Here is a 224,456-nt window from a genome sequence, read left to right on the forward strand (position 1 = left end):
TCCTGGTGCTCGTCAGTGTGGTGGGGCTGCCCCCGGCCATGGAATTGCGGCTCTTTGGCCATGCGCTGCTGGCCCGCAAAGTCGAGAGCCTCCAGGCCCTGGAACTGGGCACAGGCATGACCCTGGCGCTGGCTCTTTGCGGGCGTCTGGTGCTCATCAACATTGGTCTGGCTCTGTTCAACCTCTTGCCCATGGGGCCCTTGGATGGAGCAGGCATCCTCCGGGGGATGCTGCCCTGGCGCTGGCTGCCGAAATTCGACCGGGTTCAGCCCTGGATGGGGGGCGTCCTCATTGTTTTGGCGCTCACGGGTCTGCTGGGCTATGTCATCGGCCCCGTCTTCGGGGTGATTCTCACTGCGATCGAATCGATCGCCCGCCTGATCCTAGGAGCTTGATCCATGCAGCAGCGCGTTCTTTCCGGCATCCAGCCTTCGGGCTCTCAGCACATCGGCCACCTGGTGGGTGCCCTCGACAACTTCACGCGGCTGCAGGGCGAAGGCGAGGCCTTCTACATGATCGCGGATTGGCACGCCCTCACCTCGAAGTACGAATCTGTCGAGGAGATCTGGCCCGCCACACAGGAGCTCACCGCCACCTATCTGGCGGCGGGGCTGGATCCCAACCAGGCCACGATCTTCGTGCAGAGCCTGGTGAAAGAGCACGCCGAGCTGCATCTGCTGCTCTCCATGGTGACGCCGCTCTCCTGGCTGGAGCGCGTGCCCACCTACAAGGAGAAGCTGCAGAACGCCGTGGCTGATCTGGGCAGCTACGGCTTCCTGGGCTACCCCCTGCTGCAGACCGCCGACATCATCATCTACAAGGCCGACAAGGTGCCCGTGGGCGAAGATCAGCTCTTCCATCTGGAACTGGCCCGCGAGGTGGTCCGCCGCTTCAACTTCCTGTTCAAGCGGGAAGTCTTCCCCGAGCCCGCGGCGGTGCTCACCAAGACGCCCAAGGTGCCCGGACTCGACGGACGGAAGATGTCCAAGAGCTACGGGAACTGCATCTATCTGCGCGACAGCAATGCCGACATCCTGGAGAAATGCACCCGCCAGATGGCCTCCGACCCGGCCCGTCTGCGCAAGACCGATCCCGGAAACCCAGACATCTGCCCCGTCTTCGAGTTCCACAAGCTCTTCAGTGATGCGGCCACGGTGGAATTGGTGAACACCGAATGCCGCCGCGCGGGCATCGGCTGCTTCGACTGCAAGAAGCGCGTGGCGGAAGCCATCACCCGCCGCGTGGAGCCCGTGCGCGAGAAGATCGAGGGGCACCTCGCCCGCCCCGGCGACATCGATGGGGTGCTCCGTGAGGGCAGCGCCCGCGCCCGCCAGGTGGCCGCGGAAACCATGGCCGACGTGCGGGACGCCATGAAGATGCCGACCCTCTAAGAACAGGCGCAGAACGACCTCTTGCGTTCTTCACCGTCCCTGGTAGACTTTTCTTCTCGTGGTCCCTTAGCTCAGCTGGTTAGAGCATCTGACTCTTAATCAGAGGGTCCCCGGTTCGAGTCCGGGAGGGACCACCACCACGGAGCCCGCAGATGAAAATCTGCGGGCTTTTTGCATTGGTCTGCATTCCGGTCACATCTTGCTGCTCTTCGCCTCTTGAGTTGAGGTGTTGCCGGTATATTTGATAGGCCCTGCATCCATCCGGAATGGGGCTGAAACCCAGGAACGACGGGAGGATTACCGTGGATTTGAAGCGCACGATCATCGACCTCATGCCAGGCCCGCTGGTTCGGACCTTCGCCTCGCCGTACATCGCGGGGAAGGGCATCTCCAGCGGCGTGTCCAAGGCGGACGAGCTGAACAAGAAATCGGGCATCTATTCCACGGTGGATCTGCTGGCTGAGGAGGTGTTCAGCCGCGAGGATGTGGAAGCCACGGTCCAGGTCTACCTGCGCATGGTCGAGGCCCTGAAGGACCGCCCCTACGCCAGCATCAGCCTCAAGCCCACCTCGCTGGGCATCAACGAGAGCGAGGCCTACTGCCAGGAGAACCTGCGCCGCATCGTGTCCGCCGCCGCGGCCCACAAGATGCACATCACGCTGGACATGGAAGACCGCCAGTTCACGGATGTCACGCTGCGCATGTTCAAGGCCATCCGCGACGAGTTCGACAACTTCGGCATCGTGCTGCAAAGCCGCCTCTTCCGCACCCCCGAGGACATCAAGAACCTGCACAGCAAGCCCTGCAAGGTGCGCATCTGCATCGGCATCTACCGCGAAGCCGCGGACATTGCCCTGCAGGAAAAGCCGGACATGAAGGAGAAGCTCTTCGAGTACGTGCAGCTGCTCCTCGACCACGGCCACTACCCCGAAATCGCCACCCACGACGAACCCCTGGTGCGCCGCTGCATGGCCTACCTGGATCAGAAGGGCGTGGCCAAGAACGCCTATGAATTCCAGATGCTACTGGGCGTTCCCCGGCAGGAACTGCAGCAGGAAATCGTGAAGCGGGGCCAGATCATCCGCCTCTATGTGCCCTTCGCGGAAGACTGGAAATACGCCGTGCACTACCTGAAGCGCCGTCTGGCGGCCAATCCCGCCATGGCCCTCATGGTCATGAAGAACATGTTCGGCAGCTGAAGCATTTTTGGCGTTGGCGCCCCCCTGGGCCTTGGAGTAGTGTCCATCCGTGGGACCGTGTCCCACCCATCTGGAGATCCCCATGAAGAAATTCCTGGCCCTCGCCCTCGTGAGTTCCTTCGCCCTGGTCGGCTATGCCGCCGACGAAAAGAAGCCCGAGCCCAAGAAGGCTGGCTGCGGCATGGCCTGCTGCGAGAAGAACAAGAAGTCCTGCAAGGACTGCCCCGACTGCAGCAAGAAGAAGGTCGAGAAGAAGGCCGAACCCAAGAAGGACTGATCGCCCGAATCCAAGGCGTTCGACCAGCCCCGGGAACCTATCCCCGGGGCTTTTGCGTTCCCGTTCCATTCATGGTTGTCTGTTGGAATGAGCATGAAGCAGGAGCGAAATGCCACTTTGGCGAAGCCGAAGCCCGAAGGGCGCGGCACAGGGAGGCTCCGCCTCGGCAAGCACAGCGCGCCGGAGCGCGCCCAGCGGGTGATAGGCGGAGGTGACGCGTGAATGCTAGGACCTGGATTCCCGCCGCCACCCTTCTGGCTCTCACGGCCAGCGTCACGGCCGGTTGGATGTGGACACGGGAGGCCCCCCCGGCGCCCCAGGGCCAGGAGGCGGTGCCCGCTCCAAAAAACAAGCAGGGCCTGCGCCACGCCGCGCCCGTGCAGGTGCGACTGGTGGACCAGACGCCGCTGCTCACGGCCCGCAGCCTGTTGCCCCTGGCCACCACCCCCGAGGAAAAGCAGCTGGCCCTCCAGGCTGAGCGCTTGGGCAACCATTCGGTGGATCTCGCCTTTTCGGATGCCCTCCGCCGTGCGGCCACCACTCCGGTGCCGAAGACGCCGGAGCTGAAGGAGCTGGTGGAGGCCAAGGCCAAGGCGCTCTCCGCCGTGGAGGCGGGAGAGCAGCTGGTGGCGCGCCTTGCCAAGCAACTGGCTGTCGCGCCGGAATCCAAGAAGGATGTGTTGGAAGATCAGATCGACATCACCAAGGCCCAACTCGAACTGGACAAGGACGAACTGGAGACCGCTTCCAATGACCTTGCCCAGGCCGGGGGCGATCCCCAGGCCAAAATCAGGCGTCTGAAGGAAGCCCACGAGGCGGCGGATCGGGAATCGTCCCAGGCCATGGTTGCGGCCAAGCCTCCGAGCGCTTTCCAACCGGGCAGCTTCATCGGGAGGCTCTTGGAGTGGCGGCTTCAGCGCGACAAGTGTGCGCGCCTGGAAAAGGCTCAGGCCGAAGCTCAAACCAAGGAGCAGGCCCTGGTCAAACGTCGCGCCGAGATCGAGGCGCAGGCCAACAAGGAGAAGGATGAGCGCGAGGCCGCCCGCAGTGCTGCGTCGACGCTCATGAAGGGGGCGAGCCGGGGATTGGACCGGGACGAGGCGAAGGCTGCCGTTTCCTCCCTCAAGCAGTTCGGCGATGTGCAGCGCCGCCTGGCCAGCATGGCCCGGCGGATCCAGGATCAGCGGGGGCTGGCAGAGACCTATGGTACCTGGCTGGGCTTGGCGGATGGCTTTCGCAACGCCGCCCTGCACAAGCTGCTGACTCAAGGCCTGGAGATGCTCGGCGTCGTATTGGCAGCCTACCTGCTGGGCCTGCTCATCGACTGGATGCTCCATCATTCCAAATCATCCAAGGAGCGCACTTCTGCGGGCGCCTCGAAATCCGTGCTGAAGGTGATCATTCGGGTGATCGCTGTGCTCGCCATCGGCTTTCTCATCGTGGGCATTCCCGCCCAGGCCACGACCATCTTCGGCCTTGCCGGCGCGGGCCTGACTGTGGCCCTCAAGGATTTCATCGTGGCCTTCTTCGGCTGGTTCATCCTCATGGGGAAGAACGGCATCCGGCTGGGCGATTGGGTGGAAATCCGGGGCGTGGGCGGCGAGGTGGTGGAAATCGGGTTGCTTCGCACGGTGATTCTGGAAACGGGCAGCTGGGCCGATGCGGGCCATCCCACGGGCCGCCGCGTGGCCTTCGTGAACAATTTCGCCATCGAGGGGCACTTCTTCAACTTCTCCACCTCCGGCAAGTGGATGTGGGATGAGCTCAATGTGGTGATTCCCGCGGGCCAGGATCCCTACGCCACCATCGACGGCGTGCAGAAGCTGGTGGAGCAGCAGACCGAGGCCAATGCCAAGATCGCCGAGGCCGAGTGGCAGCAGACCGCGGCCCGCTACAAGGTGAAGGCCTTCTCGGCCGTTCCGGGTGTGCAAGTGATCCCCGGGGCCAACGGGATGGAGATTCGGGCCCGCTACCTGACGCGCGCCTTCGAGCGCCACGAGACCCGGCTGCGGATGAACCAGGCCGTGGTGGAGCTCATGCACGGCCCCCGGGCGGGCTCTTAGCCGCCCCAGGCTGAGATTCACTCGCGGCGGCCGCTGGTCCGATAACGCTCTTATGCGTGATCGCATGCGGCCGCAGGAGTTCCCTTGAATAGGATCTGGTTCCGCTGCCTGAGACTGGTCGGCCTGGCCTTTCTTGTCGCCTTGGGGGCCGGGGCCCAGACCACCGCAGGGCCTTTCCGTCTTGGCATCGCCCCCCACACCAGCACCCGCGTCATTCTGGAGATGTACCAACCTCTGCGGGCGCATCTGGAGAAGGCCCTGGGCATGCCCGTGGAGGTGCAGACGGCGCCGGATTTCACGGAATTCGCCCGGCGCGCCCTGCACCACGAGTACGACCTGGTGGTGACCACCGGACACCAGGCCCGACTGCTACAAACGGATGCGCACCACATTCCGCTGCTCACCTACAAAGCCGATTTCAAGGCGGTGGCTGTGGTGGTGGCCAAGTCCAGCTACAAGACGCCGAAGGATCTTCGCGGCACCACGACCATTGGCCTCAGCACCACCTCGCTCGTCACGCTCTGGGGGCAGCACTGGCTCAAGAGCCAGGGACTCTCCCAGGTGCCCGTGCGCTATGTGAGCGCAGCGGACAGTGTGGCCCAGCTGCTGCTGGCGGGCGAGGGCAGCGCGGGCTTCGTGTCTCTGGCCAACTTCCAGAAACTGCCGCCGGATGTGCAAGGGGCCCTGAGGCTGCTGGCGGAAAGCCCCGCCATGCTGGGACGCGTCTATCTGCTGGATCAGGGTCAGGCGGCGAAGAAGGACCGGATCCTGAAGGAGCTTTGGGCCTTCGCGGAGTCCGAAGCCGGTCGGCAATACCTCGAGAAGAACAAGCTCGAGGGCTATCGCCCATTGAAAAAACGGGAGCTTGAATCCATGGATCCCTACGCGGCCGAAGTGCGGCAGACGCTCCAGCAGAAATGAGGTTCCATCCGCCCTGGCGCTCCATCCGTGGGCGCATGCTCATGGTGGCCCTGGCGGTCGAAGCGACCATGCTTACCCTGCTGGTGGCCAACAGCCTCCGCCTGCTTTCGGGCCACATGACTGAGCAGGCCGCCGATCACGTGGCCCAGCTGACGCCCGTGCTCAACGCGGCGCTGGTGGCGCCCGTGGCCCAGCGGGACTACGCCACCGTGCAGGCCATCCTCGATGAAAGCCGGGCCGTGCAGGGCATCGACTACCTGGCCCTCGTGGATGCCAGCGGCCGTGTGGTGGCCGAGAGCGGCTGGGAACGCGGCCGTGCCCTGCCTACCCCTGACCGTGAGGTGCGCCTCTTCCGCGAGGGCGGGATTCCCCGCTTCAATGCCGCCACGCCCATTACGCTCGCCGGCCAGAAGTTGGGCACGCTCCATGTGGGCCTCAACCTCTCGAAGATCGTGTCGGCCCACCGGCAGATGCTCCGCCAGGGCGTGCTCATCGCGGCCTTCGAAGTGCTGCTGTCCGCAGGGCTGCTGGCCCTCCTGGGCTACTGGATGACGCGCCACCTGGCGGCGTTGACGCGGGCCAGCGAGGCCGTGGCGGGAGGCAACCTCACCCCGCCGCCCGTGGACGAGGGACCCGATGATGTGGGACGCCTGGGGGCGGCCTTCAATGCCATGTCGCGGGCTGTGGCCGAACGCATCGGCGAGCTGACCCAGGCCCGGGATCTGCAGACGGCACTTTCCCAGGAAGCAGAGCAGGAGCACGCCCGGATGCTTGCCCTGCTCTCTGTGATGGATCTGGGGGTGGTGTTTGTCGATCCTCGGGACCGCATCCTCTATGAGAACCCGGCTTTTCGGACAATGTGGCGCATGCAGACTGTGGAGGCCCCGGCTGGGAGGCCATTCGCGAAGGCCGTTCCCGAGTTCTGCGTGTGGCACGGCGCCTGGAAGCGCCTCCGGGAAGAGGAAGCGGATCATGGTGAGATCCGTTTGGGCGATGGCCGGATCCTCACCCAGCGCAGCCATCTCGCCGTGGATCAGATGGGTCGGCCCCTGGGCCGCCTCTGGCTCTACGAAGATGTCACCGAAGCCCGCGGCATCGCCCAGACCCTCTTGGAGGCCAAGGAAGCGGCGGAACAGGGAAGCCGAGCCAAGGCTTCCTTCCTGGCCACCATGAGCCACGAGATCCGCACCCCCATGAACGGCGTTTTGGGCATGACGGATCTGGCCCTGGCCGGTGATCTCCCTGCCGAGCAGCGCGAGCAGCTGGGCTGGGTGAAGTCCTCTGCTGAAAGCCTGTTGACGATCCTCAACGACATCCTCGATTTTTCGAAGATCGACGCAGGCCACCTGGACCTGGAGAGCCACGCCTTCGACCTCCATCCCTTCCTGAGCGGTGTGCTGGGGCTGCAAGCCCGATCCGCAGAAGCCAAAGGCATCAGCCTGGATTGGGAAGCCATTGGTCCGCTGCCCGTGAGGGTGCTCGGGGATTCGGTTCGGCTGGGGCAGGTGCTCAACAACCTCATTTCAAATGCCATCAAGTTCACGAGCCAGGGGGGTGTTCGGGTGGCCGCCTCCCAAGAGCCGCGGCTGCCTGGCGATCCGGCAGACCGGGCCCGGCTCGTGTTCTCCGTGGTGGACAGTGGCCTGGGCATTCCCGAGGACAAGCTCAGCCACATTTTCTCGCCCTTCGCCCAGGCGGATGCCTCCATCACGCGCAAGTACGGCGGTACCGGCCTGGGCCTGGCCATTGCGAAACAACTGGCAGATCTCATGGGCGGCAGCCTGCAGGTGCAAAGTGAGCTGGGTCGCGGCAGCACCTTCCACTTCCGGGCAGTCCTCCAAATCCTTGCGGCCGAAGCGCCGCGGCCCATCTCGGAGGCGCCGGTGACGGGCACTTCCGGGCTGGGTGCCTGTGTTCTGTTGGTGGAGGACACACCCGTCAACCAGGTGCTGGGCCGGACGCTGCTGGAGAAACAGGGCTTCCAGGTGGTGCTGGCTGAGGATGGCCTCGAGGCCTTGGCGGTCTTCCGGCGGCAGCCCTTCGACATCATCCTCATGGACATGCAGATGCCCAACATGGATGGACTGGAAGCCACGATGCGAATCCGCGATCTGGAGCGTTCCGAGGGGCGCGACCCGGTGCCCATCATCGCCCTGACGGCCAATGCCATGGAGAGTGACCGGAATCGCTGCATGAGGGCGGGCATGGATGGCTTCCTCGCCAAGCCCTTCCGCCGCAACGACGTGATGGCGGTGCTGGGGAGATTCCTCCGGCAGGCCCGATGAAGGGTGGACGGGTGTCCTCATTCCCTTGTGGTACCATGGTTTTTTGCGGCCAGCGGTTCCGCCCGCTCTGAACCTGGGCCGCTTGATTCTGGAAGGCCTGGCCAAGGCTCCGGGATCCCTACCTCGTCCCGGAGACCCATGATCTCGTTCTCGAATGTCAGCAAGCAGTACGGCAAGCAGATCCTCTTCATTGAGGCGGATTTTCAGCTCAACCCCGGCGAGAAGGTAGGCCTGGTGGGCCCCAACGGTGCCGGGAAATCCACCCTGTTCCGCATGATCATGGGCGAGGAATCGCCTGATGATGGCTCGGTGACCCTGCCGAAGAAACTCACCCTCGGCTACTTCCGCCAGGAGGTAGATGAGATGTCGGGTCGGCCGGTGCTGGACGAGGCCATCGCGGGGAGCGGGCGCCTGGGTGATCTGCACCATGAGTTGATGGATCTGGAACACGCCATGTCCGATCCCGAGCGTGGCGACGAACTGGAGGCCATCCTGGAGCGCTTCGGCCACGTGCAGGAGGAATACCAGCACCTGGGCGGCTACGAACTGGAAGCCAAGGCACGGGCCTGTCTGCATGGCCTCGGCTTTGAGGATGCGCAGATCGATGGCGATGTCGGTGCGCTTTCCGGCGGCTGGAAGATGCGTGTCTCCATGGCCAAGGTGCTGCTGGGGAACTTCGACGTGCTGCTCATGGACGAGCCCACCAACCACCTGGACATCGAATCCATCCTCTGGCTGGAGACCTTTCTCAAGAACGTTCCCGCCACACTCCTGATGACCAGCCACGACCGCGATTTCATGAATCGCGTGGTGACCAAGGTGTTGGAGATCGACGGCGGCGACATCGTCACCTACTCGGGCAATTACGATTTCTACGTGAAGGAGCGCGAGCAGCGCGAGGCCAATCAGGAGGCTGCCTACGCCCGCCAGCAGGCCAAGCTGGCCAAGGAGCAGCGCTTCATCGAGCGCTTCTCCGCGCATGCCGCCAAGGCCGCCCAGGTGCAGAGCCGCGTGAAGGCGCTGGACAAGATCGAGCGCATCGAACCACCCAAGCGCAGCCGGGTGGTGAAGTGGGATTTCCGCAGCCCGGGCCGTTCGGGTGACGACGTGCTGATGACCGAAGGGCTCTGCAAGGCCTACGGCGCACGGAAGCTCTATGATCAGTTTGCCTTCCACATCCGCCGAGGTGAGCGGTGGTGTGTCATGGGCCGGAACGGGGCGGGCAAGTCCACCCTGCTGAAAATGGTTTCGGGTGCCATCACGCCGGATGCAGGTACCGTGAAACTGGGTGCCAGCCTCAAGCTGGGCTATTTCTCACAGCAGGCTCTGGATCTGCTGAACCCCGAGCTGACGGTGATCGAGCAGATGCAGCAGGACTTCCCCATGGAAGGATTGGGTGTGCTGCGCAACCTGCTCGGCGCCTTCCAGTTCTCTGGAGACGACGTGGACAAGCGCATCCGCGCGCTATCCGGCGGCGAAAAATCGCGCCTGGTCATGGCCCGCATGCTCTTCGATCCCCCCAACTTCCTTGTGCTGGACGAGCCCACCAACCACCTGGATCTGGCCACGAAAGAGATGCTCATCGAAGCGTTGAAGGATTTTGAAGGCACCATGCTCTTCGTGTCCCATGACCGTGAGTTCCTGCGCGGCCTGGCCAACCGGGTGCTGGAGCTGGGGGGTGAGGAGCACGATGGACCGCTGCTGTTTGGCGGATCGTATGCTGAATATGTCGAACGCATGGGCCGCGAAGCGCCGGGCGTTCACAACTGAGGATCTCGGATCGCTTCTTGATGCTGTGTGCCGAATGGGTGGGCATCAAGGAATTCTGAAAGCGAAGGTCAGCGGAGAAGCGAGGAAAGCCGAGAAAAACCGACCGGTTATCTCAGCTTTCCGCCGCTTTCCCGATGCCTTGTCCGCTTTCGCGGAGCCGCAGCTCCGGTGGGGGTTGGCAGGTGAGGATGATCCGCTCGCCGGTGCGGGGATGGGTCAGCTCCAGCCGATGGGCGTGCAGCAGGTAGCCCAGGTCGCCGGGCAGGGCAGTGCTTCCGGGCCGCGGTGTGCCGCCTGGGCCGTAGAGGGGATCTCCCGCCAGAGGGTGCCCGGCCCAGGCCAGGTGGATGCGGATCTGGTGAGGGCGACCCGTGCGGATGTCCACGTCGATGAGCGCGGCGTTTTCCCGGCGTTCAAGAACGGTCACGCGGCTGAAGGAAGGCCGTCCCTGTGCAGAGGCCGCGTGGAGCACTCCCAGGGGAGGGTAGGGTACTTCCCCGATGGGCGCGTCGATCTCGAAGGTATCTGCCGAAGGCTGGCCGATGCAGAGCGCCCGGTAGGTCTTGCGGGTGCCCGCCATCTGAAAGACCTGCTGGAGCGGCTTGCGGGTGGCGGCGGTGGGGGCGAAGAGCACGACGCCGGAGGTGCCCCGCCCAAGGCGGTGCATGGGACTGGCTTCGGGATGCCGCCGCCGCACCAGGGCGAGGAGTGTTTGGTCCTGATATTCGCCGCCGCCCGGCAGGGTGGGCAGACCGCTGGGTTTGGCCACGGCCAGAAGGTCCGTGTCCTCATAGAGGATGGCAGTGGCAAGAGGCGCTTCCGGCTCCACCCAGGGCGGGCGATTCCAGACCAGGCGCTGGCCAGCCCTGAGCAGATCCATCGGCGCGGCGAGCCGGTCGTCCAGGAACACCTGACCGGCGTGGATCCGCTCGAGCCACTCGGCGGTCGAGGCGCGGGGGTGCTTGGTCGCTAGGTGGGCGCACACGGTCAGTCCCGCCTCGGCGAGGCTGATCTGGTCCTGGTGGGAAGCGCCGTGGTTCGGCTCGGGCATGGGATTCCACTGGTCGCCGAAAAGCAGGCTGGGGTGGATTATCGCAGCCTGAACCTCTGCACGGTCTCCTTGAGGCCCTCAGCCACTTGGGAGAGCCCATCCGAGGTGGCGGCCACTTCGCGAACGGCGCCTGCCAACTGATGGGTGGCGCTGGCATTTTCATCCAGGCGGGAAGCGGTCTGATCCATGAGACGGCCCACCTCTTGGCTGGTGTGGGCTTGGCCTTCGCTCAGATTCCCAATTTCGTGGATGCTGCCGGATACCTGGGAGATGCGGTCACGGATGGCCTCGAGGTGGTGCAGGGTCACGTCGACGCTGGCGGCCCCTTCGGCCACGGCATCCTGCATCGCGTGGATGGTCTCCTCGATCTCCTTGGCGCTTTGCCCGCTCCGCTCGGCCAGGATGCGGACTTCTTCAGCCACCACGGCGAACCCCTTGCCCTGGGCTCCGGCCTTGGCCGCCTCAATGGCTGCGTTGAGGGAGAGCAGGTTGGTCTGCCGGGCCAGCCCCTGGATCACCTTCACGGCCGAGACAATGCGGGCGGTGGCCTGCTGGATGGCCTGCATGCCGTGGGCGGTGCCGCGGCCGGTTTCGGCTCCCTGATCCGTATCGTGAACGGCTTCGTCGGTCTTGGAACTGGTCTGCTTGGCGTGGTTCGCCATGGACTCCACGTTGGCGTCCAGTTGTCGGAGGGCCTCGAGGACGTCGCGGCCAGCCCGGCGCAGGTCCTCTCCGGTCTTGGCGGTGACCTGGACCGTGCGGTTCATCTGTTCGGCGCTGGCGGCCAGTTCGGTGCTGCCCGATGCCACCTGCTCTGAAGCTTGGCCCATGTTGCCCAGGGCCATGTTGAGGTCGGACACCATGCGGTTGAAGGTGTCTGCCAGGTGGCCAATTTCATCTTCGCTTTCTACCGGGGCCTTCACGGTCATGTCTCCGGTGGCCACGGTGTTGATGGCCGTGGACAGGTGATCCAGGGGCTCCAGGATGGCGGATTTCACCCGGCGGGTGATGATGGCGCTGATGAAAATCAGCAGAAGGATGCCGCCGAGGATGGAGAGCAGGCGGATGTTGCGCTGGGTGCGGTACAGATCCGCGGTGGACATGGACACGCCGAAGGAGGCCACCAATTCTCCGGGCTTGCGGCCATTGAAGACTTCCACGCCAAAGGCGCCGTGGCACTGCAGGCAGGTCTCCTTCAGCCGCCCGGGGCTGAGCACGTAGATCTGCGGCTGGCCACTGGCGTCGATGAAATGTCCCACCCGCACGTCCATGGCGGGGTTGCTGTCGAAGTGGGCGATGCTGGCGCGCTCAAAGGCTTCGTAGGCGGGATCCTTCGTGAAGCGTCCGTTCAGGACGCGGTGGAAGGTCATGCCGCGGGCCTGGCAGTATTCCTCCGCATCCGCGTGGAACATGGACCGGGAAGCCACCGCCAGGGAACTCAGGTGATTCTCGAAAGCCTTTTCAGCTTCGGAGGTTTGGTAATAACTGACTCCCCAGATGACGAGACCCACCAGCACAGCCAGGGCGATGGACACCGGCAGGAAGAATTTCAGAGCCAGCCCTTTTCTTTTCATGGGAAGCCGCCCTTTGCAAAAATAAACGATAGGGAATAGCCTTCCCTTCGGTTTCCCATTGATGCGGGTTGAATAGTGAAACCCGTTTTTTTAATGCCTCGGTCCAGATTTAATACTCGAACCATGTGATGCCGTTGAGGTTTAGGCCCGATCTGGGTCACCGATGCTGGAGATATCTATGCGGAAATCAGGAATTTCACTTCTATTGGCAGGGGTGCTCTTTGTCCCCCTGGCCGCCCAGACCCGTGATCAGGCCAAAACCTTCGTGAAGCAGGCCGTGGAGTTCGCCAAGAAGAATCCCAAGGAGAAATTCTTGGAAGAGGTCTCCGGTGTGAAGGGGCAGTTCCACTTCACCAAAGGGCAGAACAACGAGCTCTATATTTTCGTGTATGACCTCGAGGGCAAGGTGCTGGCGCATGGGGTCCGGCGCGAACTGGTGGGCGTGAATCGCTGGGCTGCCAAGGATCCGGATGGCAAGCCCTGGATCCAGGACTGGACCAAGCTCGTGAAGGAGAAGGGGAACGGCTGGATCGATTACAAGGAATTGAACCCCGCCCAGAACAACAAGGTTATGAAGAAGGCCTCCTTTGTGGAGCTCTCCAACGGCATGGTCATCGGCGCGGGCATCTACGAATAGGCGCCTGGTTCAGGCTCCGGTGTAGGCTGTTTGGACTTCCACGGAGAAGCCCATGCCCCTGCCCGGAGCCGCCGCCCGGCCGCCAACGCTCCCCTACCGCCGACCCCAGGAGGGCCGCGACTATTGGGTGGTGGACGGGATCCTGCCAGATGCCGAGGCCTTGGCGGCACGGCTTCGGTCTCGACATGAATGGGAACTGGGCTTTCCGCACACTCGGGAAACATGGCCCGGCATGCGCTCTCGACAAGCGTTGACGCTTGAGGAACTGACGCCCCTCGAAGCCAAGGTCAGGGAATTGACCGGCGCGAAGCGCCTCTGGGCCGAGACTGCCCCTGACGGTGCCTACCTCAACCACAACGTGGTGCAGGTGGTGGGAGCCCGGGAATCCGGCCCCCGCCCCCACACCGATTCCCGGAAGCTCTGCCGCTATGCCGCCGTGATCTACCTCACGCCCAGGCCGCCGGGAGCCACGGGCACCACTTTCTATCGCCTTCGCTATCCCAATGGCACCCTCGGCGGCAACCTCTGTGCGCCGCCTCACACCAACCTGCGCGAGGCGTTGGGCGTGGCTGGTCTGCCGCTCCAGGCCTGGCACCCGGAGCTGTCCATTCCCAATGTGTTCAACCGTCTGTTGCTCTACCGGGCAGACCTCGTCCATTCCGCCACGGGCTACTTCGGCCACGACCTGCTCACGAAGCGCATGACGGCGCTGTTTTTCTGGATGGCCGAGTAGGCTCTACTTCTTCACCTTGTTCAGCCGATCCACCAGTTTCTGGTCGATGTAGGCGGTTACCTCGGCGAGCTTCCCCGTGGCCTTGGCCAGCAGGTCGGCGCACTGGGCCTGCATGTCGGCCACGTAGGCCGCATCGGTGATGTCCTTGAGGTTGATCACCACGTTCCAGATGCCGCCGCGCACGCCCGCGAAGGCCATCTGGGCGCCCACGGCCGCATCGGTGATGGAGGCCACCTTGCCCAGGCGCGAGGCTTCGCCTGCCAGTTCCAGGGCCGCGTAGCTGGCCTTGGCGGTGTCCAGAGGCACGTCGATGGCCACCTTGAGACCCGCCTGCATGGCGGCCTGGCGGGCGGCCTTCTGCTCCGGCGTGGCGTCGGGGAGGCGGCGCGCGTCCATGAAGGCGTTGAAGGCGTTGGTGTCGGCGTCCACGGCCACCATGAGGCGATCCTTGAGCACCTGGGCCTGTTCCGCCACGGCGATGAGCTTGGCGTCCTTCTCCAGGTCCGCGCCGCCTTGGGCCAGGTTGGCCACCATGCTGGCGAGGGCCGCGCCCAGGCTGCCCGCCAGGGCCGCGATGGAGCCGCCACCCGGCGCCGGGGTGTCGCGGCTCACCTCGTCGGTGAAGGCGTGGACCTGCATGGAGACCAGGGCCTTGGGATCGTAGGTGGGCAGGCCCAGCACCTTCTTCTCGACCTCAAAGGGCGAGACATCCTCCAGGCCCATGGAGAAGACGGCGGTCTGCAGAATGTCCGACACCGGCACGCCCGTGGATTTGCCCATGGCCTTCAGGTAGTGCTTGCCCGAGGCGAGCAGGCACTGGAAGGGCACCAGGCCCACGATCTCGCTGCCCGTCACCACGAGGCCGCGCTCGTGGGCAAGGCTGCGGGCCTCTTCCAGCACGGTGTGGGGCGCGGTCTGCTTGTAGTCCGTGAGGTTGATGCTGATCTGGGCGCGGCGGTAGGTGTCCACGTACCAGCCGATGGCCTTGCAGTGATCGAAGATGCCCCGGCGGCGGACCTTCTGGCCCACGGGGTTGGCAGGATCCACATCGTTCAGGCGCATGAGGCCGGGCAGGTCGTAGCCGTGGGCCTTGGCGCAGTGATCGATGGTCTCCTGGAAGGTGGCGCCCGTGAAATCGCAGTTGCCGCAGGGGAAGGAACCCTCGGCGTAGAAGATCAGTTCGCCAGCCTGGTAGTAGGGCTTCACGCGGCCACGGCGGGCCACACGGCCCTTCTCGCGCAATTCAAAGGCGATGTCCGTCGCATGATCTTTGCTGCCGGAATTCAGCGTGACGTTGTAGGCCACCAGGAATTCCCGGGCGCCGATGATGCAGGCACCGGCCGCCGGGTTGTAGGCAGCGGGGAAATCAGGCTGCCACTGGGGGTCCTGCAGCTTCTTCGCCAGGCCTTCGTATTCGCCGCGGCGCACTTCCGCCAGGTTGCGGCGCTCGGGCTTGGCGGCGGCGGCTTCGTAGAGGTAGACGGGAATGGCCAGCTCGCGGGCCACGCGCTCACCCAGGCGGCGAGCCAGCTCGGCGCATTCCTCCATGGTGACGCCCTCCACGGGCACGAAGGGCGTGACGTCCGTGGCGCCCATGCGGGGATGGGCGCCGTGGTGCTGGGTCATGTCGATGACCTTGGCCGCTTCGGCGATACAGCGGAAGGCGCCTTCCAGCACGGCTTCAGGTTCGCCCACGAAAGTGATGACGGTGCGGTTGGTGTCTGCGCCGGGATCCACGTCCAGCAGCTCCACTCCGGCGACGGCAGCGACGGCATCCGTCACCTGCTTGATCTTCGCGGCATCCCGGCCTTCTGAGATGTTCGGCACGCACTCTACGAGCTTGCGGGACATGGCTCCTCCAGATCCCCCGAGTCTAGCAGTGGCGCGGCCCGGAACCCCGTGGACGGAGGTCACAGTGAACCGTGCCCCGGGAAATTTGACGCACTGTAAGAAAGGGGTCTTTCGGCCACGGATGAACACAGATGAACACGGATGACTGGCTGCCTTTATCTGTGTTCATCCGTGTTCATCGGTGGCTCATTTTTTACGCCGCTGACCACATGCCCCGTGGGGCCCACTCGGGCGGCGGTGTCGCAGTAGCCGGTCTGGTCATCGAAGAAGAAATCAGGCTCGAACTCGCGGAGGAAATCCGCCTTCTCCAGGCCACCCAGGAACATGGCCTCATCCACCTGGATGTCCCAGGCCATGAGGGTGCGGATGGCCCGCTCGTGGGCGGGAGCACTGCGGGCGGTGACCAGGGCGGTGCGAATGCGCATGGGCGCGCTCGCGGGCTGCGTTTGCAGTGGTTTCAATGCCTCTAGCAAAGGCTTGAAGGGGCCCGGGGGCAGGGGGATGCCTGCCCTTTCGATCTCGTGTTTCTGGAAGGCTGCCAGACCGCTTTTCGCGTAGATGCGCTCGGCCTCATCGCTGAAGAGCACAGCATCACCGTCGAAGGCGATGCGGATTTCATCGGGGTGCCGGTCTGCGGCCTGGGCGCTGTGGGGATAGACCCGCGCGGCTGCAAAGCCTGCGTTGAGAGCCGCCCGCACATCCTCTTCTTTGGCGGAAAGGAACAGGTGGGCACCCAGGGAGGTGAGGTACGGGTAGGGGTTCCGGCCCCGGGTGAACACCCCGCGCTCCAACTGGAGGTTCGCCTCCTGGGCGCTGCGGAATACGCGGAGACCGCTCACCGGATCGTTGCGGGACAGAATCACCACCGCCACGCGGTTCTCACCATCGGCATTGAAGCCGAGCAGTTTCTTCACCAGAGGGAAGGCCACGCCAGGCTGGGCGGGCACATCCAGGCGCGAGAGCTGCAGCTCCATGTAGGCCCGGTCGTCGGCCTCCTCGAAGACCCGGTTCTCCTCCTCGAAATCGAAGAGGGCCCGGGATGAGATGGCCACGACGAGCTTGCCTGCCAGGGATTGGGACATGCCCTAGGGTAGCGGAGGAGTCCCGCCCCGGGAGCCGGTAGACTGAAGCCATGCCCCGTTTCTATTTCGACGCCAACGCCTCGGCCCCGCCCCATCCGGAGGCGGTGGAAGCCGTGCGCAGGGCCATGGCCGAGGACTGGGCCAACCCCACGAGCACCCATCGCGATGGCCAGCGGGCGCGGTTCCGTCTGGAGGAAGCCCGCCGTGAGCTGGCCGCTTCCCTGGGTGTGGCGCCAGGAGAATTGGTGTTCTGCGCCAGCGCCTCCGAGGCCCTGCACCTGCTGCTGCGGGGCCTGCAGTCGGCCTTGGGCGACCGTCCGGCGGCGGTGTTCCCGGGCGAGCACAGCGCCTGCCTGAACCCACTGAGGGACTGGGCGCGGGTGGCCTGGCTGCCGGAGCTTCCCGCCGAATGCGGCACGGTGGTGCAGATGGCGGCCAACAACGAGACCGGCATCCTTTACGCCATGCCGACGGTATTGGATGCGGCGCGCATCAAGGCCGGTGAGCTTGTTCGCATCAAAGATTGTTGCCAGGCCTGGGGCAAGGTGCCGGTGGACTTGTCTGACTGCGATGCGGCAGTGTTCAGCGGCCACAAGATGGGCGGCCCCCGCGGCGCGGCCCTGCTGTGGATGAAACCGGGACTCCCCTGGGAGGCCGTGATGGAAGGGCCCCAGGAGCGTCGCCGCCGTGGCGGCACGGAGGATCTGCCCGCCATCCTGGGCCTGGCGGCCGCCGCCCGCCACCTGCCGGAACGGCTTGCCATGAATGCGGCCTTGGTCCCGCTGCGGGATCATTTCGAAGCGGAAATCCTGTCCTGGGGCCGCGGCATGGAGATCATCGGCGGCGATTCGCCTCGCCTGCCCAACACCAGCTGCCTGCTCTTCCGAGGCAGGAATGGCGAAGGACTGCATGCCTCCTTGGATCTGGCAGGATTCGCCGTGAGCACTGGCAGCGCCTGTCACAGCGGCTCTGTGAAGCCCAGCCACGCCATCACCGCCTTGGGCTACAGCATGGATGAGGCGCGGTCGGTGCTCCGATTCTCCATGCTTCCGGAGACGCGGGCCGATGAGGTGGAATCCCTTCTCACGGCCCTCAAGCGGTTGGTCTGAATGACCTGGATGGAACCTGACGCGGAGCAAGCATGATCGAACACGTCCTTTTCTTCTTCGCGCACAACCCGCTGCTGATGCTCTTCGCGGTGGTGGCCCTGGGCTATCCCATCAGCAAGATCCGCATCGCTGGAGCCTCCTTCGGCATCGCGAGCATCCTCTTCGCGGGCATCGCCCTCGGGGCCCTGGTGATGGCGCCGGGGCTGGATCCTGGCCTGAAGAAGGACATCTCAAAGGAGATGAAGCTGGTTTATGAGCTGGGCCTGGCCGTGTTCGTCTACGCCATGGGGCTGTCCATCTCCCACAGCTTCTGGGCCGCCTTCAGCCGCGAGGGCATGAAGAAGAATGCGGTGGTCTTCCTGGTGATGCTGGCCTCGACGGGCTTTGTGGTGCTGCTGGCCCACCTCATGGGTTTCAACGCCCGCTACGCCGCGGGCCTGCTCACGGGCAGCTTCACCAACATGCCCGCCCTGGCCGGTGTCATCGAGCGCGTGAAGACCATGACCGGCGTGGGTCCGGTGGAGTTGGCTCAGCCCACGGTGGCGTCGGCCATCGCCTATCCCATCGGTGTGCTGGTGCCCATGCTCATCATCATGGTCAGCGCGAAGGTGTTCCGCGTGAACCTGAAGGAGGAGGCCGATGGCCTCAAGGATTACCAGACGGGCCATCAGAAACTGGAAGTCTGGACCGTGCGCGTGACCAGGCCCGAAGCGGAGGCCTTGAGCAAGCACGACATCCGCTCGCCCCAGAACCTGCATGTGGTGTTCGGCCGCGTGCTGCGCAAGGCAGAGCTGTTGATCCCCGGGACTGATTTCCGGCTGAAGGTGGACGATCTCGTGACCGTGGTGGGGGCCCCGGAGGATCTGCAGAAGGTCGAAGCCCTCATCGGCGAACGCAGCCACGTGGAATTGGACCGCGATCAGAGCGCCCTGGATGCCACGCGGGTCTTCGTATCGCGCTGGGATGTGGTGGGCGTGCCCCTGAGAAAACTCGATCTCATCAACCAGTACGGCGCCATCGTCACCCGCGTGCGGCGCGGCGACCTCTGGTTCGTGCCCGATGGGGATACGGTGCTGGAACTGGGCGACCGCGTTCGCGTGACCACCCGCCGAGACAACATCGAGGCCATCGAGGAGTTCTTTGGCGACAGCTACCGCGATCTCAGCGAGGTGAGCTTCCTCACCTTCGCCATGGGCCTGGCGGCGGGCTTGGCGCTGGGCCAGCTGCCCATTCCCCTGAGCCACGGCATCATCTTCAAGCTGGGGTTTGCGGGAGGTCCCCTGGCCGCCGCCCTGGTGCTGGGCCGCTTCCATCGCATTGGGCCCCTGGTGTGGAACTTCCCCTACAGCGCCAACCACACCATCCGGCAGTTTGGCCTGGTGCTGTTCGCCGCGGGCATCGGCGTGATCTCGGGTGAGGGTTTCCGCGCCATCGTATCGAAGAACGCTTCGGTGCTGCCGCTTTTCATGGGGGCCGCGTTCCTCGTCTGTTTCATGGCGGATTCTCTGACCATGGTGCTGGGCTACAAGGTGTTCCGCATTCCGCTCAACGTGATGTTCGGGATCCTGGCAGGGACGCACACGCAGCCCGTGGTGCTGGGCTATGCCAACCACCAGACCGGCAATGAGCTGCCCAACGTGGGTTTCGCCACGGTCTACCCCCTGGCCACCATCCTCAAGATCGTGCTGGCGCAGGTGCTGTTGGCGCTCATCACTTGATGCGGTAGCGGGAGACTTCCTGCAGCAAGTGTTTGGCTTCTTCATCCAGGGCGGCCGAGGATTCGTCGGCGGCGCTCACCAGGGTGGCGTTCTGCTGGGTGGCTGTGTCCATGTGGGCCACCGCCTGATTCACCTGATCGAGGCCGATGCTCTGCTCCTGCGTGGCGGTGGCGATTTCGGAGAGCAGGCTGGAGACGCGGCCCACGCTGGCCAAGACTTCGTGCATGCGCTCTTCCGCTTGGGAAGCCAACTCCGTGCCCACCTGGGCGCGGTCCACCCCGGCCTGGACGAGGGTGCGGATCTCCCGCGAAGCATCGCTGCTGCGCTTGGCCAGGATGCGCACTTCACCTGCCACCACGGCGAAGCCCCGGCCATGCTCGCCCGCACGGGCGGCTTCCACGGCGGCGTTGAGGGCCAGCAGGTTGGTCTGGAAGGCGATCTCATCCACCAGGGAGGTGATTTCCGCGATGCGGGTGGAGGCCTTGCGCACCTCCTCCATGGTGGCCATCACCTGGTGCACCATGTCGCCACCGGCCTGGGTGAGTTCGCAGGCCTGTTGAGCCTGGTCGCTGGATGTCGCCGCGGCGGTGGCGGTTTGTTTCACGGTGGAGGTCAGCTCTTCCAGGCTGGCGGCGGTCTCCTCCAGACCAGCCGCCTGCTGCTCCGTGCGCGAGGCCAGGCCCCGGTTCCCGCTGGAGATGCCCGCGGCGGTCTCGGCGATGGTGCCGGCCGAGGCCTGGATCTGGCCCACGAAGGTGGCGAGATTTTCCGCGAAGTGGTTGTAGGCCGAGGCCACACGGCCCAGCTCATCGTGACTGTCCTGGCGGATGTGGCGGGTGAGATCCGCCTCGCCCATGGCGATGTCCTCCATGCTCGCCGCGAGGTTGCCCAGGGAGCGGGAGGTGGAGCGGATCACGGCCACCACCGCCACGAGGGTGAGGCTCCACACGAACAGGGTCGCCATGAGGGCGCCGCGCAGGGCCGACTGGGCCTCGGCCTGCAGGCGCTGCGAGAGGGCGGACAGATCCGCGGCCAGGCGGTCATCCACTTCTTTCAGTGCGTTGATGCGATCCGTGGACACCTTGAACCAGTGGGCTGGATCCACTCCGAAATTCCCCGTGGCCACCTTCTCGAAGGCCAGGGCTCGGATGCGCGTGACTTCGTCCACGGACGGGCCCGATACCTTGTCCTTGAAGAAGGCCGCCTGGGCCGGTGTGGCGGTGGCGCGGAACTGGGCGAAGTAGACCTCCTGGGCTGCGCCGAGGGCGGCGAAGCGCGCAAACAGGCCCTCGCCGAAGCGGCCTGCCGCAAGGACGTTGCTGAGCGTGGCCCGCTCCACGCCAGCCTTCTCCTTGCCTTGCATGAGGTTCACGTACGCGTGGCCCATGTTGGCGAGGGCCACATCCTGGCTGAGGTTGGGAATCTGTCCCGCCACCGCCAGCCAGGCGCCGATGAGGCCGGTGTAGTAGGTCAGGTGTTCCTGAACGCTGGTTTTCAACAGGCTGGCGGCCTCCCGGCGCTGGTTGAGCGACTCGAGTTCCTTCCGTCCCTTGGCCAGCAGGCCCTGGAACTCCGGGCCATAGGCGTCGGCCTGGAAGTCGCCGAGGAAGGTCTCCAGCTCGGCCCTTCGAGCCTCCGTGTCCTGGCGGCGGGCTTTCACCTCGTCGCCGAAGGTGGCGCCCTGGCTGCCCAGGAAAAGGGCCGTCGCGCCCCGTTCCTTCTGGAGCTCATGCACCAGGGGGCTGATGCGGGTGGCCAGCACCGCCAGGCGATCCAGGCGGGCCATGGCCCGGGCCTCCTGAGCGTGGCGCAGGGTACTGTCCACGCTGTAGAACGCGAACCCGGCCAGGGGAAGAATCAGCAACGCTGCCAGCTTGGCCTTGAAGGGCATGCGGTCGAGAAGGCTCATGGCTTCTCCTGCGGAGAGGGCTCAGGAACCTGTCGGCTGAAAGATCAGGAGTGATTAATCCGATATTCCCGGCAGAGGCCGCCCATCCGGGGACTGGGCCCAGCGGATGCCCAGCCAGGAGGCCGCAGTGGGGGCCAGGTCCCACAGGGGCACTTGCCCCAGGGAACCGCGCCCGGCGCCCAGAATCAGCAGCCAAGTGTGCATGCTTTGGGTTTCCGAGCTGTAGGCATGGGCTCCCTGACGACCGTGGTGCTCGTCGGCCTCCTCCCGGCTGGAGCGGGCCTTGGACAGCCACTGGCCCTCCGGCGCCAGCACCACGAGATCACCCACCCGGGGGTTGGCGGCGAGGTGGTATCTGGCGGGGACCGCAGCGCGGGGCCAGGCCTTGAGGCCAGCCTGATGGAGGCGGGCCAGGGCCTTCTTGGCCTCGGATGGGTGCTTCAGATACACGTAGGCGCTGCCGCCGTGGGTGATGAGATCGCAGCCGATGCCATCCAGCACCGAGGGCAGGTGGACGCGCTTGCGCATGGGCGTCATGCCGTGGTCCGCCGCGATGATCACGCGCAGGCCCGGATGCTCCGTCAGCATGTGCTGCAGCCAGGGTGCGAGCTGGTCATCCATCTGCTTCAGCTTGCCAGTCACGTCCTGACTGCGGGGTCCATGCAGATGCCCTTCTTCGTCGGTGCCGGAGAGGTAGGTCATGACGAGTCCGGCGCCTTCCTTGAGGGCGGCTTCGCTGAAGGCCAGGGCTTCTGAATCCGGCCGGCCCAGGCGAAACACCTCGGCGCGCCAGGGGCTCACGCCTTCCCAGGGGCCCGTGGCACCCACCCACTGGAACACCGCTGTGCGCACACCGCTGCGGGTGGCGGCCACCCAAAGCGGTTCGCGCTGCAGATCCTCCACACGGGAAGCCGTGGGCACCAGCGTCTTCGTGCCGGGGTCGAGGTAGCCGTTGGCCACCACGCCGTGGTGCTCGGGCCAGCACCCTGTGGCCATGGTCACATGTCCATTGAACGTGGTGGCCGGGAAGGGGGGCAGCCCTTCGCCCCGGCGCCCCTGCTCGGACAAGGCCCACAGCTTCGGCATGGTGCGGGCCGTGAACTGATCCGCGCCCAGCCCATCAGCGCTCAGCATCAGTACGGGCGGCGCGGCCTGAAGGGTGGCCGAGAGGACGAAGGTGAGGGCGAGAACAGCTAGGGCACGCATTCCCAAAGGGTAGCAAGCTCTGAAGGAAAAGCCCCTGGCAACGCTGGGCTGGAAGGTCCAGCTATCCTGGAACCATGAGCACCCCACGCTGGCCCTATCCGTTGTTGCGTCTCAAACCCGGCAAGGAGGGTTTGATTTCCAAGCGCCATCCCTGGGTCTACTCCGGGGCCCTGGCCAAGCCCTCTGAGGTGCACCTGGTGCGCCTTGCCGATGATTCGGGCATGGTGCTGGGCGTGGGCACGGCCAGTCCGGCCAGTGCCCTGGCGGCACGGATCTTCCGCTTCGAGGACGCTCCCTTGGACGAGGCCTTCTTCCGCCACCGCTTCGAGTCGGCCCTGGCCCTGCGCAAAGAGTTGGGCCTGTGGGATCCCGAAGGCGGCTGCCGCTGGATCTTCGGCGAAGGCGACGGCCTGCCGGGCCTGGTGGTGGATCGCTACGCCTCGGCGCTGGTGCTGCAGGTGGGCACGGCGGGCCTGGAGATTCTGCGGGATACCTGGTGGCCCATCCTTTTCGAGATCGGCAAGCGGGAAGGCATCACGGCCTTCGTGGAGCGCAGCCAGTCGGGCCGCCGCGAAGAAGGTCTCGATCCCGTGAACCGCCTCCTGAAAGGCAGCCTCGGCGGGCCGATCACGCTCAAGGAAGGCGGCGCGACTCTCAGCGTGGACCTGCTGCGGGGGCAGAAGACCGGCTTCTTCCTGGATCAGCGGGAACATCGCCTCCAGCTGGGGCGCGTGTCGAAGGACAAGCGCGTGCTCAACGCCTTTGGCTACACCGGCGGGTTCAGCATCCACGCAGGGTTGGGCGGGGCGGCAGAAGTAGCCACCCTCGACATCAGCGCCCCGGCCCTGGATCAGGCCGAGCGCGACTGGGCTGCCAACGGCCTGGACCCCGCGAAGCACCTGCGCATGGAAGGCGATGCCTTTGAGTTGATGCGGCAGCTGGAACCCATGGGCTGGGACCGTGTGATCGTGGATCCGCCCGCTTTCGCCAAGCAGCGCAAGGATGTGGACAAGGCCTTCAAGGCCTACAAGGATGTCTTCCGCCTGGGCGCGCGCGCCACGGCGCCTGGCGGCATGCTGTGGTGCTTCTCCTGCAGCCAGAACCTGGACCGCCTGCGCTTCCAGGAAGCCGTGTGGACGGCCCTGCTGGAGGCGGGCCGCGAAGCCCGTGTGTTGGCGCATCTCGGCCAGCCCAGCGATCATCCCTATGCCCTGAATCATCCCGAGGGCTTCTACCTCAAGGGCCTCTGGCTCAGCCTGGATTGACATCGGAGGCTCCGTTGGAAATCGATCCCTACGCTCCGCCCCGGGCGACGTTGGAGGATATTCCTCCACCCACCACCACCCGGGGAGAATGGATTCCGTTCGAGGACGAGACCCGCTATCCATCTTTCGGCCAGAGGATTTTGGAGACTTTCCGCTGGATCTTCCGTGAGCAGGAACGCGCCGCTGCTGGGTTCCGCGATGGCGATGCCCTGGGTGCGCCCATCGGGTTCATCTGTCTGCTGGGCTACCTGCCCGCGGTGATTCCGGGGCTGTTGGGCGCCTTGTGGCCGCGCCAGCCCCTCTGGATGGCCTGGATGCACCTTCCGGCACCACGTCCTGCCGAGGGTTTTCTGTTGTTGATTCCCATCGTGTCCATCGTGGTCTTCGCGCCGGTGGGGTTGATCCTGGGCGGGCTGATCGGCGGCCTCCTGAACCATGCAGGGCTCTGGCTGGTGCGCGGAACAAAGCAGGGGCACGGCCTGGTGGCGACGTTGCGCTCCACGCTCTACACGGCGGCCGTGCTGTCCTGGGTCATGCTGCCGCTCAACCTCGCCAAGTCGATTCCCGGGATTCCGGGCCAGGTGTTTGAACTTCTCGCCCTCCTGGTCTCGGTCCTCCTGCCTGCGAGCTACCAGGGCTACCTGCTGGCCAGGACTCACCGGGTGGAGACTTGGCGCGGGGTGCTGGGCGCCTGGCTTCCAGGCCTGGCGGCCCTCGTCTGCCTGGGCACCTGTGCCGGGCTGGCCTACTGGTTCGCGGGGGATGCCGTCCGGGAGATGTTCAAACAGGCGCGTCCCGGGATGTTCTGAAGGCCCCTAGCGACCTTCTGACGCAGTCTTCGACCAGGCGCCGGAATACTGCGGCGTGCGCCTCGCCAGCCAGGCGTCCAGTCCCTCGCGCAGGTCCGCGGTGGGAGCCACGCGGGCGAACTGCTCGCTTTCCACCAGCAGGCCCTCGGCGATGCTCAGGTTGATGCCACGGGTCACGGCCGTGAGGATGGTCGAGATGGCGAGAGGGGAGTGGCGGAGGATGCGCTGGGCCAGGGCGCGGGCGGCGGGCAGCAGTTCGGCGTGCGGCAACACCTGGTTGATCAGGCCCAGCTCCAGGGCCCGCTGCGCCGAAAAGGGGTCGCCCGTGAGGAGGTGTTCCAGGGCCCGTTTGCGGCCCGCCAGGCGAGGAAGGCGCTGGGTGCCGCCGAAGGTGGGGGGCATGCCCAGGTTGATTTCGGGCTTGGCAAAAGTGGCTCGTTCGCTGGCGATGGCGAGAGGCGCGGCTTCGGTGACTTCGCATCCGCCTCCGTAGGCCAGGCCGTTCACGGCAACGATGATGGGTTTCTTGAAGGCCTCGATGCGGGCCGTGAGCCGCTGGCCTCGGGCCACGAAATCGCGCACGGCCACGTCGGCCCCGCGGGCGACACTTTGCGAAAATTCGGCGATATCGGCTCCCGCCGAGAAGGCGCGATCCCCGGCGCCTGTGAGGATGAGGGCACCCACGGTGGTGTCCCCTTCGAGGGCGTCGAGCAGCGCCAGCAGGTGGTCGATGAGGGCGTAGCTGAGGGCGTTCAGTTTCTCGGGTCGGTTGAGGGTGAGGGTGGCGATGCGGTCCGCGGACTGCAGGGTGACGAGGTCGGACATGAGGGCTCCCGGGTTGGATGGTGTCCGTCCACGATGCCGTTCTGGAGGCAGTGCGTATACTCACTGTTCGGTATACCTAGGAGCGTGTCCAAGTCATCGACAGGAGCCGCATTGTTGGCAAAGGGCGTTCAGGCAAGGAAGTGGGCGCAGGGCGGTGCGGGTTCACCGTTCAAGCCCGGTGACGCCGCATGGATGCCCTTTGCCAACAACCCTTCGGGCAAGGGCGGCAGCCGTCGGGATGCTGCGTCAAGCTCCTCGACCTTGGGGCCACCAGATATCAGTTCGTCTCGCGTATCGGCGAAGCCGATACCGAGAGGGCCTTCGTCGCTTTCCTTGCCTCCCTCGGCTGGCGCCCCTGTGCGGCCCTCAGCCATGACTTGGACACGCTCCTAGACCCATGCCCCGAACCGCCCAACCCACCCGCGACCGCATCATCGAAGCCGCCAGCAAGCTCTTCTACAGCGAGGGCATCGGCGGCGTCAGTGTCGATGCGGTGGCCGAGCGGGCCGGGGTGACCAAGCGCACCCTCTACTACCACTTCCTCAGCAAGGACGATCTCATCGCCGCCTATCTGGAGGGCCGTGACCAGCCGAACCTGGCCCTCATGGCGCGCTGGTTCAAGGAGGCCGAGGGAGGCCCTGCGACGAAGGCGCAGGCCATCTTTATTCACCTCGCCAAGGCCGCCCGCCATCCGAAATGGAAGGGTTGCGGCTTCTTGCGCACCATCGCTGAATTGGCGGCCATGCCCGGGCATCCAGCCGTCAAGATCGGCGCCCGCCACAAGCGGAGTTTCGAGACTTGGCTGGCCCGGGAATTCGCGGATCAGGGTGAGGACACTGCGGCCGAATTGGCTCGGCACATTGTGATTCTGCTGGATGGGGCCTTCTCAGCGGCTTTGACCCATCGGGATGCCGCCTACCTGGAGGCCGCAGGCCGCGCCGCCAATCAACTGGTGGCTTCAGCTCAGGCCGGACGGAAACGACGACGCTGAGGGGCCTTCAGCGTGCGGGCGGGATGGAGAGGACCGGTGAGGGGCGGCTGGGGTCTTGCTGCATGAAGGCGTAGAGTTCGCGATGCTGGCGTTTGTCCGTGGCCTTGAATTCCAGGCGGACCTTCTTAGCCACTGCCAGGGACAGCAGCTTCAGGATCGCCTCATCGTCGTACCCAATCACTTCCACCGTGGCCCCGGGGTAGGCCCCGCCGGGCCTGATCCTGGGCGACCATGGCCCGCAGCATCTCCTGGGGCGTCAAGGCCCGCTTGGGCAAGTTGAGGCGAGGCTTGGCCGGAGGCGGGTCCGGCGTCGGGCTCTGGGATGGATTCGGCGGCTTGGCTTCCTGCCCGGAAAGGCAGGCCGCCACCAGGAGGGCCCACAAAGCTCGCATGACTCAGGGATGGCGCGTGACGGGCGAAGGTTCCTTGACCCAGGCCCCGTGCCAGCAGGCGGGGGCTACTTCTTGACGGCCCCTTCGATGAACGCTGAAACATCCTTCTTGAGCTGGACCAGACTCTTCTCGTCGATGTACATCATGTGCCCAGCCTCATAGAAGCCGAGACTGATGCGGGCATGGGCCGCGGGATCCAGGCGCATGTGCGAGAGGGTGTACTGGGTGGCGAAGTAGGGCGTGGCGACATCGTAGTACCCGTTGGCCACGAACAGCTTCATGAACGGATTCTTGGCGAAGGCCTGGCGCAGGGCGTCGCTGGTGTCGGCGTAGCGGCCATTGGCGCCCCAGTCCCAGCGCCCAACGCCGCCGCCGAGGATGAAGTATTCCTGGTCCGATGTGTAGCCCAGTTCGCGGCGGACATAATCGTTGAAGGCGGCGGTGTAGGGCGGGCGGATGGCCGTCATGCTGGGATCGAATTCCGGGGAATCGGAGACGCCGCTCGCATCCACGCCCTTGAAGCGGCTGTCCAGGCGGCCCACCACGCGATCTTCGGCACGGAGCAGTTCCTTGTAGAAGGTGCTGTCCTGGATGCGGAGGTTGGCGCGGAGGACAAAGGCCTTGTCGAGGCCCGTGAGCCGGGCGAGCTGCGTGGCGATGGCCTCGCGCTCGGCCGCCGACAGGGCATCTCCCTTGTTGAGCGCCGTGGTGTAGGCGCCTGCGGCGAAGGCTTCGGCCTCGCGGAGGGTGGCCTGCAGATCCTTCTGAAGCTCGGGCGCGAGGCGATGGTGGTAGTAGGCCGTGGCCGTGTAGGTAGGCAGGTAGAGCGGGTAGGGCAGGTCGTTGCCCACGGCGAAGGCGTGGGTTTGGAAGTTGAGGATGGCGCTCACGAGCACGATGCCGTTGAAGGCGATGCCTTTTTCGATGAGGTGGCCGGAGAGGCCTGCGGCGCGGGTGGTGCCGTAGCTCTCGCCCACGAGGAAGAGGGGAGAGCTCCAGCGGTTGGCGCGGCCCAGGTAGAGGCGGATGAATTCGCCCACGCTTTCGATGTCGCCCCTCACGCCGTGGAATTGGGAGGCGAGCTCCGGTTTGGCCGCGCGGCTGTAGCCCGTCCCCACGGGATCGATGAAGACCAGGTCGGTCTGATCCAGCCAGGTGGCGGGGTTGTCCACCACCTGGTAGGGCGGTGCGGGCATGAACCCTTCAGACCCCATCCTCACCCGACGGGGGCCGAGGGCGCCCAGATGCAGCCAGACGCTGGCGGAACCCGGCCCGCCGTTGAAGCTGAACATGAGCGGACGCTTCGAGGCTTCGGCGCCATCCAGCGTGTAGGCCATGTAGAAGACATCGGCTTCCTTCTCGCCCGCGGCGTTCTTCAGGGGCATGAGACCCGTGGTCACCGTGTATTTCAGGGTCTTGCCACCCAGGGCCAGGGTGTGGGAGGTCACCGTGGGCTTCTCGTCGGCCTTCACCTCGCCTTTGACGTCGGCCTGCTTGTCCGCGGGCTTCCCTGGTACCTGGGCGACGAGGGCGGGGAGGCAGAGCAGACTCAAGGCTGCGCGCATGGGGGCTCCTCAGGGGTGGATGGCCGCCTTGGGGGAAGGGGCGCGGCCGGGGGAGGGCGCGCCTGTGGCTGGACCGGAGGCGCCGAGGCTGAGATCCAGCAGATGGGTCAGTTTGACGTTGCCCATGGCGCCGAGCATCGAAGCCTTCAGCCGCGGGATGGTGGTCTCCATGGAGGCGACGAGCTCCTTCACCTGCTTGCGCCGGCTCTCCAGGCTGGAGCAGCCGCAAAGCGGGCAGCCGCAGGGCACGATGGGAAAGCCGCGCAGCCAGGCGTAGCGCTGCAGGTCCTTTTCCTCGCAGGTGCCCAGGGGGCGTATGACCGTGTTGGCGCCGTCATCGCTGACCAGACGCAGGGGCATGGTGCTGAGTCGGCCCTCGAAGAACAGGTTGATGAGCAGGGTCTCGATGAGATCGTCCAGATGGTGCCCAAGGGCGATCTTGGTGAAGCCCTGCTGCTTGGCGAAGGAATAGAGCACCCCGCGCCGCAGCCGCGAGCAGATGATGCAGGGCAGCTCTTCCGGCTTGGCGCGCACCATCTTGTCGATGGGCGCCGGGATGAGGTGGTGGGGCACGCCCAGGCCCTCGCAGGTTTCAGCGATGGGATCGGGATTGAACTGGGGGAATCCGGGGTCGACGGTGGCCGCCTCCACGGTGAACGTGACGGGAGCGCGCCTGCGCAGGCGCTCCAGGACATCCAGCAGCGCCCAGGAATCCTTGCCGCCGCTCACGGCCACCAGGATGCGGTCGCCGTCCTCGATGAGCCGGTGCTGGGCATTGGCTTCACCCAGCCGCCGCGCGATCTTGCGCTCCAGCTGGGGAAGGGTCTTGAGGTCCTCCTCCGTGGGCGGCAGGGCCAGGCTGGGGAGGGCGCAGGGGTTGCTCAAATGACGCCGCAGGCCTTCCGCTCGCCGCGGATCAATTGGCCCTGGACGTCTTTCACGTACTCGGGACAGGTGCAGTCGGGACAGCTGTTGCTGGAGGTTTCGGAGCAAAGATCGGCGAAGGTGACCTTCTCCATGAAGGCGGAGATGTGATCGGAAAGGCGGTTCCAGAGCAGGCGGCTCATGCGCTCGTCAGCCATCAGGGCCTTGTTGGCTGCCTTGGGGTCTTCCTTCGCCACGGCGTAGAAGCTGCTGTCGGTCAGGCGCAGCACCTCGCCCACGCTCACCTGGTTGCAGGGCCGGGTGAGGATGTAGCCGCCCTTGGGGCCGCGAACGCTGGCCACCACGCCAGCCTTTTTCAACTTGTTGAAGATCTGCTCGAGAAAGGGCAGGGAGAGCTTCTGTCGCTCAGCGATCACGTGCAAAGGCACGGGCTGGCCGTGGCTGTGGTGGGCCAGGTCGAACAGGGCCTGCATGCTGTACCTGCCACGGGCAGAAATCTTCACGAGGGCTTCTCCAGGGCTCCAGGCTAGTATTCTTGATCGATTGAGTCAAGTTTAGGGGCGCTGCTAGAGTGAGGGGCAGGAGACCCCGATGAAACCTGTGTTTCCAGCTCTGGGCGCCCTGCCTCTTGGCACCCTGGTGGCGATGGCTCAGACCCCCGTAGGGGTGGCTTCGCCCCCGGGAAAGCTGCCCGCGGGACCTCTGCTGGACACCCGGGACAGCAAGGCCCTGCTGTTGGGTGAAACCACGGCCCAGGCCATCCTGGCTCACCGAACGGTGTTCCGGGACAACCTGGCCAAGCTGAGACTCAGCGACGAGCTGAAAGCGCGCTGGAAGGCCGTTCAGCGGCCCTTCACCTTGGTGGCGGTGTTTGGTTCCTGGTGCGGCGACAGCCACCGCGAGCTCCCCGAACTGCTGGCCCTGGAGGCCGAACCGAACCCCTTCATCGAGGTGCACTACCTCGGCGTCAACCGCGACAAGGTGCTGAGCCCCAAGGCTTGGCCGAAGGGGTGTCTGTCCCAGGGCGTGGATCGCGTACCCACCTTCTTTCTCTTTGCCACACGGCCCGGCGGAACCCAGAGACTGGTGGGCGCCGTGGTGGAAACCCCGCCGAAAAAGGGCCAACCCATGGCGGAAGCCCTGGTGGAACTGCTCGAGGCTGGCCTGCGGTCCAACTGAGTCGGGAATCACGAAGGACTCCAAACCTCCGATGAGGAGAGGATCATGCATTGGCCTTCCTTCATCCTGGCGTTCAGCCTGTGCTCAGGCCTCTGGGCTGGGGAAACGATTCGCTACGCCGTCAAGGAATGGACCACGCTGAACCCGCTGCTCATGTCCCGGAACACCGATCCCGAAGCGGTGGACTTGCTCTTTGATCGGTTGGTGACCGTTGACGCCAAAGGGGAATTCATTCCTGAGCTGTTGGAATCATGGACCCTTCTCAAGGGTGGCCGCGAGGTGGTGCTGAAACTCCGGCCGGGCCTGGTCTGGCAGGACGGGAACCCCATCGAGGCAGAGGATCTGGTCTTCACCTGGAAAGCCATGAGGCATCCCCGGGTGATGGAAACGGCCTCCATGGCGGGCGGGGTGCCCAGCCTGGACAGCGTGACCGCCGAGGGACCCTTGACGGTGCGAATCCGGCTGAAGCGTCCCAGGGGCACCCTTCTGGCGGATCTCTATGCCTTTATTCCGGTGCCTCGCCACCATTACCAGGTGGGCAGCAGGCCGCGGGAGGCCGCGGTGAATTTCGCTCCGGTGGGATCGGGGCCCTACCGAGTGGTCGGCAAAGCCACCATCCACCGGGTATTGCTGGAGCGGTGGGACGGTTACCGAGGCGCACATCCTGGTTCCGCCGCCGCTCTGGAACAGGTCGATGCGAATGGGATCACCGCTGATCTTCCTGCATTCCAGGCGGAGCGTCTGCACTTTGCGCCGGTGGATCCGCTGGCCTACTACCTGGTGCGGAAGGGCGCCCGGGGCCTGGGATTGGTCCAGGCGATGTCGCTTCCCCAGGCTTCCTTCGAGGCTTTTTTTCTCAACTGCGATTCACGCCACAGCTTGCTCGGGGATTTGGCCATCCGCAAAGCGGTGGCTGAGTTGGTTCCATGGCAGCAGTTGGCCAGGGCCCGGCGGTTCTTCCCCAGCCGCCTCGCCACGAGCTTCTGGCCTCCCGAGAGCTGGGCCTACAATCCGACTCCCCGCCCGCTGCCTCAGGTGGCGAATGCGGCGGCCATCCTGGAGGCAGCGGGGTGGAAACTGGGGCCGGATGGCATCCGTCAGGATGCCCGCGGGCGGCGTCTCAGCCTGGTGGTTCACGATGGGGCGCCTTCGCCCAAGGAGAGTTCGGCCCGCCGGATGGTGGCCTTGGCCGCCCAAGTCGGAATCCACATCGATCTGCGGCCCGGATCGCTGCGCGATGTGTTCGAGAAAGCCACCCAGCGTGACGGCGATTTGTGGGCTTTCGGTTGGGCCCTCTCCCTGGATCCGGATGTGCACAGCCCTCTGTTCACGCGGGAAGGGTTTCTGACCAAGGCGAACGTGAGCAGCTTCCTGAATCCGGAGATTGATCGCAAGTTCGATGAGGGTCGGCACACCATGGATCCCGAAGCGCGGAAACGGATCTACCAGGAGATCGCCGAGCTCATCTACCAGTACAAGCCCGTCATCCCCATCAACTATCGGCAGACGCGGGTGCTGATCCATCGACGTTTGCATGGCGTCGTCTTCGATCAGCTGGGCCAAAGTTCCGGATTCTGGCCCGGTCGCAGAGGCTGGGTGCTCGGGAGCTGAGCGCGCCAATGGAGGCAGTTCCCACCCGGGCCGGGACTCACGACGAAGGCCAAAGGCACCGATTTAGGGGCATGATGCACTGGCGTACCTTCGCTTTCACCCTCAGCCTTCTTTCCGGTCTCTGGGCCGGTGGAGACGTGATTCATGTGGCCGTGAATCCTTGGACCACCTTGAATCCCCTGATCCTGTCCCAGGATACCGATGTGGAGATGGCGGACCTGCTGTTCGACCGTCTGGTCACCATCGATGCGAAGGGCGCCTACATTCCCGAATTGCTGGAGTCGTGGAAAATCCTCCCGGGCGGCCGAGAGGTGATCCTGAAATTGCGGCCGGGGATGACTTGGCATGATGGCACTCCCATCGAGGCGGAGGATCTGGTCTTCACCTGGAAGGCGCTGAGGCTTCCGCGGGTCCGGCAGATCGCGGACACGGCTGGCGGGGTGACCAGCTTTGAGGACTTGAAGGCCGAGGATGCCCACACGGTGAGGATTCGCCTCCGGCGGCCCCGGGGCACCCTCCTCTCGGACCTCTACAACTTCATCCCGGTTCCCCGCCATCGCTACGAAGTAGGCCCCAAGCCGCTTCAGGATGCTGTCAATTTTGCGCCGATCGGCTCTGGTCCCTACCGGGTGGTGGGAAAGGGCAGTGCCACAGAGGTGCGCCTGGAGCGCTGGGATGGCTACCGCGGGGCGCACCCGGGGCAGGCTACCGGGTTCATCTTGATGCAGCTGGGCAACGTGAAGGCGCTGAGCCTGATGCAGCAAGACCAGCTTCACTACGCGGGAGTGGGTTCCCTGCGCTACTACCTGGTGCGCAAGGGCGCCCAGGGCGCAGGCCTGGTGCAGGCTGTATCGGTGCCCTTGGCCACCTTCGATGCGCTGATCCTCAACTGCGATTCAAAGCACAGCGTGTTGGGCGATCCCACCCTCCGGCAGGCTCTCTATGAACTGCTGCCCTGGGAAGAGCAGGCCAAGGTCCGACGCTTCTTCCCGGCCCGGTTGTCGACCAGCTTCTGGCCACCAGAAACCTGGGCCTACGACCCCACACCGCGTTCTCTTCCACAGCCAGAACGGGCTGCAGCGCTGATGGAGGCCGCAGGTTGGAAACTGGGGGCTGACGGTCTTAGGCACGATGCGAAGGGGCGGCCGCTCAGCCTGGAAATGTATGATTTCGCGCCCCCCAGCAAGCTGAATGTGAGCCATCAACTGGTTATTCAGGCCGCCAAGGTGGGCGTGCGGATCAACCTCCACTACCTCACCTATCCCGAAGTGATGGCGAAGGCTCAAGGCCAGGCGGGCGACATCTGGACCTACGGTTGGGCACTCTCGCTGGATCCGGATCTTGAAAGTCCCCTCTTCACTCGGGAGGGGCTGACCACGAAGGCCAATCTGAGTGGCTATCTGAATCCCGAGATGGACCGCCTGTTCGATCAGGGGCGGCACACGCAGGATCAGGAGGCCCGGAAGCAGATCTATCGGCACATCTCCGAGATCATCTTCCGGGACAAGCCCATCATTCCGATCAACTATTTCCAGCAGCGGGTGCTGGTGCATCGGCGGTTGAAGGGCGTCACCTTCAACCAGTTGGGCCAACCGTATGGCTTCTGGCCCGGCCGGCGCAACTGGAAGCTGGAACCCTGAGCAGACTCAGAGTCGGTCGAAACGGATGACTTCGATCTTCCCGGGCTTCGCCTTGGGCGCCTCTTCGCGTTCGGGCCGGTGTTCCCGCTCGGGCCCACGGTCGGACCGATGTTCGCGGGGCGGGCGGGACTCATGGCGACGGGGTTCGGGGGGAGGTTCGGGCCGTGGCGCGGGTTTCGCCGCAGGCGCGGCGGCGGGGATTCCCTGGCGCTCGCGGCCAGCCCAGACCGCACCCACCTGCTTGATGCGGTCCACCAGACGGGCCGGTTCCAGCACCTGGATGCCATCGCCGAACTGCATGGCCCAGCGGGCGATGGCGCGGAGATCGGTGGCCGTGAAGGACACCAGAGCCTGGCCATCCCCCTGTTCTTCGATCTTGAAGTTCGGGAAGGCGGGAGGGGCCTGCTTCACCGCGAACACCCACTGCTTGAGCAGGGTGGCTTTGACTTGGATGGGGTCGCCGCCCAGCCAGCCGCCGATGAGGTTCGCGGGAGTGCCCTCCGCGTAGGGCCCCTGCGCGGCGCGGCCGGCACCATCCACGGCATTGACCTCGGCCAGCAGGTCCACGCGGTGGTGGCGCTCGGCGTTGTAGCGGCGGTCCCAGCCCCAGACGTACCAGGCCTTGCTCAGGGCGTCGAAGGTGAGGTGGCGGGGTTCAAAGGTGCGGGGCGCGTTGGTCTCGGCGTCGGCAAAGATGAATTCCACCGCCCGGCCTTCGCAGATGGCCGAAAGGACGGCCTGGGCCAGGGGCGGAAGGGTGGCGGGGACAGTTGCTGCTGCGGTGGTTGCGGCGCGCTTCTGCTCCACGGGCATCGACTCGGGAGTCTCAGAGCTGAGGGAGACCGGTGTCGCTTCCACTGCCTTGGCGGCTTTGCCCTTGGCGGGTGCCTTCGTGGCGTCCTTGCTCTTGGCCACAGCAGCCTCGGCCGCGACGGAATCAACCACGGCAGGCTCAACGGCCTTTGCGACAGCCTTCTTGGCGGAGGCGGTCTTGGCTTTGGCGGCGGGTTTATCTTCCGCGGTGGCGGCAGTCACGGGCTTCTTGCGAGGGGTCTTAGTCACGGCCATGGGTTCGAGGCTCCTGGCCCATCATCCACCAAAGACGCGGGAATGGTCCATCTCCCAGTTGAGCACCGGGTTTTCCTGGCCATCGGGATCACGGGGCTGAGCGGGGGTGCATCTGGTCGTAGAGGGCCCGGAGCCGGGCCTGGTGGACGTGCGTGTAGATCTGGGTCGTGCTGATGTCGGCATGGCCCAGCATGGCCTGCACCGCGCGCAGGTCGGCGCCGTGGTCCAGCAGATGCGTGGCGAAGGCGTGGCGCAGGACGTGCGGGCTGATGGCTTCGGCCCGCAGTCCGGCGGCTCGTGCGTAACCCTTCAGCAGGCGCCAAAGGTGTTGGCGAGTGAGGCCCTCGCCGCGCTGGCCCACGAAGAGTTCTCCGCCACTGGGTTTGAAGCCCGGTCGCAGGGTCAGCCAGGCCCGGATCCACCGCTCCGCCCCAGTGCCGAAGGGGATGAGGCGCTCCTTGCTGCCCTTGCCCATGACCTTGAGGAAGCCCTCGTCCAGGTACACGGAAAGGGCGGGCAGGTTCGCCAGTTCGGAGACGCGCAGCCCCGAGGCGTAGATCAACTCCAACCAGGCGCGATCCCGCACTCCCAGCGGTGTCGCCGTGTCCGGCGCATTGAGCAGGGCCTCGATCTGGCTTTCTCCGAGCGTGCGCGGCAGGATGCGGGGCGGGCGCGGGGGTTTCACCACGGCCTCGGGGCCCGCGCCGCCACCGCCCTCCATGCGGAGGAAGCCAAGAAAGGCCCGTAGGCTGGAACTCATGCGGGCGAGGCTGCGTGGCGCTTTCCCGGCGGCCTGTTGCGAGACGATGAAAGCCGTGAGGTGGTCGCGGGTGAGGGCTTCGGCGAGGATCTCCTGCTCACAGGCCCAGGCGGCGAGGTGGTTCAGGTCCGACAGGTAGCCAGATGAGGTGTTGTTTGATAGCCCGCGCTCCACGGCCAGGTGGGTGCGAAATTCCCGCAGGCTGGCTCCCCAGCCAAGGGGCCAGCCATGTTCGGGTTCTTCAATGGATTTCGGGCGGGGCATGGTTCCATCCTCCACGCCTGCTCGAATGGCGCAATCCCTAGGAGCCCGTCCAGGTCATGGGTAGGGGCTGCACTGGGGCGCCAGCCGAGGGAGGCAAGGAAGGCGACGAAGGCCATGGCGGCTCCAAGGACGAGGAGTCTGACGCAACATCCCGACGGCTGCCGCCCCAGCCCGAAGGGTTGGCGGCAAAGGGCCCCCATGCTGTGTCGGCGGGCTTGAACGGTGAACCCGCACCGCCCTGCGCCCCCCTCCTTGCCTGGTGGCCCTTTGCCGTCAATGCAGCCCCTATCGATGACTTGGACGGGCTCCTAGTATTCTTGCGGGTTTGCAGGGGATGCTTTACCTGGGGTTTGGAAAATCGGCCCGGGTTGTGTTAGGGTTTCCAGGTTCGATTTGGAGGAGCCCCCGATGGCTGATGTCCGTAAGAAGGTTATTGCGATCATTGCTGAGCAGCTGGCCAAGCCCGAAGATTCCATCTCCGAGTCCAGCCACTTCGTCGACGATCTCGGTGCCGACAGCCTCGACACCGTCGAGATCATCATGGCGATTGAGGAGGCCTTCAGCCTCGAGATCCCCGAGAGCGAGCAGGAGAAGATCCGCACCGTGGGCGACGCCATCGCCTACATCGAGAAGCACTCGAAGGCCTGATCCCTACGCGTAGTGACGTGCCGCAGCGCCCCCATGGCCCTGCGGCACGTTTGTTTTCCGATCCCACCTGAGGTGAATCCATGAGCAGGACCGTCCAGCGTCGTCGCGTCGTCATCACCGGCATGGGGACCGTCAACCCCTGCGGGCTCACCGTGCCCGAGACCTGGGACAACCTGCTGGCCGGCAAGAGCGGCATCAGCACCATCGACCGCTTCGATGTCACCGACTTCGCCTGCAAGATCGCGGGCCAGGTGAAGGGCTTCAACCCGGATCTGTTCATCGACAAGAAGGAACAGAAGAAGATGGACATCTTCATCCACTACGCCCTGGGCGCGGCCCATGAGGCCTGGGTGGATGCGGGCTTCGACCAGATCGAGCTGACCAAGGCGGAGCGGGAAGTCTTCGGTACCTACATCGGCAGCGGCATCGGCGGTCTCAGCACCATCTGGGACGAGGCCAACGGCTACCGCGGCCCCCGCCGCACCAGCCCCTTCTTCATCCCCAGCCTCATCGTGAACCTGGCCAGCGGCCAGGCCAGCATCAAGTACGGCCTGCAGGGACCCAACAGCGCAGTCGCGACGGCATGCGCCACCGGCGCCCACGCCATCGGCGACGCAGCTCGTTTGATCGCCTTCGGCTACGCGGATCGCATGATGGCGGGCGGCAGCGACTCCGTCATCAACCAGCTGGGCGTCGGCGGCTTCGCGGCCATGCGCGCCCTCAGCACCCGCAACGATGAGCCCGAGCGCGCTTCCCGTCCCTTCGATGTGGACCGGGATGGCTTCGTCATGGCGGAAGGCGCGGGCATTGTCATCCTCGAGGAGTACGAGCTGGCCAAGGCCCGGGGCGCGAAGATCTACGCCGAAGTGGCCGGCTACGGCATGAGCGGTGATGCCAACCACATCACCACGCCCGCTCCCGAGGGCGAGGGCGGCCAGCGCGTCATGCGCGCGGCGCTCAAGGATGCCGACATCGCGCCCGAGCAGGTGGGCTACGTGAACATGCACGGCACCAGCACGCCCGTGGGCGACAAGCTGGAGTGCCTGGCCATCCAGAAGGTCTTCGGCGAGCACTCCAAGAAGATCAAGGTGAGCAGCTCCAAGTCCATGCACGGCCACTTGCTGGGTGCCGCCGGCGGCCTGGAGACCATCGTGGCGGCCCTGGCCGTCAAGACCGGGAAGATTCCCCCCACCATCAACGTGGACAACCAGGATCCCGAGTGCGGCCTGGATGTCACGGCCAATGTGGCCGGAACCTTCGATGCCGAATACGCCATGAACAATGGCTTCGGCTTCGGCGGCACCAATGGCTGCTTGGTGCTGCGCAAGGTCTAGAAGCACCCGAACAATCTGGGAAGAAGAGGAGGCATTCCATGTCCTTCGGCATCGTCCGTCTATGGGCCCTCGCCATTTCCTTGCAGCTGCCCATGACGATGTTGGCTGCGGGGCTTCCGGATCAGGTCACGCCCGTGGCGCGGCACCTCCACGCCAAGACCGGCCTTGAGGTGGTCAGCGGCGAGGTGCTGCTGCCCCGGGCCTTTCTCCGCGGCTACCTGCGCCCCGCCGCCGGAGAGACGGGCCTGGTGACGCCCCAGCTGCTGCCTGCGGCACCCCTGGATGCGGCCGATCAGCGGGAGGCCATTCCCTTCCAGGTGGTGGCCCTGCGGCGAGGCCAAGTGGCCGAAGCCCGGCTCGAACTGATGGATGATCGCGGCGTGAAGGTCGCGGACCTGCGCTTCCCCATGCCCAGCCGCGTGGGTGATGCGAAGCCCCTGCAGCAATGGCTCACCCGGCGCCTGCAGGACTGGGAGCTGTGGTCTGACGAACCTTCGCCTCTGCGCCTGCCCCTGCGACGTGCGGCAGCCTCGGCCTACGGCTTCGAGGTGCCGGATCGTTCCTCCCGTCGTCGCCAGCGGGAAGAGCAGGGTGGTCCTTCGCTGCTGGCGCTCCTGGGTGGCCGGGCCGCGGTGGATGAAACCCTGCAATTGGATCGGCCCCTGGTGCCCCGGGGCAAAAAAGCAGCCGTAGAAGCTCCGGTTTCACTCGCCTCCCTGACGGGCATCACCACGCCCCCCCATCCCTGGGCGGAGATGCGCCGGTCCTCTGCGCGCCTCGCGCTGACGGATTGTGTGCCCCAGGATCGCGCCCTGCTGTACCTGCCCAAACCAAAGGCGGCGCTGGCCTCGCTGGAAGGGGCTGGCGCGACCTTCCTGCAGCGGGTTTCCAGTTTCTCCGGCAGCGGCGGCTTGGATACGAGCATCATCAGCCGGACGCTGGAGGACCTGGGCCTGGGCGATGGCCGGGGGCGGCGTCTGATCGAATCCGGCGCGATCCGCGAAGCGGCGATCTTCTTTCCGGATCTGGCTTTCATGGCGGGCACCGAAGCCACGGTGGTGGCCGATCTGGCCCGGCCCGAGGAAGGCAGCTTCATCCCGGAGGGTTCGGTTCACAGCTACAAGACCCTCGGCGGGAAGGCCTTTGCGGCCCGCCGGGGTTCCCGCATTTTCCTGTCCACTTCCAAATCAGAACTGGAGCTGGCCCTCGCGCTGCAAACCGCCAGCGGAAAGAACAGCCTGGGCCGCTCCGATGAATTCGCCGTGGTGTTGGAAAAACTCGCACCCGAGGCGGATACCGAGGTCTTCGCGTACCTTTCAGATGCTTTCATCCGCGCCCTGGTGGGGCCTCGCCAGCGCCTCCTGCAAGCCCGGCAAGCCGAGGCCCGCGCCGACATGGAGGTGGTGGCGGCAGCGGCCCTGCTGCGCCGCATGGACGCGCCGGGTGAACCCTCGAATCTGGCTGATCTGAAGGCTCGCGGCTACATTCCCCAGGGTGTGAATCTGGGGCCCCTGACGCTCACCGCCACGGGCCAGGTGCGTCACGCGGTCTTTGGTCCTCTGGAACGTCTGCACCCCCTGGCCCGGATTCCATTGAAGGAGGTCAGCGCCGACGAGGCAGCAGCCTATGCGGCCTTCAAGGAGGCCTACAGCCGCTACTGGAGCCGCTATTTCGATCCCATCGCCTTCCGTCTGGATGCCAAGGTGGACGGTCGGCAGGAGCTGGAAACCTTCGTGCTGCCCCTGCTGGACAGCAGCATCTACCTGCCCATGCGGACCCTGCTCTCACAGGAGGGGCCGCTGCCGCAGCCACGCTGGCGCCAGCCCATGGTGGCGGAGCTGAGTCTGCGGCTGCGCACCGAAGAAGGCTCACTGCCTCGGCCCTTGGGGGAGATGGCTCAGGGCCTGATGCAGGTGAGCACGGGCGTCATGGTGGCGGCCTTTCCCGACGGCGCACCCGTGCTGGCCACAGGCAACGGGAGCCCCGCCACCATCCTGGAATCCGATCCCTTCAACCAGCGTAATGGGCTGGTGGGCATGGGCGCCCTGGCCTTGGGCGTGTTCACGCGCCCGGTGGTGATCGCCCTGGAGCTGAAGGATCCAGAGGCCACCCGAAAGTCCCTGCGGGAGGTGGTCTACCGCATGTTGCCTTCCAGCCTGTGGCAGGGCGGTGAGCTGGATGGCCTGCTGAGCACCGAACCCGACGGCAGCCTGATGCTGCGGCTGGGCTTCCTGCGCCTGGCCAGCATGCGCTTCACGTTCCGGGTGGAGGACCGCTGGCTGCTGCTGTCCAACGACGCCAGCCTGCCCGCCAGTCTCCTGACAGGGACGGATGCGGGCGAGGCTTACGCGGCCAGCCTGCGCTTGCATCCGGAAGCGCTGGATCGGGGCCTTCCCGCGGCCTTCCAAGCGGCGGTGGAGGGGGAATCCCGCAGCGCCTTCGCGGCCATGGCCTGGCTGGGACCTTGGCTGCGCCTGGGGGAGGATGTGAAGGCCGCGCAAGCCGACAGCCACCGCATCCTCGGCGTGGCGCCCTTGCTCGCTCCGGACGCCCTGACCACTGGCCGTTGGCTGGAGCACAAGGCTTACGGTCGGCCCACCCGACCTGCCACGCCCTTGCGAGATCCCGCCCGGGATTTCGGATTGCTGGAGGGCGTCCGCGATCCCAAGGTGGAGATGCGCTTCGAGGACACGGGGCTGCGGGCTCGCCTGAGCTGGCGGCGCTAGCCAGAAGTTACAGCGAATTGGGAGAAGCGGCTGGACCTCAGGGCTACCCTTTTTCATGGCCCAACAAGCGCAGCGTTCCCTTCTCAACACCCTTTTCCTGTGGGGAACCCTGATCCTCGCGCTTATTCTGGTGCCCCTCAAGCTCGTGCTGCAGGGGCTGCGCTGGAGCGAGGTGGGGATGTTCCTGCTGATGTACACGCTCATCGGCCTTTCGGTGACCATCGGCTACCACCGGCTCTTCAGCCACCGGGCCTTCCGCGCCGCCTGGCCGCTGCGCCTGGCCTTCCTGGTGTTCGGCGCCGCCGCCTTCGAAAATTCGGCCCTGTGGTGGTCCAGCGACCACCGCCAGCACCACCGCTTCGTGGATGATCCGGAAGGCGATCCCTACGCCATCTCCAAGGGTTTCTGGTACGCACATTGGGTCTGGGTGATGGAAGGCGCGGTGCGCCCCCTGGAGGCGGTGGAGGATCTCCAGAAGGATCCCCTGGTGCGTTGGCAGCACCGCTACCACTTCTGGATCGGCGCGGTGGTGGCCCTCATCCCGGTCTACGTGGGATGGGCCACAGGCAATGTCTGGGGCCATGCGGCCATCGGCCTGCTGCTGCGGATCGTGGCCACCCACCACAGCACCTTCCTCATCAACTCCGCTGCCCACCGCTGGGGCAGCCAGCCCTATTCGGATACGAACAGCTCGCGGGACAACGCCTTCCTGGCTCCGCTCACTTTCGGCGAGGGGTACCACAACTTCCACCACAAGTGGCAGTGGGACTACCGCAATGCGGCCAAGTGGTACCAGTGGGACCCAGGCAAGTGGCTCATCTCCCTCTTCGCGTGGGTGGGCCTTGCCCACGGCCTGAGGCGCGTGCCGGAAACCCAGATTCAACGCGCACGCCTGGACATGGAGGCCAAGCGGCTGGCCGCCGTGCTGGCCTCGACTTCGCCAACCCTCACGGAAGACTTGAGGGAGCGCCTGGGCCTGGCCAAGGCCCGGATGGAGGAGGCCCTGGGCACCTTCCAGTCCCGCCGGGAAGCCTGGGAGGCCCTCACGGCTGAATGGAAGGCCAAGGGGCAAGCGCGAGGGGCGGCCTGGCAGGACCTGCGCGGCCAATGGAAATCCGAACGCAGCCGCTGTCAGCAGGAGCTGCGGGCGGCCTGGGCGGACTGGAAGGCTGCGAGGTTGAAGGTGCTCGCCTTTGATGGCGCCAGCTGACGCGAAGGAAAGGCGAAAAACAATCCTTCCCGTGAGCCCGACTTGGTGGTTTTCTTTCCTTCATGTCCAAAGCCATTCCCTTCAAGCTCGTCGCACCCTATTCGCCCGCAGGGGATCAGCCCGAGGCCATCACACAGCTGGTGGCGGGGCTCGAACGCGGTGACTCCGCCCAGACCTTGCTGGGCGTGACCGGCTCGGGGAAGACCTACACCATGGCCAGCACCATCGCCCGGGCGGCACGGCCCGCGCTCATCTTCGCGCCCAACAAGACCCTGGCCGCCCAACTCTTCAGTGAGTTCAAGCAGTTCTTTCCCGAGAACGCCGTCGAGTATTTCGTCAGCTACTACGACTACTACCAGCCCGAGGCCTACGTGCCCGAGCGGGATCTCTTCATCGACAAGGATGCCAAGGTCAACGAGGAGCTGGAGAAGCTGCGCCTCAGCGCCACCCGCTGCCTGCTGGAGCGCCGCGACACCATCGTGATCGCCTCGGTGAGTTGCATCTATGGTCTGGGCGATCCCTCGTCCTACCTGAACCTCTCCGTGGCGCTGAAAGTGGGGCAGACGGTTGACCGGGCCCTGTTGCTTCGGAACCTGGTGGCCATCCAATACCAGCGCAACCACCTCAGTTTCGAGCCCGGCATCTTCCGTGTGCGGGGCGATGTGGTGGAGGTTTATCCGGCCTACGAGGATGTGGCCTACCGCATCGAGCTGTGGGGCGACGAGGTGGAGCGCCTGTCGAAGATCGATCCCCTGCGCGGTGTTGTGATCGAGAAACTGGATGAACTCACCATCTGGCCCAAGACGCACTACGTGACGCCCGAGGACAAGCTCAAGACCGCCATCCGCGACATCAAGGAGGAGTTGGAAGCCCGCGAAAACGAGCTGCGCGCCGCAGGCAAGATCGTCGAGCTGCAGCGCCTGCATCAGCGCGTGATCTACGATGTGGAAATGATGAAGGAAATGGGCCACTGCAGCGGCATCGAGAACTACAGCCGCTTCCTGGATGGCCGCCAGCCGGGCCAGCCGCCCCACACGCTGCTGGACTACTTCCCGGAGGACTTCATTGTTTTCATGGACGAAAGCCACGTGGCCACGGGCCAGCTCCACGGCATGTACAACGGCGACCGGGCCCGCAAGACCACGCTGGTTGATTACGGCTTCCGCCTCCCCTCGGCCTTGGACAATCGCCCCCTCAAATTCGAGGAGTTCGAGAGTCGGGTGAAACAGGTGATTTATGTTTCCGCCACGCCGGGTTCCTACGAGCTGGAGCAGAGCGGCGGCGCCTTTGTGGAGCAGGTGGTGCGACCCACGGGGCTGGTGGATCCCGTGGTGGAGGTTCGCCCCGTGGGCACCCAGGTGGACGACCTCCTGGAGGAGATCCGCAAGGTGGTGGCCCGCGACGAGCGGGTGCTGGTGACGGTGCTCACCAAGAAGCTGGCGGAGCAGCTCACGGCCTACTATCAGGAACTGGGCATCAAGGCCGAATACCTCCACAGCGAGATCGACACGCTGGAGCGGGTGGAGCTGCTGAAGAACCTGCGCCGGGGCGTCTTCGACGTGCTGGTGGGCATCAACCTTTTGCGTGAGGGCCTGGACCTGCCGGAAGTGAGCCTGGTGGCCATCCTGGATGCGGACAAGGAGGGCTTCCTCCGCAACACCCGCAGCCTCATTCAGACCATCGGCCGGGCGGCCCGCAACGTCAGCGGCAAGGCCATCCTCTACGCCGATGTGATGACCGGCTCCATGAAGCAGGCCATCGGCGAGACCGAGCGCCGCCGCAACAAGCAGCTGGCCCACAACGCCGCCCACGGGATCACCCCCGAGACCGTGAAGCGCAACCTGGACGATGTCATGGGCGAGGCTCTGGCCCGCGAATTCATCAACGTCACGAAGGAGGAGCGGGCCGCCGAGGAACCCCTGCTCTACCTGGAGGACAAGCATTTCGAGCGGGAAGTGGCCAAGCTCGAAAAGCGCATGAAGGAACTGGCTTCCCAGATGAAGTTCGAGGAGGCGGCAGAGCTGCGGGACCGCATCCAGCATGCCCGGCGGGAGCGCCTGCTGGACGTGAATGGCGTGACCGCCACGGGGCCGAGTCTCTAGGCCGCCCCGGAAATTGGCCCTTTCGCCCCAGAGTCCCCTGGGTTGGTTCTGGAGGGTGGCAGCATGAAGCCAATTCCAGGAGACCCCATGGTTTTTCCAGCCATCAAGGCCTGCTTTCTGTTCGGTTCCTTCCTGGGCTCCAGCCTCTTGGCCCAGGCCCCCTACCTGGGGCAGCCCCTTCCCGGCCGCGAAGCGGTCCCCTTCGCCGAGGGGGTCCTGAACACGGGCCATTCCACCCGGGACATCGCGCTGATGCCCGATGGCTCAGAGGTCTATGTGGGCCTCTTCCTTCCGGGATTCCACAAGGCCCTCATCATTGAGTCCCACCAGGCTGAAGGAGCCTGGACACCGCCTGAAGTGGCACCCTTCTCCCGAGATCCCCGCTGGCGCTGCCTGGAGCCCTGCATCAGCCCCGATGGGCGGCGCTTCTTCTTCACGTCAGATCGACCCGTGGATCCCAAATCCGGCAAGCCGGGCCCCTTCGGCATCTGGATGATGGAGCGGCAGGTCCAGGGCTGGTCCGAGGCGCGCCGTCTTCCGGACACCATCAATGGCGGCGGAAACACGTTCTATCCCACCGTTACACGGGACGGCACCCTCTATTTCCTGAAGGAGGAGGGGCAGGGCGGCTGGATTCTGCGCTCCCGCTGGAAGGATGGGGCCTGGGGCGTGGCGGAGAAACTGCCAGCGCCATTCAACAAGGATTCCAAGCAGGCCAATCCTCGGGTGGATCCTGATGAGCGGTTCGTGCTCGTCCCCCTCCTGGGACGCCCAGATTCCCTTGGCGGGGCTGACTACTACGCCTACTTCAAGCGACCGGATGGGAGCTGGACCGAGCCTGTGCATCTGGGCCCCACCGTGAACAGCCCGGCCAACGACGAGTACTCCATCAACCTCAGCCCCGATGGCAAGGTGGTGTTTTTCGGAAGTGACCGGGTGATCCCGCGGTTGGATGGGCACCCTCTGCGCTGGTCGGAGGTACTGGCTGAGCGCACCCTCTCAGGCAACGGCCAGACCACCCTCTGGTGGGTGGATGCAGGTTTTCTGTGGGACCTCCGGGCCAAGGCCCTGGCGCATCCCAAAAAAGAGTGACTGCCCATTTGGGCTGTGATTGTCCCTATTTCGAATACTGGCCAATCACCCGCTCGATGGCGGCCCGGCAGGCGGCGCAGAAGCCCACGTCATCGCGGGTGAACATGAGGCAGTCTTCCTGGCTGCGGAAGTAGCCCTTGGCCTCGTAGTTGGCGCCCTCGAAGGCTCCCACCTGGCCGGCGTGGGCATCCTTGCCCAGCAGGTTCATCTCGTAGACCTTCTCCTTGGCGAAGAGGGCGTCCATTTCGGATTCAGGCCGGTTGTTGGCACGGATGGCGCGGCGCTCCTTCTGGTACTCGTGGCTGTGGGCCTCGAATTCATCCTTCTTCCAGGGGGTGGGCAGGGGCACGCCGGGGCTCAGCAGGCTGCCCCACTTGGGCTGCTTGGGATTCACGGTGACGTTGGGTTCCCAGGGCTCGGGCTTGGCGGCATCGTTGGTGACAGCCACATCAGACGTGTAGTATTCGTCCGCCAGGCCCGCGAAGTGATGGCCGAACTCGTGGACGAACAGGTAGCCGATGGTGCTGTTGCCTGCGGAGGCCGTGCTGTAGAGGTTGTGGATACCGCCACCGCCGTAGGTTTCGGAATTGGTGAGAATCTCCACGAACTCATAGGGCGCCTGGGCGGCGATGTCGCGCCAGACGCGGTTGTCGAAGGTAAGCACGTAGCGCTCGCTGCCAAAGGCGTCATAGGTGGTGCCCAGGGGCGTGCGCTTGTGGGTGCCCGTGGAAGGCCGAGAGATGCCGCTTTCCTTCGAGGGTGGGCAGAGGGCCCACACGTTGAAATCCTTCCGGTGCTCCTTGAAGGGCGACTGCTGGAAGAGCAGTTCCATGACCTTGCGGGCCTGCTGCTCGAATTTGCCGCGCTCCGCGGCCGTGTAGCCATCGCCCAGGATGAGGAAGTCCACCTTGTCCGCAGGGTCGCCGCTCTTCTGCAGCGTGATGAGGCCACCGGCGTCGGGAGCCGGAGCCTGTTCGATGAGGGGATCCTTGGGATCGAGCTCAAAGGTCCAGCAGGTCTTGAAGGCATTCTGGGCGTCGCGCTTCTTCACCTGGATGCGAACCGGTGCATCGGGTTGGGGGAAGCGCAGGGATTCATGGAAACTGCGGCTCAGGCTCTTGGCCTCGTCGGTGGTTTCCCACTCCCCGTAGATGCTGGCGAAGCCCCGGGAAAAGAGCAGCTTTCCCGTGGTCTTGTCCATCACTTCGAAGCAGTATTTCCCGAGGTTGCTGCGATCCACGGCCTTGGCGAGGTCCCCGGGCCAGGGCAGGGGCTCCAGCACCAGACGGTCGATGCCGAAGTGCTCAGACCCCGCGTTGCCCGTGTGGCCATAGTCCACCCGCAGGGTGCGGGGCGGTGCCGCCAGGCAGGCCAGGGTGGCCAGGGAGAGCAGGAGGGGACGGAGCATGGGCCATCGCATGGGAGCACCTCGCCATCCAAGATAGACTGATTGGCCGGAGTCCCGATGCTTACCTCTCGACAGCGCCAGTACCTCAAGGCCCAGGCCCACAAACTCAAACCCGTCATGCACGTGGGGAAGGGCGGGGTGACCCCGGCCCAGGCCGCTGAATTGGACGTGATGGTGGACAGCCTCGAGCTTGTGAAGGTCAAGATCAATCCCAACAGTTTCGAGGATGAAGACACGGCTGCCCGGGCCCTTTGCGCCGCGGTGCCGGACCTTCAGCATGTCTGGACCATCGGCCACACCATGCTCTTCTTCCGCCCCAGCCGCACTCACGAGCCGCGGTACTCCCTCCCCTCGTAATTCAGGTCGGCTGCGGGCCCGTCCGAAAGACCGGATGGAGGTTCGATGCCCTACCTGTCCTGGCCGGAGGGGAGTCAGTTGATGTGGCATGCCGTTCACACGGCATGTCAGATTGGCCGTGATCCCTTGGCCTGCGCGGTGGCCCGCCCCAGCGAGGCCCGCCTGTCACGAGCGCACGCGGCCATTGATCGCATCGGCGCCATCTGGTGGGTGCGCGATCTGGAATCTGCCAACGGCACCTTCCTCAATGGTGTGCCCCTCCTCGGGCATCAGGGCAATGCCTTGCAGGATGGCGATGTGCTGGAGATGGGCGATTGGCGTCTGACCTTCACGGAAGGTTTTCCGGGCCTGGATGGCACCACCTTCGCAGAGCGGGTGGGCGACCTCTTCCACGAGGTGCGCCCCGAACCGGCCCAGGCCATGGTGCTGATCCGCGGCATCGAACTCATGCAGCGTTCCACCGAGAAGCTGCTGGCCCAGGTGGATCCCGATGCCATGGTGAAGGGGTTGCTGGATGAATCCCTGCGGCTGCTGAACAGCGACCGCGGCTTCCTGGTGCTGAAACAGAAGGATGGCAGCTGGCGCACGGTGCATCGGGTGGGCAATGTTCAGGAAGGCATCGGTCTGTCCCGCTCCGTGCTGGATTATGTGGCGGTGGAACTCACGGCGGTGCTGTCCAACCGGCCCCTGGCAGATCCCCGCTTCGGCGGTCTCAGCCTGGTGGAACTCCATCGGGGGTCGCTGCTCTGCACCCCCATCGTGGATGAAGGGGAGATCCACGGCGCGCTCTACTTGGACCGGGAGGCCGAAGGGCGGCCCTTCAGCCGCTTCGACCTGGCCATCCTCCAGGCCTTCGTTCGGCTGGGTTCCATGGCCTTGCGGCAGGCGATGTTGAACCGTCGGGCCCTCAGCCAGGCGGAGCAGCAGGGCGAGCTGCTGAGGCTACGCACCGAATCCCAGCGGGAGGCCGACCGGCATGGCGAGCTGCTCGCGGCCATGGCCACCCACCTGCGCCGGGTCAGCAGCTGGGCCGAGCAGCTTCCCGATGCCACGGGGGAGGCCATTCGCAGCCAGCTGGACCATTCCCTGGCGCTGCTGGAACATGGGAGCCGCGATGAAAGCGCGGACACCACCCCCGTGGCGGGACATCCCCTGCCCATGGCCTCGCTGCAGGAGGATCTGGTCCGTCGCTGGGATTCGCTGCTGCGCTTGCGGAAGGCCCGGTTCGAGATCGCCGAGGCGCCAGCCGCCTCCGTGTGGCTGGCGGGTGGGCCCCTGGTGGTGGCCCTGGCCGGTCTGGTGGAGCCCATGCTCATGCAGCTGACCGATGGCGCCATCGCCACGGGTCGCTGGGATCAAGAGCGGGGCTTCCGGGTGCTGCGCATGAGCCTGCCCAGCGGCCTCCATGGCCCCATCCCCGATGCCTGGACCCAGCGCGTGCTGCAGGACGCCGGGGTGCGATGGCGCTGGTCCGACCAGGCCCTCGATCTGCTGTTGCCAGAAGGACCAGACGCCATGCCGGAAGAGCCCGCTCGGCCTCTGTTGGGCCTGGTCAGCGAGGAACTGAACCTGCTCGGCCTCTTTCAAACGGTGGCCGAGGCAGGCAACCTTTGGCTGAACCCCCTGGAGCAGGAGCCGCCTCCGCCCCCCCTGCCGAAATTCCGGTTTCTGGTCATCGATGCCAAGGGTACGCGAGATCTGGAAGGGTGCATCCGCGCCTACCGGCATCACCCCTCCTTCGCCACCACCCCCATTCTGGTGGTGCGCTGCAACGAGGATGAAACCCCCAAGCTCATCGAGGCCGGTGCCACCGATTGGCTGGCGGAGGGTTTCCGCTGGGAAGCGCTGCATCATCGCCTGCAGGTGCTGCGCGGCCACACCGAGCTGCAGCAGCGGGCTCTGGCGGCCGAGCGCCTGGATTCCTTCCGGCAGATGGCGGGCACCCTCAAGCATGAGATCAACAACCCGCTGGCCATCATTTCGATGCAGGTGGAGATGCTGCAGCGGAAGTACCCGGAGGAGGTCAAGCTGGGCAAGATCGGCGAGATGGTGGATCGCATCCGGGCCCTGGTGCAGGTGCTGCAGAAGATGCGGGAGACCCCCACCGAAGGCTACGCGGACGGGTCGAGCATCCTGAAGCTGGGCTAAAGCGAGCGGAAGCCCCGCTCGCTCAGCAGCGCGCCCACGGGCAGGTCATGGGGATCGACTGGAACGGGCAGATCCATCTGGGCCTCGAAGCCCACCCCGACCGTGAGCACATCCTCCGGCAGCTGCGCCAGCAGGGCGTCGTAGAAGCCGCGGCCGTACCCGATGCGGTACCCGTTTCCGTCGAAGGCCAGGCCCGGCACCAGCAGCAGCTGGACGGGCGGGAGGAAGTGCTGAGCCAGGACAGGCTCCAGGAGCCCCCACTGCCCCTTCTCCAGGGGCTCGGTGCCCCAGGCCAGGCGGGGTGGCTGAGTCGAGACGACCCGCGGAAAGAACCACAGGGCCTCCGGGTGGGCGGCCACGGCGGGGCGGAGGTCGATCTCCGAGCCATAGGGCCAGAAGGCGCCAACGCGGGTGATGTGGCGGCGGCGTAAAAGCTCGGTGACATGACCGCAGATGGATTGGGACCAAGCCGCACGCGATTCCGGCGGAAGCCCATCCCGGCGGGCCTTCAGGTGGGCGCGGAATTCGGCTTTTGTTTCCATGGTTTCAGATCAACAGGGGCGAAGGCCCTGCGTCAACGGGGTATGCTCAGCGGCGGAGTGCAGCCATGATCCGCCGGTCCATGTTCCCCCTGTTTCTCGGCGCCACCCTTCTGGGGGCGCCCTTGGTGGCTCAATCTGCGGCGCCTGTTACGCAGCTGGTGCAATCCATTCCGGCCGAGACCGACCTGGCGGATCCAGCGCTACCCTTCGCGAAGGATGCCTGGGTGGACATGATCCGCAAAGCCGTTGTCAGCATCGACGCGGCGGAATTCTATGTGACCAACCGGCCCGGAAGTGCGCTGGAGCCCGTCCTCGCCGAGCTGGAGAAGGCCGGAGCGCGGGGCGTGAAGGTGCGCTTCCTCCTGTCGGCGAAGATGCTGGAAAACGATCCGATCTCGGTGGCACGGCTCCGCCGCATTCCCGGCGCCCAGGTGCACAGCTTTGATCTGGCGGACGTTTCCAAAGGCATTCTTCACGCCAAGTATTTTCTGGTGGATGAGAAGGAGGCCTTCATCGGCAGCCAGAACTTCGACTGGCGGGCCCTGGAGCACATCCACGAACTGGGCGTGCGCACCGCGGAGCCCGTTATTCTGTCGCGGCTGGCGCGCCTCTTCGCCATTGATTGGGCCTTCGCCGCGGATGGGAAGCTACCGGTGTTCCCTGGTCTGCCCGGCATGTCCGCACACTCTCAGGTGGAGCTGGTGGCCAGCCCGCCCTTCCTGACTCCGAAAGACATCCGGCCCTCCATCGATGCGCTGGTGGATCTCATCGGCCAGGCACGGCAGAGCATTCGGGTTCAGCTGCTGACCTATTCGCCCATCGCAGGCCAGGATGGCTTTTGGCCCGTGCTGGACAACGCCCTCCGGGCCGCTGCGGTGCGGGGCGTGAAGGTGCGGCTCATGGTGTCGGATTGGGTGCTAGGCAGCCGTGCCCTGCCTCATCTGAAAGCCCTCCGTCTGATTCCCAACCTGGAAGTGAAGGTGGTCTCCGTCCCCGAAGCCAAGGAGGGCCACATCCCCTTTGCCCGCACCATCCACAGCAAATACCTGGTGGTGGATGACACCCACCTGGCCCTGGGCACCAGCAACTGGGAGGAGAGCTACTTCAGCGGCTCTCGTAACGTCGAGCTGATTTTCCGGGATTCGCCTCTGGCGGCGCAGGCAACCCGCATCCACGACCGCCTCTGGGACAGCCGCTACGCCTTCGTGTTGGATCCGGCGAAGGTCTATGAGAAGCGCAAGGTCGACTAGACCGCGGCGTAGACGTTGTAGAGGTTGTCCCGTTCCAGGGCCTCGAAGCCGGCTTCGCGGATGAGGCGTACCAGCTCGCTCTGCTGCAGGCCCTGCGGGCTCTTGGCGCCGGCCAGGTGGGCGATCTCCTCGGCGATGACGGTGCCGTCGAGGTCGTCTGCGCCATAGCTGAGCCCGGCCTGGGCGAGCCCAGGCGAGATCATCACCCAGTAGGCCTTGATGTGCGGAATATTGTCGAGCAGCAGCCGGGCCACGGCGATTTCCCGCAGGTCCTGGGTGCCCGTGGTCTCGTGGATGACGTGGGTGGCGCTCAGCTCGTTGTCCTCGTTCTGGTAGGCCAGGGGGATGAAGGCCAGGAAGCCGGTGTAGCCTGCGGCGAGGGATTCATCCTGCAGCTTGCGCAGGCGGAGCAGGTGGTCGACCCGGTGCTTCGGCTCCTCGATGTGGCCGTAGAGCATGGTGCAGTTGGTGGGCAGGCCCTTGCGGTGGCAGATGGCAGCTGTATCCAGCCAGACCTGGGCGTCCTTCTTGCCGATGCAGATCTTCTCGCGGATGTCCTCGTCGAAGATCTCGGCGCCGCCGCCCGGGCAGCTCTCCAGACCCGCCGCCATGCAGCGGTCCAGGAAGGCCTCGGTGCTCAGGCCCGAAATTCGCGCGTAGTAATCCATCTCGATCATGGTGAAAACCTTGAGGTGGATGGCGGGGAAGCGGGCCTTGATCTTGCGGAACAGATCCTCGAAATAGTCGATCTTCAGCTTCGGGTTGTGGCCCGAGGTCATGTGCAGTTCGCGCACGCCCAGGTTTTCGGGCTGCTCCAACTCGCGGATGATGTCTTCGGCGGACAGGGCGTAGGCCCGGGGATCGCCCGGCTTGGCCTGGAAGGCGCAGAACTGGCAGTGGGTGTAGCAGACGTTGGTGTAGGAAAGGCGGCGGCTCTTCACGTAGTAGGCGGCGCGGCCGTGCTTCTGCAGGCGCACATGGTGGGCCATGGCGCCTACGCCATTGAGGTCGGGCGTGGCGTAGAGCAGCAGGCCATCCTCGAAACTCAGGCGCTCTCCGCGCAGCACCTTGTCCGCGAGGGGCAGCAGGCGGGGGTCGCGGATCCTCGAATGAAGTGACAACATCGATACCTCGGTCCACCAGTGTAACGCCGGTGGGAGGATGCCCGAAGCGGCGCTCAGGAGAGGCCGGGCAGGCGGATCTGGAAGATGGTCCCCTGGCCTGGCATCGAGGTGAAGCGGATGCTGCCTCCCGCCTGCTCCAGCAGGCTCTTCACGCAGACCAAGCCCAGGCCCGTGCCGGAACCCGAGGCCTTGGTGGTGAAGAAGGGCTGGAACACCTGACTCTGCATGTCTTCGGGGATGCCTTGGCCGGTGTCTTCGACCTCGAGCAGCGGGCCGGTCTCTGCTTCATGGGGTTGGGCACCGCGGGCGCGGAGGGTGATGGTGCCCCCCTCGGGCATGGCGTCGCGGGCGTTGCTCACCAGGTTCACGAGGGTTTGTTCCAGCAGGCCCCGGGTGCCTCGAAAGGGCATGGGCTCACCGGTACTGATCAGCCTCAGCTTTTGACTCCGCGGTAGCAGCACCTGCAACAGGGGTTGGATCGAATGCAGCTCAGCTGTCAGGTCCATGGCCCGGGGCGCCTCGGCATCCTGGCGGCCCATGGCCATGAGCCGCCCGCTCAGTTTCGCCGCGTGCTGGGTGGCTTCCTGGACACGCACCATGTCCTCCCGGTTGGGCAGCTTGCCTTCGTCGAGATCCATGACCACCAGCTCTGCGCGCGTCTGAATGGCGTTCAGCACATTGTTCATGTCGTGGGCCAGGCCCGCACCCATGGTGGCCATGGCATTGATGCGCTCGGTACGCAGCAGGATGCTCTGCACCTTTTCAAGCGCCTGGGTGCGTTCTGCCACGCGGGATTCGAGGTGCTGCGACAGGGCCGCGAAATCGCGCAGGGCCAGGTACTGCCGCAGCAGCAGCACCAAAATGAGGCTCAGAGCCAACCAGACCAGGATGATCCGGTGCCCCGGCATCGCTCCAGTGGACAGCAGCCACCCGGCGAGTACGGCGGCCCCGAGGACCGGCACGTAGGGCAGCAGGTGGACGATGCGCACGGGAGCATCCGCTCCGGATTGGGAGCGCACGGGTTGGGGCGATAGGGCTGCGCCCAGGTACGTCAAGGGGATGGCGTAGATGAGGGCACCGACTGGGAAGTGGAAGACGGGATTCCCCGAGAGGACATCCATGAGCCACTTGAAATTGTGCAGGCCCGCCAGCAGGAAGGCCGCTGCCAGCCAGCCCAGGGGGCCCCGCAGACGGCTTGGTTCGGGGAGGCAGAAGAACACCACCAGGCCCAGCAGCAGGTCGTAGACCAGGAAGGTGCCAAGCCAGACGAACCGATCCAGAAGCGGAAACCGGTCGCTGAGGAAGGCGGGCCCCAGCACCAGGCCCCACAGGATGAAGAAGGCGGCCAGGGCGAAGAGCAGACCATCCAGGCCGTGCCGGATTCGGGCGAAGCGGGTGGGCGGGGCCAGGTTCCAACTCAACAGCGTGCCAATGAAGAGACAGGAGCCCAGCACCTGCAGCAGGATGGTCAGCCGTGTCAGATAGCCTGGAGCAGGAATGCCGTAGAAGCCTGGAATCCGCATGACCTGCATGAGGGCGTTGATGAGCAGGGCGCAGCTGAGGAGCACCCAGCCGAGGGCCTCTGGACCGCGTTGCTTCGCCCGCAGCACGGAGGCACTCAGTGCCACCACGGTGAGTGCCACCAGCCCCAGCTGAAGCAGGCGGGTCTGCGCCATGCCGCTCAGGGCAAAGTGGGCCAACAGCCCGACCAGGAGGGCCAGGCTGGCCGCAGCGGCGAGGAAGGCATGACGAAAGAGGGGCGAGGCGGAGAACCGGGTCTGGCGAAGAAGAGTCAATGCGACCTCGGGTGTTCGGCAAGACCCTGGTGGATGCGCCCCACCAGGCTGGGCCCTTCGAAAATCAGGGCGCTGTAGACCTGCGCCAGGGCCGCGCCATCATCCAAGGCGCCTTGAACGTCGGCCGCGGAACCCAGGCCGCCGCAGGCGACCAGGGGCAGCCGCCCCGCCAGTGCCGCGAGGATGCGCTGGCGAACCTGCCGGGCCTTGTCCTTGAGCGGGACGCCGCTCAGGCCACCGGCGCCCTTGCTTTCCACGAAGGCGCGCAGCGGCTCCTGCACCACGCCGCGATCCAGCGTCGTGTTGGTGGCGATGAGGCCTGAGATGCCTGCGGCCACGGCCACTTCCACGATGGCGTCGAGGTCCTCCGGGGCCAGGTCCGGCGCGAGTTTGAGCAGCAACGGTTGGCGCTCCAAGCCCATCTCCTTGCGCAGGTCCAGCATGCCCGCCAGCAGGGGCTTCAATGCCTCCGGGGCCTGAAGGTTCCGCAACCCGGGTGTGTTCGGACTGCTTACGTTCAGGGCGATGTAGTCCACCTGGGGGGCGATGAGGCGGTAGGCGGCGCGGTAGTCATTGAGGGCATCCGCCTCCGGCGTCTCCTTGTTCTTGCCCAGGTTGCCACCCACGACGAGGCCCGCGGGGCGGCGGCGCAGGCGCGCGGCGACCACTTCGGCGCCCTCGCTGTTGAAACCCATGCGGTTGAGGATCAGCCCCGCCTCGGGAAAGCGGAAGATCCGAGGTTTGGGATTGCCGGGCTGAGGCCGCGGTGTAACCGTGCCCACCTCCACATGGCCGAAGCCCAGGGATTTCCACAGGGGCAGCAGGGTGGCGCCCTTGTCCAGACCAGCTGCCAGCCCAAGCGGCGTGGGAAATGAAAGGCCGAGTGCTTGGCAGCGCAGGGATGCAGGTAAGGCGGGTTTGGGCAGCCACGGCCAAGCGCAAGCGCGGGCTCCCATCCAGAAGGTGAGGTTGTGCGCGGTCTCGGGATCCAGCCGGAAGATCAGGGGGCGCAGCGCGCCGTATAAATCCATCACTTCACCGTGACGGTGGCCGTGGCGGTGACTTCCGGGAAATCCTCGCGGGTGACCTTCACGTGATAGACGCCTGCCGCAGTGGGAGCGGTGTAGAGGCCGCTGCCGCTGATGGTGCCACCGCCAACTTCTACCACTTCCCACTTCACAGGCTGCCGCAGGTAGCGCACGCCCTCGGGATAGTTGATTTCTGCCTGGAAAACTTGAGTGGCGCCAACGGACAGGCTGATGGCCCTGGGGCGCAGGCTCAGAACGGGGGTGAAGGGTTCGGTGTTCTTTGCGGCGGTGTTGGGAGGCACGGTGGTTTCCGGAGTTCCGCACGCGATGGTCAGTGCCGCAAAAGCCAGGGCGGGGGCGAGGGTGAGAAAGGAAAAGGATCGAAGCATGGTCAGGCTTTCAAATGCCGGTCATCACCGTGGCGTGGTCCATGACGAGTGGCGGTTCCGTTTTCGCTTGAACCTCTTCCCTGGTGACGCCGGGGGCCACCTCCACCAGGCGCAGGCCCTCTCGGCCGGGCACCACGTCGATGACGGCCAGATCGGTGATGATGCGATGCACGCAGCGCTGGCCCGTGAGGGGCAGGTCGCATTTGCGCAGGATCTTGAACTCGCCGTTCTTGTTGGTGTGCTCCATGACCACCACCACGCGCTTGGCGGCGGCGACGAGATCCATGGCGCCGCCCATGCCCTTCACCATCTTGCCGGGGATCATCCAGTTGGCGAGGTTGCCCTCCATGTCCACCTGCATGGCGCCCAGGATGCTGAGGTCGATCTTGCCGCCGCGGATCATGCCGAAGCTGTCGGCGCTGCTGAAGAAGCTGGCGCCGGGGGCCGTGGTGACCGTCTGCTTGCCGGCGTTGATGAGATCGGCGTCCACCTCTTCAGGCGTGGGGAAGGGGCCGATGCCCAGCAATCCGTTCTCGCTCTGCAGGATGACTTCCATGCCTTCGGGGATGGCGTTGGCCACCATGGTGGGGATGCCGATGCCGAGGTTCACGTAGTAGCCATCACGCAGTTCCTGCGCGGCACGGCGGACAAGTTGATCGCGGGACAGCGCCATTCGGACCTCGAGCAGTAGCCATCAGGATAGCGCAGGCCGGGCGATCGGTTCAGAACACCCGGAACGCTTGGAAGATGCTGAAGCTCCAGCCCCAGCGGGGGCCTTGCGTCGCAGGTTCCTGGCGCAGCGAAGCCAGGGAGGCTCCCAGGCGTCCGTTGGACGTGCGCCATTGGGCCTCGACCTGCAGAAACCAGGCGGCAGGGCCGCAGGGTTGATCCAGTGAGGCGGTGGCCCGGATCAGCCGGACATGGCTCTGGCCCTCCAGGAAGAAGGGCGTCCCCAGCGCAACCGTGCGCGTGATCGCCTGGCGCCAGTAGGCATCGCCAAGGGGGTCGCCGTGGCTGGAGAAGCCCGCGAGGGTGGTGGGCTGGAGGAAGGGGCCCGCCGAAATGGGATGGACAGGGCGGGCGGGCCCGGCATATTCCGCGCCCACATCCCATCCATCCCAGACCAGCTGGAGGTTGGCCAGGTTCCGGGCCGGGTTCAGGGCCAAGGCCTGGCCCTCCGGGGTGGCGCTGCGGCTGAATTGAAACGTGGCCCCCCGGGCATGGAGGGTCTGGGCCAGAAGGGGGATGCGAACCTTGGCTTCCACCAGGGCCTGGGTGTGCTTGACTCGGGGCCCGGAAGGCTCCGTTTCGCCCTCCAGACTGATGGCGCCCAGACCGAGCTCGAGCAAGCCCGCGGCCTGCATGCGGAGCATGGCGCCCTGTAACTGGGGGCGGGTCAGGACTAGCCCGGCCGTGCGGGCGGCCAGTCCCGCGTTGCGATCGGCGGCCCACTGGGGAATCGGCGCCGCGCTTTCGAGGCGGCCTATGAAGGTTTCCAGGCGCCAGGTCGTTTCGAGAATTGATGCCTCGGGTGTGATCAGGCTGAGCCGCGGAAAGGCCCGGGTTTGAGCCCCCAACAACTCACCACCGAGCAGGCTGACGCCCCAATCAAAAGGGGCCTGCTCCAGCGCGACGCGCCAACCGGATTCGGTCTGATAGGCGAGGGCGGCGCGATGAAGGGTGCCGCGGGTGGAACCGTGGTCGCGCAGACCCAGCGCGGTGAAGGCGAAGGACCAGCCTCCCCGCACATAGCGCCCCTGCAGGCCCAACCCCCAGCCCTGGCTGCCGTGCCCCATGCCTTCCCCATCCAACAGAGGCGCGTAGAGGCCGTCGGAACCCGCGCCGCCCCACCCCACTTCAAGGGAGGGCACGGACGAGGGCTCCAGAGGCCTCTGGCCCTGGGCCCAATCCAGCCGCGCCTGTCGCAGCGCGGTGGCGCCATCCTGCAGGAGCGGGGCCTGGGCGAAGGCTTCGGAAACCGCGAAGGCAAGCAGGAGCGGCCATTGCCCTCCTTTCACGGTTCCAGCACTTTGATGGTGAGGATTCGGGCGCCCAGCTCCAGGTCATCGAGCAGGGGCAGGGCCTGATCCAGGTCTTCCACTTCGCCCAGGCGCGTGTACTTGCCCGTGAGGTGGGGCGTGCCATTGGTGGTGATGAAGAATTGGCTGCCGCCGGTGTCCTTGCCGGACAGGGCCATGCCCACGCTGCCGGGGCCATACCAGGTGAGGCTGTTCTCGCAGCGGACGTTATAGCCCGGGCCGCCGTCCATGGTGTCGAAGGGCGAGCCCATCTGCACCACGAAGTCCGGCACCACCCGGGGGACCAGCCGCCCGTTGAAGTACCCGGCCCGCGCCAGCAGCACCAGGTTGGCGACGTTCATGGGAGCCACCGTGGGATCGAGCCGGAGCGTGACGCTCCGCTTTCCGGCGAAGGTGATGCGCACCCGCACAGGTTGGCCCCGTTCGGCCAGGTGAGTGGCTTCCTTCAGGATGGCTTCATGCGTGCTGGTCGGCGCGGGCGCCGCGGGCCAGGCCGTGGCGGGATCCAGCTTCACCAGGGCCTGGTGGGCTTCCCAGCGGCAGGTCCAGTCGGGATGCTGCAGCCAGGGCCGCAGCTGAGCCTTCTGTTCATCGGGCGTCAGCTTCCAGCGGCTGTAGCTCTGAATGAGGGTCTGCTGGGATTCAAACTGGCCATCCGCCCAGGTCCGCTGAGTCAATGCGGCCAGATCGGCCGGGGCCGCAGGAAGATCGTCGATGGCCGCCGCGCGGCCCAGGGGATCCTTGCCCGCCAGGAGTTCAGCCCGCACACGATCCGCCTGGGTGGGGCTCTGCTTGCGCAGGGCGGGCAGCAGGGTGCCCAGCATGAGGGGTGTCGTGGCGCCGAGGGGCGGTTCTTGTGCCAGGGCCGTCTGGATGGAGGGCAGGGGCGTCTCCAGCTTGGCCAGAGCCTGGTAGCCGTACCAGGTGGCCAGGGGGCTGGTGGCGCAAGACCAGGGCCCGCCCTGCACCTGGAAGGCTTCCGCTGGGGCGGGGCTCGGAACCCCCTCCGAAAGGCGGGACAGGATGCCGACGCAGGCCTGGTTCAGCACGGCCTCCGTGGGACGCTGCACCCCCAGCCGAGGCCAGATGGGCGAATCGGGGCTGAGGGTTTTGAACGCGCTCAGGGCCAGCTCGCGCCGCTGGGCCCAAGGGGCCCGATTCCATGCATCCAGCAGGGCGAGCAGGCTGCCGGGCGTGGCCTTCACTGGAGGCAGCAGGTCCTTCTCCTTGCCTGCCATGACCAGGCGCAGCCGCGCGGCCTGGGCCCGCACAGGATCCACCTTGCCTGTCTTCTGAAGGGCATCTAGGAAGGCTTGCAGGCTGGGCGAAACCTCGGCGCCATTCAGGCGGGCCGAGGCGATGGCCGCCTCCAGGTGCAGGTGGCGGGGCCAGGCGCTGGCATCGGCCGGGCCCAGGCCATTGAGGGGGCTTAAGGCCTTGGAGCTTTTCAGGCGGTTGAGGAAGAACAGCGCGGTGAAGCGATCCTGCGGCGTGCGGGCGGTTTGGGCCTTCACTTCCCAGACCTCCAGGGTGGGCTTCTCCAATTCCGGTGGCAGCAAAGGTGAGGTGCCCGGTGCGCCAATGCGTTGTTGGGCACGTTCCAACAGCGCCCGATCCGCGGGGGACAGGGCTGCCTTCTGCGTCTCTATGAAGGCAAGGGGTTGGCGCGACCACTCGGCCTGGATGGCTTCGCGCACCGTGAAATGAGGCAACTGTGTCTGCGGCCCGGCTTGGGCAAAGGCGGCTTGAGGGGCGAGCAGGGACAGCGGCAACAGGCTGAGCAGGGGGCGCATGGTCACCTCGGGGATGTCTCATGCTACCGGTTCCGCTCCGTGCTGGAGCGGCCCTTCGGGCACAATGGCCACTGGAGGTGGTGTGGTGGGCAAGGTCAAACCGGGGCAGGAGCGGTTGCGGGAGGTGCTCCCATCCTTCGATCAGCCCGAGGTCTGGATCCGCTTCCCCCGGCAGTTGGGCGATGTCATCTTCGCCATCCCTTTCCTTCACGGATTGCAGCAGTCCTGGAATGCCGTGGCGGCCGCCCAGGGCAAGACCATCCGCTGGGTGGCGGTTGGCCACGCCATTGGTGCCGCCATCTTCAGCGAGGCCCATCCGGATTTCATCGCCGAAAGCGTCATCGAGGCGGGGAAGGATCAGAAACCTGATCCCTGGGGGTTGATCCGCCGCTGGCGCAAGCAGCCGCCCGTGGCCTTCATCAACCTCAGCCAGTCCGCCCGTCTGGCCTTCGCCGCCTGGACCGCCGGTGTGCCCATCCGCGCCGGCATCGCCGACAACAGCCTGTCCCTGCTCTACCACTACCCTTTCATCTACCGTGACCTGCCCGTCCATCTGGTGCGCCGCTACGAACCCCTGCTGGAACAGCTCACGGGCAGTTCGCGGCTGGAGTGGATGCCCATGCGGCCAGACCGGCTGGGGGGCGAAGCTGGCTTTGCCAAGCTGCGCCAGGCGGGCTGGCAGGGTGAGCCGTTCATCACCCTCGCCTTCGGCACCCGGGGCTTCAACAAGCGCTGGTTCCCGGAGGTGGCCCAGTGGACTGGCATTGCACGGATCGCCAGGGAAAAGGGGTTTGGCGTGGTGTGGCTGGGCGGGCCTGATGAAGTGGAGCTGGGGAATCGGCTGGCCGGGGAGGTGCCGGGCTCCTGGAACCTGACGGGCCAGACCACCATGCCTGAGGCTTGCGCCATCCAGAGTGTGGCCTGGGGCAACGTGGCGGTGGATACCGGACTGGCCCACACGGCCGCCGGAACAGGCCGCCCCACGGTCACGGTGAATGGCGTTTCGCCGGAGCAACTCATCAATCCCCTGGGGCCCTTCGCCCTTTCGGTGCGCGGGCCCTGCATCGATGTGTCCGAAGACCCCACCCCGCTCGGGCCGGAGGAGATCCAGGGTACGGCCCACCGCGTGACACCTCTGCGGGTCTGGAACCTGCTCGAGGGGCTGGTCATGGAGTCCGAGGGACGCCTGCTCGGCGCCAAGGCTTCCGGGGAGAACCATGGCCATTCCTGAGGGCGCGCTGTGGGTGCGCATGCCCCGGTTCATTGGCGACGCGATGATGATCACCCAGGCGGTGGCGCCGCTGCGGGCGGCAGGGCACAGCCTCGTGGCCTGGGGACCGCCTCCCATCATGGATCTCTTCGAGGGTTCGGCCCCTTACGCCGCAACTGTTCCCGACGTCGGCAAGCCGGGCGCCCTGCCGATGGCCCGCCTGCTCCGTGCCCATCGGGCGGCGGGCGTCATCAACCTCCCGCGAAGCACCCGCGGGTTGCTGGCCGGGGCCCTGGCGTGTACGCCAATCCGCGTGGGCTGGTCTGAGAGCGGGGGCCGCTTCCTGGCCTCCCGGGCGATCCCTTTCAAGGGGCGGGAGGATCACCAGTTGGATCGCTATCGGGAGGTCCTGCGCCGGGCCTTTCCGGCGGTGACAGCCTGGGACTCGGAGCCCTTCCGGCCCCGAGCGGCGGCCATGGACCAGGCGGATCGGCTGCTGGGCGGGCTGGGTGTGGAGGGCCGCTTCGTGGGCATCGGGCTCAGTGCGGCCGCGGCGGTGAAGCGGCTGGGCACGGGCATTTGGATCGAGGTCATTGCGCGGCTCCGGGCCCGGGGCATTCCGCATGTTCTCCTGGGTGGCAACCACCACGAGGATCTGGAGCAGGCCGAAGCCCTGCGGGCGGTCTTCCCCGGCATCTCCGACCTGTGCGGGAAGACCAGCCTGGCCGTGTCCGCCGCGCTGGCAGCCCGCGCTGCCGCCGTCGTCGGCAACGATTCGGGCCTGTCTCACATCGTGGCGGCCAGCCAGGTTCCGCTCGTCGCGGTGTTCGGCCCGACGCGGCCCACGTTGACCGCACCCCAGGGGCCTCAGGTGGTCGTTCTCCGGAATGAAGCGGTGCCCTGCCTGGGATGCCTCCGGCTGGGCTGTCCGGTGGCGGGCCACCCCTGCATGGAGGCCGTGGATGCCGCGGCCCTGAGCGAGGCGCTGGAGAAGCTGCTGGGCGAGACCGCCTAGCTGCGACCGGCTAGCCCAGCGCTTCGCGCATCCAGGCCACGGTGCGGGTGAGGCCCTCGCGGAGGCCCACCTGGGCCTTCCAGCCGAAGCGCTCCAGGGCCCGGCTCGTGTCCAGCTGGCGCTTGGGCTGGCCATCCGGGTAGGCCGGGTTGAAGACCAGCTCGCCCTGGAATCCGGTGAGCTCCTGGATGAGGGCGGCCAGGTTTCCGATGGTGATCTCTTCTCCCGTGCCCAGGTTCACGGGGTCGATGTCCTCGTAGGCCTCCATCCCATCGCAGATGCCCCGGGCCGCGTCCTCGACGAAGAGGAACTCCCGGCTGGCGCTGCCTGTGCCCCAGAGCTCGACGGTGGGCTTTCCCTGGGCCTTGGCCTCGAGGAACTTCCGGATGAGGGCGGGAATGACGTGGTTGGTTTCCAGGTCCAGGTGATCACCGGGCCCGTAGAGGTTCACGGGGATGAGGAAGATGCCCCGAGTGCCGTATTCCTGTTTGTAGGACTGCATCTGCACGAGGAGCGCCTTCTTCGCCACGCCGTAGGGGGCGTTGGTCTCCTCGGGGTAGCCGTTCCAGAGGTCGTCCTCGTGGAAGGGCACGGGGCAAAATTTCGGGTAGGCGCAGACGGTGCCGAGGACCGCCAGTTTCTCGACCTGCTCCAGGCGGCAGGCTTCGATGAGGTGGATGCCCATCACTGCGTTGGCGAAGAAGAAGGAGCCGGGATGGGCGCGGTTGGCGCCGATGCCCCCGACCCGGGCAGCCAGATGGATCACGCCATCCGGGCGCTGATCCTTGATGAAACGCTGGGCGGCACTCGGATCCATCAGATCCACCTCGGCGCTGCGGGTGGCCAGTACCCGGGCGCCCCGGCGCTCCAGCTCGGCCACCACCTGCTTGCCGAGAAAGCCGTGGCCGCCGGTCACCCAGAGACGCTTGCCATGGAGGGGAAAGGACACCGAATGCATGAAGCTCATACCCGCTGAAAAATGGCGAAGCCGTTGCGCACCTGCCAATCCTCGCGCACCAGCCGGTAGGCGGGATCCTGGCGGAGGCGGTGGTAGTTGCGGAAATTTTTGTGGGCGTTGACGTCGTCCAGGAGGATCCAGGCTGCGCCGTAGACACGCTCCAGCTCGGGTTCGCCGGTGAATTCCGAACCATCGATCAGCACGAGGTCGAATGAGGCCACGCCGATCTGGGTCAGGATGTGCCGGATCCCATCGGGGATGACGGCATCGCTCATGTAGGCCCGGTCCGCCTCCAGCCAGCCCAAAACCTGCTCGAGCGGATAGTCATTCAGCTTGGTGGTCTGATCGCGGTAGAACTGGGCCACCTGGTCGGCACTGGGCAGTTCCGCAGCCGGCACAGAAGACGCGTTGTAGACCTTGACCTGTGGGTTGCCGGCATGATGATCCCGCAATGCGGCGAAGCGGGTTTTGGAGATCTCCATGCAGTGCAATTGGGGCCGGGCCGGGTTGCGCGCGATGCCCCTGACGAAGGCATCGGTGCTGCCCTGGCCGGAGGAGGAGCCGATCTCCAGGATGTGGCGGGCTTCCACCGTCGAGGCCAGTTCGAGAATGGCCGCGTAGAATTCATCGCCTTTGATTTCTGGCGGAATGATCGATTCGATGCCGGATATCCCCTTGGTCAAGTCAGGCCGAAGGATGCGGAGGAGGGAACGAAGGGAAACCATGGGTCAGCGGTATCCGCCGCGGGGAGCGCCTTCGTGGCCGGCGTTCCGGAGCACCAGCTCGCGCTCGGCCAGTCGCAGATCCGCATCCACCATCATTCTTGCAAGGGCCTTCACATCAGTCTTCGGCTGCCATCCCAGCAGTCGGGAAGCCTTGCTGGCATCGCCTTCCAGGTGGTCCACTTCGGCAGGGCGGAAGTAGCGCGGATCGATCTCCACGTGCTGCTGCCAGTCCAGGTCCAGTGCTTCAAAGACCAGGCGGAGGAAGTCGCGGATGGTGATGCTCACGCCAGTGGCGATGACGAAATCATCCGGGCGCTCCTGCTGGAGCATGAGCCACATGGCCTCGACATAGTCGCCGGCGAAGCCCCAATCGCGGCGGGCATCGAGGTTGCCGAGGTAGACCTTGTCCTGGAGTCCGAGCTTGATGCGGGTGGCCGCGCGGGTGATCTTGCGGGTTACGAAGGTCTCGCCTCGGCGCGGGCTTTCGTGGTTGAAGAGGATGCCGTTGGCGGCGAACAGCCCATAACTTTCGCGGTGGTTCACCACCTGGTAGTGGCCGTAGGCCTTGGCGCAGGCGTAGGGGCTGCGGGGCTCGAAACGGGTCAGTTCATGCTGCCTGGGCTTGGCAGAGCCGAACATCTCGGAACTGCCAGCCTGGTAGATCCGAACCTCCCGATTGGTGTGCTTCTGGTGGCCACGCACGGCCTCCAGCAGGCGAATCACGCCCATGCCCACCACGTCCACGGTGTATTCGGGCTGATCGAAGCTCACCCGCACGTGGCTCTGCGCGCCGAGGTTGTAGATCTCGTTGGGGCGCACTTCTTCCAGCAGGTTGCGCAGGGCGCCGGAATCGGTCAGGTCGCCATAGTGAAGCTGGAGGCGGCCCTGCTGGTGCGGGTCCACGTAGATGTGGTCGATGCGATCCGTGTTGAAGTTGGACGCACGGCGTACCACCCCGTGGACTTCGTAGCCCTTTCCGAGGAGGAATTCCGCCAGGTAGCTTCCGTCCTGTCCTGTGATGCCAGTGATGAGGGCAGTGGGCATCAGGGTCTCTTTCAGAAGGAAGCGTCAACGCTGTGTGGTGAATGGGATTTACACTAGCAGAAGATCCTCTAGAGGGCACCTGGGACCGAGGTCAGCAGGACGCCACTCAGCCAATGCGCCGGATCGACGGGAGGCGGCCAACCATCCTTGGGGGGAAGGGCTTCTGGATAGAAGCACCGAGGCTCGTCGGCCGCGCCCGACCAGACTGCCTCGATGGCTGCTTCGAGCACTCCAGGCGGAACATCCTTCACACAATGCACACGCTCATACGGGCACTGCCAATTGCAGCCAAAGCAGGCCAGGGGCAGACAGGCTACGGCGGTCAACGGGCTGTAGGGCAGGAATCGGCCGAAGTGGCCCCCGCCCAGCACAATCGCCTGGGGCACTCCCAGGGCACAGGCCAGGTGGGCCAGTCCTGTATCCGCGCCTACGGCCATCCGGCAGTGGGCCAGCAGGGCAGCTGTTTCGCGCAGGCTGGACTGACCGGTTAAATCCACGTGGGGACCCGGCGGCAGGCGGCTCAGGTTTGCCTGGTTGATGAGGGCGTCAGCCGGCCCTCCCAGCGCCAGCACGCGAAGGCCCTCGCGCTGGACCAGGGGGCCCAGGGCCTCGCCATACCTTTCGTAGAACTTGATCTCGTGCTGGGCGCCGGCGAAGAGTGCCACCGTTCGGTGGGGATCCAGGCCGTGCTCGGCGAAGACGCGCTCTGCATAGCTCTGCTCCTCAGGCGTCAGGGTGAGCCTGGGCTGCAGCAGGGGCGCTTTCCAGCCCAGGCGCGTGAGGAATTCCTGATGGCGGAGCATCTCCGGCTTGCCTGGTTTTTCGATGGGAAGCAGGTGCGTGTAGCGCCAATTGTTCCATCCCTCGCGTTGAGGGGCGAGGTTGGCGAAATCGCCCGAGAAGGCGACGCGGATGGGGGCTTCACTCGCGAAGGCTAGCTCATCGGAAAGCCCTGTTCGGGAGCAGACCGTGTTGAGTGCCACGTCGAAGTGGCCGATTCTCAACTGACTCTTGATTTCCTTCCGGTGGCGCCGACTTGCCTTGAATTGCGAGGCATTGAACACAAGAATGTCGTCGGCCAGTTCTTGCCACACGGCGGCCACATGGTCCTGGCAGACCACCGTGATGCTCGCGCCTGGAGCGGCTTTGCGCAGTTCTGGCACCAGGCTCGTGGCGAGAATGCCGTCCCCGATGCTATCGGTGCGGATGAGCAGGATGCGCTTGAAGGTGCCCCAGGGCAGCTCAAACCGTGGGCTTCGAAGGGGCTGCTCCCCTTTACTTTTGGCGCGAAGAATGAATGAATGGAACCACGGTTTGAGATCCTTCCCGCGCAACGGCCTGCCCCCATTTCCGGTGAATGTGAATAGCGAAGAACACTGGGCACTGGCGACAACGGACGCCGGACTGCCGTCATTTTACCCAGCTATTCCCTCGATGAGTTCCTGATGCCTTTCCTCCTTCTGATGCCTTCGTACAACCAGGCGCACTACATCAAGGAGGCGGTGGATTCCGTTCTGGCCCAGGACGATCCGGATTGGGAACTGTGGATCCTGGATAACAGCACCGATGGCACACCCCAGGTCATGGCGGCCTACTCGGATCCTCGCATCCATTTCATCCATGAGCCGCGGCGCATGGATCCCGGCCTCTGCCTCAATGAAATGCTGCGCATGGCCACCGGGGAATTCTTCAGCTACATCCATACGGATAATCGGCTGGGCCCCAACTACGTCTCCGCCTTCCGAACGGCCCTTCGCCAGCACCCGATGGCCTTGGCCTATTGCGATCAGTACGACATCGATGAAGACGTGCGCGGAAGGAAATACCGGAAGCGACCGCCGGTGTTTTCCTCCGCCCGGCTCTTCTCCTGGGATTCCCTGGGTGCACCCTTCGCCGCCACCACCAAGCTGGCCGAAGCTGTGGGCGGCTTCAGTGCCGATGACCTGGCGGACGATGTCTACTTCGCTCTCAAGTCCGATGGTCTGGGTCCCCGCATCCATGTTCCGAAGGCCCTGGTGGAATACCGCAGCCACGGGGGATCGCGGGCCGAATCGCTGGGCTACCACGCCGTGGCCCAGGCCATCTATCGGAGTGTTCTGAAGGTGTACGGTACCCGCGCCGCACACCTCCCGGATCCCTTCGAGGGCATGCTCCCGGCCATCCAGCGCCACGCGGAGCGCGCCTTCGCCCAGGCGCGTTGTCTCGCGGGAGCGCTGCTCGCGCGCACCCCTCGGGAGGCTCCCCTCTGGATCGATGACGTGGGCCCTGCTTCGTTCTGGCTGGCCCTGGCCTGTGAGTCCCTGGGGCGACCGCCGAAGGGCTTCCGCGCAGCCAAACCGGGCACCCTCATGGGGCTTCCCGTCCGCTCACTGGCGGAACCTTTGGAATTGGGCGCCCACTGCCTTCGCCCCCGACGAAAAGGCCTGGATTCGTCGAGCCTGGGGCAGGATTGGACTCAGCCCTTCCGCTGGCTGCTGCGTGGCCTTCCGCCCACGGACCACGCGCTGAAGCGGTACCCCGCCTCGATCATGTGCAGCCTGCTGGTGCCCTTCCACCATCAGCATCCTGGCGGTGCTGTCTGCATTCAGGGGCAGGGCCCCTTGGGCGCCTACCTTGCCTACGGCCTTGAGACCATTGCGCAGCTGCCGGTGCTCGGATTCTCCTCCGGCCCTGGTGTCTTGGGGCTGCCCCAAGCCGATGGCGAGGGTGAAGGCACCCTTTGGAGCCTACCCGGAGCGCCCTTTGCGGCCCGGGGCATTGCATGGCGCATGCGTGCATCTCACGATCCTCAGGTCACGTCTCCCGCGGAGCAACCATGACGAAACGCATCCTTGTCACCGGCGGCGCGGGTTTCCTCGGATCCCACCTCTGTGAGCGGCTGCTCGCCCAGGGGCATGAGGTCATGTGTCTGGATAATTTCTTCACGGGCAGCAAGCAGAACGTCTTGCACCTCACGGCCAACCCCTACTTCGAAGTGATCCGCCACGACGTCATGGTGCCCATCCACCTGGAGGCCGACGAGGTCTACAACCTGGCCTGCCCGGCCTCGCCTGTGCACTACCAGAAGGATCCGGTGGAGACCATCAAGACCTGCGTGCACGGTTCCATCAACATGCTGGGGCTGGCGCGGCGTACTGGCGCTCGCATCCTGCAGGCCTCCACGTCGGAAGTCTACGGCGATCCCAAGGTGCAACCTCAGACCGAGGACTACTGGGGCAATGTGAATCCCCTGGGCATCCGCAGCTGCTACGACGAAGGCAAGCGTTGCGCGGAAAGCCTGTTCTTCAGCTACCACCGGCAGTACGGCACAGACATCCGCGTCATCCGCATTTTCAACACCTACGGTCCCCGCATGCATCCCAACGATGGCCGCGTGGTGAGCAACTTCATCGTGCAGGCCCTGCAGGGACAGGATGTCACCATCTACGGTGAGGGCCAGCAGACCCGCTCCTTCTGCTATGTGGACGACCTCATCACTGGGATGACCGCCTTCATGGAGCAGGATTCCACCACTGGGCCCATGAACCTGGGCAACCCCGGCGAGTTCACCATGCTGCAATTGGCGGAAGCGGTGATCCGGTTGGCGGGAAGCAAATCCAAGCTCATCTTCCAGCCGCTGCCGCCGGATGACCCCCAGCAGCGGCGCCCGGACATCTCCAAGGCCAAGGCCCTGCTGGGCTGGGAACCCAAGGTGAACCTGGAGGACGGCCTCAAGGAGACCATCGCCTATTTCCGGAAACGGCTGGCATGAGCGCACTGCCCATTCATTTCTTCACCATCGTCCTCAACGGCGAACCCTTCATCCGCCATCACCTGGAGCTGTTCAAGCAATTGCCCTTTCGCTGGCATTGGCACGTGGTCGAAGGCGTGGCCGAACTCAAGCATGACACCGCCTGGAGTGTGGCGGCGGGCGGGCGCATCGAAGGGTCCTTCCACGATCAGGGCCGCAGCAACGATGGCACCAGTGCCTACCTGGATGAGATCGCCGCTGCCCATCCCGACCAGGTGACGGTCTACCGCCGTCCCTTGGGGACCTTCTGGGATGGCAAGCTGGCCATGGTGCGCGCGCCCCTGGCGAACATCCAGGAACCGTGTCTCCTGTGGCAGGTGGATGCGGACGAGCTGTGGACCGCGGAGCAGATCATCCGCAGCCGCCAGCTCTTTCTCACCCATCCCGACAAGCGCGCCGCCTACTACTGGTGCCACTTCTTCGTAGGCCCCAACCATGTGCTGACCAGCCGCGACACCTACGGGAACAACAGCTCGTACGAGTGGCTCCGCACGTGGCGGTTCGAACCCGGCGACCACTGGGAATCCCACGAGCCGCCGGGCCTGTTTCATCGCTTCGAGCAATGGCGGCAGTGGCCCCGGATGCTTCGCGGAAAGCGCCTGAGGCCTCCCTTCAAGGCGACGGACAAGTCCGTCTTCTCCCATCGCGAGACCGAGGAGGCGGGCCTGGTGTTTCAGCATCTGGCCTATGTCATTGAGGCCCAGCTGCGGTTCAAGGAAACCTATTACGGCTACCAGGGCGCGCCAGACCGTTGGCGGGCGATGCTGGCTGAGGAGCGGTTTCCCCTGGCGCTCAAGGACTACTTCCCCTGGGTGAAAGATGAGGCGAAGGTCGGTCTGGCTTCGGATCAGGGAATCGCTCCCCTTCTGAATCAGGGCGTCGATTTCGGTGGCTGAACCCTAGAACCGGCGGCTGATGGCCACCACCGCATTGGTGCCGCGGGCATTGAGGCCTGGCTCGAAATGCAGCTTCTGCTCCCGCTGGAAGGCGAGGCTGGCGCCGATGCTCCACTTCTCCGCGAAGGCAAGGGTGCCTTGCAGTTCCGCATGCTGGAAATGGTTTGGCATGGGGGAGAAGCCGGGGTGTGCGGCTTTCCAGGCAATGAGATCGTCCTTGAATGTGCGGAGACCATCCGTAAAGATGCCGCGGACGGACCAGCCCTGCTGCTTCCAGCCCCAGGACACGGTGCGGGTGATGATGCTGCCGCCGAAGGCATCGCCCATGGGATCGCCGCCATTGGAATGGCCCGCCAGGAAGAACCAGTGTGAGTATGTCTGGTAGCCATGGCCGGGCACCTCGCCTGTCCGGTTGTCGAGATACTCGATTCCCAGGTCGGCGTGGTCCCAGGTGAACTGCAGGCCCACGGCCTCGTTGGGCCACTGCAGGTTGGGCGAGGCCTCCCGCCGATCCTTGTGCCAGACGGTGCGAGGTGAAGTGGTCGCGTCAGACTTCACGTCGTGCCAAATGGCCTGGAGGGGATGGTGGAGGAAATCCTTCCACTGCCAGTTGACGTTCTCGGCCCCGCGGCTGATGTAGGCGAAGGCGCCCTTGGCGCCCGCCAGTTCGGCGAGCCAGGAGGGACGAAACCGCATTTCGACATTGGCGATGCCATTGCTCTGGCTTTTGGTCGGGCCACCGCTGGGGTTGCCCGGGTCTCCAGAAGCCTCGCTTACCCCGATGTTCTGGGAGCCCAAAAAGGAGCTTAGGTAGTCTCTGAATCCATAGCCATCGGTAACCTTGCGACCATCAGCTGCGATGCCTCCCCACTGTGAGGAGACGGCGAAGTTCATCTCGAGGCTTGAACCGAACCGGGCCTTCAGCCGGTAGCCGCCCTGGAAGGCCTTCTGGACGATGCCGCCCTGGGTTCTGGCGGCCGCCAGAATTTGCTCGCGGTCCGCGGCCCAATCCGGCACCTGCTGATCGGCGCCGAGCTTGCCCAGGAAGGCCTCGAAGCCCCAGTTGCCCAAGGGAACGCCAAAGACCGAGAGATCCACCGCGGGGGTTTCCAGCACGGCCCTGGGGAAGGTCCGGGCAGAGGTTCCGAACAGGTACCCGCCGGTGATGCCATAGCCCCACTGGAAGGGCATGCGTTCCAGGGCAAAGCGCCACCCCCTTTCGGAGCGGTAGCCGAGACGGCCCTGGAACAGGCGCAGCCGGTCGGCCTGGTCCCCGCTGCCATGGACGGCGAGGAACGTGGTGTCCACCTCAAAGCCCCCACTGGACCAGCCCAACTGCCAAGCCAGGCCTGTGCCGTTCAGAACCGTGCCGAGGCCTCCGCCATCCAGCAAGGGTGTGCGAGCCGTACCGCCCGGCGCAATGGCCACGAGGGCCACAGCACCCGTGAAGGCTGAGGCCTGGTGGAGAGGGGCACTCGCGGGAGCAGAGCCACCCTCGCCCCAATGCACGAAGGCCTGCCGCAGACGCTCTGCCTCATCCTGCAGAACCGGAGTCTGTGCGGCCAAAGGGGCGCAGAGCAGGGCGAAGTAAAGGCGGCGACGTAAGAAGCCAGAAGGGGAATCCAGGGTCATCGAACATCCAAAAGATCAAGCCTACCAGCCCTTCCTGATCGGTTTTGCACCTGGAGCGTCAGGAATGAACCCTTCCCGTGACGAAGGCGTCGCTCGCCGTCACAATGGAGCGATGCTCTTCGATTCTCCCTCCAGTTTTGGTCGCGCCTTCCGCATGGTGACCTTCGGCGAAAGCCACGGCGCGGCCGTGGGTGTGGTCATTGACGGCGCGAAACCCGGGCTGCCCTTTGACCTGGAAGCCATCCAGGGAGAAATGGACCGCCGCCGCCCGGGCCAGTCGGACCTGGTGACCCCCCGTAGCGAAGCCGACCGCGTGCAGGTGTTGAGCGGTGTCTTCGAGGGTAAGACCACGGGCCATCCCATTGCCCTGGTGGTGTTCAACGAGAACCAGAAGAGTGGCGACTACAAGGCCATCTCCGATCTCTTCAGGCCGGGCCACGCGGACCTCACTTACGACCGGAAATACGGCATCCGGGACCCCCGCGGGGGTGGCCGCAGCAGTGGCCGAGAAACCCTGGCCCGTGTCGCCGCAGGCGCCTGGGCCAAGCAGCAGCTGGCTGCGCTGGGCGTGACGGTGCGTGGCTTCAATCGGGAGATTGCAGGCATCGCCGGGCGCGCCGTGGACTGGGCCTTCGTGGAGAGGAATGCGCTCCGCGTGGCGGATGCCTCTGTCTTCGAGGCCCAGAAGGCTGCCGTGGAAGCTGCCAAAGCCGAGGGCGACAGCGTGGGGGGCGTCTGCGAGGTGTGGATCGAAGGGCTACCCATCGGCCTGGGCGATCCTGCCTTCGGGAAGCTGGATGGGCTGCTGGCCCTGGCCTGCATGTCCATCGGGGCGGTGAAGGGCGTGGAACTGGGCTCGGGGTTTGAGAGCGCCCGGCGCCGCGGCAGCGAGAACAACGATCCCCTGGGGCCGGAGGGCCCCGAGAAGAATGACGCAGGCGGCACCCTGGGTGGCATCAGCACCGGTGCTCCGGTGGTGGTGCGGTTGGCGGTGAAACCCACCAGCTCCATTTCAAAAACCCAGCGCACCATCAACCGCGAGGGACAGACTGCAGATATCGCCACTCACGGCCGCCACGATCCCTGCATCGCACCCCGCATCGTGCCCGTGGCGGAGGCCATGTGCGCCCTGGTGATCTACGATGCCTGGCTCACCCAGCAGGAGCTGCGGGAGGGCTCTGTTCCATCTGTGCCGGAATGGGACTGGACAGCCCTGGAGGCCCTGTTTCCAGACCGCGAAAGCCAACGGCTGTGATGACTGCCACTTTCATGGTGGCATGACGAAGCGATGACTGAGCCGAACCCCGACTTCTCGATCATGAAATCCGATATGGAACCCGTCCTCATCAGCTTCCACGCCCCGGTCCACGACTTGGATCAGGTGGCGCACTACGTGGTCCGCGATGGGCTGCCGACCCACCTCCGGGACTGGCAGCGCCGTTCCGGGGCCCGGGAGCTGGTCTACCTGGCCACCTGTCAGCGGGTGCTTTGGATGGTGTGGGGGGGCGAGGCTGAAGCCCTTGATCCTGGCCCCGGCGTGCGCCGCTATCAGGGCGAGGAAGCCTGGACCCATCTGTTGGCCATGTCGGCCGGATTGGAATCCGCCAACCTCGGCGACCGCGAGATTCCGGGCCAGCTGAAGGATGCCCTGGTACAGGCCCGCCAGGTCGGCGTGGCCGGGGATGAGGCCCAGACCGCCCTCGAGGATGTGATCCGCGAAGGCCAGCGGCTGCGGGCCCGGTTGGGCCTGGCGGACGGCAATGTGAGCGTGGCCACGGTGGCCCTCAAACATCTGTCCGAAGGCCTGCCTCAGGGCTCGTCCATCGTGCTGGTGGGCGTGGGGCCCATGACCCAGTACCTGGCGGAACGTCTGCCCGAACGGGGTTTCAAGGTCGCCGTCGCGAACCGCACCAAGAGTCGAGCCCACGATCTGGCCGATCCTCTGGGATTGCCGGTGGTGGACCTGGCCCGGTTGCAGCACGATCCGGAAGGCTTTGATGCCATCGTGAGTGCCACGGCCGCGCCTGAACCCATCTTCACCCTGGATGCGTGGCAGTCCCTCAAACGGCCCATCCTGCGCATTCTGGATCTGGCCCTGCCGCCGGATTCCGAACCCGGCCTGGAACAGCTGCCCTGGGTGCATCGCATCGATTTGAACGCGTTCCTGGCCCAGACCACCACGGCCCGCGCCCAGCGGGCTGAAGCCGCGCTCAAGGCCGAACCCTACCTTATTGGCGCCGCAGCGCGCCTGCGTCACCGGGCCATGGCCCGGGCTCGGAAACGGCAGATGCAATCCGCCCAGGAGCGCCTGGATGCGGCCTGGGGCGCCCTGGAGGCCGAGGCGCAGGCTTTGGAGGACTCCATGGCCGGCCTGGATGATGCTCAGCGCGAAGCCCTCAAAGAGATCCTTTCCCGGGGCCGGACGCTGGCCTTCCGCGCCTTGATCCAGACCCAACCCAAGCCCAACGCAGACGGAGAGGCGGTTCAGCCATGAGACACGTCACAGTCGCCACCCGGGGGTCCGCGCTGGCCGTGGGCCAGGCCGAGCCCATGGTGCGGTTCCTCGAATCCAGGGGCTACGAGGTGTCCTGGCGCAAGTTCTCCACCTCGGGCGACCAGTGGCTGCAGGGCCCCCTCGACAAGCAGGTGGGCGGCGGCTTCTTCACCAAGGAGTTGGAAGACGCCATGGCTGCGGGCCAGGCGGATCTGCTCATCCACAGCCTCAAGGACGTGTCCCTGGAGCGTCCGGTCGGCATCGTACCCGCCTGCATTCCCCTTCGCGAAGATCCCGCCGACTGGCTGGTGATGCGGCCTGATGCACCGGAGGATCTGGTCATCGGCACCAGCGCCGTGCGCCGGGAGCGGGTGCTCAGCCAGCTCTTCCCCAAGGCCCGATTTACCTGGATCCGCGGCAATGTTCAGACGCGCCTGCAGCGGGTTCGTGATGGTGTTCTCCGCGAAGCGCCCCTGCATGCGACCCTGCTGGCGGCGGCTGGGCTGAAGCGCCTTGGTATGGATCTCAGCGGTCTCACGGTGCGACCCCTTACACCCGCGGAGCTGCCTTCGGCGCCGGGGCAGGGGGCTTTGCTGGCCGAAGCCCGCGCAGACCGCCCCGACCTCATCGAGGTGCTGGCTGAAATCCATGACGCCACGACGGCCCGCTGCGTCAGCCTCGAACGCCAGGTGTTGGCGGGCATCGGGGGCGGCTGCCAGCAGCCTCTGGGCGCCTTGGCCACGCCCCAGGCCGATGGTTCGTTGTTGCTGCAGGCGGTCTATGCGCCTGATGGACAACTGCGTCGCGCCGAAGCCCGCGGCACCGATGACAAGGCCCTGCTCGCTTCCGTGCTCAAGGGCATCGGCCTCTCATGAGCGCTGCCACGCCTCCCCGCCTGGCGCTGGCCCGGCCCGCGCACCATCCGCTGACGGATATCGTGCGCAAGGCCGGGTGGGCGCCTGTTCCCTATTCCTTCACATCCCTGAAACTGACCGGTTCCAGGCCGCCGGTTTCCTTCGAGAAGATCAAGGCGATGCTGTTGCTGAGCCCTTCGGGGGCCAAGGTGGTCGGGCCGTCCCTGCCCGCGGGAATGACCTGCCTGGTTCAGGGCGCTGGCACTGCCGATGCCTTGGAGCGGGAGGATCTGGACGTGCACCTTCCCTCCGAGGCCCGGGCTGAAGCCCTCTGGGAGCTGATCCAGAAGCGCTTTCCGGGAGGCGGAGATTTCCTGTTGGCCCGCGGCGAACGCAGCCGCGAGTTCTTGGAAGTGGCGGCCCGCAACACCGCCTGGCGCATCTATCCCTGGATCACCCATCGCGAGTCACCCCGGGTACCCTTTCCGCCCCTGCCGGACGTGGAGGGCGTTCTGGCCCTGAGCCCGCTGCAGGCCGAGATCCTGGCGCCCCTCACTGGAAAAGTGCAGCGCTTCGCCTGGGGTGAGGCCACGGCCGAAGCCTTTACCCGGGCCGGGGCCCCGGTTCATGCCCGCTGCGACCCGAAGCCGAGCCTGCTCTGGGCCATGTTGGCCCAGCAATTGGCCTCTGAAGAAAACCCGAAGGAGGAGTCCCCATGCTGAACCGCTCCCGCCGCCTCCGCACGACGCTGGCCATGCGCAACTTGGTGGCCGAGACCGATCTCCGGCCCCGCCACCTCATCCAGCCCCACTTCGTGCAGCCCCATGCGGGCAGCAGCGACATCGCCAGCCTGCCGGGCATCGTCCGCGCCGGGGTGGAAGACACGGTCCGTCAGGTGGAGAAGGATCTCAAGAAGGGGCTGGCCAGCGTGCTGCTCTTCGGTGTGCCCGATGCAGATGCCAAGAGCCCCGATGCCTCCTACAGCTGCGATCACGAAGGTGTGATCCCCCAGGCCGTGAGGGCTCTGAAGAAGGCTTTCGGATCCGATCTCATCGTCATGACCGATGTGTGCCTCTGCGGCTACACCAGCCACGGCCACTGCGGCCTCGTGGATGACGAAGGCGTGGTGCGCAACGACGAGACTCTGCCCATTCTGGCGGAGATGGCCCTGCGTCACGCCGAGGCGGGCGCCGATGTGGCCGCGCCCAGCGACATGATGGACGGCCGGGTGTCTGCCATCCGCGATGTGTTGGATGCCAACGGTTTCACCCAGACCAGCATCCTCAGCTACGCCATCAAGCACGCAGGCGCCTACTACGGCCCCTTCCGGGATGCGGCCGATAGCAGCCCCAAGTTTGGCGACCGCCGCAGCTACCAGATGGACCCCCGCAACGCCCGCGAGGGCCTGAATGATGCGTTGCTCGATGTGGACGAGGGCGCGGACATGCTCATGATCAAACCCGCGCTGCCGAACCTCGATCTCATTTGGCGCCTGCGCGAGGCCCAGCTGGCGCCCATCTGCGCCTACCACGTCAGCAGCGAGTTCAGCAGCGTGAAGGCTGCCGACCGCCTGGGGTGGGTGAACGGCGATCAGCTGATGTACGAACACCTCATCGCCATCCGGCGCGCTGGTGCCGACATGATCGTCACCTACGCGGGTCGCGAGGCTGTTGAGAAGGGCTGGATCGCTTAAAAGGTCCATCCACAGATTTCACAGATTCACACAGATTTGAATTGCTGAAATCTCGGGTGTCCCTATCTTTTGTCTGTCTTTTTAATCTGTGAAATCTGTGGAATCTGTGGACCCCTTTTTGAGGTTTTCATGAGCAACGAGACCCTGTTCCAAGAAGCGCTCACCCACTTTCCCGGTGGCGTGTCCAGCCCCGTGCGGGCGTTCCGCGCCGTGGGCGGCACGCCCAAGTTCTTCAAGAAGGCCAGCGGCGCCTGGTTCGAGGACGAGGACGGTGTGCGCTTCCTCGACCTCTGCATGTCCTGGGGTCCGCTGATCCTGGGCCATGCGCAGGCCGACATTCTCGCTGCGGTGAACGAGGCCATGCACGAAGGCCTCACCTTCGGCGCCCCCAGCCGCCGCGAGCTGTCCCTGGCCCGCAAGATCAAGGAGATGGTGCCCTTCATCGAGAAGATGCGCTTCGTCTCTTCGGGCACGGAAGCGGTGATGTCGGCTCTGCGGGCGGCTCGGGGCTTCACGGGCCGGGAGCGCATCCTGAAGTTCGAAGGCTGCTACCATGGCCACAGCGATGGCCTGCTGGTGAAGGCCGGCTCGGGTCTCGCGACTTTCGGCGCGCCCACCAGCGCAGGCGTGCCCAAGGGCATCGCCGAGCTCACCTCGGTGGTGACCCTGGATGACCTCGAGACCCTGGAGCGGACGTTCGCGGAGATCGGTGGCGAGCTGGCCGCGGCCATCATCGAGCCCATCCCCGCCAACAACGGCCTGCTGCTGCAGCGCCCCGAGTTCCTCAAGCGCCTCCGCGAGCTCTGCACCCAGCACGGCGTCATCCTCATCTTCGATGAAGTCATCAGCGGTTTCCGCGTGGCTCCGGGCGGCGCGGCGGAGCGCCTGGGCATCACGCCGGACATGGCCACCTACGGCAAGATCATCGGCGGCGGCATGCCCGTGGGCCTCTACGGTGGCCGCAAGGACATCATGGGCGTGGTCGCGCCGGACGGTCCGGTCTACCAGGCGGGCACGCTGTCGGGCAATCCCGTGGCCATGGCCGCGGGCCTGGCCACCATGGAGAAGCTGACTCCAGCCTTCTATGCGGGACTGGAGGCCCAAGCGGAAAAGTGGGCCGCGGCGTTCGAGGGCATCCCCGGCCTCCACTGCCCGCGTTACGGCAGCCTGCTCTGGCCCCTGTTCCAGGACAGCGTCCGCCGCAGCGATGCGGTGAAGGGCGAGGCCATCGGCAGCTTCAATCGCCTGCACAAGGCCTTGCTGGCCCAGGGCGTGTACCTGCCCCCCAGTGGCTACGAAGTGGCCTTCCTCAGCGCCGCCCATGGCGATGCCGAGTTGGCGCACTTCAAACAGGCCGTGACCGCCGTGGCCAAGGATTTCGCCTGATCGTTCACATGCTTTTATCCACAGATTTCACAGATTCACACAGATTTCTTGGGTGAATCACGGTGAACCGGAAATCTGAATTCCACGCCATGTCTCAGTTTTTCAATCTGTGAAATCGGTGGAATCTGTGGACCTCGCGCTTTTTAAATGGGAGTTCCCATGCAGCCCCTCCTCAACGTTCTCAATGGCGAAATCCTCGACAAGCCCCCGGTCTGGTTCATGCGTCAGGCGGGCCGCTTTCTGCCTGAGTACCGCGAGGTGCGGGCCAAGGTCACCTTCGAGCAGCTGCTCAATGATTCCGATCTGGCGGCGGAGGTCACGCTCCAGCCCATCCGCCGCTTTCCTCAGATCGATGGCGCCATCATCTTCAGCGACATCCTGGTGATCCTGGATGCGCTGGGCTGCGAGGTCACCATTCCCGAGGGCGGTCCGCGCATCGGCAAGACGCTGGATCAGATCGACATCAACCGCCCGCTGGACGAAAAGGTGTTCGAGCCGGTCTGCGAGGCCATCAAGAAGGTGAAGGCCGCCCTGCCGCCCAAGGTCACCATGCTGGGCTTTGCGGGCGCGCCCTGGACCCTGCTGGCTTACGGCATCGAAGGGAAGGGCAGCAAGACCTGGTCGAAGGCCAAGGCCTTCATCCACCAGAATCCCGTGCTGGCCCAGAAGTGGATGGACAAGCTGGCCGACGCCGCCGCCCGCTTGCTGAACCTCCACATCGAAGCCGGTGCCCAGGGCGTGCAACTCTTTGACACCTGGGCTGGTGAGCTGGACGCCGACGACTACGCGACCTTCGCACTGCCCTCGGTGAAGCGTACCCTGTCCCAGGTGACGGCGGCCCCCACGCTCTTCTTCGCCCGCACGGGCTACCTGCCGGATGCCCTCAATGACCTGCCCTGCAAGGGCCTGGCGGTGCCCTGGCAGGTGCCGATCTCCGAAGCGCGGCGACGTTTCCCGAAGATGGTGCTGCAGGGCAACCTCGATCCCATCGCGCTGCTGGCTGGGGCCGAGATTGCCAAAAGAAAATCGCGCGCCATCATTGACGCCATGAAGGGACATCCCCACATTTTCAACCTAGGCCATGGACTCACGCCCGAGACTGATCCCGCCGTGGTGGCGGCGGTACTGGATGAAGTGAAAGCCTAAAAAAGTCACCACCAAGACGCCAAGACACCAAGAAAAGCAAAAAAACTCCCCAGCAGTTCTTGGTGTCTTGGTGCCTTGGTGGTAAGCAGTTCTTCCTTAGATGTGATCGGACCTTCCATGAACCAGCTTGCCGATTTGATCCGCCGCTATGACCGGCCCGGCCCGCGCTACACGGGCTATCCCATGCCGCCGGCCTGGACGGACGATTTCCCCGAGCCCGAGGTCCTCGCGGCCCTGGATCGTGCCGATCTCCGCAAGGATGAGGCGCTATCCCTCTACTTGCACATCCCCTTCTGTCCCCGTCGCTGCGCCTATTGCGGCTGCAACGTGGTGGTGAGCCCCCAGTACGATCCTGTCGAGGCCTATCTGGCGGCGGTGACCAAGGAGCTTGATCTCGTCTGCGGCCATCTGAAGGAGCGCCGCAAGGCCCTGCAGTTGCACTGGGGCGGCGGCACACCCACTTATCTCAAGGCGGCGGATCTGCGGCGGACCTTTCAGCTGTTCAAGGATCGCTTCGAGTTCCTGCCGGGCGCCGAGATCGCCATCGAGGTGGATCCCACCTACCTGGAGCCCGACCAGCTGCCAGCCCTGCGCGACATGGGTTTCAACCGCGTGTCCTTCGGCGTGCAGGATCTGGACGAGAACGTGCAGGCCCTCATCACCCGTGGCCAAACCTGGGACCACACCCTCACCGCCATGCGCCAGTGCCGCGAGCTGGGCTTCGAGGGTGTGAATCTGGATCTGGTCTACGGCCTGCCGGGCCAGACGATGGACACGTTCAAGCGTACGCTGGAATCCACCCTGGAGCTGTCGCCGGACCGCATGGCCATCTACGGCTTCGCCTACCTGCCCAGCATCATGCCCTTCCAGCGCAGCATTCCTGCAGAGACGCTGCCCACGCCCGAAACCAGGCTGGACCTGCTGCTCATGGCCTCGGACATCCTGGAGAAGGCAGGCTACGTGGCCATCGGCATGGATCACTTCGCCCATCCCAACGACCCCATGGCCAAGGCCGTGCAGGAAGGTCGCCTCATCCGCAACTTCATGGGTTATGCCGTTTCGGCGGGCACGGATCTGCTGGGCTTTGGCCCCAGCGCCATCTCCAACGTGGCAGGCGTGTACGCCCAGAACGAGAAGATCCTCTCCAAGTGGGAGCACAGCATCACAGACGGCCACCTGGCCATCCACAAGGGGCACCGTCTGTCCGAAGACGACGAACTGCGCCGCTGGGTCATCCACCACCTCATGGGCCACTTCGAACTGCGCTGGGAGGACCTGAAGACGCGCTTCGGCGTGGACGGACCTGTGCTCTTCGCCGATGCCGTAGCTCAGCTTCAGGAAGAAGTGCCCCAGGGCACCGTGGACGTCCGTCCCGAGGGCATCTTCATCACCGATCTGGGGCGCCGTTTCGTGCGCAACCTGGTGCAGCCCTTCGATGCCTACCTGGCCAAGCTCAGCGCCAAGACGCCCTTTTCGAGAACTGTCTAGGCTGGGATTGCATACCCAACCCACAAGTCTATATTTGGAGATGTGGAGACCCGCCCGCTGGGGCCTCGGGCTCCGAGCCCCCGAAGCGCGTCACCCCTCCGGTGGTCTCTGCGAGTGCGCCTGGCGAGCCAGGCGATGTCGCGGAGGGTTCCATGTCTCGTGCGCTGTTGTTGCTCGTCCCAGCCCTGGTGCTCCAGGCCTACGATTCGGCCATTCCCGGCGCCGTGGAGGTGCGCCCAGGCATCTTCGTCCTTCGCGGCGCGCCCGATGAGGGCACCTGCGCCGCCATCAAGGCGCACCACATCTCGCATGTGATCGATCTGCGCCAGGACGGGGACCCCAATCTGAACAGCCAGTGGGAATCCAGCCGCTTGCAGGATCTGGGCGTCCAGTATCTCCGCTACGCCATCAACACCCGGCCACCAGCTGGGGACTTCGACTTCCTGCGCAACTTCATCAAGGATCTTCCAAGGGGCTCGAAGGTGCTCATTCACTGCGGCGACGGCAACCGTGCCGCGGCGGTGGCCTGCACGTGGCTGGTGATGGACAAGGGCATGCCCCTGGAAGAGGCCCTGCGCATCAGCAAGGAGGCGGGTCTCCAACTCCCGGAAACGGAGGAGGCGGTGCGACGGTATCTGAACCGAAAGGGCTAGGAAATCAGTCCTTCGCTTCCTTGTACATCGCCTCAATCTGGGCGGAGTACATCTGGTTCACCACGCGCCGTTTCACCTTGAGCGAGGGCGTGAGCTGTCCTCCCTCAAGGGTCATCTCCTGATCCAGGATGACGATTTTTTTGATGCGCTCATAGTTTGAGAGCTGCTCGTTGACGCGCTCCACCCGGCTGCCCAGTTTGGCGTAGACCTGGGGGTCCTTCACCAGGGCTGACAGAGACTTCACGGGGATCTTCTTGTAGCCGGCCCAGCGCACGAGGCTGTCGAAATTCGGCACGATGAGCGCCGTGATGAAATTGCGCTGGTCCCCGATGAGCACGGCCTGGGAAATGTACTTATCCTCTTTCAGCTTGTTTTCGATGGGCTGGGGGGCCACCTTCTTGCCGCCGCTGGTGACGATGAGTTCCTTCTTGCGGTCCGTGATGTACAGCCGACCGGAATCATCGAAGTGGCCGATGTCGCCGGTGTGGAAGTAGCCGTCGTCATCGATGGCCTCCCGGGTGGCAGTTTCATTGTTCCAGTAGCCCTGCATGATGTTGGGCCCCTGGCAGAGGATCTCGCCATCCACTGCGATCTTCACGAAGGGGCGCCCATTCCATTCCTTGTAGAGGGGCCGTCCCACGCTGCCGGGCTGCACTTCACCGAAGCGGTTCACCGTGATGATGGGGCTGGTTTCGGTAAGGCCGTAGCCCTCCAGAATGGGGATGCCCAGGATCCAGAAGAACTCCATGATCTTCCCGCCCAGGGGCGCACCGCCGCTGACGGCCACCTTCAGGCGGCCACCGGTGCGCTGGCGGATTTTCTCGAACACCACGGTGCGGGCGGCGCGGTACCAGGCGCCCTTCCAGGAGGGTGGCTCCTGGTTCTTCAGCAGGTAGGGCAGGGCCTGGCGCCCGGCCTGCATGGCCCAATGGAAGATGAGGCGCTTGATGAAGGGCCCCGAAGAGACTGTGTCGTAGATCTTGGCGTAGATCTTTTCGTAGATGCGCGGCACCGAGGCCATGACGGTGGGCCGCACTTCCAGGAGGTCTGCCGCGACGGTGTTCACGCTTTCGGCATAGTAGATGGCCGCGCCGATGTGGAACCAGAGGAACTGCCCGGCCATGCGCTCGAAGATATGAGTGAGAGGCAGGAAGCTGAGGGCCCGCTCGTCGTCGATGAAATCTACGGTGGCTTCGGCGGCCAGCACGTTGGTGACGAGGTTGCCATGGGTGAGCATGGCGCCCTTGGGATCGGCGGTGGTGCCCGAGGTATAGATCAGGGTGAGGATGTCCGAGGCCTTGCGCTGGGCGCCCCAGGCCCGCACCTCGGGCCGACGGTCCTCCATGGCCAGGCCCTCATTCTGGAGGACGGCCCAGGAGATGAGGGTGCGGCCTGTGCCCTCAGGGAGTTCGCCATCCATGAGCACGGCCACTTCGAGATGGGGCAGCTCGCTCCAGTGGGTGAGCACCTTGTCGAGCTGGGTGCGGTCGGAGCAGATCACCCAGCGGGCCTGGCTGTCTTTGAGGATGAAGGCCGCCTGGGGGGCATTCAGGGTGCAGTAGATGGTGACGTCGGGAAGGCCCTGGATGGCGCAGGCGAAATCCGTGATGGCCCATTCGGGGCGGTTCTCGGACATGATCGCCACGCGATCGCCCACCTTGAGTCCACGGGCGGCCATGGCCAGCGCCAGCCGCTCCACCAGGGCCGTCATCTCCACGTGCGACATGGGCACGAAGGCGCCATTCCGTTTGGAGGCGAGCGCGTCCGGAAGGTTGCGTTCCACCGCCTGATAGAAAAGCTGGGCAATGGTTTCGATGGGCTGCGCCACAATGACTCCGGACACTCGGGGGATGTGACGGAATGTTAACAGGGAAGGGCCCGATGGGGCCCCGCGGGGGATCGAGCGAAGGCTCCGGCGAGGGATCGAGCGGATCCCTTGGCGAGGGCATCCAGGGTTTCCACCTGGAGCAGCGTGCCCGCGGCGTCTCGCCCCACACCGCCCGTGCCCAAAAGGGCGACCTCGACAAACTCCTGGATCACGCCCTGCGGTCCCGCTGGGGTACCTGGGAGGTCAGCGCCCGCACCCTCCGCGGCTTCGCGCTGGAACTGGGGGATCGGGGGCTGGATCCCGCCAGTCAGGCCCGCATCCTTTCCACCGCGCGGGCCTTCTTCAAATGGCTGTGGGAGACGCGCCGCATCGCCAAGAATCCCGCCTCGGGCCTGCGGAATCCCAAGCAGCCCAAGCGTCTGCCGGCCTTCTTGACGGAGGGCGAGAGCCAGGCCCTGCTGGACCTTCCGCCCATGGTGGATTTCCCCAGCGCGCGGCTGGCCTGCCTCCTGGAGCTGCTCTACGCTTCGGGACTGCGTGTGTCGGAGCTGGTGGGGCTGGATCTGCAGGATGTGTATGAGGAGCAACGCACCCTGCGAGTGTTGGGCAAGGGGCGCAAAGAGCGCCTGGTGCCCTACCATCCCCAGGCGGCCACGGTTCTGGAAACGTACCTGGCCTTCCGCTCGGCCTTTCTCGCGGCCAAGGAATTGCAGCCCAGCCCGGCCATCTTCTTAAACCAGCGGGGCGGCCGTCTGACACCCACCACGGTGCGTTCTCTGTTGCGCGTGGCCCTGGAGGCCGCGGCGGTGCGGGGCAGGGTGAGCCCCCATGCCCTGCGGCACAGCTTCGCCACGCATCTGCTGAACCGGGGCATGGACCTGCGGGCCATCCAGGAGCTGTTGGGCCATGCCAGCCTCAGCACCACGCAGCGCTACACTCACCTGGGGCTGGAGGAACTGGCCCGCACTTACGAAAAGGCCCACCCGCGGGCCAAGAGCTGAATCCCTGTGTTGCCGGAGTTTCCCATGGAATCGGTCCTTCCCATCCCCGCCGTGCCCTTCATTCCGGTACAGGGCTCCTCCGCAGGCTTCCCAGTGCGACGCATCTACTGTGTGGGGCGGAACTACGCGGAGCACGCGCGAGAGATGGGCAACGATCCCACTCGAGAGACGCCCTGCTTCTTTTCGAAGCCCCACGATGCGGTGGTGCCTGGCGGCGGCCAGGTCGCCTATCCCCCGGCGACGTCCAACCTGCACCATGAGGTGGAGCTGGTGGTGGCCCTGGCCAAGGGGGGCCACGACATCCCCGTGGCCGAAGCGCCAGATTGCATCTTCGGGTACGCGGTGGGCATCGATCTGACCCGCCGGGATCTCCAGTCCAAAGCCAAGGACAAGGGCCAGCCCTGGGATACCTCCAAGGGCTTCGATCAGTCCGCGCCCATCTCTCCCATCACGTCCGTTGCTGCCGGAGGGTGGCGCGATAGCGGCGCCATCTGGCTGGCCGTGAATGGCGTGGAAAAGCAGCGGGGCGACCTGGCCCAGATGACCTGGAGCGTGCCGGAAGTGATCGCGCACCTGTCCGGCCTCTTCACCTTGGCGCCGGGCGACCTCATCTTCACTGGCACGCCTGCAGGTGTAGGCCCCATCGTCCGCGGCGACCGGATTCGCTGCGGCATCGACGGGCTGGGTGAGCTGGAGATCGTGCTGGTTTGAACCGGGGCCCGGCTCGCTGAGGCTTAGTTCGAGCCCGTCTTTTTGAACTGGGCGATGATGTCGTCGACGCTGTCCTTGCGGCTGTCGGCCTCGAGGCTGGTGTCGAAGATCCGGTCCTGGGTGGCGACCTTGCGCTCGGAGAAGCCTTGGCCGCCTGCCATGGCCTCGGTGTGGATGTTGAAGATGACCAGCAGCCGGTTCAAGCCATGCTGGAACTGCTTGAGGAGGATGACCACCTTCTCGATCTTCTGGCGGGTGATGTCCTGGAACTGGAGGATGTTCAGGATCTCGAAGGCCTCGTCGCTGACCTTTTGGATGTGCGTCTTGGTGGGCCCCAGGTCCACTTCAGCGGTCTGGCTGGCGATCTGGTGGGCGAAGAGGAATTCCAGCACTTCCTGGGCGAGGGCGTTCTGATCCTCCCCCGAGGCGGCCCGGTCCAGGAAACCGGCAATGGCGGTGTGCAGCTTGGCCTGCTGCTCGTTCTGGCGGCTGATGCCATCCTGGCAGGCCTGCACGGCCCGGGTGGCGTCGTCCGAGGCCGCCATGAGGGTGTCCAGGCGATTCATGACGCTCTGGGTGGCCTCTTCGGTGTCGGATGTGATGGCATCCAGCTGGGCGGCCAGCTCCGGTACCTGGGTGCTCTGGTGCTTCACCGAGGCGTCCAGCTGCTGAAGGTTCAGCAGGGTCTGGTTGATGCTGGAAACCAGGGCGCCCAGCTCACCTTTGGCTTCGATGTCGATCTTCTGGTAGACGCGGCCATTGGCCATGTCCTGGGCGGCCTCGGCCAGCCGGTGCAGGCTGGCCTGGGAATCCCCCTGCAGCTCCTGCCGTAGGTCGGAAATGAGCTGTTCAAGGCTGACCAGCCTCTGGTCCAGCCGCTCCCGCCGGGCCTGGAATTCCGCTACCAGGCTGTCGGGGGTGCTGTCCTGCGATGTTGCTTCGGGACCTTCTGTCATGGGAACTCCAGAAGCGCCCTCAGGGCGCGGGCCTCACCTTTACATGGGTTCCTTCGGCCAAGCCCCAGGCTTGCATGAGTTCCCGCGGGACGGCGACCAGATGATCCGGCATCCCGGCCACGAACTCGACCCGCTCCACGGCCGGCCCCTTGGGCCAGATCACCCGGATGTTGCGAATGGCGGCACGGTAGGGCCCCAATTGGCCCCAGCGGGCTTCCAGCGATTTGGGAAGCTCCAGGTGGTCACCCTTCTTAAACAGGCCGGTCTTCAGGAGCCCCACCGAGACTTGGATTTCCGGTTCCAGAACCTCCAGGCGGCCCGCGTCCTTGAGAATGGCTGCGGCCTGCAACACGGCCACGTCATGCTGGCCCGAAACGGCCATCACCTCCTGGAAATCCCGGAAGCCGTCGAAGTAGGGGAGGATGCGCCGTTCTTCGGCAAAGAGCTTGAGGCCCTCCAGCAGCTGGGGGGCGGGCAGGGTGGGCCAGGGCACGGCCGTGTGTTTGGGGAAAATGGTGTTCAACCGCTTCCGGCTGTCCTGGAGGCGGGCCGAATCCATGAGGAGATCCGGCACGGTGCGGCGGATGGCGGCGGGAATCTGCACCTGGGTGGTCAGGAACTCGAAATGGCCCGTGGTCCATTCCAGGATCTCGAAGGCGGCCATCTCTCCCCGGGCAGACAGGGTTTCCGCCTGGATCATCTCGCCCTGGGAGAAATACAGGACGCCGCTGACCTTGCCCGAGCTGACCTGCAGCATGCCGGTCTTGTGGTTGACGTGGAGCAGCTGGACCACGTCGGTGAGGGAGATGCTCTCCAGAGTGCCTCGAAGGTTGCTCATGCCTGGTCCCCGGGCGAGAGCAGTTCCTCCAGCAGAACCTTGATGCGTTCGTAGTTCACGGGTTTGACCAGGAAAATGTCAGCCCCGCTTCGCAGCCCTTGCTGCCAGGCCCGCTCGCCGTTGAAGCCGGTCAGGAGCACCACCTTAATGCCCTGGCATTCGGGGTCATCCTTGAGGGAATGGCAAAGGGCCGAACCGCTCTCCCCGGGCATGAGAACGTCCAGGAACATGAGGTCGACATGTTCCTTGGCGAGGGCCTTCCGGGCGAAGCTGGCATCGGCCGCTTCCAGCACCCGGTGCCCCTCCCGTTCGACAAAGGCTTTCAGGACCTCGCGGACACTGGGGTCATCATCCACCACCAGCACGGTGCTCATGGACGGGCCTCGCCCATGGCGGTGAGCATCTCCTCCACGGCCCGTTCCAGGCCCACCAGCACAGCCCGGCCGATGATGCTGTGGCCGATGTTCAATTCCTCGATTTCGGGGATGGCGGCCACGGGGCCAACATTCTGAAGGGTCAGCCCGTGTCCGGCGAGGACGCGCATGCCCAGCCGGTTGCCCAGGCGGGCGGCGTCGCGGATCCGGCCCAGTTCGGTGGTGGCGTCGGAATCCATGGGCAGGTCGCTGTAGATGCCCGTGTTCAGCTCCACCGCGTCCGCTTCGAGTTTCGCGGCCATCTTCACCTGGTCGAGCACGGGATCCACGAAGAGGCTCACATGCACGCCCGCGCTGCGGAGTTCCCGCACCACCGGCTTCAGCATGCCCTGGAGGAAAATGGCATCGAGGCCGCCCTGGGTAGTGAGTTCTTCGCGACTTTCGGGCACCAGGGTGACCCAGGAAGGTTTGACGGGGATGACCGCTTCCAGTGCATCCGGCGTGGCGGCGCACTCCACGTTCAGGGGCACAGCCAGCACGTCCTTCAGCACCCGGAGATCCCGCTCCTGGATGTGCCGCCGGTCGCCGCGGATGTGGACGGTGATGCCATGGGCACCGGCGCTTTGGGCCAACAGGGCGGCCGCCACGGGTTCGGGTTCGTGCCCGCCGCGGGCCTGCCGCAAGGTGGCCACATGATCAACATTCACGCCCAGCCTGAGGTTCAAAGCACGCTCCAGTGATTGGTTTTAGCTTAACCCCTGCGGGGCCTTGGGCGGCATGAAGGTTCAGGGTGAGGGAAATTTCAAAAAAAGAGTTGCAACATGTAATTGACGATCCGATCATGGTGGCATGAACGGTGCGACGCCCCTCCCGACCCTTTTCCTGGCTCACGGCTCTCCCATGCTGGCCCTGGAGGGCGGCGCCTGGGGCGAGGCCGTGTCGGCTCTGGGTAGGCGTTTGCCAGCACTCCGGGCCATCTTGGTGTGCTCGGCCCACTGGGAGGCGGCGGGAGCTTTCCGTCTTTCATCGGCGGAGTTGCCGGGCGTCATGCACGATTTCGGCGGGTTTCCCGAGGCCCTCTACGGGCTGGACTATCCGGCGCCGGGCTCACCCGCCTTGGCCGCCGAAGCGGCAGCGCTGCTGCAGGCCGCCGGGTTGGAGGCGGTGCTGGATGGTGAGCGGCCGCTCGACCATGGGGCCTGGGTGCCCCTGCGCTACCTGGCGCCGGCAGCGAAGGTGCCGGTGGTGCAGCTCTCCCTGCCGCGACCACGCACTCCCGAGCAACTGCTTGCTGCAGGCCGGGCCCTGGCGCCCCTGCGAGAACAGGGCGTGCTGCTGGTGGGCAGCGGGGGCATCGTCCACAACCTGGGCCGCCTGGATTGGCACGGTGATTCGGCGCAGCCCCAGCCCTGGGCCGCCGCCTTCGACGGTTGGGTGCGCACGGAATTGGCCAAAGAGGACACGGCGGCCCTGCTGGATTGGCGCACGGCGCCAGGGGCCCGGGAATCGGTGCCCACCAGCGAGCACCTGGATCCGCTCTTCGTGGCGCTGGGCGCCGCCGACCGGGCTCCGGAATCCTTATTTGAAGGCTGGCAGCTGGGCAGCCTGAGCCTGGCCAGCTACCGCTTTCCCTAACCCTCGGCCCGCTTCATGCTGCGCAGGGCCACGGTCCAGATGATGGCCGTGAGGCCCAGCAGCTTCAGGGCCTCGGGCCAGAAGGCCTCCAGGCCCACGCCCCGCAACACGATGGCGCGGATGATGATGATGAAGTGGGTGAGCGGCATCACTTCGCCGATGAGGAAGAAGGGCAGGGGCATGCCCTCGCGGGGGAAGATGTAGCCGCTGAGGAACACGAAGGGGAGGATGGTGAGCATGCTCATTTGGGCACTCTGGCCCTGGCTTTGCGCCACAGTGGAGATGCGGATGCCGATGCCCAGCATGGGGATGATGAACAGCCCCGCCATGGCGTAGAGCAGCGGGATGGAGCCCGCCACGGGCACCCTAAAGAAGAGGTGGGCCACACCGAAGAGCACTGTCATCTGCGCGTAGGCCATCACCACCACGGGAATCACCTTGCCGGCGAACAGCTCCATGGGCGTCACGGGCGTGACCAGCACCTGGTCCAGGGTGCCGCGCTCCTTCTCGCGCACGATGGCGTTGGAGGCGAACATGATGCAGGTCATGGACAGGATGACGCCCACCAGGCCCGGCACGATGAAGGTGGGGCTGCGCAAATCCGGGTTGTACCAGGGCCGGATGCGCACCTCCACGGGCATGATGGGCTTGGCGGCGCCGCCGTAGCCCATGCGGTCGAAGAGCAACTGGGTGTTCCGCAGCTGGCCCACGCCCTGGGCCGTGGCCATGGCCGCAGATGCCGTGGTGGGGCTGGAGCCGTCCACGATGATCATCACTTCGCCCGTCTGGCCCGCGCGGATGCGCCGCCCGTAATCGGGCGGGAACCACACGCCCACCTGCGCCTTGCCGCGGTCCAGCGCGGCGCGAAGGTCTTTTTCAGAGCGCACTTCGGCCTTCACGTCGAAGTATTGGGTAGAGACAAGGCCATCCACGAAGCTGCGGCTCTCCTGGCTCTGAGATTCATCCAGCACCACGGCGGGCATGTGCTTCACGTCGTAGTTGATGGCGAGCCCGAAGATGACCAGCTGCATGAGGGGCATGCCCAGCGTGAAAGCCAGGGTCAGCTTGTCGCGGCGGAGCTGGAGGAATTCCTTCCAGACCAGGGCTTTGATGCGGTTCCACATGGGGCACCTCAGGCAGTTCGGGAGCGTTGGACCAGGTCCACGAACAGGTCTTCAAGGGAGGGCGATTCAGGCGGCAGGGCTTCGAGCGCGAACCCTTCCTGCCTCAGCTGGGCCAACAGGGGTGCAGGATCGAGGCTGGCGGGCAGGGAGAGGCGCACACTCCTGCCCAGCAGCTCGGCGGCGAGCACCTCTGGCTGGCGGCGGGCAGCCAACTGCAGCTCACGGAAACGCTCGGTGCGCAGCTCGATCACCTGGCGGCCCAGAGCCTCCTTCAAAGCCCTGGGTCGGCCATAGGCCATGAGCTTGCCGCCGAGGATGAAGGCCAGGCGGTCGCACTGGTCGGCTTCGCCCAGGTTGTGGGTGGTGACGAGGATGCTCATGCCCTCGGCCACCAGCTCGTCCATGGCCTCCCAGAAGAGGCGCCTGCGCAGGGGATCGACGCCACTGGTGGGTTCATCGAGGAAGAGGATCTGCGGACGGTGCAGGGTGGCGGAGGCCAGTGCCACCCGCTGCCGTTCGCCGGTGGAAAGGGCCGATACCAGCAGGTCCCGGTGCTCCCAGACCTGCATCTCGCGCAGGCGGAACTGCACTTCGCGGGCCAGCTTTTCGCCTTGGAGGCCGTAGAGCCCTCCGAAAAAGGTGAGGTTTTCTGCCACCGTGAGATCGGTCAGCAGGCTGGATTTCTGGCTCATGTAGCCCATCTCGGCGCGCACCTGGTCGGCCTCGGTGAAGAGGTCGCGGCCCAGGGCCCGGGCCTCGCCCGAGCTGGGCGCCAGCACGCCGCAGAGCATGCGGATGGTGGTGCTCTTCCCGGCGCCGTTGGGGCCGAGGAAACCGAAGATCTCTCCCTGTTCGACGTGGAAGCTGAGGTCGGAAACTGCGGTGAAGTCTCCAAAACGCCGGGTCAGGTGCTGGACTTCCAAAACCGCTTCAGCCATGGCGACCTCCCCCGCTGACGCTGGCGAGGGCGTGGAGGAACACATCCTCCAGGCTCGCCTCCGAGAGACGCACCTGCTCCACCCCAGGAAGGGTGGCCAGCCTGGCGTGAAGCGGTTCGGGATCCTGAACCGGGAACCGGGCGCGGATGACCTCACCCTCCGTGAAAAGATCCAGCGGGGCGAGGCTCTCGATGGCCTTCTGCACCTCGCGCCGTCGGGCACTCACCACGCGGAAGACAAGGCCCGGCAGGCTGGCCCGGAAGGTGGGGAGATCCCCTTCCATGAGGACGCGGCCTTCATCCATGAGCAGCATGCGGTGCGCATATTCGGCTTCATCCATGTAGGGCGTCGAGAAGAGGATGGCCACGCCTTGATCGTGCACGGTGTGGAGCAGCTCCCAGAACTCACGGCGGCTCACAGGATCGACGCCGGTGGTGGGCTCGTCCAGCAGCAGCAGCCGCGGCTCCGTGAGCAGGGCGCAGCAGAGGGCCAGCTTCTGCTTCATGCCGCCGGAGAGGGCGCCGGACAGGCGATCACGAAAGGGGGCGAGGCCCACGGATTCCAGCAGCCGCGCGATGCGGGGCGCTGCGTCTCCCAGGCTGAAGAGGCCGGCCTGGAACCGGAGGTTCTCCTCCACCGTGAGATCCGGGGCCAGGCTGAAGGTCTGCGGCACATAGCTGATGCCTTCGCGGCCCAGCGGACGGTGCAGGGTTCCCCCCGTGGGCCGCTGCAGGCCTGTGAGCATGCGGAAGGTGGTGGTTTTCCCTGCGCCATCGGGGCCGATGAGGCCCACCAGCTCGCCCTCGGACACGGTCAGGTCCAGGCTTTGGACGGCCACCTTGTCGCCGAAGCGGCAGCTCAGGCCCTGGGCTTCAAACAGGCTCATGGGCGATTCGCTCCCAGGCGCACATCGACGGCGGCCCCGGGAACCAGGCCCTGATCCCAGCCCCGGACGATGTTCACGCGGGCGGGGTAGACGAGGTTCACGCGCTCTTCCCGGCTTTCCACCATCTTGGGAGTGAACTCGGATTCAGAGCCCACCTCGTCCAGGGTGGCTTCCAGGCTGCGGTGGTCCGCGGTGAGCACCGTCACGGCAGCGCCGAGGCGGGACTGGCTCTGGATGGCTTGGGGCAGGTAGACCCGCACCCACAGCTGATCGAGCCGGGCCAGGGTGAGCACGGGCTGACCTGCGGCGATGACGCTGCCCGGCTCCCGCAAGCGGTGGGTGACAATGCCATCGAAGGGGGCGCGCACTTCGGTGAAGCCTGCTTGCAGCTTGGTTTGTTGCCAGGCGGCGTGGGCCTTGCGGGCCTCGGCTTGGCCGCCTTGGCGCTGCTCGATGCGGGCCCCGGCGCGGAGTTCGGCCAGAGCCTTGACCTGCAAGCTCAGGTTGGCTTCGGCGCGATCCCGGGCCGTGGCCGCATTGTCGAGATCGGCCTTGGCCATAACTTTGTCCCCGAAGAGGCGGCGAGCCCGGGCCAGATTGTCCTCGGAGAGGTTCAGGGCCGCCTGGGCATCCTTCACGCGGGCCTCGCCCTGGGCGATGTCCTCGGCCCGGCTGCCTCGATCCAGCTCCAGCCGCTTGGCGTCGGCGCTCTCGAACCCGGCCTGGTCGCGCAGCACGGCCGCATCCATCTCCTCGGCGACCACCCGGGCCAGCAGGTCGCCCGCCTTCACGCGCTGACCCTCGCGGACGTTCAGATCCACCAGCCGACCACCAGTGCGCGGGCCCAGGTCGGTGAGGTAGGCCTCCACCCGACCGTTGAGCAGGGGGCGGGTGTCGCGGTGGCAGGCGGTCAGCAGGAGGGGCAGCAGGAGCACGAGCTTGCGCATGGGAACCTCAATCGATGGGGGCGGAGAGGGTGGGCAGGGGGGCGGCGGGGTTCGCGGCGGCGCCGCGCCAGAAGAGGTCAAACCAGGCGCGCATCCCCGTGGTCACGGCCGTTTCGGGGCTCAGGCCCGACAGCCGGGGCAGGACCGTGGGCAGCAGGTCGAGGATTTCGAGCTGCATTCTCGCCAGGAAGAAGGTGGCCAGCAGGGGCGGCAGGTCGGGGCGCAGGTCGCCGCGGGCGATGCCCCGGTCGAAGAGGCCCTTCACGGTCAGCACGATGGGGCGCAGCTGTTCTTCGATGAGCCCGCCCAAGCCTTCGCCGCCTCGGACGATTTCCCCGCGGATCATGGACCGGATCCCCGGATCATCCTTCAGGTGGCGGTGGTAGATCCGCAGCACGCCCCAAAGTTGTTCGGCGGTGGATTGGGTCTCATCCGCCACGAGCCGCTCCAGTTCCATCTGCATGGCGGGAAAACGCCGCTGCAGGAGGGCGGCGAAGAGGGCCTCTTTGTTCTCAAAGTGGTAGTAGATGAGGGCCGGGTCGCAGCCTGCCTTGCGGGCAATGGCGCGCAGGCTCGCAGCCTGGAGGCCCTCCTGGGCGAAGACAGCCTGGGCCGCGTCCAGCAGGTGGTTGGGATCCACCTTGGTGGGTTTGGGACCGCGGGACCGGGGAGCGGGGGCATTGGGCATGGAGATCCTATTCAACAAACGTTGAATTATTGGCCCGAAGGATGTCCTGGGCAAGAAAAATTTCAATGACTGTGGAAATTGTTTTCGGGCAACAAAAAGCCCCCGACGGGCGGGGGCTTTTTGCGGAAGTGTCTTCTCGCTATTCGCCGGAGATGGGCACCACGGTGGTGTCTTCGATGGTGAGGATTTCGGCCTCCTCGAAGGCGATGCGGTTCTCTTCCACCTCAGCCACGGCCACCTGGCCCCAGAAAGACGCCAGCTTGGGGGCATCCTGGGCCTGGCCGTGCTTGTTCACGGGGACCACAACCTCCACCTTGGGAAAGGCGCCCCGCTGAAGCTGCTCGCAACGCTTGCCCGCCACGACGACGAAGCGGTACTTGTTGGCGATTTCTTCAGGGACACGAACAATGGTGCGCTGGGTCATGGGGCACTCCGAACCACGAAGCATAACACCCAACAGGCATTCCATCAATGCGCGTGGAGTAGGATAGGGGTTCCTGTGCTTTGACACGACTTCGGGAGTCCCCATGGAACGCGGCAAGCTTTGGCGCACAGCTTTCGGAGGCAATGTCCGCCTCCTGGAACTGAACCAGGTGGGGCTGACGGAGGATCTCGCCGCCCGCCGCCGCATCGTCAAGCTTCTGGGCGGCACCCTGGCGGAGGATCCGGCCTGGGAGCAGCACTACGCCCGGGGCGGCCCTGGGGAGACCGCCCATCTGGAGTGGGCCGCCCTGGTGACGGCCTTCAAGGCCATCGACCAGGATCTGAAGGCGGCCCTGCAGGGCATTCAGGATTGGGATCGTCCCACCCTGAACCCGGCGCTGGGGATGGAACAGTCCCTCGAGCAGGTGGTGGCCTTCCTCTACATGCACGAGTGCTACCACCTGGGCCAGATCGGGCTCATCCGCAAGCTGCACGGCCTTCCTGGAGCCATCTGATGCAGATCATCCTGGGCATCACCGGCGGCGTGGCCGCCTACAAGTCTGCGGAGCTGGCCCGCCTGCTGGCCAATCAGGGACACCGGGTCCGCTGCATCCTCACTGAGGCCGGGTCGCGGTTCATCACCCCGCTCACCCTCACCAGCCTCACGGGCGAGCCCTGCTACGGCGCCAACCCCGACCAGGGCGAATGGCGGGCCCAGCCCAGCATCGAGCACATCGAGCTGGCCCGCTGGGCCGACCTGGTGGCCGTGGTGCCCGCCACGGCGAACATCCTGGGCAAGGCCGCCAACGGCCTGGCCAGCGACCTGCTCAGCACGGTGCTGTTGGCCACGCAAGCCCCGGTGCTGTGGGCCCCCGCCATGAACACGGGCATGTGGGATCACCCGGCGGTGCAGGCGAACCTTCAGCGCCTGCGTTCCTTCGGCCATGCCGTGGTCGAACCCGCCGCCGGCATCATGGCCTGCGGCGAGGAGGGCACGGGCAAGCTGGCGGATGTGGCTGCTATCGCCGAGGCCATCCAGGTGCACGGGACGCCCAAGCTGCGCTGCCTGAACGGTCGCCGGGTGCTCATCACGGCCGGACCCACTCGGGAAGACCTGGATCCCGTGCGCACCCTCACCAATCGCAGCACGGGCGCCATGGGCATCGAGCTGGCCCGGGCTTTCCGGGATGTGGGTGCCCAGGTCCAGCTGGTGCTGGGCGGGGATCTGGCGGCGCCCTGGGGCGTGGAAACTGTCCGCGTTCGCAGCGCCCAGCAGATGCTTGAGGCCTGCGAGGCCCGCTGGGCCGATGCGGATGGCCTGGTGGCCGCCGCAGCCGTGGCGGATCAGCGGCCCGAGGCACTCAGCCCCGAAAAAGTGAAGAAGAGCGACGGCATCGAAACGCTGAATCTGGTGCGCACCCCCGACATCCTGGCGCAGCTCTCCGGTCGGAAGCGCTCGGACCAGTGGGTTCTGGGCTTTGCGGCCGAGAGTGAGAAGCACCTGGAACACGCCAAGGCCAAGCTGGAGAAGAAGGGCCTGGATGCGGTGCTGGTGAATGATGTCCAGCATGGAAAGGCCTTCGGAGCCCAGGCCAATGCCCTGACGCCGGTCACGGCCCAGGGGGCGCAGCCAACCCTCGGGCCACTGCCCAAGGATCAACTGGCCCGCGCCGTGGTCCAGTGGTGGGGCCATCGGCTCGATCTGCGCCAGGACTGATCCCGCAGCGACCGGGACTCAGAACGCCGGGGCCATCCAAGGCAGCACTTCGCTGGGGCGGCCCGGCACGTTGCCCAGGCGCACCGCCACCACCACCAGCCAGCCCGAGGAGCGCTGAAGGTTTTTCAGATCCATGAGCAAGACTCCGCCGGGGCCCGGCAGGTCCGGCCGGTGGCGCTCCAGCAGCACTTCGCCGCGGCTGAAGACCTCTTCCGGAGTGGGTTTCGCGAGGCCCAGGGGCAGGTACAACACCCGCACCAGTTCGACACCTGAAAGGCCCTCGCCCTTCACGTCCGCGGTGGGCAGCACCATGCGGAGCTGGCGCAGCCCTTCGAGACGGACCTCCATGGCCTGGGCCGCCGCCCTCGGCCGTGGAATGGGGTCGCCCTTCCTGCCGCAGTGGAGGGTCAGGAAGCAGAGGGTGATGGCGAGCAGTGGGTTTGCTAGGCTGGGGGAACTCATCACCCATCATCATGCCTGAATCCGAGGTCGGCCCATGCCTGTGACCAAGATCTTGATTGCCAATCGCGGGGACGATGACCCCTCCGTGATCGAGCGTAGCGAGGGAGCGGGAGCGAAGCGATCGGGGTCAGGTCCCCGCGCATGCCAGCGATTGATGACCTTCAAGCGAGGATGAGCCCATGTCCGTGACCAAGATCTTGATTGCGAACCGCGGGGACGATGACCCCTCCGTGATCGAGCGTAGCGAGGGAGCGGGAGCGAAGCGATCGGGGTCAGGTCCCCGCGCATGCCAGCGATTGATGACCTTCAAGCGAGGATGAGCCCATGTCCGTGACCAAGATCTTGATTGCGAACCGCGGGGAAATCGCGATTCGCGTGATCCGCACCTGCCGTGAGATGGGCATCCCCACCGTGGCTGTGTACTCCGAAGCGGATCGTGGCGCCCTGCATGTGCGCATGGCTGACGAGGCTTACTGCATCGGCCCCGCCGCAGCGCGGGAGAGCTACCTGGTGCTGGAGAAGATCCTGGATGTGTGCAAGCGCAGCGGCGCGGATGCCGTGCATCCGGGCTATGGCTTCCTCTCCGAGAATGCGGAAGCCGCGAAGGCCTTTCAGGCGGCGGGCATCACTTTCATCGGGCCTAGGCCCGAGTGCATCGTGAGCATGGGCTCGAAAACCGCCGCCCGGGAGGTGGCCATCGCCGCAGGCTGTCCCGTGGTGCCGGGCATCCAGGAAACCATGGCCGACGAGGCGCTGCTGGAGGCCTCCCTCAAGATCGGCTTTCCGGTGATGCTCAAGGCCGCCATGGGCGGTGGTGGCAAGGGCATGCGCCTGGTGCACAAGCCCGAGGAGTTCACCTCGGCGCTGGCGCGGGCCCGAGGCGAGGCGCTCTCCTCTTTTGGCGACGACAGCGTCTACGTGGAGAAGGCCATCGTCCAACCTCGCCACATCGAGATCCAGGTCTTCTCGGATACGCATGGCAACCATGTTTACCTGCATGAGCGGGAGTGCTCGGTGCAGCGCCGCCACCAGAAGGTGATCGAGGAGGCGCCCAGCCCCCATGTCACGCCGGAGATGCGCAAGGCCATGGGCGAAGCAGCCCTGAAGGTGGCCCGCGCTGTGAATTACGTGGGCGCGGGCACCGTGGAATTCCTGGCGGATGCGGACCGCAACTTCTACTTCCTGGAGATGAACACCCGTTTGCAGGTGGAACACCCCGTCACCGAGTGGATCACGGGCCTGGACCTGGTGAAGTGGCAGATCCTCGTGGCCCGCGGTGAGGCACTTCCCATGACGCAGGAGCAGATCCCCCTCAACGGCTGGGCGGTGGAATGCCGCGTCTACGCCGAGGATCCCGACAAGAACTTCATGCCCAGCCCCGGCCGCATCACCTTCCTGCGCACGCCCAGCGGGCGCAACGTGCGCGATGACAGCGGCGTCTACGAAGGGGCCGAGGTGCCGATGTTCTACGACCCCATGATCAGCAAGCTGAGCACCTGGGGCCCCACGCGGCTGGAGGCCATCGAGCGCATGCGCGCAGCCCTGGCGGAGTACCGCATCGGCGGCATTCGACACAACATCGCCTTCCACGAAGCCCTCATGGAGCACGGGCCCTTCCGCGAGGGCGCGCTGCATACCGGCATGCTGGACAAGCCCTTCTGGAAGCGGAAGGACCAGGGGCCCGACCTGAAGTTTGCGGTGGCCGCCGCCCTGCTGCATGAGTTGGAAACCGAGCAGCGACGGGCCACTCAGCCCGCCACTGCCGCCGACGGAAAATCGGATTCCTGGAAACACTGGGGCCGGTTCAACCGGTTATAGGAGCGATGCGTGAAACGGACCCTGATGCTTGGCAAGGAATCCCGGGATGTGGAACTGATCCACCAGGATGGCGTCACGACGCTGGTCTGGGACGGGCAGAGCCAGCCCATCGACATCCTCGAACTGGAACCTGGCTGCTATTCCATCCTGTTGGAAGGCCGCTCGGTGGAAGTGCGTCTGGACGCGGCCAAATCGCCGGATCCCGAGGCCCACGCCTACCGCGCCATGCTCTATGACGGTTCCTACGAGTTCGCCTTGGTGGATCCCCGTCGCGCCCTGCTGGCGGGTTCTGGCGGTGCGGGGGCCGGGGGCGGTGTGCTCTCCTCTCCCATGCCCGGCAAGATCGTGAAACTCCTGGTGAAGCCCGGCGATGCTGTCCAGGAAGGCCAGACCCTCCTCGTGATGGAGGCCATGAAAATGCAGAACGAATTGAAAACCAGCGCTACCGGAATCGTATCCATCGTGCATGTGCAGGAGGGCGACACCGTGGAGACTGGAACTGCGCTCATCACCGTGTTGGCGGCGGAGGCCTGAGGCTGCGAATGGCGATGGCCTTTGCGGTCATTTGACGTGCTGCTTTCGCAGTTCATCAAGGCGCTTCTTTGTAGGAAAAACCAGACGCCGAGATCGCTTGGAGAGCGATGTGCGATTCGTGGTGATAGACCAAAAGGACTATCGGAATTGTCCCAACGATGGTGAGTAATGACGCGATGTATGTAAGAAAGTCTGAGGACGGAAATGCCGGTTTTCCGTTGAAGCATTTTGAAGCTGATGGCTAGCATGGGGTCAGGGATCACCCCCCCCTCAAGGAGGACCGACATGAAGAAAATCCTGATGTTCCTGGTCGCGGGCACCGCGCTCACCCTTTCTGCCCAGGAGGGCACCGCCTGGGTGGCTGGCCACCTGGGACAGACCCTCTTCGAGAGCAAGACGAACCTCAAGGATCAGATGCACTACGGCCTCGGCGCGGGGCACTGGTACACCAACCGTTGGGGCCTTGATCTGCGCGCCCTCCGCAGCGACCTCGATCTGGACAAGAACCCTCTCAAGGTCGCCACGGGCAAGGAAACCCACCTGCTGGCCTCCGGCCTGTTCAACTTCCGCCCGGGAGCCGAGAACTGGTATCCCTACTTGGCCGCCGGTTTGGGCGGCACCAATGTGGGATCACCCTACTCCGGTAAGGCCGAGGGCACCACGCGCCTCAACTACCACGGCGGCCTGGGCATCATGGGCCGCCCCGCAGAGAATGTGCTGCTGGATGTGAGTGCCAAGGCCGTCCGCGTGAACCTTCCCACCGCACGCACGGAGTACCTGGCCACTGTCGGCCTCGGTTACACCTGGGGCGGGGCCAAGAAGGCCGCTCCTGCGCCTGCGCCCGCTCCTGCTCCCGAACCGCCGCCCGCCCCCGCTCCTGAGCCCAAGCCCGAACCGAAGCCCGAGCCGGTGGTGGCGCCTCCTCCGCCGCCTCCTGCGCCCGAGCCCGTGGTGGAAGTCGCCAAGCCGGTGCCGCCTCCGCCCCCCGCGAAGATCGTGCTGGATGAAGCCGTGCTCCACTTCGCCAACGGCAAGGCGGATCTGGGCGCCGATGCCACCGCCGCCATCCAGAAGGTGGCCGATGGCCTGAAAGCCTTCAAGGGCGACTACAGCCTGGAAGTCAGCGGCCATACCTCGTCCGTGGGCGGCAAGGCCCTGAACAAGACCCTCTCCAAGCGTCGCGCCGATGCCGTCGCCAAGGTCCTGGTGGATGCCGGCATCCCCGCCTCCAAGGTGACCACGGTGGGTGTGGGCCCCGACAAGCCGCTGGCTGACAACAAGACCAAGGATGGCCAGGCCAAGAACCGCCGCGTGGAGATCGACGTGAAGGTGAGCGATGGCAAGGCTGAGGTCCGCAAGACCGAGACCGAGATCGTGGGCGCCACCCTCCCGGCTCCCTCACCCCGCAAGCCTTTGAAGAAGGCCGGTAAGTAGCATCCAGGGTAAATTGACCAGCGGGGGCCGATGCCCCCGCTGATTTTATGGGAGTGCCCATGTCTCTGAAAGACGAGTTCAAGGCCTTCATCATGAAAGGCAACGTCATCGACCTGGCCGTGGCCGTGGTCGTGGGTGGCGCTTTCGGCAAGATCGTGACGGCCTTCGTGGAGGGCATCGTCATGCCCCTGGTCACCATCGTGCTGCCTGCGAACGTCAAGTGGGAGGAGTGGGTTCTGGGCAAGTTCCGCGTGGGCGCCGTGCTTGGGGCCACCGTGAACTTCCTGATCATCTCCTTGGTGATCTTCCTGGTGCTGATCAAGCTGCTGGGCAAGTTCGTGAAGAAGGAGGAGGCGCCTGCTGCCGAGCCCACCACGAAGGAGTGCCCCGCCTGCCTGGAGCAGGTGCCGCTGAAGGCCACCCGCTGCAAGCACTGCACCAGCCAGCTCTGATTCCCCCAGAATCTCAGGAAAGGGCCCGGGACTCCGGGCCCTTTCCCTTGTGGGAACACTGGCTCCCATGCTGAACTGGAAGATCAACCCCGGGGCGCTTGGGTGCGCCCCCCGACGCACGAGGGCGCCGATGAGCGAGCAAGCTCCGGTTAAAAAGTACTCCGTTTTCCTTCCCAAGACCGACTTCCCCATGAAGGCGGACCTGCCCCAGCGTGAGCCCAAGCGGCTGGAACGCTGGAAGGCCGAGAGCCTGTACCGCCGCATCGAAGCCAAGCGGCAGGCCGACAACGCCGCGGGCAAGGGCAAGGGCCGCGAGGTGCTTCACGACGGCCCGCCCTACGCCAACGGCGCCATCCACATGGGCCACGCGCTGAACAAGATCCTCAAGGACGTGGTGGTGAAGTCCCGCTGGATGGAGGGCTACGAATCGCCCTACGTGCCGGGCTGGGACTGCCACGGCCTGCCTATCGAGCATGCCGTGGAGAAGGATCTGGGGCCCAAGCGCCGCGAGCTGAGCCGCGCGGAATTCCTGCAGCGCTGCCGCGCCTATGCCCAGAAGTGGATCGACACTCAGCGCACCGCCTTCCAGCGCCTGGGCGTGCTGGGCGCGTGGGAACAGCCCTACGTGACCATGGATCCGCTGTACGAGGCGGAGACGGTGCGCCACCTGGCCAAGCTCTTCGAGAGCGGCAGCGTCACCCGCAAGCTCAAGGTGGTGCACTGGAGCTACGGCGCCCGCACGGCCCTGGCCGAAGCGGAAGTGGAGTACGCGGACAGGACCAGCGCCGCCATCACCGTGGCCTTCCCCGTCACCGATGCCGAAGCCAGGCGCCTCGAACTGCCCACGCCCATGTTCGTGCCCATCTGGACGACCACGCCCTGGACGCTGCCCAGCAACAAGGCCGTGGCCATGCACCCCGATCTGGAATACGCCGTGGTGCGTGCCGGCACCCGTCACTTCGTGGTGGCCGTGACCCTGCGCGAGGACTTCGCGAAGAAGCTGGGTGAGGAACTGCACACGGTGGAGATCCGCAAGGGCAAGGAATTCCAGACCCTGGTGGCCCGTCATCCCTGGATCGACCGCGAGAGCCCCATCCTGCTGGGCGATCACGTCACCGCCGACACCGGCACGGGCCTGGTGCACACGGCCCCCGACCACGGTGTGGACGACTTCAACCTCGCCCATCACCTGGGCCTGCTCCAGCTGGTGGGTCCCGACGGAAAGTTCCTGCCGACGGTCAACGATCCTGAGTTGGAAGGCAAGAACATCTTCGACTGCAATCCGCTGGTGGTGGAGCGCCTCAAGCGGGAAGGGCGCCTCATTCATGAGGAGTCGCTGAACCACAGTTATCCCCACTGCTGGCGCACGAAGACCCCCATCCTCTTCCGCGCCACCGAGCAGTGGTTCATCACCATGGATTCAGAGCTGGCCGGCAAGGCTCGTAGCCTGCGCGAGCTGGGCATCGAGGGCGTCGAGCAGACGCAGTGGATCCCCGCCCAGGGCCAGAACCGCATCCACGCCATGATCGCGGGCCGCCCCGACTGGTGCATCAGCCGCCAGCGTGCCTGGGGCACGCCCATCACGGTGCTGCGCTGCGAGACCTGCGGCGAGCCGCTCGTGGCCGATTCCATCTTCAAGATCGCCTCGGCGGCCATCGAGAAGGGCGGCATCGAGGCCTGGGCCGATCTGCCCGTGGAGCAGCTGCTGCCCGCAGGTACCGTCTGCACGTGCGGCTCGAAGACCTTCCAGAAGGAAACGGACATCCTCGATGTGTGGATCGATTCCGGCGTCAGTGCCTCCGTGGTGTGCGAGTCCCATCCGGAGCTGAAGCGCTCGGACTACGGTCAGTTCATCTACCTCGAAGGCTCGGACCAGCACCGCGGCTGGTTCCACAGCTCGCTGCTCTTCAACCTCGCCGCCACCGGCACCAAGCCCTACAAGCAGGTGGTCACCCACGGCTTCGTGCTCGACGGCAAGGGCCAGAAGATGTCCAAGAGCCTGGGCAACGTCATCACGCCCGAGGAGATCCTGAAGACGCTGGGCGCCGACATCCTGCGCTGGTGGGCCGCCTCCTGCGACTACAGCGAAGACATCCGCATCTCCAAGGAGATCCTCGACCGCAGCGCCGATGCCTACCGGAAGATTCGCAACACCCTGCGCTTCCTCTTGGGGGCCTTGGCCGACTTCGATCCGGCCAAGGATGCGGTGGCACCTGCCGACCTCGCCCCCCTGGACCGCTGGGTGCTGGATGCCTTCTCGCGCACCACCCTTGAAGCCCGGGACGCCTACACGCGCTTCGAATTCCACCGCGCCACCCAGGCCCTCCACGGCTTCTGCCAGCAGGAGCTGTCGGGCCGCTACTTCGAGATCATCAAGGACCGCCTCTACTGCGACGCGCTGGATTCCGCCCGCCGCCGCAGCTGCCGCGCCACTTGCTGGGAATTGGCCAAGGGGCTTTGCACCCTGCTGGCGCCCGTCATGAGCTTCACGGCGGACGAAGCCTGGGAGCAGATTCCCGGTTGCTCCGGCAGCGTCCACGAGCAGCGGTTCCCAGAACTTGTAGCTGCACCCGTGGATGCCAAGTGGGAAAAGCTGTGGGAAGTCCGCGAAGCTGTGCAGGCCGCCATGGAGCCCCACCGTGCCGCCAAGACCATCGGCACCAGCCTGGATGCCCAGGTGGCCCTCGCGTTGCCAGCGGCAGATCGCACGGCCATCGAAGGCTTGGGGGAGTCGCTGGAGGACCTGCTGGTGGTTTCCGGCCTCACGGTGACCGAGGGTGACCTTGCCGTTGCTGTGAGCGCGCACGATGGCGTGAAGTGCCCCCGCTGCTGGAACCACAAGGGCGGCCATGGGGCTGGCGAGGATGCGGCCCTCTGCGCCCGCTGCGCGTCGGTGGTGGCCTAGTGCGCCGTCTGCCCTGGCTCTTCCTTCCCGTCGGCATCCTGGCGGCCGATATGGCCTCCAAGGCCTGGATTGTGGCCACGCTTGCGGAAGGCGAATCCCGCGCAGTCATCAACGGGTTCTTCCACCTGACCCTCGGCTACAACCGAGGCGCCATCTTCGGCAGCCTCTACTGGATTCCGGTCAAGGTGCGGTTCGCCCTCTTCGCCGTGGCGGGCCTGGTGGCGCTCCTCTACTTCGGGAAGCTCTTCCTGGAGGAGAAAACCCCCACCTGGGATCGCGTGGCCCTGGGGAGCATCCTGGGGGGCGCCCTGGGCAATGGCCTGGACCGCATCCTCCGGGGCGGGGTCGTGGACTTCCTCGATTTCGCTTTCGGAAGCTGGCACTACTGGAGCTTCAACCTCGCCGACAGCTTCATCCTCTGCGGGGCGATCCTCTACGGAGTGCGCATGATCCTGGCGGCCAAAGGCGAACCGCAGAAGACGGAAAACTGAATCAATTGCCACGGATGAACACAGATGAACACGGATAAAACGACCTGTTCTTATCTGTGTTCATCTGTGTTCATCCGTGGCTGATCTTCACTGCGCTTCTATGGCTTTGAGCAGCGCGGGATCTTTGGGCAGCTGATCCACCTCCGCGAGCCGGGGCACCAGGCGCTTCCAGAAGGGTTCGGCGGCGAAGACGCGTTTGAAGAGGGGCAGGGCCTCGTCGAGCTTGCCGCTGGAAGCGAGAGCCACGGCCTGCCAGAAGGGCATCTCCCAGATGCCTGGTGCCAGCTTCGCAGCGGTGGCGTAGGCGGCCTTGGCCTCGGGCCATTTGGCGGCGGTGACGAAGCCATCGCCCTCATCCATCAGGCGATAGGCGCGGCGCAGTTGGATGAGGCGGCCCAGTTCCCTCAGGGGATCGGGGTTATCCTCCACCCTCAGGTCGAACAGACGGTCATTCCAGGGTTGGCCTGAAGCCTTGCCCTTCACGATGAGGATCGCAGCGCTCTGCATGCCGCGGAGGTCGCCGCCCTCGGCCTGGGCGGCGCGGAGGGCCGCCAACAGCCGGTCTGCCAGATCGCCCTGAGTGCCCCGGAAGGCCTTGGCCATGGCGGGCCAAACGGTGGCCCGGTCCATGAGGTTGGCTTCCACCGTGAAGCCCTCGCCCACCTCGTGGCCGGCGGCCTGGATGCACTTGGCGCCGGTGTGCGCCGCGGCTCGGCCCTGGGCATCCACCATGGCCACCTGGCGGACCTCCCGGTCGGCATCCGCCGCCAGCAGGGCTTTCAGGGCCTCGGGAGCAGGCTTCCCCGTCTTCATGAGGGCCAGACCCAGGGCGCCGTAGCTGGGGTCGGTGAAGCTCTGGGTGGCCACGGCACCGACACCGGGTTCGGCCCAGGGCACGGCGGAGCCCACAGAAAACCAGTGGCTTTGCACGGCCACGCCCAGATCACCCGTGACCGCATCCCGGGCCACGATGGAAAAGGTGTGCACAGGGCGCCGTGGAAGAGGGGCCGATGCTGGCGGTGCGGCCAGAAGGGGCAAGGCCAGACCAAGGGCGAGGAGGGGAGCGCGCATGGGAACCTCGTGGGGGATGCCCCAACATACCAGCGGTGCTGAGGGATAGCGCCAGTCCTGCTAGGATCCATCCCTATGCGAACCGCCCACGCCCTCGCCACCTCGATCCTCCTGGTCGCCCCGGCCCTCTGCGCCCAGGATGCCTACCGCACCTCGGTGGATGCCTGGCATGCCCAACGCGAGGCCAGGCTGGCCGCGGAAGATGGGTGGCTGACGCTCATCGGCCGCGACTGGCTGAATCCCGGCGAGAACACGCTGGGTTCCGCGCCAGGCTCCACGGTGCTGCTGCCCGAAGGCCTCTCCCTGCCCAAGGCGGGCCTGTTCCTGGTGGAAGGTTCCACCGTGCGCTTCAAGCCCCTTCCGGGCAGCGGCCTGCTGCTCAACGGGAAGCCGGCGGTGGAGGCGGTGCTGAAATCCGATGCGGAGGGCCAACCGGATGTCATCAAGGCGGGCCGGGTGAGCCTGTACGTCATCCGCCGCGGCGACCGTCTGGGCATCCGTGTGAAGGATCCGGAAACGCCCGCGCGCAAGGCCTTCCACGGCGTGCCCCGGTACCCGGTGGATGCGGCGTGGCGCGTGGAGGCGGATTTCGTGGCCTACGACAAGCCGCAGGAAAGGGCCATCGCCACGGTCATCGGCACCACGGAAACCATGAGCGCCCCGGGCCTGCTGCGCTTCAAAGTGGGCGGGCGCGAAGTTACCCTCGAGCCCATGGTGGAAGATCCCGAGCACCCGGAACTCTTCATCATCTTCAAGGATGGCACCAGCACCCATGGCACCTATCCTGCCGGCCGCTTCCTCTATGCGGACATGCCCAAGAATGGCAAGGTGATCCTGGATTTCAACCGCGCCATCAATCCGCCCTGCGCCTTCTCCATGTTCGCCACCTGTCCGCTCCCGCCCAAGCAGAACCACCTCGCCATCGATGTGCCTGCGGGGGAGAAGAACCCCGGATTGCACTGACTCGGATTTGAATTCAAAAGATAAGGAACACCACCAAGATCCGGCTTTTCGTTGTTCGAGGACGAAATGGCTTCATGTCCGCGGGCGGCTGGGGAAGCAGAGTCTGGCGAGGGTGCCCTTTTCGGGCGCTCTTGAGATATCCAGGGTTCCACCGTGCAGGCGAAGGATGTTCTTCACGATGGCCAGGCCCAGGCCCGCGCCCCCGGAGGCGCGGCTGCGGGAGACATCCGGGCGCGAGAAACGCTGCCCCAGCCTCAGAAGGAAGTCTTCGGGAATCCCTTCCCCCTCGTCGCGCACCTGCAGAACGATTTGATCTGCTTCGAGAAGGGCCTCCAACGTGACGGTGCTGCCTTCGGGAGCATGGTTGAGGGCATTGGCCAACAGGTTGTGCAGGGCCCGGCGGACGAGCTTCTCATCGGCCACCAGTTCCAGGTTCTCGGCAGACCGCACATCCAGGTGCACTGAGCGCTCTTCCGCCAATGATTCGAAGGGCGAGGCCGCGGCTTTCAGGAGGGCCGCCACCTCAAGGCGTTCCGCCTGGAGCGCCATGGAGGGGTCTTCGGAGCGGGCCAGGAAGAGCATCTGGTCCAGGGTGGCCGCCAGGTGATCCAGGGTTTCGATGACCCCTTCCAGGGTTTCAGCCTGGGCGGGAGGACAGTCGCCATCCCGCAGCAGGCCCTCCACCTGGAGGCGCATGCCATGCAGGGGGGTTCGGAGCTCGTGGGCCACGTCCGCGTTGAGGGTGGTGAGCCGGGAGAAGGCCTCCTCCAGGCGGGCCAGAGCCTGTTTCAGATTCTCTGCCAGGGAACCGAGGTCGCGGGGCAGGTCATCAGGGTCCAGATTCAGAACCAGGGCCCCGGGACGGATAACGGCGGCTTGGGCCTCCAGCAGCTTCAGGGGCGCCAGCTGGCGGCGCGCCACCACGGCCACGAAACCGGCCGTGAGCAGGGTGGCCAGGCCCCAGGTGAGCCAGAGCAGGTTCTGGCTCTTCTTCAGCAGGCGATTCTCGTAGCGGATGTCCCAGGCGGTGAGCACCCAGCCGCCGTTGAAAATGGCCCGGTTGATGATGAAGTGGCAGCCGCTGGTGCCATCGGCCTCGCACCACTGCCACCAGCCGGGTTCGCCGATCCGGCCCAGCTTCGGCAGATTCGAGGGTGGGAGGAGCTTGGCGAATCCTTCGCTTTCCAGCAGCGACTTGCCTTCGGGATCGAGAATTCGCACGAACACATGCTCGGTGCCCTCCAGCACCTCCCGACCGAAAGGCAGGGGAGGGGTAGGCGGTGGAACGGGCTCCTTCTTCACCTGCGCAGGAAGCTGGGGCCCGTCTGGATCAGCGGGTTCCGGCTCATCAGGCGGATCGACGGTCCAGTCGTACTCGTTCAGCCGCACCACCATGAGGCTTGAGACGCGCTGAAGCTCGTGATTGCCCTCCTGCTGGAACAGGCGGGCCAAAGAATCATTCAGGAAGAAGGAGGCGAACCAGATCACGGTGACCACCACGGCCACAGTGCCCAGCACGAGCTGGGTGCTGAGCTTGGGGCGCAGCCAGGCGGATCCGCGGCTCATGGCTGGCTACTCATGGCGGGCTTCCATGCGGTAGCCCACGGAACGGTGGGTGTGGATGAGTTTTTCGGTGAAGGGATCGTCCACCTTCCGCCGCAAGCGGCGCACGGCGGCGTCCACCAAGTTGGGGTCGCCGTCGTAGGCGAGATCCCACAGGGTTTCGGCGATGCGCATGCGGGTGACTGTGTGGCCCGCGTTCCGGGCCAGCAGCTCCAGCAGCGCGTACTCCTGGGCGGTGAGATCCAGGCGCTGGCCGCCCCGGTAGACCTTCCGGCGGGTGGGATCGAGGGAGAGATCGGCGATGGTCCAGCCGCGCTCGGGCGCGGCGCCTTGCCGTTGCAGCAGATTGCGGATGCGCAGCACCAGTTCGGAGAAGGCGAAGGGCTTCACCAGGTAGTCGCCCCCGCCCAGGCCCAGGCCGCGCAGGCGGTCAGGCAGGGCATCCCGGGCGGTGAGGAAGATGACGGGAGTCTCCAGGCCCTTGGCGCGCAGCTCGGCCAGGAAGGTGAAGCCATCGAGGCCTGGGAGCATCACGTCCAGCAGGAGGATGTCGTAGGTCTTTTCCAGGCCAAGGTGCAGGCCCGTTTCGCCGTCGAAGGCCACGTCCACCTGGAAGCCTTCCTGCTCCAGACCGCGCTGGAGGGCCAGGGCCGAGCGTTGGTCATCTTCCACCAGCAGAATCATGGGCCTTCCTACGACGCCTTCATCTTGTCAGCGACCGGGTGGGCCAGGCCACTTTTCACTGCCTGGAGCATCAGCTGCAGAAGCTGGCGCTCGGCGGCTTCCATGAGCTTCTCCTGCTTGGCGGAAAGGGCTTCGCGTTCTGCGTTCAATTTTTCCGCGGCCTGATCCAGCACCCGTTGTTCCTTGTCCAGGGCCAGCATGTCCCGGTCAATGGCCTGCCGGTCGCGGTCGAGGCGCGCACGCGCTCCGGCCGTGGCCGAGCTTTCTTCGTCCAGGGCCTCATCCTGTTCATCCAGGCGCTCCAGCTTGTCATCCAGGGCCTCGCGCCGCGCGTCGAGACCGTTGCGCTGGGTTTCCAGCTGATCCTCCTGGGCCTCCAGCCGATGATCCTGCTCCTCCAGGGAGGCGTCGCCTTTGAAGAGATCCCCCGCCTTGAGGAGAGTGGCTTCGTCCTGGATGACGTAGGGCTTCCGATCATGGAGGAACCACAGGAAGGATGTGCCGAAGCGGGCTTTCAGGCCATCCGTGGATTCCATGTGCGCCCCGCTGGAGACGATGAACATGGAGTGATCCTCACGACCTTTGAGGAAGATGTAGGAGCCAATGGCCTTCACTTCGAGGCCCGCGGTTTTCGGGGCCGTTGGGGGCAGGGGCACAGGGGTGGAGCGGGATTCACAGGCGGCAAGGGCCAGCGTGGATCCATAGAGCAGGGCGGCGGCCAGGGTGGGGTAGAAGCAGGTCACGAGCATGGGTGCCTCCTCGGCAGTGGGTTAACGGAACAGCCAGCTGAGCTTCACTTGAAGCGCGTCGTCGCTGGGCAGGTGGCGAAGGTGGGCGAGATCGGGCAGGGGGCGGATGCCGCCGCGGTCGCCGGTGAGGGCATCCGTCCAGGCGCCGTGGGTGTAGACGGCATAGAGGGCGGAGCCGGGGCGGAACTCCCACCGGGCGATGAGGTTGATGTTCCAGAGGCGGTCGCTGAAGGCGGTCCTGGTGCTGGTGGCGCCGGGCGCCAGCTGATGGTCGTTCACGTAGGAGTGGAGGTCGCGGAAGGACCAGCTGGCATCCATCCACTGGCTGAAGAGCTGCAGCGTGAGGGTGGGACTGAAGCCGTAGGAAATGCGCAGGGTCTGATCCAGCTGCCCCAGACGGCGCATGCCGACGATGGGGGTGGCGCCCTGGGTTTCCAGGTAGTGCCACTGGCCTTCCTCGCGCGCCAGGGTGGTCACCCAGGTCACTTCGAGGCTGGGCATGGGGCGGAGCGACTGGAAGAGGGCGGCGCTCTGGGTGGGACCGCCTTCCCGCCAGTGATGGAAGGCCCGGAGGCTCACGGAGTAGGGCCCATAGGGTGAGTAGAGGTTGAAGAAGGTCCGCGGAAAGGCGTCGTAGTGCAGGTATTTTTTGACGGGATCCCGGAAGGTGCGCAGCTCGCGGTCGTCCTCCGCGGCGAGGCTCTTTTCCAGGCCGAACTCCGCATTCCAGCCGCTGGTGAACTCGGTACCCACCCAGTTGCCCAGGAAGTGTTCGATCACCTTCCCCGTCAGATCCCGCGAGATCGTATAGCCACCCACCCACTGGCGGTTCCTGAGCACACCGAGGGGCTCGTCCCAGCGGCGGCTCACCCCGACGTTGAAACTCTGGATGTCCGGCCGCTGGTTGTAGCCCAGATCGTTCGGATCGAACTCCTGCGAGGTGCTGCTCAACTGGCCGTTGAGGGACCAGCCGTTCTTCCATTGCTGGTTGCCCTGGACCTGGACGTAGGAGCCACCTCTTTGATCGTTCCGGGCCCCAGCATTGGAATGGGCAAATGAAAAGCCCAGGCTTCCGCTGCGGTCCGCGGGCTTGAAGAGAGCATCCGCGCCACCCACCAGGGCCTCGCGGCCCGTGGGATCCGCCTGACGCAGGTAGGAGCCGAAGCCCCCGATGAAACTGCCGCGGTCATCCACATTCTGGGTGGCGCGCAGCACCATCGCATGTGTCATGGGCTCAAGGCTGCGCCGGGATTCCTGGCCGACGTCATCGCGTACGGTGGCCCGCGCGACTTCCATGTTGGCCGCAAGCAGGCCCAGGTTGAGGCCGTTGGCGAACTTGGAGGTGTACTTCGCCGCGCCCAGGATGTCCACGGAGGAGGGCCGGTCCACCAGCTTTTCTCCAGGCTGGAGATCGGGATCGTAAAGCCCCTTGCCCAGGCGGCGGCTGTAGAAGAGGTTGAGGCCCGTGAACTGGAAGATGTCCAGGCCTTCCAGAAAGAAGGGCCGCTTCTCCGGGAAAAAGGTTTCCGTGGTGCCGAGGTTCAGCACGGCCTGATCCACTTCCACCTGCCCGAAATCTGGATGCAGGGTGAGATCCAGCTGGGAGTAGGAATTGAGGCCGAGATGCGCATCCAGGCCCGCCTGGACCTTCCATGTCCGATCATCGAAGCTCTGGGCCGTTTCAAACTTCCGCTGCGTGCTGAGGTAGGGCACCCACTCGCGCCGCGGCTGCGGCTTCACGCCCTCGATGCCCAGGAGATCCGGGAAGTGGCTGACCCAGGCGTTCAGGCCCCGCGGGACGATCTGCCACATGGACAGTTCCTGTCGAGGCGAATAGTCGGAGCGGATGAAGTTGATGCCCCAGACCTGGCCGCCCTGGGTGGCTTTGAGGCGCAGCACAGAAAGGGGGATCTTCAGTTCCGCGGTCCAGCCGTCGGCGTCAGTGGTGACGGCGCTTTCCCACACGCTGTCCCAGCTGAGATCCTCGTTGGTGTCGCCGTAGACGAGGCGATCCTGCTGCACGCCGGAGGCATTGACCATGAAGGCGAAGGCCGTACGGCGGTCGTGGAGGCTGTCGAGGTACACCCCGAACCAGTCGCTGGCGCTGTCCTGATCTCGGCGGTGGATCTGCCGCACGATGGTGGCCTTCCCCTTGGGATGATGCATGCGGGCGCCGACGTAGACGAAGTGATCGTCGTAGAGCACCCGCACTTCGGTCTGGTTGGCGGGCGCCTTGCCCAGTTCCGGCGTAGACACTGTGAACCCCGTGGCCACCGGCGCCAGGGCCCACTGAGGCTCATCCAGGCGGCCATCGATCAGGAGGGGGGACTGCGTCCGCACCGCGATGAGGGTTTTCCGGGCCTCCTCGGCGGCGCGCGTTGGGCATCCATGCAAAAGAATGGCTAGCAACACCCATGAGCGGCCTCGCTCAAACAGCGCTGAGGCAACGTTCGGGTGGCGTGAGCGATCGAAAAGGTGGAGGTCCATGCCGGAAGACTACGGACCGCACCTGATCTCCCGCTGTGCGCTGCCTGATCATTTGGTCAGGATGCGCAAATCACTTCTGGCGTTTGAACCTGGCCAGCGCCGCCCAGGCGGTTTCGGAGCCCCATCGCGGGTCCTTGTCGCTTCCAAGGGTGGAGGGGATGTCCCACACGGCACACCCGGCGCCAACCTTGGCCAGATCCTCCAGGTGCTTGGGCAGGGCTGCTCCTCCCCATTCGTACTGCCAGCCGGGAATGCCCAGCAGCACCTGGGCGGGCCGGAAGCCCTTGCCCTTGGCCCATTCAATCTGCCAGCTGAAGCGGAAGATGGCGGCGCCCTCCGCACAAGGCTTGCCGCCCTCCGGCGTGAAGCTGGCGGCGTTGGCTTCGTAGAGATCGCCGTAGCCCATGGAGTGGATGCCGTCCACCTGGCCCTGCCAATCGCCCCACCAGGCCATGTTGGGGGCGTTGAAGCAGGGGCTGTGGAAGCTGTCGACGGTGAGCAGCTTGCCCTTGGCATGGACAGCGGTGGAGAGCGCCTTTACGAAGGCGCCGTAGGCCTCGCGATCGGCGTCCAGATAGCCTTCGCCCTCCAGATCGAGGTCGATGCCATCCAGCCCGTGGCGCGTCATTTCGTCCACCAGGGAGGTCACGAGCGCGTCGCGATGCAGGGCGAAGGCCGAGCGGGCCCGTTGCCAGTCCCAGATCTTGCCATCGTGGTTGTAGACCGTGAGGAGCACCGGAACGCCCTTGGCCTTGCCCCAGTTTCGGAAGTGCGCCACCTCTGCATCGGTGATGGTTTCGCCCCGCTCGGCGTAGGCGAGTTTCCCTTCGGGCGTGAGGATCCAGAACTGGAGCCCCATGCGGCTGAGCCACTGATCCGCAGTGACCGCGCCAGCCCGGTGGGCCAAGGCCTTCCGGCTGGCGCCCAGTTGGTAGGGCGGGATCCAGCCGATGACATCATGGGCCACCAGGGAACCGGTGAGGGAAGCGAGCAGGAGCAAACGTTTCATCGGCTCTCCTATCAGCCCGGAGTGATCGTTCCTAGGCGAGTCCACCGGTGGGTTCATCGGCGGCCTCGCCAGACTCTCCGTGACGGGCTGGGCGCGCCTTCGGCAGCTCCAGCACGAAAGCGCTGCCCTTGGGCAGATTGTCCTCCACCCAGATGCGGCCCTCGTGGGCCTCGGCCACCAGCTGGCAGAAAGCCAACCCGAGGCCCGATCCGAAATGGGGATCGTGCCCTTCCTTTTTGACCCGGACGAATTTTCCGAAGATCTGGTCGCGCATTTCTTCGGGGATGCCGTGGCCCTCGTCTCGCACTTCCAGGCGCACACCGCTCTCGGTTTTCTGCGCCTCGATCCAGGTGCGGCTGCCCGATGGGGAGTATTTCAGGGCGTTGTCCAGGAGGTTCAGCAACAACCTCCGCAGGAATTCCTGATCGGCCTCGATGTGCAGATCGGGGTCGCAATCCCAGGACAGGATGTGGCTCCGCGACTTGGCCTGAGATTCCATTTCCTTGAGCAGGGAAGGCAACCAGGCGCTGAGCGGGATCGAGGATTTGTGGAGATCCAAGCCCACCTGTTCGGCGCGTCCGATGTCGAGGATGTTCTGGATCATCCGGCCCATGGTGTGCGCGGTGTCGCGAAGCCGCCTCAGCTGCGCTTTGGAGGTGGGGCTGGTCTCGTCCCGTTCATCCATCAGTTCCAGACCCACCTGGATGGCGGAAAGGGGGTTCTTCAGATCGTGCACGATGAATTCGAAAAGCTGTTCCCGCTGCTTCTGCAGATCCAGAAGGTTGTCCCGCTCGGCCTGCACTTCCGCCTGAAGGCGCTTGAGGCGCATGAGGCTGCGGATGCGGACGATCAGCTCCGGCGAGAGGACGGGTTTGCGCAGGAAATCATCCCCCTTGGCGCGCAGGGCCTGGGCATGGATATCCGGTCGCTCGTCGCCCGTCAGGAAGATGATGGGGAGCAGTTCTCCATTGGGAAGATCCCGGATACGGCGGCAAACTTCCAGCCCATCCATGTGGGGCATCTGGATATCCAGAAGCACCAGTTCGGGCTTATAAGTGGACAGAAGTTCCAGGGCCTTTTCGCCCCCCTCGGCCGTTTCTACCTGGTAATAGCCCCGCTCAAGCATCGCGCGCAGACTCCGGCGCGCGAGGGCGTCATCATCCACCACCAAGATCCGGGCCCCATGGTCGGCACGGCGAAAGAACAGGGGCCCATCATTCATGCTTAACCTCAGATGGTGCTTCAGACCAAGTGCAAGCCTAACAAGTTTTTCCTGTGAATATATGAAAAATAAGACAGGAAATGCAAAAATTGCTCTGTCTTTCGGGGCAGACCCTTACACCTTACATGACGAGGCATGAAGATGGGGAAAATATCTCCCCAAATGTGTGGAGGTATTGGGCCTCAGCTATGGATGACGGGCGGGTTGCCTTAGGCCTTGACCACGCCATCCACATACACCCAGCGACCGTTCTCCCGTGCGAACGTGCTGGTTTCAATGTGGAGGCTCCGCCGCCCATTGGCCTGAAGGCTGGCGTGGAAGGTGACGATGCCCGTGTCATCGGTCTTGCCGCCTGCCTCTTTGCGGACGATCTTCAGGCCGACACAGCTCACGGATTTGCAGTACCGCGCCAGTTCCTCGCGATCCTCTTCCCCGCGCTTGGCTTCGGGGCGGGTGGTAATGAGGTACTCCACCTTGCCCAGCGCATAAGCGGAGAAGCGGGAGCGCATCAACTGCTCGGCGGTCTCTGGGAAGGCGGTACCCGCATGGAAGGGGCCGCAGCAGCGGTCATAGGGCTTCTTCGATGTGCAGGGGCAGAGACGGGACATGGAAACCTCAGGGCAAACCGCGGTTCCAGCATCTCATGGCAACCCTGTGATCAGGATCCAGGCCGCACCCGCATCCGCAGCGCGACGTACCAGAGGAACCAGGCGAACAGCAGGGTCAACAGCCACACCAGCCAGGGGAAGGATCCGGTGCCGGCAGTCCAGGCCGCGAAGGATGCCAGCAGAGGGACCAGGGCGCAGATGATGAGGGCCAAGTGGAAGGCCACTTTGGTGATGCGCCCGAGGCGTTCCGCGGCCCGGGCCAGGCGCACGGTGATCATGGCGCAGGCCAGCGAGGGCAGGCCGATGAAGGTCCACAAAAGGAACAGCGGAATGGCCGGGCTCATCCAGCCTTGGCTGAACCACCGGAAATAGCTGGGAAAGGTTCCGATGAACCACACCAAGTCGCCCAGGGCCAGGAAGGCCGTGAGCATGGCGAGGAGGCGGAGCACCAAACTGGATGGCGCCTGCGGGGGCGCCGGAGCGGGCATCGGGTCGGTCATGGGGGCCTCTGGGTGGGCCCATGCTACCGATGCCCGCTCTGGAAAACCAAGGTTTTTCAGCCCTCGAGCGGAATGTGCAGGCCGATGGTGGCGGCGTGTTCCCGCGCGATCTCATAGCCAGCGTCCGCGTGGCGGAAGACGCCCATGGCGGGATCGTTCCAGAGCACGCGGCTGATGCAGCGGTCGGCGCGCTCGGTGCCATCGGCCACGATGACCACGCCGCTGTGCTGGCTGTAGCCCATGCCCACGCCACCGCCGTGGTGGAAGCTCACCCAGGAGGCGCCGCCGGAAGCGGCGGTCAGGGCGTTGAGCAGCGGCCAATCGCTCACGGCATCGGAACCATCCTTCATGGCTTCGGTCTCGCGGTTGGGGCTGGCCACGCTGCCGCTGTCCAGGTGATCACGGCCGATGACGATGGGCGCCTTCACCTTGCCGGTGCGCACCAGCTCGTTGAACTTCAGGCCCGCGAGATGCCGCTCGCCGGCGCCGATCCAGCAGATGCGGGCGGGCAGGCCCTGGAAGGCGATCTTCTCCTTGGCGGCCTTGAGCCAGCGGATCATGCCCTCGTTCTCGGGGAACAGCTCCATCATCGCGGCGTCCGTGACGGCGATGTCTTCGGGATCGCCCGAGAGCGCAGCCCAGCGGAAGGGCCCGATGCCCTTGCAGAAGAGGGGGCGGATGAAGGCGGGCACGAAGCCCGGGAACGCGAAGGCGTTCTCGAGGCCAGCGCGCTGGGCCTGGGCGCGGATGTTGTTGCCGTAATCGAAGGTGACCGAACCCCGGCGCTGAAACTCAATCATGGCTTCCACGTGCGTGCGCATGGAGGCCAGGGCGCGCTGCACGTAGGCTTCGGGCTCGGCCTTGCGCATGACGGCGGCCTGCTCCAGCGACATGCCTGCGGGGATGTAGCCGTTGTATTCATCGTGGGCCGAAGTCTGATCGGTGACCAACTGGGGGACGATGCCGCGCTTCAGGATCTCAGGCAGGATCTCGGCGGCGTTGCCCAGGAGGCCGATGCTGCGGGGCTCCTCGGACTCCATGTACTGCTGGACCAGGGCCAGAGCCGTGTCCAGGTTGTCGGTCCACTCATCCAGGTAGCGCGTGTCGATGCGCTTCTGGATACGGGTCTGGTCCACGTCGATGGCGAGGCACACACCGCCGTTCATGGTGACCGCCAATGGCTGAGCGCCGCCCATGCCACCCAGGCCCGCAGTGAGGGTCAGGGTGCCGGCCAGGGTGCCGCCGAAGTGCTGGCGGCCCGCTTCGGCGAAGGTCTCGTAGGTGCCCTGCACGATGCCCTGGCTGCCGATATAGATCCAGCTGCCGGCGGTCATCTGGCCATACATCATCAGGCCCTTCTGGTCCAGCTCGCGGAAGTGCTCCCAGGTGGCCCACTTCGGCACCAGATTGGAGTTGGCGATGAGGACACGCGGGGCATCTGGGTGAGTCTTCACCACGCCCACGGGTTTGCCACTCTGCACCAGCAGGGTCTGGTCATCCTCGAGGTGCTTCAGTTCCTTCACGATGGCGTGGAAACAGTCCCAGTTGCGCGCCGCCTTGCCCAGGCCGCCGTAGACCACGAGATCTTCCGGGCGCTCGGCCACTTCGGGATCCAGGTTATTCATGAGCATGCGCAGCGCCGCTTCCTGCACCCAGCCTTTGCAATGCAGATGGGAGCCGCGGGGCGCGGTGATAACGGGGGATTCGGATGCAGTGGTCATGGGGGGGCTCCAGCGAAACGGCCCAGTTTCCCACGCCTCGCCCCCGACGGCGATCAAGAGCTCAGAAGTAAGGTTGCCGCCCTCTGCCAGTCGATCCGGATCCCATGGTTGGTTATCGATTTGTAAACAAAATAGTCTTCAGCTCGTCGTCGAAGAGGGCTCGACCAGGGAAACCCTTTCCTGCTTCCGGGACCTCTGCTTGGGGCTGGGGACGGCTCAGCGGTTCACCGTGTGCATGGCGGCTTCGGGATAGCGTGTGCCGCTGGCCGCGCCTGGCGGGAAGAGGCCGCTCAGTTCCTCCAATTCGCCGGGGCAGAGCACGTGATCGAGGGCGCCGAGGTTTTCGTCCAGGCGATCCCGCCGCTTGGTGCCGGGGATGGGCGCCAGATCGCCACCCTGGCCGAGCACCCAGGCCAAGGCCAGCTGGGAGGGCGTGCAACCCCGGGAGGCGGCCATGTCTTCCAGCCTGGCCACGAGGTTGAGGTTCTTCTGGAAGTTCTCGCCCTGAAAACGGGGAGAATTCCGCCGCCAATCGCCGGGCTCGAAATCCTCAAAATGTTTGATCTGGCCCGTGAGGAAGCCACGTCCCAGCGGACTGTAAGGCACGAATCCGACTCCCAGCTCGCGGCAGGTCTGCAGCAGCCCCTCTTCCGGATCGCGGGTCCACAGCGAGTACTCCGACTGAACGGCGGTGACGGGGTGCACAGAGCAGGCCCTGCGAAGGCTGGCGGGGCTCACTTCCGACAGGCCCAAAAAACGCACCTTTCCGGCCTTCACCAGGTCGGCCATGGCGCCGACGGTTTCCTCGATGGGCACCTCCGGATCGACGCGGTGCTGGTAGTAGAGGTCGATGACCTCCACACCCAGGCGCTTGAGACTGCCCTCGCAGGAACTGCGGACGTAGTCGGGACGCCCGCAGACGCCGCGCTTGCTGGGGTCGTTGGGGTCGCGGATGATGCCGAACTTGGTGGCGAGCACCACGCGGTTGCGCACGCCTTTCAGGGCCTGGCCCACCAGGATCTCGTTGAGGAAGGGACCATACATGTCCGCGGTGTCAAAGAAGGTGATGCCGCGGTCCACGGCGTGGTGGAGGGTGGCCGTGGATTCGGCATCGTCCTTGTGCCCGTAGAAATCGGACATGCCCATGCAGCCAAGGCCGATGGCCGATACGGTGAGTCCCTGGGTTCCGAGGGTGCGGGTCAACATGGGGGCCTCCTCAATCACAATGCGATCACGTGAAAAGGATCTACCACCAAGACGCCAAGACACCAAGAAAAGCAACAACCTTGCTCAGTTCCTGGTGTCTTGGTGGTGAAAGCTTTTGTGGGTGATAGGCCAGGCGCGGTCAGCGGTGATCGATGAGGTCCTTGGCTTCAAAGCGCACCTTGGGCGCGCTGGCGTACTTGTCATCCTCAGCGCGGAAGCCCAGGGGGCAGGCGGACACGGTGGCGTAACCGGTGCCCTTGAGGCCGAGGATCTCGTCGTACTTGGCAGGTTCGATGCCCTCGAAGGGGCAGGCGTCGATGCCAAGAAGGGCGGCCGAAGTGAGCAGGTTGCCCATGGCGATGTAGGTCTGCCGGGCGGCCCACTCGCCGATGATGGCGTGGCGGGGGCCATTCACGAGGTCGCCCATCATGAAGCCCTTGTACCCGGCCAGGCTCTCAGCGGTGACGCCGCGCACCTCGGCGATGCGGGCGATGAAGCGGTCCACATCGGCTTCGGTGACATCCTGCTGGGCGGTGAAGACCACCAGGTGGCTGCAATCCTCCACCTGGGATTGATTCCAGGAAGCGGGGCGCAACTTGGCCTTGAGGGCGGGGTCGGTGACCACAATGAACTTCCAGGGCTGCAGGCCGTAGCTGGAAGCCGTGAGAATCAGGGATTCTTCCAGAACCGCCCAGTCAGCGGCCGAGATCTTCTTGGATGAATCGAATTTCTTGGTGGCGTAGCGCCACTTCAGTTGCTGGAGCAGGCTATCGCCAGGGATGGTGCTCATGGGTTCCTCGTGATGGTTGGGATGGATCGGTTTATAGCGACTGCTGAAGGCGGGCCCGCAGCTGATCGATGGGCAGCGATCCCACGATGCGCTCGGTGGGCTGGCCATCCTTGAAGATCACCAGCGTGGGCATGCTCAGCACGTCGTATTGTTCAGAGAGAGGGGTGAAATCATCCACGTTGAGTTTGGCGAAGGTCGCCTTGCCCTGGAATTCTGCCGCCAGGGTTTCCATGATGGGCGCCAGTTCGCGGCAGGGAGCGCACCAGGGAGCCCAGAAATCCACCACGGTGGCACCCTGGGCCACGGCGCTGGAGAAGGTCTGGTCGGTCAGGTGCTGGATGAGATCGGACATGCCTGGGCTCCTGTTTCAGCCTTCCAGATTAACGGATCTGAAAGCTTTCTCGGTCATGACATTATCCTAACCGGGTTGACGGATCAGTAGCCGACGGTGAATCGGCGTCGGACGTGAGTGGGCCTTTCCAGCTCGTCAAGCATGGCCACAGCGTAATCTTCCAGGGAGATGTGGCTGGTACCACTGGCATCCACAAGCAGGGTGTCTTCGCCCAGCCGGAACTGACCGGTGCGCTCTCCGGGGTGGATCGATGCCGATGGGCTGAGCATGGTCCAGTCGAGGTGGGTGTCGGCTCGCAGCAGGGTCAGAATGTCCCGGTTGCCTTCGGCGGTGCCTCGGTATTCCGCAGGGAAATCGGGCGAATCCAGCAGCTGTTGACCAGGCGCGATGTCCAGGCTGCCCGCCCCGCCCACCACCAGCAGACGGGGAACGCCGCTCTCCTTCACAGCGGCGATGAGGCTCTGCATGCCCTTCACGTAGTAGCCGCGAACGTCGGGCTGGGCGTGGCCGCTGAAGGCGCTGATCACCGCGTCATGGCCGCGGAGCAGGTTGGCCAGGGTAGGCGTGTCCGCGATGTCGGCCTGGAGGACGCGGAGCTGGGGATGAGGTGCGAGACGGTCAGGGCGGGTGACGAGGGCCGTGACCTGGTGGCCCCGGGACAGGGCCTCCTTGAGCAAGCCCGATCCGATGAAGCCGGACGCGCCGATGAGCGTGATGTTCATGGTGGATCTCCGACGAAAGGTTCAGGAAGCCTGGGTCCAACGGGCCGTGGCTGTGGCGACGCGCTGGCCGAGCCGTTCGGCGCTCTTGCGATCCGCCAGATTGGGCTCCACCTCCGGCGCCACCTGGCCCGCCGTGGCCATGAGCCCCGTGAAACTGCCCAGTCGGTTGATGCCCTCCTCGTTGTAGGGCATCTCGGCATTGCCCACCCAGACCATGCCGTGCTGCATGGCGAAGATCATGAGCGACTGAAGGGTGTTCAGCTTGTCTCCGCTGGGGCTGCCGCTGATGGTGAATCCGGCGGCCAGTTTGTCCTGCCATTTCCGCTCCAGCCAGGGTTTGGAACTGGCATCCATGAAGGTCTTGAATGGGCCGCTCACATTGCCCATGTAGGTGGGGCTGCCGAAAATGATGGCGTCGGCGGCCTCCAGGTCGGTCCAGTGGGCATCGATCTCCTCCACGGAGATGAGGCTGGTCCGGGTGCCGGGCACCGACTCGGCCCCGGCCTGCACCCGCTCTGCCAGCACTTTGGTGTGCCCGTACCCGCTGTGGAATACGATGGCGACTTTGCTCATGTTGCCTCCTTTGCGAGCACTTGCATTCGACTGGCCCGTGACCCAAACTTTAGGTGCTTACAATCGAAATGAAAGTAGGCACTATTTTGGAAGGTAGGCACCCCATGGTACGTAAAGCATGCGCCCTCGCCCCCAACGTGCTCGACGCCCACTGCCCCACGCGGCAGGCGCTGGATCTCATTGCTGATAAATGGACTGCACTCCTCATCTACCTGCTTTCCCGCGGCAAGCAGCGCTACGGCGACCTCCACCGGCAGGTGGGCGGCATCAGCCAGAAGATGCTGACGCAGACGCTGCGCAAGCTGGAGCGGGATGGCCTGGTCACCCGTCATGTCTACCCTGAGGTTCCGCCGCGCACGGAGTACGAACTCACCAAGCTGGGGCACACGCTCATCGGCCCCCTGGGCGCCCTTTGCCAGTGGGCCGGCGATCACCTGGCAGAGCTGGATCAGGCCCGCAAGCGCTACGACCACCTGCAGCAGAAGGCCAGTCTCAGCGCTTGAGGCGCTTGATATCGGCGGGTGTATCCAAGTCCCGCTCGCCTTCGGGGAAGGGCAGGGTGAGGGCCTGTTCGCGCTGCAGGATGGCCTTGGCGCCGCGATCACCCTCGAGCGCCGCCAGTTCAGGGAAGAGGCGCCTGGGCAGCAGGGCCGGAACGCCCAGGGTCCCCGCGTAAGCGCAGGCCGCCGGATGCATGGGAGCCTCTCCAGCCAACGCCATCAACCGCTTCAGGAGTACGGTGTCCACGGCGGGCTGGTCCACGGTCAGCAGCAGCACCCCCTCGGCCTCAGCAGGCAATGCGGCCAGGCCCGCGCGGATGGAACTGGCCATGCCTTCGGCGGCGCCGGGGTTGGGAATGGCCTGCACCGGCAGGCCAGACAAGCCCGGATCCCAGTCCCCCACCACGGCGATGACCGGGGCGCAGCCTGCTTCCAGGGCGGCCCTGACCGCGCGGCGCAGCAGGGTTTCACCCTCGAGGCGCAGAAGGGCCTTGGGGCCGCCCATGCGACGGCCAGAACCCGCGGCCAGGATGATGGCAGCGATGGAGGAAGGGGGATTCACAGTGGTGTGGCCGAGGCCGCCTTTAGGCTCAGGGGCTGCCCGCTGCTTCCATGCAGGCTGGCTTGGATTTCGGCCAGCACCGCCAGCGCGATGGTTTCCGGCGTGGTCGCTCCCAGATCCAATCCCACGGGGGTATGGAGCCGTTCGTCGGGCTGAAGGCCTTCCTCGGCCAGTTCTGCCAAGAGTTTCGCGCCTCGGGCGCGGCTGCCCATGAGGCCCAGGTAGCCCGCCGCCGAAGGCAACAGCAGGCGCAGCGCTTCCAGATCCTTGGCGTAGTGGTGGGTCATGAGCACCACGGCGCTGCGCGAATCCAGTGGCAGCGTCCGCAGCAGCTTGGCAGGATGGCCAGCCCACACCCCATCGGCCTCGGGGAACCGCTCCGCGCGGGCGAAGGCGGGGCGATGGTCCAGCACGCCCACGAACCAGCCGAGTTCCTTGGCCATGCGGACCAGAGGACGGCTGTCGTCGCTGGCGCCCATGATCCAAAGGGCCGGAGGCGGATCAAAGGTTTCGAGGAAGCCGGTCACGGCATCTTCTTCGATTTTGGGGATGCTGCGCGCCCCCAGGTTCGTGTCGCTCAAATCCGTGTGAAGGGTTAGGGGCGCCCGGGAGGCCCAGGCCACCTCCACCCAGGACATCCACTCGGGGAAGCCCTCGAGAGGTTCCACGAGGATATCCAGCAGGCCTTCGCAGCCGCTGCCGCTGCCCCAGACCAGATCCGCATCGCCTCGCAGGTCGTACTGCATGATCCGGAGTCGCCCATCCTGGAGGGCTTCCATGGCCCGCGCGTGGACATCGCCTTCCAGGCATCCCCCGCTGAGCGAGCCGCGGAGGGGACCACCGCGATCCAGCAGCAGCCGGGCACCTGGGCGCCGGTAGCTGGAGCCCTCCACGCGCATGAGGGTGGCGAGGGCAAGGGGCCCCGGCCTTTCGCGCACGAGGCGGAAGATGTCCTGGAGTTCCTTCATGCGAGGCTCTCGGCCGTCAGCGGCAGGCGGCGGATGCGCTTGCCCGTGGCGGCGAAGATGGCGTTCAGCACGGCGGGGATGGGCAGGGGCACGGGTGGCTCGCCCATGCCCGAGGGCGCTTCGGCACTGGCGATGATCACGGTGTCGACCTCGGGCATGTCGCCCTGGCGCACCAGGGGGAAGTCCAGGTAGCCAGTCTGCACTGTGCGGCCCTTGTCCCAGGTGATCTGGGTGAACAGGGCCGACAATCCGAATGCAATGCCGCCCTCCACCTGGGCTTCGAGGCCCGCTGGATTCACGGCGAAGCCGCAGTCCACGGCGCAGGTGATGCGATGCACCTTGAGCCTGCCCTTCAGCACGGAGACTTCGGCCACCTGGGCGGCGTAGGTGCGCCCGTCGTAGGCGTGGCAGGCCAGGCCCAGACCGTGTCCCGCGGGTAGCTTGCGGCCCCACCCGGCCTTCGCTGCGGCGGCCTGCAGCACCTTCTTCAGGCGGGGGATGTCGGCTTCATCGCGGCCGAACTTCACCATGCCCTGGCTGCCCAGAAGGTCGAGCCGGAACCGCAGGGGATCCTTGCCTGAGGCGTGGGCCACCTCATCCAGGAAGCATTCCCGGGCGAAGACATTGGGCACCACCTCGATGCCGCGCCACCAGCCGAGGGGCGTGGGGGCTTCCACTTCCGCGTAATCCACGGTGATGGCGGGGATGGCGTAGGGAATGTCGAAGGCGCCGTTGGCTTCGGCCGAGGCCTGAGAAGGGCTCTTCTGACCGCCCATCCAGGAGCGGAGGATGGAAGGGCCCGCGATGCGATGGGCCCAGGCCGTGAGCCCGCCCTGGGCGTCCAGTCCGGCTCGCAGCCGATGCAGCGTGGCGGCGTGGTGGAGATCGTGGCGGAAGTCGTCTTCCCGGTCCCAGACCACCTGGATGGGGCCACCGCCAGCGGCTTTGGCCACCTCGGCGGCCTCGGTGCTGAAATCGGTGCCCAGGCGGCGGCCGAAGCCGCCGCCGATGAGGGCCACGTTCAGCTTCACCTGTTCGGGCTTGAGGCCCAGGGCTGTGGCCGCGGCGGCCTGTGCCTTGTTGGGGGACTGGGTGCCCGTCCATAGCTCCGCGCCATCGGGCGAGAGCTGCACCGTGGCGTTCATGGGCTCGACGGTGGCGTGGGCCTGATAGGGGAAGCTGTATTCGGCCTCGATCACGCGGGCTGCTGCGGCCAGGGCTTTTTCGGCATCGCCCGCTTTGCGGGCTTCATCTGCAGGCCCGGTCAGGGCTGACCGGGACTTCGCCTCCAGCGCTACGGAGTTGAAAGCCTTGCCCGGGCCTTCGTCCCAGGTGGTGGTGGCGGCCAGGGCATCCCGGCCCTTGAAGGCCGCCCACGTGCTGTCGGCCACCACAGCCAGGCCCGTGGGCACCTTCACCACGGCCTTCACCCCCTTCACGGCACGGGCCTTGGCCTCGTCCCAGGCTTTGGGTTGGCCGCCCGGAACCTCGCAGCGCAGCACCGCGGCAAAGCGTTGCCCGGGGCGTCGCACATCCAAGCCGAACACAGCTTTGCCGATGACGATGGCCGGGCCATCGAAACGGGGTGTGCGCTTGCCCAGCAGGCGGTAGTCGCTGGCCTTCTTCAACGGCGAGTCCTTGGGCACGGGCAGCTTGGCGGCGGCCTCCGCGAGCGCGCCGTAGCCCAGCTTCTGGCCGCCGGGGCCATGCACGAAACCCCGCTCGGTGCGGCACTGGTCGATGCCCACTTTCCATTGGGTTGCAGCGGCAGTCCTCAGCATCTCGCGGGCGGTCGCACCGGCCTTGCGCAGGGGCGTCCAGGTGCTGCTCACACTGGTGCTGCCGCCGGTCTGCATGGATTTGAACTCGGGGCCCGGCTGGGCGTTGATGACCTCAACCTTCGACCAGTCAAGGTCCATTTCTTCGGCCAGGGCCAGGGGCAGCGCGGTGCGGACACCCTGGCCCATTTCGGTTTTGGGCACGGTGATGCGCACAGTGCCGTCGGGCAGCACGGCCAGGAAGGCGTTGGGTTTGAAGGCAGCCTTGGCGGTCTCGCCCGGCCGGGCCTTGGCCTCCAGGTTCAGGCCGAGCACCAGGCCTGCACCGGCGGCTCCGGTGAATTTGAGGAAGTCGCGGCGGTCGGTCACTTCACACCTCCAGCCGCGCGCTTCACAGCTTTCCGAACGCGGGGATAGGTGCCGCAGCGGCACACATGATCGGCGAAGGCCTCGTCGATGTCGCGGTCGGTGGGATGAGGTTTGCGTTTCAGAAGGGCAGCGGCGCTCATGATGAAGCCCGGTTGGCAGTAGCCGCACTGGGCTACGTCTTCGGCGATCCAGGCCTTCTGCACGGGATGGGAACCATCCTTGGACAAGCCCTCCACGGTGACGATGGCGCGCCCGGCCGCCTCCTTCAGGCTGGTCTGACAGGATTTCACGGCCTTGCCATCCAGGTGGACGGTGCAGGACCCGCAGACGCCTTGGCCGCACCCGAACTTGGTGCCGGTGAGGCCCAGGGTATCCCGGAGAATCCAGAGCAGGGGCGTGTCGCCGTCGGCGTCCACAGTGCGGACCCGGCCGTTCACGGTGAGTTGGATCGGTGCCATGGAGGCTCCTGCGAACATCGGATGATGAGGCTTCCACCCTACGCCCCGTGGAAGTCCCCCGCAACGGTGCTAATGTATGGCCCACCTTCCGGAGGCATCATGCGCAAGACCGCGGCCATGGCGGTGTGGATGCTTTGTCTTGGTTTGCCAGCCTGGAGTCAATCCCAGGCTCAAACCTGGGTTCAGGCTGCGGCACTGGAACCCGTGTTGCGCGCGGAGCTGGCCTTCGCCAAGCAGGCGGAAGATCAGGGCATCCGCGCGGCCTTCCTGGCCTGGCTCAAGCCCGATGCCCGGGTGTTCACGCCGAGGATGGTCAGCGCGGAGGCGCAGTACGGCCCGGAGCCTGGGGATCCCGGCCACCTCGCCTGGTACCCGGAGGCCATGGGGGTGGCGGCCTCGGGCGATCTGGCCTGGAGCCTGGGCCCCTGGACCTACGCGGCGAAGAAAGGTGGGCCGGTGCTGGTGAACGGCCACTTTCTTTCCGTGTGGCGCAAACAGGCCGACGGCCTCTGGAAGGTGGTGGCGGATATCGGCGTGCCCCACGGTGCGCCGAAGGAGGCCATCGCGCGCTTTGTGGTTTCGAGTCCGGACCTCGGTGCGGGTTCAACGGCTTCCCATCCTGGCCCAGACCCTTCTGCCGTCTTGACCCGGCTGGAATCCGATCTCTCTGCGGCCTGGGCGATGAAGGGCGGCTTGGCCCTGGAACCTATGCTGGCCAAGGAAGGGCGGGTGCTGAGGCCCCGGGCCTTCCCGCTGAAGGCGACGGCCGAGATTCGGCCGGCCCTGGAAGCGGACAGGCCTGGTCCCACTTGGAAGCCCGCGCTGCTCCAGGTCGCGGCCAGTGGGGATCTGGGCTGGGCCTGTGGCGAATCGGCGCCGGACGATCAGGGCCGCAGCGCCAGCTTCCTGCGGATCTGGAGCCTCGAAGCCGGGACCTGGAAAGTCCTGTTTGATGTGCGCCTGCCCCATCCTCCTCCCCCGGCCAAATAAGGCTGGCATCCGTCTCGCCCTCTCCCGGTGCTGTGTCGGGAGTTTGTCGTGCTGCGACGATGGGTGCTTTGCCTCGGAATGTTGTCGGGCCTGTGTCTGGGCGCTCAGGGCTCGGCCCCGCCGCCCACGGCCTCGGAGAAGGAACTGCAGGCTCCCTTGACGCTGGAGGACGGAAAACCGACGCAGGGCCAGGCGGCGGAGGCTCCGCCTTCGGGCCTGCGGGCCTTTGGCTCTCTGGTATTGGTGCTGGGCCTGGCGGGGGCCAGTCTCTGGGCGCTCAAGAAATACGGCCGTGGCCGCATGCCCGGCGGAGGCGGCACCAAGCTCAAGGTGGAGGAAACCCTGGCCCTGGGTGACCGTCGCTTTGTGTCGATCCTGGATGTGGAGGGAGAACGCTTCCTCATCGCCCTGACGCCCCAGGGCATTGGCCTGCTGTCGCGCCTTGATCCCGGCGAACGAGGCGAGCCGGGCACTTTTGATGAGGCCCTCTCCCGCCAGGTGGACCTGGGCCGACCCGTGCCGGTCAAGGAGATGGAGGCCCTGTTGAAGCAGGGCGGAGGTGGCCAATGAACCGGGTTCTGCGCTGGCTCCCCACCATCCTCATTCTGCTGGCAGGTGTGACCCTCTGCGCCCAGCAGCCTGCGCCACTGCCCTCCCTGACGGTGGATTTCGGCAAGACGCCCTCGGGGCCAGCCCTCAGCTCCAGCCTGCAGGCCATGCTGCTGTTGACCATCCTCACGCTGGCGCCCACCATCCTCATGACGGCCACCAGCTTCACCCGCATCGTGGTGGTGATGCACTTCCTGCGGCAGGGGCTTGGCACCCAGCAGACGCCTTCCAATCAAGTGCTCATCAGCCTTTCGCTGGTGCTGACTTTTTTCATCATGGCGCCCACCGCCCGGGAGATCAACGCGACGGTGCTGCAGCCCCTGCAGCGCAATGAACTCACCACCGAACAGGCCCTGGATCGCACCGGTGCGCCGCTGAAAGTCTTCATGCTGCGCCACACCCGGAAGAAGGACCTGGCCCTGTTCCTGCGCATCTCGAAGTCGCCAGCGCCCAGGACCAAGGCCGATGTGCCCATGGAGTGCCTGCTGCCGGCCTTCCTCATCAGCGAACTGAAGACCGCCTTTGAAATCGGCTTCATGATCTTCCTGCCCTTCCTGGTGGTGGACATGGTGGTGGCCAGCATCCTGCTGAGCATGGGCATGATGATGCTGCCGCCCGTGGTGATCTCGCTGCCCTTCAAAATTCTGCTGTTTGTGCTGGTGGATGGTTGGTATCTGATCATCGGCTCGCTGGTGAGGGGGTATACGGGATGAACGAGCTGCTCATCGCCCAGTTGGGCAAGGACGCACTGAGGACCGCATTGATGGTGGCGGGGCCCGCGCTGGCGGTCTCCCTGGTGGTGGGCCTGGTCGTCTCCATCTTCCAGGTGGTGACGAGCCTGCAGGATCAGACCATCGCCTTCGTGCCCAAGGTCATTGCCGTCATGGCGGTGGTGGCCATCAGCTTTCCCTGGATGACGGCGGTCATGGTCCACTTCACCACGCGCATGTTCACGGAGTTCAACGCCGTCGTACGACAGCTATCGTGAGGACAGGGTGACGCCGACGCTCTCCAGTTCTGCGCTCTGGGCCTTTACCGGCGCCAAGGCGGCGCTTTGGGTGCTGGTGCTCACGCGACTCACAGGCCTGTTGGCGGCCTTTCCCATTCTGGGGGGCGAGCAGATGCCCCTGCCGATCCGGGCAGCCTTGGGGGCGTTGCTGGCGACCGTGATCCTGCCTGTCATTCCCGTGCCGCCAGTCCTGCCATCGGGGCTTCCAGAGCTGGTGGGGCTGATGGCTTCGGAGCTGGCCATCGGCCTCCTGCTGGGAACGGTCGTGGCCTGGACCCTCGAGGCCGTCTCTTTCGCGGGAACCCTCATGGACACCCAGATGGGTTTCTCTTTCGTGCAGTTCATCGACCCGGCCACGTCCCAGAGTGCCTCCATCTCTGGCTCCCTGATGACTCAGGTCGCAGCGCTGTTGGTGTTCGTCACCGGGCTGCACCACCAGATGATCCTCGCTCTGGTGGACAGTTATCGGGTGGCGCCCATGGGGCAGGGGGTGCCGCTGCAGGTCATGGGCCTCATCGTCCTCATCGGCCAGCTTCTGGCCAAGGGGTTCCAGCTGGCCTTTCCGGTGCTGGCGGTGCTGTTCCTGCTGGATCTCACGTTGGGCATCTCGGGCAAGTTCATGCCCCAGCTTCAGCTGCTGCAGCTGAGCTTCCCACTGAAGATCAGCCTGGGGCTGCTCATCCTTGGCTTGGTGTTGAGGGAGCTGGGGCCGTGGCTGGTGCCCCTTCTGGACGTGGCGCCCCGCCTCGCCCTGAAGCTGCTCGGAGGCTGAAGTGGCCCAGGATCCCGGCCGTACCGAAAGGGCCACGCCCAAGCGACGCCAAAAGGCCAGGGACGAGGGCTCGGTCGCCCGGAGTGCGGATTTCGATGGCGCCATCCTCCTCTGGGGGAACTTCTTCCTTTTCCTCGGGCTGGGGGGCGCGACCCTCGCCCTGCTGGCCAAGCAGGCAGCTCACTTCCTCCAGCTGGCCCGGCCTGGCGCGCTGGAAGAAGCTGGCCGAGTCACCTTGCTGGGCGATGTGATGATGATCCTCGGCCGCTTGGTGCTGCCCTTCCTTGGCCTCAACCTGGCCATTGCCCTGGTGTCGGGCTTCTCCCAGCGGGGCTTCAGCTTCAGCACCCAGCCCCTGCAGCCCAAGTTTGATCGGCTGAACCCGGCCCAGGGGTTCAAGCGGATCTTCTCCTCGCGGGCATTGGTGGATCTCGTTAAGAGCCTGGCCAAGTTCAGTCTCCTGGCTTGGGTGGCCTGGGCGGTGCTGGAACCGCGGATTCCGGCCTTGCTGGGCACCCTGAAACTGCCGCTGGGAGCCTCTCTGGAGCTCTTTCGGAACGCCGTCTTCGCCCTCTATCGCAACGTGATGCTGGCCATGCTGGTGATCGCGGTGGCCGATTTCGCCTGGCAGCGCTTCTCCTGGGAGAAGGGTATCCGCATGACCAAGCAGGAAGTGAAGGACGAGCAGAAGGATTCCGAAGGCAATCCCGAGGTGAAGCAGCGGCAGAGAGGCATCATGCTGGCAGCGGCCCGCCGCCGCATGCTGGCGGAGGTGCCCAAGGCCACCGTGGTGGTGACCAACCCCACCCATGTGGCGGTGGCCCTTCGGTATGACGAGAAAAGCTCGGCCCCCATCTGCGTGGCCAAGGGGCTGGATCATCTGGCCCTCAAAATTCGCGAACGGGCCCGGGATGCCCGGGTTCCCATCCTGGAGCGCCCTGAACTGGCGCGCGCCCTGTATCGCTCAGTGGACATGGACAAACCCATCCCACGGGACCTCTACCAGGCCGTGGCCCAGGTGCTGGCCTTCGTCTACCGCCTGCGGGGCGCTGCCTGAAACACTTGAGGCAACGGCCTGAGGCGCCGAAAGGGTATTGTAAGGACAGCCCCAAAGACACTGACACCCACAGGCAAACCCTTGACCCGCCCCATCGTGCCCCCCCAACTGCCGGCCCCCAGCCTCCTGCTGGTGGATGACGATCCCATGCCGCTGGAAACGCTCTCCACACTGCTGGCCGCCGAGGGCTTCCAGGTCGTCACCGCTGCCACCGGGGAAGATGCCATTCGCAAGCTCAAGGCCGAACAGCCGCCTTTCGATCTCGTCATCACCGACCTGGTAATGCCCGGAAAGACCGGGATGGATGTGCTGAAGTGCGCCCTGAACCGTAACCCCAGTTGCACCGTGCTGGTGCTCACGGGCTTTGGAAGCGTGCGTGAGGCGACCGAGGCCATGGAGCTTGGCGCCTTTGATTTCGTCACCAAGCCCATGCAGATCGACCAGTTCAGGAACACCCTCCGCCGCCTCATGGAGCGGCGGACCCTCACGCACGAGCGCGACGAGTTGCGGGCCAAGGTGAAGGCCCTCACCGAGCGGGCTGAGCGCCTGGAGACCACCCTGGGCCGCATGGAGATTCTTGCCAACACCCTCACGCCCAGCAGCGCAGGTGCCAAGCCAGATGCCCTGGGTGACCTCGAACGACTCGCCGCTCTGAAATCCAAGGGCTTGCTGTCGGACGAGGAGTTCGAGCAGGGGAAGAAGAACCTCCTGTCCCGGTGGTTGTCGTGACCGACCGGTGCCAAGGCACGGGGTGGATCATCCTGTTGGCGGCGCTCCCCCTGCTCGCCCAGCATGAGGCGACCGCGCCCAAGACGGCTGAATCCCATTCGGCCTCGAAACCACTGGCCGGCAGGATGACCGATGCCCAGGTCGCCGAGCTGGCCAAGCAAGCGCTGGGCGCGGAAAACGAGGCCTCCATCAAGGCGGCGCTGATCAAGCTGAAGGGCCACACCTTCAAATCCAGCAAGGCACCCGAACGGGAGTTGGTGCTCTATGTGCAGGGCATGCTTGAAGCCCGCCTCGGAAATTTGCCCGCCGCCACGGTGGCTCTGAAGAAACTTGAGAAGCAGTGGCCGACCTCGCCGTTCATGGGGGAGGCGCAGATCATCCTTGCGGAAGACGCGGTGGGTAACCGCCGCTTCAAGGAAGCGGAAGGACGCCTGCACCAGGCCCTGGCCTCGGACATTCCCGCTGAGCTCAAACGGAAACCACAGGAGCTGCTGATTTGGACCCTGGTGGAGCAGGAGCGTCCCCAGGATGCCCTGTCCATCGTCCAATCTCTTCGTCCCCTGGAAGGCAAGGCCAAGCCCAGCGAAAAGGGACTGGCCGCCATGGTGGAAGTGCTGGCCGTGGCCGGAGAGAAGGAGCAGACGCAGGGTGCCCTCAAGGATTTCCGCAAACTCTATCCAAGCAGTGACCTGATGCCCCGTGCCGAACTGGCCTGGGGTAGGCTGCTGGGCCGCTCCGGCGATGCGAAATCCGCAGCGGAAACCTTCCGGAAGCTCATCAAGGATCACCCGGAATCCACCCAGGCCAACGATGCGCGCCTGGCCCTGGCCAACCTGCTGACGGATGGCAGCCTGCCTGATGCCAAGGGGCTGCCCAGTGCGGAATCGCTGCTGGCGGAGGTGCGCAAGGGTGGGAAGGGGCTTCCGAAAGGGTCCGCGCAGGTGGTGGAACTGCGTCTGATTGTTGAGAAGAACCTATGGGAGGATGCCCTCAATCAGGTGGAGCGCATGGATGCGAGCCTGCGCGAATTGCCGGAGGTGAAGAAGCTCTGGGCCCAGGCCTGGAATGCCTGGGTGGGTCAGCGTCTCGAGAAGGGGTTTCCCGGTGAGCTGCTGGCCAGGTTGAAGGCGGGCGCCTTTGGCCAGATGGATGCGAAAGGACGCCTGGGAACGGTGGAGCTGTTGGCGGAACGGGGGCTGGTGGAGGTATTGCCGCGCCTGTTGCCTGAGGCCCCGGTTGCCGAGCGGGCTGCGCTCCGGAGGGCCGCCCTGGCGAAGGCACAGCCCGAGGCACAATCCCAGGCGGTGCTCCGTCTGCTGCCAGCCAAGGGGGACACGCCGGATGAAGCGTTGCAGCGGGCCCGCGCCGAGGCGGTCATGGAACACTGGGGACCGCTGCGCGCGGCCCTGGGCCGCGCGCGGCCTGGCGAAGAGCGCATCAAGGCTGTGCTGCGTCTCTTGCAGCGTCCCCTTGAGAAACCGGAAACCCCTGCCCAGCGCCTTGCGGAGGCCGAAGGATGGCTGGTGCGTGCACCGGAAAAAGGTGAGGTCAAGGAGCCGTTGATGATTCTGGTGGCGGATCTCCGCATGCAGCACGGCGATGCCCGAAGCGCCCTCTCCCTATACCCAGCCAAGGCCGCGGCGCCAGAGCAGCGGGGCTGGGTGGCGCTCATGCGGGCCCAGGCCATGCTGAAGCTGGGACAGCGGGATCAAGCGAAAAACCTCATCAAGGAATCACGGGACGAGCAGGGATTCAAAGGGCAGCGCGATGCCCTGGCCAGGAGCCTCGGCGCCTATTGACCTGACGCCCCCGTGGGCTCGGAGTATGCTGGGAGATCCCCCGGAGATCCTGATGCGCCACCTGATCGCCGTCCTTCTTGCCCTGACGACCCTCGGCCTATGCGCGGGCCCCAAGCCCAAGGTCAAGCTCACCACCTCCATGGGTGAGATCGTTCTGGAACTGGAACCTGAGGCGGCGCCGAAAACGGTCGAGAACTTTCTGAAGTACGTGAAGAAGGGGCAGTACAAGGGCACGATTTTCCACCGTGTGATCCCCGGCTTCATGATCCAGGGCGGCGGCTACGTGGAATACCTGGGGAAGAAGCGGACCGAGGCCTCCATCATGAATGAGGCGGATCGTGCCGCTGCCGCAGGCCTCAAGAACAAGCGCGGAACCCTCGCCATGGCCCGCACGCCGGATCCCCACAGCGCCGCCGCGGAATTCTTCATCAACGTGGTGGACAATCCGGCCCTGGATTTCAAGGGCAAGACCAACGACAAGACCTGGGGCTACTGCGTGTTCGGCAGGGTGGTGCAGGGCATGGACGTGGTGGACCGGATCAAGGCCGTGAAGACCAGCAACAAGCGCAGCGACTTCCTGAATTTGCCGGTGAAGCCCGTCCTCATTTCGGATGCTACGCAGATCCAATGACAGACAGCGCCTCTTGCGGGGCGCCCAGCTTGCGCAGGCTGCGCTCCAGTCTGGCGCGGTAGCGCGGCCACAGGTCGGTGCCTGCGGGCTCGAAGCGCGCACGGTCCCAATCCAGCAACAGAGCTCCACCAGCAGGGGGGAGCATCACATTCGTCGCGTTGAGATCAGGCACCCACAGACCCCAATCGCAGAGTGAATCGATGGCCTGACGGATGTCGGTGGCGCGGTCCGCGCTGAGTTCCCAGCAGCGCGGCCAGGATTCGCCTTCGGAGAAGCGGGTGATGAGCACACCTTCCACGCCAAATCCGCAAGGACGCCACGCATAACCCAGCGGTTCCACGGTGGGGAAGCCTGCCTCCCAAAGGCCACGATGGACGGCGTGTTCCGCGGCGAAACGAAGGTGAGTCCGGTAGCTGCGGTCATTGATGTGGCGCAGAAGGCCGCCCCGGCGGTAGGGCTTCAGCACGATGTCGCCCACGCGGGAGATGCCGCCACGTCCGAAGACGCCCGTGAGGGGGATGGCCTCGCCGGTGGGAATCATGCCGCCGGGCGTGCAGACTCGCCAGCCGCCGCCCAGCCCGGGCAGCTCCTGGTTCAAGCGGCAGCCGAGGGGGCGGAGCGGTGTCCCAGGCTGGAAGGGCCAGTCTGGTGGAAGGGGGGGGACGATGAAGGGATCGTGAATCATGGCTTGGAATCCAGCTTGGGGCTTTCTGCTTGAGAAGGCAAAGGTCATGGAGGAGAACCAGCCCAGTGGTGCCTGTCAATCAGGATTTGCATCCGCACCTGCCACCAAAACTGGGCAGAGACTCAAGTGGCTTGTGCTGAAAGGAGATCGTCCGTTTCCACCGCGGGCTTCCCACAATGGATGTGGAAATCGTCCGGCGCCCGAGTTGTTCCTGGTGGGATGGTTCCCGATTTCTGCCGAAGACACCGAACCGTTTTGTGCCATTGCGGTGCTGGATCACTATGCTGGACAAGTGAGATCCGCTGCGCATCATCCTTCCATTCCCGCTGAGGCGCTGGCCCGCCAAGCCCGCCTGCAGGCTGCACTTCAGGACATGGAAGATCGCGGGCCCAGCCTGGAACCAAAGCCCCTGCAGCGACTGCGCGCTGTGCTGGAAGATTCCCACGCTGTGGATTCCGAATCCATCTGCGCGGAACTGCAAGCTGCCGAACTGGTTGAAGAGGCCGTGGACCTTTTGCGAACTTTCCGCCGTGGCAGCTTCGACAAGAACCTCATGGAAAACTTCGACGCCTTGCTGTCACCCTTGGCCGCGAAGGCTCGGCAGCGGCGGAGTGCCCGTTGGCAACTCGATACGCGACGCACGCGTCTGCGACTGCAGTTCTCCAAGTTGCAGGAAGCCATCGGCTTCGACGATGGGGATTTGCACGCGATCTTTCTGCAGGCCTTCCGCCTCGAAGGCATGAGACTCGCCCTCGATCTTGCCAAGCGGCCGCGCCCCCTCCTCAGCCTGGGGCTTTCCCTGCAGTCCGGTGTCAGTGGCGCAGCCGAGAACCTGGATGTCGTGCTGAAGCAGGATCCACAGGGCGATCCAGCGACTCTGACAGAGCGCTTGAACCACCGCTTGCCCGAGGGGCTGCGAATCCACCGCTGGGACGAACTCCCCACCTGCGCGTCCGATCTTCTGGATCTTGCGCTGCGGGCCCACTGGCGCTGGCCAGTCCCTGCTTCTCAACGTCTGGCAGTGGAATCGGCTCTCGCAGGTTTCCTTCAGGCGGAAACCTGGCCCTGGGAGCGGGAGGCCTCGAAGGCGAGTGCATCCATGGATCTTCGCGCCTTCCTGCTCGAGGTTCGCTGGGAAGAAGGCGCGCTTTGTTTTTCCACGCCCCTGGGCGCCTGGCAGGCCCTGAACCCGCTAAAGGCGCTCAGTGCGGTGCTTGGTCTGGACTTCGCCGACATCCAGGGACTGATGCGAACCGGCTTCGATTTGAAACCCGACCCGCGCCTCGCCCAGGCGGAGCGCTTCGAGCCTAAGCTGAAGAACATGTACGAAGACGCCGTGCTGCTGGGGGGCGGCTCGAACATCATCCTCATCGACGAGGATGATGAAGAACCCACACGCCTAGGCTGACGTTTCCTTGCTGATGGAGAGCAGCAGGCCCAGGCAGATGAGGCTCGCGATGAGGCTGTTGGGACCGAAGGAGATGAAGGGCAGGGGAATGCCCTTGTTGGGCGCCAGCGACAACACCACGCTCATGTTCATGAGGGCCTGCACCACCAGCAGCAGCACGAACCCCATGGCGCAGAGCTTCAGGTAGCTGTCGCCCACGCGGCGGGCGATGCGGTAGCCCCGCCAGAGGATGCCGACGAACAGCGCCAGGATGGCCACCGTGCCAATCAGACCCGCCTCTTCGGCGATGACGGCGTAGATGAAATCGGTGTGAGCTTCGGGCAGGTAGAAGAGCTTCTGCTTGCCGCCGCCCAGGCCCACGCCCATGAAGCCGCCGTTGCCCACGGCCACAAGGCTCTGCAGGGCCTGGTGCCCTTTGCCGAGGGGATCGGCTTCGGGATTGAGGAAGCTGGTCACGCGCGCCAGGCGGTAGGGCGAGAGCACCACGAAGGCGGTGCCAAGGGCTCCCAGCACAGGGATGGCCACGGCGAAGATCCATTTTGGCGCGCCCCCCAGGAATACGACCATCAGGGCCACGAAGACGATGAGGAAGGTGGTGCCGAAATCGGGTTCCCGGAGGATGAGGGCCAACGGCACGATCAGGATGCCCGCGAGGCCCAGCAGTTTCGGAAGGGCGTCCCGATGGTTGGTCCAGGCTTCACGGTTGCGGATCATCCAGGCCGAGACCACCAGCACCGACACGGGCTTGAACAGTTCGGAAGGCTGAAGGCTCATGGGGCCGAGCCTCAGCCAGCGGTGCGCGCCGTTGATCTTAGGACCGATGACAAGCACCGCGGCGAGGAGGATCACCAGGGCGCCGTAGGTGGCCATAAGGGGCTTGGGATGGTCTTGCAGCGTGGCCAGATCCACCTGGGACAGGGCCAGCATGAAGGCGATGCCGATGCCGCCGGCCATGAGCTGGCGCGTGAGGAATGCGGTGGCCGCCGCGTGGTTCTGGGAGGCCTTGATGGCCGAGGCGGAGTAGATCCACACCATGCCCACGGCCACCAGGGCCAGTGCGAAGAGCACCAGCCAGCGATCCACGGGGCGGCGAACGTCGGGGGCCACGTCAGGCGAGCGAAAGGTCGCGGCGGGCGGCGGCCTCGAGCTCGGCCAGGGCCTGATCCACCCAGGCGGCTTCCTGGGCTTCCACCATGAGGCGCAGCTTGGGTTCGGTGCCGGACCACCGCACCACCTGGCGCACGCCCTCGCCCCAGCGCGCGTCGATGCTGGCCATGGCCGACACCAGGTTGCTGCAGGCTTCCACGGCTTTGCGGTCCCGGGCCTTCACGTTGACGAGGCGCTGGGGCCAGGGGCGGAAGGTCCAGGCCCAGCGCCGGTCGGTGGGGCGGTGCAGGAGCGCGCGCAGGATGGCCAGCGCGGCGGCAAGCCCGTCGCCGCTGGGACCCACCCGCTTCTGGATGAGGTGGCCTGAGGCTTCGGCGGCCAGATCCCAATTGCGCTTGGCCATTTCGCGCAGGAGAAATTTGTCGCCCACGGCGGTGCGCACGAAGGGGACTCCCAGCTGGCTCAGTGCCTGAGGGAGTCCGCCGTTGGTCATCAGAGTTCCCACCACGCCGGGCGGCGGATCATCGCAGGCGACACGGTCTTGGGCCAGCAGCCAGACCATCTGATCGCCATCCACCTCCTCTCCAGTGCCATCCACCAGCAGGCAGCGGTCACCGTCGCCATCAAAGGCGATGCCCAGCTGCGCGCCCCGCGCCACCACGGTGGCGGCCAGGGACTCCAGGTGAGTGGACCCCACACCCACATTGATCTTCGGCCCATCGGCGGGCACGCCGATCCAGTGGATGTCACCGCCTTTGAACAGCTCGAGTGCCGCCTCCGCCGTGGCGCCATGGGCGCAGTCGATGACCACATGGAAATCTTCGGGAAGCGTGATGCCTTCCAGGTGATCGAGGTAGGGCTGCAGGGAAAGCGCGGTGGAAGGCGCCGAGATGGTGGTGGGTTCGCTGAGATGCTCGAAGGCCTGCTCGATGGCGAGTTCCTGATCCTCCTCCAGCTTTTCACCCAACTCGTTGAAGCCCTTGAGACCGTTATCCTCAGGCGGGTTGTGGCTGGCGGAAATCATGAGGCCCCAGGTTTTCTCTCCCGCGGCGCTCAGCTTGGCCACGTTCCAGGCCACGGCGGGCGTGGGGGCCATGCCGAGCACGAGCACCTTGAGGCCCAGGCCCACGCCCAAGATGAAGGCCTCAGACATGGGGCCTGAACTGGAGCGGGGATCCCAGCCCACCACGAGCTGTTTCACACCAGCCTGCCGGGCCACTTGGGCCCAGGCAGCGCCCCAGCGGGAAACCTCCTCCAGGGTGAGGGGGGAGCGCAGCGCCACGCCACGAATGCCGTCTGTTCCGAAGTATCGAAGGCTCATGCCTACAGATTAGCCGAGAGCGTGGGTCCTGAAGACCCGATAGCCCCACTTGGAGGCTTCCGCATGGGCAATGGCCGTGAGAGCGTCCCGCTGGGCCGGTGGCAGGCCGGGTGTGCCAGCCCGGGCGGCCAGGAATCGTTTGCGGGAGATGCCGATGCAAAAACGCTCCACGGGCCAGTCAAGGGCCTTTGGCAGGCGCGGGAGGGCCCCCCACAGGGCCTGGTCTTCCTCAAAGGTGGTGCCGAATCCGAAACCGGGATCCAGCAACACCCGGCCATCCTCAATGCCCGCCTCCTGAAGCCTGTTCCGGATCGTCCGAAGCTCGGCGATGGCCTTCTCCGCATCCCGCGAGGAGGGGTCGTCGTAGGGCGGCATGTGGAAGCCGGGGCCTGCCAGGCGACTGCGCATGGCGATGAGGCCGCAATCGGACCGCCGCGCCAGCTCCAGCATGTCGGGATCAGAGAAGCCCGTGACATCGTTCATGACATCGATTCCCGCTTCGAGTCCCCGGGCAGCGACGGCAGCATGGCGGGTATCCAAGCTCAGGGGAAGGCCAGGCAGCTGCTCCTTCAAGGCGGCCACGACCGGTTCGAGACGACTCCATTCCGTATCCGCATCCACAGGAGCGGCACCGGGACGGGTGCTTTCAGCGCCCAAATCCAGCATGCCCGCCCCTGAATCCACCAGGGTTCGCGCCTGGACGAGCGCGGCTTCAAGGTCGTTGAACTGGCCGCCGTCGCTGAAGGAATCCGGAGTCAGATTGAGGATGCCCATGAAAAGGGGACCACCCTTCAGGAGTGGTCCCCAATTAAACGAAGTGTTCTTCACGCGGGCTTGAGGACTGGATTCAGCCCGGAATCTGTGGCGGGGCCTTCTTCCACGGTGGCGGGCGCCGTGGGCGTGGCGCCGGGCTTCGGCGGCGGCAGGGTGCCGCCCTTCATGAGGATGTCGATGTCGTTGCCGTCGAGGCTCTCGCGGATCAGCAGGGCCTCGGCGATGGCCACCAGCTGGTCGCGGTGGCTCTCGATGGCAGCCTTGGCCTTGCGGTAGTTGCGCATGACGAACTCATGTACTTCGGAATCGATCATGCGGGCCGTGTCTTCTGAGATCTCACGGTGCTGGGTGAAGTCGCGGCCCAGGAAGATCTCGTGCTGGCCGCCGCCGAAGTTCAGGGGGCCCAGCTTGTCGCTCATGCCGTACTCCATGACCATCGACTTGGCCATGTCGGTGGCCTGCTGGATGTCGTTGGAGGCACCGGTGCTGAGCTGGTTGAAGAAGATTTCCTCGGCGATGCGGCCGCCCATGGCGATGGCGATGCGGCTTTCCATGTACTCGCGGGTGGTGTTGTAGCGGTCCTTGATGGGCAGCTGCCAGGTGACGCCCAGGGCGCGGCCCCGGGGAATGATGGTTACCTTGTGGAGGGGGTCGCTCTGGGGCACCACGGCGGCGACCACGGTGTGGCCGGCTTCGTGGTAGGCGGTGATGCGCTTGTCCTCCTCGGTCATGACGAGGCTGCGGCGCTCGGCGCCCATGTAGACCTTGTCCTTGGCCTGTTCGAAGTCGTGCATCTCCACCCACTTCTTGTTGCCGCGGGCGGCGGTGAGGGCAGCTTCGTTGCAGAGGTTGGCCAGGTCGGCGCCGGCGAAGCCGGGCGTGCCGCGGGCCAGGACTTCCAGATCCACATCGGGACTGAGAGGAATCTTGTCGGCGGTGTGCACCTTCAGGATCTCGTGGCGGCCCTTCACGTCGGGGCGGTCCACCACCACGCGGCGGTCGAAGCGGCCTGGGCGGAGCAGGGCGGGATCGAGCACATCGGGGCGATTGGTGGCGGCGATGAGGATGACACCCTCGTTGCCTTCAAAGCCGTCCATCTCGACCAGCAGCTGGTTCAGGGTCTGCTCGCGCTCATCGTGACCGCCACCCAGGCCGGCACCGCGATGGCGGCCCACGGCGTCAATTTCATCGATGAACACGATGCAGGGCGCGCTCTTCTTGGCTTGCTCGAAGAGGTCGCGCACGCGGCTGGCGCCCACGCCCACGAACATCTCCACGAAGTCGGAACCGGAGATGGAGAAGAACTGCACCTTGGCCTCACCGGCGATGGCGCGGGCCAGCAGGGTCTTGCCGGTCCCCGGAGGGCCCATGAGCAGCACCCCCTTGGGGATCTTGCCGCCCAGTTTCAGGAACTTGGCCGGGTCCTTCAGGAATTCCACGATCTCCTTCAGCTCTTCCTTGGCCTCGTCGCAGCCGGCGACATCGGCGAAGGTGATGCGCTTGGCGCTGCTGGAGAGGCCCTTGGCGCGGGCCTTGCCGAAGCTCAGGGCCTTGTTGCCGCCCATCTGGGCCTGACGCATGAAGACGAACCAGAGCACCACGAAGACCAGCAGCGGCGCCCAGAACATGAGCACGTAGGCGAAGTTGTTCTCGCTGGGCTTGGCGGCCTTGAACTCCTCGATCTGGCCCTCGGTCTTCCAGCTGAGGATGACCTTGCCGAGATCCTGCATGGGCGGGGCCACGGTGCGGAACTTCTCGATGACCTCGCCGGTCTTGGCGTTCTTCTCGGGCTGTTTGTACGTGCCTTCGATGTCGAAGCCCGAGAGGGTCACAGATTTGTATCTGCCCGCCACACCCTCGGTGTAGAAGGTGGAGAAGGGCACTTCAACCTGGCGGTTGTTCTGGGGGATCTGGCGGAAGGCCAGAACCAAGAGGACGATGATCCCCAACCAGACCAGCACGCTTTTCATCATGGAATTCAAAGGGTCACTCCTTGGGGCCGGGGCCCAGGTGGCCCTCCAGTTTACTCGGTCCGGGAAGGCAGCGGTCCTTGTCTTAGATGCAGATACCCATCCGATGGTTCAGGGTTTAGGTGGAAATTCCCCCAGGAGGCCGGTTTTCCCCCTTGCATTAGACGTTTTGACAACCAAGGGGCCAGGCCGCGGAGGAGGGAAGCCTCTCGGGGCCAGTCGAGGCGCCGGAAAGCCGTGTCCAGGGTCCAGCGCACCTCGGGTTCGGTCCAGGCTTCCTGTTTCAGGGCGATCCCGTTCCCTTCCATGCGCCAGCGGCTGCCTTCCCAACTGGCGATGAGGGCGTGGGCGAGACCTTCGGCTTCCGCAGCCTGAAGGTGGGTCTCGAAGAGGTGGCGGTCCAGCTCCGGTGCCTCCTGGCGCAGATCCTCCAGGAGCGGCCTCCAGCGGTTCCGGGCCGTGAAGGGTTCGGCGTTGGTGGCGTCCTCCCGCCAGGGAAGGTTGCGGGACACAAGGTACCCCCGCAGGTTTGCGCGGCGCAGCTCGATCAGCGGAGACCAGCGCAGGTTCTGCCTCGGTGCCAAGGGATGGAGGCTGCCGAGGCCACCGCCCCGGGCCAGCCGCAGGAGCACGGTCTCGCTGTGGTCATCGAGCGTGTGTCCGGTGGCCACCGTCGAAGCGCCGCACTGCTGTGCCTCCTGGCGCAGCCAATCCCAGCGCAGCTCCCGGGCCGCCATCTCCAGGCCGATGCGCTGCGTTTCGGCGTGGGCGCGCACGCCAAGGCTCGCCTCGGCCAAATCCAAGTCGAGGGCGCGGCAAAGCTGTCGCACGAAATCCGCATCCTCGGGGGATTCAGGCCGCAACCCGTGATCTGCATGGGCGACAGATAATTCCAGGCCCAGGCTCCTGCGGAGGCTCCACAACAGCACGAGGAGGGCCACGGAATCCCCGCCGCCGGAGCAGGCCACCAGCACCCGCCCGCTGACGTTGTCTCCGCGGCGCTGAATCTGGGCGAGGAGATCCGCTTCGAAGCGGTTCACGCAGGGGATTCCAATTGGGAGAGCAGCTGAATCAAAGCCGCTGGAACGGGCTTCTCGCACCACAGGGCCTCGGCCCAGGCACATAGGCGCAGCGAGCCCCAATGCATGGCGCGGCCCTCGACGCCGCGGCGGAAGGCGGGGTGGGCGATGCGCGTGACGGGCTGGGCGGGATCGGCGGTGAACTGCGAACCGAAGGCGTCGAAGGCGGCCATGCGGCGTTCCCACACGGCGCTCACGTCCACGAGCAGGTCGGGCTGGCCAGGGTTCTCGCCGCCCACCCAGGCCAGGGCCTCGGGCCGCCAAGGCGTGCCCTCGCACGGATACCGCTTCAAGCCCGCATAGTAGGAGGCTTCCCGGATCAGGCGGTGGGCGCGACGGTGATCGGGGTGGCGGTCCTCAGGCGAGGGCAGGATGAGGATGCGGGGCCGCAAGCGACGGATTTCGCCCATGAGTCGGGTTCGATAAGCCTCCTCTTCCGTGAAGCGGCCATCGGGGAAATCCAGCACGATGCGGGGAACGCCGAGGAGCTCAGCGGCCTTCTGAGCTTCCAGGCGACGGGTTTCCGCGGTGCCCCGGGTGCCCAGGTCGCCGCTGGTGAGGTCGAGGATGGCGCCCTTCAAACCTCGATCCGCAGCCAGGGCCAGGATGCCGCCCACATGGACTTCCACATCGTCGGGATGGGCCCCCAGGGCCAGGAGATCGAGGCCGTGGAGCAAAGGCTGGGGGCTCATGGTTCCTCCACCAGGATCACGGGCGAGGCGCCATCCATGCGATCCAGGATGGTGTCGATCAGGTGGCCCCTGCGCAGCCAGGGCAGGCCGGGAATCACCCGCTCTTGGGCCTTGCCGAAGGGGAAGAGGCTTTGTCTGAGCTGCTCGGGATCGCCGCCCAGTGCCGTCACAGCGGCTTCGCGGTGCAGGCGGTGATCCAGCTTGTTCAGGCGCTCCCGGCTGCGGGTCTGCTCCTTCATGAACCGATCCTGAAGGGGCGCGGGCCAAGCGCGATCGGGCTCTACCAGCTGGAAACGCTGGGTGGGCAGGGGGCCGGGCCAGCCGGCGAGGCGGTCCCAGGCCCCCATCTTCAGGGCGTCCAGCTGGTCAGGTTTGACCGTGAAGCCCCTGGGCACCACATAGACGCTGGGCCGGGGCAGGATCTTGGGGGCGACGAGCTCCACGCGTTCCCAGAGGGGCTCGCAGAGCCGCCAGTAGGCGCGCTCCGAGGGGCCGAGCACTACGGCGGCCACGGGTAGGAGCAGGGATTGCATGAGGGGGCGGATCGCGGCGCCAGGGCTCAGCCAGTGGCCCTCGGGAAGGGCTTCGCCCGGCTCGAGTCGTTGTCTGCGGCCTGTACGGGGATCCAAGGAGAACCAGGCGGCCTGCACCCGGGGATCCAAGGGCAGGGGCGCGCCCTTCGCCTCGAGGGCATCAGCCTGCTTCGCCAGCAGGTCTTCGAGGTTCAAGGTCCGCCAGCGTTCCAGCTCAGCCTGGATGGGTTCGCGAACGGCGGGATCGGTGGGCGAGAAGGGGCGCAGGCCCCGGTCCCAGAGGGGCTGGCCCAGAGCGAGCGCATGGCCGCGCAGCGTGGGGGTTTGCGGCTCGAGAAGAGGCCCCCAGAGGCGAGTCGCTTCCGTCTGATGGGTGGCTTCCCAGGGCAGCCAGCCCGTGGCGGTGCCGAGGCGGGCATCGAAGCGGAACCGGTGGCGGATCAGTCGGCCTTCGGCCCAGCCCACCACGGAAGCCACCTCTGCGCGGTCGTGGTCCTCGTCGGCCATCCAGTAGACGGCTTCGGCGCCGGTGCGGCGGGCCTCGGCCAGGGCGGCCAGGGCCTTGGCCACGGACAGGGCAGGGCTCCACCCGGCCCCGATCTGCTGGCCGGTGGCGATGACGGGCCTGGGGCTCATCGTCGTCCTCCGGGGCATTTGCCTGGATCGGTTCGGGGCCTTTCAACCTGTCGCGTCGTACACATGGGCCCCAGCCTACCCGATATGCGATGCTCGACGGGATGCTGAGCGTGGAACCCTGGATCCCCCCTGCCTCGCCCGACCTGGCGGTCCTGGCCATGGATGCCGCCGATGCGGCGGGCGTGGCCTCTCTGCGGGCCTGGCCCGTGGCACGCAAAGGGGGCATCGGGTTTGGTACTTTGCCACCCTTCCTCTGCTGGAAGGGGCACGCACCTGGAGGTGCCTGGCACCTGGTGCTGCTCCAGGCCCGGGAGGTGGGCGCCCTGGTGCCTGGGGCGCGCATGGAACCCTTGCCGCAGGGCTGGCTGGAAGCGCTGGATCTGGATTCGCTGGCCCGGCCCTTGGCCCAGCACCCGGCCTTTCCGGGGGGAGCCTCGGTGCACGTCATCCATCTGCCGGGAGGCGGCGTCTTCCGCGCTCGTAGTTTTGGTAGCGCGGCGCCCGAACTGGTGGCCGAAGTGCTGAAACACACCAGTTCCATCCAGATCTGGAATCTGGCCGATTAGAGGAATGAGGAGCGGCATGCTGAGCCTGGATATATCCACCCTGAAGGAAGCAGTCCTGGCCGTGGCTGTGGGCCTCATGATGGGCCTGGAGCGGGAGCGCAGCGGCTTTGAGCGCAGCCAGGAAGGCCACGAGGAGCCCTTCCACCGCCGCGAATCGGATCAGCAGGCCACGGCCCTGCATGGCAGCCTGGGGGCGCGCACCTTCGCCCTGCTCACGCTGCTGGGCTGGATCGCCGTGAAGGTGGGAGGCGAGAACCCGGCCATGCCCATCGCCGTGATGGCCCTGGCCGCGCTGATGATCGGGCTCTTCTACTACGAGACCAGTTCGGCGGATCGCGGCCTTACCACCGAGATCGCGGCACTCTCTGCGCCTCTGCTGGGCATGCTGCTCACCAAGAACGCCCTGCTGGCCGTGGCCGTGGCGGTGATCGTGACCTTGCTGCTGCTCTCCAAGCCCTGGATCCGCGCCTGGGTGCCCAAACTGCAACGGGAGGATCTCACCGCCTCCATCCAACTGCTCATCGTCTTCGCCATCCTGCTGCCCCTGCTGCCCTCGCGGGCGCTGGATCCCTGGGGCGTGCTCTCCCCCCGCAAGGTGGGCTGGATGGTGGCGCTCATCGCAGCGGTGGATTTCCTGGGTTACGCCCTCAACCGCGTTCTGGGTTCGCGGCGCGGCGCGGCGTTGACGGGCCTCGTCGGAGGACTCATCAGTTCCACGGTGGTGACGGTCACCATGTCCCGGCAGGCGCGGGAGGATGCCTCGCTCAGGGGGCCCGGCCAGGTGGCGGTCATGCTGGCTTGTGCCGTGATGGGCCTGCGCGTGACCATGTTGGCGGGCGTGATCGGCGGCGCTGCCCTGGCTAAGCCGCTGCTCCTGCCCATGGGGGCCATGGTGCTGGTGCTGTTGGGCGCCAGCTATGGGATCTACCGGGCCTCCGGCACCGCGGCGGGGGTCGGCGGCGGGGAAATGCCCGTGCGCAATCCGTTCCACCTGAAGCGGGCCATGGCCTGGGGCCTGGCGCTGGCGGCAGTGCTGTTGGTGTCGGCGGCGGCCCGGGCCTGGTTTGGCGACCGCGGCCTGCTGATCGCTGCGGGCGTTTCCGGGCTGGCGGATGTGGATCCCATCACCTTGGCCGTGAGCAGCCAGGTGCGGGAAGTGGGGCTGTCGGCAACCACGGCCGTGCTGGCCATCATCCTGGCCATCGGTGCCAATACATTTGCCAAGGCTGCCTTTGCCTGGATTTCCGGCGGACGAGCCTTCGGCCAGCGCCTGGCCGCCATTTTGGGCGGCTCCCTGGCGGCGGCCCTGCTGGTGGCCTGGCTCCTGAGGTAGTCGGTTATTTCCCGCGGTTGCTCATGCGGGTGTGAGTCACGCTGCTCTTGCCCTGGGGTTTGGTGGATGCCCGCACCACGGGCTTGGGGCCCGCATTGGCCTTGGGTTTGGTACCGGCGGTGTTGGCGGCGGGCTTGTCCGCGGCCTGAACGGACTTCAGGAGGTCAGCGGGGACGAGCGGCTTGGTCATGGGGAACTCCAGGCTTCCATCCTACTCCCAGGTCGCGAGAAACGCAGACCGCTGGGGAAGCCTCACTCCTCCTGGATCTCGAACAGCTTTCCGAAACGGACCACTTTGAGGATGGTCATGACCATGGGCGACGGCTTGATGAGGACCACCTTGATGTCCTTCACCTCGGCCTTTTCCCGCAGGAGCAGCAGCATGCCGAGCGAGGACGAATCCATGTAGGCGAGGGCGGACATGTCCAGCAGCAACCGCTGGGTTCCAGGCCGGTCCAGGAGGGCCTGGGTGGCTGCGCGGAACGCCGTGTGCGATTCATAGGTGAACGTGCCCTCCAGGCGGATCAAGGACGATTGGGGGTCTTGATGGAGGGTCAGGCTCATCGCTGGTCCCTTGGGTGGCGGATTTCCTCGACATCGGCAGGAAACGCCCTGGCGTGAATTCCAGTCCAGGTGTTGTGACGGGTTTCCTGCGTGGCTTCGGAGGCCCCGGATATGCTGGAACCGGGGCCGGGAGACCGGCGGATCTTTCCGGAGATGGAGGCCATGGGCGCGAAGGAGCTGGAGGGGGTGGCGGGACATGCGCTGCGGGCGTTCCGGGCCTGGAAAGATGCCCCACGCCTCCGGCGCCGCCAGCTGCTGGAGGCCTGGCTGGATCAGTTCACCGTCATCCGGGAGGAACTGGCGCTGAGCGTGACCCGCGAAACAGGCAAACCCATCACCCTGGCCCGGGCCGAGGTGGCGAGGGCAGAGGCCACCTTGAAGGCCACCCTCGAGGCGCTGAGCACCTTCGGTGAAGAGGCCATTCCCTACGACCTGATGGCGGGTGCGGAGGGTTGCCGGGCGACCCTGCGACGCTACCCCGTGGGCCCTGTACTGGCCATCACGCCCTTCAACTTCCCCGTGAATCTGGCCATGCACAAGCTCGCCCCGGCCTTGGCGGCGGCCTGCAGTGTGATCTGGAAACCCTGTCCCCAGGCGCCCCATACCTCGCGGCTGCTGTGGGAGACGTTTGAAGCGGCGCGCATCCAGGCGGCGGCTCCGGTGCATCTCATGCAGCTCGCTTCGGCGGATCCTGCGGCGGCGGAGAGGCTGGCCCAGGATGCGCGCGTGGCCGTGGTGAGCTTTACAGGATCAGAGCGGGTGGCCCGGCACCTGGAACAGGTCCTGGCCGGCAAGCGCCTGCTGCTGGAACTGGGCGGCAATGCGGCTGTGGTGGTGGATGAGCAGGTCGATGCGGTCGCCGTGGCCCGCCAGCTGGCTCCCGCGGCGGTGGCCGCCGCCGGTCAGAGCTGCTGCAAGGCTCAAAGGATCTACGTGCACCGCCAATCCTGGGCAGTCTTCCTCCCAGCCTTCGTGGAGGCGGTTCAGGCTCAGCCCGTGGGGGATCCCATGGATCCAGCCACGGTGGTGGGCCCGCTCATCGACGAGGCCACGGCCCGGCGGGTGGATGAGGGGCTGGATCGCGTCGTGGCGGCGGGTGCGCAGGTGTTGCTGCGCGGGCGGCGCGAGGGCGCTCTGCTGCCTCCAGCCATCCTCACCGGTCTGCCCGAGGACGATCCTTTGCAGTGCGAGGAGGCCTTCTCACCCGTGACCATTCTCACGCCCGTGGATTCCTTCGAGCAAGGCCTGAAGCTGGCGGCCGCCACGCGCTTCGGCCTGCGGGCCAGCGCCTACAGCCGCGACCAGCGGAACCTGCGGCTGGCGGAATCGACCCTGAGGGCGGGCGGTGTGCTGCTGAACCTGCCCCCGACCTTCCGCCTGGACGCGGCGCCCTTTGGCGGTGTGCTGGCCAGCGGCGTGGGGTTTGAGGGACCTCGCTGGGCCATGGAGGGCTTCACCGAAGGTCGGCTCGTCATTGAAGGACCGGCCCTGTGACGATCCCCGCGGAGACCCGACCATGCTCCTGACCATGCCCTTTCAAACCGGCGACCTGGTGGTGGTGATCCTTCGGGAGCCGAGGGAGCGCGTCTGGGGCCGTCTTCTGGGCCTGGAGGCGCCCGGCATCGCCTTGCGTGGCCTCGACCTGACACCCTGGGAGGAAGTGCTCGGCCTGGTGCGCAGGGGTGAGGCAGAGCAGGTGGCCCTCAGTACCCGCTTCCTGCCCATGCATCGCGTGGAAGCCATGTATCTCGATGAGGCCAGCTCGGGCGCGCCCAGTTTGGCCGAAACCTTTCTGCAGCGCACGGGCCTGGATCCTCAGGCTTTCCTCGCTGATCCACACTCGCGCTAGACCCATCACCATCCGGAGGAATCCATGACCCACACCAACCACGCCCGCTGGATGGAGCGCTTCCGCGCCCGCGCCAAGGAACTGCAGCGCCACATCGTTCTGCCGGAAGGCCGCGAGGATCGCACCCTCCAGGCCGCGCAGCTATTGCTGGACCAGGGCCTCTGTCGACTCACCCTCCTGGGCGATCCGGCAGACATGGCCAAGCGGGCCTCAGGCCTGGGCCTTTCGCTGAAGGGTGTAGAAATGGTGGATCCCGCCACCAGCCCATTGCTACAGGAGCTGGCCGGCGCCTACTACGAGCGCCGCAAGGCCAAGGGCATCACCGAGGTCCAGGCCCTGGAGGCCGTGCACAACCCGCTCTGGTTTGGCGCCATGCTGGTGCAGGCGGGCCACTGCGACGGCATGGTGGCTGGCGCGCTGAACACCACCGCCGAGACCGTGCGCGCCTGCCTGCAGGCCATCGGCGCCGCCAAGGGCATCAAGACCGTCTCCAGCTTCTTCATGATGGTCCACCCCGATGCCTCTTTTGGTGAGCAGGGCGCGGTGATCTTCTCGGATTGCGCCGTGGTGCCCGATCCCACTCCGGAACAGCTGGCTGACATCGCCATCGCCGCCGCTGAGAACGCCCGCAGTGTCATGGGTGTGGAACCCCGCGTGGCCCTGCTCAGCTTCTCCACCCGCGGTTCCGCCGAGCACCCTTGCGTCGACAAGGTGCGCGCGGCCCTGGCCATCATCAAGGAGAAAGCGCCGAACCTGTCCGTGGATGGCGAGCTTCAGGCCGATGCGGCCCTGCTGCCTTCAGTGGGCGAGCGCAAGGCGCCGGGCTCGACCGTGGCTGGCCGCGCCAACGTTCTCGTCTTCCCCAATCTGGATGCGGGCAACATCTCGTACAAGATCGCGGAGCGCATGGGCGGTGCCGCCGCCATTGGGCCCTTCCTCCAGGGCCTGGCCCGTCCCGCCAATGATCTGAGCCGCGGTTGCAGCCCTCAGGACATCGCGGACGTGGTGGTGCTGACGGCCCTCCAGTGAAGCGACTCGCCTTCTTCATCTCCGGCTCGGGCGGCAATGCCCTGAACCTCGTCAGGGCCTGCCGCGAGGGCCGGATTCCGGGCCAACCGGTGCTGGGCCTGGCCTCCACGGCCAAGGCGGAGGGCATCGCCCGCCTGGAGGCGGAAGGTCTACCCGTGGCCGTGGTGGTGCGGAAGGATTTCGACTCGGACGAAGCCTTTTCTGCGGCCTGCTATCTGGCTGCAGAGAAGGCGGGGGCTGAAGTGATCTGTCTCTGTGGCTGGCTGAAGAAGCTGGCCGTGCCTGCCCACTGGGAGGGTCGCATCCTGAACATCCATCCCGGCTTGCTGCCGCAGTACGGCGGGCCTGGCATGTTCGGCATGCATGTGCATCGCGCCGTGCTGGCGGCGGGCGAAACCGAATCTGGCGCCACGGTGCACCTGGTGGATGGCGAGTATGACCATGGCCGCATCCTTGACCAGCAGCGGGTCCCTGTTCTCCCTGGGGATGCGCCCGAGGACCTGCAACAGCGGGTCTACGCCGCGGAAATGGAACTCTTTCCGAGGGCCTTGGCGGCGTACTTGTCGGATCGGATCTAGACTGTCGGCATGAACCTCAATCCTCAACCCGGTGCCCTGTGATCCCCCTCCTCACTGCCGACGAGATGCGGGCCGCCGAGCGCCAGGCCATTGAGGACTGGGGCGTGCCTTCGTTGGTCCTCCAGGAGCATGCCGCCCTTGGTGCCCTGGCCTTGCTGCCTTCCGATGGGCCTCTGCAGGTGCTGGCGGGACCTGGCAACAACGGCGGTGATGCGCTGGCCCTGGCACGCTTGGCCAAGCTTCAAGGCCGTGCCGTGACGGTCTGGTCCCCCACGGGGCAGGAGGAATGGAAGGGTGACGCTGCTCTGCAGGCTCACCTGTGGAGGGGGCTGGGTGGCGAGATTCACACGGGATCCGACCCCGCTGACCTCATGCGGACTTGGCGGGGCTGGTGTGTGGATGGCCTCTTCGGTCTGGGCACCTCCCGCGCTCTGGATGGCGCCGCGCTCCGATGGGTGCAGGCCCTCAATGCTTCGGGATTGCCGGTCCTGGCACTGGACCTGCCCAGCGGCCTGGATCCCAGTGCAGCAGAACTGCCTGGCGAGGTCGTGCGCGCCACCCGCACCGCCTGTTTCGGCGCCCTGAAGGTTTGCCACGGTCTGCTCCCCGCCAAGGAAGTCTGCGGCGCGATCACGGTTGTGCCCATCCCATTGAACGGGCCGCTCGAGGCCAACCTGCGGCTGCTGGAGCGTCCGGTCTTGCCCCCGCGGGCCTGGAACGCCCACAAGGGCAGCTTCGGCCACGTGGCCATTCGGGCGGGCAGCCTGGGCATGAGTGGCGCCGCTGTGCTGGCGGCCCTGGGCGCCCTTAGGGTAGGTGCGGGCCTGGTGACGGTGTTCACCGAGCCCGAAGTTCGCGCCGAGGTGGCGGCGCAGGTTCCCGAGGCCATGGTGCAGGCCTGGAAGGGCTCCGTGCCCCGGGAGATGGACGTGCTGCTCGTGGGACCCGGAGGCATCACCCAGGTGCCGGATTGGGACGGTCCCCTGGTGGTGGATGCGTCCGCCCTGCAGGCGGGAGAAGGCAGGCGCTGGATGGAGCGGCCCGGCACGGCCATCACGCCGCATCCCGGTGAATTCGCGCGGCTCTTCCATCTGTCGCGTCCGCTGCTGATGGATGAGCGTCTGGTCCAGGCCCGCCAGGTATCGGCGGGCAAGCCCGGCGTGCTGGTGCTGAAGGGCGCCCAGAGTGTGATTGCGGGCGGCGCACAGGAGGGCCTCTGGATCAACCCCACCGGTCATCCCGGCATGGCGACGGGGGGCAGCGGCGACCTGCTGGCGGGCATGGTGGCCGGGTTCCGGGCCCAGGGCCTGCCCATGCGAGAGGCGGCGGCTGCTGCCACCTGGCTCCATGGCGCCGCCGGGGATCGAATGCCCGGGGCGGGGCTGCTGCCGCGGGACCTGGCGAACCTGCTGCCGGAGCTGCTCCGTGCCTGAGGCTGTGCTGCCGAGCGACGAGGCCACCGAGGCCTTGGGCGAGGCGCTGGCCCGTCTCACCCCGCCGGGTGGAACCTGGTTGCTGCGCGGCGAACTTGGCGCCGGTAAGACCACATGGACGCGGGGCTTCCTGCGCGGGTTGGGTGGCGATCCCGATGAAGTGTCCTCGCCCACCTACGCGGTGCTTCACCGCTACGAGGCCGGGGAGGGCCGCCTCTTCCACCTGGATCTCTACCGCCCCGGCCCCGAAGGCGCCTGGAGCCTGGGCCTGGAGGAGGCCCTCTCTCTCGCGGACCGGCTGGTGGTGGAGTGGGCCGGAGGAGAGGGACCCTGGCCCACAGGCTGGGTGGCCCATCTTTCCTTGATTCCTCACGGGGAAGGCCGCAAGGCGGAATGGACAATGCCTGGCGATTCTTCCGGGCGATGATGGCGGCATGACTCCGATCCCAGTCGCGTTGCTCCTCCTGTCTGCCCTCACCGCCCTCCTGGCGGCGCTGGCCCTATGGGCCAGCCTCCGGCATCGCCCCTTCGACCCTGCGCCCTTCGAGGCCCTGCGCCGCCACGCGGAAGAGCTGGCCTCCCGGGACCGCGGCGAAGCCCAGCAGGCCCTGGCCACGCAGATCCGGCCCCTGCAGGCGGAACTTGGGGCCTTGCGAACAGCCCAGGCCGAAAAACTCGGCGAAGGCTTCCGCCTCCTGGCCACCGCCACGCAGGACGCGCTGCGCGCTTCGCGGGAGGAGCAGGCCGCGCAGTTGGCCCAGGTGCAGTTGCAGGTGGAGCGCCGCCTGGAGGCCATCCAGGCCTCCAATGAAGAGCGTTTGGAGCGCATGCGGCGCACGGTGGACGAGAAGCTGCACGAGGCCTTGGAAAAGAGGCTGGGTGAAAGCTTCAACCTGGTGGCCCAGCGCCTGGAGCAGGTGCAGAAGGGCCTCGGCGAGATGCAGTCCCTTGCCCAGGACGTGGGCGGATTGAAGCGCGCCCTGACCAACGTGAAGACTCGCGGCGTCCTGGGAGAGGCCCAGCTGGGCGCCCTCCTGGAGCAGTTCTTGTCGGCGGGGCAGTACGCAGCGAATGTGAAGATCCGGCCCCGTTCCGCCGAGGTGGTGGAGTTCGCGGTGAAACTCCCGGGGGCCGAAGAGGGCGGCACGGTCTGGCTGCCCATCGACGCCAAGTTCCCGCTGGAGGATTACCAACGCCTCATGGAGGCCTACGAGGTGGGCGATCTCGCCGCGGTGGAGACGGCGGGCAGGGCGCTGGAGAACCGACTGCTGGGCCAGGCGCTCGACATCCGCGACAAGTACATCGCGCCGCCCCACAGCACCGATTTCGCCCTGCTCTTCCTGCCCTTCGAGGGGCTATATGCTGAGGCCCTTCGGCGGCCGGGCCTGCTGGAGCGGATCCAGCGGGAATGCAAGGTCACCTTCGTGGGCCCGACCACGCTCACGGCCTTCCTGAATAGTCTGCAGGTGGGTTTCAAGACCCTGGCCATTACCAAGCAGAGTGGGGAAGTTTGGAAGCTGCTGGGCCACGTGAAGGCCGAGTTCGGTAAATTCGGTGAATCCCTGGCCCTGGTCCAGAAGAAGCTGGACGAGGCCAGTTCCAGGCTGGGAGATGTGTCCAAGCGGAAGGAACTCATGGAGAAGCGTCTGGCAGGGGTCGAGGCCCTGCCGGAAAGTGAGGGAACACCCCTGCTGGCAGCCCCGTCCCGCAGCGAATAATTCACTTCACAATTCGGGAGAATGCCTTAGGATTCGGGCCAACCCCGGGGGGTGAGATGCTGAAGGGACGGGAACGGCACGGCGTCGGCGAAGTCATCGCCGTGGACCGGAACTATGTCCCCATGCAGGAAGTCAGCCGCCGCCGCGCCCTCTGCGCCGTCGTGTCCGGACGGGCCCATGTGCTGAACCCCGTTACTTTCGAACGGCATGGCAACCTGGAGGGGCGGCTGGAGCTGATCATCTTCCCCCATGCCCAGGCCTGCAGCGATTCCAAGCTGCTACTGGGGCGGCTGGAGCGCCGGGTGCTGCGCCGGGATCAGTACCTCTGCCAGTACGAAGGCTGCCACCGCAAGGCCACCACCGTGGATCACGTGGTGCCCCTCTGTCAGGGCGGCGCCACCTCCTGGCAGAACCTGGTGGGCTGCTGCCTGTCCTGCAACCAGACCAAGGGGGGCCGCACGCCGGACCAGGCCGGCATGGTGCTGAAGCGCCAGCCCAAGGGGCCGAGGGCCCACCTCTTTGAGCAGTTCGAGCAGTTGCTGAAGCGGGCGAGTGCCGCCTAGCCGCCTAGTAATGCGCGGGTCTTCAGGTGCAGTTCCTCCCACTCGCGTTGGGGGTCGCTGCGCCGGGTGATGCCGCCGCCGGCCCAGTAGGTGAGCTGCTCCCCTTGGATTTGCGCGGTGCGGATGGGCAGGGCCAGGTCCAGGTCGCCGTTGGGAGCGATCCATCCCACGGCGCCGCAGTAGAACCCCCTGGGTGCCGCCTCGGCTCCGGCGAGATGGCGACAGACGGCATGTTTCGGCGCACCGGTGATGCTGCCGCCGGGTAGCACCGCCCGCAGCAGTTCGGCCAATCCCAGCCCCGGCTTCGCCGCCGCTTCCACCGTGCTGACCAAGTGCTGCACAGTGGGGTAGGGCTCCACCGTCATGGGCCGAATCACCTGCACGGAACCGGACCGCGCGACGCGGCCCAGGTCATTGCGGATCAGATCCAGAATCATGGTGTGTTCGGCCCGCTCCTTGGGATCCGTGGCCAGGGCCTTCGCCGCGGCAGCATCCAACGCGGGATCGCCCGTCAGAGGGGCGCTCCCCTTGATGGGCTGGGACCAAAGCCGCTCGCCGCGGCGGGCCAGCAGACGCTCCATGCTGAGGCTGAGGAGGCGAAGCCCGCCGAGTTCCAGCAGGGCCCCAAAGGGAGGCCGGGCCCGCCGGAAACAGGAGAGGGCGAAGGTCACCGGATCTCCACTGAGCCGCCCTGTGAAGGGGACGCAGAGATTGGCAACGTAGAATCCGCCCTCCAGGATGCGGGACTGGATGGTTTCAACGGCGGATCGATGCTGGGAGGGCCCCCAGTCCGAGGCCAGGTCCACGGAAACCCGACCCAGGGCGCAGGTGGGGGAAAGATGGGCCTGCCAGGCGATGGGGTCTGGAGGGGTGGCTCCCCAGGACCAGAGTTCGGCGGCTCCATCCTTCACGTGCAGGGCCTCCTGCAAACCCAGCCAATGCTGGCCTAGCTGGCCCTCAGGGAGTGGTTTCCTGGGCAGACCCGCCTCGTCGCAGGCCAGCTCAAAGGTCGCTGCGCCCACCCAAGGAAAGGGATGGCGTCGAAGGGCCCCCTCGAGCGCCTCCCAGGGGGACTCTGGTTGGGGTTTCCCGTTCAGGGTGGTGGTCCAGGTTTCACCTGTCCAGGTGGTCTTTAATGCCATCCCGGGGAGCCCAAGCAGGCCCTCGCCGGTATCACCGGTGTGCAGCCATGCCGCACCGGAGCGCAGCAGGCCCTGGGCGCAGGCGGGCCAGGGGGCCGGAAGGGGGAAGGGCAGGCGATGCCTGGGCGCAAGGTCCATCCGCCCATGATCCCATTGGATCGGAATTTAAGCTCAAGGGACTAAAGATGAAAAAGTTGGCGCTACAAGATTGTTATCTTGTGACAAATAATGAACAAAAAATGATCTTTTCTTTTTTTTGATTTCCACTAGTCTCTTTGCCCAGGAGGAACTCCTATGCCTTCAGTGGATATCAGCTCACAGACCGGAAAGGATTTCGCGGGAGATGCGTTAATCGTTCCCGTGTTCTCGGGTCGTGAACGCCATCGCCTGCCTCTTGCCATCAGCAAGGTGGCGCGTCAAGTGATGGATGAGGAAGATTTCAAGGCGGACTATCTTGAAGTTGTGCCGCTCCATCATCCAAACGGTGTGAAGGAAAGCCGTTGGATGGTGCTGGTGGGCCTCGGCGACGAGGAGAAGGTGACGCTTAATAAGATCCGCAAAGCGGTGGGCACGGCGGGCCGCTTCTGCCTCAAGAAGAAGTGGAAGAAGATCGGCGTGCTCTCGCCCTCCACCTCCAACCTGGACCACGACGCGGTGCAGGTGGCGGTGACGGAAGGGGCTCTGCTCGGCAACTACGATTTCGTGGCATTCAAGGGTGGAAAACCAGAAGCCAAGCAATTCACTTCCATCGACATCTTCACCAATGGGGATGACACTCGCAAGGCGCGTCGCAAGCTGCCCATTGTCGAGGCTGGCGTGGCTGCCTGCCATCGCGTCCGCGATCTCGCCAACACCCCTGCAGGTGATCTCTATCCGGAAGTCTTCGCCGAAACAGCCGTGAAATTGGCCAAGCAGCACAAACTCCACTGCGAGGTGCTGGATGTGCCTGCCCTTGAAAAGGGCGGATTCCGCTCGGTGCTGGCCGTGGGCCAGGGCAGTGCCCGACCGCCTCGGGTGGTCAAGCTGGAATACAAGCCCAAGGAGAAGCCCAAGAAGCATGTCGTCCTCGTCGGCAAGGGTGTCTGCTTCGATTCGGGCGGGCTCTCCCTCAAGGATGCCTCCGGCATGGAGACGATGAAGGACGACATGACGGGTGCCGCCATCGTGCTGGCGACCCTGGTGGCCTGCGCGCAGCTGGAAGTGCCGGTCCAGGTGACGGGTCTCCTGGGCCTGGTGGAAAACATGCCGTCAGGTTCCAGCTACAAGCCCGGCGACGTGCTGCGCAGCCGCAGCGGCAAGACCATCGAGGTGCTGAACACCGATGCCGAGGGCCGGTTGGTGCTGGCGGACCTCCTCCACTATGCCAGCGAGATGGGGGCTGACCACGTGGTGGATCTGGCCACCCTCACTGGGGCTGCGCTCGTGGCCATGGGGGATGGTGTCTCCGCGGTGATGGGCACCGACCAGAAGCTGGTGGACCGGCTTCTGGATGCGGGTGGTTCTGTGGGCGAGTATCTCTGGCAGCTGCCGCTGGTGGAGGAGTACGCCGACCAGCTCAAGAGCCCTCTGGCTGATCTGAAAAACATCACGGGCATCCGCTGGGGCGGCACCATCACCGCCGGGCTGTTCCTGCGGGAATTTGTGGATCACGCCTCCTGGGCCCACATTGACTTGTCCGGCAGCTGGTCCGGGAAGGAGCGGGACTACCGCACCCACGGAGGCAGCGGCGAGGGGCCCCGCTTCCTGCTCGAATGGCTCATGGACTGACGGTTCCCTCCATCGGGGGCGGAGAGGGGGGACTTGTTCCCCCCTTTTTTTCAAATAGATGGAGATGTCCCTCTTGACCGCGAGGCCAGGATGGGGATTTATTGAGGACTGCCCTCACGTCACCCAAGCCCCCCCACCCCCCGGAGTTCCCATGGAAGCGATGGAAACCCTCACCAAGGCTGACCTCTCCCGCCACCTCATGGAGCGCCTTGAACTGGGTAAGAAGGATGCTGATCTCCTGGTGAATACCTTCCTGGAGGCCATCATCGAATCCCTCAAGACCGGCGAAGGGGTGGAGCTGCGCGGCTTCGGCAGCTTCCGCCTCCGGGACCGGCGGGCCCGTCAGGGGCGCAATCCCCGCAGTGGCGAGAGCATCCAGGTGCCGCCTAAGCGGGTGGTCTACTTCAAGCTGGGCAAGGAGCTTCGCAGCAAGCTCATCGATGACTGAACCCCGGGTCTGAACCCTCGACATCGACAAGGAGTCTCCATGCGCCTTTCCAAACTGTTCGTCTCCCTGATGGCAGTAGTGGCCCTTGCGGCCCCTGCCTTTGCGCAGAAGAAACTCTCCAAGGAGGAGAAAGCCAAACTTCCGCGCATCGCCATCCTCGAATTCAAGGCCGCCCCAGATGCCTGGCACGGCTGGCATCACGGCGGCTGGGGCAACCAGATGAGCACCATCTCCAACCAGCTGCGTGACCTCTTCACCACCGAGATTGTGGAGAAGGGCAAGAACAAGATCCGCGTCGTGGAGCGGGAGCGGCTCAACGAGATCCGCGACGAACTCCACTTCCAGCAGAGTGGTGAAGTGGATACGGCCACGGTCCAGAAGATCGGCAAGCTGCTGGGTGTGAAGTACGTGATGACCGGCAAGGTCACCCGCTTCGCCTACAAGGAAGGTGGCTTCAGTTCCGGCTGGGGCGTGGGCGCCCTGGTCAGCAAGGTCACGGGCGATGGCATGGCCGGTGCCGTGGCGGGCAGCGTGAACATCAAGAAGGCCTCCTTCACCGGGCGCCTCGACATTCGCCTCATCGAAGTGGAAACCGGCGAAGTGCTGGGTGCCTGGAAGGATGAGGACAAGGTGGACAACACCTCTGTGAAGGTTGCGGGCACCGGCGGCGATGTCCAGTACGACGAAGAGCTCGTGAACAAGGTGTTCGAGCCCATCGTGGCGCGCATCACTCCCAAATTGCTTCGGGCCACGGTTTCGGCCAACGAGGACGAATAGCCTTCCATGCCTTCTGCGTAAAGGGCCCTGCGGGGCCCTTTCTTTTGGGCTAGGGGAACCAGCGATTCACAGCGGCGTTGATGGTCTTCGTGTAGTCCGATCCGAGGACATCGGCGCAGTGGAGGTGCCATGTGGACACTTCCACCACCTGGCCATTTTGAAATTGGGCCGCCACGGCTCGTTGCACCGCGGGAGGTGCCAGACGGTCCTGGGTGGCCAGGAAGCAGAGGCTGGGGGTGCCCAATCGCAGGGAGCCGAGTCGCTGGATCAGGTCCGTGTCCTCGGGCCGGTACCGCCCCATGCGCCCGGCCGCGAGGGCTGCGGTGGCGCCGATGGGCGGGGCCAGCACGTGCCACCAGCGGTCTTCGGGGCCACGTACCAGGCGTTCGGCGAAGCTGCGGCTGCTCGCGGGGGCGCCCTCCCAGATGATGCCCGCCAAAGGGCCCTTGCCCTCGCGTTCCAGGTCGGCAAGCGCCAGCAGACCCACAGAAGCCCCGAGGCTACGGCCCAGCAGCAGGATGCGGCGACGGGGCACACCGGAGGCTTCCAGATGGTGCACCATGCGGATCACATCCCGGGATTCGAGGACGCCGAAGGTGACTGCCGGAACCGGGCCTCCCTGGCGCATGGCATCATCGCGGCGGCGGTAGGTGAAGATGGCCGCATCCAGGCGCGGAAACCACTTGAGGGCCGGGCTGGTGCCCCAGCGGTCGTCGCCGAAACCATGGAGGAGGAGCACCACGCCGGGTGACGGCGTGGGCCGGGTGAACCGCCAAAGCTGCAGGCCGTCGACCTCTTCGCTGGTCCAGCGGCCGCCGGGATCTCCATCCTGGCCCTTGGCCAGGTCATCGTAGGTTCCCTGCACCCGCGTCAGCGGCTGGGGGCGGTAGAAGGGCGGATCCACCAGCTCATGGGCCACGGCCCGGCTCTTCCAGGCCATGAACCCAGTGACACCGAGGATGGGTGCGAGGCTCAGAGAGATCCAAATTACGCGCTTCACCAGTACCCCGTCGTGACCAGGAGTTCGTTGGTGGCAGGGCCGGTCACGCACTGACAGCCCAGACGTTGGGCGGGCTCCGCGCCATTTCTTTCGAGGACTGCCAGTTCGTGCGAATCCGGCGGTGGCAGGCGCTCCAGGCCCTGGAGGATGGTCAGGACGCATTTCCCGCAGGCGCCGCGTCCCGAACAGGCTGAAGCCACGGGCAAACCCACGGCCAGACACTGCGCCATGAGGGTGCCCCGTCCCGAAAGGATGTGGTCCCGTCGACGGGTCCGGGCCACCACCGTCATGGCTACTTGTGCAGGGTCGCGGTCACGCCGGGCAGGCCTTCGGCGGTGGGCAGGGGATCCGGCTTCCCGTAGAGCACTGCATCCAGGCGCTGCGTGAGGGTCACCTGATAGATGCCCTTGTCCGCCGGCAGATCCAGCTCGCCCTGATCGGGGCTGAAGGTTTCCCGCTGACTGGTGAGGAAGAACCGGTGCTTGCCCGTGCTCAGGCCCTGGACCTGAAGGCTGATGCCCCCCTTGGCTGTCTGTTGAACCGGGATGCGGGCCCCGTCCAGCGTGAGTTCCACGGGCCCTCGGACGGGGCGGGTGAAGCGGAAGACCACCGAACCCGCAGGGATCGGGTGCTTGGGTGTCAGGGGTACCTTGCTGCAACCCATGAACAACGCGGCGGACATCGCGGCGCCCAACAGCACCAGGGCGGATAGAACGGGGTGGAACTTCATGAACCCTCCGGGACTTCCATCATATGCGATGAAGGCCCACGAGGTCTCACCTGAGGCCTTATCTGCGCTGGAGGAGCACGACCGCTTGGGCCGCAAGCCCTTCGCCGCGGCCCGTGAAGCCCAGCTTCTCGGTGGTGGTGGCCTTCACGTTCAGACCTTCCGTGGCCACTCCGAGCAGGGGCGCCACCCGCTCCCGCATGCGCTGCCGGTGGGGGCCGATCTTGGGCCGTTCACCGATGAGGCACACATCCGCATTCACCACCTGCCAGCCCCGCGAGGTGAGGTCTGCCATGACCCGCTCCAGGAGCAGGGCCGAATCTGCGCCCTTGTAGGCCACGTCGGTATCCGGGAAGTGCTGGCCGATGTCTCCGAGGCCCGCGGCTCCCAGCAGGGCATCCATGAGGGCGTGCAGCATCACGTCGGCGTCGCTGTGGCCCGCAAGACCCTGGTCATGGGGGATCTCGCAGCCCATGAGCATCAGCGGGCGGCCCTCCTCGGGCTGGGCGAAGCGATGCACATCGAAGCCTTGGCCGATGCGGCAGCCAATCATGGGCCCTCGCTGCCCAGCACCCGGTGATTCCCCGTGGATTCATCGGAGACTTTGTAGGCGCCGGTGATGGCGTGTTCGGGCAGGGTGATGATCACTTCCGTGCCCTTGCCTTCTTCGCTGATGAATTCGAGGGTGCCGCCGTGCTCCTCCACGATCTTCTTGACGGTGGCCATGCCGAGGCCGGTGCCTTTCTTCTTTCCGTAGCTGAAGAAGGGCTCGAAGATCCGCTTCATCACTTTGCGGGGAATGCCCCGGCCGCGGTCTTTCACCCGGATTTGGACGGCGCCGGTCACCTGGCTCCAGGACACGATGACTTCGCCGGTCATGTCCGTGGTGGCATCGAGGGCGTTGGCCATGATGTTTTCCATGACGCGGGTGAAGCGTCCCGGATCGAGCTTGACCAGGCACTTGGGCCCTTCGGCGCGGAGTTGCACCCCCAGTTCTGCGGCCCGGGGAACCATGGGCTCCAGGATGGCTTCAAGGAAGACCTGCAGATCCACGGTCTCGCGGTTGGGCTCTCGCACCTTGGCGAAATCCAGCACGTCCTGGCTCAGATGGGTCAGCCGGTCCACGCATTCCAGGATCTTCTGGCTGTGATGGCGGACCTTGTGATCCTCGGTGGAGAGCTCCAGCAGGTCCGCATGGCCGCGAAGGACGAACAGGCCGTTCTTGAAGTCGTGCACGATGGAGCTTGCCACCTGGCCCACCGTGGCCAGCACGTGGCTGCGCAGGTTCTCTTCGGAGAGGCGGGTCCGCTCGATGGCGATGGCGCAGAGGGCGACGATGGCCTCGAAGGTCTCCCGGTCCGGCGGCTCGGTGATGGGGCGCCGACTGTCCAGATAGACCACGCCGAGCCGCTTGCCCTGAAGCAGCAGGGGCAGGCAGAGGATGGTCTTCAGCTCCAGCCGCTGGATGGACAGGTGGTTCATCAAGTGGTGTTCATCAGCCACATTGAGGATCCAGATGGGATCCCCTGTCTCGAACACCTTGTGGACACTGGAGAGGGAGACCTGGATGCTACCTTCCAGTTCCTTGCCCAGGTTGCGCTGCACCCGGGTCAGGAGCTCGCCGTCCTCCAGCAGCATGAGGAAGCCCCGGTCGGTCCCCGAGATGGAAAGCAGCTTGTCCAGGGACTGCTCCAGCAGGTCTTCCAGGTCCACTTCCTCGGCCAGCAGCTGGGCGGTTTCCAGGATGGCCTGGAGGTGCAGCTCGGAGCTGGTCTGATCCAGGCTGAGCAGAGTCAGGGTGTAGGCGCCGTCCGCCAGGCGCAGCGGCGTCCCCGGCTCCCAGGCCACTCGGCCCAGCTGCTGGTCTTTGTAGAAACTGCCGTGAGTGGTTTGCAGATCTTCGGCCCACCAGACGTCATCGCGCAATTCAAGGCGCAGGTGGTTGCGGCTGATCATGCTGTCGGACAGCACCACATCGCAAAGGCTCTGCCTGCCCAGGGTGACGGACCGGGTGAGGGGGACACTGCGCTCGAAGCCGTGCCTGTCTCTGATCAACAGCTGGTAGCGCTGGGCCACAGCAACTCTCGGGAAGGGGAAGGGCATTTGGACGGGACTGCGTGAACCCAAGATTATCCGCCCACCGGCTGGACACAAGTGGAAGTCCCGTGAGGGAATAGGAGTCATGCACCGACACCCCGATCTCGATCCCACCGATGGTTCTGAGGATCCGGCCGAATACTCATTGCGGCCGCAGAGGCTCCAGGAATATATCGGCCAGGAGAAGGTCAAAGCTCGATTGGAAATCGCCCTCCAGGCCGCCACCCGGCGGGGAGAAGTGATGGATCACGTGCTGCTGTTCGGCCCTCCCGGCCTCGGCAAGACCACGCTGGCCCATGTGCTGGCCAATGAAATGGGGGCGCCCTGCAAGGTGATCCAGGCTCCGGCGCTGGAGAAGAAGGGCGATCTGGCGGCCATCCTCACCAACCTGGAAGCCGGCGAATTCCTCTTCATCGACGAGATCCACCGCCTGTCCGCGCCCATCGAGGAACTGCTCTACGCGGCCATGGAGGATCGGAAACTGGACATCCTCATCGGGCAGGGGCCCAGTGCCCAGACCCTCAAGGTGGACCTGCGCCCCTTCACCCTGGTGGGCGCCACCACGCGGGCGGGGCTCATCTCCAAGCCCCTCCACGACCGCTTCGGCATGGTGCATCGCCTGGAGTTCTACACGCGGGCCGAGCTGGCCATCATCGCGAACCGTTCGGCGGACCTGCTGGGCATCCACCTGGCGAAGGAAGGCTCCGAAGCCATCGCCCGGCGCAGCCGCGGGACGCCGCGCATCTGCAATCGGCTGTTGCGGCGCTGCCGGGACTATGCCGAGGTGAAGGGCGACGGCACCATCACCGAAGCCTCCGCCGATGCCTGCCTCAAACTGCATGAGGTGGATGACCTGGGCCTGGATGCCTTGGATCGCGAGTACCTTCAGGCGATCTGCCACAAACACCGGGGTGGTCCCGTGGGCCTGCGCACCTTGGCGGCGGCTCTGGGCGAGGATGAAGGTGCCTTGGAGGATCTGGTGGAGCCCTACCTCATGCAGGTCGGGTTCCTGGACCGCACGCCCCAAGGCCGCAAGGCCACCGACGCGGCCTATGCCTACCTCGGCGTGAAGTCCGATCCGGGGCCGTTGTTCCGGTAGGTTGCGTGAAAGCGCCTCAGCGCTTCAGATCCACTCGCTTGGGGTCGGAATCCGGAAGCTTCGCTGCGGGAAGGGAGCCTCCCTTCGCGGTGGTGATCGCCTCGGCCCGGTCCTTCCGGACGCAGACGCCCTGCAGGGTGCCGCCTTCATCGACCACCAGCGATCCCACTTCCACATCGCCTTCCACGTAACCCGTGCCATGGATTTCCAGGCATTCGGTGATCTTCATGGTGCCTTCGGCCCGGCCCGTGACCACCAGGTGCTTGGCGAAGATGTTCCCTTTCACCAGCCCCCCGGGGGCGATGGAGACTTCGCCGGTGGAGTGGATGGTTCCCTCGACCACGCCTTCCACCCGGAAGCTGTGCGAATTGGAATGCACCTCTCCCTTGAAGATCACGTCCTTGCCCAGCAGGGAGTGGATGGCTGGGGCGGCATCAGGCTTGGGCTTGTTGTTGCGGAAAACGGCCATGGTCACTCCTTGGGTCAGGACTGCCTGCCAAGGGCGCTGAGCCATTGGCGTTGGAGCCGGAGGTAGGGCTGGGGGTTGACGGTCTTTCCGTTCCGGCGGACTTCGTAGTGAAGATGGACGCCCGTGGCATTTCCGGAGCGCCCCATGGCACCCAGGATATCGCCTCGGCTGACCTTCTGCCCCACTTTCACATCCACCCGGTTGAGGTGGGCGTAGAGGGTCTCCTGTTCTTCGGTGTGGCGCACGCGGACGCCCCAGCCGTAGCGATCCATCCAGCCGGCTTCGATCACCTCGCCATCGGCGGTGACCTGGATGGGCGTGTCGAGGACGTTGCTGATGTCGATGCCGGAGTGGTACCCGAGCAGGCCATCGCCGGATTCATTGGAGCGGGAGAAGGGGCTGACGCGAACCCCGAACCCGGAACTCAGGTACCCCGCTGTCGGGGGAATGGAAGGGGTGTGGCTCCAGGCCCAGAGCACCGGCGCCATGCGGGCCCGCACCACGGCAGCCTGCTTGGCGGTGTAATCGAGATCCTGGTGCAGTTTGGAAAGCCGTTCCTGGGTGCCCGGTGGGGGCGGGGCAGCGTTGGTCTGGCCGGGCGGCGTGGGCAGGGGAGTGCCGGTCTGGGCCTTGGGGTCCAGCAACTTCAACAGTTCGGTGTGCTGTTTGCGAAGGGTCTCCACTTCGGATTCCAGGGCCTGGGCCTGGTCGAGCGAAGAACGCAGCTGCTCCTGCTGTTCCCGGGTTTCCTGCTGGAGGCGGCCGAAGCTCATGATCTTCTTCGTGGCCCACATGCCATAGCCCGAGCCGATCATGGCCAGGGCGCAGAACCCGGCCACCCCGCCGACCACCCACAGCATCAGGCGTCGCGTGAGGGACCAGCGGAAGGTGCGGTGGCTGAAAACGACCATAACTGTGAGCCAGCGACCGGAATCCGGACGGCTGGAGCGCAGGGCGCGGCGGCGTTCAGGCTGGGGGGTGGACATGACCTCCCAGCATACCTGGGAACCTCGATGCAGGCGAGTCGACTTCTTACGACTAAGGGACTAGAGCGGCGCCAGCAGCGTTTTCGAAAGCCAGTATTCCAAGGCATGACCCGCGAAAAAAACGAGTCCGACGAGGCTGTTCAAGGTGAAGAAAGCCTGGTCGATGCGGGAGAGATCACCGCCCCGCACCAGCCACTGTTCCCGCCCCAGCATGGCGGCCACCAGGGCCCAGCCAGCCCAGGACCAGAGGTGCCCGCCCATCTGGAGGTTGAACACACCCCAGCAGGCCAGGGCGATCACGTGCAGGCTGCGCGAGAGCCAGAGGGATCCAGTGACGCCCAGCTTCGATGGGATGGAATGCAGGCCCCTCTCGCGGTCGAAGGCCTCGTCTTGCAGGGCGTAGAGAATGTCGAATCCCGCGGTCCAGGCCAGCACACCACCTGACAGCCACAGTGCGGGCGGTTCGATGCGGCCCGCCACGGCGATCCAGGCGCCCAGCGGCGCGCCGGAAAGCGACAGTCCGAGCACCACATGGGCCCAGGCGGTAAAGCGTTTGCAGAGCGAGTAGCCCAGGATGATGACCAGGGCCAAAGGCGAGAGGCTCCAGGTCAAGGGCCCGAGCGCACCGGCGGCGAGGCCGAAGAGGACGATGCCCGCACCCATGAGCACCACGGCACCGGCCTGGGATACCCGGCCTGCCGGCAGGGCGCGGCTGGCCGTGCGGGGATTGGCGGCATCCACATCCACATCCACCAGCCGGTTGAAGGTCATGGCCGCCGTCCGGGCTCCGACCATGGCCGCCAGGATCCAGAGGGCCGTACGGAGGGGGGGCAGTCCCTGCGCCGCTCCCACTGCGCCCAGCAGGGCGAAGGGCAGGGCGAAGACCGTGTGCTCGAACTTGATCATGTCGAGCAATTCTCTGGATTGTTTGAAAATAGTCATGTTATGAAGCTTCCTGTTTGGAGGGCGCACCCAAGGCGAACCCCATTGCAGCTGCCACTTTAGCCTGGGCCTCAGCGGCCCTCACCTGCCGCATCTCAATGTATTTGAGGGTCGTGATGGGCTTCTCATGGCCCATCATCTGCTGGATTTCCGATAGCGGCGTCCCAGCCTCGTAGTGGGTGGTTGCGAAGGTGGCTCTCATTCGATGGGGGTGCAGCCCAGGAACCCCGATGTCATCACCTGCCTCGCGGATCGCGTTCTTGGTGAACCCGCGCGCTTTCTGCTCCTCCTTGGCATCCGGGAGGACCAGCCCATGAGTTGGACAGCCCTGGCGATTCCATTCAGCGAGGAGCAGTTGTAGCAACCAGGCTGGGATGGGAATCCGCCTGGTCTTTCGGTTTTTTGTGTCTCCAGGCAGGTACTCCTCCTGGCGCCAAGAGAGCCACTCCCAGCGAGCTCCACCTGCCTCCGATTCACGAAGACCAAGTCCCAGCTGCATTCGGATGCCAAGGCGGATGACTGTCTTTCTCGAATGTGAATCCACTGCCGCCAGATAGGCCTGGACTTTCTCTGGCCAGACGACTGGGCGGCCGGTCTGCTGGACCTTCCTCTCCCGCGCATACCAAGGACGTGAAGAGAGATATTTCCTATCTCGGATCGCCCAGCCGTACACGGCGCTGAGCAGGCGAACCTGCCTGTTCCATCCTCCGAGGGTGTGGGGGATCTCAATGCGGTGCCCCTTGAGGGTCTTGAACCCGTTCCCGCCGAGGTAGGACGCTCGAAGCTTGTCTACTTTCTCGGTGGTGACCTCGTTCATCGGGTCCTTCGCAATTGGAGCCCAGTGGCGGTCTAGGCTTTCCAAGGCCTGATTAAGGTAGCGGTCGGAGAGGACACCTCGATTGCAAGAGGCCCACTCACGCACCACGTCGCCAACTAGGGGAGCTTGGATGGATTCAGGGAGCTTGATCCCGAGCCTCTGGAACCCCTTCTTGCGCTTCTCCTCGGCGAGGACGAATTCCGCATCCGCCCGGTTAGTGCAGCCTGTGGAGAGTTCCACTTTCTGCTTTCCCCGCTTGAAGCAGATCCACCAGTAGCGACCGACCTTAGCGAGGCCGTTCTTGTAGCGCCGTGTGCTCAAAGGACCTGGACCTTTGCGAACACTCGGCCATAGACCTCTACAAGCTCGCTATCGAAGGGGAAATTCACTGCCCCTTGTGTGATGGCATCCCAGCCGTGAGGAGTCTTTCTCCGGATGTACCACTCGCCATATGCGCGAATCGCATAGTCCTTCCATAGGACTGATTCGCTCTCGTCACCGCTTGGGGACGGCGCCACCAAAAGCAAATCCCCCGGGAGATAGGCTGGGGCCATGGAGGCATCCTTGACCTTCAAACATCCGATCGGTTCCGGAATGTCTAGCGGACCGCAGATGGATTCGACCCAGGCTAGGGAAACAAAGTGAATGGGGCAGGTGGAGTCTTCTCGAAGTAGAGGTGAAACGGGCTGCCAGTCTTCATCCATCAGAGGGTTACGTTGCGCTCGTCGGATTGAAGCCATCACCCTTGCAGATTCGGTTGGTGCTGTTCCTTTCCCCGACAAAAGCCAGACGAGGTCGCACCCAGTCGCCCGAGAGAGCCGAGCCAGCTTGGGGCGGGTCGGGGTATAGACCCCTGAGATGTATCGCTGAATAGTGCGAGGCGTCCAGCCTGTGGCAGAAGCAAGTTCGGGTGTTCCACCGGCCAAGTTCGCCAGGAGACGAATTCGCTCGCCGAGTTCAGAGCTGTGTGAGGGGGGCAAATCGGTGGTCATGCATTGATTTGTATCACTCTAAACAAAACTCCACAAATCGAAAAAGGGGGCTTGACTGCGACGGAATGGCGACGCAATATTCAAATTGTCGCGAAAAAGTCATGAAGCGATTAGGGGGGGACATGAGATTGGTCAGTGAGCGCAAGCTCCGGCAAGAGTTGGCTGAGATCTACGGCAAGGCGCCGCACCCTTACACGGTGAGAAAGATGGTGCAGCGCGGGATGCCTGTGAAAGCTCACCCCTGGAACGAGGGAGTGATCATGTATGACCTCGACGAGGTCCTGCCGTGGATTCAGGCGGATTGGCAGACCAAGTCGAAGGAGGCTGCCTCCGCCCATCACCGTCGAAAAACCGCCTAGCGCCCAAATGAACAGCCCCCCAACTCGGGGGGCTGTTGACGTTTACCTGGGGGTGGTAGGCCAGAGGTTCGAGCTCCGGCCTACCGATCGCCTCCGCTTTTCCGGTGAGGGATATGTCAGCTGCGACCGCGGCGGAGGACCGCCGCAGGACCAGTATAGGTCTGCCTGCAGGTTGCGAGGAGGGGCTGAAGGTTCCAGGCCTGATGGCTCTGGAGGACGGCACAGTCGTAGACCTTGCATCTGGCGAGATTCTGAAGGCAGAGACCGAGGCCTTGATGTTGGCTCGGCGAAAGGGTCTGGCGTCGAACTATTTCGCTTCGGCCTTGATGGAGGGCCTTGCCGGGGAGGCGTTGAAGCTTGGACAGGACGACGCCGGTGAGGTGGTACTTCTTGGGGCAGATGGTCGAGAACTCGTGGCCGGCCCAGGTGAGGGCCTTGAGTTGAGAGCGGCAGCACTCCTCCTACTTGAGGCCTCCACACCTTGGGCGGCCGTGGGGAAGGCGGACGATGGCCGAGTATACGGAGTTGGGGGGGCTGGCTACACGCCTGGGCTCCGCTTCTCCCCGGCCTACCAGAGAAAGCAGGCAGCTAGATCTAGGAAGGTGGCCCGCCAAGCCTTGAGGCTAATTCGGCAGCGGCTTTTTTCGGTCGCCTACAGCACCAAATGGGTAGACGGTGGGAAGGTTCTTCCAGTGGCATGGACTCTAACCACGCCCACTCTGGATCCTTCGGTCGTTTCTGGAATTACCGAAGCAAGAGAAGAAGAACGAATTTTTTTGGCGTGGTCGTTGTTTCGAAAACTCGAGATCTTCAAATCAAGGGTATTTGCGTGCTTCCGAGGTTACGAAGTGACACGGAAGGTGTTTTGGGATGAGGTCCTGACCTTCCATCCTCATTTCCATTTGTTGAACTGGTCGAAATTCATTGAGCAAGCCGAGGGGGCTCGGGCCTGGTGGGCGTGTCTTCGAACTGCGACTCTCAAGGTTTATGGGTTCGACATCGATCACCTCTACGACCACCAGGGCAAAGACAAGGACGGAAGGACGGCGCTGGACAAAGCCATCTCAGCCTCTTTCTATGTCCAGAAGGTAAAGCGCAAGCCAGGCAAGGGAGATGGGGCAATCAGCCTTGAACAGGCTATTCAAGAAACCCTCAAGTACGCGACCAAGGCAGATGAAATCGCCTGCTATGCACCTGATCCGGACCGGCCGGGGAAGACGATGGTTGTAGGCATTCCTGGGACGCACCTCAGAGCAGAGATCTTCAGGCGGTCTGCAAGGGTCTTTGAAAGAGTGGGAGCTGCACGAGCCAGGTGGAAGGCTCCGGAATGGTGCGAGGCCGCTGAAGGGGTCTCTGCAGAGCTCTGGAACGAGCTCACAGGCGAGGCTGCTAAGCGTGCAGCTGCTTTGGCCGCGGAGGCGGCCCGTTCACTCGATACCCCGCCAATATCTGACGGCGATGGGGAAAAGAAGAAACGCGAAACCCTCAGGTCCCTGATGCTCACGCTTGATCTGCATCGCTGGCTGCAAATCGCGTCCCGGCGTGCGTTTTCTTCGCTTGAGCACCTTGAAAAGGGGCTTCGAGCGAAGGGCTTCTGGGTTCCGGCTCTTGCTGGTGCTCCACCAGGTTGACGGGCCCGGTGCTTTTCGTGAGGGAAAAGGCAAGGCCCGCTGTGTGCGGGCCCTGGGATGCGCATGGCTCCAGATCAGAAAAAGTCAGGGTCCCGAGGCATGCCTGCGTGCTGATCTTCTGAGAACACAGTCCGCTTGGGGAGTTCCTGCAGGGCAGCGGACTGCTTGAGGCCATCCCAGGTGTCAGGGGGTTCTTCATCGAAGCTGGTGGGATCCTGCCAGGGGTCTACCTCCTCCATTCGGGGCCCAAGCGGGGTAGGGGGGGTGGGAATGCTGAGGGGAAGCCAGTAGGTCCACCCGTTGATCCGGCTGAGGGCTGCGCCCTCCTCAGACCATCTGCCCCACTCGCTTGCGGGTAGGAGCTCGGATTCGCGCTCCTGCTCCTGGTTGGCACCAGCGGTTTTGAAGCGGAGGGTGAATTTCCCGGCATTCTTGGTCATTTGTTCCCGGTACTCATCCTCAAGCCGCCTAGCCAGGAGGATCTTGGTGCCGAAACCCTTTGTAACGGCCTTGAGGTCGCGCCCATAGACCTTCTCCAGGATGCCGAAGTTCTGTACCCCGGCGACGATGCCGACGCCCTTGGACCTCAGCAAAATTAGGGCGTTCTCGATGTTAGGTAGGCGGCCTGCATCTCCGAATTCGTCCATCAGGAGAAGGATCTTCGAGGAACCTTCAGGGCGATTCCGGAGGCGTCCAAGGAGCATGGCCCAGAAGAGATGAACAGGCGCCCTGAGAGCGTCGGACATTTCGCAGTTCATCACGTAGCCGCCCTTGGCAAGGAAGTCATCGATGGTCACCGTAGAGTGCCCTTCGGTGATTGCGGCCACACGCGGGGTCTCCCACTTCCCAAGGGTAGTGACCATGTCACCCAGGACCGGGACGCTGGTTTTCTCCTCCGACATGAGGTTCTGCCAGATAGGGGGAAGCTTGGCTAGGTAGGTCTTCAGAGGGGTGGATGTGAGCGCCCGCGAGATCTCCTGCAGGCTGTCCCAGCGACGGCTGGTGAGAATGGCACGGAACATCTCACGGGCCAGGAGGCGAACCCAGGGATTGTTGTCGTGTGAGAGGACCGGAAAAACGTAATCGACAATGAGGTCGAGGTCCTCTGGGGTTTTCGCTTCTTCAAGGAAATTGAGGACGCCGCTTCGGGTCTGATACCCACGCACGTCCAGGCCGAACACAGGAAGATTCGGGTTCTCCTCTCTCCATGGCAACTCTGCCTTGGAATCCTGGTAAATCCAGGGGCAAGAGGCGCTGTGCATGATGTGGGAGTACCAGGTGGTGGTCTTCCCGCTGCCCTGTGCGCCCAGGACAAAAATGTGACCAGCAACAATGTCCCACCGAATCTGAATGGCCGTCAGATTTCGCTTATGGCGCTGGTCGTCGATCAAGGTTCTGGAGGCTGCTTTACAGGGGGACCGGTAGGCCAGAACCGCGGCGACAGGTGAATTGTCGTAAATGTTTTTTCCTTCGGTGTCTTTGAAGGTTCGGCCCCAGTCCTGCTTGGGATCATGCCATTTCGCATCGGACCTTCCAGTCCCTGCTTTCACGTGTGCAGGCAGCTTGTCCCGGAAGATCATGAAGATTAAAAAAAGGCCAAAAAGAATGCCCACGTGTGCGGCCAAAAATAGCTCGGGACGGCGGTGGGCCCATTCCTCTACCCCAATTCTAGAAATGGCAATTCGGACCAGCATTCCAATGGAGAGGAGGGCCAAGCAGAAGGGAAGCCACAGCCGTTTTGGGCGCCATTCGAATAGGGTCCGATATAGCTTGTCGCCCCTGGAGCGAAGGAGCTTCAGGGGGTCTTCGCGGTGAATGAAGAACCACCTAGTGGAGTAGAAAAATATTCCGATGAGCCCGAGGAGGGAAACGGTTACCGTGCCCCCCAGGTTCCAGAAGTTGAGTAGCGATTTGATGGTTTCTTGCACAGGTTCTCCTACCGGCTAAGTTCGAGGGACGAGGATTTTGGGAGAGAGTTCGCCGCCGCAGTTGCCTCTGCACCAAGGCGAGCTACGGTACCGGCTAGGCCAAGGATTGGGATCTTCTCAAGGGTAGAAATAGCCAGCTTTAAGGAGGCTGGGATATCCTTCAGGTGGACCGCAGAACCAAGCAGGTGTTTGCTTGTTTCAAGGCCACCAAGGGCCAATGTTTTGGCCGCGCCCTGGATATCGAGTGTCGCGAGGTCCTTGGCGGCCATGGCCGTTGTTTTGGTGGCTGCGAGGCCCGCTCTGACTGTCGATTCCATTGGTTTCGGAAGAGCGCCTAGTCCTAGATTATTGGCAACCTTTGCAATAGATACCCCGGTATTTGCAGCGGATCTGGCGGCCTCTTTCCCGGCGTTTTTGGCACCATGGGCGAGCTCCTTCCCGGCCTCCTTTCCTCCCTCGGCAAGATCACGTCCGGCCTCTTTGGCGGCAGCCTTGAGGCTGATGCCTCCAGTCGGAATTGACAGGGCAAGCCCCGCTCCGACCTTGACGGCAGCTGTCGTGGTTCTGATGCCCAATTTGGTCGTGGCTGCTGTGGCTGCTTTAGCAACTTCGGCACCAACGCGAGACAGGCCCTTTGCAGCTTCAAGAGCGACACCTTTAACTGATTTTGAAATTCGCCTCCCTTCTTGAATAGTCCTTGGGTCTTGATGTTGTTGCTGGGTTGCTTCTTGGAACTTTCGGATGAGGTCCTTGGCGATTTTCGAATTGACCCCACCAATAGTGGCTGTTGCAGCCCTCTTCCCTGCGCGTTTTGCAACGCTTATTGAGCGTCCAGCTTTTTCGCGGAGGACCATGGAGGCTTTGGTTATGTCAGATGAAACGCCTCGCATCTGAAGACGCTGTAGAGATGCGGCTTTTCTTTGGAGGGCGTTCTCGATCTCAGCCACATTGGCGGGCGAATTCAGATCGCCACGGGAGGCATAACGATGGTTTGTGGCTGCAGTTTCAAGGTCGAAACGACGATCAATAATCACCCTTTCTTTTTGGCCGAATTCCATGCGGATCTTAAAATGCTCAGACAGAGAGGCCCCGACCAGGGCCTTGTATCGATCACGTTCTAGTTGCCTTTGCTCTTTCTGAAGTTCCTTGAGTTCACTTCGAACCCGCTTGAATTCCTGATGCTCCTTCCAGTTGGTTATAGGCCTTCTGTCAGACCATTCGCGATCCCAGGCCTTCTGAATGGCACCATGTGGGCCACGCATGAGCGCGTGTGTTTCGGTGCCTACAAAGTGATAGTGAATCTTCATCCCATCGTCAGAAACCTTTTCAAAATGAATTGTCATTTTGGGCGGTTCTTTGTCCTGAGTTAGGGAATGGAGTTGCAGAGCAAGGCGCTTGCCGTGCTCAACGGCGGCATGTTCGATTGATTTGCCATATCGTGCATAAATTTCCTGACATTCGTGGACACTTGGATTAACGATGGCGTGCCAGTAACGACCGAGGTAACCGCCCATTGAATCGATAGTAGAAGCCACCTCAATGGGCTCACCAGTTGCCGAAAGGAATAAGACTGCCTCTCGTTTCTCCTCTCTGGCGAGATATGAAATGAGCCGTCCAAGGGATGGTGCGCGGCCACCGGAATGACGTGGGGGCTTGCAAATCGCCATGTCATTTCCCCTGCAGGATTTGTTGTATTTCGGCCTCGACTTCAGCCCGTTTATGCGCTGTCCGAGTTAGGGCCATCAGGCGAACAAAGATGTCGCTAATGAGGGGGTCAAACTCCTCCAGTTTCGGCATCACTTTGTCGTCAAAACGCGCGTACATTCGTTTCTCAAATTCACCGAAAAAGGAAAAAAATTGCTCTAATCGAAGTCTCGATTGATTCACCGATTCGAGCACTTTTTTGCTCTCGGAAAGGACCATTTCGAACCGCGTTTCTCCGCGTTCCTCCTGGAACCTAGAGTGCTCAGATTCAATGGCCATGCGTGTGGCCTCTGCAAGGGAGACCCCCCATGAGTCCGCAAGGGTCTCAAGGCGAACCTTGTCGTCTTGCCTGAGACGAACTGGGAGGGTGTGTGTCAAGGTCTTTTGTTTCATTGTTTAGCCTCGTTTGTATATCGGTTTGTAAATGTGCGTTAAAACTATCTAAAACCGATATCGAAAACGAATACGCTGAATTGCTTGGAAATCAAGGTATGCCGCGAAAGCGGCATCAGTCATGCGATAGCACCATCTTGCCCCCACACCCTTTGGGTGCGGGGACCCTTCGGGCGCGCATACCTAGGTGTGTGCTGCTTTCACGGGTATCTGCTCACTGAGCAGGTATTAGGGTTAAACAGCGTGAAGCACTGTGAAACAAGATGAATAAAATGCTAGTTAAATTGACTAGAAGCCTTTGTGGCCCTATTCTTGACGCATCTTCCTGGAGGAGCACATGGCTTTTAAGCCGATCAAGAAGGGGCAGCAAGAAATGAAGGACGTTCGCTTCCAGCTCCCGCTGGATGTCTTCAACGCAGTTGAGCGGTGGTCCCAGCGTGATGGGATGGAGCCTGCTGACCTCCTGCGCCAGGCCATTAGCTACGTGATGAAGCCCGAGCTCAGGAAGATCCGCGCTGAGGCCCGTGCGCTGAAGGTTTCGAGGAAGGGCCAGGCTCCGGTTCCGGAAATGGCTGGCGGCAATGTCTAGGGCCCTGGATGAATTTCTCTTCTGGTGGGATGCGACAGAGCGCAGGCTCGGGTTCAGTTCGGCTCCTCTGGTCGGCGCCATGGTCAGGGTGGTTCGGTGGCCCTTCGGGCTCCTTTCAACCTCTGGAAAGCGCCGGGCGGCCGGGACAGTTGTTCTCATGCTGGCCAGCGGTGTCGTGAGCCCTTCTCAGATGGCTGTTGTGGACGCGGCCAGCATTCAGACGCAGAAGCTTCTGACGGAGCTGAAGAGGCAGCAGGACCAGGTCAGCCAGCTCTGGAAGGAGGGGAAGGACAACACCAGGTTCCTCACTGACCTGCTGCAGGTCTACCGGACCATCAAGCTCGCGAAGGCCCAATACGAGGCCATCGCCAATTTCAACCTGATGAACAACATCAACGTCGTGGACATCCTGCCCGTCGTGCCGCTACCTGACGGATTTCTTTACGGTGACAGCGAGCAGGTTCCTCAGACCTTCCGCTACACCGACGGAAACGGGCAGGAGCAGGAGGGCAAGGTTCAGAGGAGTCTTGCCCTGCGGTTCACCTCTAAGCAGGGCGGGGTGGCCTCGACCTTCCAGGATTGGGCGAAATTCAAACCGAACTTGAAGATCGACCTGTCCCAGATCGCGAACCAGCTCTCGAACATCGATTTCGACGCCGCCGAGATGACGCAGTTTGTGGATGGGACTGGCCACCCCCTGGCAGAGGCCTACAGAGCCCTCGGCCCTGCCGAGCGCCTTGGCAAGATCACCACCTTCTATAACGGCCTCCTGAGCGAGGTTCAGAACTGGAAGTACACCTTCCAACAGGAACGGGCAGCCCAGGCCCTTCTGGATCACGATGCCCAGGCCATGCTGCAGGACTACGAGGGAAGCGTTCTGCTGTGCCGGAAGGAACTGCGGCGCGAAGCGGAGCGCCAGCTGCAGGACAGGCAGATGACGTACGACCAGCTCAAGCTCGAACCACCTCCGGGAAACCCCATGGCCGAGTTCTGGCAAGCAAAGCAGCAGAGCTTCGAGCGCGACGTGAATCGGCGACGGATCTTCCTGGAAGGAATCACGCAGAAGAAGCGGACCCAGTTGGACCAGCTGATGCTGGCATTCAACGCCCTGAAGGCTGGGCACAGCGGCACGCAGTCAGCAATGGAGGCCCTGAAGATCCTGGAGTCCGCCCAGGCGGCCATGAGCTCGGCTGAGCAGAATTTCCAGAAACAGCGCCAGGACCTGCTTACCAGATACGGCATGGAGTTCAAGAAGGGTGGGGACTTCGAAGAGCTCCAGTCAATCCAAATGAATGACCAGGCGTGGAAGCAGTACCAGGCGATGCGGGATGCCCGGGACACGGCCGTGAATAAGGCCAGGGCGGACATGGACGGCGCAATTGCCAGGATCACCTATCTGAAGGGAATTGAAGGCGCTGGCAAGGCCTTCGACGCCCTGCAGGAGGATCTGGGGAAGAACCTCCTGAATCACTATCTCGATGCTGACGGGATGAACCTCAGTGGGAGCCTTGCGCAGATCCGCGGGATCCAGAACAACATGACCCAGGCCATCGCCAAAATTGATGCCGATGAGCAACGGGACGCCATGACCATTTCCCGCGGGGCGATCGACAAGCTGGACTCCGTCGTCGACAAATACCTGAACACGTTCGTCTGGACGGAGGACAAGAACGGGAACAGCCATCTCACTCGTGGGGGGCTTCCCGTTTACCTGGTGACACGGGTTCTTGGGACCTATTTCCAGGCCATGAAGAGGGCGTTCGGAAGCTCGAACGTCGCCGACATCATGATGCCCGACGACACAGACGCCAGGAAGAAGGCCGACCAGGAGTATCGGGCCTTTCTCAACAGCATGTTCAAGATTCGGGGGTGAGGCATGGGACCTGGACCAATTACACAAATCATTGCCACCGTCAGCGACATCTTCTCTGGTCTAGCTGGGAAGGGCTGGGTCTACAATTCTGCGTCTCTGACAGCCATGTCGTTCATGTTCACAATCCTGAGCGTGGTGATCGTCAGCTGTTCGTTTTACATCCAAATCCTGAAGCACAACAAAGTCACCTCCGCAGACGAAAGGATCAACAGCTTCAAAGATGCATGCCTCTATTTTGGTGCCCGTCTTTTCTTCATTCCATTGATCGTCGGGGCTCCGGCGTTGCCCCTGGTCGCAAAATCAATCGCCGACAATTTCAGCGTCTGGGGGTCGTCTCAGGCAGTGGCTGTTCAAGTCGCCGGGGTGGGAGATTCGCTTCTAGCCAAGCTCTCGCGGTTGGATCGGATGAGCATTCATCCCGATACAGACCCCACCGGAATGGACCCAGGCGCCCTGAAGGATGCCGGGGTGGACGCAGAAAAGGCGGCAAAGGTTCGGGCCGCCAGGCTGGAGGCCGCTGCGAAGACGGAAAAATTCACCCAAGAACTGGACCAGGCCCAGAATCCCCGGGCTAGACAAGCTGCTCAAGCACGCCTTGATGAGGCTAGGAAGGCTCAGGACCAGATCGAAGGGCAGGTGGACCAGCTGCTCAATCAGTACAACGTGTGGGCAAAGAAGAAGCAAGCCACCGTTTACAACGCCGAGACCTTTAAGCGTGCCATCGAGAAGTTGGTCAGCAACTACAACGAGGTGCACGGAGGCTCAGGGTTGGATGGTGGGACCTTCTATGGAGCGAGCGGCACCCTGCAGACCAAGGACGGGCAAACCGTCGCCGTCCTCGGGAACCTTGATCCGAACGCCATCCAGGCCGTGGTGGACGAGCGAAACGGGAACGTCATCGCCCGGGGGGAAGACATTGCTAGGGCCCTGATGGAGGTAGAAAAGGAACGGACAAAGGAAGACAAGATCGGGGTCTGGGGTGCGACAAAGCTCTTGGCAGAGTTCGTTGGGAGCGCTGGATTCTATCTCAGCATTGCCCCTGCCGTGCTTGGGATTGGCGCTGGCAGCCTGGCGACGTTGAAGGCGGCCTTCGGCCTTCTCCAGTTCGGCGCGAAGGTGTCGATCATGGTCAATCTCGGGCTAAGTATCGCGGTGATATTCAGCAGTTTCTTCGTGCTCTTGCTGATGTTCCGGAAGACCGAGCAGTTTGGCTTCACCTTCTTCCGCTTCCTCATGAGCGTGATCCTCACCTGCTTTGGCATTCACTTCGTGATGGGAACGGTGGGTATGACGGTCGCCCATTCTTCGTACGGCCTGGTGGCCACCTGCAATTCACTTCTCGTGAAGGCCGGATTCCTGGGGAAGAACGGATCCATGGAGCTCTTCAAGATCAGTTGTGGAGCGGGTCTGGCCGCCTTTGCTGTGGGGATGATGGTCGATTTCATCGTCGAGCTCTGCAAGTCAGCAGGCCAGGTTGCGCAAGGTGTCCTCAACGGAAGCTTCAATCCATAGGGGGGTGGGATGCCTGCAAATCGAGCATGGATAAGGAACCCCAGCCAAAAGCTGCTCAAGCTGGTTCTGATGCGGCACGGGAGCTGCTCTGCCGCCATCGAGGCACTTGAGAGTCACGGGGACGATGCCTTTGGACCGCTGCCGGATGACCTGGCCGTGGTCCGGGCTTTTGGTGTGAAAGGCTGGCTTCCGATCATCCAAGACGTCTACCAGGGGCTGGGAATGGTTCTGTCGTGGACTTGGTGGGGAGCCGAGCCCACGAGGCCTTCTTGGGCCCTTCCTGGCGCACGGCGCCTGTGTCCAGCCTGTGGGGGGGCGCTGCCCCCGGCGCCTGGCGGCGCCTCCCCCGGGATTTAACGCATGGAGGCCAAAGCTGATGAGGAAAGGGGAAGAAGGATGAAAGAAGAGGCATCAGAGGGTTGGATCGATCGCCATGGGAGGCTCCTGGCGGCAGAGGCCCTGAAGACCTATCGGAATCCCGAAGACGCAATGGTGGCGGTTCAACGGCCCGGCGAGATTCGGTGGCTGTGGGCGGATACCGGTCAACCGCGCATGCCTTCTCACTTGGAGGATGGTGCGATGACGCCATTTCTGATGTCGGACATCATGAGGAGGCTCGAAGCTGAGCGCCAGGTGCAGGTACCATCTCGTTTGGAGGCCTCTTCTTCACGAACTTGCGAAGCTAAAGCCCGGTTGGAAGAGATTGCAGCCCTGACGCTTTCCTGGTGGTGTATGGACGCTGGCGAGCGGGCGGAACGCGCCTCGGCCGTGATGAAGGAAGTTCAGGCGCTGGCTGCGGTCGGGAGTGGGCCATGACCTACGTGGCCCGCAGATTGCTCTGGATCGTGGTCGCCGCTCTTGTCGGGTGTGTCGTGCGCTGGGGCTTTTGGCAATCAGTCCGGCACACCAGCCCTCATCCTCGCAATGTCCATCAACCCCGAGAATAGTTATGGTTTCACGCTGCATGCACCCCTGCATCTGCACCTACTGCTATGAGCAGCTTTCCGAAAGCGCTGTCAGAGTCGGCCGTGATTGGGTTTGTCCGGGCTGCGTGGCGTTCGCCAAGATCGCCCAACCCGATTGGGTCGTTTGCGTTTCTACGAAGGGGCATCGAGGTCAGCTGTCGAGTAGCAAGAGGTATCAGGTCCTTAATCGCGGGATGCTGCGCAAACCCGGCGATCCGATTCTCCTCGTTCTCGATGATCGAGGCGTCGTGAACTCATTCCCTGGGCTTTGTTTTACGCCGTGCGACCCGCCGGAGGATCCAGGGCCGTTGAATGTCACCCTGAGCGCTGGCTTGTGAAGGCTCAACGAGAAGGGGCCGGGTTTCCCCGGCCCCTCGAAGCGTGTGTCAGCTTCGGCCCCGGATCGGCGCTCGGGTCGCATCCCTGCGTTGCCCTATCCTCCGTCCGGATATCTCAGTTTAGTTCTGCATCCGTTCTTCTGCCAGGTAGCTTTGGCCTTCATGCGGGAAATCCCCGCAGGCCCCTGGGGGCCGAGGACAGGGCCGTCAGGCCCGGGGGCGTTCTTTGAGCGCGATCAAGATGGAATTGATTAGGCCCTTGGAGTCGCGCTTGTCCGAGGGAATGGTTCCGATGAAGGTGGTGCTTTGACTCATGAAGATGCCGTAAGGATGCAGGTTCAGCTGAAGAGTGAATGTGGTCAAACCGTTCTGGGTGCGCGGTTCGGAAGGCTTGAGGGAAACGACGAGCATCCGGACAATGGCGCTGTTCTTGGCTCCCCCGATGCTCCGAAGTTCCACCTGCTTCATGAGGCTCTTCAATGCCTCCGAGGACTTGGGGCGAAAGAGGAGCGCGGGACGAAGGCCGAACTGACCGAGGCTGGGGTTGCTGGGGAAGCTCCGGAACTTGAATTGAGCGAACTGGAGCTCCTCCCAGGTCATCGGGACCAGACCGAGATGGTCCAAGGCTTCAAGAACCTTGTCTTCCTTCATCCAGGCATCCAGGGCCTTCTCGGGGATGTCGATTTTGGCGCGGCCACCAATGAGAACGCTTTCCGCCTCCAGGAGTTCAGAATCATTGGAGGTGTCGTTGGAGATCTCCTGAGAGGACTCCATGGAGACGCTGAAGAGCTTGAGATTCTTCTCTATTTGGGCCAGGTGGGCTTTGGCTGCAGGCGAGAGCTGCGCGGGCTTCCCGGGGTTTGGACGTTCAGCCGCAGCCAGCACCCAACTGGCGGCGAGGAAGAGAGCGATGAGGGAATGGCGCATGATGGCCTCCTATGTCAAAAGTGGCAAAAGTGTCAATCCGCAGTTTCTGTGGATTCGATGCACCTGATTGAGGTGTTCAACTTCGTGGGAGAACAGGTTTGGGGTTTGAACATTTCTGGAGGCACCCTCCCTTCGCCTGCGGTTCTTGGGCCTCGATTAACAATATAGGCAAAAGTGGCAAAAGTGTCAATACTGGCATAACTGAATTTTTGACCGTAGGAGGCCCTTGTGGGAGCTCGCTTTATTCGAGATGAGAAGGTTTGGCTTCAGGCACTACAGCCTGGAGACGTGGTTCAGCGCCTCATTGGCACGACTGCTTGTCCAATGAGGCTGAAGGTAACGGCTGTCACGGAAACGAGAATTTACTGCGGAGATTGGGAGTTTGATCGAGACACTGGCTGGGAGATAGATGAAGACCTTGGTTGGGGACCGAGTGGATCTGGAACTCGGATTGGTCCGTTCTAGCAAGGATCTACGAGCTGTGAGCCTGGCCCGACCTCGCGAGCGAGGCCGGGGGCATCACCCCCGGCCTGCGTCCCCATCCTGGTCGCAGGAGACCGCAGCACAAGGGATCCCGGAGCCCGGACCGCGAAGCGGGTAGGGGGAGGACAGCCCTTGTGCGAAGGGACCGCCGGAGGCGGCGAGACGGAGTGACGAGGGCGGTAGGGTTCCCTGCGCGCGGAAGCGCGTAGGGCCGCCGTGGGAGTGGAGCGAGTCCGAGGCCTATCCACGGAGGGCCGGGCGTGTTGAATCGGCGCCCCAGGTGAAAAAATGAGCGCTGGGATCGTGGCGTTTTCCCTACTCGGCCTAATGGAGTGGCTGCGACTTCTGATTTCTGGTTCACGGAAAGATGGCGATTCGTCAAAAATTCGCTATACTGATAGAATTATCTATGTGCTTGCTTAGCTCAAATGCTCAAAAGCTCAAATGCACCTCGGCCAACATCAGCTCTTGCCAAGAAGTTGGAGGCGTCTGTGACACCATCGCGTGCTTCGGGTACACTCTTTATTGGCCAAGCAGGACTTAGAGGAGGGCGGCGATCGTGAACAGTGTCCCCTTTCGGAGGGCCCTCCAGGCGAGCGGCTACCTCTCAGAGGATGGGACGCCTGTCCCCGGCCTGGAAACTCAAGGCGGGCACTCAACTCTGCGGGTGCGACCTATTTTTGCAAACAAGCAAATTGGTTTGTGTGCAGATGCCATATTTACTGCGCAAGGCACACCGATAGCCATCTTCAAAGATGCAGGGTGGAGTGAACCGTCAATAGAAGAAATAACTCGATGGCATGAAATTGCTTGGAATATTGGGTTAGCCCCACTTTTGTGGATTATTACCCCGACTGAAATCCGACTTCACAATTGTTTTGCCACTCCTTCAAGCACTGACGGAGACGGCCACGCCTCCTCCGCTGTTGATAGATTTTTGTTGAAAGAGGAGTCTGATCTCCAACGATTAAATGCAGCGTGTGGAAGGATTGCTACTGAAACAGGTGCCTTCTGGTCGAGCGAAATTGGAAAGAAAATTGACCGGCAGTATCGTGTCGATCAAGAGCTACTTGGTGAAATTAGTGCTTTGGAAGAGCGTCTAACAGCATTGGCTCCTGCGAACGGAACTCCGCACGAGAATATTGCAAGAGAAAAGCACGTCTCGCGAGAATTTGCGCAGCGATTGATTGGCAGATGTATTTTCTTCTCATACCTGCTCGATCGACAAATTGCTCAGCCATTTTTACCAACAAATATTTCTTCTAATATTTCTGAGTCTTTCGAGACTGTAGAAAGTGCTTTTGCTTTATTCCGATGGCTGCGTGAAACCTTTAACGGTGATCTCTTCCCAATGGATGATCCTGGGGCAGAGCAGGAGAGGCTTGGGCAGGCTCATTTGATTTTGCTTCGGGACTTTGTGGAAGGGCAAAGCCTCATCCCGAAGAACTGCGGTAAGAGAAGGCTTTTCCGCTTTCAATTTAATGCGATACCGGTTGACCTGATTAGTTCGATATATCAGCAATTTGCAAGGTCAAGTAGTGAGGTCGAAGCTGCTAGCCAAGGGTTACATTACACCCCGGTGGAGTTGGTGCATCTCACCCTTGATCCGGTTTTTGAGGGCCTTGCTTCCACTGCGAGAGTAATCGATCCAACCTGTGGTTCTGGGGCTTTTCTCGTTGAGGCCTTTCGTAGGCTCGTTTGGAAGGGGGCCCCTAATGGAAGACCATCTAGATCATTGATTCGTAAAATTCTTTATGAACAGTTGTTTGGCATTGATATAAATAAATCTGCACTGGGCATCGCGGCGTTTAGTCTTTATTTGGCTGCAATGGAGCTTGATGAAGACCCTGTATTAGAAATTACAGACTTAAAATTTCATCGCCTTATTGGTTCCACGCTCCACGAGGCGGATACATTAAGCGAAGTATTGCCAGAGCAGATTAATCAAATAGAATTTGACGCAGTTGTGGGAAATCCTCCCTGGACTTTCGTTCGACGTGAGGGATTGCGAACCCGGTCCAACAGTGAAAGGCGGCCACGCAGAAGCCCTGATCATGGCTTCTTGAAGGTTGCCTCGCGGTTTGCTTGCGAAAATGGGCGGATCGGGATGGTGATGAAAGCCTCTCCGTTCTTCTCCAAGGATGAGCATGCCGTAGCCTCAAGAATGGAGTTGCTCCAGAATTTGGCACCTGTCGCGTTAGTGAATTTGTCTCAGTTGCGTAAAGAAAAATTGTTTCCAGATGCTGACGGACCCGCTCTTCTTTTCTTCTCGCGCTGCAAATTGATTCCGAACCGGGAAAAATTGCTTGTTGGTTCTATTCCTTGGTCTCCAGATTTCAGGCGAACCGGCATCTTCCAGGTTGGACCTGGAGATCTCCGAAGTATTTCTCTCGATCGGGTGGCCAAAAACCCAGCCATGCTGAAGGCTGCAACCTTTGGAACGGTGCGAGATAGCTGGTTAATTGAGAGGCTTGAATGTGAATTCCCGACCCTTGAATCTGTTCTGAACGACCTTGAAATTCGTCCAAGTTTCAATCGAGGGCAGGGATTTCAGGTTGTAGGGGATGAGAATTCCCCTCCAGACTTGTTCTATAAGCTTCCCATGCTCATGCCCGATGAGTTTGTCCCCTTGCGGATAAATAGAAGGGCATTGCCAGATTTTGAGTACGAATTCCTACATAGGACCCGGGACGAGGGAATTTATAAAGGACCACTTTTAATTTGCCCCAAGGCTTGCTTCTCCTCCGCGCTTGAACCTGGTAGGTATTCGTCCACGTATTATGCCCGTGGGGTCGTATATTCTGAAAGCTTTTATGGTATTTCGTTCGCCGGAAAGGATCAGAGATTTGCCCGTGTGCTAAATGCGATTATGAATTCGAGTGTAACCGCTTTTCAATTTGCCTTTGGAGGTGGTGTTTGGGGATTGGAACGACCTACAGTCGAACCTAAGGATTTGCTAGCACTTCGAATCCCGAGGCTCATGGATCTAAGTGATTCTCAGATTGACGAGGTTTTATCAATTGAAGAGATGATCTCGCGAGATCCTTCGAATCGGTCGTTGTTGGTTAAACTAGATGAGGCTGTTTCGAATTTATTTGATTTGAATTTGGATGAGAGAATTGTTGTTCAAGATAGCGTTTCACGCGCAGGGATGCTCATTTTTGATGGACGAAGTCAGCGTCTAAAGTATACAGAGCTTCCCTCGCAAGATCTGCTAAAGTCATATGCCGAGACAGTCGTAACAACCGTTAATAGATATCTTAAGGCCCGTGGGAAACGACATCTCGAAGCGGTTATCTATCCTCACCCACCGCCTCGGCCAAGTTTTTCCAGGTCAGAATCCCCCATGTCTGTCGTTTCATTCTCGATGGAGGCTGGTTCTCCAGGGGACCACGAGCTGATTGGGATAAGCGCTATCTCTGGAAACGACTTGGTTCGAAGGTTACTTTCTGGGGCAGAAAATCCGAACGTCCCACCATACTTAAATGAAAGAAAACATGTTCGAATCTACGCTGGGCCTGCGTTGTTTATCCTTAAGCCTGCTGAGATTCGTTACTGGACAGATGTTTATGCCCTAAACGATGCTGACATGATTTTGGCAGATCATTGGGTTAAGGGAAAGTCATGCTGACTTCTGCAGATTTTCCTTATGGTCAACCATCTCTAGATCTCGGAGAGGATGAAATATTCACAGTTGCCAAATTGATTGTGGATGCAGCAAGAGTAGTCCGACCGAGTGTGCCCCCTGGCGACTATGAAGTTCCCATTAATATCCGAATGCGAAAGGCATTGCGAAAGGTCAAGCGAGATATTGGTTTGAATAATATAGAAATTCACGGAGAAGATGAGGTCCTTAACGAGGCTATTGACGATCCAGAAGTAGAGGGACGAATTGATATCGTCGTTCGATTCCTTCAGCAATTTGGGGATGAAAATGCCTATTTGGGCATTGAATGTAAAAGACTTTTGCGCGGTGATTCCGGGTTGAATATTAATTATGTTGATAAGGGATTAGCTCGATTTGTTACCTGTCAATATTCATGCGGCCATAAGTGGGGAATGATGGTCGGGTATGTGATGAACCCACCCTTAGGCGACATTACTGAGTATCTAAATAGCAAAATATGTGAACGATATGGGCCAAGTGCTGCAATGGAGAATGTCGAGTCAAGCGAACTCGTAGATGCGCTAGATTTTAAAAAGAGTAAACACACTCAGATCCGTGCGGCTAATGATATCAATATTCTTCATATTATCGTTCCAATGGGGAATTGAATTTCAGTAGCAGACATGAAATGAGCGCCTTTCGGCGCTCATTATATTTGTTGACGAAAGCTGAGAGAAACTTAGGGGAACAGCGGTAGAGCGTCGCCGATTCTGAGCTCCGGGGGCATGGCGAGGAACCCTCGATCGCGAAGTGTCCATACGAAGCCATGGACGCCCTTCAGGGCCTTCCTCCGTTCAAGCTCCATCTCCCCTTCAAGCCACAAATCCCCTCGTCGCCAGCACTCCTCGCATACAGCCTTGATAAGGCTCTTGGTGAGGCGTGCAGGATCAGGCTCGGGGCCCATCGTAAAGTGGAGGTGACCTCCAGCTCGGGCAAGGGCCAAGAGGACTTGGTTGTTCCACGCCTTACCAGTCCTGATCCCGATCCGGTGGAGCTGGGGACGCACCAAGTGGCAGAAATCATAGACGAAAGAATCACCGTCTTCGATTTCGTATCTAATCTGGTGGGCCGCATTTGCCAGGTGAGAGAAGAGATGACGGCGGGCCCGATGTTCATCTACGGCGGCTTGGGCGCGGATTTCATGTTCGGTGATTTCGACACTCATTGAAGTCCCTACTTGTTCTTTTGGGTCCATTCGGCGACGAGCTGAGAAGGTGTCAGGCGGCGTTGGGCAGCCAAGGCTTTGAGGTCTCCGGCGACATCAGGGGGAAGGAATAGCGAAACCTTCACCGTTTCTTCGAATGCGCGCTTGCGTCCACCGCGGCGGACTGTGGCGCTATCGACTTGGGATTTGGGGCCAGATGGGGCAATAGCCTCTGGTTCTTGAAATCCCGGTTGGCGGCCCATGTGTTCTTCCGAGCGGTGGGAGGCTCCTTTTTTCGCAAAGGCGCGAACATCCATGCGTGGTTTCTTCTCACTCATTCGCCGCTCCTGCTTTGGCCTGAACTCGATTGCTGATGAAGGTTTTTGCTAAAGTGACAGAAGAGGCAATTTTGACAACTTTGTCAAATCCCTTCAAGGCCTTCCGAACAGCTGGGTCGGTTGGAGCCTTTCCTTTGGCGATGGTCTCAGCGATGGCGACATGCATGGGCACGGATCCGATGAAATTCCGGCCGTCTTCGGGGGAGTGCCAGGATTGCAGAAGGTCCTGGAAGTCTCTGCTCAAGGCTGTAGGGCGGACCGAATTGAGGAGCACGACTGCCTCCATGTCTGGATTGACCTTCCATGCTTCGTCCAGAAGATCGGACATGCGGCCCCAGGCCTGTGCATCCTGGGCACCCCCAGGAATGAGAGGTACAAAGACAATGGCAGCTAGGGCTAAGGCTGCTCGGGTCGCCTCGCCTTCATTGGGGGGGCAATCGGCAACATGCCACCAAAGGTTGTCATTCGCTGCGGCTTCGAGGTCCTCGAAAAGGGTCTCGGGCCAAATGAGCTTTGAATCCACTCTCGCCGCTTCCGCCCAAGTGTGGGCATCCCCTTGCTGAGGATCCAAATCCAGGAGCCGTCCTGAGCCGTTGAGATGACTCTTGAGGATGGCTGACCAAGTGCTCTTGCCCTGGCCACCCTTAACGTTAGCAACTGCCACAAGTGCCACAATAGCCTCCTTTGACACAACTGTAAAAATAGGCAATAGTGGCAAACTTGTCAATAGTGAAAATCGAATTTTCTAACTTCGAAATGGTCTACAGATTTGAGGAAATGTCGACCAAAGCGGAATTCTCTGGTTAAGAGGCTGGCCTATTCTGGCAACGGGAATGGGGGTATTGGCAATGGAATGCCCCCTATTGGCAATGCGGCACCCCCTCTTGGCTGTAAGGCATCCCTGTTGGTGACGAGAGGATTATGGGTCTCTTCAAGCCTCATCCGCCCCTGGCGGATTCAATTAGTGCAGATTCGAGATCCAGATTTCATGTTTACGGCAAAATCTGTAAATATTTGGTTTGTGGGATAAAATAATCTTGGTTTGAGGAGGGACAATGACCCAGCAGCTGTCTTTTCATGCCAGGCGTAGAGCATTTTGGATGCGATTTCCCCTGGGAATGCTCATCTATTGGCTATTTTGTTATCTGGCATTTAAATTGATTGGCGCTTATAGCTATCGTGGATTTTCGCCAAATTACTATACGACAAAGAATGGGAGTTCCTTTTTTACCATCACCGGATTGAGCATTCTGTTGGCATTTCTGCTTTTCAGTATGGCGGCCGTTGTTGCATCGATACAAGTTATTGATAAAGATGAAAATGACTTTCGAAAATTGAGTAGGTACTTGGCTAGCCTTATGGTTCTCACCGCGGTTGTTCTTCCTATTCTTGGCCAATCCATGGTTAAAGCTAGTAAGGCAAAGGAAATTGAAGGTATTTTCTTGTTGGCAGATGAGCTTAAATTGTCTAGCCCGGAGCTGATGCGCCTAAAAATTCAATATTTTACGGACTTTCGTGGAATGAACGGGGTCGAAGCCGAACGGATAATTAATGATGCCAAGATTATTCTGGATAAAAAACTTGCTGAGTCGAGCTTGGATGGTCGTTAGCACCTTCGGTAATCCGTGATCCCGGCAGTCTGTCTTCCATAGGCTTGCGGTCCGGCCCCTTCACTCAAGGGTTGGAAGCTGGAGGTAGTCCAAGGGCAACTGGAAGTCCGTCCGTAATTTATCCAGATAGGTCGTTCCGGCTGCATCCAGGGGCGGCTCCCCGGCGATGATCAGGCGGCAGGCAGTCTGATTTCCGGGCCAATAGGCATATTCGAGAATTTGGCCCAGGGCCTGCCGGAGGCAAGCCCTGGCGGTGGTCTCCGTCTTGATCTCATAGAACCAGTAGCCCTCGGACGTTTGGACCATCACGTCCACATGGTTACCAACCCCACTGCGTACTTCCGTACCGACGTTTTTAGCGCCGTGTTCCCTGACTAGGGCTGCGTGGAGCTGCTCCTGGAGGCGGTTGTGGCGCAAATCTAAATTGATGATGCGTTCCACGGGGGTCGCGGTGGCGTACCCTGGCTTCGAGGGGCAACCAGGCCGGAACGAAAATCCTTGGTCACCTGAAAGTGGATCTCGATCCAGGTGTCCGCCTCCCTCTACAAACTGATAAAGAGGAAGGAGGCGGTCCAAATCTGCCAAGAGATTCTCGTAATTCAGGTCGGACAAATCTTGGCGCCTACCCAGAAATACGAAGACATCTGGGCGTGCTAGTTCCGGTGGAATGGGGCCCACAGGGTAGTCCGCGGAACGATGGCCTGCTTGAAAGTGCCACATGCGAAAGTCGGACCAGGACTCAGGTTGAATGGTCATGAATTCGTTGAAAAGGCGGACTTTGGGGGCCAGCAGGGTGACGAGGTCGGGATAGGAATCACTGGGTTCGAATGAAAAGGCAACGCCATGCCGCAGCTCCGCTTTGCCCTCGATGTCTTCGAAGCCCAGATTGAACTGCAATTCTGATCGGCCGCCCCAATGGTAGGCCCAGCCTTCCTTCGTGAACATGGAGGCAAAGGTGGTTTTGGCTGGTAGTTTTTTGAGTTTTTTCAGAGCCTGGCGGATCTCGTGGAGGCGTCCGATAGGATGGGAGCCAACTTGGCCTTGAATCTCCTTAAGTAGGAGTTCCATCTGCGAAAGCGGCGGGGGAGGCGGCAGCTCAAGGGATACTGAGAGACCCGGATGGATGATGGTTCCTGCCGAACGAAAATCCGACCGAGAGACCATCTGGGTAGAGCCATTGACCGCTCCGGTTGAGCGGGAAGGGTACATGAAGTTTTTATACTGGCCCGCGGACAAGGACAGGATCTCAAACGTTCCATCCTTTTTCTGGAAGGCCCCGTACACTGCCGTAACGCGGGCCAGGACGTTTGGAGTAGCTCCTACGCTGGTGCTGCCGTATTTGGCGCATTTGATGGTGATTGATTGGCCATTCAGGGTGGCTTCGTTTGTTCTCTTACCGGCCATCTGGGCTCCCAGGGCGGCAGCGATTCGTGGGGCCATGACCCGGCCAAAGATGTTTCCTTTGGCACCGCTATTTTCCGTCATTCCGGTCTCCTCTCAGAGCTGGCATTCAGAGCTGGCACACCGAATCATCCGTGCTGGTCAGGGATTTTGAGGATTGAGAAAAAGCATCAGAGGAGCAAGCAGTTTGGGGAGTACTGAGAGTGACCCAACCAACAGGGTTCCCTCAATCGAGCTGCTCGATTTTGGGTGGCAACACCCGCCCTTGGCAAATTCGGGATTAAGTGGGAACTCCCCCCAAACGTAGCGAACCATGAGCGAACCAGAAGCTGAAGCACGCTTAAAAATAGGGAAGTTAGATGAACGTAGAGCTATCGTTTGAGTCTAGTGAAACAGGATGAAACATTGGTTTAAATTTAAAAATGAAAGAGGTTAAATATGATTGCTGTGAACAGGTGGAAGGAACGGGTCATTCTTGATCATGTCGAGCAATTCCCGGACCTGCCCAGCTTTGGGCTCGTTCTGGGGCGATGGTCCTTCGGTTCTCCCGGGAGTCGAATCCGGGGTTGGGGTGGGGCTTTGCGGGTCGGAGGCAGGCTGATCCATTGGATCCATGATCGGACGAAAGATCCCGTTTGTCTTCGCCTCCGCGAATTCCCCAGGGACCAGTGATCATCGTCCTCGTAAGTTCATGCTGACTCGGGAAGGGCGGGCCCCTATGCTGTTCGTTTGACTCAAGAGGTGAATCATGACCCGCGTGCTCCTGCAGACTGACAAGGGCGACATCAACCTGGAACTCTTCCCGAAGGAGGCGCCTGGGACCGTGGCGAACTTCGTGAAGCTTATCGAAGCCGGCTTCTACGACGGCCTCGCCTTCCACCGCGTCATTCCTGATTTTGTCATCCAGGGTGGCTGCCCCAACACCAAGCCGGGCGCCTCGGGCATGCCCGGCACGGGCGGCCCCGGCTGGAAGATCAAGTGCGAGACTGCGGGCAACCCCCACAAGCACAAGCTGGGCGCCCTTTCCATGGCCCATGCGGGTCCGAACACGGGCGGCAGCCAGTTTTTCATCTGCAATGGCAGCGCCCCCAGCCACCTCGATGGCGTGCACACGGTCTTCGGCCAGTGCATTGCCGACGCCGATATCAAAGTGGTGCAGGCCATCAAGGCCAACGACCGCATCGTGAAGGCGACGGTCGTCGAGGCCTAGGTGGTTGTTGACCCGACACCGAATCGGGCGGGTTGGCCGCCCGATTCTGTGTGACGGAAGGCGGGGGAGGTGTGTGTGGAGAAGGAACGTTGCGGCTGGTGCGGCACAGATCCCCTCTACATCGCCTACCACGATGACGAGTGGGGCGTGCCCCAGCACGATGACCGGCGGCTCTTCGAGAAGCTGATCCTGGAAGGGGCCCAGGCCGGGCTGAGCTGGATCACGATCCTGCGCAAGCGGGAGGCCTACCGGGCCGCTTACTTCGGTTTCGACCCCGAGCGGGTCGCGGCCATGACCGATGCAGAACTGGAAGTCGTCCTCCAGAACCCGGGCGTGGTCCGGAATCGCCTCAAGGTGTTTTCCGCCCGCAAGAACGCCCGGGCCTTCCTGGCGGTGCAGCGCGAGTTCGGCAGCTTCGATGCCTTCCTCTGGGCCTTCGTGGGCGGGAAGCCGAAGCTGAATCACTGGAAAACCCTTGCCGAGGTGCCCGCGGTGACGCAAGAGGCTGAGGCCCTCAGCAAGGCCCTGAAGAAGCGGGGCTTCACCTTTGTCGGACCCACGATCATGTACGCCTACATGCAGTCCCTGGGCCTGGTGGACGACCACCTGGTGACCTGTTGGAAGCGCCAGGGCTGACTCACTGTAGACTGGAAGGCTCGGAGTCCCTGTGTCCAAGCCCTTCTACATCACCACCCCCATCTACTACGTGAACGACCGGCCCCACATCGGCCACACCTACACCACGGTGCTCGCAGATGTGATCGCCCGCTTCCACCGCATGCGCGGCGAGCAGGTGTTCTTCCTCACGGGCACCGACGAGCACGGACAGAAGGTCGAGAAAGCTGCCGCCGCCCGGGGCATCACGCCCAAGCAGCTGGCCGACGAGGTGGTGGCCAACTACCACGAGCTGTGGAAGCGAATGGGGATGACTCACTTCCGCCACATCCGCACCACCGATGCCGACCACCGGGCCCAGGTGCAGCAGCTCTTCAAGCGCCTTCTGGACAAGGGGGACATCTACAAGGCCACCTACAAGGGACTCTACTCCGTCAGCGACGAGGCCTACGTTACCGAGGTGCAGGCCAAGGAACTGCAGGCGCAGGGTCTCGCCCACCAGCTGGTGGAGCTGGAAGAGGAGACCTACTTCTTCCGCCTCAGTGCCTACCAGGATCGCCTTCTGAAGCTCTATGAGGAGCGGCCTGACTTCGTGCAGCCGGATTTCCGCTTCAACGAGGTGAAGCGCTTCGTGGAAGGCGGCCTGCAGGATCTCTCCATCAGCCGCACCAGCATCAGCTGGGGCATTCCCGTGCCCGGGGATGAGAAGCACGTCATCTACGTGTGGTTCGATGCGCTGCTCAACTACCTGACGGGCTGCCCTGCCAATGGATGGCCGCCCGACCTCCAGTTGGTTGGCAAGGACATCCTCCGCTTCCACGCCGTCTATTGGCCCGCCTTCCTCATGGCGGCGGGCATGTTCCTGCCCACGACGATCCTGGCCCACGGCTGGTGGCTCATGGGCGAGGACAAGATGTCCAAGAGCAAGGGCAATGTGGTGCGCCCCGACACGCTGCTGCGCTTCGGCAACGATGCCTTGCGCTTCTACTTCATGCGCGACATGCAGGTCGGTCACGACCGCGGCTTTTCTTTCGAGGGGTTCATGGACCGTCTCAACGCAGATCTGGCCAACGGCCTGGGCAACTTGGCCTCACGCACCCTCAGCATGATCCAGCGTTACCGCGGTGGCGTGGTGCCCATGCCGTCCGTCTTCGATGTGTCCGATCAGGAAGTGGCAACCCAACTGCTCCAAGTCTTCCCCGAGTATCTGGAGAAGGCCCGCGCCAACGACTTCCATGCCGCCCTGAACGCGCTCTGGACCTACCTGCGCGCCCTCGATGGCTACATCGTTCAGGCCGAGCCCTGGAAGCTGGCCAAGGATCCAGCGAACGATCCCAAGCTGGATGCCGTGCTGGCCAACCTCTACCGCGCCTTGCGCGCCACGGCCCTGCTGGTGGCACCGGTGATGCCCGAGCTGGCCCAGACCCTGTGGGAATCCCTTGGACACACCTCGAAGGTGGCCGAGACCACCTTCCATGGCTTCGCCCTGGACGGTCCGGCCGTCGGCCCCATCGGCGATCCGAAACCGCTGTTCCAGCGCATCGACAAGGAGAAGGAATTGAGTGATCTCGAGACCGGAGCAGGAGCGGAGGTCCACCGTCGCCCTGGGGGCGATGACCCGAAGGGCGCTTCACAGGAGGTGAAGCGTGAAGAGGCGGCAGGGCCCGTCGAAACCAAACCCACGCTGGATGTGCCGGAGATCCGCGAGGTGGTGGACGCCGACACCTTCTTCAAAGTGGACCTGCGCGTGGGCCGGATCCTCGAAGCCGAGCGCGTCCCCAAGAGCGATAAGCTCATCAAGATGAAGGTGGACATCGGCCTGGAGCAGCGCACCATCGTGGGCGGCATCGGCAAGGCCTACGAACCCGCGGACCTGCTGCAGAAGCTGGTGGTGGTTGTGGCCAACCTCGCGCCGCGCAAGCTCATGGGCATCGAGAGCCACGGCATGTTGCTGGCCGCCAGCGACAACGCCAGCAAGCCCTACCTGGTGGCGCCTCCCGCCGACGCTCAGCCCGGGTTCCTGGTGAAGTGAAACGCCCCGCTTTCAGTTTCGAGGCCGAAGTCCTCACGGATGCCCCCTTCGATCACATCGTTGGGCGGCTGCGTGAAGAGGGGCCGCAAGCCTTCAAAAGCTTGAAGGCGCTTCGGGAGTGGTCACCCCTTGAACAGGCCGATGGTCGCGTGGTGCTTCGCTGGGCTCGATTGGTGGCCGGCGCGGAGGAATCAGGCGAGTTCACGTTGTCCCCGGATCCCAAGGGAGCGCACCTCCGCTTGAACGGTCGCATGAAGGGTTGGTCGGGCTTCCTGCTGTTCGGGATGTTCCGCTGGCGTACGGATCGCCTGCTGGACCGTTTCGTGGAGGAGTTATGAAACCTGTGCTCTGGATGAAATCCAGCTGCACCACTTGTCGCAACGCCAAGGCGAAGCTGGCCGAGCTGGGCATCGAGGTGGAGGTTCGCGACTACTTCAAGAAGCCGCTGGAGGCCACCGAACTGGAACGGCTGCTGCCCTCTGACCCGGGGCCGATGCTGGGCACCAAGAGCCCCAAGTACAAAGAGCTGGGCTTGAAGGACCGCAAGCTGAGCAAGGCCGAGGCCATCGCGTTGATGGTGCAGGACAACAACCTGCTCAAACGGCCCATCCTGGTGCATGCCAAGGGTGTGATCATTGGCTTTGACGCCGCTGCCTATGGCACCCTGGTGTCCTGACAGGAGAATCCATGCGCTTCTACAGCTGGAACGTTAATGGTTTCCGTTCGGTCCTGAAGAAGGGCTTCATGGACTGGCTGGAGGAGACGGAACCGGATGTTCTCTCGCTCCAGGAAATCCGCTGCGAATGGGAAGAGGTCGATCTGGGGGTGCGCCGCCAGCTTGAAAGCGCCTACGACATCTGCTGGTTCCCGGCCACGAGCAAGAAGGGCTATGCGGGTGCCGCCACCCTGTCCAAGAAGGACCTGGGCTTCAGCCACACCAAGGGCCTGGGCCACGAAGGCTACGATGCCGAAGGACGCATGATCGTGTCCCGCAAGGACAAGCTGGTCTTCATCGCGGGCTATTTCCCCAACGCCTCCCAGGGGTTGGTGCGCCTGCCTTTCAAGCGCCAGTTCGCCAAGGACCTCTCGGCCATTGTGGCCAAGCATCATAAGGCCGGAGACCAAGTCATCCTCACGGGCGACATGAATGTGGCTCCTGAAGAGATCGATTTGGCGCGTCCCAAAGACAACACCAAGAACCCCGGCTTCACGCCAGAAGAACGCGAAGACTTCAAACTCTATCTGGGAACGGGGCTGGTCGACGTGCTGCGGGAGCGCAATCCGAATACGCCTGGCCTCTACACCTGGTGGACCGCCCGTGGTGGCGCCCGTGAACGGAATGTGGGCTGGAGGATCGACCTCTTCCTCGCCAGTCGACCGCTCTTGGAAAAGGTGAAGGAGGCCCGCATCCATGCGGATGTCCTGGGCTCAGACCACTGTCCGATCAGCCTAGAGCTGGCTTAAAAGGAAAGGGCCCCGAAACGGGGCCCTTTCCTTTTTGGATGTCATGCCCTACTTAATCCGCTTCAGGGAAGGATCCTTCAGCATTTCCTTGGCCGTCGCGGCATTCTTGCCATTGGGAGCCAACTCGAGGTACTTCTCCAGATTCTGCTTGGTGCCCTTCAGGTTGTTCTCACCAAATTCGACCATGGCCAGCATGAAGTGGGCCTCCGCATAGGTCGGAGCAATTTCCAGCGTCTTCAGCCAATGTGTTTTGGCCTCTTTGGTTCGACCGGAATTGAAGGCATCCACGCCCTTGTTGTAGTAGGCATCCGGGTTGGGTCCCTGCAGGGTTTCGAGCTGGGTGGTGTATTTCTGCTCAGCGGCTTTGTCGGATTTGGCCTTGCTGGTTTCGATGAGGGCCATGAGCACCCGCTCGTCCTTGGCATTACGCGCGAGGGCCTTCAGGAGGTAAGGTTCGGCATCTTCCTTTTTGGCGCCGGCCTGGGCGATGCAGATGCCTAGAACCCGCTCGATTTTGATGAGTTCGGGTGCGAGTTCCTCTTTAGCCTTTTCGTCTTTCAGTTTTTCCTTGGCTTCGTTAAGGGTCTTGTAGGATTTCTCGATGAGAGGCAGTGCTTCGGAAAAATTCCCGGAGTTGTATAGAGGTATGGCTGAATTAAAGGACTCTCGACCTTCTGTATCGAGACCAGCACCAGGGTCTGCGGCTGCGACTTGAGCTCCTGCGGCCGCCCGCGCCTCATTGGCCGTGAGCAATGAAACATTTTTGACAACCACGTCGCCCAATGGAATTTTTACCTGTTCAGTCAAGGCCACGTAGCCTTCGGCAGTGACGGTCATTAGGTAATCCTTAGGCTCCATGCCGACTTGGAGAAAGCTTCCGGTTTTATCTGAGATAAGGTCCTTAGTCCAATTCCGATCAGTGCGTTTTAGGTTGATCTTGGCACCGACTATCGGCTGACCGGCCTTATTGACAACCTTACCGGAGATTCGTCCGGTCGAATCCGCATGGATCGACAGGCAGGCCACGGGGAGCACGAGGGCGAGGGTGAGGCGTCGCATGGGTCTTCCTCCAAACCCATTCATCCTTCCACAGGGTCGCCATTCCGCCGAGTGCTTTTCGTCAAATAGTTGCTATCCCTGAAACCTCCACCCGGCGGTGCATTGATTCCAGTTGGGTGCGGGAAGCGCCTGCCTGTGGTAGGCTTCCGGGCAGACAAGTCCTGAAAGCGTTTGAGGTAGCCCATGAACCCCGCGATGCCGGAAGCGTCCTTGACGGCCCTGATGCACCTCCTCGCCGAGCAGGCACTCCTGGCCATGGGGGTGCCTCATCCCATGATGAAGGACGCTCCGCCAGCGAATCCTGCCGTGGCACGCTTCTACGTGGACCTGGTCGCTGTGCTCAAAGAAAAAACTGAAGGCGCGCGCACTGACGCGGAAACGGCCCAGCTCGATGAAATCCTCTATCAGTTGCGAATGAGGGCCATGGATCTCAAACCCGCAGCGGAAACGCCGGTGGTGCCGAAGTGAGCCACCGGAGGAGAACAGGCATGGAATTCCTGCAGGCCTTCCGGCATGTCTGCCTGGCCATTGGCGTTTCTTGCGCGGTTTGGGCTGCGCCACCCACAGGGGCTCCCGCGCCGGCGGCCCCCGTCGCCGCTGCGGCCACTGTCACCCCGCTTCCCGCGATTGCCTTGAGTCATCGCACCCAGCACCTGATGACGGCTTTGGCAAAGGGCGACCAGGAGGCGGTTCGCGCGGCCCAATTGGAGGTAGAGGCCCTGCGCCGCACCTATTCCACTTTGGACGTGGCGCCCCTCATCGAAGCCATGGCCCTCTGGTCCCGCCAGCAGGGTATGGCGGGAAAAAGCGCCTTGGGTTTGGAAGGCCTGCAAGCCGTGGAACGCTGGGCACCGGATCATCCGACCCTGCTGGGCACTCGGATCATCCTCATGCGCCAGCAGGGCATCCATGGCTGGTTCTGGAGTTTCCCGGACGTGCTCCGCTTGAGCCGTCAGCGCATCGATCATCCAGCCCACCGCTGGCTCTGGCTGGTTCAGCACCTGGGTATGATCCGCCTCTCGGCGACCCTTCTGCTCTGGGGTTGGGCCCTGACCATGGGGCTGCGCTACCGCAATGTGCTACGGCATCTGTGGGAGGAACCCCTGAAGCACAGGGGCATGGCTCCGGCCCTGGCGGCCTTGATCGGTGCTCTCGTGCTGACTGGCCCCGTCATTCTCGGCTTGGATCCCATGGCCGCGGCCATGTTGTGGCTTTTCCTGCTCGCGCCCTTCCTCACCACTTCCGAAGTGAAGGTCGCCACGTTTATTCTGCTGCTTCAGCTGGTTCACCCGGCCCTGGCGGCCCTGGAGCCCTGGGCGGCCCGGGAACCCCAGCCGAGTCTGGCCACGCTGCAACTGCAGCCGCAGGTGCAACCGGTGCCAGCAACCCTGCTGCGCTTCCTCCCGTCGGCCGACCAGGATTTCCTCAAGGGCTGGGGACATCTGCAGAACCTGGAGTGGGCCGAGGCAGCCACGGTTTTCCAGGGGCTGGTTGGACAGCATCCAGATCAGGCCGCGGTGCTGAACAACCTCGGCGTTGCCCGTTTCCAGTCCGGAGATGTCGCCGGGGCCGATCAGGCCTTCGACATGGCGCTGGCCACGGGGCCCAAGATGGAGGTGCTCCTGAACCAGAGCATCCTGGCTTTCAACCGTCTCGATACCACCCTGGGCGCTTCGAAGCGGGACGAGGCCCAGGCCGCGGCTCCCGAGGCCTACACCCTGCTCATCGCCCTTAACGACGCCCAGAAGGACATCCGCACCTATCCCATGGCGCTGCGCGACACGCCTGAGCGGGTGCAGGCGCTTATGGATGGGGGCGGAGAAAGCAAGGGGGCTGAGACCCTGCGTCTGACGGAGCGCACCTTCCTCTTCGCGCTGCTCCTCCCCATCATCGGCCTGTTGGCCTTCCTGGTTCGGGTGCGGGCCAGCATCCGCATGGCCCATCCCACCCAGTGCATCCGCTGCGGCGAACCTTTTCACACCACCGACAGCCCGGATGTTGAAGTCTGCCAGAAGTGCCACCACCTGTTCGTCCTGCGGGATGGGCTCCATGCGGAGAACCGGAAGAAGAAGCTGGATGAGGTGGCCGATCACCAGCAGTCCACCCGCTGGATCCACAAGGCCCTCATCGTCCTGCTTCCCGGTTGCGACCTGGCATTCCTGGGCGAAACCAGAGAAGGCCTGGTGGAATTCCTGCCCTTCTGCCTGGCCGTGGGCATGGTGCTTGCCACAGGCCGATCAGTTCGCTATCCCGGCGAGATCCTGGCGGATCCCACCTCCACCTGGCTGGCCGTCGGGGCAGCCCTGGTGGCGCTCTTCTACGTTCGTTCCTGGCTGAAGCTCATCATGAGGAGGGCCTGAGATGGCATTGGAAGGCTCCCTCCGCGATTTTGACCTCTTCTCCTTGTTCAACATGATCAAGATCCAGGGGAAGAACGGCACCCTGGTGCTTTCCCAGGGGCAGGAGTTCGTCAAAGTCTTCTTCGAGAACGGCGAGATTGTCGGCTGCGATTCCAATCAGGTGCGCATGGAGGACCGCCTGGGCACCATGCTGGTGCGGCTGGGCCGGTTGACGGGCGAAGAACTTCTGGCGATGGTTCAGATCCAGCGTCAGACCCTCAAGCGCATGGGCACCCTGCTCATGGAAAGCGGCAAGGTCGCCTCGTCGGACCTTCAGGACGCCCTGTTCAATCAAGCCACGGCCATCCTCCACCGCACCTTCCGGTGGGTGGAAGGGGATTACCGGTTCGATTCCATGCTGCCGCCGGATCTGGACCGCGATCATTTCGTACCGATTCCTGTGGACACTGTGCTGATGGAGGCTGCGCGCATCCAGGACGAATGGCCTGAGGTGGAGCGGCGGCTGCCGGGGATGGATACCGCCCTGGCACGCTCACCGAGGGCCCAGGCCCTCCATCTGGATATCGACCGGGATGTTTCGCTGCTGCTGGATGGCAAGGGCGGACAGCTCTCCCAGGGCAGTTCCGGACTTACCCACGAGCAGGAGATGGTCCTTTCGTATTTCGACCATCCGCAGACCGTCAACGAGATCGTCCAGATCAGCCGCTACGAGGAACTGGATACCTGCAAGACCGTGGCGGACCTCATCGAGGCTGGCCTGCTGGAGCCCATCTCTGGAGACGCGCCCAAGGTGGTGCGCCCCTGGGTGGTGGATGGCCAGTACGACCTGGCGCCTCCGGAATGGGAATCCAGTCGGCTGTTGTGGCCCCTGGTGGCCCTCTGCTTCCTGGTGCCGCTCGCCCTCTACGTGCCCCATCACCGGGGGTCCATGAACATGGGGCTCGCCAGTTTGCAGCCGGTGGATGTCCGGGTGGTGCCTGAGGGACCCACGCGCCTTCGGCAGGCCTGGGCGCTCCGGATGGCTTCGCCTCAGGATGGCGGTCTCGCTCTGGCCACGAATCTGGGACGGCCCCTTGACGGCCCCAACCCCGTGCCCGACTTCTCGAAGCAGCCCGATCCCATGTCCGCGCCGCATCCGCCCGCTCCCGAAGCTGTTCTCCCCCCCAAGAAGAATTAAGGATTTGCGATGTTCGTGCACCAGCGCCAGGGTTCCCTGGAGGTGATTTGCGGTCCCATGTTCTCCGGCAAGTCCGAGGAACTCATCCGCCGCATCAAGCGGGCCATCATCGCCAAGCAGAAGGTGCAGGTCTTCAAGCCGGCTCTGGACGACCGCTATGATGCCTCCGCCGTGGCCAGCCACAGCCAGCGCAAGCACGAGGCCATCGCTGTGAAGGACACCACGGAACTGCTGCGGCACCTGGATCCCGAGGCGCAGGTGGTGGCACTCGATGAGGCACAGTTCTTGGATGAAGGTCTGATTCCCATCATCGAGGACTTGGCCAATCGCGGGGTTCGCGTCATCGCTGGCGGCCTGGACCAGGATTCCAATGGAGAGCCTTTCGGCATCATGCCGATCCTGCTGGCGAAGGCAGACTATGTCACCAAGCTCCAGGCCATTTGCATGGTCTGCGGGGCTCTGGCGAGCCGCACGCAGCGCATGGTGCACACGGGCGGCCAGGTGCTGGTGGGCGCCGCCGATGCCTATGAGGCCCGCTGCCGCCACTGCCATGAGGTGCCCCACGCCACGGGGGATCGGCTGCTGGAGGACCTCAGCCAGGGCTCCTGATTTTCCAGTTCGTCAAGGGGATGCGCGCCATGACAGGAATCGGCGCGGTGGATGGGGATGCGCGACGGACCCGGTTTTGACGCAGCGGTAGACTGGCCCCGACGCGCTGCTGCAGCGTCGAATCCATCAATTGCCCGAGGCTTCAGGGCATTTCAGGAGGTCCCCATGGCTGGCGCCTACGCCACCTTCACCCACCTCACCGACTACATGGGCTTCGAGGGTCTGCTGACCGACGAAGAACGCATGATCCGCGAGTCGGCCCGCAAGTTCGTCAATGCCGAGGTGCTGCCCATCATCGAGCAGCACGCCCAGGCGCAGACCTTTCCCAAGCAGCTCATTCCGATGATGGGCGAGCTGGGCTTCTACGGTCCCTCGCTGCCCGAGGAATACGGCTGCATGGGCGTCTCCAACGTGGCCTACGGCCTGCTGATGTACGAGCTGGAGCGCGGCGATTCGGGCCTGCGTTCCTTCGCCTCCGTGCAAGGCAGTCTGGTGATGTATCCCATCTATGCCTATGGCAGCGAGGAGCAGCGCAAATACTGGCTGCCCAAGCTGGCCACCGGCGAGAAGGTGGGCTGCTTCGGCCTCACCGAGCCCGACTTCGGTTCCAACCCGGGCGGCATGCTCACCAAGGCCGTGAAGGAACCCGGAGGCAAGTGGCGCCTCAACGGCACCAAGATGTGGATCACCAACGGCACCGTGGCGGATGTGGCCGTGGTGTGGGCCCAGACCGAAGAGGGCATCCGCGGCTTCCTGGTGGAGAAGGGCACGCCGGGCTTCAGCGCCCCCGAGATGAAGGGCAAGTGGAGCCTGCGCGCCTCCACCACCTCCGAGCTGGTGCTGGAGGATGTCATCGTCGACGAGGCCAAGTCCCTGCTGCCCAATGTGAAAGGCCTGAAGGGCCCCCTGGGTTGTCTCACACAGGCCCGCTACGGCATCGCCTGGGGCGCCCTCGGCGCTGCCGACGCATGCTACCAGTGCGCGCTCGACTACGCCAAGAGCCGCATCCAGTTCGACAAGCCCATCGCCAGCTACCAGCTGCAGCAGGAGAAGCTGGCCTGGATGGTCACCGAGCTCACCAAGGGCCAGCTGCTGGTGTACCAGCTGGGGCGCCTGAAGGATGCCAAGACCTACACCACGGCCCAGGTCTCCATGGCCAAGATGAACAACGTGAACGTGGCCCTCGAGATCTGCCGCAAGGCCCGCACCATCCTGGGCGCCAACGGCATCCTCGACGAGTACCCGGTCATGCGCCACATGGCGAACCTTGAGAGCGTCTACACCTACGAGGGGACGCACGACATGCACACCCTTATCATCGGCCAGGAGGTCACTGGGATCCCCGCCTATCGCTGATTCGGGTGGCAGTCGTCCACCCCCAACCATCGGGCCCGCCTTGGCGGGCCCGATGCGATCATGCCTCCAGGAGTGTGTGTGAAATACCTCTTCTGGACATGGGGATCGGTCTTGTTGCTCGCGGCACTTGTCCGCTGCGGCCGGGAACCTGTCAGGGTGCGCCGCCTGCCCATGCGCATGCTCTGGGCATGGGAGTCGCCCCAGGATCTGCGCTTCCTGCACCAAGGCGAGGGCGTGGCCTTCCTGGCTGGAGAGCTCCGCCTGGAAGGCAGCAGCACCCGCTGGGTACCGCGACGGAATCCCCTCTGGGTGAATCCGGGCACCGTGCTATTGGCTGTCCTCCGGGTGGAGTCCCGGGCAGCCCAGTTGACCGAAGCGCAATCCCAGGCCCTGATCGAGCGGGCCTCCGGTCTCCTTTCCCTGCCGCAAGTGCGAGGTCTCCAGATCGATTTCGATGCCCGCGACTCCGAGCGGGCCTTCTACGTTAGGGCGTTGAAGGGCCTGCGTTCGCGCCTGCCCGAGGCGACGCCCCTCTCCATCACGGCCTTGGCCTCCTGGTGTCTGGAGGATGATTGGCTGTCCCAGGCGGGGCTGTCTGGCGTGGTGGACGAGGCCGTTCCCATGTTCTTCCGTATGGGCAATGAGGCTGGCTCCATTCGTCGGCGCCTGGGGCAGGGAGTACGCTTCCGCGAGCCCCTGTCGCGATTCAGTGCGGGAATCTCCACCGATGAGCCCCTACCGCGGCTTTCACGAGGCCGCCGCGTTTATGCTTTTCATCCAGGCCGCTGGACGGCCGAGGCTTGGGCTCAGATTTCAAGGGAGTTGCCATGATGCGCCGGTTGGGTTCCATCCTCTGCCTGCTCGTGTTGTTCACGGTGGCCAAGCCCTGTGGGCCCTTCGTTCCCACCTTCAACCTGGTGGTGATGCGGGTGCCCGATGGGGATCGCGCCGATTGGGTGGCCGGGCGGCTGGGGCTGCTGCAACCCATGCTGCCCACCGCCGATCTGGTGGTGGCCTGGCGCTGGCTTGCAGGGGTGGGGTTGAATGCGGAGGAACAGAAGGCCATTCTGCCTCCAATGGCTGCCGCCCAGATCAGCGGGGCTGAGGCCTGGAAACAGGCTGTCATGGCGGCCGGCGCCCCGCTGGTGGAGCCGAAGTTGAGCCGGGTGGGAGCGCAGTACCAGGACCAACCGGTGATCGGTGATCACGCGCTGGTCCTCGCCGCCCGCACGCTGGAGGAGCACCTTAAACGCTATGGGAAGGGCAGTGTCCCTGTTCAAAGTTGGCTGACGGCCCAGCAGCAGGTGTTCACGTGGACCCTTCCGGCGGCGGCGGATCCCTCGCTGCCCCTGCGCATTCGCCAGGACCGCGATTATCAAATGGCGGCGGCGCAGTTCTACCAGGAGGACTACGTGGCGGCGTTGGCCTCCTTTGAAAAGGTGGCCGCCGATCCCGCCAACCCCTGGCGCGGATGGGCCAAGTTCGTCATGGCCCGGATCTTCGCCAAGGTCGGTTCCGTGGCCGGGTCGGACATGGACGGGGAACGGGCGCTGGTCCTGCTGTCGCAGATCCAGTCAGAGCCAGCCCTGGCCGAGATCCACGCCGACGCCGCGGCCCTGGAGAACTACATCCGGTACATCGTGGATGCTCCCGCCTTCTACGCCCGGCTCATCAAGCACCTGGAAGCCAAGGGGCGGGGCGCTGCGCTGGTTCAGGACATGGAGGATCTGCGGTGGCTGCGGGTTCTGGAACCCTGGACCGAGGGCTTGAAGGAAGTCGAACCGGATGGGGTTCATGCCTGGATCGACCTGATCCAGAAGGAGGACGCAGAGGCCGCCATGGAGGCCTACGATGCCGCGCCGGACCTGCCCCACCTGGTGGCCGTGATGCTCTCGCTTCGGCCGGACCATCCGCGGGTGGAAGCCTTCTTGAAACTCGCGCAGCAGGCGAGTGCCAGGCCTGGACCAGCCTACGCGACCCTGGTCAGCCACCGCCTGCGGATCCTCTGCGCCCAGAGGCGCATGAAGGCCGCCGAAGCCTTGGCCACAGAAGCGCTGGCCCAACCCGGCGCTGCGAAATGGCCCTCGGCCTTCAACCTCTGGTCCCAGGTGAAGCTGGCCCAAGCAGCTGATCTGAATGCCTTCGCCGCCCAGTTGGGTCGGCGCCTCGCCTCCGTGGATGATGGCGAGTGGAGCCCCTGGAGCGAGCATCCGGATGAGGATCCGAAAGATCGCCGCCTTCTGAAAGCCCTGGATCCGGCGGCGGTGGCCTTGCTGAACCAGCGGATGCCCCTGCGCCTCTGGGAGGGGATCCTGGATGCACCCGCCTTTCCGCAGGAGTTGAAACCTGAGTGGCTCGAGGCGGTTTGGACCCGCGCGGCCATCCTGGGGCGCGAGGATGTCATGGCTCGCCGGGCGCCCGAACTGGCCAAGGCGCGGCCCGCCCTGGCCAAGGATCTGGCAGCCTGGAGCGGCGAAACGGACGCAGCCCGCAGGAGGGGCCTGGCTTTTCTCCTGATCTGGGATCACCGCCTCTGGCCCCAGCTTCTCAGCTATCGAGAAGAGGCCTTCCAATACGGCACCCTCTATGCCCGTTGGCAGGGGCCTCCGGAGGCCAGCAAGGAGACGGAGGCGGGCCGGAAGGGCGATGCCGAGGCTCCTCCCCGGGGCCTCACTGGCTATGCTTTGACGCTGTCGCCGACCTTCTTGGATGCCGCCGCGGATCGCGAGGGTGTGGCTGAAGCGGCGCAGGTACCTGCACCCCTCACCTGGTTTTGCGATCAGGCCCTGGCTTTGGCCCAGGCCCGACCCAAGGATCCGCTGGCCCCTGGGGCCCTCTCGAAGGCCGTGCGGGCGTCCAGGAACGCGAACCGAGATGCCCGCAGTGCGGGCCTGGTGCTGAGGGCCTTCCGGCTATTGCACAAGGACTACGAAGGCACTGCCGCCGCCAAGGAGGCCAGCGTCTACCACTGAGCTTCGCGGGACAAACGGGGCGGGCCTACTTGGCCTGCTCCGTGCGCACCACCAGCACATCGCAGGGGGCCAGCCGCACCACGCGGGCGGCCGTGCTGCCGAACAGCAGCCGCTCCAGGGTAGAGTGCCCCACCTGGGCCACCACCAGCAGGGTGTCGGGGTCGGCTTCAGAGACCAGTTCCTCGGCGGGGCCGCCCCATTTCACGAGGGCGGTGGCGCCGGGATAGGGGCTGACCCAGTTCTCCAGTTGCTCGCGAGCATGATCCTCCATGGCGTGCAGCCAAGCAGGGTCGGGCAGAGCGATCTGGGCCTCCGGCAGCATGGGTGCTGGAGATTGCAGCACGTGCATGGCCACCAGGGGCACCCCAAGACGGGTGGCCCAACTGCCTGCACGTTCCAGGGCCTGCTTTGAAGCCTCAGAAAAATCCACACCTGCCAGCACACGCTTCATCACGGCGACCTCCGCTCGGGTACCCAAAGATAAGTCCATGGTCCTCAATGAGCCTGGGAAAAGTTCAAGATTGGGGGTTGAAATAGAAGTTGTAACACCTAAAATGAAACCGGGAGGCACCATGATCACGCTTCGACCCGCTGGTTCCCGAGGCCATTTTGATTTCGGCTGGCTGGATACCCATCACACCTTCTCCTTTGGCGAGTACTACGACCCAGCCCATGAACAGTTCCATGCGCTCCGCGTGCTGAACGAGGACCGGGTGCGGCCCGGTAAGGGCTTCGGCACCCATGGCCACCGGGACATGGAGATCCTCACCTGGGTGCTCTCCGGCGCACTGGAGCACCGCGACAGCCTGGGCACCCACGGCGTCATCCGGCCTGGCGAAGCCCAGGTGATGAGCGCAGGTACCGGCATCCGCCACAGCGAGTTCAACGCTTCGGACACAGAGCCTGTGCACTTCCTCCAGATCTGGATGCTGCCTGAACGGGCCGGCCTTGCCCCGCGCTACGACCAGAAGGCTTTTCAGGACGAGGACCTTCGCAATGCCTTCCGCCTCATCGCCAGCCGAGAGGGAGCGGATGGGGCGGTGCAGGTCTTCCAGGATGTGAAGGTCTACGTGGCGCGGCTGGATCCCGGTCATGAGACGCAGGCCCCTTTACCGCCGGGGCGCGCCGGATTCATGCAGGTGGCCTCCGGAGCCCTCACTTTGAATGGACAGGCCATGGCTGCGGGGGATGGCGCCCGGGTGGAGGAAGAATCAGCTCCCGTCATTCGGGCCACCTCCCCCGCTGAAGTCCTCTTCTTCGACCTTGTCTGATCCCTGTTTCCCGGGAGTTTCCATGCGCTTCAAACCCGTTGTGTCCCTCGTCCCCGGCCAGCCCACCCAGGATGGCAACCGCGTGCCCCTCACCCGTCTGGTGCCAGGTCAGGGCCAGCGCGGTGACGCGGCCTTCCGCGCCATGGACCCTTTCCTGCTCATGGACCATTTCGGCCCCATGGTGCTGCCCCCGGGCACGGATGCGGGCTTCCCGCCCCATCCGCACAAGGGCTTCCAGACGCTCACCTACTTGATCCAGGGGGCTTTCCGCCATCGCGACAGCACGGGCGGTTCGGGGCTGCTGCGGCCCGGCGGTGCCCAGCTCATGAATGCTGGTTCAGGCATCGTCCACGAGGAGATGCCGGTGCCTGAGCATCTGGAAACCGGTGGTGCCATCGAGGGCGTGCAGCTCTGGATCAACCTGCCCAAGGCCCACAAGGGGTCGGCGCCCGGCTATACGGACCTGCAGCCGGACTCGATGCCGTGGCAGGCCCTGCGAGGGGGACGCATCCGCGTCCTCGCCGGCCGTTGGGCTGGCATCACCGGCCCCACCCAAACTCCTGCCCAGATTGCCTACGCGCACCTCGAACTGGAACCCGGTGCGCGATTCGAGCACGTCATACCCGCAGGCTGGCTCACGGCAGTGGTGCCTCTGCACGGGGCGGTGAGGGTGGAGGGGACTGCCGTGGCGGCGGATACGGTGGCGCTGCTGGGCGAGGGCGAAGCCCTTGCCGTGGAGGCTTCGGAACCCGCCAGCCTCATGCTGCTCGCGGGACAGCCGCTGGGCGAACCCATCGCCCACTATGGCCCTTTCGTGATGAACACCCGGGCTGAAATCGAGCAGGCGATCCTCGATTACCAGCAGGGCCGCATGGGCCATCTGGATTGAATTTCAGCCACGGTCCGGTCTGCCGATGGGATAATGAAACCCACCCTCGGTGCACAACATGTCCCACCCCTCAAGCGGCCTTCCCGCGGACGGCGCGGATCCTACCGGCGCGTCCCAACTGACGCAGGATCTCGTCGTCCTCGAGCGGGTGATTGGCCGTTCCGCCGCTGGGGCCGCCCGTACGTCGGTGCGGGTGCAGGCCCTGGCGCGGGACATCGATCAGATCTTGTCCAGCACTCGGGACATCCAGCAGACGCTGGAGGGCCTGGGGGAGAACATCTCCGAATCTGCCGCAGCGGCAGAAGAAGGGGCTGAATCCACCCGGCGCATGGCGGACCTCACCCTTCAGGGACGCCAAGAAAGCGACCAGGCCGTGGCCACCGTGCGCCAGTTGCAACAGCAGACCCAGATCACTTCGGAGCGGCTGGAATCCCTCATGGGGCACATCCTCAAGGTGAATGAGGTGTCCCAGGTGATCGGGGAGATCGCTGACCGAACGGGTCTGCTGAGCCTCAATGCCGCCATCGAGGCGGCCCACGCCGGGGCCGCTGGGCGCGGTTTCGCCGTCGTGGCGGAAGAGGTGCGGAAGCTGGCCGATCGCACGTCCAAGCAGACCGAGGAAATCGGCGCCCTGCTGGAAGCCATCCGCAAAGACCTGGAACCCGCGCGGGAGGCCATGGGGCAGAGCCTCACCTTGGCCTCGGAAACGCGCACCCAGGTGGAGGCGGTGGAGCAGCGCTTCACCGGCATCGCCGACCTGGCGGAATCCACCGCAGGCAACGTCTCCAGCATCGCCCGCACCTCGGCGCAGGAACACCTCGCCGCCAAGACGCTGGTGGATGCCTCCGGAAAATTGCTTGAATCCACAGACACCCTCAAGGCTGGGGCCGATGCCGTGGCCCAGGATGCCTTCCGCCTGTCCTACCTCTCCGAGGAAGGCCATCGCCATCTGGCAGGCTACGATACGGGTTCACTTTTCCACCGGGCCCTGCGGTTGTCACAGGACCTGGCGCTCACAGGGGCGTCCATTCTCGAAGCGCCGCTGGCGGAGGGACGGCTTCGCGAGGCCGATCTCCTGGCCCTGGACTACCGTGAAATCCGGGGGGCGGAGATCCAGAGCCTCTCGCGGTTCTTCAACGTGCTGCGGGTGCCCCCGGAGGGTTTCACGCCGCCCAAGTACCGCACGGCCTACGATGCCCTGGTGGAGCGCCCGCTGCAGGAGGCCTTTGACCGCATCCTGGACCAGGAACCTCGCCTCACCTTCGCTCTGCTCATCGACCTCAACAGCTACGCGCCCTCCCACAACAAGCGCTTCTCCCAGGATTGGACGGGCCAGGCGGATAAGGATCTGGCGGGCAACCGCGTGAAGCGCTTCTTCACGGACAACCGCGTGTTGGTGCGCGGCGCGCGCCACGGGCTGGGCGAGGCCGCCGAGGCGCTGCCGGACCGGGCCAGTCGCGCCGATTTCCAGCGGGTGGCCAGCCTTCAGCAGAGCTCGGCCAATCCCCAGGATTTCCTGGTGCAGACCTACGCCCGCGACACCGGCGCCATCATCACGGTCCTCACCCTGCCCCTGCATGTGTGCGGCCAGCGCTGGGGCGCCACCCTGCTGGGTTGGTCGAGTGAGGACTGATACCGTTTGCCTTCAATCGAAAGAATCCACCACGGAGGCGCGGAGCATGGGCACACAGGAGGCGGCGGAGCCAGATGCCCGCGAAGGGATCTGGATCCGCCGCCTCCTGTGGCTTCCGGCTTTGCCGGAAGCGGCCTTTGGCCTGCCCGTGACGGAGGAGCACTGAGGCCTCCGTGCCACCTCAGTGGGCTCAGTGTTTCCGTGGTGGATCTTTATTGATGATGGCGACTTGGTAGGAGGGGCTTCAGATGGGCTTGGCCTCGAGCTTCCGTTCCAGGGTGTAGCTTCCCAGGGCCAGCTTGCCGAGGGCGCGCGCCAGGGCCTCCCGGCTGCAGGCCAGCTCGGTGCTCCAGGCCTCCAGGGGCAGCTCGCCGCCCTCGGGGTGGGCCTCAGTCCAGGTTTGCCAGAGCAAGGCCAGGGCGGCCGCATCCGGTTCCTGGCGATCCCGCCAGCTGCGCTCCTGGGGGCGTCTGGGTTCATAGAAGGCGGTGCCCTTCAGCTTGTCGGGGAGGAAGGTCTGCTCCCGGTCGTAGTCGTCGTGGGAGTAGTGGTAGCCCGCGCCGCGCCCGGCCTTGCGCGCGGTCGACGTATGGGCGTCGCGGATGGCTTCGGGAATGGGTGCGTCGTCCGCAGCCAGGGCGGCGTCCACAGCCAGGACGGTGGCATTGCTCTTGGCGGCATTGGCCACGTAGATGATCGCCTGGGCCAGGGGAATGCGGGCCTCGGGCCAGCCGATCTGCTCCACCGCGCGGCTGGCGGCCTCGGCGAGGATGAAGGCCTGGGGATCGGCGTTGCCCACATCCTCCGCGGCACAGACCATGAGCCGCCGGGCGATGAAGCGGGGATCCTCACCGCCACGGATCATGCGGCTCAGGTAGTAGAGGGCGGCATCGGCATCAGAGCCGCGCAGGCTCTTCTGAAAAGCGGAGGCCAGGTCGTAGTGGCCATCGGCGCGGTCGAACATCATGCGGCCACCCAGGGCGCCCTGGAGGGATTCCAGATCGGGATCAGGCATCTCCATCCAGGTTTCCAGGCCCGAGAGCGCCGAGCGCAGATCACCGCCGGCCCAGTGGGACAGCCACTCGAAGACCTCCGAAGGTTCTGGCTGGTTGGCCCGTTCCTTCGCCCAGGCCCGCTTCAGCACCTGCTGGATGTGGACCGGTTCCAACGCCTTCAGCGCGATGAGCTGGCACCGGCTGCGCAACGCCGGGTTCAGGTAGAAGGCCGGATTCTCCGTCGTGGCGCCGATGAGCACGGCCTCGCCGCGTTCCAGGAAGGGCAGCAAAATATCCTGTTGCGCCCGGTTGAAGCGGTGGATCTCATCCAGGAACACCACAGGCGGCACGCTGCGGAACAGGGGCATCTCACGGCTGTCTGCCAGGAATTTCTTCAGCTCCGCGGCGCTGCCGCTGACGCCGGAGAACTCCATGAAGCCATGGCCCGTGGCTTCGGCCAGGATGCGGGCCAGGGTGGTTTTCCCCGTGCCGGGCGGACCCCACATCACCATGGACGGCAGCCGCCCGCCCGCGGTGAGCCGTGTCAGGGCCCCCTTCGGCCCCAGCAGGTGGGACTGGCCCACCACCTCGTCGAGGGTGGCCGGGCGCAGGCGTTCGGGGAGGGGAACGTGGGACATGGCGATCTCCAGCCTATCAGCCCAGCTGTGCTAGGCTCCCCGCATGCCCAACCTTCCCGCCTACGAACGTGACCCCTTTGCCACCGCCCTGGAGACCCGCATCCTCGACCATGGCGAGGAAAAAGGCCGACCCTTCGTGGTGCTGGAGGACACGCTCTTCTATCCTGAAGGTGGCGGCCAGCCCTGCGACTTTGGCACCGTGAACGGCGTCGCCTTGGTGGATGTCCAGAAGCGCGGCGGCGAGATCCGCCACTACCTTCGCGGGCCTCTGGCCGAAGGCCCTGCCTCGCTGAAACTGGACTGGGCGCGGCGCTTCGACCACATGCAGCAGCACACGGGCCAGCACCTGCTCACGGCCGTGGCCCAGGACCAATTCCAGTGGGAGACCACGGCCTTCCATTTGGGCCCGGCCACCTGTGACATCGAGTTGAGTGCTGCCTCCATTTCGCCGCGCGACCTGGAGCGATTGGAAGCCGCCGTGGCCGAGGAAATCCGCGCCCGGCGTGAGATCACGGCCCGCTGGGTAACCCCAGAAGGCTACGCCAACGAGGCGGTGCGCTCACGGGGGTTGCCCGAGGGCCACAGCGGTGACATCCGCCTGGTGCAGATCGCGGGGGTGGACTTGAACACCTGCGGGGGCACCCACCTGCGCCACACGGGCGAGATCGAGGCCCTGAAGCTGCTGGGCACCGAGGGCATTCGCGGCGGCACTCGGCTGTTCTACGTGGCCGGCGGCCGTCTTCGTGCGCGCCTGGGCACCCACGAGCAGCGCAACGCGGCCCTGCGCGCCGCCCTGGGCGCGCCGGACGAGGACCTGGTGCCGGCCCTGCAGACCAAGCTGGACCAGTTGCTCGCTCTGGATCGCCGCACCCGGAAGCTGGAGGAGGAGCTGGTGGAGCACATGGCCGTGGCTCTTGCAGCCCGGCCTGTCCCGCTGGTGGAGGCGCATCTGGAGCACAAGGATGTGGCCTTCCTGCAGAAGCTGGCGCGGGGCATCCTGGCGGCGGCTCCCGCCAAGGCGGTGTTCCTTACCACTGAGACGAATGGACAGGGGCTTTTCCTTCTAGGTTCAGGCGAGGCCTCGACCCTGGACGTATCCGCCGCCGGAAAGGCCGTGGCCGCGGCCCTGGGCGCCAAGGGCGGGGGTTCGGGCAAGTCCTTCCAAGGTAAGGCGCCGAGCCTTGCAGGCAGGCCCCAGGCCCTGGAGGCGGCCCTGGCAGTGTTGGGCGTCGTGGGACACTGATCCCACCATGGATCTGATCTACCTCGACCACAACGCCACATCCGCCCTCGATCCCGAGGTCTTCGAGGCCATGAAGCCCTGGTTCATGGAGCGCTTCGGCAACGCCAGCGCGGCCTATGCCTTGGGGCATCTTTCCGATGGCGCCGTGGTGGCCGCCCGGGAGCAGGTGGCGGACCTGGTGGGCTGCGCCCCGGCGGAAATCATCTTCACTTCCGGCGGCACGGAAAGCCTCAACCATGCGGTGAAGGGCGTGTGGGAGGCCTTTCCGGCCAAGCGGCATCTGGTTGTCACCGCGGTGGAACATCCGGCCCTGCGCGCCCTGGTGGTGTGGTGGAAGGGGCAGGGGGGCGAGATCACCGATGTGGGCGTGGATGAGGATGGACGCCTCGATCTGGCCGCCCTCGAAGCCGCCATTCGTTCCGACACGGCCCTGGTGGCGGTCATGGCCGCGAACAATGAAACCGGCGTGCTCTTTCCCGTGGCGGAGGCCGCGCGCCTCGCCAAGGCCAAGGGCGCCCTCTTTCTGGTGGACGCCACCCAGGCCGCGGGCCGGATTCCCGTGCAGGCCTCAGCCTGGGGGGCGGATCTGCTCTGCCTCAGCGGCCACAAATTTCACGGTCCCAAGGGCACGGGCCTGCTCATGATCCGGCGCGGGGTGCGCCTCAAGCCGCTGATGGTCGGCGGCGCTCAGGAGCGGGGCCGACGCGGCGGCACGGAAAACGTCCCGGGCCTCGTGGGACTGGGACGGGCCGCCCAACTGGCCCAGGCGCGGCTGAAAGACATGGGCCGCGTCCGCGCGTTGCGCGATGACCTCGAAGCCCGTCTGCTGGCCAGCATTCCCGAGATGCGCATCCATGGCGCGGCGACCGAGCGCCTGCCCAATACCAGCCTGGTGGGCTTCGCAGGCCTTGAAGGCGAGGCCCTTCAGTTGAAGCTGGCCGAGCGGGGGATCTGCGTGTCCACGGGCAGCGCCTGCAGCACGGGCATGCGCGAGCCCAGCCACGTGCTGCGGGCCATGCAGGTGCCCCAGCCCTACGCCCAGGGCACCGTGCGGCTCAGCCTGGGACATGGCACGACGGAAGGGGAGGTCCAGCGGGTCGCCGAGCTCATGCCGGTGCTGGTGGCCGAATTGCGCGCCCTCGGTCGGCATTGACCCCTGCGAATCCGCCTGCATCGCGGTCATAGGAAAAGGAATTTTGGAAGCGGAGGTGAGCGGAAGGGCAGAGGAAAGCGGAGAAAGACAAGGGGCAGTCCTCCGCTTTCCTCCGCCCCTCGGCCATCCTCCGCTTATTCCATTCCTTGTCTATCGGTGGGGCCGGAAGTAGCTGTGTAGCCAGAGATGGCACGGATCAGACGGATGAAAGCGGCTGAGCTGGATTCGGGTTGGAGGCGTCGTCGCGGTGGAGCAACTCCTTTGCGTAGTGCTCGACGGCATAGGGAAGCCAGCGGTGGTCTGGGAGATCCCGGCTCAGGTAGCCCATGTGGCCGCCATGGTCCTCCAGGTGGAGGTGCACCGCGGGCGAGGGTTTGGCTTCCACGGCGTGGCGCCAGGGGATGAAGGGATCATCCTTGGCCATCAAAAGCACGGTGGGCACGGTGATCTTCGACAGGTGGGGCCCAGCCGAACAGGCTGCGTAGTAGCCATCGGCCGTTCCGAAGGCGCCGGCCAGGCTGGTGTAGATGCCGTCGAATTCACGCAGGCTCATGGTGGGCCAGGTGCGGTAGATGTCGGAGATGAGCCCGTCCGCGACCCGCTCCTGAATGGCCCGGCGGCAGCGGCGGATGAAGCGCAGCTCGTAGAGGCGGCTGAGGCCCCGGTGGATGGTTTCCGAGCAGGCGCTCAGATTCAAGGGCGGGTTCACGGCGATGGCGGCGTCCGGCTGAGCGGCCGGTTGCCGCAGGCCGCCACCTAGGTTCAGCAGCAGGGCGTTGGCGGACAGAGAATAGCCCACGGCCAGCTGCCGGAGGCCGGGATGACGTTCCCGGGCGGCAGCGAAGGCGGCGCCCAGGTCATCGCCGGAACCGCTGTGGTAGGGGTTCCGGGCGAGGCCGCGGCCCGCGCCGCAGCCTCGGTGGTTCACGGTCCAGACGTGGTGGCCCAGCCGACGGGCCAGTGCCACAGTCCGCCGCACGTAGTGGGCCTGGTCATCGCCGCCCAGGCCATGGAAGACCAGGGTGAGGACGGGTGCTTCGCCGGGATAGTGCCGCGCCGCGAGCTGATCGCCATCAGGCAGCGGAATGAGGAAGGGGGTGGAGGGATGATCTGGGGAAGCGCCGGGCAGGTAGTTGCCGAGGATGGTCTGCAGGTGCCCCGAAGCCGCCCACCAGGGCGCGCGGCAGGGCAGGGACGGGGGATTCAGCTGGCGCATGCCCTCAGTGTGACCGGTTCTCGGCGGGGGGACATCGCGGGCAACGCGAACAGGGCGAGCAGGCGGTCCCCTTGCGAAGGATCGATGCAGAGGCATTGAGGGAGGCGAAGGCCGACCGAAGGGCGGGGGTTCCGGGGGGACATCGCGAGCGCAGCGAGCAGGCGGTCCCCCTGGACAGCATCAATCGTTGCGTTTGAACACCAGCTTGTAGCTGAAAGGATTGTCCAGCTTGGGGTGGGTGTAGGTGACCTGGATGGCCAGGGAACTGCCGTCCTTCCGCATGGAGTAGACGTGCTTCAGGGTGTAGCCATCGCCCACGAGGGTCTGGATCATGGTGGGGCCGTTCTTGGTGAGGGTGGCCTTGAACACTGTGTCATCGCTGCGTTTCCAGTCCGATTCGGTGCCGTCTGTGGGGGTATCGATGGGCCGCTCTTTGCCCATGGTTACGGAGAAGCTGTCGCCCGCCAGGATGTCCAGCTTGTTGAAGCTGCGACAGGCGGATTGCAGTTTCTTCTTCCAGAAGAGCTTCATGGCGAAGTTGAGATCTTTGACGTGGGCATCGATCTGTTCGTCGATCTTGTCGCTCTGGGAGGTGTGGAGGGTCCACTCGCCATCCCAGTCGATCTTGGCCTCCTTGGCTGTTTCAGCTTTTTCCGCCGCGGGTTTGGCCTTCTGGGCAGCGAGAGGGAGGCACAGCAGACAGGGCAGCAGCAGGGGCAGGGCGCGCATGGGGGCTCCGGATTCGTTGCCTGGAGCCTACCCCCACCGGGGAACTTCTGGAAGTTGTGAAAGCCATCCGTGTGATCGCTGCAACAAAGGCAAGGATTGATGACCTTCCAGGGAAGATAAGCTGTCGTGAGGTGTAAGCTGGGGGCATTCTCAGCCCAACAGACAGGGCACTCACTAAGGAGTGTGGCCATGAAACGCAAGCAGGAAGCCCTCGATTACCATTCGCAGGGACGCAAAGGCAAGATCGAGGTGGTGGCCACCAAGCCCTGCTCCACGGCCCGGGACCTGTCGCTGGCGTACTCCCCTGGTGTGGCTGAGCCCTGTCTGGAAATCGAGAAGAACCCTGAGCTCGCCTACGAATACACCGCCAAGGGCAACCTGGTGGCCGTGCTCTCCAACGGCACCGCCGTGCTGGGCCTCGGCAACCTGGGCGCCCTGGCCGGCAAGCCCGTCATGGAAGGCAAGGGCGTGCTCTTCAAGCGCTTCGCCGACATCGACGTGTTCGACATCGAAGTGGATGAGACCGACATCGACCGCTTCTGCCAGGTGGCCCGCGCCCTGGAGCCCACCTTCGGCGGCATCAACCTGGAAGATATCAAGGCCCCCGAGTGCTTCGAGATCGAGACGCGCCTGAAGAAGGAAATGAACATCCCCGTCTTCCATGACGATCAGCACGGCACCGCCATCATCAGCACAGCTGCGCTCATGAACGCCTGCGAGATCACGGGCAAGAAGATGCCCGACATGAAGGTGGTGTTCTCCGGCGCCGGCGCCTCCGCCATCGCCTGCGCGAACATGATGATCGAAGCCGGCGTGAAGCTGGAGAATCTCTGGCTCTGCGATACCAAGGGGCTGGTCTACACGGGCCGCACCGAAGGCATGAACAAATACAAGGAGAAGTTCGCCAAGCCCAGCGAGTGGCGCACCCTGGCGGACACCATCAAGGATGCGGATGTGTTCGTGGGCTGCTCCAGCAAGGGGGCGCTGACGCCCGAGATGCTGCTGAGCATGGCCAAGCAGCCCATCGTCTTCGCCCTGGCGAATCCGGATCCGGAAATCGATTACCCCACCGCCAAGGCTACGCGGGATGACATCATCCTGGCCACGGGCCGCAGCGACTATCCGAACCAGGTGAACAACGTCTTGGGCTTCCCCTTCATCTTCCGCGGCGCTCTGGATGTGCGCGCCTCCGAGATCAACGAGCCCATGAAGATCGCCGCCGCCAAGGCCCTCGCCGCCCTGGCCCGCCAGGAAGTTCCGGAAAGCGTGTCGCGGGCCTATGCAGGCCAGAAGTTCAGCTTCGGCCCCGAGTACATCATTCCCAAGCCCTTCGATCCCCGCGTGCTGCTGTGGGTGGCCCCGGCCGTGGCCCAGGCGGCCATGGACACCGGCGTGGCCAAGAAGCCCATCGCCGACATGCAGGCCTACAAGGAGCGCCTGGAAGGGCTCCAGGGCCGCAGCAAGGATGTGATCCGCAGCGTGGTGCACCGCGCCAAGGAGAACCCCAAGCGCGTGGTCTTCCCCGAAGGCGACCACCCGCTGATCCTCCAGGCCGTCTCCCAGATGGTGGACGAGGGCATCTGCATCCCCATCCTGCTGGGCGATCCCATCAAGGTGAAGGCCATGGCCGCCGATCACGGCATCAGCATCGAGGGCGTCGAGATCCTCGATCCCGGTGCGGTGGCCTGGCGTCAGGAGGCGGAGGACGCCTTCTATGAGCTGCGCAAGCGCCGCGGCGTCACCCGCACCGAGGCCAAGCGCCAGGTGCGCCGCCGCATCTACTTCGGCGCCATGATGTGCCAAATGGGCAAGGCCGATGGGCTGATCGCGGGCTTGACGATGTACTACCCTGAGACCATCCGGCCCTGCCTGGAAGTGATCGGCACCCGCAAGGGGGTGAAGAAAGTGTGCGGTGTCTACACCATGGTGCTGAAGAACCGCGTGCTGTTCTTCTCCGACACCACCATGAACATCGAGCCCACCGCTGAGGAACTGGCGGAAATCGCCACCCTCACAGCGGACCTGGTGAAGGACACCTTCAACATGGATCCCAAGGTGGCCATGCTTTCCTTCTCCAGCTTCGGCAGTGTCGAACATCCCCTGGTCCGCAAGGTCCAGAAGGCCGTTCAGATCGTCAAGACCACGCGGCCCGAGCTGAAGTGCGACGGTGAGATGCAGGCGGACACGGCGCTGGGCGAGGGCATCCTGGCCGAGAACTACCCCTGGGTGGACCTGCCGGGTGGCCCGAACGTGCTGATCTTCCCCGACCTCACCAGCGGCAACATCGGCTACAAGCTGGTGCAGCGGCTGGCGGGCGCCGAGGTGATCGGCCCCATCACCTGCGGCATGGCGGCTCCCGTGCATGTGCTGCAGCGCCACAGCGATCTCAATGACATCATCCACCTCACGGCGCTCACCGTCGTCGAGGCGCAGCAGAAGTAGGCTTCAAGGTTCAGTCTCAAGATGCGGGGGCCGTGCGGCCCCCGCGTTCGTTCAGGGCCGGGCGGGCAGGGGCTGCAGGAGGCGATGGACGGCTGCTTCGATGCCAAGCGGGCGGCCCTCGGCGTCCTTGTCCTTGGGATCGATGCTCATCTCGCCATGCCAGACCCGCTGGCCCGTTTTCCGGTCCTGCAGCTGGATGATGAGGAGAAGGGTGCTGTGCCCCTTTCCCTCATGACTCGGTTGGGAGCCGCCGCTTCTGCCGGCGCCGCCGCGGCCGCCCCCGTGGCGCCCCTCACCGCCGCCTTCCCGGTGCTCAGGGCCCCGGGCCTGGCCCTCGGGTGCGCCGGGAATCAGGATGTAGGCGGACAGCCAGAGATCAGCCTCGTCTGGGTTCGCCTGCAGATAGTGGCGGGTTTCCAATTCGGTCAGCGCGGCTTTGAGATGGAGCTCAGGGTTCAGGGGTCGCATGCCCTCGCGGATGACCATGCGGTCGCGGCGGGGATCCGGAGCCACGGTGCGCTGAGAACTGTTGGCGAAGCTGGGATCCACATCGTAGACGAGACGTGTTCCGCCGCAGCCCCAAGCCAGGAGCAACAGGGGAAAAAGGAGGAGGGGCTGGATTCGGGATAGGCGCATGTCAAAAAGATGCGCCATGGCCAGAGGGCGTTCCTGGATTTGTTCGGCCTAGATCTGCTTGAGTTGGGCCAACCAGGCGTGGATCTCGGGATCAGGATCGGGGCTCAGGCGCAGGGCCTCCCGCAGGTCGACCAGCGCAGGGCCGGCCTCTTCACGCTGCAGGTGGATGTAGGCGCGTTCCTTGTGGCTTCGGGGGTTCTCTGGATCCAGCAGGATGAGGTGGGTGCCGGTCCAGAGGGCTTCGTCCCAGTCCTCCGCATGCATGAAGCGCAGATGGAGATTCCGCACCAAGCGGATGAGGGTTTCGCGATGGGTGGCCGGGCGGAGCATGTTCCGGTGGAAGGCCACCCGGCCTGCGGTGGCGGCGCGCACCAGTTCAGCGCTGCCATCCTCTCCCACGGCCCGCCCTTTGTGGAAGGGGTCAAAGCAAAGCAGCCCGAAATCGGTGCGGAGGGCGGCCAGGAAGTGGCCAGGCAAACCCACGCCCACGGCATCGAAACCCAGGCGACGGGCCAGATCCACCCAGAGGATGCTGAGGGAGATGGGCAGGCCCTTCCGTCGCTCAATGACGGCCGGCAGCAGGGCATTCAGGGGATCATCGTAGGTTTCGCGATCCCCTTCAAATCCCAGTTCCACGAAGAGCAGGTGGTTCAGCTCGTCGAGCGCCTTGTGGGTGTTCCAGGGCAGGGGCATCCTTCCCGCGAGGAGGAAGGCCCACTCGTTCAGCTGCATGGCGAGATGGTCTGGAGCTGGATCATCCAGGGCAGGCGCGACGGCGTGGACGGCGCCCTCAGCGAGGTTCCGGCATTCCGGATCCTCGCGCAGGTAGTCCAGCAGTGACATCATCCCCGCCGGCGAAGCACCGAGCGGCCCACCAGGGCCAGAGCCACCACGGCCAACCCAACCCAGACCCAGCGCTGCCAGGCATTCGTGGCGGCCTGGACCTTGCGCGCCTCTTCAGCCTTCCGGGCGTTTTCCTCCAGGGACAACTTGGACTGCACTTCCCGGGCGTCCTTGACTGCCTTCTGGGCGGAATCCTTCGAGGCTTGCAAGTCCTTGGCGGCAGGTTCCTGCTCCTCTTCGGCTCCCAGAACCGCCACCTTCTTGGGTGGGGGCGGGGCTTCGAACAAGCTCGCGGGAACAGCGGCCGGCTCTTCCTCTGCAGAGGCCGAACCCTGGTTGTTCTCCAAGGATTCGGTCAGAGCCTGGATGTCTTCGCGCAGGCCCGCCAGCACTTGGTTCTGACGATGGAGTTGCGCGCCCTGCACCCAGAGCAGCCCCAACTGGAGGGCCAGGAAAGCAGGAATGGTCCATCGGAGGGGCGAGCGGCGCATCAGGAGGCCTCCCTCCCTAGGATAAACAGAGTTCGGTCATCGCGGTTCTGTGTATCGAAGGCGGCCACATCATGGAACACCGCCTCGCAGGCGGCGCGGGGGCTGCCCGTGCCCCAGAGGCGCCGCAACTGGGCGCTCAAACGGTCCAGGCCGTAGAGTTCCCCTTCGCGGTTCATGGCCTCAGAAAGCCCATCGCTGTAGAGGACCATCCAGCCCTTGGGGGGCAGCACGCCTTCGACGACCTGCCAGTCGCCTGGTCCGGCGGGGCGCAGGCCCAGGCCGCGGCCGTGGGGAACCACCTCACAGGAGCCCTCCTCCTGATGACTCTGGAGCATCAGGGCACCGGGGTGGCCCGCCCGGGCCAGCCGGTAGTTCCCGGTGTCGTCCCACTCCAGGAGGATGAGGGTGAGGAAGCCCCGGTGGCCCAGCAGCTGGCGCAGGGTCTGGTCGAGGCTGCAGAGAATCTCCTCCAGGCCCTGGTCCTCGCGCTGGGCGGCCTGCTCAAGCAGGGCCGTGGCCTGGGCCATGTAGAGGGCCGCGGCCAATCCCTTGCCGCAGACATCGCCCACGGCGGCCAGCCAGCGGCCGCTGGGGCGCCGCTTGACGAAGAGCAGGTCACCGCCGGTCTCCTGGGCGGGTTCCAGGCGCAGGGCCACATGGAAACCGGGGATGGGGGGGACGAAAGAGGTAACCAGGCCTTCCTGGATGCGGCGGGCTGTTTCCAGCTCCTGGCTGAGACGTTCCTGCACCACCAGCCGTTGGTGCATGACGGCCGTCTCCAGCACCTGGCCCGCGGCCAGAGCCACTTCGCGGAGAAGTTCGCGATCCTCGCGGCCATAGTTCAGCTCGGCGTACTTGCCGCCCAGCAACACCACGCTGTGGGGGATGTCACCCGCGAGGATGAGCAGGAGCAGCTGGGCCTCCAGGGCATCCACATGGGCCCGCACCGTGCCGCCCTGTTCGCGGATCCAGTCAGCCTCTTCGCTGCCCAGGCCCAGCACCAGCTCTCGGTTTTCCCGGGCCAGGCGGATGAGGCCAGGCGGAATGCGAAGCGGCTGAGGCGGGAAGTGGATGCGGCGGTCCTCGCGGTCCGACCCTTCCGCACCGGGGAGCATGATCTGGCGGTCCACGATGGGCAGGATTTCCAGCAGGTGGGGCTGAAAGGCTTCGCCCAGGGCGCGCTTCAGGGACTTGATGAGGGATTCCTCGCTGAACCGTTTCCGGGGCTCACGCACCGCGCTGAGGGCGATGTCCCGCGTGCTGGCGAAGTCCCGGTGGAACTTGCGGCGCAGCAGCGTCAGCACTCGCCGCAGCATCCAGCCCAGGGGCAGGGCGAGGATGCCGATGAGGGCACCGGCCCAACCGGAGGGAATGGCGGACAAATGGGAGAAGGCCCAAGCCAGGCCGCCCAGGTAGCCCGCCACCGTGAGCGACAGGATGGCCATGTAGCTCACCCAGCGCAGCAGCACCTTCTGTACGTCGAAGAGGCCATGGCGGAAAATGGCGAAGGCGAAGGCCAGGGGCAGGAGCGGCGCGGGCAGTACGAAGATATAGAGCTGCGTGTTGAAGAGCAGGCTGTTGCCGAACTTGCTTTGCAGGATGACCAGGGCCAGCAAGTCGAGGCAGAGCGCCGCTGCTACGATCAGCGAGGGCATCAGGGCCTTGCGGAGGCGGGGCGCGGCGCGGAAGGTGCCCGCCACGAAAAAGCCCAGGCCCGTGAGGGCGGAAGCGACGTAGAGGACGAGGGCCACCACCCCGAAGGCCCTGAGGAAGACCCTGATCTGACCCGCGGGCATGGAGCCGCCCAGGATCGAAAGGCGCGCCACCAACATGGTGAGAGCCAGAATGGCGAACACACCGTACAACGCCTGCAGGAATCTACGGTTCTTCCGCAGCTCGGATGGGTGCGGAAAGCGCAGGAAGAAATGGACCCAGAGAGGGGGCAATAGGGCGTTGGAGAACGCCGTCAGCATCAGGACGGCTGCGCTGATGGCGAAGGGGGAATTGCCCGATGGGGCCGCGCTGGACATGAGCAGCGCTGCGGCGGCGAGATAGAAGAAATGCCGCGACGATTTGCGCTCCGGGGCTGAGAGCACCACCAGCAGCCCGATGAGCCAGGCGATGATGCCATTTGCCAACAAGGCCAGCTGAATGGTGTGCAGGGGCTTCACCAGCCGCACGGGTACCAGGATCTGCCGTCCCTGGCGCTTCACCGTGTAGATGAGGATGGTGCCTTCGGATTTGCTGTTGATGAATTTCTGGGCCTTGGTGGTCCCCTCGGAGCTGCCTTCATAGGATCGCCCCTGGATCTTCACCAGTTCGTCGCCCTCGAGCAGGCCGCCCTCCTCGGCGACACCGTCGGGCAGGATTTCTCTGATGACGATCTTGCCGTTCTCCACCGCCCACTTGCACTGGTCGTCAGATTCCGAGTAGACCCAATTGTTGAGGGCGAAGGAGCCCAGGGCCGTGGTCAGGCAGATGAAGCTGATCCATAGCAGGCGCCATCGGATGCGTTTCAGGTAGGGGTTCATGGAGCCTTTGTGGAAGAATGCCGAAATGGAACGGACAATTCAAAACGGCAGGGCCTGCTGGATCCTTGTGGGCGGAAGGCAGCGGTTGGGCCGGGTTCTGGCCGAGGATCTTGCCCGGGACCACGCGCTGGTGTTGACCAGTTCTAGGCCTTGGGGGGATGAGGCATGGGTGAATGGTTTGTCGAAGACGAGTGGGGTCCGGACACTCCAGTGGGATGCTGAAAACCCGGATCTGGTTTCCCGCATGATGGCAGATATGGACACGTTGGAGGCAGATGGGTGGTTTATTTCCGGAGCCATCTTGCTGGCAGGATCCTTTCCTGAAGACCCGTTGGGCACCTGGACCCCCGAAGCCCTCGAGGCCACCTGGCGCCTGAACCTCAGCTTCCCCTTCCTCTGCGCCCAGGCCCTGGCCCCGCGCATGGCCGAAGGTGCCTGCCTGCAGATCCTGCTGGACACCTCCGTCCACCGCCCCTGGCTGAAGCGGCTACCCTACAGCGCCGCCAAGGCCGGCCTGGCCGCGTTGGTCCCCGGCCTGGCCCAACTGCTGGCTCCCCGCGTGCGGGTGGTGGGCCACGCCCTGGGGGCCCTGCTGCCTGATGAAGGCAGCGATGGGTCTTTCCTGGCGGGTCGCACCCTGCTCAAACGCCTCGGAGATCCAGAAGACCTTTGTCGCGCCGTCCGCTACGCCGCGGAAAGCCCCTTCCTGACCGGGGAGATCCTGACGCTGGATGGCGGGCGGCGCTGGCTCTAACCCTTATTCCAGCACCTGGACTTCCAACCGCGACGGCAGGGCCTCGGAGCGGTAGACCCGCTGTTCGGCCTTCTGGAACGCCTCGGGCGGGGCCTTGGGAATGTCGCAGAAGGTTTGGGGATTCCGATCCGCCAGGGGGAACCAGGAACACTGGATCTGCACCATGAGTCGATGCCCCTTCTGAAAGGTGTGGAAGATGTCAGGCAGCGTGAAGGCCACTTCGGTGGGACGGCCAGGGACGAAGGGTTCAGGCGTCTGGTAGCTGTTGCGAAACTTCCCGCGAAGGATGTCTCCGCGAACCAGCATCTCAGCCCCTCCGGCATGCCAGCCGCTGGGCGGATCCTTGGGATCGGGAGTGTCATCGGGGTAGACATCGATCACTTTCACCACCCAGTCGCTATCCGTGCCGGTCGTGCTCACCTGAAGCACCGGCCTCAGCGGGCCCGCCAGGGTGAGGTCCGCTTCCAGGGGCGCGGTCTCGTAGACCAGCACATCCGGACGCCGGGATGCGAAGCGCTGATCCTCGGTCATGTAGCTGGGGGAAAACCCGGAGGTGATCTCCTGGGTGTGGGGCACAGGCCGGGCAGGATCGCTGATGAAAGCGTCGAAGGCTGAGGCGGCTCGAGGTCTGGCCGCAGTCAGGAGGCCCTGGGCTCCGAAGTAGAAGGTGCGCGGCTTCACGGTCCGGGGTGGCCAGGTGTCGAAGGAGCGCCACTGGTTCTTCCCCGTCTCGAACATGGTGGCCTTTGGCAGAGGTTGGCCCGCTTCTCCCTTCAGGTGCTGATTGAAGAATCGCAATTCCACGTCCCGTTGAAACCAGGCGGAAGTCTTCGCGCCGAATTCCAGCGGACCCAGGCGGTCGCCCTCCCCGCGGGCCCAGAGGCCGTGGGACCAGGGCCCCATGACCAGGTGGCTGGCGGTGCTGGGGCTTTGCTGGGCCAGGGTTCGGGCGCAGGCCAAGGCGCCGAAGAGATCCTCCGCGTCGAACCAGCCGCCCACCGTGAGCACGGCGGGCTGCACCTGCTTCAGGTGGGGCCGCAGGTCGCGGGCCTGCCAGTAGGCGTCGTAGGTGTTGTGCCGAACGTATTCCTCCCAGATCGGTTCGGCGGGCTGGTTCATTTTCGGGAAGACGGCCTGAACCGATCCTGCCTCCAGGAACCAGCGGTAGTCATCGGGAGGCCGTTGGGCGGGCGGTGCCACAGGTGGTGCAGTGGCTGGGGGCTGGGTGGGGGCTGCCGCTGGGCGGCTGTGGAAGAATGTGAAGAACTCCGCGTTGGCCAGCAGCTGGAAGGCGCCACGGTGGTAGCTGTCGTCGCCCTCCCAGAGGTCGATCATGGGCGCCTGGGGAGAGACGGCCTTGAGGGCCGGATGCCCGCTGAGCAGGGCCTGGGCGGCATAGTGGCCGGGGTAGCTGATGCCCCATTGGCCCACACGGCCGTTGTGGTTTGGAACATTCGCCAGCAACCAGGCGATGGTGTCATAGGTGTCAGTGGCCTCGTCCGTATCGCGGGGGCCCTTGGCGGGGTTGAAGGGCCGGGTGTCCACGAACTGGCCTTCGCTGTGGGAACGACCCCGCACATCCTGATACACCACGATGTAGTCTTCCTTGGCGAAGGCGGGAGAGGGCCCCACGCCGCGCCGGTAGGCGTCGGGCCCATAGGGGCCGGCCCCATAAGGAGTGCGGGACATCAGAATGGGATGGGGGCGGGTGGTGTCCTTGGGTTCGTAGATGGAGGTGAACAGCTTCACCCCGTCACGCATGGGCACCATGACTTCCCGTTTCTGGTAGCGGACCTGCACTGGCTCCGGCGGTTCCGGCGCCTGGGCGCCAAGGATGAAGCAGGCCAGCGGGACCGGCAGGAACCGTTGCACGAACATGAACACCCCGGGAAAGGTCGATGCTCCCACAGGATTCGGATTCTTGGGAAGCGCCATGGGACAATGCCAGGGAAGGGGTTCTGCCGCATGAAGTTCAAGGTCAACGAGGTGTTCCACAGCATCCAAGGGGAAGGTACGCGCATCGGCCGGCCCTGCCTCTTCATCCGACTTTCGGGCTGCCCTCTGCGCTGCGTGTACTGCGACACCGAGTACGCCTTTTATGATGGGGCGATGCGTGAGCTGGAGGATCTCCTGAGCGAGACGCGGGAGCGCCTCGGCCCTCCGCGCCGGGGGCCCAACGCACCCTTTGTCGAGTTGACGGGCGGTGAGCCCCTGGCCCATCCGATGGCGCCACAGCTGCTGCAGGCCCTTCTGGAGGAAGGCTACGAGGTGGCCCTGGAGACTGCGGGCAGCCACGATCTGGCCGTGGTGCCCAAGGCCGTGGTGAAGATCGTGGACCGCAAGACACCCGGCAGCGGAGAGGCGGAACGCTGGCTTGAAACCAACCTGGATCACATGGTGCCGGGCCAGGATGAGTTGAAGTTCGTCCTTTGCGATGAGGCGGACTACACCTGGGCCAAGGCCTGGTGTGCCGAGCGGGCCATCTGGGATCGGCTGGAGGTGCTCTTCAGCCCCGTGTGGGGAAGCCTCGATCCCGCCTGGCTGGCGGAACAGGTGGTGGCCGATGCGTTGCCTGTGCGCGTGCAGGTGCAGCTGCACAAAGTCATTTGGGGGGTGGATCGCACGGGCGTGTAGGCGGCCGTTACGCCCCGGTGCGCACCTTTGCACACCTCTGTTACACGGCATGGATAGCGTGTGAGTTGCCACGAATTCCCGGTGACAGCCCCCTCGCGACCATCGGACCTCGCGATGGGATTCCGCCGACTGCTCCGTGAGGCCCACCCATGCCCGAGGCCAATCCCCTGATGTTCAGGTCCCTGGAGGAACCGGCGGTTCCGCCCCTGTTCGAGGGCCTGCGCTCCCGCAGCCTCCGGGATTCGGCTGCCGGGCGGTTGCTGCGAGTTCTGGCGGGCATCCTTCGGTACGACCGTCAGGGCGCCCGCTGCGAGGCCCGCCATGGCGGGCGCATTCCGAGGGATGTGCTGCAGGGTCTGCTCACGGACTGGGCCTGGGAGGCCCAGGTCCAGCTCAACCTGGACGTCCGGCGCACAGGCGCCAGGCTGCCGCTCCAAAGCCCGGCCTTGTTCGTGGGGAACCACCTCAGCTACCTCGACATTCCGGTGCTGATGAGCCAGGTCCCCTTGGTGTTCCTGGGCAAGGAGGAGATTTCGCGGTGGCCGTTCTTCGGCGCGGCTGGCCGCCGGGCGGGCATGGTGTTTGTGCGGCGGGAGTCCGATGGCTCACGTCGGCAGGCCGTGAAGGCCATCAGTGAATGCCTGGAAACGCGGGGCATGAGCCTCGGGCTGTTTCCTTCAGGCACCACCTCGCTGGATGAAGCGCGGCCCTGGCGGGTGGGGGCTTTCCGCATCGCCAAAGAAGGCCGCTTTCCCATCCAGCCCTTCCGCTTGACCTACCAGCCGCTGCGGGAGGCTGCCTTTCTTGGGGCGGACGCGCTGCTGCCTCACCTGTACCGGCTGCTGAAGATGGGCCCTGTCCGGGCGCAGATCGAATTCGGCGAAGCGCGTTTGGTGGATGATCCCGAAGCCACCGCCCGGGAGCTTCAGGCCTGGTGCCGGGAGGGGCTGCGGCGCTGACACCGGCTGCCCTGGGGGTGACCCAGGCTCAGCCGCCGAAGTGCCTCCGCACGGTGAGCACCTCGCCGTCAAAGCGGGTGTGCAGGGTGTCGCTCTGGCTGTCCCGGAAGGTCTGCACGCTGCCGTGGTGGCGGGCGCGGTCCAGGGTGGCGAGGTCGAGATCGGCCACGATGACCTGCTCCACATTGGCGGCTGCCTCGGTGGCGATGCCATCCATGGGGAAGGCCAGGTCTGCCGGCGTGAAGATGCCGCTCTGGGCGTACTGGCTGGTGAGGTCGGTCATCAGGGGCAGGCTGCCCACCATCCCGGCTGTGACCGTGTAGATCTGGTTCTCCACGGCGCGGGCCCGGGCGCAGGTGGTGACCCGGCAGGTGCCGCGGCGGTCGTCGGTCATGTAGGGCACCACCAGCAGCTCGACGCCATGATGGTTGCAGAGGATCTTCACCAGCTCGGGAAACTGCACGTCATAGCAGATGGCCACGGCAAACTTGCCGAAATCCGTATCCACCACCAGCAGGTCCCGCCCAGGAGAGAACTTCCAGACGTTCCGCTCGGCCGGGGTCAGGTGGAGCTTGGCTTGGTGCACCGGCTCGGCATTCGGGAAGTAGACCGAGGCCACGTTCAGCAGGCGTTCCCCCTCGAGACGGGGCATGGTGCCACCCACGATGATCCGCTCGTATTCCGTGGCCAGGCGCTTGAAGAGCGCGTCGAAATCATCGACATGCTCGGCCGCCAGGCGCCGCATGACCTCAGAGGGCTCGCCGCCGCCGCTGGTGGGGCCCATGAGCTGCACGCCGAGCAGTTCTGGGAAGACGATCAGGTCCGCATCGTAGTCGTCGGCCACATCCACGAAGGATTCCACGTGGGTGGCGAATTCCTCGAAGCTGGAAATGGTGCGCAGGGCGTACTGCACAGAGCAGACCCGCACTGGGCGCGACATGACGGGCTTGGGTGCCGAGAACCGCATCACAGCTCCATGGAGATGAGGGCCGCGTTGTCGGCGCTTTCAGGGTCGGCGATGTAACCGGGCAGCAGGCCGCGGAGGCGGAACCCCAGGCGAAGCTGCTTCGACAAGGTGGGATCGTAGATGAGGCCGCGCTCCACCAGGGCGAGGTAGCTCTCGGGCGCGAGCAGGTCCGAGGCCAAGTGGTAGCCGGGCATGCGGGCCCCCGCCACGAAGATTCGGCAGCCCAGACTCATGGCCAGCGCGGTGCGGACGGCATAGAGGTGATGAGCCAGGCCCATGCCCTGGAATTCCGGATCGACCGCCAGATCGACGCCGTAGAAGGCATCGCCCTTCGGATCGTGGTGGGCCAGGGTTCCCCGGGCGGTGATCTCGGACCAGCGGTGGGGCCGCAGCGCGGTTTCTGACCGCACCACCATGGCGGTGGAATCGGCAATGAGCCGTCCTTGCCCATCCAGGATGGAGAGCTGACCTTCGGGAAACGTTTCGAAGTGCCGCATGAGGGTGTCAGGGGGCCAGACGGCTTCGGGCCCGTGAGGTTCGGCGTAGACCCGCTTCATGAGTGCGATGACGCCGGGGATGTCCTCGGGCCGCCGGGGCCGGATGATCCAATCATCGGGAAAGGGGCGCAGGAGTGATGTGGCTGAGAGTGAGACCGGGGTCATGGCCAATCCCTCCTTGGGCTTCATTCCAGCCCCTTCCTGGACCTGCCGCGTGAAAGGGGTGTGAAAGTGCTGGTCCTTGGCCGTTTCCGCGCGAAAGCGGGTGATCTTCCAGCCGGGGATCCTCGCCGTGCGGCTGGGGATGTACCTGACCACAAGGTTTTTTCCTGTGGGATGTCCGAACTTTCAGGGATCTGACTGGAGGCCGATACCAGGGTGTAGGCGTCCTGGGGGTGGATCATGCAGGTGTCATTCCTCGACCGGATATCTGTGCGTGCGAAACTCTGGCTGCTGGCGGGAAGCCTGATGGCGGCCGCGCTGGCCCTGGGTGGGGCCGGCTTCTGGGTGGCCCACCGGCTCACGGCCCAGTCCAGTGAAATGGCCGACACGCTCCTGAAGCTCAGCCAGGCGGGTGATACGGCGCGGGAAGCGCAGAACGACTTCAAGACCCAGGTGCAGGAATGGAAGAACATCCTCATCCGCGGCCACGACCCGGAACAGATGGCGAAGTACAAGGCGGCTTTCAATGCCTCCGAGAAGGAGGTTGAAGGCGATCTGGCGAAGCTGCGGGGCCTCCTGACGGAACTGGAGATCTCCACGGTGCCCCTGGAGAAGACCCTGCAGGAGCTCCACACCCTCGGATCGAAATACCGCGAAGCCCTTGCTAACTGGAACCCCAGGGATCCTCTGGCCTATCGCACGGTGGATGGGCAACTGAAGGGCATCGACCGGCCCATGAATGAGGCCATCAAGGCCCTGGCGGAAACAACCTTCACCGAAGCGAAGCGCATTGAGCTTCGCGAGAAGGCTGAAATGGCCGATCTGGTGCGATTCGGCATGATCCTGAAGCTGATCATTCTGGCCATCAGCCTGATCCTGGGCATCTGGATTTCCGGCGCAGTCATGGGGCGCATCCGCAGATCGTTAAAGGAAGTGTCCGAAGGCATGGAGCGCATGGTGGCGGGCGATTTCAGGATGGGGGTCGAGGTCCACTCCGAGGACGAGTTGGGCCGCATGGCCAAGGATTTCAACGCCATGCTCTCCCGCTTCCAGCAGTTCTTCGCGCAGCTTCGTGGGGCCAGCCTGCGCGTGGCGGAAGGCTCGACGGAATTGAGTTCCACGGCCAGCGAAGTCTCCCGCGCCACCAGTGAAATTGCCCAGTTCGCCGAGGGCCAGCGGGTGGCCTCAGAGCGCACCGCGGCAGCCATGACCGAGTTCTCCGCCTCCATCCAGCAGGTGGCCGGGAATGTCCGCAGCAGCCAGGCGGGCACCGAGACCATGGTGAAGGCCGCGCAGGAAGGAGCCCAGCAGGGCGAGGCCACGGTCATGGCCATGCAGGATATCCGCGAGGCCACCCAGGAAATGGTGAAGGCCGTGCAGGTCATCCAGGATCTGGCGCGGCAGACCAACCTGCTGGCCCTCAACGCGGCCATCGAATCCGCCAAGGCGGGTGTGCATGGCAAAGGGTTTGCGGTGGTGGCGGAGGAGGTTCGGAAGTTGGCGGAGCGAAGCGCCGGGGCCGCCAAGCAGATCGGTGAGCTGATCCAGCGCACAGAGGATGCCATGGTGACGGGCGTGCGCACCGTGGAGGCCACGGACGCCACCATCCGCGTCATCCAGGAGAACATCAACGCCGTGGTGGTGGCTGCCCGTGAGATTGGGGCAGCCACGGAGGAGCAGGGCCGCACTTCCGAGGAAGTGGCGCGCCAGGTGGAGGAATCCGCCCAGTCCACGGAGCGCAGCGCGGCCGCCTCCACGGAACTGGCCCACACCGTGGAAGAGGTGAACCGCACGGCGGACCACCTGTCACGGATCGCCGAGGATCTGTCGGCCTCGCTGGCCCAGTTCAGAACGAACTGATCAAAGGGCATTAAAAGTTACCTCAAGGTCACCTTGTCGCACCCCCTGCGTTGAATGCACGGCCGATAAGAGACCTGGAGGTAGTGTCATGTCTCGCCCTTTCCTTCCGTTTGATCGCCGGTTGTCAGCGCTCCTGGCTGCCACCCCCCTCTTCCTGGCGCCACAGGGCCTCCATGCCGAGGGGGTTCCTGTGCAAGATGCAGCCAAGTTCCTGCTCATCCTGGCCTCCAGCGCCGGTTCCGAGGGCCGCGTGGCCTGCAAGGAGCTGGACATGGTCATCCAGCTGAAGAAGCAGGAGATTTCGGTGGATGCCAAAGCCCAGGTGGCCTGGTCCTTTACGCCGGAGCAGACCCGGTTCTACGCCGAGCAGGGCAAGCTGGTGGTGTGCAGCAGCCGGAAGCTGTTTCCGGAAGGCGGCATCATCGCCTTTGAGCGCATCGGAGGAAGGCTGACCATCTTCGTCCATCAGGCGAACCTGGGCCG

At 64.4% G+C, this 224,456-nt stretch carries 212 protein-coding genes and 1 tRNA gene (2 of these 213 only partly in view); 113 read left to right on the forward strand and 100 right to left on the reverse strand.

Features of this window, described 5'->3' with window-relative positions; genetic code table 11:
• From Q9293_RS07580 to Q9293_RS07620, 9 genes are all read left to right on the forward strand, one after another.
• Window positions 1-395, forward strand: partial view of a site-2 protease family protein gene (locus Q9293_RS07580; RefSeq protein ID WP_306251637.1) — the 3' portion only. The gene continues 355 nt to the left of window position 1, outside the view; only the last 395 of its 750 coding nucleotides appear in the window; its start codon lies off the left edge, out of view; its stop codon occupies window positions 393-395.
• A gap of 3 nt (window positions 396-398) precedes the next feature.
• Entirely contained in the window at window positions 399-1,391 is a 993-nt protein-coding gene (gene trpS / locus Q9293_RS07585; RefSeq protein ID WP_306251639.1) for a tryptophan--tRNA ligase, read from the forward strand.
• Between the two features lie 60 nt (window positions 1,392-1,451).
• A tRNA-Lys gene (locus Q9293_RS07590) sits at window positions 1,452-1,528 on the forward strand.
• A gap of 165 nt (window positions 1,529-1,693) precedes the next feature.
• The gene (locus Q9293_RS07595) at window positions 1,694-2,590 is read left to right on the forward strand and encodes a proline dehydrogenase family protein (protein WP_306251641.1); all 897 of its coding nucleotides are present in this window, start codon (window positions 1,694-1,696) and stop codon (window positions 2,588-2,590) included.
• 82 nt (window positions 2,591-2,672) lie between these two features.
• Window positions 2,673-2,867, forward strand: a complete 195-nt coding sequence (locus Q9293_RS07600; protein WP_306251643.1) for a hypothetical protein — start codon at window positions 2,673-2,675, stop codon at window positions 2,865-2,867.
• A gap of 218 nt (window positions 2,868-3,085) precedes the next feature.
• Window positions 3,086-4,930, forward strand: a complete 1,845-nt coding sequence (locus tag Q9293_RS07605) for a mechanosensitive ion channel family protein (protein ID WP_306251645.1) — start codon at window positions 3,086-3,088, stop codon at window positions 4,928-4,930.
• 84 nt (window positions 4,931-5,014) lie between these two features.
• Window positions 5,015-5,851 (forward strand): phosphate/phosphite/phosphonate ABC transporter substrate-binding protein, encoded by an 837-nt coding sequence (locus tag Q9293_RS07610; protein ID WP_306251648.1) that lies wholly within the window; start codon window positions 5,015-5,017, stop codon window positions 5,849-5,851.
• Window positions 5,848-8,136 (forward strand): response regulator, encoded by a 2,289-nt coding sequence (locus tag Q9293_RS07615; RefSeq protein WP_306251650.1) that lies wholly within the window; start codon window positions 5,848-5,850, stop codon window positions 8,134-8,136. The genes Q9293_RS07610 and Q9293_RS07615 overlap by 4 nt, the downstream gene beginning before the upstream one ends.
• A 138-nt stretch (window positions 8,137-8,274) precedes the next feature.
• Window positions 8,275-9,906, forward strand: coding sequence for an ABC-F family ATP-binding cassette domain-containing protein (locus Q9293_RS07620; protein WP_306251652.1), 1,632 nt, complete (start codon window positions 8,275-8,277; stop codon window positions 9,904-9,906).
• A gap of 112 nt (window positions 9,907-10,018) precedes the next feature.
• On the opposite strand, the gene Q9293_RS07625 is transcribed toward Q9293_RS07620, so the two are convergent.
• Together Q9293_RS07625 and Q9293_RS07630 are read right to left on the reverse strand one after the other, a co-directional pair.
• Complete coding sequence (locus Q9293_RS07625; RefSeq protein WP_306251654.1) at window positions 10,019-10,957, reverse strand: RluA family pseudouridine synthase; 939 nt, start codon at window positions 10,955-10,957, stop codon at window positions 10,019-10,021.
• 38 nt (window positions 10,958-10,995) lie between these two features.
• Complete coding sequence (locus Q9293_RS07630) at window positions 10,996-12,531, reverse strand: methyl-accepting chemotaxis protein (RefSeq protein WP_306251656.1); 1,536 nt, start codon at window positions 12,529-12,531, stop codon at window positions 10,996-10,998.
• Window positions 12,532-12,709: 178 nt separating this feature from the next.
• On the opposite strand from Q9293_RS07630, the gene Q9293_RS07635 reads away from it, so the two are divergent.
• Window positions 12,710-13,168, forward strand: a complete 459-nt coding sequence (locus tag Q9293_RS07635) for a cache domain-containing protein (protein WP_306251659.1) — start codon at window positions 12,710-12,712, stop codon at window positions 13,166-13,168.
• Between the two features lie 52 nt (window positions 13,169-13,220).
• Complete coding sequence (locus Q9293_RS07640) at window positions 13,221-13,901, forward strand: DUF6445 family protein (RefSeq protein WP_306251661.1); 681 nt, start codon at window positions 13,221-13,223, stop codon at window positions 13,899-13,901.
• Window positions 13,902-13,904: 3 nt separating this feature from the next.
• Here the strand turns inward: Q9293_RS07640 and ftcD are convergent, their stop codons facing one another.
• Window positions 13,905-15,752: a glutamate formimidoyltransferase gene (gene ftcD, locus Q9293_RS07645; protein WP_306251663.1), complete on the reverse strand. Its 1,848-nt coding sequence runs from the start codon at window positions 15,750-15,752 to the stop codon at window positions 13,905-13,907.
• A 155-nt stretch (window positions 15,753-15,907) separates the two neighbouring features.
• The gene (locus Q9293_RS07650; RefSeq protein ID WP_306251665.1) at window positions 15,908-16,834 is read right to left on the reverse strand and encodes a 5'-nucleotidase; all 927 of its coding nucleotides are present in this window, start codon (window positions 16,832-16,834) and stop codon (window positions 15,908-15,910) included.
• Between the two features lie 50 nt (window positions 16,835-16,884).
• On the opposite strand from Q9293_RS07650, the gene Q9293_RS07655 reads away from it, so the two are divergent.
• Both Q9293_RS07655 and Q9293_RS07660 read left to right on the forward strand, forming a co-directional pair.
• Window positions 16,885-17,943: a cysteine desulfurase family protein gene (locus Q9293_RS07655; RefSeq protein WP_306251667.1), complete on the forward strand. Its 1,059-nt coding sequence runs from the start codon at window positions 16,885-16,887 to the stop codon at window positions 17,941-17,943.
• A gap of 32 nt (window positions 17,944-17,975) precedes the next feature.
• Complete coding sequence (locus Q9293_RS07660; RefSeq protein ID WP_306251669.1) at window positions 17,976-19,661, forward strand: aspartate:alanine exchanger family transporter; 1,686 nt, start codon at window positions 17,976-17,978, stop codon at window positions 19,659-19,661.
• On the opposite strand, the gene Q9293_RS07665 is transcribed toward Q9293_RS07660, so the two are convergent.
• Both Q9293_RS07665 and Q9293_RS07670 read right to left on the reverse strand, forming a co-directional pair.
• The gene (locus Q9293_RS07665) at window positions 19,654-21,570 is read right to left on the reverse strand and encodes a methyl-accepting chemotaxis protein (protein ID WP_306251671.1); all 1,917 of its coding nucleotides are present in this window, start codon (window positions 21,568-21,570) and stop codon (window positions 19,654-19,656) included. The two genes, Q9293_RS07660 and Q9293_RS07665, sit on opposite strands and share 8 nt — an antisense overlap.
• A gap of 54 nt (window positions 21,571-21,624) precedes the next feature.
• The gene (locus Q9293_RS07670; protein WP_306251673.1) at window positions 21,625-22,776 is read right to left on the reverse strand and encodes an alkaline phosphatase family protein; all 1,152 of its coding nucleotides are present in this window, start codon (window positions 22,774-22,776) and stop codon (window positions 21,625-21,627) included.
• 74 nt (window positions 22,777-22,850) lie between these two features.
• On the opposite strand from Q9293_RS07670, the gene Q9293_RS07675 reads away from it, so the two are divergent.
• Entirely contained in the window at window positions 22,851-24,041 is a 1,191-nt protein-coding gene (locus tag Q9293_RS07675) for a class I SAM-dependent rRNA methyltransferase (protein ID WP_306251675.1), read from the forward strand.
• Between the two features lie 14 nt (window positions 24,042-24,055).
• Window positions 24,056-24,850: a hypothetical protein gene (locus Q9293_RS07680; RefSeq protein WP_306251677.1), complete on the forward strand. Its 795-nt coding sequence runs from the start codon at window positions 24,056-24,058 to the stop codon at window positions 24,848-24,850.
• A 6-nt stretch (window positions 24,851-24,856) separates the two neighbouring features.
• Here Q9293_RS07680 and Q9293_RS07685 read toward each other — a convergent pair whose 3' ends face one another.
• Together Q9293_RS07685 and Q9293_RS07690 are read right to left on the reverse strand one after the other, a co-directional pair.
• On the reverse strand, window positions 24,857-25,675 hold the full coding sequence (locus Q9293_RS07685; protein WP_306251679.1) for a crotonase/enoyl-CoA hydratase family protein: 819 nt from the start codon (window positions 25,673-25,675) through the stop codon (window positions 24,857-24,859).
• Window positions 25,676-25,803: 128 nt separating this feature from the next.
• Window positions 25,804-26,049, reverse strand: a complete 246-nt coding sequence (locus tag Q9293_RS07690) for a hypothetical protein (protein WP_306251681.1) — start codon at window positions 26,047-26,049, stop codon at window positions 25,804-25,806.
• A 23-nt stretch (window positions 26,050-26,072) separates the two neighbouring features.
• Here Q9293_RS07690 and Q9293_RS07695 point away from each other — a divergent pair, with 23 nt between their 5' ends.
• Window positions 26,073-26,666, forward strand: coding sequence for a TetR/AcrR family transcriptional regulator (locus Q9293_RS07695; protein WP_306251683.1), 594 nt, complete (start codon window positions 26,073-26,075; stop codon window positions 26,664-26,666).
• Between the two features lie 7 nt (window positions 26,667-26,673).
• On the opposite strand, the gene Q9293_RS07700 is transcribed toward Q9293_RS07695, so the two are convergent.
• The 5 genes from Q9293_RS07700 to Q9293_RS07720 all read right to left on the reverse strand — a co-directional run bounded on the left by Q9293_RS07700 (window position 26,674) and on the right by Q9293_RS07720 (window position 30,011).
• Entirely contained in the window at window positions 26,674-26,853 is a 180-nt protein-coding gene (locus Q9293_RS07700; protein WP_306251685.1) for a hypothetical protein, read from the reverse strand.
• Complete coding sequence (locus Q9293_RS07705) at window positions 26,828-27,058, reverse strand: hypothetical protein (protein ID WP_306251687.1); 231 nt, start codon at window positions 27,056-27,058, stop codon at window positions 26,828-26,830. Before Q9293_RS07705 ends, Q9293_RS07700 begins: the two co-directional genes overlap by 26 nt.
• Before the next feature lie 65 nt (window positions 27,059-27,123).
• Complete coding sequence (locus Q9293_RS07710) at window positions 27,124-28,623, reverse strand: S10 family peptidase (protein WP_306251690.1); 1,500 nt, start codon at window positions 28,621-28,623, stop codon at window positions 27,124-27,126.
• A 9-nt stretch (window positions 28,624-28,632) separates the two neighbouring features.
• A complete protein-coding gene (ttcA, locus tag Q9293_RS07715; protein ID WP_306251692.1) occupies window positions 28,633-29,508 on the reverse strand; it encodes a tRNA 2-thiocytidine(32) synthetase TtcA in 876 nt (291 codons plus the stop codon).
• The gene (locus Q9293_RS07720; RefSeq protein ID WP_306251694.1) at window positions 29,505-30,011 is read right to left on the reverse strand and encodes an Rrf2 family transcriptional regulator; all 507 of its coding nucleotides are present in this window, start codon (window positions 30,009-30,011) and stop codon (window positions 29,505-29,507) included. Before Q9293_RS07720 ends, ttcA begins: the two co-directional genes overlap by 4 nt.
• Window positions 30,012-30,099: 88 nt before the next feature.
• On the opposite strand from Q9293_RS07720, the gene Q9293_RS07725 reads away from it, so the two are divergent.
• From Q9293_RS07725 to Q9293_RS07735, 3 genes are all read left to right on the forward strand, one after another.
• Window positions 30,100-30,687, forward strand: coding sequence for a thioredoxin family protein (locus Q9293_RS07725; protein ID WP_306251696.1), 588 nt, complete (start codon window positions 30,100-30,102; stop codon window positions 30,685-30,687).
• A 45-nt stretch (window positions 30,688-30,732) separates the two neighbouring features.
• Window positions 30,733-32,298, forward strand: coding sequence for an ABC transporter substrate-binding protein (locus Q9293_RS07730; protein ID WP_306251698.1), 1,566 nt, complete (start codon window positions 30,733-30,735; stop codon window positions 32,296-32,298).
• Between the two features lie 71 nt (window positions 32,299-32,369).
• Window positions 32,370-33,938 carry an ABC transporter substrate-binding protein gene (locus Q9293_RS07735; protein WP_306251700.1) on the forward strand — a complete coding sequence of 523 codons (1,569 nt, stop codon included), beginning with the start codon at window positions 32,370-32,372 and terminating at the stop codon, window positions 33,936-33,938.
• Window positions 33,939-33,944: 6 nt separating this feature from the next.
• Here Q9293_RS07735 and Q9293_RS07740 read toward each other — a convergent pair whose 3' ends face one another.
• The gene (locus tag Q9293_RS07740; RefSeq protein WP_306251702.1) at window positions 33,945-35,006 is read right to left on the reverse strand and encodes a YafY family protein; all 1,062 of its coding nucleotides are present in this window, start codon (window positions 35,004-35,006) and stop codon (window positions 33,945-33,947) included.
• An 88-nt stretch (window positions 35,007-35,094) separates the two neighbouring features.
• A complete protein-coding gene (locus Q9293_RS07745; RefSeq protein ID WP_306251705.1) occupies window positions 35,095-36,030 on the reverse strand; it encodes a tyrosine recombinase in 936 nt (311 codons plus the stop codon).
• 408 nt (window positions 36,031-36,438) lie between these two features.
• On the opposite strand from Q9293_RS07745, the gene acpP reads away from it, so the two are divergent.
• The 6 genes from acpP to Q9293_RS07775 all read left to right on the forward strand — a co-directional run bounded on the left by acpP (window position 36,439) and on the right by Q9293_RS07775 (window position 45,142).
• A complete protein-coding gene (gene acpP, locus Q9293_RS07750; RefSeq protein WP_306251707.1) occupies window positions 36,439-36,678 on the forward strand; it encodes an acyl carrier protein in 240 nt (79 codons plus the stop codon).
• Between the two features lie 80 nt (window positions 36,679-36,758).
• Window positions 36,759-38,012 (forward strand): beta-ketoacyl-ACP synthase II, encoded by a 1,254-nt coding sequence (gene fabF / locus Q9293_RS07755; protein ID WP_306251709.1) that lies wholly within the window; start codon window positions 36,759-36,761, stop codon window positions 38,010-38,012.
• Between the two features lie 38 nt (window positions 38,013-38,050).
• A complete protein-coding gene (locus Q9293_RS07760) occupies window positions 38,051-40,738 on the forward strand; it encodes a hypothetical protein (RefSeq protein WP_306251711.1) in 2,688 nt (895 codons plus the stop codon).
• Between the two features lie 55 nt (window positions 40,739-40,793).
• A complete protein-coding gene (locus tag Q9293_RS07765) occupies window positions 40,794-41,948 on the forward strand; it encodes an acyl-CoA desaturase (RefSeq protein WP_306251712.1) in 1,155 nt (384 codons plus the stop codon).
• A 62-nt stretch (window positions 41,949-42,010) separates the two neighbouring features.
• Window positions 42,011-44,050 (forward strand): excinuclease ABC subunit UvrB, encoded by a 2,040-nt coding sequence (gene uvrB, locus Q9293_RS07770; protein WP_306251715.1) that lies wholly within the window; start codon window positions 42,011-42,013, stop codon window positions 44,048-44,050.
• 87 nt (window positions 44,051-44,137) lie between these two features.
• Window positions 44,138-45,142, forward strand: coding sequence for a hypothetical protein (locus tag Q9293_RS07775; RefSeq protein ID WP_306251717.1), 1,005 nt, complete (start codon window positions 44,138-44,140; stop codon window positions 45,140-45,142).
• Between the two features lie 25 nt (window positions 45,143-45,167).
• Here the strand turns inward: Q9293_RS07775 and Q9293_RS07780 are convergent, their stop codons facing one another.
• The gene (locus Q9293_RS07780) at window positions 45,168-46,550 is read right to left on the reverse strand and encodes an IgA Peptidase M64 (protein ID WP_306251719.1); all 1,383 of its coding nucleotides are present in this window, start codon (window positions 46,548-46,550) and stop codon (window positions 45,168-45,170) included.
• 57 nt (window positions 46,551-46,607) lie between these two features.
• On the opposite strand from Q9293_RS07780, the gene Q9293_RS07785 reads away from it, so the two are divergent.
• Window positions 46,608-46,907 carry a YhbY family RNA-binding protein gene (locus Q9293_RS07785; RefSeq protein WP_306251721.1) on the forward strand — a complete coding sequence of 100 codons (300 nt, stop codon included), beginning with the start codon at window positions 46,608-46,610 and terminating at the stop codon, window positions 46,905-46,907.
• A 45-nt stretch (window positions 46,908-46,952) separates the two neighbouring features.
• Entirely contained in the window at window positions 46,953-49,055 is a 2,103-nt protein-coding gene (locus Q9293_RS07790; RefSeq protein ID WP_306251723.1) for an FHA domain-containing protein, read from the forward strand.
• Here Q9293_RS07790 and Q9293_RS07795 read toward each other — a convergent pair.
• Window positions 49,052-49,597 carry a 5-formyltetrahydrofolate cyclo-ligase gene (locus Q9293_RS07795; RefSeq protein ID WP_306251726.1) on the reverse strand — a complete coding sequence of 182 codons (546 nt, stop codon included), beginning with the start codon at window positions 49,595-49,597 and terminating at the stop codon, window positions 49,052-49,054. The genes Q9293_RS07790 and Q9293_RS07795 overlap by 4 nt on opposite strands.
• Window positions 49,598-49,662: 65 nt before the next feature.
• On the opposite strand from Q9293_RS07795, the gene Q9293_RS07800 reads away from it, so the two are divergent.
• Window positions 49,663-50,847: a phospholipase D-like domain-containing protein gene (locus Q9293_RS07800; RefSeq protein WP_306251728.1), complete on the forward strand. Its 1,185-nt coding sequence runs from the start codon at window positions 49,663-49,665 to the stop codon at window positions 50,845-50,847.
• On the opposite strand, the gene mqnE is transcribed toward Q9293_RS07800, so the two are convergent.
• The 7 genes from mqnE to Q9293_RS07835 are packed head-to-tail and all read right to left on the reverse strand — an operon-like array spanning window position 50,844 to window position 59,016.
• Complete coding sequence (gene mqnE / locus Q9293_RS07805) at window positions 50,844-51,971, reverse strand: aminofutalosine synthase MqnE (protein ID WP_306251730.1); 1,128 nt, start codon at window positions 51,969-51,971, stop codon at window positions 50,844-50,846. The genes Q9293_RS07800 and mqnE overlap by 4 nt on opposite strands.
• Window positions 51,972-52,024: 53 nt before the next feature.
• A complete protein-coding gene (locus tag Q9293_RS07810; RefSeq protein ID WP_306251733.1) occupies window positions 52,025-53,767 on the reverse strand; it encodes a sensor histidine kinase in 1,743 nt (580 codons plus the stop codon).
• The gene (locus Q9293_RS07815) at window positions 53,764-54,798 is read right to left on the reverse strand and encodes a quinone-dependent dihydroorotate dehydrogenase (protein WP_306251735.1); all 1,035 of its coding nucleotides are present in this window, start codon (window positions 54,796-54,798) and stop codon (window positions 53,764-53,766) included. Before Q9293_RS07815 ends, Q9293_RS07810 begins: the two co-directional genes overlap by 4 nt.
• Entirely contained in the window at window positions 54,798-55,184 is a 387-nt protein-coding gene (locus Q9293_RS07820) for a hypothetical protein (protein WP_306251736.1), read from the reverse strand. Before Q9293_RS07820 ends, Q9293_RS07815 begins: the two co-directional genes overlap by 1 nt.
• Before the next feature lie 10 nt (window positions 55,185-55,194).
• A complete protein-coding gene (locus Q9293_RS07825) occupies window positions 55,195-55,857 on the reverse strand; it encodes a 3-oxoacid CoA-transferase subunit B (RefSeq protein ID WP_306251739.1) in 663 nt (220 codons plus the stop codon).
• 49 nt (window positions 55,858-55,906) lie between these two features.
• Window positions 55,907-57,202 (reverse strand): hypothetical protein, encoded by a 1,296-nt coding sequence (locus Q9293_RS07830; protein WP_306251741.1) that lies wholly within the window; start codon window positions 57,200-57,202, stop codon window positions 55,907-55,909.
• Window positions 57,199-59,016, reverse strand: coding sequence for a peptidylprolyl isomerase (locus tag Q9293_RS07835; protein ID WP_306251743.1), 1,818 nt, complete (start codon window positions 59,014-59,016; stop codon window positions 57,199-57,201). The genes Q9293_RS07830 and Q9293_RS07835 overlap by 4 nt, the downstream gene beginning before the upstream one ends.
• Before the next feature lie 85 nt (window positions 59,017-59,101).
• Between Q9293_RS07835 and Q9293_RS07840 the strand changes: the two genes are divergently transcribed.
• Both Q9293_RS07840 and Q9293_RS07845 read left to right on the forward strand, forming a co-directional pair.
• Window positions 59,102-60,247 carry a glycosyltransferase family 9 protein gene (locus Q9293_RS07840; protein WP_306251745.1) on the forward strand — a complete coding sequence of 382 codons (1,146 nt, stop codon included), beginning with the start codon at window positions 59,102-59,104 and terminating at the stop codon, window positions 60,245-60,247.
• The gene (locus Q9293_RS07845) at window positions 60,234-61,241 is read left to right on the forward strand and encodes a glycosyltransferase family 9 protein (RefSeq protein ID WP_306251747.1); all 1,008 of its coding nucleotides are present in this window, start codon (window positions 60,234-60,236) and stop codon (window positions 61,239-61,241) included. The genes Q9293_RS07840 and Q9293_RS07845 overlap by 14 nt, the downstream gene beginning before the upstream one ends.
• Before the next feature lie 10 nt (window positions 61,242-61,251).
• On the opposite strand, the gene Q9293_RS07850 is transcribed toward Q9293_RS07845, so the two are convergent.
• From Q9293_RS07850 to Q9293_RS07865, 4 genes are all read right to left on the reverse strand, one after another.
• Window positions 61,252-62,208, reverse strand: a complete 957-nt coding sequence (locus tag Q9293_RS07850) for a GDP-L-fucose synthase (protein WP_306251749.1) — start codon at window positions 62,206-62,208, stop codon at window positions 61,252-61,254.
• Window positions 62,205-62,924, reverse strand: coding sequence for a hypothetical protein (locus tag Q9293_RS07855; RefSeq protein ID WP_306251752.1), 720 nt, complete (start codon window positions 62,922-62,924; stop codon window positions 62,205-62,207). Before Q9293_RS07855 ends, Q9293_RS07850 begins: the two co-directional genes overlap by 4 nt.
• Window positions 62,925-62,927: 3 nt before the next feature.
• Entirely contained in the window at window positions 62,928-63,968 is a 1,041-nt protein-coding gene (gene gmd / locus Q9293_RS07860; RefSeq protein ID WP_306251754.1) for a GDP-mannose 4,6-dehydratase, read from the reverse strand.
• A 68-nt stretch (window positions 63,969-64,036) separates the two neighbouring features.
• Entirely contained in the window at window positions 64,037-65,302 is a 1,266-nt protein-coding gene (locus Q9293_RS07865) for a glycosyltransferase family 9 protein (RefSeq protein ID WP_306251756.1), read from the reverse strand.
• 111 nt (window positions 65,303-65,413) lie between these two features.
• On the opposite strand from Q9293_RS07865, the gene Q9293_RS07870 reads away from it, so the two are divergent.
• Genes Q9293_RS07870 through Q9293_RS07880 form a run of 3 tightly spaced genes read left to right on the forward strand, consistent with a single transcriptional unit; the run spans window position 65,414 to window position 68,654 of the window.
• Window positions 65,414-66,787: a glycosyltransferase gene (locus Q9293_RS07870; protein WP_306251758.1), complete on the forward strand. Its 1,374-nt coding sequence runs from the start codon at window positions 65,414-65,416 to the stop codon at window positions 66,785-66,787.
• Window positions 66,784-67,719, forward strand: coding sequence for a UDP-glucuronic acid decarboxylase family protein (locus Q9293_RS07875; RefSeq protein WP_306251760.1), 936 nt, complete (start codon window positions 66,784-66,786; stop codon window positions 67,717-67,719). The genes Q9293_RS07870 and Q9293_RS07875 overlap by 4 nt, the downstream gene beginning before the upstream one ends.
• Entirely contained in the window at window positions 67,716-68,654 is a 939-nt protein-coding gene (locus Q9293_RS07880) for a hypothetical protein (RefSeq protein ID WP_306251762.1), read from the forward strand. Before Q9293_RS07875 ends, Q9293_RS07880 begins: the two co-directional genes overlap by 4 nt.
• 3 nt (window positions 68,655-68,657) lie before the next feature.
• Here the strand turns inward: Q9293_RS07880 and Q9293_RS07885 are convergent, their stop codons facing one another.
• Window positions 68,658-70,286, reverse strand: a complete 1,629-nt coding sequence (locus Q9293_RS07885) for a hypothetical protein (RefSeq protein ID WP_306251764.1) — start codon at window positions 70,284-70,286, stop codon at window positions 68,658-68,660.
• Between the two features lie 112 nt (window positions 70,287-70,398).
• Between Q9293_RS07885 and aroC the strand changes: the two genes are divergently transcribed.
• The 9 genes from aroC (at window position 70,399) to Q9293_RS07930 (ending at window position 80,000) form a co-directional block, all read left to right on the forward strand.
• The gene (gene aroC, locus Q9293_RS07890; protein WP_306251766.1) at window positions 70,399-71,541 is read left to right on the forward strand and encodes a chorismate synthase; all 1,143 of its coding nucleotides are present in this window, start codon (window positions 70,399-70,401) and stop codon (window positions 71,539-71,541) included.
• 75 nt (window positions 71,542-71,616) lie between these two features.
• Entirely contained in the window at window positions 71,617-72,780 is a 1,164-nt protein-coding gene (locus tag Q9293_RS07895; protein ID WP_306251769.1) for a hypothetical protein, read from the forward strand.
• Window positions 72,777-73,655, forward strand: a complete 879-nt coding sequence (hemC, locus tag Q9293_RS07900; protein ID WP_306251771.1) for a hydroxymethylbilane synthase — start codon at window positions 72,777-72,779, stop codon at window positions 73,653-73,655. The genes Q9293_RS07895 and hemC overlap by 4 nt, the downstream gene beginning before the upstream one ends.
• The gene (locus Q9293_RS07905) at window positions 73,652-74,356 is read left to right on the forward strand and encodes a uroporphyrinogen-III synthase (RefSeq protein WP_306251773.1); all 705 of its coding nucleotides are present in this window, start codon (window positions 73,652-73,654) and stop codon (window positions 74,354-74,356) included. The genes hemC and Q9293_RS07905 overlap by 4 nt, the downstream gene beginning before the upstream one ends.
• Window positions 74,350-75,327: a porphobilinogen synthase gene (gene hemB, locus Q9293_RS07910; protein ID WP_306251775.1), complete on the forward strand. Its 978-nt coding sequence runs from the start codon at window positions 74,350-74,352 to the stop codon at window positions 75,325-75,327. The genes Q9293_RS07905 and hemB overlap by 7 nt, the downstream gene beginning before the upstream one ends.
• 129 nt (window positions 75,328-75,456) lie before the next feature.
• Complete coding sequence (locus Q9293_RS07915; protein ID WP_306251777.1) at window positions 75,457-76,713, forward strand: glutamate-1-semialdehyde 2,1-aminomutase; 1,257 nt, start codon at window positions 75,457-75,459, stop codon at window positions 76,711-76,713.
• A 159-nt stretch (window positions 76,714-76,872) separates the two neighbouring features.
• Complete coding sequence (gene hemE / locus Q9293_RS07920; RefSeq protein ID WP_306251779.1) at window positions 76,873-77,859, forward strand: uroporphyrinogen decarboxylase; 987 nt, start codon at window positions 76,873-76,875, stop codon at window positions 77,857-77,859.
• A gap of 117 nt (window positions 77,860-77,976) precedes the next feature.
• Window positions 77,977-79,347, forward strand: coding sequence for an oxygen-independent coproporphyrinogen III oxidase (hemN, locus tag Q9293_RS07925; RefSeq protein ID WP_306251781.1), 1,371 nt, complete (start codon window positions 77,977-77,979; stop codon window positions 79,345-79,347).
• A gap of 152 nt (window positions 79,348-79,499) precedes the next feature.
• Complete coding sequence (locus Q9293_RS07930; RefSeq protein WP_306251783.1) at window positions 79,500-80,000, forward strand: dual specificity protein phosphatase family protein; 501 nt, start codon at window positions 79,500-79,502, stop codon at window positions 79,998-80,000.
• A 4-nt stretch (window positions 80,001-80,004) separates the two neighbouring features.
• On the opposite strand, the gene Q9293_RS07935 is transcribed toward Q9293_RS07930, so the two are convergent.
• Window positions 80,005-81,828: a long-chain fatty acid--CoA ligase gene (locus Q9293_RS07935; protein WP_306251785.1), complete on the reverse strand. Its 1,824-nt coding sequence runs from the start codon at window positions 81,826-81,828 to the stop codon at window positions 80,005-80,007.
• A gap of 53 nt (window positions 81,829-81,881) precedes the next feature.
• Here Q9293_RS07935 and Q9293_RS07940 point away from each other — a divergent pair, with 53 nt between their 5' ends.
• Entirely contained in the window at window positions 81,882-82,829 is a 948-nt protein-coding gene (locus Q9293_RS07940) for a tyrosine recombinase XerC (RefSeq protein WP_306251787.1), read from the forward strand.
• Between the two features lie 24 nt (window positions 82,830-82,853).
• Window positions 82,854-83,540, forward strand: a complete 687-nt coding sequence (locus tag Q9293_RS07945; protein WP_306251789.1) for a fumarylacetoacetate hydrolase family protein — start codon at window positions 82,854-82,856, stop codon at window positions 83,538-83,540.
• Window positions 83,541-83,563: 23 nt separating this feature from the next.
• On the opposite strand, the gene Q9293_RS07950 is transcribed toward Q9293_RS07945, so the two are convergent.
• Genes Q9293_RS07950 through Q9293_RS07965 form a run of 4 tightly spaced genes read right to left on the reverse strand, consistent with a single transcriptional unit; the run spans window position 83,564 to window position 86,433 of the window.
• Window positions 83,564-84,496 (reverse strand): protein phosphatase CheZ, encoded by a 933-nt coding sequence (locus Q9293_RS07950; RefSeq protein ID WP_306251791.1) that lies wholly within the window; start codon window positions 84,494-84,496, stop codon window positions 83,564-83,566.
• Between the two features lie 19 nt (window positions 84,497-84,515).
• Entirely contained in the window at window positions 84,516-85,334 is an 819-nt protein-coding gene (locus Q9293_RS07955; RefSeq protein ID WP_306251793.1) for a DUF4388 domain-containing protein, read from the reverse strand.
• The gene (locus Q9293_RS07960) at window positions 85,331-85,708 is read right to left on the reverse strand and encodes a response regulator (protein ID WP_306251795.1); all 378 of its coding nucleotides are present in this window, start codon (window positions 85,706-85,708) and stop codon (window positions 85,331-85,333) included. The genes Q9293_RS07955 and Q9293_RS07960 overlap by 4 nt, the downstream gene beginning before the upstream one ends.
• Window positions 85,705-86,433, reverse strand: coding sequence for a pyridoxine 5'-phosphate synthase (locus tag Q9293_RS07965; protein ID WP_306251797.1), 729 nt, complete (start codon window positions 86,431-86,433; stop codon window positions 85,705-85,707). Before Q9293_RS07965 ends, Q9293_RS07960 begins: the two co-directional genes overlap by 4 nt.
• 124 nt (window positions 86,434-86,557) lie before the next feature.
• Between Q9293_RS07965 and Q9293_RS07970 the strand changes: the two genes are divergently transcribed.
• Complete coding sequence (locus Q9293_RS07970) at window positions 86,558-87,343, forward strand: dioxygenase (protein ID WP_306251799.1); 786 nt, start codon at window positions 86,558-86,560, stop codon at window positions 87,341-87,343.
• On the opposite strand, the gene Q9293_RS07975 is transcribed toward Q9293_RS07970, so the two are convergent.
• From Q9293_RS07975 to Q9293_RS08000, 6 genes are all read right to left on the reverse strand, one after another.
• Window positions 87,340-88,467 (reverse strand): ABC transporter permease, encoded by a 1,128-nt coding sequence (locus Q9293_RS07975; protein ID WP_306251801.1) that lies wholly within the window; start codon window positions 88,465-88,467, stop codon window positions 87,340-87,342. The genes Q9293_RS07970 and Q9293_RS07975 overlap by 4 nt on opposite strands.
• 8 nt (window positions 88,468-88,475) lie before the next feature.
• Window positions 88,476-89,405 carry an ABC transporter ATP-binding protein gene (locus tag Q9293_RS07980; RefSeq protein ID WP_306251803.1) on the reverse strand — a complete coding sequence of 310 codons (930 nt, stop codon included), beginning with the start codon at window positions 89,403-89,405 and terminating at the stop codon, window positions 88,476-88,478.
• Window positions 89,398-90,291, reverse strand: coding sequence for an ABC transporter ATP-binding protein (locus Q9293_RS07985; RefSeq protein ID WP_306251804.1), 894 nt, complete (start codon window positions 90,289-90,291; stop codon window positions 89,398-89,400). The genes Q9293_RS07980 and Q9293_RS07985 overlap by 8 nt, the downstream gene beginning before the upstream one ends.
• Window positions 90,288-91,238 carry an HlyD family secretion protein gene (locus Q9293_RS07990; RefSeq protein WP_306251806.1) on the reverse strand — a complete coding sequence of 317 codons (951 nt, stop codon included), beginning with the start codon at window positions 91,236-91,238 and terminating at the stop codon, window positions 90,288-90,290. The genes Q9293_RS07985 and Q9293_RS07990 overlap by 4 nt, the downstream gene beginning before the upstream one ends.
• Before the next feature lie 7 nt (window positions 91,239-91,245).
• Window positions 91,246-91,926, reverse strand: coding sequence for a TetR/AcrR family transcriptional regulator (locus Q9293_RS07995; protein WP_306251808.1), 681 nt, complete (start codon window positions 91,924-91,926; stop codon window positions 91,246-91,248).
• A gap of 139 nt (window positions 91,927-92,065) precedes the next feature.
• Window positions 92,066-92,350, reverse strand: coding sequence for a DNA-directed RNA polymerase subunit omega (locus Q9293_RS08000; RefSeq protein ID WP_285571145.1), 285 nt, complete (start codon window positions 92,348-92,350; stop codon window positions 92,066-92,068).
• A 103-nt stretch (window positions 92,351-92,453) separates the two neighbouring features.
• Here Q9293_RS08000 and Q9293_RS08005 point away from each other — a divergent pair, with 103 nt between their 5' ends.
• Window positions 92,454-92,864 carry a DinB family protein gene (locus tag Q9293_RS08005; protein ID WP_306251814.1) on the forward strand — a complete coding sequence of 137 codons (411 nt, stop codon included), beginning with the start codon at window positions 92,454-92,456 and terminating at the stop codon, window positions 92,862-92,864.
• The gene (gene coaBC / locus Q9293_RS08010; RefSeq protein ID WP_306251817.1) at window positions 92,864-94,066 is read left to right on the forward strand and encodes a bifunctional phosphopantothenoylcysteine decarboxylase/phosphopantothenate--cysteine ligase CoaBC; all 1,203 of its coding nucleotides are present in this window, start codon (window positions 92,864-92,866) and stop codon (window positions 94,064-94,066) included. Before Q9293_RS08005 ends, coaBC begins: the two co-directional genes overlap by 1 nt.
• An 18-nt stretch (window positions 94,067-94,084) precedes the next feature.
• Here the strand turns inward: coaBC and Q9293_RS08015 are convergent, their stop codons facing one another.
• The gene (locus Q9293_RS08015) at window positions 94,085-94,528 is read right to left on the reverse strand and encodes a hypothetical protein (RefSeq protein WP_306251819.1); all 444 of its coding nucleotides are present in this window, start codon (window positions 94,526-94,528) and stop codon (window positions 94,085-94,087) included.
• Between the two features lie 324 nt (window positions 94,529-94,852).
• Here Q9293_RS08015 and accC point away from each other — a divergent pair, with 324 nt between their 5' ends.
• The 6 genes from accC to lspA all read left to right on the forward strand — a co-directional run bounded on the left by accC (window position 94,853) and on the right by lspA (window position 102,162).
• Window positions 94,853-96,346 (forward strand): acetyl-CoA carboxylase biotin carboxylase subunit, encoded by a 1,494-nt coding sequence (accC, locus tag Q9293_RS08020; RefSeq protein ID WP_306251821.1) that lies wholly within the window; start codon window positions 94,853-94,855, stop codon window positions 96,344-96,346.
• Window positions 96,347-96,355: 9 nt separating this feature from the next.
• Entirely contained in the window at window positions 96,356-96,880 is a 525-nt protein-coding gene (locus tag Q9293_RS08025) for a biotin/lipoyl-containing protein (protein WP_306251823.1), read from the forward strand.
• A 285-nt stretch (window positions 96,881-97,165) separates the two neighbouring features.
• Window positions 97,166-98,314: an OmpA family protein gene (locus Q9293_RS08030; protein ID WP_306251825.1), complete on the forward strand. Its 1,149-nt coding sequence runs from the start codon at window positions 97,166-97,168 to the stop codon at window positions 98,312-98,314.
• Between the two features lie 59 nt (window positions 98,315-98,373).
• Window positions 98,374-98,766, forward strand: a complete 393-nt coding sequence (gene mscL / locus Q9293_RS08035; RefSeq protein WP_306251827.1) for a large conductance mechanosensitive channel protein MscL — start codon at window positions 98,374-98,376, stop codon at window positions 98,764-98,766.
• A gap of 130 nt (window positions 98,767-98,896) precedes the next feature.
• Complete coding sequence (ileS, locus tag Q9293_RS08040) at window positions 98,897-101,671, forward strand: isoleucine--tRNA ligase (RefSeq protein ID WP_306251829.1); 2,775 nt, start codon at window positions 98,897-98,899, stop codon at window positions 101,669-101,671.
• Window positions 101,671-102,162 (forward strand): signal peptidase II, encoded by a 492-nt coding sequence (gene lspA, locus Q9293_RS08045; protein WP_306251832.1) that lies wholly within the window; start codon window positions 101,671-101,673, stop codon window positions 102,160-102,162. Before ileS ends, lspA begins: the two co-directional genes overlap by 1 nt.
• Window positions 102,163-102,249: 87 nt before the next feature.
• On the opposite strand, the gene Q9293_RS08050 is transcribed toward lspA, so the two are convergent.
• On the reverse strand, window positions 102,250-103,233 hold the full coding sequence (locus tag Q9293_RS08050) for a DUF1028 domain-containing protein (RefSeq protein WP_306251834.1): 984 nt from the start codon (window positions 103,231-103,233) through the stop codon (window positions 102,250-102,252).
• A 75-nt stretch (window positions 103,234-103,308) separates the two neighbouring features.
• Between Q9293_RS08050 and Q9293_RS08055 the strand changes: the two genes are divergently transcribed.
• Window positions 103,309-104,196, forward strand: coding sequence for a DUF1684 domain-containing protein (locus Q9293_RS08055; RefSeq protein ID WP_306251836.1), 888 nt, complete (start codon window positions 103,309-103,311; stop codon window positions 104,194-104,196).
• A 72-nt stretch (window positions 104,197-104,268) separates the two neighbouring features.
• On the opposite strand, the gene Q9293_RS08060 is transcribed toward Q9293_RS08055, so the two are convergent.
• The 14 genes from Q9293_RS08060 to Q9293_RS08125 form a co-directional block, all read right to left on the reverse strand.
• Window positions 104,269-105,762 carry an ATP-binding protein gene (locus Q9293_RS08060; RefSeq protein ID WP_306251838.1) on the reverse strand — a complete coding sequence of 498 codons (1,494 nt, stop codon included), beginning with the start codon at window positions 105,760-105,762 and terminating at the stop codon, window positions 104,269-104,271.
• 6 nt (window positions 105,763-105,768) lie between these two features.
• Window positions 105,769-106,443, reverse strand: a complete 675-nt coding sequence (locus tag Q9293_RS08065) for a response regulator (protein ID WP_306251841.1) — start codon at window positions 106,441-106,443, stop codon at window positions 105,769-105,771.
• 8 nt (window positions 106,444-106,451) lie between these two features.
• Entirely contained in the window at window positions 106,452-107,192 is a 741-nt protein-coding gene (locus Q9293_RS08070) for a hypothetical protein (RefSeq protein ID WP_306251843.1), read from the reverse strand.
• Window positions 107,193-107,213: 21 nt separating this feature from the next.
• The gene (locus tag Q9293_RS08075) at window positions 107,214-109,532 is read right to left on the reverse strand and encodes a DUF5916 domain-containing protein (protein ID WP_306251845.1); all 2,319 of its coding nucleotides are present in this window, start codon (window positions 109,530-109,532) and stop codon (window positions 107,214-107,216) included.
• Window positions 109,533-109,749: 217 nt separating this feature from the next.
• On the reverse strand, window positions 109,750-110,688 hold the full coding sequence (locus tag Q9293_RS08080; protein ID WP_306251847.1) for a glycosyl hydrolase family 18 protein: 939 nt from the start codon (window positions 110,686-110,688) through the stop codon (window positions 109,750-109,752).
• A gap of 31 nt (window positions 110,689-110,719) precedes the next feature.
• On the reverse strand, window positions 110,720-111,910 hold the full coding sequence (locus Q9293_RS08085; protein ID WP_306251849.1) for a hybrid sensor histidine kinase/response regulator: 1,191 nt from the start codon (window positions 111,908-111,910) through the stop codon (window positions 110,720-110,722).
• Window positions 111,911-112,119: 209 nt separating this feature from the next.
• The gene (locus Q9293_RS08090; protein WP_306251850.1) at window positions 112,120-112,518 is read right to left on the reverse strand and encodes a YchJ family protein; all 399 of its coding nucleotides are present in this window, start codon (window positions 112,516-112,518) and stop codon (window positions 112,120-112,122) included.
• A gap of 50 nt (window positions 112,519-112,568) precedes the next feature.
• Window positions 112,569-113,018: a hypothetical protein gene (locus tag Q9293_RS08095; RefSeq protein WP_306251852.1), complete on the reverse strand. Its 450-nt coding sequence runs from the start codon at window positions 113,016-113,018 to the stop codon at window positions 112,569-112,571.
• A gap of 56 nt (window positions 113,019-113,074) precedes the next feature.
• The gene (hutU, locus tag Q9293_RS08100; RefSeq protein WP_306251854.1) at window positions 113,075-114,739 is read right to left on the reverse strand and encodes a urocanate hydratase; all 1,665 of its coding nucleotides are present in this window, start codon (window positions 114,737-114,739) and stop codon (window positions 113,075-113,077) included.
• A gap of 216 nt (window positions 114,740-114,955) precedes the next feature.
• Window positions 114,956-115,945 (reverse strand): aldo/keto reductase, encoded by a 990-nt coding sequence (locus tag Q9293_RS08105; RefSeq protein ID WP_306251855.1) that lies wholly within the window; start codon window positions 115,943-115,945, stop codon window positions 114,956-114,958.
• Window positions 115,946-116,084: 139 nt separating this feature from the next.
• On the reverse strand, window positions 116,085-116,735 hold the full coding sequence (locus tag Q9293_RS08110; RefSeq protein WP_306251857.1) for an NAD(P)H-dependent oxidoreductase: 651 nt from the start codon (window positions 116,733-116,735) through the stop codon (window positions 116,085-116,087).
• A gap of 31 nt (window positions 116,736-116,766) precedes the next feature.
• On the reverse strand, window positions 116,767-117,087 hold the full coding sequence (trxA, locus tag Q9293_RS08115) for a thioredoxin (protein ID WP_306251859.1): 321 nt from the start codon (window positions 117,085-117,087) through the stop codon (window positions 116,767-116,769).
• Between the two features lie 83 nt (window positions 117,088-117,170).
• On the reverse strand, window positions 117,171-117,809 hold the full coding sequence (locus Q9293_RS08120; protein ID WP_306251861.1) for an NAD(P)-dependent oxidoreductase: 639 nt from the start codon (window positions 117,807-117,809) through the stop codon (window positions 117,171-117,173).
• Window positions 117,810-117,830: 21 nt separating this feature from the next.
• Complete coding sequence (locus tag Q9293_RS08125; protein WP_306251863.1) at window positions 117,831-118,382, reverse strand: flavodoxin family protein; 552 nt, start codon at window positions 118,380-118,382, stop codon at window positions 117,831-117,833.
• 104 nt (window positions 118,383-118,486) lie between these two features.
• Between Q9293_RS08125 and Q9293_RS08130 the strand changes: the two genes are divergently transcribed.
• Window positions 118,487-118,885, forward strand: coding sequence for a helix-turn-helix domain-containing protein (locus Q9293_RS08130; RefSeq protein ID WP_306251865.1), 399 nt, complete (start codon window positions 118,487-118,489; stop codon window positions 118,883-118,885).
• Here Q9293_RS08130 and Q9293_RS08135 read toward each other — a convergent pair.
• The 4 genes from Q9293_RS08135 to Q9293_RS08150 are packed head-to-tail and all read right to left on the reverse strand — an operon-like array spanning window position 118,875 to window position 123,017.
• The gene (locus Q9293_RS08135; protein WP_306251867.1) at window positions 118,875-119,444 is read right to left on the reverse strand and encodes a nucleotidyltransferase family protein; all 570 of its coding nucleotides are present in this window, start codon (window positions 119,442-119,444) and stop codon (window positions 118,875-118,877) included. The two genes, Q9293_RS08130 and Q9293_RS08135, sit on opposite strands and share 11 nt — an antisense overlap.
• On the reverse strand, window positions 119,441-120,412 hold the full coding sequence (locus Q9293_RS08140) for an XdhC family protein (protein WP_306251869.1): 972 nt from the start codon (window positions 120,410-120,412) through the stop codon (window positions 119,441-119,443). Before Q9293_RS08140 ends, Q9293_RS08135 begins: the two co-directional genes overlap by 4 nt.
• Window positions 120,409-122,559 carry a xanthine dehydrogenase family protein molybdopterin-binding subunit gene (locus Q9293_RS08145; RefSeq protein ID WP_306251872.1) on the reverse strand — a complete coding sequence of 717 codons (2,151 nt, stop codon included), beginning with the start codon at window positions 122,557-122,559 and terminating at the stop codon, window positions 120,409-120,411. The genes Q9293_RS08140 and Q9293_RS08145 overlap by 4 nt, the downstream gene beginning before the upstream one ends.
• Entirely contained in the window at window positions 122,556-123,017 is a 462-nt protein-coding gene (locus Q9293_RS08150) for a (2Fe-2S)-binding protein (RefSeq protein WP_306251874.1), read from the reverse strand. The genes Q9293_RS08145 and Q9293_RS08150 overlap by 4 nt, the downstream gene beginning before the upstream one ends.
• Window positions 123,018-123,116: 99 nt before the next feature.
• Between Q9293_RS08150 and Q9293_RS08155 the strand changes: the two genes are divergently transcribed.
• From Q9293_RS08155 to Q9293_RS08195, 9 genes are all read left to right on the forward strand, one after another.
• Window positions 123,117-124,007, forward strand: coding sequence for a nuclear transport factor 2 family protein (locus Q9293_RS08155; RefSeq protein WP_306251876.1), 891 nt, complete (start codon window positions 123,117-123,119; stop codon window positions 124,005-124,007).
• 48 nt (window positions 124,008-124,055) lie between these two features.
• A complete protein-coding gene (locus tag Q9293_RS08160) occupies window positions 124,056-124,577 on the forward strand; it encodes a flagellar biosynthetic protein FliO (protein WP_306251878.1) in 522 nt (173 codons plus the stop codon).
• A complete protein-coding gene (gene fliP / locus Q9293_RS08165) occupies window positions 124,574-125,329 on the forward strand; it encodes a flagellar type III secretion system pore protein FliP (protein WP_306251880.1) in 756 nt (251 codons plus the stop codon). Before Q9293_RS08160 ends, fliP begins: the two co-directional genes overlap by 4 nt.
• Window positions 125,326-125,604: a flagellar biosynthesis protein FliQ gene (gene fliQ, locus Q9293_RS08170; protein WP_306251882.1), complete on the forward strand. Its 279-nt coding sequence runs from the start codon at window positions 125,326-125,328 to the stop codon at window positions 125,602-125,604. The genes fliP and fliQ overlap by 4 nt, the downstream gene beginning before the upstream one ends.
• Before the next feature lie 7 nt (window positions 125,605-125,611).
• Window positions 125,612-126,397 (forward strand): flagellar biosynthetic protein FliR, encoded by a 786-nt coding sequence (locus Q9293_RS08175; RefSeq protein WP_306251884.1) that lies wholly within the window; start codon window positions 125,612-125,614, stop codon window positions 126,395-126,397.
• Between the two features lies 1 nt (window position 126,398).
• Window positions 126,399-127,454, forward strand: coding sequence for a flagellar biosynthesis protein FlhB (gene flhB, locus Q9293_RS08180; protein WP_306251886.1), 1,056 nt, complete (start codon window positions 126,399-126,401; stop codon window positions 127,452-127,454).
• Window positions 127,455-127,535: 81 nt separating this feature from the next.
• On the forward strand, window positions 127,536-128,183 hold the full coding sequence (locus Q9293_RS08185; protein ID WP_306251887.1) for a response regulator: 648 nt from the start codon (window positions 127,536-127,538) through the stop codon (window positions 128,181-128,183).
• On the forward strand, window positions 128,180-129,982 hold the full coding sequence (locus Q9293_RS08190) for a tetratricopeptide repeat protein (RefSeq protein ID WP_306251889.1): 1,803 nt from the start codon (window positions 128,180-128,182) through the stop codon (window positions 129,980-129,982). The genes Q9293_RS08185 and Q9293_RS08190 overlap by 4 nt, the downstream gene beginning before the upstream one ends.
• A gap of 52 nt (window positions 129,983-130,034) precedes the next feature.
• Window positions 130,035-130,613, forward strand: coding sequence for a peptidylprolyl isomerase (locus Q9293_RS08195; RefSeq protein WP_306251890.1), 579 nt, complete (start codon window positions 130,035-130,037; stop codon window positions 130,611-130,613).
• Here Q9293_RS08195 and Q9293_RS08200 read toward each other — a convergent pair.
• The gene (locus Q9293_RS08200; protein ID WP_306251892.1) at window positions 130,597-131,298 is read right to left on the reverse strand and encodes a lipopolysaccharide kinase InaA family protein; all 702 of its coding nucleotides are present in this window, start codon (window positions 131,296-131,298) and stop codon (window positions 130,597-130,599) included. The two genes, Q9293_RS08195 and Q9293_RS08200, sit on opposite strands and share 17 nt — an antisense overlap.
• Window positions 131,299-131,590: 292 nt before the next feature.
• On the opposite strand from Q9293_RS08200, the gene Q9293_RS08205 reads away from it, so the two are divergent.
• Window positions 131,591-132,706: a TIGR03936 family radical SAM-associated protein gene (locus Q9293_RS08205; protein WP_306251894.1), complete on the forward strand. Its 1,116-nt coding sequence runs from the start codon at window positions 131,591-131,593 to the stop codon at window positions 132,704-132,706.
• Here the strand turns inward: Q9293_RS08205 and ftsW are convergent.
• Genes ftsW through bshC form a run of 7 tightly spaced genes read right to left on the reverse strand, consistent with a single transcriptional unit; the run spans window position 132,698 to window position 140,818 of the window.
• The gene (ftsW, locus tag Q9293_RS08210; RefSeq protein WP_306251896.1) at window positions 132,698-133,813 is read right to left on the reverse strand and encodes a putative lipid II flippase FtsW; all 1,116 of its coding nucleotides are present in this window, start codon (window positions 133,811-133,813) and stop codon (window positions 132,698-132,700) included. The genes Q9293_RS08205 and ftsW overlap by 9 nt on opposite strands.
• Window position 133,814: 1 nt before the next feature.
• Window positions 133,815-135,134 carry a hypothetical protein gene (gene glmM, locus Q9293_RS08215; protein ID WP_306251898.1) on the reverse strand — a complete coding sequence of 440 codons (1,320 nt, stop codon included), beginning with the start codon at window positions 135,132-135,134 and terminating at the stop codon, window positions 133,815-133,817.
• A 9-nt stretch (window positions 135,135-135,143) separates the two neighbouring features.
• A complete protein-coding gene (gene folP / locus Q9293_RS08220) occupies window positions 135,144-135,908 on the reverse strand; it encodes a dihydropteroate synthase (protein ID WP_306251900.1) in 765 nt (254 codons plus the stop codon).
• A gap of 50 nt (window positions 135,909-135,958) precedes the next feature.
• On the reverse strand, window positions 135,959-137,890 hold the full coding sequence (ftsH, locus tag Q9293_RS08225; RefSeq protein WP_372342179.1) for an ATP-dependent zinc metalloprotease FtsH: 1,932 nt from the start codon (window positions 137,888-137,890) through the stop codon (window positions 135,959-135,961).
• A 41-nt stretch (window positions 137,891-137,931) separates the two neighbouring features.
• Entirely contained in the window at window positions 137,932-138,918 is a 987-nt protein-coding gene (tilS, locus tag Q9293_RS08230; RefSeq protein ID WP_306251905.1) for a tRNA lysidine(34) synthetase TilS, read from the reverse strand.
• Window positions 138,915-139,649: a bacillithiol biosynthesis deacetylase BshB1 gene (gene bshB1, locus Q9293_RS08235; protein WP_306251907.1), complete on the reverse strand. Its 735-nt coding sequence runs from the start codon at window positions 139,647-139,649 to the stop codon at window positions 138,915-138,917. Before bshB1 ends, tilS begins: the two co-directional genes overlap by 4 nt.
• Window positions 139,646-140,818, reverse strand: coding sequence for a bacillithiol biosynthesis BshC (gene bshC, locus Q9293_RS08240; RefSeq protein WP_306251909.1), 1,173 nt, complete (start codon window positions 140,816-140,818; stop codon window positions 139,646-139,648). The genes bshB1 and bshC overlap by 4 nt, the downstream gene beginning before the upstream one ends.
• 110 nt (window positions 140,819-140,928) lie before the next feature.
• Between bshC and Q9293_RS08245 the strand changes: the two genes are divergently transcribed.
• Both Q9293_RS08245 and Q9293_RS08250 read left to right on the forward strand, forming a co-directional pair.
• Window positions 140,929-141,384, forward strand: a complete 456-nt coding sequence (locus tag Q9293_RS08245) for a hypothetical protein (RefSeq protein WP_306251911.1) — start codon at window positions 140,929-140,931, stop codon at window positions 141,382-141,384.
• A gap of 16 nt (window positions 141,385-141,400) precedes the next feature.
• Entirely contained in the window at window positions 141,401-142,717 is a 1,317-nt protein-coding gene (locus Q9293_RS08250; protein WP_306251913.1) for an MgtC/SapB family protein, read from the forward strand.
• A 4-nt stretch (window positions 142,718-142,721) separates the two neighbouring features.
• Here Q9293_RS08250 and Q9293_RS08255 read toward each other — a convergent pair whose 3' ends face one another.
• Together Q9293_RS08255 and Q9293_RS08260 are read right to left on the reverse strand one after the other, a co-directional pair.
• Window positions 142,722-142,907 carry a hypothetical protein gene (locus Q9293_RS08255; RefSeq protein ID WP_306251915.1) on the reverse strand — a complete coding sequence of 62 codons (186 nt, stop codon included), beginning with the start codon at window positions 142,905-142,907 and terminating at the stop codon, window positions 142,722-142,724.
• Between the two features lie 62 nt (window positions 142,908-142,969).
• Window positions 142,970-143,281, reverse strand: coding sequence for an STAS domain-containing protein (locus tag Q9293_RS08260; RefSeq protein WP_306251917.1), 312 nt, complete (start codon window positions 143,279-143,281; stop codon window positions 142,970-142,972).
• 111 nt (window positions 143,282-143,392) lie between these two features.
• Here Q9293_RS08260 and Q9293_RS08265 point away from each other — a divergent pair, with 111 nt between their 5' ends.
• Genes Q9293_RS08265 through Q9293_RS08300 form a run of 8 tightly spaced genes read left to right on the forward strand, consistent with a single transcriptional unit; the run spans window position 143,393 to window position 150,451 of the window.
• Window positions 143,393-144,775, forward strand: a complete 1,383-nt coding sequence (locus Q9293_RS08265; protein WP_306251919.1) for an aldehyde dehydrogenase family protein — start codon at window positions 143,393-143,395, stop codon at window positions 144,773-144,775.
• Between the two features lie 22 nt (window positions 144,776-144,797).
• Entirely contained in the window at window positions 144,798-145,130 is a 333-nt protein-coding gene (locus Q9293_RS08270) for a hypothetical protein (RefSeq protein ID WP_306251921.1), read from the forward strand.
• A 24-nt stretch (window positions 145,131-145,154) separates the two neighbouring features.
• Window positions 145,155-146,159 carry a phosphate acetyltransferase gene (gene pta / locus Q9293_RS08275; RefSeq protein WP_306251923.1) on the forward strand — a complete coding sequence of 335 codons (1,005 nt, stop codon included), beginning with the start codon at window positions 145,155-145,157 and terminating at the stop codon, window positions 146,157-146,159.
• Entirely contained in the window at window positions 146,156-146,737 is a 582-nt protein-coding gene (locus tag Q9293_RS08280; RefSeq protein WP_306251925.1) for a phosphoribosylglycinamide formyltransferase, read from the forward strand. The genes pta and Q9293_RS08280 overlap by 4 nt, the downstream gene beginning before the upstream one ends.
• 38 nt (window positions 146,738-146,775) lie before the next feature.
• Complete coding sequence (locus Q9293_RS08285; RefSeq protein WP_306251927.1) at window positions 146,776-148,170, forward strand: NAD(P)H-hydrate dehydratase; 1,395 nt, start codon at window positions 146,776-146,778, stop codon at window positions 148,168-148,170.
• Entirely contained in the window at window positions 148,163-148,597 is a 435-nt protein-coding gene (gene tsaE, locus Q9293_RS08290; RefSeq protein ID WP_306251929.1) for a tRNA (adenosine(37)-N6)-threonylcarbamoyltransferase complex ATPase subunit type 1 TsaE, read from the forward strand. The genes Q9293_RS08285 and tsaE overlap by 8 nt, the downstream gene beginning before the upstream one ends.
• A gap of 7 nt (window positions 148,598-148,604) precedes the next feature.
• Complete coding sequence (locus Q9293_RS08295) at window positions 148,605-149,888, forward strand: DNA recombination protein RmuC (RefSeq protein WP_306251931.1); 1,284 nt, start codon at window positions 148,605-148,607, stop codon at window positions 149,886-149,888.
• A gap of 56 nt (window positions 149,889-149,944) precedes the next feature.
• Window positions 149,945-150,451, forward strand: coding sequence for an HNH endonuclease (locus Q9293_RS08300; RefSeq protein WP_306251933.1), 507 nt, complete (start codon window positions 149,945-149,947; stop codon window positions 150,449-150,451).
• On the opposite strand, the gene Q9293_RS08305 is transcribed toward Q9293_RS08300, so the two are convergent.
• Window positions 150,448-151,731 (reverse strand): anthranilate synthase component I family protein, encoded by a 1,284-nt coding sequence (locus Q9293_RS08305; RefSeq protein ID WP_306251935.1) that lies wholly within the window; start codon window positions 151,729-151,731, stop codon window positions 150,448-150,450. The genes Q9293_RS08300 and Q9293_RS08305 overlap by 4 nt on opposite strands.
• Window positions 151,732-151,887: 156 nt before the next feature.
• Here Q9293_RS08305 and Q9293_RS08310 point away from each other — a divergent pair, with 156 nt between their 5' ends.
• The 3 genes from Q9293_RS08310 to Q9293_RS08320 all read left to right on the forward strand — a co-directional run bounded on the left by Q9293_RS08310 (window position 151,888) and on the right by Q9293_RS08320 (window position 154,585).
• Complete coding sequence (locus Q9293_RS08310; protein WP_306251937.1) at window positions 151,888-153,360, forward strand: leucyl aminopeptidase; 1,473 nt, start codon at window positions 151,888-151,890, stop codon at window positions 153,358-153,360.
• A 151-nt stretch (window positions 153,361-153,511) separates the two neighbouring features.
• A complete protein-coding gene (locus Q9293_RS08315) occupies window positions 153,512-153,808 on the forward strand; it encodes an HU family DNA-binding protein (RefSeq protein WP_372342180.1) in 297 nt (98 codons plus the stop codon).
• A 39-nt stretch (window positions 153,809-153,847) separates the two neighbouring features.
• A complete protein-coding gene (locus Q9293_RS08320) occupies window positions 153,848-154,585 on the forward strand; it encodes a CsgG/HfaB family protein (RefSeq protein ID WP_306251939.1) in 738 nt (245 codons plus the stop codon).
• A 49-nt stretch (window positions 154,586-154,634) separates the two neighbouring features.
• Here Q9293_RS08320 and Q9293_RS08325 read toward each other — a convergent pair whose 3' ends face one another.
• From Q9293_RS08325 to Q9293_RS08345, 5 genes are read right to left on the reverse strand one after another with little or no spacing between them, the layout of a single operon-like run.
• Window positions 154,635-155,585, reverse strand: a complete 951-nt coding sequence (locus Q9293_RS08325; RefSeq protein ID WP_306251941.1) for a hypothetical protein — start codon at window positions 155,583-155,585, stop codon at window positions 154,635-154,637.
• Complete coding sequence (locus Q9293_RS08330; protein ID WP_306251943.1) at window positions 155,582-155,875, reverse strand: 2Fe-2S iron-sulfur cluster-binding protein; 294 nt, start codon at window positions 155,873-155,875, stop codon at window positions 155,582-155,584. Before Q9293_RS08330 ends, Q9293_RS08325 begins: the two co-directional genes overlap by 4 nt.
• 2 nt (window positions 155,876-155,877) lie before the next feature.
• On the reverse strand, window positions 155,878-156,315 hold the full coding sequence (locus tag Q9293_RS08335; protein ID WP_306251945.1) for a hypothetical protein: 438 nt from the start codon (window positions 156,313-156,315) through the stop codon (window positions 155,878-155,880).
• A gap of 58 nt (window positions 156,316-156,373) precedes the next feature.
• Window positions 156,374-156,865: a 2-C-methyl-D-erythritol 2,4-cyclodiphosphate synthase gene (ispF, locus tag Q9293_RS08340; RefSeq protein WP_306251947.1), complete on the reverse strand. Its 492-nt coding sequence runs from the start codon at window positions 156,863-156,865 to the stop codon at window positions 156,374-156,376.
• Window positions 156,862-158,388: an ATP-binding protein gene (locus tag Q9293_RS08345; RefSeq protein ID WP_306251949.1), complete on the reverse strand. Its 1,527-nt coding sequence runs from the start codon at window positions 158,386-158,388 to the stop codon at window positions 156,862-156,864. The genes ispF and Q9293_RS08345 overlap by 4 nt, the downstream gene beginning before the upstream one ends.
• Window positions 158,389-158,494: 106 nt before the next feature.
• Here Q9293_RS08345 and ruvB point away from each other — a divergent pair, with 106 nt between their 5' ends.
• The gene (ruvB, locus tag Q9293_RS08350) at window positions 158,495-159,508 is read left to right on the forward strand and encodes a Holliday junction branch migration DNA helicase RuvB (RefSeq protein WP_306251951.1); all 1,014 of its coding nucleotides are present in this window, start codon (window positions 158,495-158,497) and stop codon (window positions 159,506-159,508) included.
• 16 nt (window positions 159,509-159,524) lie between these two features.
• On the opposite strand, the gene Q9293_RS08355 is transcribed toward ruvB, so the two are convergent.
• Genes Q9293_RS08355 through Q9293_RS18670 form a run of 5 tightly spaced genes read right to left on the reverse strand, consistent with a single transcriptional unit; the run spans window position 159,525 to window position 163,714 of the window.
• Complete coding sequence (locus Q9293_RS08355; RefSeq protein WP_306251953.1) at window positions 159,525-159,977, reverse strand: polymer-forming cytoskeletal protein; 453 nt, start codon at window positions 159,975-159,977, stop codon at window positions 159,525-159,527.
• A gap of 14 nt (window positions 159,978-159,991) precedes the next feature.
• On the reverse strand, window positions 159,992-160,963 hold the full coding sequence (locus Q9293_RS08360; RefSeq protein ID WP_306251955.1) for a M23 family metallopeptidase: 972 nt from the start codon (window positions 160,961-160,963) through the stop codon (window positions 159,992-159,994).
• A gap of 60 nt (window positions 160,964-161,023) precedes the next feature.
• Window positions 161,024-161,905: a UbiA-like polyprenyltransferase gene (locus tag Q9293_RS08365; protein ID WP_306251957.1), complete on the reverse strand. Its 882-nt coding sequence runs from the start codon at window positions 161,903-161,905 to the stop codon at window positions 161,024-161,026.
• 1 nt (window position 161,906) lies between these two features.
• Window positions 161,907-163,043, reverse strand: a complete 1,137-nt coding sequence (locus Q9293_RS08370) for a site-specific integrase (RefSeq protein ID WP_306251959.1) — start codon at window positions 163,041-163,043, stop codon at window positions 161,907-161,909.
• Window positions 163,040-163,714, reverse strand: a complete 675-nt coding sequence (locus Q9293_RS18670) for a helix-turn-helix domain-containing protein (protein WP_372342181.1) — start codon at window positions 163,712-163,714, stop codon at window positions 163,040-163,042. Before Q9293_RS18670 ends, Q9293_RS08370 begins: the two co-directional genes overlap by 4 nt.
• 122 nt (window positions 163,715-163,836) lie before the next feature.
• Between Q9293_RS18670 and Q9293_RS08375 the strand changes: the two genes are divergently transcribed.
• Together Q9293_RS08375 and Q9293_RS08380 are read left to right on the forward strand one after the other, a co-directional pair.
• Window positions 163,837-164,073, forward strand: coding sequence for a hypothetical protein (locus Q9293_RS08375; protein ID WP_306251961.1), 237 nt, complete (start codon window positions 163,837-163,839; stop codon window positions 164,071-164,073).
• Between the two features lie 113 nt (window positions 164,074-164,186).
• Entirely contained in the window at window positions 164,187-165,704 is a 1,518-nt protein-coding gene (locus tag Q9293_RS08380; protein ID WP_306251963.1) for a hypothetical protein, read from the forward strand.
• A gap of 74 nt (window positions 165,705-165,778) precedes the next feature.
• Here the strand turns inward: Q9293_RS08380 and Q9293_RS08385 are convergent, their stop codons facing one another.
• The 3 genes from Q9293_RS08385 to Q9293_RS08395 are packed head-to-tail and all read right to left on the reverse strand — an operon-like array spanning window position 165,779 to window position 169,615.
• On the reverse strand, window positions 165,779-167,632 hold the full coding sequence (locus tag Q9293_RS08385; protein ID WP_306251965.1) for a type IV secretory system conjugative DNA transfer family protein: 1,854 nt from the start codon (window positions 167,630-167,632) through the stop codon (window positions 165,779-165,781).
• An 8-nt stretch (window positions 167,633-167,640) separates the two neighbouring features.
• The gene (locus Q9293_RS08390; RefSeq protein WP_306251967.1) at window positions 167,641-169,299 is read right to left on the reverse strand and encodes a hypothetical protein; all 1,659 of its coding nucleotides are present in this window, start codon (window positions 169,297-169,299) and stop codon (window positions 167,641-167,643) included.
• Between the two features lies 1 nt (window position 169,300).
• Window positions 169,301-169,615, reverse strand: a complete 315-nt coding sequence (locus Q9293_RS08395; protein WP_306251969.1) for a hypothetical protein — start codon at window positions 169,613-169,615, stop codon at window positions 169,301-169,303.
• Between the two features lie 451 nt (window positions 169,616-170,066).
• On the opposite strand from Q9293_RS08395, the gene Q9293_RS08400 reads away from it, so the two are divergent.
• The 4 genes from Q9293_RS08400 to Q9293_RS08415 all read left to right on the forward strand — a co-directional run bounded on the left by Q9293_RS08400 (window position 170,067) and on the right by Q9293_RS08415 (window position 174,519).
• Entirely contained in the window at window positions 170,067-170,318 is a 252-nt protein-coding gene (locus Q9293_RS08400) for a hypothetical protein (RefSeq protein WP_306251971.1), read from the forward strand.
• A gap of 382 nt (window positions 170,319-170,700) precedes the next feature.
• On the forward strand, window positions 170,701-172,191 hold the full coding sequence (locus Q9293_RS08405; RefSeq protein WP_306251973.1) for a hypothetical protein: 1,491 nt from the start codon (window positions 170,701-170,703) through the stop codon (window positions 172,189-172,191).
• 3 nt (window positions 172,192-172,194) lie between these two features.
• Window positions 172,195-173,703, forward strand: a complete 1,509-nt coding sequence (locus Q9293_RS08410) for a hypothetical protein (protein ID WP_306251975.1) — start codon at window positions 172,195-172,197, stop codon at window positions 173,701-173,703.
• A gap of 360 nt (window positions 173,704-174,063) precedes the next feature.
• On the forward strand, window positions 174,064-174,519 hold the full coding sequence (locus Q9293_RS08415; RefSeq protein WP_306251977.1) for a hypothetical protein: 456 nt from the start codon (window positions 174,064-174,066) through the stop codon (window positions 174,517-174,519).
• Window positions 174,520-175,213: 694 nt separating this feature from the next.
• On the opposite strand, the gene Q9293_RS08420 is transcribed toward Q9293_RS08415, so the two are convergent.
• Complete coding sequence (locus Q9293_RS08420; protein ID WP_306251979.1) at window positions 175,214-175,933, reverse strand: hypothetical protein; 720 nt, start codon at window positions 175,931-175,933, stop codon at window positions 175,214-175,216.
• A gap of 1,042 nt (window positions 175,934-176,975) precedes the next feature.
• Here Q9293_RS08420 and Q9293_RS08425 point away from each other — a divergent pair.
• From Q9293_RS08425 to Q9293_RS08435, 3 genes are all read left to right on the forward strand, one after another.
• Window positions 176,976-180,047 (forward strand): class I SAM-dependent DNA methyltransferase, encoded by a 3,072-nt coding sequence (locus tag Q9293_RS08425; protein ID WP_306251982.1) that lies wholly within the window; start codon window positions 176,976-176,978, stop codon window positions 180,045-180,047.
• Window positions 180,041-180,691 carry a hypothetical protein gene (locus tag Q9293_RS08430; protein ID WP_306251984.1) on the forward strand — a complete coding sequence of 217 codons (651 nt, stop codon included), beginning with the start codon at window positions 180,041-180,043 and terminating at the stop codon, window positions 180,689-180,691. Before Q9293_RS08425 ends, Q9293_RS08430 begins: the two co-directional genes overlap by 7 nt.
• Before the next feature lie 158 nt (window positions 180,692-180,849).
• Complete coding sequence (locus tag Q9293_RS08435; RefSeq protein ID WP_306251985.1) at window positions 180,850-181,251, forward strand: hypothetical protein; 402 nt, start codon at window positions 180,850-180,852, stop codon at window positions 181,249-181,251.
• Between the two features lie 5 nt (window positions 181,252-181,256).
• On the opposite strand, the gene Q9293_RS08440 is transcribed toward Q9293_RS08435, so the two are convergent.
• The gene (locus Q9293_RS08440; protein ID WP_306251987.1) at window positions 181,257-181,565 is read right to left on the reverse strand and encodes a hypothetical protein; all 309 of its coding nucleotides are present in this window, start codon (window positions 181,563-181,565) and stop codon (window positions 181,257-181,259) included.
• Window positions 181,558-182,238: a hypothetical protein gene (locus tag Q9293_RS08445; protein WP_306251989.1), complete on the reverse strand. Its 681-nt coding sequence runs from the start codon at window positions 182,236-182,238 to the stop codon at window positions 181,558-181,560. The genes Q9293_RS08440 and Q9293_RS08445 overlap by 8 nt, the downstream gene beginning before the upstream one ends.
• A gap of 382 nt (window positions 182,239-182,620) precedes the next feature.
• On the opposite strand from Q9293_RS08445, the gene Q9293_RS08450 reads away from it, so the two are divergent.
• Window positions 182,621-183,175, forward strand: a complete 555-nt coding sequence (locus Q9293_RS08450; protein ID WP_306251992.1) for a hypothetical protein — start codon at window positions 182,621-182,623, stop codon at window positions 183,173-183,175.
• A gap of 60 nt (window positions 183,176-183,235) precedes the next feature.
• Here Q9293_RS08450 and Q9293_RS08455 read toward each other — a convergent pair whose 3' ends face one another.
• Window positions 183,236-184,660 (reverse strand): hypothetical protein, encoded by a 1,425-nt coding sequence (locus tag Q9293_RS08455; protein WP_306251994.1) that lies wholly within the window; start codon window positions 184,658-184,660, stop codon window positions 183,236-183,238.
• A gap of 664 nt (window positions 184,661-185,324) precedes the next feature.
• Here Q9293_RS08455 and Q9293_RS08460 point away from each other — a divergent pair.
• From Q9293_RS08460 to Q9293_RS08485, 6 genes are all read left to right on the forward strand, one after another.
• Window positions 185,325-185,786 carry a peptidylprolyl isomerase gene (locus Q9293_RS08460; RefSeq protein ID WP_306251996.1) on the forward strand — a complete coding sequence of 154 codons (462 nt, stop codon included), beginning with the start codon at window positions 185,325-185,327 and terminating at the stop codon, window positions 185,784-185,786.
• Window positions 185,787-185,861: 75 nt separating this feature from the next.
• Window positions 185,862-186,422 carry a DNA-3-methyladenine glycosylase I gene (locus tag Q9293_RS08465; protein WP_306251998.1) on the forward strand — a complete coding sequence of 187 codons (561 nt, stop codon included), beginning with the start codon at window positions 185,862-185,864 and terminating at the stop codon, window positions 186,420-186,422.
• A 31-nt stretch (window positions 186,423-186,453) separates the two neighbouring features.
• Window positions 186,454-188,433: a methionine--tRNA ligase gene (gene metG, locus Q9293_RS08470; protein WP_306252000.1), complete on the forward strand. Its 1,980-nt coding sequence runs from the start codon at window positions 186,454-186,456 to the stop codon at window positions 188,431-188,433.
• Window positions 188,430-188,771 (forward strand): hypothetical protein, encoded by a 342-nt coding sequence (locus Q9293_RS08475; protein ID WP_306252002.1) that lies wholly within the window; start codon window positions 188,430-188,432, stop codon window positions 188,769-188,771. The genes metG and Q9293_RS08475 overlap by 4 nt, the downstream gene beginning before the upstream one ends.
• Complete coding sequence (locus Q9293_RS08480; protein WP_306252003.1) at window positions 188,768-189,109, forward strand: arsenate reductase family protein; 342 nt, start codon at window positions 188,768-188,770, stop codon at window positions 189,107-189,109. The genes Q9293_RS08475 and Q9293_RS08480 overlap by 4 nt, the downstream gene beginning before the upstream one ends.
• Before the next feature lie 11 nt (window positions 189,110-189,120).
• Window positions 189,121-189,897: an exodeoxyribonuclease III gene (locus tag Q9293_RS08485; RefSeq protein ID WP_306252005.1), complete on the forward strand. Its 777-nt coding sequence runs from the start codon at window positions 189,121-189,123 to the stop codon at window positions 189,895-189,897.
• Between the two features lie 48 nt (window positions 189,898-189,945).
• Here the strand turns inward: Q9293_RS08485 and Q9293_RS08490 are convergent, their stop codons facing one another.
• Window positions 189,946-190,956, reverse strand: a complete 1,011-nt coding sequence (locus tag Q9293_RS08490; RefSeq protein WP_306252007.1) for a carboxypeptidase regulatory-like domain-containing protein — start codon at window positions 190,954-190,956, stop codon at window positions 189,946-189,948.
• 183 nt (window positions 190,957-191,139) lie between these two features.
• Between Q9293_RS08490 and Q9293_RS08495 the strand changes: the two genes are divergently transcribed.
• The 7 genes from Q9293_RS08495 to Q9293_RS08525 all read left to right on the forward strand — a co-directional run bounded on the left by Q9293_RS08495 (window position 191,140) and on the right by Q9293_RS08525 (window position 199,430).
• Window positions 191,140-191,424, forward strand: a complete 285-nt coding sequence (locus Q9293_RS08495; protein WP_306252009.1) for a DUF1844 domain-containing protein — start codon at window positions 191,140-191,142, stop codon at window positions 191,422-191,424.
• A gap of 20 nt (window positions 191,425-191,444) precedes the next feature.
• Window positions 191,445-193,316 (forward strand): tetratricopeptide repeat protein, encoded by a 1,872-nt coding sequence (locus Q9293_RS08500; RefSeq protein ID WP_306252011.1) that lies wholly within the window; start codon window positions 191,445-191,447, stop codon window positions 193,314-193,316.
• Between the two features lies 1 nt (window position 193,317).
• Window positions 193,318-194,493 carry a DUF4388 domain-containing protein gene (locus Q9293_RS08505; protein WP_306252013.1) on the forward strand — a complete coding sequence of 392 codons (1,176 nt, stop codon included), beginning with the start codon at window positions 193,318-193,320 and terminating at the stop codon, window positions 194,491-194,493.
• Window positions 194,494-194,502: 9 nt separating this feature from the next.
• Window positions 194,503-195,102, forward strand: coding sequence for a thymidine kinase (locus tag Q9293_RS08510; RefSeq protein ID WP_306252015.1), 600 nt, complete (start codon window positions 194,503-194,505; stop codon window positions 195,100-195,102).
• A 165-nt stretch (window positions 195,103-195,267) separates the two neighbouring features.
• Window positions 195,268-196,458: an acyl-CoA dehydrogenase family protein gene (locus Q9293_RS08515; protein ID WP_306252017.1), complete on the forward strand. Its 1,191-nt coding sequence runs from the start codon at window positions 195,268-195,270 to the stop codon at window positions 196,456-196,458.
• Between the two features lie 111 nt (window positions 196,459-196,569).
• Window positions 196,570-197,289, forward strand: coding sequence for a DUF3142 domain-containing protein (locus tag Q9293_RS08520; RefSeq protein WP_306252019.1), 720 nt, complete (start codon window positions 196,570-196,572; stop codon window positions 197,287-197,289).
• Window positions 197,286-199,430: a hypothetical protein gene (locus Q9293_RS08525; RefSeq protein ID WP_306252022.1), complete on the forward strand. Its 2,145-nt coding sequence runs from the start codon at window positions 197,286-197,288 to the stop codon at window positions 199,428-199,430. Before Q9293_RS08520 ends, Q9293_RS08525 begins: the two co-directional genes overlap by 4 nt.
• Before the next feature lie 25 nt (window positions 199,431-199,455).
• Here the strand turns inward: Q9293_RS08525 and Q9293_RS08530 are convergent, their stop codons facing one another.
• The gene (locus Q9293_RS08530) at window positions 199,456-199,881 is read right to left on the reverse strand and encodes a universal stress protein (protein WP_306252431.1); all 426 of its coding nucleotides are present in this window, start codon (window positions 199,879-199,881) and stop codon (window positions 199,456-199,458) included.
• A gap of 121 nt (window positions 199,882-200,002) precedes the next feature.
• Between Q9293_RS08530 and Q9293_RS08535 the strand changes: the two genes are divergently transcribed.
• From Q9293_RS08535 to Q9293_RS08545, 3 genes are read left to right on the forward strand one after another with little or no spacing between them, the layout of a single operon-like run.
• Entirely contained in the window at window positions 200,003-200,701 is a 699-nt protein-coding gene (locus Q9293_RS08535; protein WP_306252024.1) for a pirin family protein, read from the forward strand.
• 22 nt (window positions 200,702-200,723) lie between these two features.
• A complete protein-coding gene (locus Q9293_RS08540) occupies window positions 200,724-201,590 on the forward strand; it encodes a pirin family protein (protein ID WP_306252026.1) in 867 nt (288 codons plus the stop codon).
• A 58-nt stretch (window positions 201,591-201,648) separates the two neighbouring features.
• Window positions 201,649-203,223 carry a methyl-accepting chemotaxis protein gene (locus Q9293_RS08545; protein ID WP_306252028.1) on the forward strand — a complete coding sequence of 525 codons (1,575 nt, stop codon included), beginning with the start codon at window positions 201,649-201,651 and terminating at the stop codon, window positions 203,221-203,223.
• A 244-nt stretch (window positions 203,224-203,467) separates the two neighbouring features.
• Here the strand turns inward: Q9293_RS08545 and Q9293_RS08550 are convergent, their stop codons facing one another.
• Complete coding sequence (locus Q9293_RS08550; RefSeq protein ID WP_306252030.1) at window positions 203,468-204,856, reverse strand: replication-associated recombination protein A; 1,389 nt, start codon at window positions 204,854-204,856, stop codon at window positions 203,468-203,470.
• Window positions 204,857-204,899: 43 nt separating this feature from the next.
• Between Q9293_RS08550 and Q9293_RS08555 the strand changes: the two genes are divergently transcribed.
• Both Q9293_RS08555 and Q9293_RS08560 read left to right on the forward strand, forming a co-directional pair.
• A complete protein-coding gene (locus Q9293_RS08555; protein WP_306252031.1) occupies window positions 204,900-206,099 on the forward strand; it encodes an alanyl-tRNA editing protein in 1,200 nt (399 codons plus the stop codon).
• A 7-nt stretch (window positions 206,100-206,106) separates the two neighbouring features.
• Window positions 206,107-207,252 (forward strand): cysteine desulfurase family protein, encoded by a 1,146-nt coding sequence (locus Q9293_RS08560; protein ID WP_306252032.1) that lies wholly within the window; start codon window positions 206,107-206,109, stop codon window positions 207,250-207,252.
• 196 nt (window positions 207,253-207,448) lie between these two features.
• Here the strand turns inward: Q9293_RS08560 and Q9293_RS08565 are convergent, their stop codons facing one another.
• Window positions 207,449-208,468: a YheT family hydrolase gene (locus tag Q9293_RS08565; RefSeq protein ID WP_306252034.1), complete on the reverse strand. Its 1,020-nt coding sequence runs from the start codon at window positions 208,466-208,468 to the stop codon at window positions 207,449-207,451.
• Between the two features lie 180 nt (window positions 208,469-208,648).
• Window positions 208,649-209,197: a hypothetical protein gene (locus tag Q9293_RS08570; RefSeq protein WP_306252036.1), complete on the reverse strand. Its 549-nt coding sequence runs from the start codon at window positions 209,195-209,197 to the stop codon at window positions 208,649-208,651.
• A gap of 189 nt (window positions 209,198-209,386) precedes the next feature.
• Between Q9293_RS08570 and Q9293_RS08575 the strand changes: the two genes are divergently transcribed.
• Window positions 209,387-211,639, forward strand: a complete 2,253-nt coding sequence (locus Q9293_RS08575) for an NADP-dependent malic enzyme (RefSeq protein WP_306252039.1) — start codon at window positions 209,387-209,389, stop codon at window positions 211,637-211,639.
• A gap of 51 nt (window positions 211,640-211,690) precedes the next feature.
• Here Q9293_RS08575 and Q9293_RS08580 read toward each other — a convergent pair whose 3' ends face one another.
• From Q9293_RS08580 to Q9293_RS08595, 4 genes are read right to left on the reverse strand one after another with little or no spacing between them, the layout of a single operon-like run.
• Entirely contained in the window at window positions 211,691-212,293 is a 603-nt protein-coding gene (locus Q9293_RS08580) for a hypothetical protein (RefSeq protein WP_306252041.1), read from the reverse strand.
• Window positions 212,294-212,323: 30 nt separating this feature from the next.
• Window positions 212,324-213,121 (reverse strand): SirB1 family protein, encoded by a 798-nt coding sequence (locus Q9293_RS08585; protein ID WP_306252043.1) that lies wholly within the window; start codon window positions 213,119-213,121, stop codon window positions 212,324-212,326.
• Window positions 213,118-213,609: a hypothetical protein gene (locus tag Q9293_RS08590; protein WP_306252045.1), complete on the reverse strand. Its 492-nt coding sequence runs from the start codon at window positions 213,607-213,609 to the stop codon at window positions 213,118-213,120. Before Q9293_RS08590 ends, Q9293_RS08585 begins: the two co-directional genes overlap by 4 nt.
• On the reverse strand, window positions 213,609-216,140 hold the full coding sequence (locus Q9293_RS08595; protein ID WP_306252047.1) for a SpoIIE family protein phosphatase: 2,532 nt from the start codon (window positions 216,138-216,140) through the stop codon (window positions 213,609-213,611). The genes Q9293_RS08590 and Q9293_RS08595 overlap by 1 nt, the downstream gene beginning before the upstream one ends.
• A gap of 25 nt (window positions 216,141-216,165) precedes the next feature.
• Between Q9293_RS08595 and Q9293_RS08600 the strand changes: the two genes are divergently transcribed.
• Window positions 216,166-216,894, forward strand: coding sequence for an SDR family oxidoreductase (locus tag Q9293_RS08600; protein ID WP_306252049.1), 729 nt, complete (start codon window positions 216,166-216,168; stop codon window positions 216,892-216,894).
• 3 nt (window positions 216,895-216,897) lie between these two features.
• On the opposite strand, the gene Q9293_RS08605 is transcribed toward Q9293_RS08600, so the two are convergent.
• Entirely contained in the window at window positions 216,898-218,772 is a 1,875-nt protein-coding gene (locus tag Q9293_RS08605) for a CocE/NonD family hydrolase (RefSeq protein WP_306252050.1), read from the reverse strand.
• 87 nt (window positions 218,773-218,859) lie between these two features.
• Here Q9293_RS08605 and Q9293_RS08610 point away from each other — a divergent pair, with 87 nt between their 5' ends.
• Together Q9293_RS08610 and Q9293_RS08615 are read left to right on the forward strand one after the other, a co-directional pair.
• Complete coding sequence (locus Q9293_RS08610; protein ID WP_306252053.1) at window positions 218,860-219,528, forward strand: radical SAM protein; 669 nt, start codon at window positions 218,860-218,862, stop codon at window positions 219,526-219,528.
• A 170-nt stretch (window positions 219,529-219,698) separates the two neighbouring features.
• A complete protein-coding gene (locus Q9293_RS08615) occupies window positions 219,699-220,487 on the forward strand; it encodes a lysophospholipid acyltransferase family protein (protein WP_306252055.1) in 789 nt (262 codons plus the stop codon).
• Window positions 220,488-220,515: 28 nt separating this feature from the next.
• On the opposite strand, the gene Q9293_RS08620 is transcribed toward Q9293_RS08615, so the two are convergent.
• Entirely contained in the window at window positions 220,516-221,454 is a 939-nt protein-coding gene (locus Q9293_RS08620) for a carbon-nitrogen hydrolase family protein (RefSeq protein WP_306252057.1), read from the reverse strand.
• Window positions 221,454-222,269, reverse strand: coding sequence for a GNAT family N-acetyltransferase (locus Q9293_RS08625; RefSeq protein ID WP_306252059.1), 816 nt, complete (start codon window positions 222,267-222,269; stop codon window positions 221,454-221,456). The genes Q9293_RS08620 and Q9293_RS08625 overlap by 1 nt, the downstream gene beginning before the upstream one ends.
• Window positions 222,270-222,353: 84 nt before the next feature.
• On the opposite strand from Q9293_RS08625, the gene Q9293_RS08630 reads away from it, so the two are divergent.
• Together Q9293_RS08630 and Q9293_RS08635 are read left to right on the forward strand one after the other, a co-directional pair.
• Window positions 222,354-223,973: a methyl-accepting chemotaxis protein gene (locus tag Q9293_RS08630; protein WP_306252062.1), complete on the forward strand. Its 1,620-nt coding sequence runs from the start codon at window positions 222,354-222,356 to the stop codon at window positions 223,971-223,973.
• An 88-nt stretch (window positions 223,974-224,061) separates the two neighbouring features.
• Window positions 224,062-224,456 carry the 5' portion of a hypothetical protein gene (locus Q9293_RS08635; RefSeq protein ID WP_306252064.1) on the forward strand. The gene runs 52 nt beyond the window's last position, so the window shows 395 of its 447 coding nt (coding positions 1-395); it begins with the start codon at window positions 224,062-224,064; the stop codon falls past the right edge of the window.

Origin of the sequence: Geothrix sp. PMB-07, assembly GCF_030758935.1 — a bacterium.
GTDB lineage: Bacteria > Acidobacteriota > Holophagae > Holophagales > Holophagaceae > Geothrix.

Excerpts from the sequence above, each read along its gene's own strand:
- Q9293_RS07655 (WP_306251667.1), top strand. The coding sequence starts at position 16,885 with ATGCCCCGTTTCTATTTCGACGCCAACGCCTCGGCCCCGCCCCATCCG.
- bshB1 (WP_306251907.1), bottom strand. The coding sequence starts at position 139,649 with ATGAGCCCCCAGCCTTTGCTCCACGGCCTCGATCTCCTGGCCCTGGGG.
- Q9293_RS07970 (WP_306251799.1), top strand. The coding sequence starts at position 86,558 with ATGAACGGTGCGACGCCCCTCCCGACCCTTTTCCTGGCTCACGGCTCT.
- Q9293_RS07955 (WP_306251793.1), bottom strand. The coding sequence starts at position 85,334 with ATGAGCAACCTTCGAGGCACTCTGGAGAGCATCTCCCTCACCGACGTG.
- Q9293_RS07885 (WP_306251764.1), bottom strand. The coding sequence starts at position 70,286 with ATGACCCTGGATTCCCCTTCTGGCTTCTTACGTCGCCGCCTTTACTTC.
- Q9293_RS08090 (WP_306251850.1), bottom strand. The coding sequence starts at position 112,518 with ATGTCCCGTCTCTGCCCCTGCACATCGAAGAAGCCCTATGACCGCTGC.
- accC (WP_306251821.1), top strand. The coding sequence starts at position 94,853 with ATGTCCGTGACCAAGATCTTGATTGCGAACCGCGGGGAAATCGCGATT.
- Q9293_RS08600 (WP_306252049.1), top strand. The coding sequence starts at position 216,166 with ATGGAACGGACAATTCAAAACGGCAGGGCCTGCTGGATCCTTGTGGGC.
- Q9293_RS08005 (WP_306251814.1), top strand. The coding sequence starts at position 92,454 with ATGGAACGCGGCAAGCTTTGGCGCACAGCTTTCGGAGGCAATGTCCGC.
- Q9293_RS07775 (WP_306251717.1), top strand. The coding sequence starts at position 44,138 with ATGGTTTTTCCAGCCATCAAGGCCTGCTTTCTGTTCGGTTCCTTCCTG.
- Q9293_RS07795 (WP_306251726.1), bottom strand. The coding sequence starts at position 49,597 with ATGGAAACAAAAGCCGAATTCCGCGCCCACCTGAAGGCCCGCCGGGAT.
- fliP (WP_306251880.1), top strand. The coding sequence starts at position 124,574 with ATGAACCGGGTTCTGCGCTGGCTCCCCACCATCCTCATTCTGCTGGCA.
- Q9293_RS08515 (WP_306252017.1), top strand. The coding sequence starts at position 195,268 with ATGGCTGGCGCCTACGCCACCTTCACCCACCTCACCGACTACATGGGC.
- Q9293_RS08000 (WP_285571145.1), bottom strand. The coding sequence starts at position 92,350 with ATGACCCAGCGCACCATTGTTCGTGTCCCTGAAGAAATCGCCAACAAG.
- hutU (WP_306251854.1), bottom strand. The coding sequence starts at position 114,739 with ATGACCACTGCATCCGAATCCCCCGTTATCACCGCGCCCCGCGGCTCC.
- Q9293_RS08150 (WP_306251874.1), bottom strand. The coding sequence starts at position 123,017 with ATGGCACCGATCCAACTCACCGTGAACGGCCGGGTCCGCACTGTGGAC.
- Q9293_RS08270 (WP_306251921.1), top strand. The coding sequence starts at position 144,798 with ATGCTCCTGACCATGCCCTTTCAAACCGGCGACCTGGTGGTGGTGATC.
- Q9293_RS08525 (WP_306252022.1), top strand. The coding sequence starts at position 197,286 with ATGATGCGCCGGTTGGGTTCCATCCTCTGCCTGCTCGTGTTGTTCACG.
- Q9293_RS08565 (WP_306252034.1), bottom strand. The coding sequence starts at position 208,468 with ATGCGCCAGCTGAATCCCCCGTCCCTGCCCTGCCGCGCGCCCTGGTGG.
- Q9293_RS08605 (WP_306252050.1), bottom strand. The coding sequence starts at position 218,772 with ATGTTCGTGCAACGGTTCCTGCCGGTCCCGCTGGCCTGCTTCATCCTT.
- Q9293_RS07905 (WP_306251773.1), top strand. The coding sequence starts at position 73,652 with ATGAGCGCTGCCACGCCTCCCCGCCTGGCGCTGGCCCGGCCCGCGCAC.
- Q9293_RS08620 (WP_306252057.1), bottom strand. The coding sequence starts at position 221,454 with ATGCGGTTCTCGGCACCCAAGCCCGTCATGTCGCGCCCAGTGCGGGTC.
- Q9293_RS08575 (WP_306252039.1), top strand. The coding sequence starts at position 209,387 with ATGAAACGCAAGCAGGAAGCCCTCGATTACCATTCGCAGGGACGCAAA.
- Q9293_RS08530 (WP_306252431.1), bottom strand. The coding sequence starts at position 199,881 with ATGAAGCGTGTGCTGGCAGGTGTGGATTTTTCTGAGGCTTCAAAGCAG.
- Q9293_RS07620 (WP_306251652.1), top strand. The coding sequence starts at position 8,275 with ATGATCTCGTTCTCGAATGTCAGCAAGCAGTACGGCAAGCAGATCCTC.
- Q9293_RS07940 (WP_306251787.1), top strand. The coding sequence starts at position 81,882 with ATGGGGCCCCGCGGGGGATCGAGCGAAGGCTCCGGCGAGGGATCGAGC.
- Q9293_RS07790 (WP_306251723.1), top strand. The coding sequence starts at position 46,953 with ATGCCCTACCTGTCCTGGCCGGAGGGGAGTCAGTTGATGTGGCATGCC.
- mscL (WP_306251827.1), top strand. The coding sequence starts at position 98,374 with ATGTCTCTGAAAGACGAGTTCAAGGCCTTCATCATGAAAGGCAACGTC.
- Q9293_RS07835 (WP_306251743.1), bottom strand. The coding sequence starts at position 59,016 with ATGCGCCCCCTGCTCAGCCTGTTGCCGCTGTCCCTGCTCGCCCCTCAA.
- Q9293_RS07675 (WP_306251675.1), top strand. The coding sequence starts at position 22,851 with ATGAGCACCCCACGCTGGCCCTATCCGTTGTTGCGTCTCAAACCCGGC.
- hemC (WP_306251771.1), top strand. The coding sequence starts at position 72,777 with ATGAGACACGTCACAGTCGCCACCCGGGGGTCCGCGCTGGCCGTGGGC.
- fabF (WP_306251709.1), top strand. The coding sequence starts at position 36,759 with ATGAGCAGGACCGTCCAGCGTCGTCGCGTCGTCATCACCGGCATGGGG.
- Q9293_RS08375 (WP_306251961.1), top strand. The coding sequence starts at position 163,837 with ATGAGATTGGTCAGTGAGCGCAAGCTCCGGCAAGAGTTGGCTGAGATC.
- Q9293_RS08125 (WP_306251863.1), bottom strand. The coding sequence starts at position 118,382 with ATGAGCAAAGTCGCCATCGTATTCCACAGCGGGTACGGGCACACCAAA.
- Q9293_RS08195 (WP_306251890.1), top strand. The coding sequence starts at position 130,035 with ATGCGCCACCTGATCGCCGTCCTTCTTGCCCTGACGACCCTCGGCCTA.
- Q9293_RS07635 (WP_306251659.1), top strand. The coding sequence starts at position 12,710 with ATGCGGAAATCAGGAATTTCACTTCTATTGGCAGGGGTGCTCTTTGTC.
- Q9293_RS07785 (WP_306251721.1), top strand. The coding sequence starts at position 46,608 with ATGCTTACCTCTCGACAGCGCCAGTACCTCAAGGCCCAGGCCCACAAA.
- Q9293_RS08335 (WP_306251945.1), bottom strand. The coding sequence starts at position 156,315 with ATGAAGTTCCACCCCGTTCTATCCGCCCTGGTGCTGTTGGGCGCCGCG.
- Q9293_RS08260 (WP_306251917.1), bottom strand. The coding sequence starts at position 143,281 with ATGAGCCTGACCCTCCATCAAGACCCCCAATCGTCCTTGATCCGCCTG.
- hemE (WP_306251779.1), top strand. The coding sequence starts at position 76,873 with ATGCAGCCCCTCCTCAACGTTCTCAATGGCGAAATCCTCGACAAGCCC.
- Q9293_RS08610 (WP_306252053.1), top strand. The coding sequence starts at position 218,860 with ATGAAGTTCAAGGTCAACGAGGTGTTCCACAGCATCCAAGGGGAAGGT.
- Q9293_RS08355 (WP_306251953.1), bottom strand. The coding sequence starts at position 159,977 with ATGGCCGTTTTCCGCAACAACAAGCCCAAGCCTGATGCCGCCCCAGCC.
- coaBC (WP_306251817.1), top strand. The coding sequence starts at position 92,864 with ATGCAGATCATCCTGGGCATCACCGGCGGCGTGGCCGCCTACAAGTCT.
- Q9293_RS08365 (WP_306251957.1), bottom strand. The coding sequence starts at position 161,905 with ATGACTATTTTCAAACAATCCAGAGAATTGCTCGACATGATCAAGTTC.
- Q9293_RS07685 (WP_306251679.1), bottom strand. The coding sequence starts at position 25,675 with ATGTCCGACCTCGTCACCCTGCAGTCCGCGGACCGCATCGCCACCCTC.
- uvrB (WP_306251715.1), top strand. The coding sequence starts at position 42,011 with ATGTCCAAAGCCATTCCCTTCAAGCTCGTCGCACCCTATTCGCCCGCA.
- Q9293_RS07760 (WP_306251711.1), top strand. The coding sequence starts at position 38,051 with ATGTCCTTCGGCATCGTCCGTCTATGGGCCCTCGCCATTTCCTTGCAG.
- Q9293_RS08495 (WP_306252009.1), top strand. The coding sequence starts at position 191,140 with ATGAACCCCGCGATGCCGGAAGCGTCCTTGACGGCCCTGATGCACCTC.
- acpP (WP_306251707.1), top strand. The coding sequence starts at position 36,439 with ATGGCTGATGTCCGTAAGAAGGTTATTGCGATCATTGCTGAGCAGCTG.
- Q9293_RS08510 (WP_306252015.1), top strand. The coding sequence starts at position 194,503 with ATGTTCGTGCACCAGCGCCAGGGTTCCCTGGAGGTGATTTGCGGTCCC.
- Q9293_RS07660 (WP_306251669.1), top strand. The coding sequence starts at position 17,976 with ATGATCGAACACGTCCTTTTCTTCTTCGCGCACAACCCGCTGCTGATG.
- Q9293_RS08420 (WP_306251979.1), bottom strand. The coding sequence starts at position 175,933 with ATGCGCCATTCCCTCATCGCTCTCTTCCTCGCCGCCAGTTGGGTGCTG.
- Q9293_RS08065 (WP_306251841.1), bottom strand. The coding sequence starts at position 106,443 with ATGATTCTGCTGGTGGAAGATGACCAACGCTCGGCCCTGGCCCTCCAG.
- Q9293_RS07650 (WP_306251665.1), bottom strand. The coding sequence starts at position 16,834 with ATGTCCCAATCCCTGGCAGGCAAGCTCGTCGTGGCCATCTCATCCCGG.
- hemN (WP_306251781.1), top strand. The coding sequence starts at position 77,977 with ATGAACCAGCTTGCCGATTTGATCCGCCGCTATGACCGGCCCGGCCCG.
- Q9293_RS07950 (WP_306251791.1), bottom strand. The coding sequence starts at position 84,496 with ATGACAGAAGGTCCCGAAGCAACATCGCAGGACAGCACCCCCGACAGC.
- Q9293_RS18670 (WP_372342181.1), bottom strand. The coding sequence starts at position 163,714 with ATGACCACCGATTTGCCCCCCTCACACAGCTCTGAACTCGGCGAGCGA.
- Q9293_RS08395 (WP_306251969.1), bottom strand. The coding sequence starts at position 169,615 with ATGGCCATTGAATCTGAGCACTCTAGGTTCCAGGAGGAACGCGGAGAA.
- Q9293_RS08360 (WP_306251955.1), bottom strand. The coding sequence starts at position 160,963 with ATGTCCACCCCCCAGCCTGAACGCCGCCGCGCCCTGCGCTCCAGCCGT.
- Q9293_RS08265 (WP_306251919.1), top strand. The coding sequence starts at position 143,393 with ATGCTGGAACCGGGGCCGGGAGACCGGCGGATCTTTCCGGAGATGGAG.
- Q9293_RS08310 (WP_306251937.1), top strand. The coding sequence starts at position 151,888 with ATGCCTTCAGTGGATATCAGCTCACAGACCGGAAAGGATTTCGCGGGA.
- Q9293_RS08070 (WP_306251843.1), bottom strand. The coding sequence starts at position 107,192 with ATGCTCGTGACCTGCTTCTACCCCACCCTGGCCGCCGCCCTGCTCTAT.
- Q9293_RS08405 (WP_306251973.1), top strand. The coding sequence starts at position 170,701 with ATGAACAACATCAACGTCGTGGACATCCTGCCCGTCGTGCCGCTACCT.
- Q9293_RS08590 (WP_306252045.1), bottom strand. The coding sequence starts at position 213,609 with ATGCGCCGCTCGCCCCTCCGATGGACCATTCCTGCTTTCCTGGCCCTC.
- ileS (WP_306251829.1), top strand. The coding sequence starts at position 98,897 with ATGAGCGAGCAAGCTCCGGTTAAAAAGTACTCCGTTTTCCTTCCCAAG.
- Q9293_RS08480 (WP_306252003.1), top strand. The coding sequence starts at position 188,768 with ATGAAACCTGTGCTCTGGATGAAATCCAGCTGCACCACTTGTCGCAAC.
- Q9293_RS07765 (WP_306251712.1), top strand. The coding sequence starts at position 40,794 with ATGGCCCAACAAGCGCAGCGTTCCCTTCTCAACACCCTTTTCCTGTGG.
- Q9293_RS08545 (WP_306252028.1), top strand. The coding sequence starts at position 201,649 with ATGTCCCACCCCTCAAGCGGCCTTCCCGCGGACGGCGCGGATCCTACC.
- Q9293_RS08580 (WP_306252041.1), bottom strand. The coding sequence starts at position 212,293 with ATGGCGCATCTTTTTGACATGCGCCTATCCCGAATCCAGCCCCTCCTC.
- Q9293_RS07820 (WP_306251736.1), bottom strand. The coding sequence starts at position 55,184 with ATGCTTCGATCCTTTTCCTTTCTCACCCTCGCCCCCGCCCTGGCTTTT.
- Q9293_RS08540 (WP_306252026.1), top strand. The coding sequence starts at position 200,724 with ATGCGCTTCAAACCCGTTGTGTCCCTCGTCCCCGGCCAGCCCACCCAG.
- Q9293_RS08490 (WP_306252007.1), bottom strand. The coding sequence starts at position 190,956 with ATGCGACGCCTCACCCTCGCCCTCGTGCTCCCCGTGGCCTGCCTGTCG.
- Q9293_RS08485 (WP_306252005.1), top strand. The coding sequence starts at position 189,121 with ATGCGCTTCTACAGCTGGAACGTTAATGGTTTCCGTTCGGTCCTGAAG.
- Q9293_RS08130 (WP_306251865.1), top strand. The coding sequence starts at position 118,487 with ATGGTACGTAAAGCATGCGCCCTCGCCCCCAACGTGCTCGACGCCCAC.
- Q9293_RS08315 (WP_372342180.1), top strand. The coding sequence starts at position 153,512 with ATGGAAGCGATGGAAACCCTCACCAAGGCTGACCTCTCCCGCCACCTC.
- Q9293_RS07705 (WP_306251687.1), bottom strand. The coding sequence starts at position 27,058 with ATGCGAGCTTTGTGGGCCCTCCTGGTGGCGGCCTGCCTTTCCGGGCAG.
- Q9293_RS07945 (WP_306251789.1), top strand. The coding sequence starts at position 82,854 with ATGGAATCGGTCCTTCCCATCCCCGCCGTGCCCTTCATTCCGGTACAG.
- Q9293_RS08295 (WP_306251931.1), top strand. The coding sequence starts at position 148,605 with ATGACTCCGATCCCAGTCGCGTTGCTCCTCCTGTCTGCCCTCACCGCC.
- Q9293_RS08095 (WP_306251852.1), bottom strand. The coding sequence starts at position 113,018 with ATGACCGACCCGATGCCCGCTCCGGCGCCCCCGCAGGCGCCATCCAGT.
- Q9293_RS08435 (WP_306251985.1), top strand. The coding sequence starts at position 180,850 with ATGGACGCCCTTCAGGGCCTTCCTCCGTTCAAGCTCCATCTCCCCTTC.
- Q9293_RS08110 (WP_306251857.1), bottom strand. The coding sequence starts at position 116,735 with ATGAGCACCATCCCTGGCGATAGCCTGCTCCAGCAACTGAAGTGGCGC.
- Q9293_RS08440 (WP_306251987.1), bottom strand. The coding sequence starts at position 181,565 with ATGAGTGAGAAGAAACCACGCATGGATGTTCGCGCCTTTGCGAAAAAA.
- Q9293_RS08055 (WP_306251836.1), top strand. The coding sequence starts at position 103,309 with ATGCGAACCGCCCACGCCCTCGCCACCTCGATCCTCCTGGTCGCCCCG.
- Q9293_RS08140 (WP_306251869.1), bottom strand. The coding sequence starts at position 120,412 with ATGAAGGAACTCCAGGACATCTTCCGCCTCGTGCGCGAAAGGCCGGGG.
- Q9293_RS07640 (WP_306251661.1), top strand. The coding sequence starts at position 13,221 with ATGCCCCTGCCCGGAGCCGCCGCCCGGCCGCCAACGCTCCCCTACCGC.
- hemB (WP_306251775.1), top strand. The coding sequence starts at position 74,350 with ATGCTGAACCGCTCCCGCCGCCTCCGCACGACGCTGGCCATGCGCAAC.
- Q9293_RS08400 (WP_306251971.1), top strand. The coding sequence starts at position 170,067 with ATGGCTTTTAAGCCGATCAAGAAGGGGCAGCAAGAAATGAAGGACGTT.
- Q9293_RS07690 (WP_306251681.1), bottom strand. The coding sequence starts at position 26,049 with ATGGCTGAGGGCCGCACAGGGGCGCCAGCCGAGGGAGGCAAGGAAAGC.
- Q9293_RS08085 (WP_306251849.1), bottom strand. The coding sequence starts at position 111,910 with ATGAATGATGGGCCCCTGTTCTTTCGCCGTGCCGACCATGGGGCCCGG.
- Q9293_RS07780 (WP_306251719.1), bottom strand. The coding sequence starts at position 46,550 with ATGCTCCGTCCCCTCCTGCTCTCCCTGGCCACCCTGGCCTGCCTGGCG.
- Q9293_RS07730 (WP_306251698.1), top strand. The coding sequence starts at position 30,733 with ATGCATTGGCCTTCCTTCATCCTGGCGTTCAGCCTGTGCTCAGGCCTC.
- folP (WP_306251900.1), bottom strand. The coding sequence starts at position 135,908 with ATGGGCATCCTCAATCTGACTCCGGATTCCTTCAGCGACGGCGGCCAG.
- Q9293_RS07960 (WP_306251795.1), bottom strand. The coding sequence starts at position 85,708 with ATGAGCACCGTGCTGGTGGTGGATGATGACCCCAGTGTCCGCGAGGTC.
- Q9293_RS07845 (WP_306251747.1), top strand. The coding sequence starts at position 60,234 with ATGGCCATTCCTGAGGGCGCGCTGTGGGTGCGCATGCCCCGGTTCATT.
- Q9293_RS08560 (WP_306252032.1), top strand. The coding sequence starts at position 206,107 with ATGGATCTGATCTACCTCGACCACAACGCCACATCCGCCCTCGATCCC.
- ruvB (WP_306251951.1), top strand. The coding sequence starts at position 158,495 with ATGCACCGACACCCCGATCTCGATCCCACCGATGGTTCTGAGGATCCG.
- fliQ (WP_306251882.1), top strand. The coding sequence starts at position 125,326 with ATGAACGAGCTGCTCATCGCCCAGTTGGGCAAGGACGCACTGAGGACC.
- Q9293_RS07815 (WP_306251735.1), bottom strand. The coding sequence starts at position 54,798 with ATGGATTTATACGGCGCGCTGCGCCCCCTGATCTTCCGGCTGGATCCC.
- Q9293_RS08430 (WP_306251984.1), top strand. The coding sequence starts at position 180,041 with ATGCTGACTTCTGCAGATTTTCCTTATGGTCAACCATCTCTAGATCTC.
- Q9293_RS08330 (WP_306251943.1), bottom strand. The coding sequence starts at position 155,875 with ATGACGGTGGTGGCCCGGACCCGTCGACGGGACCACATCCTTTCGGGA.
- Q9293_RS08390 (WP_306251967.1), bottom strand. The coding sequence starts at position 169,299 with ATGGCGATTTGCAAGCCCCCACGTCATTCCGGTGGCCGCGCACCATCC.
- Q9293_RS08585 (WP_306252043.1), bottom strand. The coding sequence starts at position 213,121 with ATGATGTCACTGCTGGACTACCTGCGCGAGGATCCGGAATGCCGGAAC.
- Q9293_RS07745 (WP_306251705.1), bottom strand. The coding sequence starts at position 36,030 with ATGCCCCGCCCGAAATCCATTGAAGAACCCGAACATGGCTGGCCCCTT.
- Q9293_RS07915 (WP_306251777.1), top strand. The coding sequence starts at position 75,457 with ATGAGCAACGAGACCCTGTTCCAAGAAGCGCTCACCCACTTTCCCGGT.
- Q9293_RS07975 (WP_306251801.1), bottom strand. The coding sequence starts at position 88,467 with ATGTGGAACCGCATCAAAGCCCTGGTCTGGAAGGAATTCCTCCAGCTC.
- Q9293_RS08615 (WP_306252055.1), top strand. The coding sequence starts at position 219,699 with ATGTTCAGGTCCCTGGAGGAACCGGCGGTTCCGCCCCTGTTCGAGGGC.
- Q9293_RS07855 (WP_306251752.1), bottom strand. The coding sequence starts at position 62,924 with ATGGTTTCCCTTCGTTCCCTCCTCCGCATCCTTCGGCCTGACTTGACC.
- Q9293_RS08320 (WP_306251939.1), top strand. The coding sequence starts at position 153,848 with ATGCGCCTTTCCAAACTGTTCGTCTCCCTGATGGCAGTAGTGGCCCTT.
- ispF (WP_306251947.1), bottom strand. The coding sequence starts at position 156,865 with ATGATTGGCTGCCGCATCGGCCAAGGCTTCGATGTGCATCGCTTCGCC.
- Q9293_RS08570 (WP_306252036.1), bottom strand. The coding sequence starts at position 209,197 with ATGCGCGCCCTGCCCCTGCTGCTGCCCTGTCTGCTGTGCCTCCCTCTC.
- mqnE (WP_306251730.1), bottom strand. The coding sequence starts at position 51,971 with ATGTTGTCACTTCATTCGAGGATCCGCGACCCCCGCCTGCTGCCCCTC.
- Q9293_RS08630 (WP_306252062.1), top strand. The coding sequence starts at position 222,354 with ATGCAGGTGTCATTCCTCGACCGGATATCTGTGCGTGCGAAACTCTGG.
- Q9293_RS08120 (WP_306251861.1), bottom strand. The coding sequence starts at position 117,809 with ATGAACATCACGCTCATCGGCGCGTCCGGCTTCATCGGATCGGGCTTG.
- Q9293_RS07615 (WP_306251650.1), top strand. The coding sequence starts at position 5,848 with ATGAGGTTCCATCCGCCCTGGCGCTCCATCCGTGGGCGCATGCTCATG.
- Q9293_RS07600 (WP_306251643.1), top strand. The coding sequence starts at position 2,673 with ATGAAGAAATTCCTGGCCCTCGCCCTCGTGAGTTCCTTCGCCCTGGTC.
- Q9293_RS08415 (WP_306251977.1), top strand. The coding sequence starts at position 174,064 with ATGGAGGCCAAAGCTGATGAGGAAAGGGGAAGAAGGATGAAAGAAGAG.
- Q9293_RS07850 (WP_306251749.1), bottom strand. The coding sequence starts at position 62,208 with ATGAGCTTCATGCATTCGGTGTCCTTTCCCCTCCATGGCAAGCGTCTC.
- Q9293_RS07665 (WP_306251671.1), bottom strand. The coding sequence starts at position 21,570 with ATGAGCCTTCTCGACCGCATGCCCTTCAAGGCCAAGCTGGCAGCGTTG.
- Q9293_RS08555 (WP_306252031.1), top strand. The coding sequence starts at position 204,900 with ATGCCCAACCTTCCCGCCTACGAACGTGACCCCTTTGCCACCGCCCTG.
- Q9293_RS07725 (WP_306251696.1), top strand. The coding sequence starts at position 30,100 with ATGAAACCTGTGTTTCCAGCTCTGGGCGCCCTGCCTCTTGGCACCCTG.
- trpS (WP_306251639.1), top strand. The coding sequence starts at position 399 with ATGCAGCAGCGCGTTCTTTCCGGCATCCAGCCTTCGGGCTCTCAGCAC.
- Q9293_RS08030 (WP_306251825.1), top strand. The coding sequence starts at position 97,166 with ATGAAGAAAATCCTGATGTTCCTGGTCGCGGGCACCGCGCTCACCCTT.
- Q9293_RS07695 (WP_306251683.1), top strand. The coding sequence starts at position 26,073 with ATGCCCCGAACCGCCCAACCCACCCGCGACCGCATCATCGAAGCCGCC.
- Q9293_RS08450 (WP_306251992.1), top strand. The coding sequence starts at position 182,621 with ATGACCCAGCAGCTGTCTTTTCATGCCAGGCGTAGAGCATTTTGGATG.
- Q9293_RS07740 (WP_306251702.1), bottom strand. The coding sequence starts at position 35,006 with ATGGCCGTGACTAAGACCCCTCGCAAGAAGCCCGTGACTGCCGCCACC.
- Q9293_RS08460 (WP_306251996.1), top strand. The coding sequence starts at position 185,325 with ATGACCCGCGTGCTCCTGCAGACTGACAAGGGCGACATCAACCTGGAA.
- Q9293_RS07880 (WP_306251762.1), top strand. The coding sequence starts at position 67,716 with ATGAGCGCACTGCCCATTCATTTCTTCACCATCGTCCTCAACGGCGAA.
- gmd (WP_306251754.1), bottom strand. The coding sequence starts at position 63,968 with ATGCCCACTGCCCTCATCACTGGCATCACAGGACAGGACGGAAGCTAC.
- Q9293_RS08060 (WP_306251838.1), bottom strand. The coding sequence starts at position 105,762 with ATGAGCCGCGGATCCGCCTGGCTGCGCCCCAAGCTCAGCACCCAGCTC.
- bshC (WP_306251909.1), bottom strand. The coding sequence starts at position 140,818 with ATGAGCCCCAGGCCCGTCATCGCCACCGGCCAGCAGATCGGGGCCGGG.
- Q9293_RS08255 (WP_306251915.1), bottom strand. The coding sequence starts at position 142,907 with ATGACCAAGCCGCTCGTCCCCGCTGACCTCCTGAAGTCCGTTCAGGCC.
- Q9293_RS07895 (WP_306251769.1), top strand. The coding sequence starts at position 71,617 with ATGGAACCCGTCCTCATCAGCTTCCACGCCCCGGTCCACGACTTGGAT.
- Q9293_RS08410 (WP_306251975.1), top strand. The coding sequence starts at position 172,195 with ATGGGACCTGGACCAATTACACAAATCATTGCCACCGTCAGCGACATC.
- Q9293_RS07630 (WP_306251656.1), bottom strand. The coding sequence starts at position 12,531 with ATGAAAAGAAAAGGGCTGGCTCTGAAATTCTTCCTGCCGGTGTCCATC.
- Q9293_RS07625 (WP_306251654.1), bottom strand. The coding sequence starts at position 10,957 with ATGCCCGAGCCGAACCACGGCGCTTCCCACCAGGACCAGATCAGCCTC.
- Q9293_RS08380 (WP_306251963.1), top strand. The coding sequence starts at position 164,187 with ATGTCAGCTGCGACCGCGGCGGAGGACCGCCGCAGGACCAGTATAGGT.
- Q9293_RS07980 (WP_306251803.1), bottom strand. The coding sequence starts at position 89,405 with ATGGCTGAAGCGGTTTTGGAAGTCCAGCACCTGACCCGGCGTTTTGGA.
- Q9293_RS07670 (WP_306251673.1), bottom strand. The coding sequence starts at position 22,776 with ATGCGTGCCCTAGCTGTTCTCGCCCTCACCTTCGTCCTCTCGGCCACC.
- Q9293_RS07990 (WP_306251806.1), bottom strand. The coding sequence starts at position 91,238 with ATGCGCAAGCTCGTGCTCCTGCTGCCCCTCCTGCTGACCGCCTGCCAC.
- Q9293_RS08300 (WP_306251933.1), top strand. The coding sequence starts at position 149,945 with ATGCTGAAGGGACGGGAACGGCACGGCGTCGGCGAAGTCATCGCCGTG.
- Q9293_RS08550 (WP_306252030.1), bottom strand. The coding sequence starts at position 204,856 with ATGTCCCACGTTCCCCTCCCCGAACGCCTGCGCCCGGCCACCCTCGAC.
- Q9293_RS07710 (WP_306251690.1), bottom strand. The coding sequence starts at position 28,623 with ATGCGCGCAGCCTTGAGTCTGCTCTGCCTCCCCGCCCTCGTCGCCCAG.
- Q9293_RS07985 (WP_306251804.1), bottom strand. The coding sequence starts at position 90,291 with ATGAGCCTGTTTGAAGCCCAGGGCCTGAGCTGCCGCTTCGGCGACAAG.
- Q9293_RS08155 (WP_306251876.1), top strand. The coding sequence starts at position 123,117 with ATGCGCAAGACCGCGGCCATGGCGGTGTGGATGCTTTGTCTTGGTTTG.
- Q9293_RS07800 (WP_306251728.1), top strand. The coding sequence starts at position 49,663 with ATGATCCGCCGGTCCATGTTCCCCCTGTTTCTCGGCGCCACCCTTCTG.
- Q9293_RS07870 (WP_306251758.1), top strand. The coding sequence starts at position 65,414 with ATGCCTTTCCTCCTTCTGATGCCTTCGTACAACCAGGCGCACTACATC.
- Q9293_RS08080 (WP_306251847.1), bottom strand. The coding sequence starts at position 110,688 with ATGAAACGTTTGCTCCTGCTCGCTTCCCTCACCGGTTCCCTGGTGGCC.
- Q9293_RS08015 (WP_306251819.1), bottom strand. The coding sequence starts at position 94,528 with ATGAGTTCCCCCAGCCTAGCAAACCCACTGCTCGCCATCACCCTCTGC.
- Q9293_RS08305 (WP_306251935.1), bottom strand. The coding sequence starts at position 151,731 with ATGGACCTTGCGCCCAGGCATCGCCTGCCCTTCCCCCTTCCGGCCCCC.
- Q9293_RS08535 (WP_306252024.1), top strand. The coding sequence starts at position 200,003 with ATGATCACGCTTCGACCCGCTGGTTCCCGAGGCCATTTTGATTTCGGC.
- Q9293_RS07995 (WP_306251808.1), bottom strand. The coding sequence starts at position 91,926 with ATGCCCAATGCCCCCGCTCCCCGGTCCCGCGGTCCCAAACCCACCAAG.
- pta (WP_306251923.1), top strand. The coding sequence starts at position 145,155 with ATGACCCACACCAACCACGCCCGCTGGATGGAGCGCTTCCGCGCCCGC.
- Q9293_RS08455 (WP_306251994.1), bottom strand. The coding sequence starts at position 184,660 with ATGACGGAAAATAGCGGTGCCAAAGGAAACATCTTTGGCCGGGTCATG.
- glmM (WP_306251898.1), bottom strand. The coding sequence starts at position 135,134 with ATGAGCCTTCGATACTTCGGAACAGACGGCATTCGTGGCGTGGCGCTG.
- Q9293_RS07825 (WP_306251739.1), bottom strand. The coding sequence starts at position 55,857 with ATGGCGCTGTCCCGCGATCAACTTGTCCGCCGTGCCGCGCAGGAACTG.
- aroC (WP_306251766.1), top strand. The coding sequence starts at position 70,399 with ATGCTCTTCGATTCTCCCTCCAGTTTTGGTCGCGCCTTCCGCATGGTG.
- Q9293_RS08595 (WP_306252047.1), bottom strand. The coding sequence starts at position 216,140 with ATGAACCCCTACCTGAAACGCATCCGATGGCGCCTGCTATGGATCAGC.
- Q9293_RS08105 (WP_306251855.1), bottom strand. The coding sequence starts at position 115,945 with ATGTTGACCCGCACCCTCGGAACCCAGGGACTCACCGTATCGGCCATC.
- Q9293_RS08050 (WP_306251834.1), bottom strand. The coding sequence starts at position 103,233 with ATGCGCGCTCCCCTCCTCGCCCTTGGTCTGGCCTTGCCCCTTCTGGCC.
- Q9293_RS08250 (WP_306251913.1), top strand. The coding sequence starts at position 141,401 with ATGCTGAGCCTGGATATATCCACCCTGAAGGAAGCAGTCCTGGCCGTG.
- Q9293_RS08505 (WP_306252013.1), top strand. The coding sequence starts at position 193,318 with ATGGCATTGGAAGGCTCCCTCCGCGATTTTGACCTCTTCTCCTTGTTC.
- Q9293_RS08500 (WP_306252011.1), top strand. The coding sequence starts at position 191,445 with ATGGAATTCCTGCAGGCCTTCCGGCATGTCTGCCTGGCCATTGGCGTT.
- Q9293_RS07930 (WP_306251783.1), top strand. The coding sequence starts at position 79,500 with ATGTCTCGTGCGCTGTTGTTGCTCGTCCCAGCCCTGGTGCTCCAGGCC.
- trxA (WP_306251859.1), bottom strand. The coding sequence starts at position 117,087 with ATGTCCGATCTCATCCAGCACCTGACCGACCAGACCTTCTCCAGCGCC.
- Q9293_RS08200 (WP_306251892.1), bottom strand. The coding sequence starts at position 131,298 with ATGATTCACGATCCCTTCATCGTCCCCCCCCTTCCACCAGACTGGCCC.
- Q9293_RS07735 (WP_306251700.1), top strand. The coding sequence starts at position 32,370 with ATGATGCACTGGCGTACCTTCGCTTTCACCCTCAGCCTTCTTTCCGGT.
- ftcD (WP_306251663.1), bottom strand. The coding sequence starts at position 15,752 with ATGTCCCGCAAGCTCGTAGAGTGCGTGCCGAACATCTCAGAAGGCCGG.
- Q9293_RS07875 (WP_306251760.1), top strand. The coding sequence starts at position 66,784 with ATGACGAAACGCATCCTTGTCACCGGCGGCGCGGGTTTCCTCGGATCC.